The following is a 230,686-nucleotide window of genomic DNA, read 5'->3' on the forward strand; positions in this document are numbered from 1 at the left end:
GCACCGAAATATCAACGCCGGGCTGCCGGGATTCCAGCCGTTTAAGTCTTAACTGGTAATGGTTGTGGACCGGTAATTTACTGCCAGCAAGAATGTATTCCTGAATGCTCATCGTTTAAGTCCTTTTGGCACAACGCAGCTGCTTCACCGAAACCCTGTTCATGGGTTATTAAACTAATCCATTGTGTTAAATCATTATCGGAATGAATAAAAAACAAATGTTACTTAAGTCAAATTTAAAGCCTGCGCCATTCTACTCAAAAACATCCACGATAAAAGTGATATATGATTAACGCTTTAAAATAATGTCTTCCGGGGTATGTTATAAAGTTAATAATATATATTTTTTAGATGTTTCTAATAAGTTTATTCATATAAGCTGAGGTTATTTATTTTACTGTTAATTTGTAAATTTTTCCGGAAAAATGCCGCACGTAATGAGGTGGGATACACATAGAAGCAATCCGCAATAATTGTCTTCCTGAAGTGACAAAACTTTTATCAGAGACTTTTTACAGAAACCCGATATTCCTGCTGAGCTTATTCCATGCTCTCCTGAACTGAAAATTCAATATTGGATAGCTCAGTCGAAAAGTTATTAATGCCGCGCTCCTGGCTGCTGAGCGCGGTTTTTCCAACGTAAATTACTCATTGTCACCATCATTACAGACAACAGCGCCAGTGCCCCGGCCGGAGCGAGTACGCTCCACACCGCCCGCTCGATGTAAGGCATACCCTCGGCCAGCACGCGTCCCCATTCCGGCGCGGGCGGGGGGGCACCAAGCCCGAGAAAACCTAAGGATGCCAGCGCCAGCGCGATGCCCGGTAAACGCAGCAGGGCGTGACGTAACAGCGGACCGGCCAGCGCAGGAAACACATAAAATACATTACGGCGCAGTGCGCCTACGCCAATGACCTCAAGCATCTGCATATATGGCCTTGCGCGGATTTCGGCCACCAGCGCGGCAGTATGTGCCGCCAGCGGTGCCCAGCTGACGGCGGTGACGGCAATTGCCGCGCCGGTGGCGGTCGGACCATTGATGGCGGCGATCACCAGACCGGCAATGACCGGTGGCAGCGCGTTAGTGATTTCAATCGGGCCGGTCATCGCACGGGGGAAAGCGCCGGCAATCACGCCTGCGAACAGACAAATCAGTGAAACCATCAGCGCCTGCAAACAGGTATTGACTGTGCCATGTGCCACACGTGCGAGAAGGTCACGACCCATAGCATCAGCGCCAAAGGGTAAAACGAGAGAGGGCGATTGCAGGCGCAGATACGCTGATGTCAGCGGATCGCGCGGCAAACCGGCGAGAACCATAACCACTAAAACGCTCAGACAAAGCAATGGTAACCATCCCCGCTGTTTTTCAGGCAGGGTTACCGGTTGCGGAACGGGTACTGCGGCCAATGACAACGCGCGGCCCAGTAATATCCGCCGGATGCCGCCCGTCAGCATGCCGATCACGCAAGCCAGCAACAGCAGGGTCAGCACGCCGGTCTGTAACACCGGTAAATCGCCGGCTGCCGCCGCGCCCAGGGTAGCGCGCCCGATGCCCGGTATCGCAAAGACTTTTTCCACCGCGATTGCGCCGCCGGTCAGCGATACCAGCACCAGTCCGGTTAAAGGTATCACGCCGGGCAATGTGCGCCGGATAATGGCCAGTGCGGTATGGCGGCGTGAAATTCCCAGTACACTCCAGGTGGTCAGCCAGTTTTCATTAAAGGTACTGCTGAGGGCATCGGAATACAGTCGCCCGAGATAACCGCCCGCCGGAATGCCCAGCGCCAGCGAAGGCAGCACCGCGTTATGCCAGCCGGTCCACCCGTAAGGCGGGAACAGTTTCAGCCAGACAGCGCCGGTGATCAGCAGCACCGACGCCAGTAAAAATTCAGGTAGCGCCGTTAGCAGCGCCGCCAGAAAACCCGCGGGCCGGGGCACTCTGCCCTGTAAACCACCAATCAGTGTCCCTGCGCATAACAGCAGCGCAATCAGAAACGCCACGCCGGCGGAAGCTGCCATCAGCGTAAGTGAAACACCTGTTGCCTGCAGCAGGCCCGGTAACACTGGCAGACCAGACACCCAGGAAACGCCCGCATCACCGCTCAGTAATCCGCCAAGCCAGTGCGTGAGTGCGTACCCTGGCCCATGATCCAGCCCGAGCGACAGGCGGATCGCGTTGAGCGCTTCCGGCGTGGCTTCCTGTTCGCCGGAGCGTGCGCGCAGCAATGACAGCGCCGGATCACTGCCCGACAACCACGGCAGCAGGCCGGTCAACACCACGATGGTGGCAAGCGTCAGCCAGCGAGAAATCAGCGGCACCCCTGCGCCACGGGTCTGACTCATACGCAGACGACTGACGCCCGCGCAGGTGCGGCAATACAGAGATTCACTCATCAGTCGGCCTGCACCACGCGCTGTGTCGCGGCATTGATTAACGTGCGTTCACGCGGGTCGCGCACCGCGTCACGGATGTCTGCCGATTCGCCCTGAATCACCCGCTCATGCAACATCGGAATGGCGGCATCCGTGGCGAGGATCAGATTTTCAGCCTGCATGATCGCCTGACGGCGTTGAGCACCTGCCGGAATAACGGAAGCCTTTTGCAGGGCCTGATCGATATCAGGACGGCAAAGCTGCGCAATGTTAAACGAGCCTTTGCAGGCAAAATCACTGTACATGTACGCCACCGGGTCACCGGAATCCAGCACAGTGGCACGGGATAAAATAAACGCATCGAACTTGCCCGCCAGCGCATCAGATTCGATTTGTGAATATTCGCGCACCACCTGTTTCACGCTAAAACCGGCTGCCGTCAGTTGCTGTGCCAGATACACTGCCACCTCCGGCAGTTCGGCACGGTCACTGAAGGTTGCTAAGGTGATGGTTTCACCAGCCGGTTTACGGGCGGCCACCGGAGGGCTTACGGGCTGGCGCAGTGGTGCGGCCCACGGTAATGCCGGGCCGAGCAGCCCCTGTGCCACATCGGCGCGTTTTTCGTAGACGTTATCCACCAGTTGCTGGCGGTTAATGGCGTCGCGAACGGCAGCACGCAGCGCGGGATCCCGCATCACTCCAAGCCGCGTATTGAGATACAGCGTGTTAGTGCGCGGCATTGGCACTTCATGGATGAGCGTCTGATCCAGCAACGGGGCCTGAGACACCGGAATGGCCTCGACAATATCTGCCGCGCCGGTGCGTAACGCCGCGCCGCGTGCGGTGCCGTCCGGCACGAAACTGACATCAATGCCGCTGGCTTTGGCCTTTTCGCCCCAGTAACCGCCGAAGCGTTCCAGCCGGGCGTTGCTGGTGCCGTTCACCTGCATCAGTTCAAACGGGCCGGAACCGGCATGGCGCGGATCCACCACGCCGCCGGGGCGGTAGGCTTTTTGCGAAAGGATAGCCAGCTGCGGGCTGGAGAGCCGCTGTGGCAGCAACGGATCCGGCTGTGCGGTGGTCACCCTAACAGCCTGTTCGCCGTCCGCTACGGCGGTCAGTTGCACGCCATCCAGAATGCGTGGTTTCGGCGCGGCATGAGCGGCGACGGTCAGGGCATTTACCACGGTGGCGGCATCAAGCAGGCTGCCGTCGTGGAATCTGACGCCATGGCGCAGCTCGAAACGCCAGCTGTTATTACCGGTTTGCTGCCATTTTGTCGCCAGCGCCGGTTGCGCTTCGCCGAGTTTATCGAGCGTCACCAGCGTCTCTGTCGTACTCCAGCGCGAAAGTTTAAACGCATCGTCGCTGAGCGGCGTCAAGCCGGAACGCGGCGGTTGTAACATCACCAGCCGCAGGCGCTGATCCGCAGTTTTGCCGGGGTTTTTATCGGTTTCACTGAAGCATCCGGTCAGTAAAAGCGCAGCAGAAAGCAGCCCGGCCAGCGGGCTTACATGTTTCAGAGACATCACAAATTCCTTGTCAGATTGCAGGAGGAGGCAACTGGCGGCAGATTCGCCACATCGCCAGCGCGCTTAAAAAGGGAACGGCGGCCAGTGCCAGCCACGGGATCACTGCGCCCGGAGAGGGCGTCAGGGCGTTATCGAGCAGGCCGCCGAGCAGGAAATTCCCCGTCAGCACCGCAATGCCGCCCATTGACGACAGCGCACCGTAATGCGCGCCGAGATTATGTTGCCCGGCAAAGCGCGGAATGAGATCCATGCCGACCGGCACAATCAGCATCTGTCCGACAGTCAGCAGAGTAATCAGCAATACGGAAGGCAGCAGCCGCAACCAGCCTTCCGGCGGAACCGTCCAGGCGAACAGCGCCACGGCGATAAACGCGGATGACAGCAATCCGAAGCCGGCAGGTAAAATCCGAGCGGCACCCATCCGGCGGGAAAATCGCGCCAGCGGCATTTGCAGAACGATCACCAGAACCGAGGCCAGTACGAACAGCGGCCCGAGATCTTGTTCGCTGCCACCTGAACGGCGCAATTCCACCGGCAGCGCCAGATATAACTGGTTGTAGCTGAAGAGGTAAGCGCTGTAGGCAATGATAAAGGCCACAAAACGCGGCTGACGGAAGGTCTGCCACCAGGGCGCAATTTTCAGTTCAGCGGCGCGTTTTGGCGTGGCGGGCAGGGTGAAAAACAACACCAGCAATGCAATCAGAAACAGGCCAGAACCGGCCAGCGCCACCGGCTGAAAACCATAACCGGACAGCAGCGATCCGAGTAATGGCCCCAGCACCGCGCCCAGTTCAGCGCACACGGCGGACAGCGCAAACCATTCAGCCCGGCTGCGTTTTCCGGCTTTTTCGCTGTGCGTTCCGGCCTGCGCCAGCAGGGCTTCAATCGAAGGAGAAAACAGTGCGCCGCCGATGCCGGTCAGGCAGGCGCCGAGAATAACCGGTGCCAGCGTGTCGGAAAGCCCGAGCAGCAGAAAACCGGCGATACGGACCACACAGCCCAAGAGAATGATCACCCGTGCGCCGTAGCGGTCAGACAGTGCGCCGCCAAGCAAAAACATCCCTTGCTGCGAGAATGTCCGCAGGCCCAGCACCAGCCCGATCGCCCAGCCGGAAAGCAATAAATCATCGCGCAGAAAAATCGCCAGGAACGGCACCACGGCATAAAAGCCAATGTTAAATACCAGACTGCTGGCGAGCAGCAGCGGCGGTTTGGGCGCGGAAGTGCGCGCAATGGATCGGGTCAGCATCCGGTTATCCGTTAACAGTTAAAGGTAAATGAGGAATGGCCTGTAGCAGTTGCCGGGTATGCGTATGGGCCGGGGTGTGCAAAACATCCTGTGTGGCACGGTCTTCTACAATTTTGCCGCCGTGCATCACCAGCAAACGGTCACATAGCCCGGCGACCATCGAAATATCGTGCGTGACCATCAGCAGGCCCATGCCATTTTGCCGGGTCACCTGATGCAATAACTGTTTGACCTGCCTGCGCAGCGGCATATCCAGCCCGCTGACCGGTTCGTCGGCGACCAGAAATTGCGGGCCTATCGCCAGCGCGCGGGCGATCGCCAGCCGCTGCGCCTGTCCGCCTGAGAGTTCACCTGCCGTACGCGACATTAACCCTTCGCTCAGGTGAACCTGCGCCATCACCTCGCTCACGCGCAGGCGAATATCACCGCTAAACCCGAGGCGTTTCAGCGGCTCGGCAATAATCTGATAAAGGGTCTGAACCGGCGGCAGCGAACTGGCCGGGTCCTGTGGAATATACTGTACACGCTGCCGGTATTCGCGCAGAGAACGCGCAGAACCGGGACGGATCCTGACCCCGGCGCAATACACATCGCCGCTGTCGGGCGCTTCGAGTGCCAGCAGGATCCTCAGCAGGGAGGATTTTCCGCAGCCTGACGCGCCGACCAGCCCGAGGGTTTCATGGCGGCCGATACGCAGCGACAGATCCTCAAAAAGGGCAGTGCGCTGCGTGCGCCAGAAAGAACCCGGCAGGGTGAGATGGCGGCTGATATTTTGCAGATGCAGAAACGGTCCGGTGACCCGAGGCAGTGAAGGTTCCATCAGACGGCAACCCCGTACCGTGACCCGGTATTCTGATGCAACACGGCGGCCTGTCTTGCGGCGTGAACCAGTTTTTGGGAATAAGGATGTTGCGGATGGCTGAGCAACTGCGCCATACCGGCAGATTCCACCAGTACGCCGTTTTCCATCACCAGTGCGCGTTCGCATAACTGCGCGGCGACGGCAATATCATGGGTGATAAACAACAGCGCACGGGGCGATGGCTGGCTGGCGCAGGCGTTACGCATAGCCTGTAAGACCTGCTGCTGGGTCAGCACGTCGAGCGCGGTGGTCGGCTCGTCCGCTACCAGCAGCGAAGACGTGGATTGCATGGCCAGCGCCAGACACAAACGCTGGCGCTGGCCGCCGGAAAGTTCTGCCGGATAGCGGGTGTAAAATTGCGCAATATCGCCCAGCCCTACGGCATCCAGCATCGCGCGGAGTTGGTCCTCGCTGGCAGCGGGCAGGGCGAGACGCAACTGTTTCCCGAGTGTCATCAGCGGGTTCAGCGCGGTAGAGGAATCCTGAAAAACGGTAGCGACGCGGCTGGTCATACAGCGTGACACCGGATGTATTCCGCACGCCTCGACGCCATTCACCCGAATGCTGCCGCTGAGTATTGCACCCGCAGGCGGCGTGCCGGTGACCGCTCTGGCAGTCAGCGATTTACCGGAGCCGGAAGCGCCCAGCAGGCAAACGCGCTCGCCGGCACCGATGCTGAAACTCAGCCCGCTGATGCGTGTTTCACCGGCAAGCCGCATTGTCAATCCTTCCACGGCGAGCACCGGTTCAGTGTTTTGCGTCCTGTTGCGTGTCATTCCCTAAGCCTGTACACCGTTTTGCGTGTTTTGATATGTGATAACATAACAAAATGTGTCAATTTAATGCAAAAGTTTTTGCGATTTTCTCCGGGAAAAATTTTCCACCTTGCATTTTCTTGCCTGCCCTGAAAACAACAGAGCAAAAAAGTCCTTCACCTGCACAACCGTGCGCAATCCCCTTTCAGGCAGTGAATGCTAGGTTAACGGCATCTTTTTTACGCTGCATTTCGTATGCCGCTAATCTGAGTAAGGGTGCTGAAATAATGGCAAGTGAATTTTTCTCCAGCCCGCGGGTATATTTTGGCAACGGGTCAGTCAACGTGTTAAGCCGCCTGAATAACAAAAAAGTCGCGATCGTCACGGATGAATTTATGCTGACTTCGGGCAGAACGGCGTATGTGACTGACCAGATGCCGCAGGCAACGGTATCGATATACGGCAAGGTCAGACCGGATCCGGGTACGGATATTTTGCTGGAGGGGGCGGCGCAGTTTAAAGCCTTCAGGCCGGATGTGATTATTGCACTGGGCGGGGGGTCATCCCTTGATGCCGCCAAAGGTATCAGGGTCACGCTGGAAGACCATTATCAGCAGACTGGCGGTCAGTCAAAGAGCATTGAGCTGATTGCCATTCCTACCACCAGCGGTTCCGGGTCCGAGGTGACTTCTTACGCGATCATTTCCGACCCGCAGAATGGCCGCAAATATCCGCTGGTTTCGCAGGCGCTGGTGCCGGATACCGCTATTCTCGACTCGGAACTGGTGCTGAGTCTACCGCGGCATATCGCCGTTGATACCGGAATGGACGTGCTGACGCATGCCATCGAGGCGCTGGTTTCAACGGGTGCCAATGATTTCAGCGACGCCCTGGCCGAAAAAGCCATTGCCATCACATGGCAGTCTCTGCCGCAGATTTATGCTGATGAAAAAAACGTCGCAGCGCGTACACATATGCATAATGCCTCCTGTATGGCGGGCATGGCATTTAACTCGGCGGGACTGGGGCTGGTGCATGGTATGGCGCATGCTGTCGGCGGCATGTTGCATATTGCGCACGGTAAAATTAACGCCATGCTGTTGCCGTTAGTCATTGAATTTAACGCCGCGCACGCCTCACCCGAAACCACTGCCCGTTACTGCCAGTGTGCCAGGATGATTCCGGGTATTGCCCCCGCTGAACCGCAACAGATGATTTCCCAACTGGTGGAGAAAATCCGTCAGCTCAATCTGCAGTTTGGTATTCCCCGCACGTTAAGAGAGCTCGGCACGGATTTAGCCGTATTTGAAACAATGCGTCTGTCCCTGACAGAAACCGCGTTAGCGGATGGTTGCACTGCCTCCAACCCTTACACGCCTTGCGGGCGGGATATAGACCAGTTGCTTTCCTGTATCGCTGAAACCGGCGAATACCCTGCACCGCAGTTTACCGTGCCGGTCGGGATTTCTAACCGTCACGTGCATCTGTGCCGTGAAGATATGGATGTTCTTTTCGGTTACGGCTCGACGCTGACATGCCTGAAAAAAGTCAGGCAACCCGGTCAGTTTGCTGCTGAAGAAACCGTGACACTCCGCACCCCGAAAGGCGAAATCGCGAATGTCCGGGTGCTCGGACCGCTGCGCAGCACCACGCAGATCGAGATTTCGGTAGCCGATGGTTTTGTGCTCGGGGTGAAGGCCCCGGTCAGAATGTCCGGTGACCTGGAAAACTCACCGGGTATTGAACTTGTCGGGCCGAAAGGGCGCGTCAGTAAATCACAGGGAACAATTGTCGCCTGGCGTCATATTCATATTTCGCCACAGGAAGCGGCACGCTACGGCCTGCGCGAGGGTATGGAAATTGATTTAGAGGCACAGGGGCAACGTGCGGGCATTCTCAGCCACGTTCTGGTGCGGATCAGCGCCGGTGCGGTGCTGGAATTGCATATTGATGTGGAGGAAGCCAATGGCCTGGGGCTGCGCAACGGCGATCTGGTATTCCGGTCTGGCCGGGGGTCTCACCTGTGACTCCTGGAGAACGCCAGCGTTTATCTCGCCTGATCGACCGGTCAATTGCCGGTTTACTGGTGCGCAAGCGTGCTGCGTTGAAGGCCGGAGGCAAAACCGTGCGTGTGCTGATCAGCGGGGACGATCTGACGACATTGCCGATGACGCTGCAAAGCCTGCGGGCACTGGACAATGCGGGTTATGCGCTACGTGTGGCGTTTTCACATAGTGCGAGCCAGTCCGGCCTGAAAGCAGCATTACTGCCTGACATCGATCCGTTATACCTCGCTGATGATTTTGCTCCGCTGACCGCTGAGGTTGTCGACAGTCTGTATTTACCCGCACTTTCCACCAACAGCCTGAGCAAAATTGCGCTGGGTATCCGCGACAATCTCGCGACTGTGCAGGTTTTCCATGCACTGAGCACTAAGACGCCGGTGATAGTCACCCTGAACCCTGAACTTATGCATCTCGGTGACAGTGGCTTTGCGCTGCCATTGCAGGTGAGGCTGGAGCAATACATCGACACCCTCAGGCAATACGGCATCGCGGTAACGGGCAGCGGAGAAAACGTCTGTCAAAAACGGCTGATCACGCTGAACGATATCCGTCTTCACCGCGTGACAGACGTTTTACGCATTGGCCGCAACACACTGATTACGCCTGCTGCGCAGGATGAAATTCGCCGACAGAACATCACCGTGATCCGGTGAAAGGGGAGGAGTTATGTATCTGGCAAAAGTGACCGGTGCGCTGGTCTCTACCACCAAACACATCTCGTTAAACGGGGCCAAATTACTGATGGTTGCCCGGCTTGATGAGCATTATCAGCCCACCGGCAGTGCTCAGGTGGCGGTGGATTTCGTCGGTGCGGGAAATGGCGAAATCGTCATTATTTCCACCGGCAGTTCAGCGCGTATGAGCAACAGCAAAGCGCATTCTGTGATTGATGCAGCCGTGGTCGGCATTGTCGATCCACAGGATCTCTCCTGAGGAACCCCTATGTCTGAACAATTGGACAGCTGGATAAGCGCGGCCATTTCCCGACAGCAAGCCGGACAACGGCATGCGCTGACCCTTGACGACTGTGCGTTGCTGGCCCGGTTTGCGCAAGAAGAAGCGCAGGCCATTGGTGTGCCGGTGGTATTCAGCCTGGCCGACGCCAGCGGGCATCAGCGGTATTTTTTCAGCATGGAGAATGCATTGCTGGTAAGCCACCGCCTTGCGCCCGAAAAAGCGCTGACAGCCGTGGTGCTGAAAATGTCCACTCACCAACTCGCCGTGCAGATCCAACCGGGCGCAGCGCTTTACGGGTTGCAGCATCAGAGCGGTATTTGCTGCATTGGCGGCGGTTTACCGTGCTGGTCACAGGGCGTGTTACTTGGCGGGATTGGCATCAGTGGTGGCACGGTGGAACAGGATCTGACGGTTGCACGCAATACATTGCGCCGTTTCAGCACAGCCCGTTTCGCACTCATAACTGAAAATGATTAACAGGGGTCAATATGTCCTTCGGTTCACTGGTTTTGGTTATCAATTGCGGGTCATCCTCGCTGAAGTTTTCGTTGATCGCGTCTGAGACGGGCACGCCGGTTCTCTCCGGACTGGCAGAAAGGCTGGGGCTGGATAATGCCAGCATGACGTTGAAAGACTGCCACGGGCAGAAAACCCGCGTCGCGCTGAGTGAAGCCAGCCATGTTTGCGCACTGAAAGTGCTGTTCAGGGAACTGACTGAACGTCGGTGGCTGCCAGTGGTGCGGGCCATCGGACACCGTGTCGCCCACGGCGGCAGCGAATTCAAACATTCGGTACGCCTGACGTCTGAAGTGATTGAAAAAATCCGCACACTGTCGGCGCTGGCACCGCTGCATAACCCGGCTAATCTGACCGGCATCGAAGCGGCCATTGCACTGTTGCCCCTGGTGCCACAGGTCGCGGTGTTCGACACGGCGTTTCATCAGACGCTGCCTGCGGCGGCGTACACTTATGCGATCCCGCTGGAATATCAGCGGCGTTATCAGGTGCGGCGTTACGGTTTTCACGGCACCTCTCACCGTTATATTGCGGGCGAAGCGCTGAGCATGCTGGAGCTTGACCCTGAAGATCACGGCATTTTGATTGCCCATCTCGGCAACGGTTCTTCGGTATGTGCGGTGCAGAACGGACGCAGCGTGGATACCTCGATGGGCATGACGCCGCTTGAAGGGCTGGTGATGGGTACGCGCTGCGGCGATCTGGATTTTGGTGCAGCGGCGCATATCGCGGCCAGTACCGGCCAGAGTATCGACGCGCTGTACAAAATGGTGAATAACCAGTCCGGCCTGCTCGGGATATCCGGTCTTTCCAGCGATTGCCGCACGTTACAGGATGCGCGCAGCCAGGGCGACAAGCGGGCGACACTGGCGATTGATGTGATGGTTCACCGGCTGGCACGCCATCTGGGTGCGCATCTGACATCTCTGAAACGTCTTGATGCTCTGATCTTTACCGGCGGGATTGGTGAGAATTCGGCGCTGATCAGGGAACTGACGCTTGAACGCCTTGGCGTATTGGGGCTGAAGCTGGACTCACATAAAAACCGGCAAACCTGCGGCGGAAGGGCCGGTGTGATATCGCCACAAAACTCTCCTTATGTGGCGGTGATCCCGACTGATGAAGAAAAAATGATTGCGCTGGATGCGCTGGCAATTTGTCACGCACAGACAGTGAATGAATAAATAAGAAAACAGAGAGATTTTCTTGTCCGGCTCCCTGAAGAAATAACAAGAAAGTCCGGCTGGCGGGCAAAACATTTGGTCATGAAATCTTTATTATCATCCTGCGTGAAGAATTTGCCGGCAGGATAAACATACGCGGGCTGGCGGTCTGTATTAATAACGCCTGCGTTAATTAACGTCCCCACTCATTATTCGAGGTTTTTATGCAACAAGAAGCATTAGGTATGGTTGAAACAAAAGGTCTGGTTTCTGCAATTGAAGCGGCAGATACCATGGTGAAATCTGCCAATGTCACGTTGGTCGGTTATGAAAAAATAGGTTCAGGGCTGGTTACGGTAATGGTGCGCGGCGATGTTGGCGCGGTTAAAGCGGCGACTGATGCCGGTTCTGCGGCAGCACTCAAAGTGGGCGAACTGGTCTCTGTGCATGTTATTCCGCGTCCGCATATCGAAGTGGAAAAAATCCTGCCAAAAGCCGTTGGTTAATAACCTCAGAGGATACTGACCATGAGAGATAATCTTGTTGAGCAGATTATATCTGAAGCAGTGAATCAGCAGACCAGTGAAAATGCCGGAGATAAAAAAGCCGCCAGTATTGCGGGCTGTGGTTTAACGGAATTCGTCGGAACCGCTCTCGGACATACTATTGGTCTGGTTATTGCCAATGTCGATAATCAATTACATGACGTCATGAATATCGACAAGAAATATCGCTCTATTGGTATTCTTGGCGCCAGAACCGGTGCGGGCCCGCATATTTTTGCGGCCGACGAAGCGGTGAAAGCCACCAACAGTGAAATATTATCGGTTGAACTTGCGCGTGATACGCAAGGGGGCGGCGGACATGGGTGCTTAATTATTTTCGGTGCATCTGATGTGTCTGATGTCCGCCGTGCCATTGAAGTGGCGCTGTCTGAAATTGAACGCACCATGGGCGATGTGTACGGTTCACCGGCGGGACACCTTGAATTCCAGTACACCGCCCGCGCCAGCTTTGCGCTGAATAAAGCTTTTGGTGCACCTGTCGGTAAAGCCTTTGGCATGACCTGTGCCTCGCCTGCGGCCATCGGCGTAGTGATTGCCGATGTGGCGGCCAAATCGGCGGTGATCGAACCGGTGGGTTACGCCAGTCCGTCAAAAGGCACCAGCTTCAGTAACGAAGTCATTTTCACCTTTGCCGGTGATTCCGGTGCGGTGCGTCAGGCAGTGATTGCCGCGCGTGAAGTGGGGCTGCAACTGCTTGCCACGCTGGATCCGTCACCGATCAGTTCCACCACCAAACCCTATATTTGAGGGTTAACCTTGCGAAGTGACGTGCAGTAAGGAATTAACAGCATGAATGATATTGAAATTGCTCAGGCGGTCTCCAGCGTGCTGAGCAGGTTTACCAAAATGACGCCGGAGAGTGCGGTAATAAACAGTGCTGCAGAGACCGCGCCGCCGCCTGCGCCGGAACGCCCTCCGGCACCGGCCAGCGCCTCTCTCAACGCCATTGTTGCCAGAGCGCTGGCGCAGAAACGGGTCACGACGATCCCGTCACCGGCCTGCGAACCGGGTAATGGCGCATTTGCATCAATGGATGAAGCCATCGCCGCAGCGGTGCTCGCGCAGGTTCAGTATCGCCACTGTCTGATGCAGGAGAGGGCGACATTTGTTCAGGGTATCCGCGATGTCTTCCTGCAGGAACCGGTCTTACAGACTATTTCGCGTATGGCAGTGGAAGAAACCGGCATGGGGAATTACGCCGATAAGCTGACTAAAAATCGTGTTGCTGCGCAGAAAACACCGGGGCCGGAAGACCTCATTACCGGCGCGCTGAGCGGCGACAGCGGGCTGACCCTGACGGAGTTTTCTGCCTACGGGGTAATCGGTTCAATCACGCCGACCACCAATCCGACAGAAACCATTATCAACAACAGTATCGGCATGCTGGCGGCGGGAAATTCCGTGGTGTTCAGCCCGCATCCTCGCTCACGCAAGGTTTCCCTCTATTGCGTGGAACTGATTAACCACAAACTCGCCAGCCTGGGCGCACCGGCCAATCTGGTGGTGACTGTTACGCAGCCTTCCATCGACAACACCAGCACCCTGATTAGTGATCCGCGCATCAACATGCTGGTGGCCACCGGCGGCCCGGCGATTGTGAAAACGGTAATGTCATCCGGCAAAAAAGCCATTGGCGCGGGAGCCGGGAATCCGCCTGTGGTCGTCGATGAAACCGCCGATATCGAAAAGGCCGCCCGTGACATCATCTGCGGATGCAGTTTCGATAACAATCTGCCATGTGTGGCGGAGAAAGAAGTCATTGTTGTCAATCAGGTCGCGGATTATCTGATCCATTGCATGAAGAAAAGTGGCGGTTATCTGCTGTGTGACAAAGCGCTTCTTCGCCAGATGGAGTCACTGGTACTGAACGAGAAAGGTACCGGCCCGGACACCGCCTTTGTGGGTAAAGATGCACGCTATATCCTGCAGCAACTGGGCATCATCGCGCCGGAAGACACCAAAGTGATCCTGGTGGAAACGGCGAAAAATCATCCATTTGTGGTACATGAACTGATGATGCCGGTGTTGCCGGTGGTGCGGGTCGATAACGTCGATGAAGCCATCGAACTGGCGGTGCAGGTCGAGCATGGCAATCGCCATACCGCCATCATGCATTCCACCAATGTCGAAAAGCTCACCAAAATGGCACGTCAGATCCAGACTACGATTTTTGTGAAAAATGGGCCTTCCTATGCCGGGCTGGGTGTTGGCGGCGAAGGGCATGCCACGTTTACCATTGCCGGACCGACCGGAGAAGGGCTGACGTCGGCGCGTTCTTTCGCCAGAGCCCGTCGCTGCGTGATGGTCGAGGCCCTTAACGTCAGATAAGGCGCGGCGATGAAAAAACGCATCATAAACGCACCCACGCCGGACATCGTGGCAATGATAAAACGCAGGATGCCCGGGGAATTTCGTTCACGGCTTGATCTTATCAGTATCGATGCGATTGGCATGATTATGTTACCGGTGCCGGATCTTTATTTCTATGCAGATGCCGCCAGTAAAAGTGCCAATGTGGTGGTCTCGGAAATATTCGGCAGTTGCCCGCAACATATTACAACACTGGCCATATTCGGTGAAGTCGCCGCCGTGAATGAAGCCATGCGAATAATAGAAGACGACAACAATAATACGGCTTTCTGATTATACGCTGATAAAAACGATTACTGCCGCAAGGTTTAATAATTAATTTCGGGAGTTATTCTATGTTAGAGAAAGGCTTTTCTAATCCGACCGAACGTGTTGTAAGACTCAAAAATATGATCCTGCATGCTAAACCCTATGTAGAATCTGAGCGCGCCGTATTAGCGACGGAGGCTTATAAAGAAAATGAACAACTGCCTGCCATTATGCGCCGGGCACGCGTGGTCGAAAAAATATTTAATGAACTGCCGGTCACTATTCGCCCTGACGAACTGATTGTCGGTGCGGTGACCATTAATCCTCGCTCTACCGAAATATGCCCTGAATTCTCTTATGACTGGGTGGAAAAAGAATTTAATACTATGCAGCACCGGGTCGCCGATCCGTTTATTATTCCGGAAAAAACGGCTGACGAACTTCACGAAGCTTTTAAATACTGGCCGGGTAAAACCACCAGTTCGCTGGCCGCATCTTATATGTCGGAAGGCACCAAAGAAAGCATGGCCAGCGGCGTATTTACCGTAGGTAACTATTTCTACGGCGGCGTCGGACATGTGAGTGTAGATTACGGGAAAATACTGAAAATCGGTTTTCGCGGCATTATTAATCGGGTGACCTGCGAACTGGAAAATCTGGATCGTTCAGAACCGGGATATATTAAAAAAGAACAATTCTATAACGCGGTAATAATCAGTTATCAGGCAGCTATCACTTTTGCGCACCGTTACGCGCAGGAAGCCACGCGTCTGGCACAGCTGGAAAGCAATCCGGCACGTAAACGCGAACTGGAACAGATTGCGCAAAACTGTAGCCGTGTACCGGAAAACGGTGCCACTACGTTCTGGGAAGCGTGCCAGACCTTCTGGTTCCTGCAAAGCATGTTGCAGATTGAATCCAGCGGGCATTCTATATCGCCGGGGCGTTTTGACCAGTATATGTACCCATATCTGGCTGCCGATACCTCCATTTCGAAAGAGTTTGCCCAGGAACTGGTGGATTGTTGCTGGATAAAGCTCAACGATATCAACAAGACCCGCGACGAAATTTCTGCCCAGGCGTTTGCCGGATACGCCGTGTTCCAGAACCTGTGCGTCGGCGGTCAGACTGAAGACGGCCGTGATGCCACCAACCCGCTGACTTACATGTGCATGGAAGCGACGGCGCATGTGCGTCTGCCGCAACCGTCGTTCTCTATTCGCGTCTGGCAGGGTACGCCGGATGAATTCCTGTTCCGCGCCTGTGAACTGGTACGCATGGGGCTGGGCGTTCCGGCGATGTACAACGATGAAGTGATTATCCCGGCGCTGCAAAACCGTGGTGTCTCCCTGCACGATGCCCGTGATTATTGCATCATTGGCTGCGTGGAGCCGCAGTCGCCGCACCGCACCGAAGGCTGGCACGATGCGGCATTCTTCAATGTGGCAAAAGTGTTGGAAATCACGCTCAACAATGGTCGCGCTGGCAACAAACAGTTAGGGCCGGTGACCGGCGAAATGACCGGATACACCAGCATTGATGATTTCTTTACCGCCTTCAAAAAACAGATGGTGCATTTCGTGCATCAGCTGGTGGAAGCCTGTAACAGTGTAGATATCGCCCATGGCGAGCGTTGCCCGTTGCCGTTTCTTTCCGCGCTGGTCGATGACTGTATCGGTCGCGGTAAGTCGTTACAGGAAGGCGGCGCGATCTACAACTTTACCGGCCCGCAGGCCTTTGGTATCGCTGACACCGGGGATTCCGTTTATGCCCTCCGGAAACAAGTCTTTGAAGACCGCAAACTGACACTGACTGAACTGAAAAGCGCACTCGACGCTAACTTTGGTCATACAGTCGGCTGCGCACCTCACGCGGCAGACGGTAAGTCATCGCTGGGAGAACAGGAAATTCATGAGATGGTGAAACGTATCATCGAACAGCATGGTTCACTGGATCCAACGGCGATCAAAAATGAAGTTTACCGTCAGCTTGCCAGCGGCACTTCCGCAGCTCCGGCAGGGAGCAACTCACGTTTCGAAGAGATCCGACACATTCTTGAAAATAGCCCATGCTTCGGGAACGACATCGATGAAGTGGATCTCGTGGCACGTGAATGTGCGCTGATTTACTGCCAGGAAGTCGAGAAATATACCAACCCGCGCGGCGGTCAGTTTCAGGCCGGTATCTATCCGGTTTCTGCTAACGTCTTGTTCGGCAAAGACGTGGCAGCACTGCCGGACGGACGCATGGCGAAAGAACCATTGGCCGACGGCGTTTCACCGCGTCAGGGTAAAGATACCCAGGGGCCAACCGCAGCAGCTAATTCAGTGGCCAAACTCGATCACTTCATTGCCTCTAACGGCACGCTTTACAACCAGAAATTCCTGCCGTCGTCACTGGCCGGAGAACAGGGTTTGCGCCATTTCAGCGGGCTGGTACGTAACTACTTTGATAAGAAAGGGATGCACGTCCAGTTCAATGTCATCGACCGCAAAACCCTGATCGAAGCGCAGAACAATCCGCAGCAACATCAGGATCTGGTGGTACGCGTCGCCGGTTACAGTGCGCAGTTTGTGGTGCTGGCGAAAGAAGTGCAGGACGACATTATCAGCCGCACAGAACAGCAATTCTGATTAGCTACCTTCACGGGCTATGTACAACACATGGCCCGTTTTTTAAATAACCTGTGGCGCTGATGGCGGGTAAAGTTATGAATAAAGTCGATTACGAAACGGAAGGCGTATTATTTAATATTCAGCGCTATTCTCTGCATGACGGACCGGGTATCCGCACCATTCCTTTTTTTAAAGGCTGTCCGCTGGCCTGCAAATGGTGCAGTAATCCGGAATCACAACATCCGCAACCGGAATTATTATTTAAAAAGAGTGATTGTATTCGTTGCGGTAAATGTATTGAAGTCTGCCGGCAACAGGCATTATCCGTTAATAACGCTTCTTTTATAGATCGTGAACGGTGTATTGATTGTGGTAAATGCACCCAGGTCTGCCCGACTCAGGCACTGGAAATGAAAGGTAAACGCATGACGGTGGCGGAAGTGATGCGGGAATTGCAGAAAGAAGAAAATTTGTACCGGCGTTCAGGTGGCGGGATCACGCTCTCCGGCGGAGAACCCCTGGCGCAGCCTGCGTTTGCCCGGGAATTGCTGAAAGCCTGTAAGGAGAAGGGCTGGCACACGGCGATGGAAACGACCGGCTTCGCCACAACCGAGGTAATTGCTGACGTTTTCCCTTATGTCGATCTGGCGCTGACTGACATCAAGGCGATCAACCCGGCAGTGCATCAGGCCAATACCGGTATGGATAACCGCCAGATCCTGGAAAATCTGTTACGTATTTCTTTCATGACAAAAACCATAGTGCGTATACCGGTGATCCCGGGGGTGAATGATAATATGGAAGAAATACGTCATATCGTGAAATTTGCGCGACTGATGTCCCATGTCGATACCTTGCATTTATTGCCGTATCACGCTTTTGGCGAAAATAAATATAGTCTGCTTGGGCGTATTTATCCGATGGGGGACGTGGAAAGTATTGCTGGATCCAAAATGGAATTATTAAAAAAAGAAGTGGAGTCGTCTGGTTTTCATTGCCATATCGGCGGCTGAGTTTCCGGTCAGGATATTCGGCTTTTCAAAAATATAATCAAAATAAGGTCGTTGTATGCATGATTCAGTGAAGACGCCATGTATTGCGGAATTTCTCGGTACCGGCTTATTTTTGTTTTTCGGCATCAGTTGTCTGGCAGCAGTGAAAGTGGCGGGGGCCAGTTTCGGTTTGTGGGAAATCTGTATTGTGTGGGGGCTGGGGATTTCACTGGCCGTCTATCTCACGGCGGGCATTTCCGGCGCACACCTTAATCCGGCGATCACGATAGCCTTGTGGCTGTTTGCCCGTTTTCCCGCGCGTAAAGTAATACCCTATATTATAGCGCAGGTGGCTGGCGCTTTCGGTGGTGCGCTGCTGGCGTACATGTTCTATCACAACTTGTTTGTTAATTTTGAAACCGCCAATCATATGGTGCGCGGCAGCGTGGAAAGCCTTCAACTGGCCAGTATATTCAGTACCTATCCGTCGGCGGCGATAAGCGTGTGGCAGGCGGCGTTTATTGAAATGGTTATCACCTCAATTCTGATGGGGCTGATTATGGCGCTGACCGACGACGGTAACGGTGTGCCGCGTGGTCCGCTGGGGCCGTTGCTGATTGGCATTTTGGTCGCCGTTCTCGGCGCATCAACCGGCCCGCTGACCGGTTTTGCCATGAACCCGGCGCGTGATTTTGGCCCTAAATTGTTCAGCTTCTTCGCGGGCTGGGGCAACATCGCCATGACCGGTGGTCGCGACATTCCTTATTTCCTGATCCCGATTATTGCCCCGGTGATCGGTGCCTGCCTGGGCGCTGCGGTATATCGCCTGTGTATCGGTAAAAACCTGCCGGGAAACGCACCGGTGGCGGATGTCGCCAAATCTTAGGCTTTTCTAACCCAACCAATAAAAAACGGCGGTGCAGTGGCATCGCCGTTTTTTATGTGCAGGTAACGCTTATTTTCTACGGTTGCCGCGACGGGATTTTTGGCTTTTGTTCACGATGACCGGCGCTTCCTCTTCCTTCTTCACTTCTTCCTGAAAATCCATGCATGAGTACGGAGCTGGCGTTGCTTCCACATTAACCACGGGTATGCTTTGCGGATCTTTCTGCGTTGTGAACGTAGATTTAGCGGGCGTCATGCCGGTGGTTTCTGTGGAATAAATCATGCTTTCAAGATATTGCGCCGTGCGGGCAATCACCTTGTGCGCAAAGACGGTGCCGACTTTGCTGGCTGCCATCACTCCCGCCGCGACGGCCGCGTTGACTGCGCCGACTTCGCCTGCCAGTTTGACGGTAACCAGACCGCCGCCCTGAGTGAGTTCATAACCGACCAGCGTGACGTGCGCGGATTTCATCGCGGCATCCGCGGCTTCCACCGCAGCGGCCAGACCGACAGTTTCAATTAATCCCAAACTTTGTCCGGGCATAGATCGCTCCTGTTACCAGATTCATAGTGAAGTGCGTCGTGCACTCTTTCAGGTGTTCCCGCGTAGTGTCTGTGTTTTTCGGTTTTTTCCAGGGGAAAATGTTGCGATAAACATGGCCGTCGCAGACGGCCTGACGGTAACGCGGGTCGAGGATCCTGCAACAGATACGCTCTGAAGTTGTGTCACGTTGTTCAACGGCTCACCTATGGTAGAGGCGGCCGGTGAAAGCGACGTACACTATCTTGCGGACAGGGGGGATTTTTTTGCCCTCACGCTGAGTGCGCGTACAGAATTAACCGGTCTGCGCATTAAGCAGGTACAGGCGCGACGATTTTACGAAAATCAGACGGGGCCATACCGGTTTCCTTTTTGAATATCCGGCAGAAATAGTTGGCATCCTGCCAGGAAAGCTCCAGCGCAATGGTATTGATCCTCAGGTCACTGCACTGAAGCAGCGATTTGGCAACGTTTATCTTGCGGCCGGCGATGTAGTTTGAGAAACCGGCGCCGGTCATTTTCTTAAACGCCCGGCTCAGATAACAGGAACTGACAAAGGATCGTGCGGCAATGTCGTCGAGCGTCAGGTTATCAAGAATGTTTTTTTCGATGTGGAATTTTGCGCGATCGATAAAGCTCATCGAGCCAGTGAAGTGCTTAAGTGCATGGTCGAAAACCGTTTCCCCGATGCTCAGCAGCCGGGACATGATGCGGTAGTAGGTGCTGGCGGAAATACCGGACTGGCTGATTTCCTGGATTAGCGCCGTCACTGTCTTTGCCGCTGGCTGGCCTTTCTCCCCCCATGATATGAGGTGCTGATGCATTAATTCGAGCACATCTGTCAGTATTTTGCGCTGGCTTATAGCGGATGGCGTGGCAGCGCAGGTGTTATCCAGTGCGTCAAACAGGAAGTTATGCCACTGAGGATAATCGCAGCGTTCGATCATCGTACCGACGGTTTGTTTCAGCGCCCGCGACGCCACAATGTCCACATCACTGACGTCGAGGGTTTTACGGATGGCATCGGTCAGGGTGCTTTTCTTCACCGGTTTCAGCAAATAATCATCCACTTTCAGGTTGAGCATGCTGCGCACAAGATCAAAATCATCGTTGGCCGTGGTGACAATCACTTTGGTACTGGCGCTTTTGGTCCGCAGATATTCAATCACCTGATTACCATTGGGTAGCGGAATATTAATATCGACCAACATCATGTCGATTTGATCAAGCTTGTCGATCAGCTGGATGGCTTTCTTGCCGGTACTGGCTTCATGTACTATGGAATTACCGACGGACTCAGACACAATCCGCCGCAAAGATTCAGATTCAATGAGTTCATCTTCTACAATCACAATATTGTACATGCTCACGTCTCCGTTTATCAGGCTTGCAGCATGGGGAATTTCAGGGTGATGGTGGTTCCCCTTTGTGGCTGATGGAGGCTGGAAATGCCCAGTCCATAGCTTTCACCAAATAACAGCTGAAGCCGGTTTTTTATATTATTAATACCGATGCCGCCTTTCTGGCGATTTTCATCACCGGATAAAATGTTGGCAATGTCGGCTGGTGAAATACCGTCGCCGTTGTCGGTCACCTGCAGAATGACATCATGCCCGTCGTCATTGGCGCTGATGCGTAGCCAGCTGGGGGTGTCACGCGGTTCGACGACGTAATTGAAAAAATTCTCGACCAGGGGCTGCAATATCAGAAACGGGCAGACGACTTCCGCATACTTTTCAGGAATATCGCACTGATAATCAAAACGGTCATTCATGCGCACTTTCTGAATCGACATATAACTGGTGACATAATTAATTTCATGCCGCAGCGTAATCAGGCCATGATTACTTTTACGCAGCAAATAACGCATCATGTCCGAGAAGTCATGTACCATGTTTTCTGTCCGCTGAGCATTTTCCAGATATGCCAGGCGGCCAATGGTATTTAATACATTAAAGAGAAAGTGCGGGTTAATCTGATATGACAGGGCTTTAAATTCTGCCTCATGCAGTGAACGTTCTGTTTCCACTCTTTTACGTAATTCGTCAGTAAGTTCCAGATCTTTCCTGTGCAGTTCGCGCTGAATATTATTGGTATGCGCCTGTTCCACCAGATAAGAAGAGACGTGCAGTAACGTGGAGGCCGTAGATTCAAAACGATCATATGGCATACGTTTAGCGTCCTGATGTAAATCGATCAGCCATGCATTCTCTTTCCATATTTGGTTGTTATCGAGGATATAAGGAATGGTGCGCTCTTTCTCCTCCTCGACTTTCACCTGACCGGAAATAAATGCCCCGAGATAATGATCGTTTATCATGATCGGCACGGCGAACTCAACAAACCCGCAGTAGCAGCGGTAAACCACCGGTTTTCCGGCCCGCATAGCGGCCCGTCCACCGGCATTATCACTTTTGTAACAATGCGTTGCCAGAGATGGGTTACACCTTGAACGGGCGCAAAAATCTGAAAAACCACTCGCCTGCGTGACCGGCACACCATCCTGATCGACGACGACTAAAGCAATCATCATTGATTTACTGAAATTATCCTGGAGGGTTTGAAGTCTTTTTATATCAAGAAACTCATGCAATTTATATTTGTTATTCATTACGATTACCTGTAGTGGTAATTGAAATCATTCACTATATCAATATACAGGAAATCATCTGCGGGTATTTTGAAACCCGTCACAGCGGAACAAATTTAATTAGCCGAGGATGTTAACTTACATGAGGTTATGTTAATTAATACGGAAGTTAGGGCAGTAAGCGGAGAGAGCAGTACAGGAGTGGCAGGACCTGATTTTTATTGGTGCAGTCTCTGAAGGAGGATGATAAAATTACGGGAGGACAATGATATGTAGAGCATAAGGAGATCAAAATGCCATTTTTTCCGCCATTCAAAAAGCAGTTTGAGGAAGGGGATTTGGTTTACGGGATGCATGAGCAAAGGGGGATGTATTCTAATAAATTCGAATTTTTCAAAAATTCGGCTACCCCTAAGAATATTTCAACGATAGACCAATATGCCGCGACAAAGGTTGAACAGACGCTCCAGCATAAATACGAGAGAGTAAAGCCTTTAAAGCAGGCTGACTATTTGCGTACGTTATCCTCTCATTCAAAATATAAAACAATATGTGAGGCCCAAGGTTTTAATATGAATGGCAGAGCAGTACATCATCACCAGGTTATTGGGAGAAAGTGTAAGGCAGGATTATTTTGGGTTTCTACGTTACAGGATAATACCACGGTTCATTTTATTCTTGATGAAATAGATTTGAATATGGTGGCAGAAAAGTCTCATCCGAGGGATCAGCACGGGAGATCTTTCACGGGCGTGGAGTTAAGATGGATATATCGAAACAGGCATAATCCTCAGGTAATGAAAAAGATCCAGTTCTGGTTAAAAGGTTCTCCGACTGTACCACCCTGGGCGAGTGATAACAGCGGGTTCTGGCAGCAATATATTCCTCGCTCAGAACCAGACTGGTCAGCATCGTTATCGAGATTATTTCATTTAGCGTAGCGGTAGCGTTCCATAATTAATCTGTGTAAAAGGCGGGGAGCGCCAGTGCAATTTAGGGGTTAAAAAGCATTGCGGCTGTTCTACGGGTTGTTCATTCATCAGCCCACTTATCATACTAAAGCAGTGCATGGCCAGTTCACGGCAGTCCTGTGCGACCGTGTCAATTTTCACAGACAGGGAGTCATAAAGGTAATGGTCGTCAAAACTGCACAGGTGGATATCACTCTCCAGCAACTGATGCTGGCTCATATATCGCAAAACACCTTCCATCAAGCCACATGACGCAACGAAGAGGGCTTTGGGCGGGCGTCCAAGGCGGGCACAAAGTTGCGCAAACATTTCATAACCGGAGCTGGGATGGTAATTACCATACAGAACCCAATCGGGATTCAGGCTGACACCTGCACGTTGCAGCCCAAGCTGATAACCCGCGAGACGGTCACGGGTCGGTGAAATTCGCGGCTGTCCACCGAGAAAATAAAACTCATCACGCTGGATTTGGGCTATCCGGGAGACCAGCTCTGCTGAAGATTCTATGGCTTCACAGACAACCATAGGGAGCTGTGTGTCCTGCATATGGCGGTCAAATAAGACTACGGGTAATTGCTGACTGATTTTTACGTATTCCGCATCACTGAGCATGCTTGATGCCACAATAAGCCCGTCGACCTGCCGCTGAATAAGGTTATTAACAACCATCGTTTCCTGGCTGGTATTTTCATCCGTACAGGCAATCAGCAACTGCATGCCGTTCTCACGACAAAGCATTTCAAGTTCGTTAGAGCAGGCGGCAAATCCATAGTTGGTCATTTCCGGCACCACCAGCCCAAGCGTGAAGCTGCGGGTGACATTGAGCGAACGGGCGTGAATGCTCGGCTGATAATGATGTTCTGCTGCCACGGCGAGTACCCGATCCCGGGTGAGATCGGAGATACGAAACTTCTTGCTGTGTCCGTTAAGCACCTGGCTGGCAGTCGATTTCGACACGCCAGCCAGTTCGGCTATGCCACTGATAGTGATGCGTTTGGTCTTTTTCACTGCGCCATATTCTGTTATCCGAAAGGGCATTTATTCTATCACGCATTCAGCCAACGACCAGTGGCGCAGCGCAATCTGATGAGAACCCCGTACGGTCAGTTGGGCAGGTAAAGCAGGGAAATAGCGTGAGGACATCACAGCTTCCCCGTCATTAATGAAAATCTCAAGGCTCGACGCATCGCTTAATACCGTCAGCTTGTGCAGCGCGCCGCGCCAGACACGGTGTTCCGGCAAACCACTACGCCGGTTTTTTCGTGTTAAACGCAGCCATTCTCCGTCGAAGCTGAGCGTCATGTCGCCACCTAAATCCGCACTGAAAGCGTGTTCAGTGATAATTTCCGTCTCGGCTTTTGTGATGTCCAGATGAGGGCAATCGTCGGCAGTTCCCTGCCATGCCTGCTCATCACGACGGAGTTGTTGCAGTTCCCGTGCCGGTTTTTGCATGATTTTACCCGCCACCATCGTCAGTTCGCGCGGGCAGGTCATTGTATGCAGCCAGCCATTTTGTATTGTCGGCTGGAAAAATTCATCACTGTCCGGTATTCCCATCCACCCGATGAGCAGGCGTCGCCCGTCATCCGTTTGCGTAGTTTGCGGCGCATAAAATTCGAACCCCAGATCTAACTCAGTGAATTCGCCGTGCTCAAGGGTCGCATTGTCGTAATCAAGTTGCCCGACAAAATAACCCGACTGGAACGTATTCAGATAACGGTCAGATTCCGCCGCTAAACCTTGCGGACAGCAAATCAGAATGTCGTTATCGCCCAGCCGGAATAAATCCGGGCATTCCCACATGTAGCCGAATTCACCCAGCCCGTGTAAACCTGAACCGGCCATTTCGCCGAGAAGATCCCAGGCTAATAAGTTGTCGGATCGTAACAATAATACTTTGCCCTGAAGGTTAAGATCCTGAGCCCCTAACACCATGTACCAGTGGTTTTCATGTCGCCAGACTTTGGGATCCCGGACATGTCCGGTATAACCTGCCGGCAGGGAGAGTACCGGGCCGGTTTTATCAAACTGGCCCTCTGTGTTTTCGCGTGCCAGACATTGAAATGCCGTGCGGCTGCCATCGGGATATTTCACATTACCGGTGTAAATGAGTGTCAGCTGGCCGTTATCGGTCACGGCTGAACCGGAATAGCATCCATGGGTTTCGAATTCTTCTGACGGCACCAGCGCGAGCGGTTCATGCTGCCAGTGAAGCAAATCTGCTGAGCTCCAGTGCCCCCAGAACTTGGCACCGTGCTCGCAGGCCAGCGGATTCCATTGGTAGAATAAATGGAAACGTCCGTTATGCTGGATAAAACCATTCGGGTCATTGAGCAACCCGACCGGCGGCGCGAGATGCCAGCCGGGACGATAAGGATCTGCCGCCGCGTTAACCTGACCCGCCACCACGCTGTGCAGCGCTTTTTTCAGCAATCCGGCTTCCGTCATTTTTCACTCTCCGTGTTGTATTTGAGCAGCAATGACAGCAGGAATGCGCTGCCAAAGGCAATCACCATCCCGATCAGATAGCTGAGAATCGAACTGGATTGCACGATGGCCAGCCCCGGAATACCGGTCAGACCAACCGCTGTCATATTGACATGCATTGCCACCACCCAGGCACCGCCGAGCGCACCGCCTGCCAGCGCCGCGAGGAAAGGTTTCATAAAGCGCAGGTTGATACCAAAAATTGCCGCTTCGGTGATGCCCAGCATCGCGGAGAAGGCCGAAGGCACCGCAATGGCTTTAATTTTCGCATCACGCGTTTTGAAATAGACGGCAAGACAGGCCCCGCCTTGTGCAACGTTGGCCATCGACCAGATAGGCAGCAGGAAATTCACGCCGATATGCGGATTCCCCAGCAAACCCGCTTCAATTGCATGGAAGCTGTGGTGAATACCGGTGATCACGATAACTGAATACAATCCGCCGAACACCAGCCCTGCCACCCAACCGGCATGGGAGATTAATGTGCTGAGAATAAACGAAATACCGTCACCGAGCGCACGACCCGCAGGGCCGATGATCAGGAAAGCGATAAAACCGGAAATGATGACCGTCAGGAACGGTGTCAGGATCAAATCCAGTGCATCGGGGATCACTTTGCGCAGGCGTTTTTCAATGAAGCTCATGAACCAGACGGCCAGTAAAACCGGGAAGACCGTGCCCTGATACCCGATCATCGCAATCTCAATACCAAAGAAATTCATGGTATGGAAACCACTGGCAACACCCCAGGCATTGGTCAGCGCCGGATGTGTCAGAATACCGCCGAGGGTGGCACCGAGGAACGGATTGCCACCAAATTCCCGTGCGGCAGTAAAACCAATCAGGATCGGCAGAATGATAAATGCCGCCGAGCTGAACATATCAAGCATGATAAAAATCGCGCTCTCAGGGTTGGCCCAGCCGTAGGTCTTCACCATACCGAGCAGCCCCATCAGCAGGCCGGACGCGACGATTGCCGGAATAATCGGCACAAAGATATTCGACAGTACGCGCGCAAGTCTCTGGAAGGGATTGAGTTTCCGTGCCGCAATATCGGCGGCTTCGGATTTACTTGATTCGCTGATACCGGCCACTTTAATAAACTCGGCGTACACCTTGTTCACTAACCCTGTACCGAAAATGATCTGAATCTGTCCGGCATTGCTGAAACAGCCTTTTACGCCTTCCACTTTTTCGATAGCACTTTTGTTGATCAGACTGTCATCTGCCAGCACCAGGCGCAGACGTGTGGCACAGTGTGCCGCGCTGGCAATATTGTCCTTCCCACCCAACAGCGGAAGCAGCTCAGTCGCGATTGCATTGATGTTCATAGAATCCCTTAATTTATCATTATCGTTAACGCCCGGTTAGGCCAGGCGCTTTTTTTGAATCAAACCCTGCTGTTTAGAACCAGGTTTCCATCTGGATGCCGAAATTCCACTGTCCGCCCGCTGTAAAGCCATCAGTACCAAAGGAATCGCTGGAGGAGTAACTGTCAAGTTCTTTGCTCCAGTCCATATAGGTGGCGAAGAAGCGTATTTCAGGACGGCTCAGCATGTTGCTGATATCGCCCACCTTGAAAGTCGGTGCAAAGGTTAGTTTGTAGAAACCCCCTTTCACTTTGTTGTAATCGCTGTAACCTTGCGGATCGAGATCCATATACTGATAGCTGCCTTCATACGCCAGCTCGAAATTCTCAGTAATTTGCTGGATCAGCCGGGTATTAAACGTCAGCCATTTATAGTTATCTCCGGAGACATAGCGGTCTTTACTCTGCTGAGCCAGAACAGCCGGTGCGATGCTCCAGTTTTTGCTGATCGGCGTGATACCGTATGTGGCCAGACGAAGCGTACTGGCATCGTCAGTCAGATGTCCGTCAGAGCCCAGTGCTTTCACCTCTGCTCCCAGCCCGTGACCATAAAGTAGTGCTGTTTTGGATGTCCCTTCACGCAGGCCGTAAAAACTGTCGCCGTGGTACGCCAGCAGGGTATGGAAGCCGGTATCCGCCGCATTGGTGACCCCCCTGGTGCCGGTATTTTCGCGATCCTGATTGTTTTTGGCCCGCAGCCCGCTTAGCATCCACTGGAAAGGCCCGGCATAGTTATTGGCCGTAACAATGTAATTCTCGATGCGGGTATCATCGCTATTCTTGTCTTCAAGATCGTCAAAGTTTCTTCCGTAGAGCGAGAAGTTACTTTTCAGGTTCTCCCCCCATTTAACGTCGTAAATCCCGCCGCCTGTGCCTGCCAGGAAGATGATGTCGGAATCAAGCCAGTGAATGTCGAAATTATCGCGGTCAAAGCGCTTACCCGCCCAGAGGGTGGAATCTTTCCAGGGGCCGCTGAACGTGGGTAAAGAACCGAGTTCAACAAAGGCCTGACGGATATTTAATTCACTGGTGGCTGCGGTCCAGTCGTTGTAGCTGCGCTGACCATCAGCCAGCATGACTTTGTAACGGGAGGTCGCGCCGCTGGCCATCGTCTGGTTATGCTCCAGATTCAGCTCGACGTAGGTATTATTTTCATTGCCCAAACGTCCTACCGCACCGCCAGTTTGCCCGGCAGGCGTAACATAAGGACCACTTTCTGTTGAGGTCCCCGAATCATTCATGATCACGCCTGAACGTGCATATCCCGTAAATTTGAACCCGCTGTTATCACTGCTGTTTTTATTGTTGTCAGCGACTAACGTTTCAGTACGTTTAGCCACCTCTGCTGTTTTTTGCCCGGTCGTCTCAACATCCTTCGCCACGAGCCGTGTCTGTTGTTCATTACTGGTTGTGCGCGCTTCCAGTGTTTTGACCTGCTGTTCAGCTTCAGTGGCACGTTTCTCTGCTTTGGCGGCGCGGTTTTCGGCGACTTGTAGTCTTTTTTCTAACGCGGCAAAGCGGGCTTCAATGGCACTGGCTGAAATATCGGCGCCCTGGGCGGTGCATGACAAAATTAATCCAATTGCAACAGCAAGATAGCGGGGTTTCATCATCATTTTTATCACTCAGAAGAGGTTTAATTATTATGGGGAAAACTGTTTAGCTAAATTGCTAAACTGGTTTTCCTGAGCACAATAAGCATTCGCATGGCATGCAGGCAATGAATTTTTAAGGTCTTGTCGTGGGATTGTGATCTTGCTGGCAAAATATTCTCTAAGCCTGAAATTTCATTTGCACTTGAATAGCTAAACCGGTTCTTCTATTTTATCACCAGACGATTTATCAGGATTTAAAAAAGGAATGAAGATGACTAACCGGGTTTGGGTATTGGGCGATGCCGTGGTGGATCTGATCGCTGAAGAAGATGGCCGCTTATTAAAATGTCCGGGCGGGGCACCGGCGAATGTTGCCGTCGGGATCCGCCGCCTCGGAGGTGACAGCGCATTTATCGGACGTGTGGGTGACGATCCGTTCGGAAAGTTTCTGCGAAAAACACTCAGTGATGAGGGGGTGAATATTGATTGTATGTACCTTGATGCTCATCACCGAACCTCCACCGTCGTCGTGGAAAACGATGCTGACGGAGAGCGAACCTTCACATTTATGGTACGTCCGGGCGCTGATCTTTTTCTGCAGCCCAACGACATCCCGGCTTTCAAGCCCGGGGATTTTTTACATTTATGCTCGATAGCGTTATCTGCGGAACCTTCACGTTCTACCGCCTTTCTGGCTATGGCAAAAATGAAAGCAGCAGGGGGGTATATTTGTTTTGACCCCAATATCCGGCATGACTTGTGGTCTGATGAAGGCCTGTTGCGTGACAATCTTGCCCGCGCCTTGTCGCTGGCTGATGTGATTAAAATCTCAGAGGATGAGCTGGAATTTCTGACGGGTGAAGCGTTGTTATCAGAAGGGGTACTGCGCCTGTGCGACGTGTATAAACCCGAACTGCTGTTGGTCACGCAGGGGAAACAAGGGGTTTCGGTCTACCGGAAATATAATGCGGGTCTGAAACACTACCCCGCGCCCGAAGTGAAGGCTGTGGATACCACCGGCGCCGGAGATGCATTTGTTGCCGGATTGCTGGCCGGACTGGCGCAACACTGGCCGCTGAGGTCGGACAATGTCTGGCAATCTATTATCCGGCAGGCACTGGCATGCGGGTCACTGGCCACCACTGCCAGAGGCGCAATGACCGCATTACCCGATAGCGATACCTTAAAGGCATTTTCGTCTTAAACCGGGTCCGCGCCCGATGAATTTACGCGGACTGCAACTGTTCTTCCGGCGAAAAGAATGTAAGTAATGCGTAATCCAATGTCATGTTTTACGAAAATCAAAAGTTAGCCGCTGAACCTCGCCTATATCTCACAGTCTGTTAGCGAGGTTATTTCTTCTGATAGCAAAATCTTTTGTTAACAGGAATTTTTGTGAGTTGAAAAACGGCGAGCACGGATCACATGACAATGAAAAAATTACTCTTAGCGTCGCTGCTGTTCAGCAGTGTCCCGGTTTTTGCTGCCGGCGGGTTTGTTGTAAAAGACATTCACGTCGAAGGATTGCAGCGGGTCACTGTGGGTGCGGCGTTGCTGAGCATTCCTGTGCGCGTGGGAGATACGGTATCCGATGACGATATCAGCCAGACGATCCGTGCATTGTTTGCGACCGGCAATTTTGACGATGTGAAGGTGCTTGAAGATGGCAACACGCTGATTGTCCAGGTGAAAGAACGGCCAACGATTGCCAGCATTACGTTCTCAGGCAACAAAGCCATAAAGGATGAAATGTTGCAGCAGAACCTGGAAGCCTCAGGGATCCGCGTCGGGGAAGCGCTGGACCGCACCACCATTTCGTCGATTGAAAAGGGGCTGGAGGATTTTTATTACAGCGTCGGCAAATACAGCGCGAGTGTTAAAGCGGTGGTGACGCCGTTGCCGCGTAACCGCGTGGACGTGAAACTGGTCTTTACCGAAGGTGTGTCGGCAAAAATTCAACAAATCAATATTGTGGGCAATAAAGCTTTTACCAGTGACGATTTAATCGCCCATTTCCAGCTGCGCGATGAGGTGCCGTGGTGGAATGTGATTGGCGATAAAAAATATGAAAAACAAAAATTGTCAGGTGATTTAGAAACACTTCGCAGTTTTTATCTCGATCGCGGTTATGCCCGTTTTAATATTGATTCCACCCAGGTCAGTTTAACGCCGGATAAAAAAGGAATTTATATTACCGTCAATATTACCGAGGGTGCGAAATATACCGTGTCCGGCGTGGTGGTGACCGGTGATATGGCCGGACATTCTTCCGAAATTGAAACACTTGCCACTATTCCTGCCGGTGAGTGGTATAACGGCGCGAAAGTCACCACAGTGGAAAGCGATATCAAAAATCTGCTGGGCCGCTACGGCTATGCCTATCCGCATGTCACGACGCAAAGCGACATTAATGAAACGGATAAAACCGTGAAACTGCGTATCAGCGTGGATACCGGCAACCGTTATTCGGTGCGACGCATTCGTTTTGAAGGTAATGACACCTCGAAAGATGAAGTGTTGCGGCGTGAAATGCGCCAGATGGAGGGCGCATGGCTGGGCAATGATCTGGTGCAAAAGGGCAAAGACAGGCTGAACCGTACCGGCTATTTCGAGTCGGTCGATGTGGATACGCAGCCGGTACCGGGTTCACAAGATCAGGTTGATGTGGTTTACAAAGTCAAAGAACGCAATACCGGTACATTCAACGTGGGTGTGGGTTACGGCACTGACAGTGGCATCAGTTATCAGCTCGGTGTGACGCAGGATAACTGGCTGGGCAGCGGTAATACGGTCAGCTTTAGCGGTACACGTAACGCTTATCAGACTTATGTCGAAGTCTCGACGACTAACCCGTATTACACCGTTGATGGTATCAGCCTCGGCGGTAAAGTGTTCTACAACCATTACGACGCAGAAGATAACGATCTGGCGGCGTATAACCTGCAAAGTTACGGCACGGGCGTGAATCTCGGTCTGCCGGTCAGCGAAAATAATACGCTGAATCTGGGGCTGGATTACGTTCACAGTACGCTGAGTGATATGGAGCCGCAGGTAGCGGTCTGGCGCTATCTCAATGCCAGCGGCGTACAGCCGGGGCTGGTGACGACGTCTACCAGCAGTGATGCACAACTGAGCACCAATGACTTCTTCGCCAGCGCCGGCTGGGCGTATAACGATCTTAACCGCGGCTTCTTCCCGTCATCCGGCACGCGCGCCAGTCTGGTAGCAAAAGTCACCACGCCGGGCTCGGACGACAGCTATTACAAAATCACCTTCGATGCCAACCATTACATCCCGCTGAGTGACAAATCGGACTGGGTATTAATGGGCCGCGCCAAAGCCGGTTATGCGGCAGGCATTGGCAGCAACGAAGTGCCGTTCTACGACAACTTCTACGCGGGCGGCTCCAGCTCGGTTCGCGGTTTCTCCTCCAACACCATCGGGCCGAAAGCGGCGTATTACAAATGCAGCAGCGCTGACAACTCGTATTCCACCTGTCCGGTGACCAAATCGACTGATGCGGTGGGCGGTAATGCGATGGCGATTGCCAGCGCGGAACTGTATGTGCCGACGCCGTTCATCAGCGAGAAATACGCCAGTTCGGTCCGTACATCATTATTTGTCGACTCCGGCACGGTGTGGGATACAAAATGGAAAAATACCTCAGCGACCGAAGCCGCGGGTATTCCGGATTACAGTGACCCGACACATATTCGTGTTTCCAGTGGTATAGCGCTGCAATGGCAATCCCCGCTTGGCCCGCTGGTATTCTCTTATGCGCAGCCGCTGGTGAAATATGAAGGGGACAGCGCTGAGCAATTCCAGTTTAATATCGGTAAGACGTGGTGATAATAAATCCGTCTTACAAAGTTATTACTTTTTACAGACGCAATGAGAATAGAAAATAAATCATATTCAATTATAATGCCGGCATGATGTTTATTGAGCAACCCTTAGGGTAAAACATCATGCCATTATAATATTGTTGGAGTTCTTTCTTTTAAGGGCTGCCCCTGTGCGGCCCTTCTTTTTATGGGTTTATCACATCAGAAATAAGCGATTATTCTGCTTTGTGGTAATTTCCCTGCGCGTCGGCACTTTCAAAAATCATTGAAACGGAGTTTACACAATGGCGCAGATTCTTCTCGGTCAAATATTCTCCCTCAAAGACATGCCCCAGATGTGCCTTACAGTTCGCACAAACAATTTCTGTTCTGCGGCCATCGGCATCCGGTACACGTTCTACCGCACCCGGAATTTCATCGTCGAAAGCTGGCCAGCCGCAATGGGATTCGAATTTGTGTTCTGAGGAATACAGCGGCGCAGAACATCTTTTACAGACGTAGCGGCCCGGTGAAAAGTGGTCGTTATACTCACCGGTATTCGGGCGCTCTGTCCCTTTGTTTTCGATGACAAAACGTTCAAAATCATTCAGTTCTCTGTTCATTATCATTGCTCCTGGCAGGTGACATTGCAACTTTATAGTGTAGCTCTATATTGGGGCGATATATCAAGCTGCAAGTGCCCTTACGCCAAACCGTGCTGTTTCACACCATCGCCCGGCGACGGCGGCAGCGTGATACGGGTTTCAAAATCAGTCTGTTGCACAGGGTGATCAGATCAGCCTGCGCCGACTACAGAGAACGCGGCTCAGCCAGTACCGGCAGATAATACAGATGGCGTCAGCGCTGCTTCAGAGAACCTGATAATCAGAATGGGATCCTGGCAGGGGATCCCCTCCTGCCGCAGAATAAGGCATTTTTACTTCATCTCTTCTTCCATGACTTTACTGACTTTTTGCAGGGTGGATGCGACATCCTTAACACCAGCGGCTTCCTGGTTCTTCACCCAGTTGGCCTGGATGTCCTGATAGCCAGTCACTTCCTGCCAGTACGTGACTTCACTGTGTTGCAGAACGCGGACATTTGCACCGTCTTTACGCAGGGCATCCAGTTGCGGTTCAACGCTGTGATCCATCATCGAACCGGCAACTTTATAAGCGGTATTAGCGGCGCGTGTGATGGCGTCCTTATCTTCCTGCGCCAGTCCGTTCCAGACTTTATGGTTCATCACCAGAAGGTAAAGATGACCCAACCACAGTTCTTTCGAGACTATAACCTCCGGTGCCATCTTCTGGATTTTCAGATCATAACCGCTGTCAATGTTGACCAAAATGCCGTCGAGTTTACCGGTCTTAAATGCATTTACCGTTTGTTCGCCCCACGGTGTGGTCACTGGGGTCGCGCCCGCATTACGCAGGAAGTTCTGATGCCAAAAACTGGCTGAACACCAAGCGGTGCCTTTGATATTCTGCAGTTTCTCCAGCGGATGTGTGCTGAAAAAGGCCACCGGATAACCTGTTGAGAGAAAAATATCTACCACACCATTCTTTGCCAGTTCAGCGGGGAAGGCTGGGATTTCGGCGTATACGCGGCGGAAGAACGCTATCTGTTTATCGCCGGATGGCCCTGTCGGAAAACTTTTGAAAAGCTGATGCAGTGGTAACTCTTTGGCGGTATATTCCGGCACCACAATGCCAATATCTGCATTGTTTCCTTCGCGCACAGTGCGCAATGCATCGTAGCCGGTAGAGAGTTCGCCACCCCAGTGCTCTTCAATTTTCAGGCGCCCATGGGATTCTTTTTCAATCGCCGGAAATAATACATCTTTGATAAAGCGGGTGCGCATTGCGCCCAGCGGTTCGTGATCGGTGTATCGCAAGGTCGTGGCAGAAACAACCGCCGGTAACAAGAGTAAAGCGAGGGCAAGTGCCAGAGGTTTTCTGATTAAGTCCATGTAATCTCACATTTCGGTTGGGTAAAACCAGAGTTTATCTGCTGAACCCCAATGTGGACGTGCGTGAAAACAGGTTATTTGCGTAAAATTAAAAAAGCGTCATGTTTGCACATGACGCTCCTGATTTTGCCCGGTTGAGTATTATCGGTTAGAAATCGACGTTCACACCCAGCTGGAAGCTGCGCCCCGGCATCACGGCCAGCGCTTTATTGTATTCATCCTGATTAGTGGTTTCGGTCAGCGTACGGCTGCTCAGGTAATCCCAGTATTTGCGGTCGGTGATGTTGTAAACACCGCCGCTGAGCTTGACGTTCTTCGCGACTTTCCAGTAGGCCGTTGCATCCACCATACCGTAACCCGGCACATTCATGTATTCGGTGGTGGAGCCGGTGATTGGCGTACCGGCATTGGTATAGCTCTGTCGGCTGGTCGCTTCGGCTTTTTTGCCTTTCACGAAGGTTGCCGTCAGGGCGGTTCCGTAGACGCCGGATGGCGCATCCCATGCCACGCCTGCCACAAATTTCATTGGCGGTACGCTGTCGAGATCCACGTATTTGTCACCGTCGTAGCTGGATTTCGATTCACCCTTGGCATAACCCAGTGCGAAGGTGGTGCTCAGGCCATCAACGCGGCTAAACCAGGTGCCGTAGTTAATTTTGGTACTCAGATCGCCACCGTAGATAAACGCTTCATCGCGGTTTTCTGCCTGATAAATTGTATAGATATTGGATGGCACGTTGGTGAACATACCCGGGCTGCCCGCGCGGGTGTAACGGGTATTAGCAATGAAGTTTTTGTAGGTGTTATAGAAGAGGGAAGTCCTGAAGGTCACGCCTTCCGTGGCTTCGCCTTTCATACCCCATTCAAAGTTATTGCTGGTTTCGGTTTTCAGGTCAGTGTTACCGATCAGCGCATACTGACCACGTCCTGCATAGTTAGAACCGAGGTTCCAGGAACCGTAAAGCTGGCTGGCATCCGGGAACTGCGCGCCGCGCTGGTACTGCAGATAAGTCATCAGTTTAGGGGTGATGTCATAGGTGAAGGCCAGCGATGGCAGAGCCTGCGTATCGGAGTTGGCTTTACCGTACAGGGTGGAAACCTGATCTTCAGAAACGATGCTGTTAGACAAGTCTGACAGATTTTGTGCCTTGGTATTCTGATATGCGACACGCACCGCAGGCACTACAGAGAAGTTATGGCCGCCGAGGTCAAACTTAACGGTGTCTTGCAGGAAGCCGCCGAGGATATACGTCCGGCTGTTGGCTTCCGGTTGCATGATGGTCGTGAAAGCACTTTGGTCCGGGCTTTCGCGGAACGGACGTTCGGTGTTGGACACGCGACCGTTGATACCGGCACTTAACTCATGGCGACCCAGCGTTTTCAGCCAGCTGGTTTCTGCGCCGTAGGTGTTTACGTCGTAGTTCGAGTAGACATTCATCATCTGCTTGCTTTCGTTTGGCAGATAAGTGTTGTCGTGCGCCTGAGTATATTGGTAATAGACTTTCGAGACGATGGCATCCACGTAATCGTTGAACGGCGTCCATTCGTCTTTCAGGCTTGCACCCCAGCGGCGGGTGTTACTTTGCTGCTGTGCGGTGCCGAGAATCGCGCTGCCCGCGTTGTTCCAGGTATCGTAATGGGTGTGGTTTACTTTTTCGTAGTAATCAAGGGTGCCGGTGACTTTATGGGCGTCATTAGGCTGCCAGATTACCGACGTCATGATGGCGTCAGAGTGCCAGTTGGCCGGATACGCATCCAGCGTTCCGCTGTTGTTGCTGGTTTCCTGACCGTCGCGGCGGCTGATGGCGATCAGGCCACGCAGGGTTTCGTCACCGGCGGCAGCGGTGATGCCGTTGTGCCAGGAACGGTCTGAGGAATCATAATCAGACTGGTAACCGAAATAAGTTTCCTTGCCCGGACGCAGGTAATCGTCGGCAGATTTTGGCAGGAAGGAAACGGCACCACCGATTGAGGTGTTGGCACGGTCGGCTGATGTGGCACCGGATTCAATATCCACCTGACCATAAATATACGGGTCAATGTAATCACGGCCAATACCAAAGGTATTCAGCCCCGCACGACTGACGTAGCTGCGCCCGGTGGCGCTTGGCTGCGGAATACCGTCGACATCAATGCCTACGCGGTTGCTTTCCAGGCCGCGAATGTTATAGCCGGTATAACCGCTACGGTCAAAACCGCTTTTGCCGTTGCCGGAGCCGCCACTCGCGCCGGTCGCGGTGATCAGCGGCTCATAACGCATAATAGTCCCGAAATCATTACCGCCTTTGCGCTGCATTTCGGCTGCTGTGAGGGTGGTTTTCGAACCCGGTTTTTTATCCGGCATCGTTTCGGTGACCGTCATGACTTCTTCATTGTTCTGCGCCAGATCCTGAGCTGTACGCACCGCCGGTTTTTTTTTGATGGCTTCAGAAGATTGCGTATTGTTTGCGGTGAGATCGGTATTGTCTTTCACGGCTTCCGCTGCATTTACATGAAATGTGGTGGTGAGAATCGTCCCCATGAAAATGACGTTTTTCACTAAACCCTGCTGTGTAAAGGATGTGAACATTTGTTTTTGTCCTGCACTAATTTTTAGAGTTCTGCTCGCATTTACTGCCTTTCGACAAAACAGACGCACTGGTCATCTGCATTCAATTCTTCCCTGAAAAAGCCATTATCCTTATAAAGTATGGGCTTACCTGGCGTCAGCGCCCATCCCGGCTTTTTGAGAATGATAATGATACTGATAATTGTTATCAACAAAATGATATAAAAAAATGCATTCCTTAACAAAATTTATCCCGTCTGTTCTCAGGGAGAGATAAAGGTGAGGTGAAAAACACAGGGAAAAGAAGACAGCGCATTACACTTTATGGGGTTGAATAAAATATAGCTAAGATATATCTTTCAACAAAACTTACGCATAAGAGAGAAACTGATGGCACAACATCGCACTGAAACCCCTGCCGCAAACTTGCCGGTCCGTGTCAAAAATGATCTGGTTTTCCGTCATATCACGGTCAAACAGAGTGAAAGCCTATCAGGCTGTTTTAAAAGGATTATTTTAAGCGGTGACGCGCTGAAAGGTTTTACGTCAGGCGGCTTTGATGACCATATCAAATTGTTTTTTCCGGCAAATCCGGGGGATGTGATTACGCCACCGACAGTGACCGAAGAAGGCATTGTGTGGGGTGAAGGATCCCGCCCGCTGAACCGCGAATATACGCCGCTGCACTTTGATGCTCAGAGCAACGAACTGACACTGGATTTCTATATTCACGACGGTGGTGTCGCCAGCGAATGGGCGGCCGGCGCAAAGCCGGGCGATAAACTGATCATTGGCGGACCGCGTGGTTCACTGATTATTCCTGCCGGTTACAAATGGCAGCTCTATATCTGCGACGAAACCGGTCTTCCGGCGGTGAAACGCCGTCTGCGCGAACTGAAACAGGCCGGTTCAGATGCCAATATCACCGTGCTGGCGAAAGTGAGAGATGTGAGTTGTGTCAGCTACTTAGATGAAGAAAATGATGTCAGCATCGACTGGATTATCAGCGATACGCACGGCGGTTATCAGGAAGAGGATGCGGTCGTGAAGAAGGTGAAAAGCCTGCTTCTGCCGGAAAGTGATTACTACATCTGGGCGACCGGTGAAGGCAAATTCGCGAAAGGGCTGAATGACTATTTCGTTGAAACCTGCGGACTCGATCCAAACTTCGTGCGTTGTGTGGCTTATTGGCATAATAAGTAACGATGATGAATCATAAACACCGCCGTGAAAGAATGTTCGAAACGGGTGACATCCGTCTGCTGATGCTGCATTTTTTGCAGCGGCGTTGCGCCCATGGTTATGAGCTGATCAAAGCCATTGAAGAATTATCTAAAGGTGAATACACGCCGAGTGCCAGTATCATTTATCCGAATCTGACATTTTTAGAAGAACAGGGGCTGATTTCAGCCAGTCAGGAAGAGGGCGGGAAGAAGCAATATTCGATCACACCGGAAGGTGCGCAGTCACTGGCCGGGCAGGAAGAACTGCTCGGCTCAGTGACAGAGAAACTGCATTCACTGGCGATTTTGTCAAACAATCGCAGTATTCCGGAAATGCAGCGTGCGATAAATAATATCCGCATGGCGCTTAATCTGCGGCTGGCGAAAGGCCCGATCGAACAGGAAACCTTGTATAAAATCACGGATGCATTAGATCGTGCGACCAAAGAAATTGAGCGCAGTTAAGCCGCACCTCAGAAAGTATAAAGCCTTCCGGTCGGAGGCATTATACTTTCAGGATAGTCACATCTCTTCAGGCCACGGCGTTAAGATCTCGTAACCGGTTTTCGTTACCGCAACCATATGTTCCCACTGTGCGGATAACGAGTGGTCTTTGGTGACCACGGTCCAGCCATCGGGCATGACTTTATTTTGTTTTTTACCGGCATTCAGCATCGGTTCGATGGTAAATAACATCCCTTCCTGTAAAACCAGTCCGCGGCCTTGCTCGCCGTAATGCAGCACTTGCGGATCTTCGTGATAACCCATACCGATGCCGTGTCCGCAATACTCTTCCACGATGGAAAAGCCTTCGCGTCTGGCGACAGCGGCAATCGCATAACCCACATCGCCAAGCGTTGCACCCGGACGCACCACTTCAATGCCCGCCATCATCGCTTCAAACGTGGTATCTACCAGACGGCGGGCCAGAATACCCGGTTCGCCCGCGTAATACATACGGCTGGTGTCGCCGTACCAGCCGTCTTTGATAAGCGCCACGTCGATGTTGACGATGTCGCCTTTTTTCAGCGCTTTGTCAGAAGGAATGCCATGACAAATGACGTGATTGACGGAGGTACAGGTGGTTTTCTGATAGCCGTGATAACCGATATTGGCCGGGATCGCCTGCAATTCATTGACGATAAAATCGTGGCAGATGCGATCCAGTTCATTGGTGGTGACACCCGGTACAACGTAGGGTGTGATCATATGCAATACACGCGCTGCCAGTTTGCCGGCAATACGGGCTTTATCGAGGCCTTCCGGCGTTTTGACCATGCGGTTATTATTGACGAAATACCGGCTATCTAAAGCATTATTCATTGCTTGCCTTCCTGTGTGTGGCACCCACGTTTAACAACGTGCGGATACTGCCTGCGTTTTCATCCGATTCCACGCTACACCGCACCAGCAATTGCGAAATTTCGCTGTGCGTCATGTCGGGGTGCGTTTCCATCAGCATGCCAATTTTCATCCAGTGCTCGGCCTGTGCGTTCATCGAACGCGTATAAGCCATGCTGGCAATACGCAAATTCTCGTGCATCAGTTCTGAAATCTTAATGATACCCATGGGTTGCCTCAGCAGTATACGAATCATATATATTTTATATACTACGCATAAAATAGATGAAACTCAACCGGCACGTTTCATGACACCTTTGGGACATTGGCGTATATTGTGGTGACTTTTCAATCTCTTATCTGAAATTTTTACTCTAAAAGGTTCACATGAAATCTACAAGTAAGTTACTTATCGGCCTTGTTTGTGTCATGGCGCTTTCTGGCTGCGCGCGTACCGAGCCGGTATCCACGCCGCATACCACGCTGGTAACACATAATTCAGAAAGTCAGATCAGGACCGCTATTATCGACGCAGGACAAAAACGTGGCTGGATAATGACGGATGGCGCACCGGGCGTAATTAACGGTCATCTGAATAACCGTGAGCACAAAGCCGATATCCGTATTACCTATAACACCAGCGGCTACACCATTAATTATGTCGGCAGCACTAACCTGCTGGCAGAGAAAGGCGAGATCCACCGCAGTTATAACCATTGGGTGAATAATCTCAACAATGATATTCAGATTCGCCTGGCATCCAGTGCCACAAAGTAATGAATATTTGAATTAAGTCTTCATCATCGGGTTATTCAGGTTTAACAAAAAGCAAAACGCCCCCGCTGAACAGACGGAGGCGTTTTGGCTACAGAGTCGAAGGGGAAAGCGCTTTACTGGCTCATTGCCCCTTTTTTCATGTTGTCTTTTGACATGGAATCTTTCGACATACAGTCTTTGCCCATACTGTCTTTCGCCATGTTGTCTTTGCTCATGCTGTCTTTTTTCATGCAATCTTTCGACATGTGGCCCATGGTGTCTTTCTTCGCCATTGCGTCAGCGGCATAAGTGGTGCTCACTGCGCCCATCATCAGACAAGCCGACATCATCATTACAGTTAACTTTTTCATGGTAAATCCTTCTCTTAGGTTTTGATATACAAAGGGTTTTATGGATAATGTTCAGCTTCCGCCGAACCAGTTGTAGCCCTGATCCTCCCAGTAGCCACCGGTAAATTTGTTTGTAATTTCAATCACTTCTATATGTTTTGGATTCTTGTAGCCGAGTTTGGTTGGCATTCTGAGTTTCATCGGAAAACCGTATTTACGCGGTAAAATCTGGCCGTCATAAGTCAGCGCCAACAGGGTTTGCGGATGCAGCGCCGTCGCCATATCAATGCTGGTGTAATACTCGTCGGCGCATTTGAAACTGACATATTCCGCCGTGAGATCTGCCCCAATCAGGCGCAGAAAATCACCGAACGGCACGCCGCCCCATTTGCCAATCGCGCTCCAGCCTTCGACACAAATGTGTCGCGTCACCTGACTGACCTGCGCCATTTTGTACAGCGCTGGCAGTGACCATTCGCGTTTATCCAGTGCCAGACCGGCGATTTTCAGGCGATAGTCGTTGCCGTCGACTTGTGGCGCGTCGTCTTCGGCATAGAACGCATTAAACGGAAACGGACGGGTGATCATCGATTCGGCATACACCGGCGCGAGACGCGTTGAGCCGAACAGCCAGCCCTGTACGCGATCATTGAAACCGGAGATTTTGCCGAGTGCGTTTTCCACGCTGGCGTTATCGCTGATATCGCAGCCGGTCAGCATCGCGACGCCGCCGAGCGTCAGCCCGCGCTGTAAAAACAGGCGACGGGAAGGCGCATCCAGTTCGCGGATAATCTGTTTTTTGGCTTCCTGTACAATCGCTTCGCTGTCGGCGGTGCTGAAAATCTGGCTGATGCTTTTTTTAATGAGTTTTTTCATGGGTTTTCCTTAGCGACCGCGCAGCATGGCAATCAGCGTTTTCGGCACCAGTGCCACCATCACGATATGCAGCACCACAAATGCCACCAGCGAAGCCATCGCCAGAAAATGTACGTAACGCGCTGTATCGAAGCCGCCCATCAGTTCGCGCAGCAACGGGAATTGCACGGATTTCCACACCACCAGCCCGGAAAGTACCAGCACGATGCCGTCGAACATCACGAACACATATGCCGCGCGCTGCACCATGTTGTAGTGACGTAAGTCGTCGTGTTTCAGCTTGCCGCGCAGGGCAGCACACAAATCATTGAAGATGCCGCGCGGCGTCAGCGGCCAGAATTTTCGTTTCATCCGTCCGGTAAAAATATTCATCAGCAGGTAAAACAGGCCGTTGAAGCCGAACAGCCACATACCGGCAAAATGCCACTGAATTCCGCCGCCGAGCCAGCCACCCAATGTGACCCCCGGCGGGAAAGCAAAATCAAACAGCGGTGAGGCGTTATAAATCTGCCAGCCACTGGTCACCATAATCAGCACCGCCAGCGCGTTCAGCCAGTGCGACAGCCGCAGCCATAATGGATGCACGATGGCGGGTTTTTGTTTGGCCTGATCGGGTAAGTCCGTGTGTATTGTCATGATGAAATCCGGCTGTCCGTCCTGTGATGTAGCGAGTATTGAGCGGATTTGTTCCCCGAGACCTCACGCAAAGTTAAATAAAATGTGATAACTCGGCGGGCTTTGCTTGTGTAGACTCAAACCATTGGGGAATGCCACGTTTTGGGATAACACATGGATAAGACGAAGAAGATCCTGATCGTTGAAGATGACGGGGATATCGCGGAACTGCTCAGCCTGCATCTGCGCGATGAAGGCTATGAAATTACCCATGCTGCTGACGGCAATCTGGGCGTGGCACATTTGGAAAAAGGCGGCTGGGACGCGCTGATCCTCGACCTGATGCTACCGGGTATCGATGGTCTGGAAATCTGTCGCCGCGCCCGTAATATGACGCGTTACACGCCAATCATTATTATCAGCGCACGTTCCAGCGAAGTGCATCGTGTCCTCGGGCTGGAGCTGGGCGCGGACGATTACCTGGCCAAACCTTTCTCCATGCTGGAACTGGTCGCACGGGTCAAGGCGCTGTTCCGGCGGCAGGAAGCCATGAGCCGTAATATGAAAATGGATGCCGGTACGCTGAGTTTTTCCGGTCTGGTCATCGACCCGATTGCACGGGACGTGATGCTGAACCATCAGCCGGTTGAACTGACGCCGCGCGAGTTTGATCTGTTGTACTTCTTTGCCAAAAATCCCGGCAAAGTGTTCTCCCGGCTCAGCCTGTTAAATCAGGTCTGGGGCTATGAACATGAAGGGTATGAACATACGGTAAACACCCATATCAACCGTCTGCGCATTAAGATAGAAGCCAATCCGGCCGAGCCGGAACGTATTCTGACCGTGTGGGGAAAAGGTTATAAATTCGTGTCTTCTGCTGAAGAAGCACAAGGGTAAATCATGAAAAATCTCACGCTGGCGCAAAGACTGACCCTGGTGTTTATGGTGCTGCTGATCGCGTGTTGCGCGTTTTCCGGCTACATGCAGGTGCGCTCGAGTAATCAGTACAGCCAGTCGGTGATCCAACGTCTGTCGGCCAATCTGGCGACGCAGATTGCAGCAAATAATCCGCTGCTCAGCCAGGGAAACTGGGATCCCAAAGCGGTACATATGCTGTTTGATCAACTGATGGCGGTGAACCCGAGTGTTGAAGTGTATCTGCTCGATAAAGACGGCAATATCGTCGGTAATGCGGCACCGCCCGGGCGACTGCAACAGCAGAAGATCGACTTAACACCGGTTAACGCGTTGCTCAACGGTGCGAAAATGCCGGTATATGGCGAGAATCCGCGGGATCCGCAAACGCGTCAGGTATTCAGCGCCGCCCCGTTACGGGTAGACGGTATCATCAAAGGGTATGTGTATATCGTGCTTCTCGGTGACCAATACACCGCGCTGACCAGCGACGCGCAGTACCAGTCGGCGATTTCTCTGGCGCTGCGGTCTATGGGGTTGGTGGCGCTGTTTGGCCTGCTGGCCGGTGCGCTGGCATTCCGCTGGGTGACGCGCCCGGTGCGTAAACTGACCTCGCAGATTGCCCAACTTGATACCGGTGGCATGGAAGCGATCCAGGCGCTGGCAAAAGGCGATGCACCGGCAGGCGCCGCCCGCGATGAAGTCACGCAGTTGCAACAGGCGTTTGTCGCACTGGCAAAACGCATCGATCAGCAATGGCAAAGCCTGATGGTGCAGGATCAGCAGCGACGGGAGTTTATCGCCAATATTTCCCATGACCTGCGCACACCGCTGACTTCCCTGCACGGATATCTGGAAACGTTGTCGGTCAAATCAGACCATCTGAGTCATGAAGACCGGCAGCGTTACCTGAATATTGCCCTGATGCAAAGTAAAAAAGTCGGGCGACTGGCGCAGGAATTATTTGAGCTGGCACGGCTGGAATATGGCGTCGTGAAACCGCAGAAAGAACCTTTCTCACTGAGTGAATTAGTGCAGGATGTTTTTCAGAAGTTTGAACTGGCGACCGAAACCCGCGGGCAAAAATTACTGGCCGATATTACGCCGGGTATTCCGCTGGTGAATGCCGATTTGGGCATGATTGAACGGGTGCTGACTAATCTGCTGGATAACGCCATTCGTTTTACGCCGCAAGGCGGGGTGATCGAAATAAAACTGTGGAAACAGGAAGGGCAGGTGATGGTGCAACTGAAAGACAGCGGGCCGGGGATTGCGCCGGAACTGAAAGACAGCCTGTTCGTGCGTCCGTCAATTCTCAGTACCAATAAACACCGCGCGGGCGGGCTGGGGCTGATGATTGTCCGCCGCATTCTGCAACTCCACGGCAGCGATATCCGACTGATCGAACAACCGAAACACGGTGCCTGTTTTCAGTTTTCTGTCCCGGTTTAAATTGTTTTCCATTAATTCGGAACGGAACCGAAGGGAAACTTTTCCGCCCGGGGCGTAGATTTTGTAAAGTCAGGAAAGAGTGAACTATAATCCCCACTCTTCATGCTGACTGGACGACCAGAGACTCAGCCATACTGATGCAGGGACGACCTTGCGTGTTTTAAGGAAATTTTATGGCCTGGGTTTATCTGCTTTTCGCCGGTATTTTTGAAGTGGTCTGGTCGACCGCGATGAAAGAATCTCATGGTTTCACCCGTCTCATTCCCAGTATTCTTACCGTTTTCTTCATGATACTCAGCGTCGTTTTGCTGGCGATTTCCATGAAAACGCTGCCCCTCGGCACGTCTTACACCATCTGGGTCGGCATCGGCGCCATCGGTGCATTTATTCTCGGTGTAGTGATGTTCGGCGAAAGCCTTAATCCGCTGCGCGTCATCGCCGTCCTGCTGATTTTCGCCGGGGTCATTTTGTTGAAAGTGGCGACGAAAGGATAGCAGCGGGAACGCGAAACATGACAAAGCCGCTTCGTAAAAGGAGCGGCTTTTGTTTTGTATCTCAGGACTTCAGCAAATCATTTGTACAATACGGCAGTGCCGTGAAGACGATTCTGACCACCGGCTTCGATGATTTTATAAGAGGTTGCACCAGCGGCAGCGGCTTTGGCTGCGAAGGTGGATTCCAGACCCTCTAACGTATTGCCAGAAGCAGATACAGTGCCGATTTCAGCTGCGAAGCTGGCGAAAGAAACCGTGGCGAGTGCAGCAGCAACAACGAAAGTTTTGATAGATTTCATGATGTAATTCCTTCTCAATGTTTGTTTGGGGAAGGCCATGTGCCTTCGATGAGAAGAAGAATAACCCCGTGAAGCTGGCATGAATAGCGAAGTGATTTGCTGATATTGGTTAAAATTTCTGAACAACATCTCAGGGGCGAATGCCCCGTTTCCGGGGCATTTAATTCAGAACCGTTCTCCCTCCGGCGTCGTATCACACAGCGCAAACACTTTGCCCCGGCCTTCGCCGGAGGCCAGCAGTTGCTGAATATGCAGGGCGACACCGCTGCCTGCGCCAAAAATCAGCAAAGTATTCAAGGTTGTTTCTCTCTCTCAGCCAGCATGGCGGGGAGGGCACGAAAAGCATTCAGCCGATCGGCAAAAAGCTGGCGATGGCTGTCGCGCCCGACGAAAACCTTAAGCATGGCATAACCGCAAGCGTTTAAAATCCAGACACTTGCTGTGTTAATTCCCATAAACTGCCTCTTCGACGGTGCCGTCGGGTTGTGTGGCTAAAAAGTCGAACAGGGACTGAAGGTTATCCGTGCGCATGTGTATCATTCCGTAAGGTCAGTTGAGGGATCAGTGTTTGTAAGGCCTGCAACATATTGCTGGCCCAGAACCGCCCGGCAGGCGTGAGATTAAAACGCGGGCCTTCGCTGTGCATCAGGCCGCACTGTTGCCATTGTTGCAACAGGGGTTCAAGCGGGAAGGGGTCTTCAACGATACGGCTGAGATCATAACAGCCCGCTTCGATGCCGCCCTGCAAATCCAGCCGCCAGCGGTGCTCGCGGGTCGTTGCCGCTGTCATCATCATGATAGGTTTCAACCCGGCATCCAGTTGCTGGTAATACGCTTGCAGATTGCGCGCCGTCATATACGACTGGCTACCCAGAGTGCCGCCCGCCCCGCTGCCAAAGGCCAGACAATCCGCGCCTTTTTTGATCAGCAAATTGTAGAGATTGCGTTCACGGGTGTTGCGCGCCCAGTGACTGTTGCTGATCTGATGCCAGCCGTCGCGCGCCAGAAACGCCTCGCCTTCGAGATAAAAATCGCGGCGCATGCTGACATCCGGCAGCGTAGTGCGTTTATTCTCGACCGCTTTGCCCAGTGGTGTGGAAGGCAGCAGGTTCAGCGCATAAAGATCAACGCCATCCAAAGGCAGGTCGCGGATTATGTGCAAATCTTCCCGCCAGCTTTCCGGCGTCTGTTCCGGTAATCCGAACATCAGGTCGCAGACCACCGCCGCGCGGTCACGCTCACCGAGTTTACGCAGAAACTGTATCGCTTCTTCACGGTTCGCGCGGCGCCCCATGCGCTGACGAATACGGGTATCGAACGTCTGAATACCAATCGAAAAACGGTTCGCACCGGCATCGAGACAGGCATCTATACGCTCATCGTCAAAGTTAAGGATGCGTCCTTCAACGGTGATTTCGCAATCCGGTGCCAGTGGTAAACTGCGGCGCAGCGTGATGATGATCCGGTGCAGCTGTTTCGCGCTGAGGGCGGTGGGGGTGCCGCCGCCAAAATAAACCGCGTGGACAGGCGCGGACTGATGCAGCGACGAAGCGGCTTCCTGTTCGATTTCCCGAATCAGATAATCACAATATTGTTCCGTGGCCTCTGCTTCCAGTTTGTTCTGGTAGAACCCGCAAAACTTGCAGTGTGTCGCGCAAAAGGGGATATGCAGATAGACCAGACGCTTATTGGCCGGAAGCGGACGCTGGCACAGCGCCTGCCACTGAGCGGGAATATCCTGCGGCGGAACGGGTTGCTGAGGCCGCCAGGGCATGACTGCCCGGCGATCGGGAAACGGCAGCCCCGGTTCAGCGGCATAAAAACGCGGGAGGTCCAGGTTCATAGGGGCTTCATCTCCTGAAGAATCAATTATTCCCCGCATTAAACGATAATGATTATCATTCGATCAAACATAACCCGCGTTTTCGATGATCTGTATCAAGTCAGGCAGGATTACTGATCAAGCTCAGACTTGCAGTGATGCAGTGCGTCATCCATATCCCGATACGTCTGGTCCTGAAAATTATGTGTATTTACTGAGCGGCCAATAGATCTTACAGTGGCTTTATCAATCCCGTAGATGCCTGCGGTTTCTCCTTTTTTACTTACAGTCATTTCTTCATTATATTGGCTGCATCATTTCCGGTGTTCCGGTTTGATAACCTTTTTGATTCAGGGTCTGGTGTAAACAATAAGCAATTTCCCATGGATGATTATTAATATCATTCAGCATAATATAAGCATGAGAAATTCTTTATCAGGATGTTAAAATATTAACGCATTTCTTTTTTTCTGCATCCTGTTGTCAATTTGTTGTATTTACTGGCCCTATTAACTGCATAATACGAACCTTCAAATGCTATTATCCGAAAGCGGCTGGCTTGAAAATAATCATATGTTTATTAGCCTGATAGCGTATTTTTCGGATATTTAGCGTTAAAATTCAACAGGAGTTCTTATGAAAAAGGGTTTAAGTGTCGTGGCTGTTATTGGCATCATGTTTGCTGTCAGCGCCTGTTCCAGTGATTATATTATTTCCACCAATGACGGGCATATGATCACCACACATGGCAAGCCGGTGAAAGATAAAGATACGGGATTGATTTCTTATAAAGATACTGATGGCAGTGTTCACCAGGTTCATCAGGGTGATGTCAAAGAGATTGTTGAAAAATAAGCTCACTGGCACAGGGTTCGCCATTAATATTATTAATGGCGTTATCCGCACGGTGAAAGTAGAATGCGTGAAATGAATGCTGTTACATTCATCCTGACAGGACTTATACGCTTTTCAGCGGGTGTCGCCTGCATATTATAGAAATTCACATCAGTCATTCTTCATCAGGTATTCCGGTATTCCGGTATTCCGGTATTCCGGTATTCCGGTATTCCGGTTTGCCGGGTATTTTAAAATACTGGCTATAAGCAGAAGCAGAAGCAGAAGCAGAAGCAGAAGCAGAAGCAGAAGCAGAAGCAGATCGCGCCGGCGCGAATGATTGTTGCGTAGCCGCTACCAGCCAATGCAGTGAAAAGCATGGGTTCCAGATTGTAATGATAACTATTATCAATTATAATTCAATGGTGAATTTCTGGTCTGGTTATGTAACTTTCTATGTCCACCAACACTGCCGTATCGCCCGCCCGCGCCTTTGAAGCGCTGTACAGCTCGCACCACCGCTGGCTGAAAAACTGGCTCCGGTTCAAACTGGGGTCGGCAAATGACGCCGATGATCTGGCGCAGGATACCTTTATGCGCGTCCTGACCGGCGACAGCGCGCAGGAAATTCGCGAACCCAAATCCTTTCTTTGCACCATTGCCCGCCGTGTAATGGTAGATTTTTTCCGTCGCAACGCGCTGGAACGTGCTTATCTCGACATGCTGGCATTGATGCCGGAAGAGCATATGCCGTCGCCGGAACAGCGGCAGTGTCTGCTTGAAACATTGCAGCAGATTGACACGATGCTTGACGGGTTGGGCGAAAAAGTGCGTCAGGCTTTTCTGCTTTCCCAGCTTGAAGGACTGACATATCCGGTGATCGCTGAACGTCTCAACGTTTCGGTCAGCTCGGTTAAAAAGTACATGGCAAAGGCCACTGAACATTGTCTGTTGTTCAGCCTGGAACATGGCTGAACGTGATGAATTCCTCCCTTTCTGATCATCAGCGACTCGCGTTGAAAATGGCCGCCCGGTGGTTCGCCACCTTATGTTCCGGCGACGTTACGCCGCAGCAAAATCAGAAATGGCAGGTCTGGCTGGCGCAGCATGAAGATCATCGCTGGGCGTGGGAGCGGGTGGAATCCTTACAGGGCCAGATGCACAGCATGCCCGGTAAATTCAGTTATCAGACGCTCAGTCATGCGCACCGGCAATCGGACATCACCCGACGCCGTGTGCTGAAAGGGCTGCTGGTCTTGCTCGGGCTGGGGGGGACCTGGAAAGCATGGCAGACGCCCGCCGGACAGGGGCTGCTGGCAGATACGCGCACGTCCACCGGGGAAATCAAAACGCTGCGTCTGGATGACGGTTCGCAGCTTTCACTCAATACCGCCAGTGCCGCCGATATCCGTTTTACGCCGCAGCAGCGGTTGATCCGCCTGCATCAGGGCGAAATCCGTATTACCACGGCGCGCGATCCGCAGCCTGTTGCACGACCTTTTCTGGTGCAAACGCAGCAGGGCATGTTGCGTGCGCTCGGCACGGACTTCATCGTCCGCCAGTATGATGATGCGACCCGTCTGACCGTGCTGAAACACGCAGTAGAAGTTACGCTGCCGGGGCATCCTGTACCATGTTTGCAGGTCAGCGAAGGCCACTCCGTGCGCTTTACCGGCACGGCATTTGGCGAGGTCACGGCGATCGAAAGTGGTGCGGGAAGCTGGAACAAAGGCGTGCTGAGCGTCAGCGACCGGCGACTGGCTGAGGTGGTGGACGAACTCGCCCGTTACCGTCACGGACACCTGAGCTGTGATCCGGCCGTCGCGGATCTGCGCATCAGCGGCACCTTCCCGCTGAACGACACCGACAGCGTGCTGAATATTCTCTCGCGTACATTACCCGTAAAAATTCAGACAATGACCCGCTATTGGGTGAACGTGGTGCCTGCGTAATGCCGGTTAAAAATTTCTCTGCAAATAAAAATGATAAATAATCGCATTCGCGATTATCCCTTTTGCATTCTCATCCGACTCCTGAGTAACACGCTCAAAAACACACAGTAAAAAACATAAAATCTGGAGACGGTATGTCCATTTCACGCTCACGCGTTGTTCGTTCTTTTGGCAAAACAACACCACTGGCGATCGCTGTTCACTGCGCGATCATTCCTGCTGCGCTGATGTCTGCGCTTCCCGCTGCGGCTGCGGTGCAGTCTGCGTCTTATCAGATTGCTGCGGGCAACCTCGATACCGCTCTGAATCAGTTTGCGGCCACGGCGGGTATCACACTGTCGGTGGATTCATCGCTGACACGCGGCAAGCACAGCAACGGGTTGCAGGGAAGTTACACCCTGGGTGATGGCCTGACGGCGCTGCTGGCAGACAGCGGGCTGGAAGCCAGGTCACTGGGTAATAACGCTTTTACACTGACGGCTACCGCAGTACCGGTGCGGGCGGCGGAATCCCTGACCGTGCTCGGTGACTGGCTGGCGGATGCGCGTGAAAATGACGTTTTTGAGCATGGCGGGGCGCGTGATGTCATCCGACGCGAGGAGTTTGTGAAAACCGGCGCGACGACGGTGCGTGAAGTCATGAACCGTATCCCGGGCGTCAATGCACCGGAAAATAACGGCACCGGGAGTCACGATATGGCGATGAATTTCGGTATCCGTGGCCTCAACCCGCGTCTTGCCAGCCGTTCAACCGTGCTGATGGACGGTATTCCGGTGCCGTTCGCACCCTACGGCCAGCCGCAACTTTCCCTTGCGCCGGTTTCACCCGGTAACATGGAGGCGGTGGATGTGGTACGCGGCGGCGGTGCGGTGCGTTACGGGCCGCAAAGCGTCGGCGGCGTGGTGAACTTTGTCACCCGCGCCATACCGAAAGATTTTGGTATCGAAGCCGGAACGCAAGGCACTTACAGCCCGACTTCAAGCCAGAATCACCCGAAAGGCACCGGCAATCTGATGATTGGCGGCACGGCCGATAATGGCCTCGGCGGGGCATTGTTATATTCCGGCACCCGCGGCAGCGACTGGCGTGAACACAGCGCGACGAAAATCGACGATGTGATGCTGAAAACCCGTTACGCGCCAAATGAAATCCACACGTTTAACAGCCTGCTGCAATATTACGAAGGCCGCGCGGAAATGCCGGGCGGTTTGTCCCGCGCTGATTACAATGCCAACCGTTTTCAGTCCACGCGTCCGTACGATGAATTCTGGGGGCGTCGTCAGCTGGCGAGTTTTGGTTATCAGTATCAGCCGGATCAACAGCATAAATTCAACATTCAGAGCTTCTACACCTACACACTGCGTAGCGGCTATCTCGATCAGGGCAAGAATCTGACGCTTTCGCCGCGCCAGTATTGGGTGCGTGGTATCGAACCGCGTTACAGCCAGAGCTTCAACCTGGGCCAGACCGCACATGAAGTGGGTGTCGGTTACCGCTACGTCAGCGAATCCACCCATGAACTGCGCTACTACAGCCCGGCCAAATCCGGCGTACTGCCGACCGGAAACAGCCCGTATGACCGTGATACCCAGTCCGGTACGCAGGCCAACGCGTTTTATATCGATGACCGTATCGACGTCGGCGACTGGACCATCACGCCGGGTATGCGCTACGAGCATATCCAGTCGTACCAGAATAACTATATCAAAGGCACGAAGCAGGAAATCAGCTACAACGCGCCGCTGCCTGCGCTGAATGTGGTGTATCACCTGAATGACGCCTGGAATATTTACGGCAACACCGAAGGTTCTTTCGGCACCGTGCAGTACAGCCAGATTGGCAAAGCGGTGGACAGCGGCAGCATTGAGCCGGAAAAAGCCCGCACCTGGGAACTGGGTACGCGCTTTGATAACAACATTGTAAAAGCGGAAGTCGGACTGTTCCTGATCAACTTTAACAATCAGTACGATTCCAGCCAGACCACCGACAGCGTAACCGCACGCGGTAAAACCCGTCATACCGGGCTGGAAAGCCAGATCCGTTACGACCTGTCCGATCTGTCGCCGAAACTGGAAAACGTCTCTGCCTACGCCAGTTACGCCTATGTCAACGCGGTGATCCGCGAAGAGGGCGATACGCACGGCAATCAGGTGCCGTTCTCGCCAAAAAACAAAGGCACGCTGGGGCTGGATTACACACCGGGCAACTGGTTCTTCAACGTCAACAGTGAATACCAGTCCGGCCAGTTTGCCGATAATGCTAATACCGTTAAAGAAAGTGCTGACGGCAGCACCGGCCGCATTCCCGGCTTTATGCTGTGGGGCGCACGTGCCGGTTATCAGTTCGGTGCAGACATGGCAAACCTGAATCTGGCCTTCGGTGTGAAAAACATCTTCGACCACGAATATTTCACCCGCGCCTATGACGATAACAACAAAGGCATCTACGCAGGGCAGCCGCGGACGTTGTATATGCAGGGCTCGCTGAAGTTCTGAGACCCCTCGTCTTTCATGTTGCCGCGTGGTTGGCTTCACGCGGTTGCAGCATGCAATCCACAGGGTTTCGGCAAGGTTTAATAACTGATAACGCACAGAGGTTTTATGACTTTTTTCTCGCGCTTTGCGCTTTTTACCGGCTTATGTTTTTCACTGGCTTGCGCGCAGGCCGTGACGGTAACGGATCAGCAGGGCAGTTTTACGATTGATACCACGCCAAAACATGTGGTGGTGCTGGAACTGTCCTTTGTGGATGCGCTGGCGCTGGTGGATGTCAGCCCGGTGGGCGTGGCAGACGATAACGATGCGGATCGTATTTTGCCGCAGGTGCGTCAGCGCATCAGTGCCTGGCAGTCGGTCGGCACGCGTTCGCAGCCGAGCCTTGAGGCGATTGCCGCGCTGAAACCGGATTTAATCATCGCTGACAGCAGCCGTCACAGCGGAATTTACACCGCACTGAAAGGCATAGCGCCGACGCTGTTGCTGAAATCCCGCAACGAAACCTACAGTGAGAATCTGGAATCGGCGGCGATCATCGGCAAGGTGCTGGGTAAAGATGTGCTGATGCAACAACGGCTGAATGAACATCACCAGCGGATGCAGGCGTTTGCCGCGCAGTTGCCAAAAGGCACGCAGGTGGTTTTCGGCACTTCGCGCGAGCAGCAGTTCAACCTGCATACGCGCGACTCCTACACCGGCAGTGTGCTGACCTCACTCGGCCTGATTGTGCCGGAGCCGGTTAATCAGCAGGCGCTGGCCAATATCAGCTTCGAGCAGTTGCTGGCGATCAATCCTGACTGGCTGATCGTCGCGCACTATCGTCAGGAAAGCATCGTGCGCCGGTGGCAGCAGGATCCGCTGTGGCAAATGATGAAAGCCGCACAGCAAAAACAGGTGGCGTCGGTGGACAGTAACGTCTGGGCACGGATGCGCGGGGTATTTGCCGCCGAACAGATCGCCGGCGACACGGTGCAGATCCTGCATCATCAGGTGCTGAAAACCGCACCATGAAGGCAGTAAAACATGTATTTGCCGGGTGGCGCTGGACGCTGCCTTTGCTCATATTAGGCGTCAGCTTCTGGCTAACGCTTTTTTGCCGTTCAGCGGTGCCGGTGGGGGCTTTTGACGCTTTGCGCGCCTTACTGCCCGGACCGCCGGATTCTCTGGCGCAGGCGCTTGTACTGAATCTGCGCCTGCCGCGCAGCCTGGTGGCGATGCTGCTGGGTGCCAGCCTGGCGCTGGCGGGCAGTTTGCTGCAAACCCTCACCCGCAATCCGCTGGCATCGCCTTCACTGTTTGGTATCAACGCCGGAGCGTCGCTGGCGATGGTATGGGTCAGCGCCTTCAGCCCGCAACTTTTCTCCGGCTTCAGCATCGCGCTGGTGGCCGCGCTGGGCGGCGGTATCAGTTGGGGCGCGGTAATGCTGACGGGCGGCGGCTGGCAGCAGGCTGGTGATCGCAGCCGGTTGATCCTCGCTGGCGTGGCGGTTTCTGCGCTGTGCGCCGCACTGGCGAAAGCCACGCTGATCCTCTCCGAAGACCACGCCTACGGCATTCTGAGCTGGCTGGCCGGTGGCGTGGCGCATGCCCGCTGGCCGGAATTCTGGCACCTGTTTCCGTTCACCGCGATCATCGCGCCATGGGTGATGCTGCTTGCCGGTCGCCTGAACCTGTTACAGGTCAGCGATGACAGTGCGCAGACACTGGGCGTCAACCTGCCGCGCCTGCGTCTGACCATTAATCTGCTGGTGTTGCTGCTGGTCGGCGCCTGCGTCAGTGTCGCCGGACCGCTGGCGTTTATCGGTCTGCTGGTACCGCATATTTCCCGTTACTGGATTGGCTATGATTTGCGCCGTATGTTGCCGCTCAGCATGGTTTTCGGTGCCACACTGATGCTGCTGGCCGATTTACTGGCGCGTTTTCTGGCGTGGCCGGGCGAATTACCGGCGGGCGTGGTGCTGGCGCTGATCGGCGCACCGTTCTTTGTCTGGCTGGTGAGGACGCGCACATGACCCGGCAGGTCACTCTTTTCCTCACGCTCAGCGTGTTGTTGCTGCTGACTTTTGTGATTTCCCTGCGTTACGGAACCCACACGCTGACATTTGAGCAAATGCGTCTGGCAATGTCGCCCGCTGACAGCAATCATTTTGCGCTGTTTGAATACCGGCTGCCGCGCACCTTGCTGGCGATGCTGGTCGGTGCGGCGCTGGCGCTTTCCGGCGTGCTGGTGCAGGGGATTATCCGCAATCCGCTGGCCTCGCCGGACATTCTGGGGGTTAATCATGCTGCCGGATTAGTCTCAGCAGGGGCGCTGATGCTATTACCTGCGCTGCCGGTGTTATGGCTGCCGCCACTGGCGTTTACCGGCGGTATCGGCGCTTTCGTGTTGCTGCGCCTGATGGCCGGGCGTTCCGCACCGCTGCGTCTGGCGCTGACGGGGGTTGCGCTGACTGCCTTTTATGCCAGCCTGACTGACTACCTGATGCTGTCACACCCGATGGAAATCAACAACGCCCTGATGTGGCTGACCGGCAGCCTGTGGGGACGCGGCTGGAATTTTGTTGAGATAGTCGCGCCTTGGTTGCTGATCCTGCTGCCGCTGAGTTTGTGGTTTTGCCGTGACCTGGATGTGCTGGCGCTTGGTGATGACAGCGCCTCGACGCTGGGTATTCGCGTATCCCGTGTGCAGCGGCTGGTGTTGTTGCTGGCCGTGGCGCTGGCGGCGGTAAGCGTTGCGGCCTGCGGACCGGTTGGTTTTATCGGTTTAGTGGCACCACACCTGACCCGCAAACTGGCCGGTGGCCGCCACCGTGCGCTGATCCCGGCGTCATTACTGGTCGGGGCGCTGATTCTGCTACTGGCAGATGTGCTGGCGCGAACGCTGAACCCGCCGCTGGAACTGCCTGCGGGCGTATTAACGGCGGTGATTGGTGCGCCGTATTTCTTCTGGTTATTAATGAGAACCCGCTGATTATGCAACTCAGTGCAGAAAATCTGACTGCCGGATACGGCAATAAAAATGTCCTTAATGGCCTGTCGCTGACGCTACCCGCCGGGAAAATTACCGCGCTGATCGGCCCGAACGGCTGCGGAAAATCCACGCTGCTGAAATGCTTTGCACGTTTGCTGACACCTGCCTGCGGCACGTTGCGTCTCGGCGATGAGGATTTATCTGCGCTTCATGGCCGCCGGCTCGCCCGCAAACTGGCGTTACTGCCGCAGCAGCATATTGCGCCGGAAGGTATCAGCGTGCGTGAACTGGTGGGCTATGGCCGCAGCCCGTGGCTGAACCTGTGGGGCAGGCTGGGGCAGCAGGATAAGGCCATCGTCGAACGGGCGATGCAGGAAACCAATATCACAGCACTGGCAGAGAAACGCGTCAGTGAGCTCTCCGGCGGACAGCGTCAGCGGGTGTTTCTGGCGATGGTACTGGCACAGGATACACCGCTGGTGCTGCTCGACGAGCCGACCACTTACCTCGATATCAGTCATCAGGTGGAGCTGATGAGCCTGTTGCGCAGTCAGAATCAGCAGGGGAAAACGCTGGTGGCGGTGCTGCATGACCTGAATCAGGCCAGCCGTTATTGTGATTATCTGGTGATGATGGCCGAGGGGAATATCATCGCGCAGGGCACGCCGGAGGAGGTGATGACCCCTGCATTGCTGGCACAGGTGTTTGACATTGATGCGCAAATCTATCCGGAACCGGTAACCGGTAAGCCGATGTGTATCGTGAAATAGTTCCGGTTTTCATTGTCATTGTTTTCCTCTCAGACGGGGTTTATAAACTACACTTCTGACACCCCTACAGCGCCATTAAAAAGAGCGCAAAATAACGAGAGAAACAATGATTATTTCTGCATCAACGGACTACCGCGCTGCGGCAAAAAGTAAACTGCCGCCATTTCTGTTTCATTACATCGACGGTGGTGCTTACAACGAGCATACGCTCAGACGTAATACCGCCGATCTGGCCGATATCGCCCTGCGCCAGCGCATCCTCAAAAACATGTCTGATCTCAGCCTGGAGACCCAACTGTTTGGCGAAACGCTGGCGATGCCCGTCGTGCTGGCACCGGTGGGTCTGACCGGCATGTACGCGCGACGCGGCGAAGTTCAGGCGGCCCGTGCGGCAGCGAAAAAAGGTATTCCTTTCACGTTGTCGACCGTCTCTGTCTGTCCGATTGAAGAGGTGGCACCGGCCATCGACCGTCCGATGTGGTTCCAGCTTTACGTACTCAAAGATCGTGGTTTCATGCGCAATGCGCTGGAACGTGCGCAGGCCGCGGGCGTCAAAACATTAGTGTTTACCGTGGATATGCCGACGCCCGGCGCACGTTATCGCGATGCGCATTCCGGTATGAGTGGCCCGAATGCCGTCGCACGCCGGATGTTTCAGGCAGTGATGCATCCGCAATGGGCATGGGATGTCGGCCTGAATGGCAAACCGCATGATCTTGGTAATGTTTCGGCCTATCGCGGTAAACCGACCACACTGGAGGATTACATCGGCTGGCTGGCGGCTAACTTCGACCCGTCGATTTCCTGGAAAGACCTGGAATGGATCCGTGAGTTCTGGAAAGGTCCGATGATTATTAAAGGCATTCTGGATCCGGAAGATGCCAAAGACGCCGTAAAATTTGGTGCCGATGGCATTGTGGTCTCCAACCACGGCGGCCGGCAGCTCGACGGGGTGCTGTCCACCGCTCACGCGCTGCCTGCTATTGCGGATGCGGTGAAAGGCGATATCACTATTCTCGCGGATTCCGGCATCCGTACCGGGCTGGATGTGGTGCGTATGATCGCCCTCGGTGCCGACAGTGTGCTGTTGGGCAGGGCATTTGTGTATGCACTGGCCGCAGCGGGCGAGGCGGGGGTGATTAATCTGCTGAATCTTATCGAAAAAGAAATGCGGGTCGCAATGATACTGACCGGTGCGAAATCCATTGCTGACATCAGCGGGGACTCCCTGGTCTACGGACGGAATCAGGTTCACCGCGCGAGCTTATAAAATGCAAAGGGCGTAACTTCCGTTCGAAGCCACGCCCTGCTTCACTGTCCCACGCAATAGCCGTTTCGTCCTGCATGCTTGGCGTCATACAGTGCGCCGTCGGCACGTTGGAGTAATTCCAGCGAAGTCATGCCCGGCGACCATTGCATAATGCCCTGACTGACTGTCACCGTGTCTGCCACCTGCGATAAGGCGTGGGGGATGGCAGCCTGCGCCACACTTTGCCTGATGCGTTGTGCGACCACTTCTGCATCTGTTGCAGCGGCGCTGTGCAGCAGGATCACAAACTCCTCACCGCCATAACGGGCCACCAGATCGGCCGGTTGCCTGACCACCTGCCTGAAACACTCCGCAATGCCCACGAGGCAGTTGTCTCCGGCCTGGTGACCATAATGGTCGTTGTATTTTTTGAAATAATCCACGTCAATCATGATCAGGGAAAAAATACCGCCCTGACGTTCCGTTTGTGCAATCAGTTGTTGAAGTTGTTTATCGAGCTGGCGGCGGTTCGCTACACCTGTCAGCGGATCGTAATGTGCCAGGTTATCCAGCTTACTGACCAGCAACTGGTTGTCGCATTCCCGCCGCACGGAAAGCACAAACCAGCGGCTCAGCATAATACGCGCTGTCTCAAACAGGGCGCTGGCGACAATCATCGCGACGATTTCCAGAACCGGAATATCCGCTTTCAGCAGTATCAGATGAAAAAATAATGAAAACCACAGCGGCAATGTGAAGCTGTAAAGGATCGGCATGGTCGGGTACAACGCAATCAGCGCCGTAAAAATCAGCATGCAGAAAAGCGGGAAGACCAGTTGTTGCTGCGTATCACTGGTCAGCATGAAATGGAACACGACGGCCCAGTACAAACCGACCAGAAACGCCAGTACCATCGCGGGCGTACGTGAGCGTATGAAGCGCAATACGGGTAAAAGAAGGATGATAAAAACCAGAAAAATCAGTGCCAGCTTATCCAGCACCGGACCGGAAACCGCCACATCGGCGTGCGGATCCAGCAATACCCGGAACTGGTGCCGGCCAAACAGAAAAAGCACAAAGCTCAGATTAGCGAGCAGTAACCAGATGCCGCTGGTACGCAATGACGCTTTTTTATAGTGATCCAGCAGGGTGTCGAATGCGTGGTCCGGCTGGAGAGCGGGAGGAGTTTGCATGTTTATCCTTAACATCTTATCTGCGTACAGTGTAGCTGAAGAAAACTTTTTACTCCTCACCCTGCGAAGGGGGAGGCGGGGAGGGGGTTTTAAGGACGAAGCGATGGCCAAAGCAGACATCAACTTCTTGATTTTTCTGCAATACCCCACTCCAACCCTCCCCTGCGCAGGGAAGGGAGTTGTCCGGTGCTCGTACACAGGCGAGCAGTTGTTCTGTTGTAATCGCCGCAACAGACGCTTCATTGATTTCCGGCGCACAGGCAAACTCCCTCAGCCACTGTTGCCTCGCCGCTTCCAGCCTGTCAGCTGGCCTCACGCTCAGCGATTCCCGCAGCGTGCAGCGCTTTTCTTCCAGTGTCTGTGGGGTGATGCCATCAATGACGGACGGGATCTCCGCGATAAAAGTATCGATAAACCCCAGCAGCGTTTCTGTGTCATACGACGGCGATTGTAATGCAAACAAAATTCCTGACTGACGCGCCGTCTGATGGAAACGGCAGCTCACCACATAGCCGATATTTTTCCCGACGCGCAATTGCCGGAAGAACTTTGGCTCAAGCAAATACGCCAAAATCTGCGTGGCGGCCAGACATTCAGCGGTGTTTTCCGCCAGCGGGCAGAATACCAGCACGGCGGCATCATCACCCGCAACCCGCAATTCATGTACTTCCCCGGATGATTCACCGACCACTTCCGGCAATGTTGCCAGCAGGGTGCGTATCGCGATGTCCGATCTCAGCTGACGCTGTTCCTGCTCAAACAGTCGCCTGCCTTGTGCCAGCGCGGCGGGAGAAGGCGCGCGCAGCAGTCTCAGTGCGGCCGCGAGCGTGCGCGCCGTCCATGCCTGACATCCGCTAAGCTGTAATAATCCGTTTCCCTGTTCGTAGCTGAATATCAGCGAATTCCCCTGATGGGCGGACAATGCACACAGTGCCCGCAGGCTCGCACGGGCGATGCAGGCCTGCAGTAAGGTCAGCGGAGCGCCGGTTGTCTGTATGCTTTCATCCGCTGTATGCGCTTCTTCTGCGTGAGGGAGGTAAAACATAAAGTGTGATTCAGTGACGCTGTCACTTTGCGACTGCCAGGCAGAGAAACTGACCGGCAAAGTAAAACCCTGAACTGACGCGTTATGTCCGTGCACATCCCGGGCAATCCACAGCCGTGTCATATTTTCTGGCTTTAGTTCGCTGAGCAATTTCTGCCAGCCGTTTTGAGCCGCAGGCGGGAAATCCAGGGTACGGGCGCGCAGTTGCTCCAGCGGTGTTAAACGGCTGAAGTCGCGACGGGCGAGGGCTACATAATGCTGCAAATGTCCGGTGCTTAAGTCGCGAACCTGTTGCAGCCAGTGGCAGAACAACGTTTCGACACCGGCACGCAAGGCCAGGGGGGTATCGCAGACCAAAAATTCAATGCTGAGGATGGCGTGCGTGGTATCCGTATAAGGCAGCGAAACCCGCACGCTGTCGGCCAGCGCCTGCGTTCGCAATTGTTCCAGTAAACTGCCCGGCGCTTCATCGGTAAGCAACTGGCGCAGTAATGTCAGCGCCGGAGAAAGCGTCACCGGGAATGAAAAACGCAGGCGTGGCGAACTTTCCAGACGCAACTGAAGATAGCGTTCCCGGCTCAGCGCCGGTGGCTGAGTATGGGCCGGTGGGGAACCTTTACCGGCAGCAAATGCATTGCCGTAACGCCCGGCCAGTGCAGCGAGTTCAGCGACCGATTGCGGGCCTTGCAGCCACAGCGTGAGCCGTCGTGCGGTGAAGAATTGCTGATGATAATGTATCAGCGCCTGTTGCAGAGCGGAAATATCCTCACCGAAAGAGGTAAGGTTACCGATGTGAAAATCGCGCAGTTGTGCCGGTGCGGCAAAAGCCAGGCTCAGCGCCGCATCACAAAGGGAATCCGCATGAGTGGTCAGCATGCGATATTCGGCGTCGATTACGGCCACTTCCTGCTGTACGGCATCTGTGGTCAGCAAAGGCTGCACCAGCATGTCCGTCAGACGCGCCAGTCCGTCTTCAAACTTTGCCGGTGTCATATCAAAAAACCATGCCGTCGAGGTGGCATGCGTGGTGGCGTTGAGTCGTGCGCCCTGCGCCTGCGCCCACATCATCAGCCGGTCATCGCCCTGAAACTGATGGCTTCCGGCAAACACTACATGCTCAAACAGATGCGCCAGCCCGGGAAATTCCTCCGGTTCGTGATGGCTTCCGGCATTGAGATGAATAAGCGCGGCGGCACGTGAAGCCTGCGGGTCATGGAGAATATTGACCCGCAATCCGTTGCTCAGTGTCAGGGTCTCTGCGGCTGGCAGCATCAGACCCTCAGCCTTTAAAAATCAACTGAGAGTTCGCGCGGTTGCGGAACTGCAACTGATTGATCTGAATGTTGGTGCAATTGGCCTGTTCTCGTGCGGCGAGGATTTGGCCGTGATGTTCAGATTTTGAACACACCGGATCGGCGTTGTCGGCATTGCCGGTGAGCATAAAGGCCTGACAGCGGCAGCCGCCGAAGTCTTTCTCTTTTTCTGAACACGAACGGCAGGGTTCCGGCATCCAGTCAAAGCCACGGTATTTGTTAAAACCGAACGAGTCGTACCAGATTTCCTGCAAGGTATTGTCCAGCACCGACGGGAATTCCACCGGCAACTGGCGCGCGCTGTGGCACGGCAGCGCCATGCCTTCCGGCGTCACACTGAGGAATATCGCTCCCCAGCCGCCCATGCAGCCTTTCGGACGTTCTTCATAATAATCGGGTGTCACAAACAGCAGGTTGGCCAGATTACCGGTGCCGGCCATTTTTTCGCGGTACTGGTGCACCACATTTTCGGCGCGGGCGATCTGGTCGCGGGTAGGCAGTAAACCTTCGCGGTTGAGCTGCGCCCAGCCATAAAACTGACAGGTCGCCAGCTCGACATCATCGGCTTCCAGTTCAATGCTCAGATCAATGATCTTGTCGATCTGATCGATGTTATGACGGTGCAACACGAAGTTCAGCACCATCGGATAACCGTGGGCTTTTACCGCTTTGGCCATGTCGAGTTTTTGCCGGAATGCTTTGGCGTTACCCGCCAGCGCGGCGTTCAGCGTCTCATCGCTGGCCTGAAAACTGATCTGGATATGATCCAGTCCGGCGTCGGCAAACGCATCGATTTTCTTTTCGCTCAGCCCGATGCCGGAGGTGATCAGGTTGGTATAAAAACCGAGATCCCGCGCGGCACGGATAAGTTCCGGCAAATCTTTACGCACCAGCGGTTCACCGCCGGAGAAACCGATTTGCACCGCGCCCATTTCCCGCGCTTCTTCGAACACTTTGATCCACTGCGCGGTGGTCAGCTCTTTTTCCTGTTTAGCAAAGTCGAGCGGATTCGAGCAATACGGGCATTGCAGCGGGCAGCGGTAGGTCAGTTCGGCCAGCAGCCACAGCGGCGGTTTGACCGCAGGGTTAAGCCGGTTCACGGAACGTAATCCACTTTTGTGCATGGGCCTGAGCGAAGAAGTCTTTGACGTCGTCATTCACGCCGCCGGCATCCGGGAAACGCGTATTCAGCTCATCAATGATATTGGCGATCGTCCGCTCGCCATCCACGAGTTGTAAAATGAAGGTCGCGCTGTCGTTGAGTTTCGCCATCCCTTCCGGATACAAAATCACATGGCAGTCCTGCGTTTTCTCAAACTGCATGCGGTAGCCGCGACGAAACATCGGCGTGTAGTGTTCGGTAATGGTGATCACAGGAGTCTTCCTTTATGCCAGACCGCCTGTTGCGTCACGCTGTGGTACGGCGGGCGGTTCAGTTCGTAGGCCATGCTCATGGAATCGAGCATGCTCCACAAAATATCGAGTTTGAATTGCAGAATTTCCAGCATGCGCTGTTGTTTTTCGACAGTATCGCAATACTCCAGCGCCAGTTGCAGGCCGTGTTCGACGTCGCGGTTAGCCTGGCTCAGGCGGCTGCGGAAATAACCGTAACCTTCTTCCTCAATCCATGTGTAATGCTGCGGCCAGGTGTCGAGGCGTGCCTGATGGATTTGCGGAGCGAACAGTTCCGTCAGCGAGCTGCACGCGGCTTCCTGCCAGACGGCGCGGCGGGCAAAATTGACGTAGGCATCGACCGCAAAACGCACCCCCGGTAACACCCTTTCTTCTGAAAGCAGCACATCGCGGTCTAACCCCACCGCTTCGCCCAGACGCAGCCAGGCTTCGATACCGCCTTCACTGCCGCCATGTCCGTCGTGATCGAGAATACGCTGTACCCATTTACGGCGGGTTTGCGCATCCGGACAGTTGGCCATGATCGCCGCGTCTTTCAGCGGAATGCTGGTCTGATAATAGAAACGGTTCGCCACCCAGCCCTGAATTTGCTCGCGGGTCGCCTGACCGTTATGCATCGCAATGTGGTACGGATGATGGATGTGATAAAACGCGCCTTTGGCACGCAGCGCCTGTTCAAATTCCTGCGGCGTCATCGGTGACGTCTGTGTTGTCGATATGCTCATGGTCGTTTTGCCCTACAGTTCGATGCGCATCCCGTCCCGGCTGACTTCGATGTTTTGTTGCGTCAGCGCCTGCCGCTCGGCAGAGGATTCATTGAGGATCGGGTTGGTATTATTAATATGGATGAGAATTTTGCGTTTTGCCGGAAGTGACGACAGCAGGGCGATCAGCCCCTGTTCTTCGGCAAGCGCCAGATGGCCCATGTCTTTGCCGGTATTTCGGCCTACGCCGGTGGTTGCCAGCTCGTTGTCCTGCCACAGTGTGCCGTCAATCAGCAGGCAATCCGCTTTGTTCAGCCATTTCAGCAGTTCATCGTCCGGCTCGCCCAGACCCGGTGCATACAGCAGCGAGGTGCCGGTATGGGAGTCTTCGATAAACAGCGCGATATTGTGACCGGGCAGCGGCTTACCGCGATATTTCGAATACGGTGGCGCATTGCTCAGCAGCGGAATGGCGGTGAATGTAAGGTTCGGGCACACGGCAACGGAGAAGCGGTTCTCCGGCTCGATAGCGTGGTGTTGCACGCCACCATTCCAGTGAGAAAGCATGGTAAAGATCGGGAAACCGGTGGTCAGATCTTCGTGGACTTCCGGCGTACACCACACCTGATGCGGGCAGCCTTCACGCAAATTCAGCAGGCCGGTGCAGTGATCAATCTGGCTATCGGTCAGGATGATTGACCCGATAGCGGTGCCGCGTAAAACGTCGTGTTTTATCAGTTCCGGCGTAGCGGCAATCTGGTGACAGATGTCCGGCGAGGCATTACACAGCACCCAGTCGGTGCCATTATCGCTGACGGCAATAGAAGACTGCGTGCGCGGGGACGTTTTCATGGTGCCATTGCGCACGCCCTGACAATTGCTGCAATTGCAGTTCCACTGAGGGAAACCGCCACCAGCTGCGGAACCAAGTACGATAATCTGCATATGAAAACCAGGGGAAAGGGAAGGAAGATGCCCACAGTTAACCGTGGGCATAAAGGCTTAGCGGTTAGAAATGTACAGTGTCACTTCTAAGCCTAAACGCAGGTCTTCGAATGAAGGTTTAGTCCACATAATAATGTCCTCTTGGTGATTACAGTGTTAAGTTCACTGCTGCTTTAATTGCGGCAGGTGATCGGCTTATTGTCAAATATTGATGGTTTGGCTATAAAAATGTTGCGATGAACGCAAACCGATATTGCCCTGTAAGCCACAGGGATTAACGCAAAACCCCGGATGAAAAACTATTCACCCCAGGTCTGTTTTAATAATTTCAGCCAGTTGCGGTACGCGATTTTTTCGATCAATTCATTGCCGTATCCCGCATCAGACATCGCCTGAAGCAGCAAAGGCATTCCGGCAACATCACCGAGAGCATCCGGCACATTGATACCGTCGAAATCCGAACCAAAACCGACATTTTCTTCCCCCAGTTTATCAAGAAGGTTATCAAGATGTTTAACAATTTCGGTTACCGGGGTATCGCCGTTACGTTTTCCATCGGCCCGCAGAAAAGCAGTGCCGAAATTAACACCAACGAAGCCATCGCTTTCTGCAATTGCGGCCAGTTGTTTATCGGTCAGATTGCGCGGTTGCGGACACAGCGCGTGCACATTTGAGTGGGTCGCGACCAGCGGAGCATCGCTGAATGTCGCCGTCTGCCAGAAGGCTTTTTCATTCATATGCGAGACATCAAACAGAATTTTTTTCCGGTTACACTCACGCAATAATCCAAGCCCGGCGGGCGTCAGGCCATCTCCGGTGTCAGGCGAACCGGGGAAGTCACCCTTTACACCGGTACCAAACTGGTTGGGTAAATTCCACAACGGACCGATGCTGCGTAGCCCTTTTTCATACCAGCGCTCCAGCCGCGAGAAATCATCCCCGAGTGCTTCCGCCCCTTCGATATGCATCACCATCGCCAGCACATTCTGCGCAATACACGCTTCAATTTCACCGACCGTCCGGCAGATTTTTGCCCGCCCGGCGGACTGTGTTTCAAGGCGTTCCAGCAGCGAAATCTGCGCTTGCGTAATGGTGTAAGCATCATGGATTTCTGCAGGGGAATTGGGCTTCAGTTGTGGCATATACGAAGCAGGTGGTACAAAAACAGCGAATAATCCGCCTGCAAAGCCACCCAGACGACAGCGCCTGAGATCGAGATGACCCTCAAGGGAGCCATCAAGAAACAAAGCAGCAGGATCTGCTGCGTCATGCAGCCACAGGCGAAGTAACAGGTCGTTATGACCGTCAAAGACAGGAGTATTGGGGATGGTGTTCATGATGTTAATGGTACTTTATAAAAGCATGTTGAAACATGGAGAATTATGTAAGTTTTGGTTTTTTTGCACGGATCGGTGCAAAGGGGGCGATTTTAAAGTCAATTTCCAGGTCAAGGTCAAGACCGTGGGCGTCGGCCCACACCGACTTGGGGGGCGGCCTATCGCCGCCACCCCCCAAGACCCCCCGGGCTCTTTTACTGCGCGCTGTCGCAGGCACGACGGACATGTTCTGGTGCAATAGTGAGTGGCGCAAATCCAGGTGCTTCGCACTGCCTTCTCTCGGTGTTACTCGGCCTGCGGCCTCGCCCTTCGGGCCGTCACTTCGTGACGTTGTCTCGCAGAGCTCGACCCGAGCCACAGGTCTCGAAGCCGCTCCGTTCAGCTGAATTTTGAGCACGCCAATCAACCTTTTTAAAAGATAAAAAACAGTATGCCGTTGAATTTAAGATCGTGGGGGCGATTCAGAAAGCTTGCTGAACGGAGCGGCCTGAAGACCTCAGGCTTCAGGACCGAGAGAAGGTACCGCGCAGCGGCAAGATTTCCAGCCTGTCGCGGAGATACCTGAAACATAGCCAGCGAGCGGAGCGCGTATTGAAAAAGCGAGGGGAGTTCAGAGGGGAAAAGCCTTTCCCCTCTGGTCGGTTTCGGCGCAGCGCGTCATGTGACCGCAGCACTTGAGAAACCGAAATATTCTCGATCCAGCCATCACGGCGAGTGAGAAACCGAAATATACCCGTTCTGCCCTCACTGCAAGTGAAAAGCCGCAATTGCTGCGGCCTCAGCAAATCAGAAACTATAGCTCGCCGTCACCGACACATTTCTCGGTTCCCCGTACACCACATACTGATTCACGCTGGTGTCATATTCTTTGTCAAACAGGTTATTCACGTTAGCCTGCACTGCCAGCTGTTTGGTGACCTGATAACGGCTGAACAGATTAACCAGCGCGTAGCTGCCTTGTTCCGCATAGCGCGTACCGTTGCCGCTTGGCCCCGGAACCGTATCCCAGACATGTGTCTGCCAGTTCACACCACCGCCGACGGTCAGATCCTGCAACATCGGCAGACGATAGCTGGAGAATAATTTCAGCTGGGTGCGCGGCAACTGAGGATTAACTGCATCGCTGTTTTCATCTTCTGCAATATAACGGGTGCCGCCGAACGTCATCTGCCAGTTATCAGTCAGGGCGCCGTTCACTTCAAATTCTACGCCGCGACTGACAGTGCCATTTTTACCTTCGTAAGCCGTATCGGTTGAGCCCGGGATTGTACGGCCGGTACTTTGCGCGACGTTGTCCAGCTTTGCACGGAACACGGAAACAGAGGCCGTCAGGCGGCTGTTGAACCAGTCGGCTTTCACCCCCGCTTCGTAATTCTTACCAATGACCGGTGACAGGTAGCCGCCGTTAATATCACGGTAAGTCTGTGGCTGGAATACTGACGTATAGCTGGCATATGTGGACCACGTATCGTTGATGTCAAACACCAGACCCGCGTACGGTGTGATGTTGTTCTTCTCGATCTGGTCGGTCAGGGTATGAGAATTCCAGTTAGTGTAACGCGCCCCAACGATCAGGTGCAGCGGGTCGGCCAGCGAGAGGCGCGTAGCCACGTAAGCTGATTTCTGACGAATAACATTTTCTTCTGCCAGAGCACGCGGGGCCCAGTCGGTTTCGGGGAACTGTCCGTTGAAATCGTTAAAATTGCCCAGTTCTTCGGTGGTGATATTGGCAAATGAACTGTAATAAGTGTTCTGCTGTTTACTGTAGCTCACACCGGTCATCAGTTCATGCTGACGGCCAAACAGTTCATACGGGCCGCTGGCGAAGGCATCCACACCATCGACTTTCCGTTTACCGGTGTTATAGCCGGTTCCTGCGACCACCGGATAACCGGCATAGGCGGATTCACCTACCCCGGTTGTTTTATCGAATGTCCCGTCGATATACATCATTTTGCTGTCGATATGGGATTCAGTACGGGTGCCGTTCAGCGTGGCCTGCCAGCCATTATCGAATGACTGTTTCAGGGTGGTGAACAGCTTGGTGGTTTCTTTATCGCTGTAAGCCCAGTCCGGCGCTGAGTTAAACCCGCGACGATAATCGGTTTTGCTGCCGTCCAGATACCAGCGCGGCATGCCGCCCCAGGTCGGGCTGTCGGTGTTGGTTTGCTGGAATTCGTAGCCTGCGGAAAGCAGGGTGGAATCAGTCAGGTCAGCATCAACGGTGGCATAGACGAATTTTTTTGTTGCGCCGTAACGTTCAACGTAGCTGTTTTTGTCCTGATAACCGGTGATCAGACGGCCACGTATACTGCCGGATTCGTTCAGCGGAGTGGCTAAATCCGCCACGTAACGCTGTTTATTCCAGCTGCCGTAAGTAGCCGAAACATTACCGGTGAATTCTTTGCTGTCGGCGTGTTTACGCACCTGGTTGACGGAGGCCGACGGGTTGCCCGGGCCAGTCATCAGGCCGGTTGCACCACGCACCACTTCGATACGGTCGTAAATTGCCGTGTCTGACTGTGAATCGCCCAGGTCCCAGCGCGGATCGAAAGTGGTCGGAATGTTATCGACCATGTAGTTGTCGATCAGAAAGCCACGGGCGTAATAAGTACGACGGTCAAGATCCGAAACGCTTTCCTGAATGCCGGTGGTATTTCTCAGCACGTCACCCAAAGACTGTAACTGCTGATCTTCCATGCGCTGCTTGCTGATGATGCTGACGGACTGGGGAATATCGCGCGCTGTCAGAGCCATTTTTGTGCCTGCGGTGGTGACCGGGACACTGTAATCGGTGGCGGCGGTATCAGCGGTGCTGTCGGCGTTACTCTGCCCGGTGACCACCACAGTATCGTCACCCGTTTTCTTAACGGTGGTGTCTGCGGCATACGCAGAATGCAATGACGACGAAATTAACAATGCGATCACTGAAAGTGAACGTTTCTTTCCGGAATTATTATCAATGTTTTGCTTATTGTTCCTGACAGCGCAATCCCCTGAAAAAACAGGCATAACTATTCTCCACACGGTTATTTTATTATTTTTAAGCCACGGCATTTTTGTATGAATACGGCTTTATCTGCATGAGCAAACCCCGCCAGAATCCCCCGGACAAGGGCTGGACAAGATAAAATGGTCATGGTTAATAAAGCGAATGAGAATAATACGCATTGGGTTTATCGCTGTAAATAAATATTACAGACGGGGGGCGTCCACACAGGCCTTTTAAGGTCAAGACCGTGGGCGTCGGCCCACACCGACTTGGGGGGCGGCCTATCGCCGCCACCCCCCAAGACCCCCCGGGCTCTTTCACTGCGCGCTGTCGCGGGCACGACGGACGTGTTTCGTGGCTATAGTAAGTGGCGCAAATCCAGGTGCTTCGCACTGCCTTCACTCGGTCTTCGGGCCACAGGTCTCGAAGCCGCTCCGTTCAGCTGGATTTTGAGCACGCCATTGCACTCTTTAAAACAGATGAGTCCTGTTTTGATTTTAAGATCATGCGGGCGATTCAGAAAGCTTGCTGAATGAGAGGTTGCAGACCAAAGGCTGCAATCCCGAAATGAAGGGACCGCACAGCGGCAAGATTTCCAGCCTGTCACTGAGATATCTGAAACATGGCCAGCGAGCGGAGCGCGTGTTGAAAAAGCGAAGGGAGATCCAGGAGGGAAAAAGCATTTTTCCCTCTTGGTCGGTTTCGGCGCGAAGGGTCGTGTGATCACCGTTAGTGAGAAACCGAAATATTCCCGGTTTGCCCTCACAGCAAGTGAGAAACCGAAATATTCCCGATCCAGCCCTCACGGCGAGTGAGACCAGTTTACAATAAAAAACCCACCTTTTAGCCATTAAGAAATCTAGACATCTAAACGTTCGTTTTGTAGAGTGTCACCACCTGCCGGATTAACGATTGATTCGGCTAAGAAAAATACAACGGCGGTGGCACAATGATCAGTAACATTAAAATCCTCGATGGTGGCATGGGGCGCGAACTGGCCCGCATGGGGGCTCCTTTTCGCCAGCCTGAATGGTCTGCACTGGCGCTGATGCAGGCTCCTGAATTTGTTCGGGCTGCTCACGATGCTTTTATTGCTGCCGGTTCTCAGGTCATTACCACCAACAGTTACGCCGTTGTGCCGTTCCACGTGGGTGAAGAAGTTTTTGCGGAGCAGGGCGCTGCGCTGATTGCGCTCTCCGGCAAGCTGGCTCGCGAGGCGGCTGATGCGGCACGGGCTGCCGTGCAGGTTGCGGGTTCGCTCCCTCCGGTTCTCGGATCTTATCGCCCGGATCTGTTCGAGCCAGTGGCGGCCAAAAAATTACTGCAAGTGCTGGTGGATAACCTGACGGACAGCGTTGATGTCTGGCTGGCGGAAACGCAAAGCTCTGTTGCAGAAGTCGAAGCCGTGCGCGATGTGCTGGGCGATGACCCGCGTCCGCTGTGGCTGTCTTTTACCTTGCAGGACAATCTCGACGATCAGGGTAATGCGCTGCTGCGCTCCGGTGAAGCGGTTGTCGATGCGGTCAGTGTGGCGCTGCGGGTTTCTGCGGCGGCGGTGCTGTTCAATTGCAGCCGTCCTGAAGTGATGGCGACTGCGGTGAAAGCTGCACGAGCGGCGCTGACTGCACAGGGATCTCAGCTTGATATCGGCGTGTATGCCAATGCGTTCGAGCCTTCCGATAATAAACGCGGTGCCAATGAAGGGCTGAGCAAAATGCGTCAGGACACTGATCCTGCCGGTTATCTCGATTTCGCGAAAGACTGGGTGGCGCAGGGTGCGACCATGGTCGGCGGTTGTTGCGGGATCGGGCCGGAACATATTGCCGCGCTGAAACAGGCCTTCGCCAGATAATATCCATCACCAGATAACATCCATAAAAAGAATAAAACGCATATTAATGCTGAAGATGCATTCTTCGCAGACAGGGGAAAACCATGATTGATCGTCGTTCATTTATTAAAAGTGCGGGTGCACTTTCCGTTGCTGCGGCTACCCATTCACTGTGGCTGGGCAATGCCTTTGCTGCGGAGGCAGAAAAACCGAAAAAAGGCGGCCATCTGGTCGTCGGCGTGGACAATGCCTCCAGCACCGACCGTCTGGATCCGGCATTCTGGTTCGAAACTTACATGTATTTCGTCGGTTCTCAGATGTTTAACAATCTGGTGGAGATCGACGAAAACGCCAGACTGGCACCGTCACTGGCTGAAGCCTGGGCCTCAACCGATGGCAGCAAAACCTGGGTGCTGAAAATCCGTCAGGGCGTGCAGTTCCATGATGGCCGTTCGCTGGGCGCGAAAGATGTGGTGTATTCCCTCAATCATCACCGGGGTGAGAAATCCACGTCGCCGGTCAAGGGTTATCTGGACACTGTCAGTTCGATTGAAGCCACCGGCGACCATGAGGTCACTGTTAAGCTCACCGCACCGGACGTCGAATTCGTCTGGCTGCTGAGCGCCGTGCATTTCGCCATTACTGCTGAAAATGAAAACTTTGATAAAGGCATCGGCACCGGCGCATTTATCCTTGAAAAATTCCAGCCGGGTGTGTCCACGCTGACCAAACGTAATCCGAACTACTGGAACAGCGAACGCGGGCATGTCGATTCTGTCGAAACGCTGGCGATGAACGATTCAACAGCCCGTGTGGCCGCACTGGTCAGTGGTTCGGCACAGCTGATTAACCGCGTGAATCCGCGCATTGTCAGCCGCATCGAACGTATGCCGAACCTGAAACTGGTACGGGCGAAAGACAGCATGATTTACACTTTCCCCGGGCTGTCAAATCTGGCGCCGTTCGATAATGTTGATGGCCGTCTGGCGCTCAAATACGCCATCGATCGTCAGAAAATTATCGACACCGTGCTCGGCGGTTACGCCAGCGTGGCGAACGACAACCCGATTTTCCCGTCGAACCGATACTTTGCGAAAGATATTCCGCAGCGTCCGTACGACCCAGAAAAAGCGCAGTTCCACTGGAAGAAATCCGGTTTCAGCGGCCCTCTGACGCTGAATGTCGCCGATGCCGGTTTCCCCGGCGCGGTCGATGCCGGTCAGCTTTATCAGCAATCCGCCGCCAAAGCGGGCATTAACCTGAATGTGGTGCGCGTGCCGGACGATGCGTTCTGGAATGATATCTGGCAGAAAAAAGCCTTTGTGTCGTCGAACTGGGCGAACCGTCCGACCGCCGACGCGCTGCTCTCTCTGGTGTTCACCAGTCAGTCTTCATGGAATGAATCGGCGTGGCACGTACCGGCTTTCGATGCGATGGTCAAAGCCGCACGCGGTGAACCGGACGAAGCGCGCCGCAGGCAGATTTACCATGACATTCAGGTGATGCTGGTTGATCAGGGAAGCGAGATCATCCCGCTGTACGCCGATGCGCTCGACGGTTGTTCCGCCAAAATCAAAGGGTTTACATCCGTTCCGGGAATGCCGCTCAGTGGTAACCGTGCGGCAGAGAAAGTCTGGATTGAAGGCTGAACCGGGTAAAAATATGTCTGACTTATCTGCACAACAGAAAGTGACACAGCGGCCTGCGGGCCGTTTTTCGCAACACCGTTCCGGCTTGCTGAGCATGGTACTGGTGCGGCTGTTCTATGGCGTGCTGGTGGTGCTGGCCGTTTCCGTGCTGATTTTTGCCGGTGTACAACTGCTGCCGGGCAATGCGGCGACGGCGATCCTCGGTCAGAGCGCCACGCCCGATGCTATCCGCGAACTGAATTTTCAACTGGGGCTGGATAAACCGGCGGTCAGCCGTTATCTGAGCTGGCTGGCGGGTGTGCTGCATGGCGATTTCGGCACCAGTTTTTCGAGTCGCGAAGCCATCAGCGGTCCGTTGTTTACCCGCCTGGGGAATACACTGTTTCTGGCCGGATGTACCGCCGCGATTGCGGTTCCGCTGGCGCTGCTGATCGGGTTTATTTCTGTGCGTTATCAGGGCAGTGTCATTGATACACTGCTCAACGTCATCACCCGCGCCACGGTGGCCCTGCCGGAATTTTTCTCCGGTTATTTGCTGATTCTGATATTTGCCATCACGCTGGCGTGGGCACCGAGCAACAGCAGTATCACTGCAGATATGCCGCTGGCGGCCAAACTCTCCGCCATTTCCCTGCCGTGCGCCACACTGGTACTGGCGATCCTCGGCCATATGAGCAACATGACCCGCGCTGCGCTGATAGCCGCGCAAAGTTCGGCGTATGTGGATACCGCGTTGCTCAAAGGGCTGTCACCGTCGCGCATTTTATGGCGTCACGTATTGCCCAATGCGGTGGGGCCGATCATCAATGTCGTGGCGATCAATCTGGCCTATCTGATGGTCGGTGTGGTGATTGTCGAGAACGTATTTGTTTATCCGGGACTCGGGCAGTACATGGTCGACAGCATCAGCAAACGCGATATTCCGGTGATGCAGGATTGCGCGTTGCTGCTGGCAGGTATTTATATCCTGCTTAATTTGCTGGCGGATGTGATGGCGCTGGTCGCTAATCCGCGTTTACGCCATAACCGCTGAATCTTAGGAATTGCTGTAATGCCTGCTTTAAAACCTGCTTCGATACTGGGCCTGCTGGTGCTAAGCCTGTTTATCCTTATCGCCATTTTTGCCCCGTGGCTGGCCCCGCACACGCCGGATCAGACGATCGGCATGTCGTGGGATTTACCGGGGCCCGGTTCCATTCTGGGCACCGATAATCTCGGCCGTGATCTGCTTTCCCGCCTGATCTGGGGCACACGGGTTTCCCTTGGTGTGACCGCACTGGCGGCACTGGTGGCGTTTATCGTCGGTTGTACGTTCGGGTTTATTGCCGGACTGCGCGGCGGCTGGCTGGATCAGGTGATTTCCCGCTGCAACGATATTGTGATGGCTATTCCGACGCTGATCCTGGCGCTGATCGTGCTGGCTGTTTTGCCGAAAACCATTCTGGTGCTGACGCTGGTGCTTGGCCTGCTGGAATCAACCCGTGTGCTGCGCGTGGCCCGATCCCTTGCAGTGGATATCGGCGTAATGGAATTTGTTGATGTGGCGCGGTTGCGCGGTGAAAGTCTCGGCTGGATCCTCCTGCATGTGATTTTACCCAATGCGCTCCAGACGCTGATCGCCGAATTCGGCCTGCGTTTTATTTTTATTCTGCTGTTTCTCTCTGCGCTGTCATTCCTCGGGCTGGGTATTCAGCCTCCGACCGCTGACTGGGGCGGACTGGCGCGCGATAACAAAGACGGCATTTTGTTTGGCGTCTGGGCGGCACTGGTGCCGGGGGGCGCAATCGCGGTACTGGCGCTGGCAGTCAACGCCGTGGCGGACTGGCTGATAAGCGGTGAGCGTCGTGTGTGGGGGAAAAAAGCATGAATGAGCACGTACTGAGTATCGAAAACCTGTGCGTGGTGTCGCAGGGTAAAAATTCGCGCACGCTGGTGGATGATGTCTCTTTCACTGTGAAGCGCGGCGAAGTGCTGGGTCTGATCGGCGAATCGGGCGCAGGCAAATCCACCATCGGACTGGCTATTCTCGGGCATTGCCGGCAGGGGATGCGCATCCGGTCCGGCAAAATTGCGTTCAGCGGACAGGAACTGACTTCGCTTTCTGAGCGCCAGTTGCGTCAGGTGCGCGGCAGAAAGATTGCTTATGTCGCGCAGTCTGCCGGAGCGGCGTTTAATCCGGCGATCACCCTCGGCGAGCAGGTCATTGAGGCGGCGCTGAAACACAATGTGTATCCCCGCCGTCAGGCGCAGGCCAAAGCCATTGCTCTGTTTGAACAGCTTGGTCTGCCGGATCCACAGGCGTTTTATCAGCGTTATCCGCATCAGGTTTCCGGCGGTCAGTTACAGCGCGCGATGATTGCCATGGCGCTGTGCGCCGGGCCTGAGTTGTTGATTTTCGATGAGCCGACCACCGCGCTGGATGTCACCACCCAGCTCGGCGTGCTGAAAGCTATCAGTGATGTGATCCGCTTTTCCGGCGTCGCGGCGATTTACATCAGTCATGATCTGGCGGTGGTGGCGCAGATAAGCGATCACATTATGGTGTTGCAGCACGGTAAAACAGTTGAACAGGCGGGAACGGCACAATTGCTGAGCCAGCCACAACAGGTTTACACCCGCCGTTTGCTGCATGCACAGGGTGGGAACAAAACGCCGCAAACGGGTCATGCACCAGCAGCGCTGGATATCAGTAACATCAGTGCTCGCTATCATGCACAGCCGGTACTGCAAAATGTTTCGCTGAGTTTGCCGCGCGGGCGCACGCTGGCGGTGATCGGTGAATCCGGTTCGGGGAAATCGACGCTCGGTAAAGTGATTTGCGGGCTGCTTACCCAGGAAAGCGGAGAAGTCAGTCTGAATCAGCAAGTATTGCCCGCCAGTTTGCACCAGCGCAGCCGCGTTCAGTTGCGCGATGTACAACTGATCCATCAGATCCCCGACACGGCGCTGAATCCGAAAGAGCGTATTGGCAGTCAGATTTCCCGTGCACTGGCCTGCTTTACGAGCCTGAACCGCAGCCAGCGCGAGGCCAGGGTGAGTGAACTGCTGGCGCAGGTCGGATTACATGCCGAACTGGCGGCGCGTTTTCCTGCCGCACTTTCCGGCGGGCAAAAACAGCGCGTGTGTATTGCGCGGGCGCTGGCAGCGGAGCCAAAAGTTATCGTTTGCGATGAACCAACCTCGGCGCTCGACCCGTTAGTTGCCCGCGATGTGCTGGCATTACTGCGCCAGATCCAGCAGGACACCGCCATTTCTTACCTGTTTATTACCCACGATTTGCAGGTAGTGCGCGAAATCGCCGATGAAGTCGCGGTGCTCAGACAGGGTGTGATTGTGCGTCAGGGACCGGTCACCTCCGCACTGGCCGAACCGCTGGATGATTACACCCGCGAGTTGCTGCGATCCGTGCCTGAAATGCGGGTTGGCTGGCTTGAGGAAATGTTTGCCTGATAATGCTCCTCTCCTGCACAGGGGAGGAGCAGAACCATTTATCCCTCTTTACACTTCCCAATATTCACATCACTAAAGATTCCCTTATTTATACCGATAACCTTTAAGAATTAATTAGATTATTAGAAAGTAGTTCCGCTATGTAATCAATATTTTGAATTATTTTTCATTGTATTAATTTTTAATGGCCAGGAAATAAGGGAAATAAAATGTGTAAACTGATCAACAGTATGCGTGTCGGCGCCCGTTTAGGGACAGCATTCGGCCTTATCATTTTGCTTTTAGTGATTGTCAGCGCTATCGCCATTACCAAAATAAGCAACATCAATAGCAGTATTGACCAAATAGTCAGTGACCGTTACGTCAAAGTCCGGCTGGCATTTGACGTCCGCGACGGCGTAAATGACCAGATTAAATATCTGCGCGGCATCGTCATTGATACTAAAAATCCTGAGCAGAATAAGAAGCGTTATGTACAGCTGGATGACACGGTTAAACAAACCAATGTCGCAATGGACAAAATCGCCGCTATTCAGACGACCATGACCGGCAAGCAAAAAATCAAAGCGTTGCAGGAGGCGGGGCAAACATTCGAAACCGCCAAAGAGCAACTGATTGCCTTAGCCAGTGCCGGTGATATGGAAGGGGCGACCGAGTTTGTTCTGCGTAAACTGACCATTTCGCAAAATGCGTATCTGGACCTGGCGACCGCGTTTGCTAACTCTCAGGATCAGCAATTACAGGCCGAAGGTAAAACAGCGCTGGCCGATGGTGCCACCGCCATTCAGCTGACGCTGATTTTCTCTGCGCTGGCCATTTTAATGGCAGCCGCGCTGGGTTATTTCCTGACCCGCTCAATCACCCGTCCGCTGCATACTGCGGTGAAAGTGGCAGAAAACGTAGCGGCTGGCGATCTGACCACGCAAATCCAGGTAACTTCCCAGGATGAAACTGGGCAGCTCATGCAGGGGCTGAAAAACATGAATGAAAATCTGCTGAGGATCGTGACCGAAGTGCGTGCAGGCACGAATGCCATCACCAGCGCATCCGGTGAAATTGCTGCCGGAAACCTGGATTTGTCTTCCCGTACCGAGCAGCAAGCCAGTTCACTGGAAGAAACTGCATCCGCTATGGAACAGATGACAGCCACGGTGAAACAGAATGCCGATAATGCGCGTCAGGCCAATCAGCTGGCGGCGCAGGCTTCCCGCGTGGCGGTGCAGGGCGGTGTAGTGGTCGGTGAAGTCGTGAACACGATGGAAGGTATCAATATTTCCTCGCGCAAAATCGTCGATATCATTGCAGTGATTGATGGTATTGCTTTCCAGACTAACATTCTGGCGTTGAACGCTGCTGTTGAAGCGGCGCGTGCCGGTGAGCAGGGGCGTGGTTTTGCCGTGGTGGCTTCCGAAGTGCGCAATCTGGCGCAACGCTCTGCCAGTGCCGCCAAAGAGATCAAAGTGCTGATCGATGATTCTGTGGCGAAGGTGGATAACGGCACGCAGCTGGTCGCCAAAGCCGGTGCCACCATGGCGGAAGTGGTGTCCAGCGTAAAAAATGTGACAGACATCGTCGGCGAAATTGCCATTGCCAGTAACGAACAAAGCACCGGGATTGAAGAGATTAACAAAGCCATCAACCAGATGGATGAAGTGACTCAGCAGAACGCCGCGTTAGTTCAGGAAGCCTCTTCGGCGGCGCATTCGCTCAACGAGCAGGCTGAGCGTTTGTCGCAGGCCATCAGCATTTTCAAAGTCAGCGCGGGTTCGGCGACAGCAGCGGTGCGCAAAGCCTCTCAGACGAAAACACCGGCGTTTCTGTCAAACCGTCAGACGATCCCCGCCGTTGAGGAAGGAAACTGGGAAACGTTTTAAGCGCGATATCACGGCTTTTTTCTGCTCAAAACCCGACATTCGTGTCGGGTTTTTTACTTTCTGCCCCTGCTTTTGCCATAATCCCTTCGCCAATATAAAGGAGAAGGCTTTGATGATGAAAAATACCCTGCGTAAAACCGTACTGATGGCGGCGGCTGTGGTGCCAATGCTCGCATTCAGCGCGGCATCATGGGCGCAAACGGCTACAAAAATGACGTCAGTGCAGCAGCAGCTTGCCGCGCTGGAAAAAGACAGCGGTGGCCGTCTTGGCGTGATGCTGATTAATACCGAAGACAACTCCCAGATTGCTTACCGCGCCGATGAACGTTTTGCGATGTGCAGCACCAGTAAGTTCATGGCCGCGTCAGCCATTCTTAAACAAAGTGAAACGCAAACGGAACTGCTGAACCGGCACGTCAGCATCAAAAAATCTGATCTGGTAAATTACAACCCGATCACCGAAAAGCACCTCGGTAAGGGGATGACGATCGGCGAACTGGCTGCCGCCGCCTTGCAGTACAGCGATAATACCGCCATGAATAAACTGATCGGGCAGCTTGGCGGGCCGCAGAAAGTCACGGAATATGCCCGCACGCTCGGCGATAAAACGTTCCGTCTGGACCGCACCGAACCGACACTGAACACCGCCATTCCGGGCGATGACCGCGACACCACATCACCGCGAGCGATGGCGCTGAGTCTGCAACACGTCGCGCTGGGCAGCGCACTGGCTGAACCGCAACGTGCGCAACTGGTGGAATGGATGAAAGGCAACACCACCGGCGCGATGAGTATCCGCGCGGGGCTGCCTGCGACCTGGGTGGTTGGCGATAAAACTGGCAGCGGCGATTACGGGACAACGAATGATATTGCGGTGATCTGGCCGGAAAATAAGGCTCCGCTGATCCTGATTACCTATTTTACGCAGCCGGAGAAAAATGCGAAATCCCGTCGCGATGTGCTGGCTTCCGCAGCAAAAATTGTTACGCAGGGGTATTGATGACGTAAGCATCAGACGGCGGAAGGGGACTTTCGCCGTTTTCAGACTTTTAAGACACTTCCTCTTTCTGCCTGCCGCCCTGCTTTATACTCTTTCCCTGTAATCGGATGTTTTTATAAGAATTTTAAACACTTTTGGAAAGGGAGTTTATCCATGGCAGGTCCTTTATCCCGTTTGATCCGTATCACCTGTACTTCTGCATTACTTTTCAGCTTTGCCGCCGTTGCCGACCAACAAGGCAGACAACAACTGCAAGATCAATTCGCTGAGAAAAACCGGCAGCAGCATGAACAGATGTTACAGTCTGAGCGTCAATGGCGCGAGGACAGCCAGAAGTCTGCCAATGAATATCATGAGCAGATACAGCGACAGATCAAAGAGCAGGAAGACACCACAACCCGTATTCAGAACGAAGCCATCGCTACCCATGAGAAACGCGACGCTGAAGCCCGCGAGGCGGCAAGACAAAAACGTGAGCAGGCAGGCGATCCTGAGCGCAACTGAGCCTGACGGCTCAGGGACGGTTTAACGCCCGTTTTTCCCGTTAGTCACCTTGACCAGACATTTTCTTCTGACACGTCGTTTTTAAGAATCCCATAATCCTGAAATCATGAGATTTTGGGATTATCCATTGTCGCCAACGTTCCATGAGGGTGTCGCGCTGGATAAGCTTTACCATAATGTTTGACTTAATAATCTGAATAATGAGGTAAAGATCAGGGCGTATTGTTTATATACGCGTGAAACCTAATTCAGTATTATTTTTGTAATAACCGGACTCTATGCCGCTGTAATATATTTCAAAATTTATATCTGGCGGCTATTCAGCCATTTACTCCCTGATGCTTTAATGTCATCACTCATATCACCCCCTGCGCGCTATAATTAAACAACTTTCCTGAAAGACTGTTCACGCGTCGCTATCTGTGCAGCGACATCATGTTAAGCGGGTCTGCCGGTGCAACACCACTGCCCGATTTTAAGGCTGTCCTGTCGCGTGTTTACGGGGGGTTTAGCAAGCCGGAGGGGCTTTTTAGTGCTTTATTAATGACCGTGTAACTCAGTTAAGTCAGCATGATCGTTCATTAAATCAGCAACATATTGATTCATATAGGAAAGAATAAACAAATCTATACAAAATAAATTATTGAGGTGGGGGCAAAAAAGCCATATATTGGCCGCGTTTTTCACACGCTGGTAATTTTTTTAATCAAATTTATTCAATTGTGGCGTTCTAATAACCCACGGTTGTAGGAGAGATATGATGACGGATAAAGTCCGTATTGACAGTTTAGGTGCGAATTCATTAAACGGAAACAATGAAACCTATTTGGCGAGACAAGCTGAATTTGAATCGAATGTTCGGAGCTATCCACGTAAATTGCCTCTGGCAATTGCGAAGGCCAATGGCGTTTGGATCACTGATGTTGAGAATAATCAATATCTTGATTGCCTGGCTGGCGCGGGTACGCTTGCTCTTGGACATAATCATCCGGACGTGCTGCAAAGCATCCAAAATGTCATTACCAGCGGCTTGCCGTTACATACACTGGATCTGACAACCCCGTTGAAAGATCAGTTCTCTGAATATCTGCTTTCTTTATTGCCACAACAGGGCAAAGCGTATTGCCTGCAGTTCACCGGTCCTTCAGGCGCGGACGCGGTTGAAGCTGCCATGAAACTGGCTAAAAAAGTCACCGGCCGTAGCGGCATTATCAGTTTCTCGGGTGGCTACCACGGTATGACTCATGCCACGCTGGCAGTGACCGGTAACCTGTCTCCGAAAGAAGCGGTTAACGGCATGATGCCGGAAGTGCAATTTATGCCTTATCCGCATCAGTACCGCTGCCCGCTGGGCATTGGCGGTGACGCTGGCGTTAAAGCCTTAACCTATTACTTCGAAAACCTGATCAACGACGTTGAGAGCGGCGTTCGCAAACCTGCGGCTGTCATTCTGGAAGCGGTTCAGGGTGAAGGCGGCGTGAACCCGGCTCCGGCTGAGTGGTTGCAGCGCATCCGTAAAGTGACTCAGGAACACGGCATTCTGCTGATCCTCGACGAAGTTCAGGCCGGTTTCTGCCGTACCGGTAAACAGTTTGCGTTCGAACACGCGGGCATTGAGCCGGACATCATTGTGATGTCTAAAGCGGTCGGCGGCGGTCTGCCACTGGCCGTGCTGGGTATCAGGAAAGAGTTCGATGCCTGGGCACCGGGTCACCACACCGGCACCTTCCGCGGTAACCAGTTGGCGATGGCCACCGGCCTGACCACGCTGAAAATTCTTAAAGAACAGGACATTGCCGGGAAAGTGGCTGCACAGGGCGAGTGGCTGAAAGGCAAACTGGCTGACATGCAGAAACGTTATCCGGTGATAGGTCACGTACGCGGTCTGGGCCTGATGATTGGTATCGAAATCGTCAAACCAAACGAAGCGCAGGATCACATGGGTTGCTACCCGGCTGACGGCGAATTGTCTGCATTGTTGCAGAAAAAATGTTTCGAAGCTGGTCTGATCCTCGAACGCGGCGGCCGTAATGGTTGCGTGCTGCGCCTGTTGCCTTCCCTGCTGATCACTAACGATGAGCTGGGTATTTTCCTCGACAAGTTTGAGCAGGCGCTGTTAGCGGCTGGCGTCAAACCTGCCTGAGCGGAGTAAGAGATCCTGATGTCCGAGTTAAACCCGATTCTGGCAGGCTCAGCGCAAAGCACTGAAGCCTACCAGCAAGCCATTGCACAGAGCAGTGAAGCGGTTGTGCAGTGGCTGCAACAACCTGAAATGTATCAGGGCAAAACCGTTGCTGAGCTGCGTGAACGTATCAAGCTGGACTTCAATCCAAACGGTCTGGGTAACCAGGCCGCGATTGAACGTGCGATTGAGTATTTTTTGAAAGACAGTTTGTCTGTGCATCATCCGCAATGTGTTGCGCATCTGCATTGCCCGAGCCTGGTGGTCAGCCAGGCTGCGGAAGTGCTGATCAACGCCACCAACCAGAGCATGGACTCCTGGGATCAAAGCCCGTCAGCGACCATCATTGAGATGAAGCTGATCGAATGGCTGCGTACGCAGGTGGGCTACCAGGCTGGCGACGCAGGCGTGTTCACCAGCGGTGGTACTCAGAGCAATCTGATGGGCCTGATGCTGGCACGTGACGCCTTCTTTGCACGTCAGGGGCATTCCATTCAGCAGGATGGCCTGGTGGGCAATCTGCGTAAAATTAAAGTGTTATGTTCTGAAAACGCGCATTTCTCCGTGCAGAAGAACATGGCATTGCTCGGTCTGGGCTATCAGTGCGTTACGCTGGTGAAAACCGATGAGTTTGCCCGTATGGATCTCAACGATTTGCGCGAAAAAGTGGCACAGGCACAAGCTAATGGCGATCAGATCCTGGCCATTGTAGCAACCGCCGGGACCACTGACGCGGGTGCTATCGACCCGCTGCGTGCTATTGCCGAACTGGCGGCAGCGCATCAGATTTGGGTGCATGTGGATGCGGCATGGGGCGGTGCGTTATTGCTGTCCGAAAAATACCGCGACTATCTGGACGGCATCGAGTTGGTGGATTCCATCACGCTGGACTTCCACAAGCAGTTCTTCCAGACCATCAGTTGTGGTGCATTCCTGCTTAAAGAAGAGCGTCATTATGAGCTGATGCGATATCAGGCGGCTTACCTGAATTCTGAATTTGACGAAGCAGCTGGTGTACCGAATCTGGTATCCAAATCTCTGCAAACCACCCGTCGCTTCGATGCGCTGAAACTGTGGATGGGGCTCGAAGCATTAGGGCAGAAGCAGTACGCTGCGATCATCGATCACGGTGTGTCACTGGCGCAGGAAGTCGCGCAATACGTGACGTCTGAAGCTGCGCTGGAACTGGTGATGAAGCCACAGCTTGCGAGCGTTCTGTTCCGTTATCGTCCGCAGACACTTGCGGGCAGCAGCGATGCGGCAATCGCATTGCTGAACCAGAAAATCGGGGATGCGTTGCTGGAATCCGGCCGTGCGAACGTGGGGGTAACCGAGCATAACGGCGTCACCTGCCTGAAACTGACTTTGCTGAACCCGACGGTCACGCTGGAAGATGTGAAAGTGCTGCTGGCGCTGGTTGAGAAAACCGCACAGGACATACTGAACGCATAAGGTTCATTTTGCGTTAACCCGCAGCAAAAACCGGTGATATGAAAGTGTCACCGGTTTTTTTACGTCTGACAGATGTCTGAACTAAGATAATTCTTAATGCGGAATGACATGCAAAAAAGAACCCACCGCATGGGTGGGCTATTTAAGGGTATGGTGCTTATGGTCTGCTGTTCTTTCGTCAGCTGATCTAAGAGTAATCCCAGACCCGCCTGTAATTCAAGTCATCGTCAAAAAAGAGCCACAAAGAGCACATATTTCTGGAAGTCAGAACGCTTTTTAGCCTCATCCTATGCATCCTACAGCACCTGCGTTATCCGTTTCGGGCACCGATTATCAGCGCGGTAACCAATGCAATTGAAACGAACGACATATAACCAATCACTAAAGCTCTTTTCATAATAAGCACCTCAGTTGAACGTTTTTTCAGGACATCGGACTCACGCCAGAAATCATAGTAAACCGGACCGAATATAATATAAATACCGATAACGTAAGACATCAGCAACGTTTTTCCTTTACCGTCACCCCCGGTTTTTGCCGAACTTTCCTATTCCTGGTTCTATACTGACCCGTTTTCTATACTGAAGGTTTGTGATTAATTCCGGGAGGGAAGATGAAGTTTTTATCACATTTCGATTTTATCGCGCTGGTGATGACACCGGTGTTCTGGACCGGCGTCGCGACGATGTGCGTGGTCACGCTTGTTACGTACTGGCTGCTGAGCTGGCTGGTGTCATTCTTGCGCAAAGGCATAAAACGCTGGGGTGAGGTCAATGCGGCCAGCCACCGTATCCGTTTTATTCTGGGCGAGATCCTCAACCGGACGAGTAATTTACTGCTTTTCGTTGCTGCTTTTTTGTTCAGCCTGCGGTTTGTTAATCTGCCCGATAATCTCTACAACACCATCAGTCATGCATGGTTCCTGGTGCTGGCGTTCCAGATGGCATTGTGGTTGGATCAGGCCGTTGTCTCGTGGTTACGTCATATTATGCGTCAGCCCGGGATGAACAAAAACCCGGTAACGCTGGTGATCACCGGGCTGATTTTCCGCGCGGTAGTGTGGTCAGTGATGTTGCTGTCGATATTAGCGAATGTGGGCGTGAATATTACCGCGCTTGTCGCCAGCCTGGGCGTGGGCGGTATCGCTATCGCGTTGGCGATCCAGACCATTCTCAGTGATGTATTCGCTTCCTTATCTATCGGTTTTGATAAGCCTTTCGAAATTGGTGATTTTGTCGTTTTTAATGATGTTGCCGGTACTGTCGAACATATCGGTCTTAAAACGACGCGGATACGCAGCCTGAGCGGGGAACAGATCGTTTGCGGCAATGCTATTCTGCTCCAGCAAACGCTGCATAATTACAAACGCATGCAAACCCGGCGTATTGTTTTCAATTTTGGCATCGCGATTAATACGCCGCCGGAAAAGCTGCGCATTATCGGTGATCTGGTAAAGGAAATTATTATCGATATCGGCGAAACCAAGTTTGACCGCGCGCATTTGCTTGGTTTTGGTACCGATCGCCTGAATATCGAAGTAGTCCATATCGTCAATACTGCCGATTATAATAAATACATGGATATCCAGCAGGAAATTAATATCCGCATTATTGAAAAGCTGATCGAACAGGGGATCGAAATGGCATTGCCGAATATGATTGTCAGAACGCAAGCTGAACCTGAAAACGGCAGACTGGACGTCACCCGTGAAGAAAAACGGGCATGATCAGCGGGAACACCGGGTTACTGCAAACGCACCTCATTTCCCGGTGCCTTATTCTTTATAAGGGATAATCGATATTTTCCCGTTGTTTTCTAAGATGGCGAATTTAATCTCGTTGAGGTTAACTATCCCTTCCTGCTGGCGAGCCACTACCAGGATTTCATCTTCTGAAAGGGAGCATTTACGCAGCCGCTGATCGAGGACTTTGCCATTCTCGATGAGGATAATAGGAGAGCCATTAAGCCATAAATCAAGTTTAGGAATTTTGTTTTCCAGAATTCCTAAACCTTTATCGATGAAAATCAGTGTTCCGATAGTGATCATCGCGCCCGTAATGGAGAAGTCTTCCCCAAGCAAGGCCTGTTGTGTAGCCTCACTGATAATCAGCACCAGTATAAAATCAAAAATAGTCATTTCGAGCAGTGTCTTGCGTCCTGAAATTTTAAAAATAATAAACAGGAAAACATACATAATGGCTGCTCTGAGGACATTTTCCATTTTGACCCCCTAAGGAAAAACAATCTGTTTGAAGATAAAAGGCGAGTTATTATTTGCCGTTACAGAGAGCGTATAGATCCCAAATTCCCTTGGTTTAAGTGTGAGTTGCACGCTACCTGTATTCGCAACGCCGGGGTTATTCGGGTAGATGATCATCGTGCCGGGGCTACGGTGTATCACGGCACTTTCGGGGCTGACGTTAATAATGTCATATTCATTCACGAATTTTCCACTGAGGATAATATGATCGCTTTTCTCTTGCTTAACGGGATAGGCAATAATCAGCGGTGACTCGGTGTCGCTGCGCAGGTATTTTTCATAAGTGATTTGTGTCGAGGTCGGATCGTTTTGGTAGAGTGAATCGCTCAGCCAGCCCTGAGAAAACCCTCCCAGCAAGGCATAAAGAATAAACAAACCCAGCAGAAAAAAACCAATACGCTCAAGCCGCCACGCGGTTTTGATCCATTTAATGTTTTCTTCTACTGGCGTGGTCCTTTGTTCAAACTGATGTTGATCATCTTTGTCCATGTCGCTTTTCTCTGGTGAAGAGGTTGCGTTAAATTAGTGTGTCTGTTGCCGTGGTTTTGTCATACGTGACGACATGTCGAAGATCATCGTGTCAGGTAGAAAGCCGGCAATCCTCTGCCATATTGCCCTGTTTGCATCCCGAAACTTTCGCAGGGGGAACACTTCTTTGATTAGCTTAGTCTTGATGATGTAAATAAGTCAAAATTAGGATTATTCTCAATACCTGAGTATTAACCTTTAATTTCAATATTAAAATTCCTGTGCTTAAACCTGCATATTTCCAGGTGAGAAATATAGTGTATTTTTGACACTCTATAAGGGTGGGCTAGACTGAATACTCTCAGTGATCATTATTTACTATTCTCTTAACCGGTCTGAATAAGACCTGAAAGGAAAATTAATCATGAGAGCATTGACTTATCACGGCCCGTACAAGGTCAGCGTTGATAACATGCCTGACCCGGTACTTCAGGCCAGCGATGATATCATCCTGAGAGTGACGGCAACGGCAATATGTGGTTCTGACCTGCATCTCTACCACGGGAAAATACCGGGCACCCACCATGGCGATATATTTGGTCATGAATTTATGGGTGAAGTGGTGGAAGCCGGAGCGGATGTTACTGCCGTCGCTAAAGGTGACCGCGTCGTTATTCCTTTTGTTATTGCCTGCGGAGAATGTTTTTTCTGCAAACTTAACCAGTATGCCGCCTGTGAAACCACTAACCCCAACAAAGGTGCGGCGCTTAACCCCAAAAACATCACCCCCCCGGCGGCGCTGTTTGGCTATAGCGACCTGTACGGCGGAATTCCGGGCGGGCAGGCTGAATATGTGCGGGTGCCAAAAGCGAATGCCGGGCCTTTTAAAGTCCCGGACGGATTAGCCGATGAAAAGGTGCTGTTTTTATCAGATATATTACCCACTGCCTGGCAGGCGGTTAAAAATGCCGGACTGATGCCCGGTTCGAGTGTGGCGATTTTCGGTGCGGGGCCGGTGGGGTTGTTAAGCGCAGCCTGCGCCCGGCTGGCGGGCGCTGAACAAATATTCATGATTGACCATCACCCCTACAGGCTGGCGTTTGCTCAGGAGCGGTATGGAGTGATCCCGATTAATTTCGATGAAAATGACGATGCGGCAGCCTGGATTATTGAGCACACTGCCGGACACCGCGGCGTTGATGCGGTAATCGATGCCGTTGGTTTTGAAGCCAAAGGCAGCCTTACCGAAACCATTTTGAGCAATCTGAAGATTGAAGGCAGCAGCGGGAAAGCGTTACGCCAGTGCATTGCTGCGGTACGCCGCGGCGGGATAGTCAGCGTACCGGGTGTCTACGCGGGCTTTATTCACGGTTTTTTATTTGGCGATGCTTTTGATAAAGGGCTGACCTTTAAAATGGGGCAGACGCATGTTCATGCCTATCTTCCTGATCTGCTGATGTTAATTGAATCCGGACAACTGAAACCGGAAGAAATCGTGACGCATCATATGCCGCTGGAAGATGCCGCGAAAGGTTATAACATCTTCGAAAAACGGCAGGAAGATTGCCGGAAAATCATTCTGTTACCCGGCACGCCTTCCCGCGCATCCGTCGCATAGACCTGTCGGTAACGTGAAGTTCCGTGAAGTTCCACCTCCGTTAAGAGGAGGCGGACGCTATCAGGATGACAGGAGCAAAACCCGGCCAGACCGCCATGTCTATCTGGTTGTTCAGCGTAATCTCTTTATCGCTGAACAGCTCCCGGTAGGGCCGGTAAGCAAGATGGGGCGGCAGTACGATTTCCGTCTGCGGGAATCCCCGCGCGGGTAAACCCAGTACCAGACGCGGTGCCGCAATAATGACGGCCTCGTCATTACTCACCCGCGCAAACGCGATAACGTTTTCGGCGTGCTTCCCGGTTGCACTGAGCGGAACATAGTCGCCCTGCTGAAACAACGCAGGCTTTTGCTGGCGAAGCCCGGCGAGTGTTGCCACGACGTATTGTTTCAGATGGCCGTTCAGCCAGTATGCCTGCTGGTCCCAGGCCGGTTTTTCATCCTGCCTTAACCGCTGTTCCAGCCGGGTGAAATCCGGCAAACGGCGGTTATCGGGATCAACAAGACTGAAATTCAGCGCCTCGCTGCCCTGATAGATATCCGGTACGCCGGGTGCCATGAGTTTTATCACCGTCTGGGTCAGGCTGTTCACCAGTCCGGCCTGAATAAATGGCTGGATCGATGTATGGAAATCTTGCAGAAAGAGCCGGTTTGCCGGTGAAAGCAAATGATGCGCGTAATCCAGCACCGCCTTTTCATAGTCTTCGTTATTGTCATCCCAGCTCGTGCGCAGCTTGGCTTCACGCAGTGCTTTTTCGACAAAACTCTGAAATCGGTCGTCGAGTTCCTGCAAACCCTGTTCATCCTGAGGTGCCAGGGTAGCCGGCCATGCGCCCGCCAGCGCCTGATAGAGCATCCATGTCAGCGCAGGGCGTGGTGCCGGGCCATCGGGAAGTATTCTTACCTTTGACTCGTTCATCCGGTGCCAGCGTTTCACGCAGGCGGCCCACTCCTGCGGGGCTTCAGTCAGCGTAAACAGTCTGGCGCGGGCATCTTCACCCCGTTTGGTGTCATGCGTGGACGTTGCGGAAAGCGCTTCCGGTTGCTCTTCGCAGCGTTTTATCATCTCCGTATGGAAGCGGCTGAGGGAGAAGGTGCGAATTAACGGTTCCGCGCCCACTTCGTTTAGCGCCAGCTCCATGTTCTGCCGGAAAAAAAGCGTGTCTTCCACCGATTTAGCCATCAGCGGCCCGGTCAGTTGCTGGAAACGTGTGCGGAATAAACCGGCCTGCGATGCTGCCGCCGCGGAGGTTTCTCCACAAAGAATACGCACCAGAAACGCGAGAATTTCAGCCTGAACGGGAAGGATCGTGGCGCTGACCTTACGCAGTATCTTGTGTAAAAGTGCCGCGTCTTCCGCAGGCATGCCCCGTGGTGTGCCGTAAGTGCGGTACACCGGGAAAGCGATCAGTAATTCGCGCAATGCGGTGCGGATATCATTTTCTTCATACGGCGCGTCTTCTGTCCCGGCAATATCGGTAGCCAGTTTCCAGAGTGCAGTGAATTCACCTTCGAAATTTTTCTCCACCATCATCAGCTTGGCCGCGCGAAGTTCGTTGCGCAGGTCCACCGGCTTGCCCACCACGTTATCGTAAAGCTCGCTAAGCACTGCAATATTCTCATCATTAACCAGCACATCCGAAAGCGAGGCAATAAACTCATAACCTGTAGTACCGGAAACCGGCCAGTCCGGTGGCAGGCGCTCGCCTTTGCCCAGAATTTTCTCGACCGTGATATAGCAGTCAGGCCCGGCTTTTTCCCGCAGGCGTTCAAGATAAGCTTTGGGATCGGCAAGACCATCCACATGATCGACCCGCAGGCCATCGACCACTCCCGCGTGGACCAGTTCGAGGATCAGCCGGTGCGTATCATCGAAAACGACGTCATCTTCTACACGTACCCCCGCGAGACCTGTGATCTCAAAAAAGCGCCGGTACGAAAGCTCGCGGGGCGCATCCCGCCAGCACATCAGCCGGTAGGGCTGGCGTTCGTGTAATGCGGCCAGTTCTGTTTTGTTCAGACCGTCTGTGTTATCTGCCGTGAGGGTGCCGGGCGCAACAGGATAATACGTCCCAAAATAGTCGAAAGCGGGCTTTCCAGTGAGGGGATCAACCTTGAGCGTAATCTCGCCTTTTTGCAGCGCATCCTCAAAAGAATCCCCGAGGAAAGGCAACGTCAGCCGACGCGACCAGTCGATATCAAAATGGCGTGCATAGCGGCTCTTTTCGCCATGTTCAATGACATCACGCCACCAGGCATTTTCGGGTGAGGCAGCCATATGATTGGGCACAATATCGAGGATCAGTCCGATCCCTGCCGCTTTCAGTGCCTGCGCCATACGGTCGAAGCCTTCGCGTCCGCCAATCGACGGATCAATTTCGTTGGCGTCGGTAATATCGTAGCCATGGGTGGAGTCAGACGTTGCCGTAAACACCGGAGAAGCATACAAATGGCTGATCCCCAGCTGTTTTAAATAGGGGATTAGCCCGGTTGCGGTGTCAAAGTTCAGTCCGTTACGGAACTGAATGCGGTAAGTTGCAGTGGGGATTTTCACGGTAAAACTCCTGGCGCAAGACGGACAATAAGGGAGCCGGGTACGGAGGTCACCGTTTCCGGCGGCCAGGCAAAAAGTGTTTCTCCCGGCAGTTCAGGAAGCGGGTGCGTGTCTTCACCGACATTCAGTACCAGCGAAAGTGTGCCACGGGGGAATACCCATTTAACCGCGAGAAAACCGGCTGAAGTTCCGACAATCTGGCCGACTTCGCCTTTCGCCGGTGTCAGTAAGGGCACGATATGTTTCTGGCGCAACGCCAGCAGCTTGCGGGTCAGTGCCAGTGCGTTTTTGCCTTCGGGATGGGTCAGTTTTTGCCAGTCAAGTTTCGAATTTTCGAAGGTGCTGAGGGCGTTAGGGTCGGGTACGGTTTCGCTGCCGTAATCGCTGTGCCCTTCAAATTCCCGGGCGCGGCCCTCGCGAACTGCCTGCGCCAGTTCACCTTCAAAATCGGTAAAGAACAGGAACGGGCGGGTTTCGCCATATTCTTCGCCCATAAACAGCAGCGGGATATGCGGGGATAACAGTAAAGCGGCCAGCAGAACGTGCGTACGTTCAGCACCAGCCAGCGTGATCAGCCGGTCACCGTGTGCGCGATTACCAATCTGGTCGTGATTTTGAATGAAATCGACAAAGGCTACCGGCGGCTGCCTGCGGCTGACCGCACCGCGTGGCTCACCGGTTTGTGGTGATTTTTCACCCTGATAGGCGAAACCTTCTGCTAATGCGCGTGCTGCCAGTTTTTCAGGATTTTGCGCAAAGTCCTGATAGTAGGCATGCGTTTCACCGGTGCTGAGAACATGGATGGCGTTATGGAAATCGTCATTCCATTCGGCGGTAAACAGCGGCACGTTGCCATCAGCATTGCGCGGGTGCAAAAAGATCACATTGCGGCTGTCCTCAGTAGTCAGATGCACCGGGCGGTCGGTTATCTCTTCGCGAATTCGCTCGGCGATTTCGATCAGAATATGCGGGGAAGAGGTGTCTTTCATCTGGTCGATGGCATCAAAGCGCAGGCCATCCAGCCGGTATTCCTTGAGCCAGTACAGGGGCGCTTGCGCAATATAGCATCGGGCCGCTTCATTTCGATAATTGATGCCTGCACCCCATGCTGTTGTGCGTTGCGGATCGAAAAAATCCGGTGCGAGCAGCGGCAGATAATTCCCTTCAGGACCAAAATGGTTAAGCACAATATCCAGTACCACGGAGATGCCGACACCGTGCGCGGCATCGACAAAGGCTTTGAAATCATCCGGCGAGCCGTAAGCGGAGTGAGGCGCGTACAGCAAGACACCGTCATAGCCCCATCCGCGATTACCACCAAATTGTGAGAGCGGCAGCACTTCTATCATGGTAATGCCGGTTTCTGCCAGCCAGGCAAGTTTTTCCTGCGCGGCGCTGAAAGTGCCTTCGGGCGTGAATGTCCCGATATGCATCTCGTAAATGACCGTTTCTTCCCACGGACGGCCTTTCCAGTCAAGATTCTGCCATGTATAACCTGATGACGAGGTCACCAGCGAAGGGCCGTTGACGTCCGCAAGCTGCGCGCGAGAGGCGGGATCAGGAATAGGCAGTCCGTCGGCAAGAATGAACTGATATTCCTCACCGGGAGAAACACCGGTTGCCACAAACTCAAACCAGCCGTTTTCCTTCGGCAGCATGTCTTTGTTTTCGCCGGAAAGTCGCAGGGTCATTTTGTCCTGGCCTGGCGCCCACACCCGAAAGAGAACTGTCCCGGCGGAAATGAAACTCGCCCCCCAGCTTGTCATAAATGCATCGCGTTGCATCGATTCACCTCACAAAAGATTGAGCGATTAAGCAGGCAGTTAGCAAACGAATAATAATGATAGACGAGGATGGGCAGAAGAGGAGCCTGTCGGCTATTATGCCCCGATAAAAACCGGGGCATTAATGGCAAAAATTAAGCTGTCATCAGGAAGAAGAGGTGAAAAATACAATGGAAATAACAAAAGAGACAAGGGTCCCGATGAGTAACATGCATTTGTGAGGAGTAAAGAACTTCTTGCCTGCGTTGCCTTTATGCGCCTTCACCAATAGCCACAGCATCACAACGCCAACGATAATAAATATAATCCCACCTGCTATACTCGCGACTGGAGCCATATAATTCTCCTTCTTATCGGTAAATTTTAATTATAGCTCAGCATCTGAGAAGCGTTTTCCGATTGATATTAGCGGTCATCACGCAAACTCACATCAGCCGATCTTGTTTGCCCCGACCGCGGCAGTGCGCAGTTGTGACTGTACTGATGTAGCCAACTGAACGTATAATATACCGCCGCGATAATCGTGTGGCGTCACGCCTTTTTTTACAGTGACTTAAGGTAAATAAACCGTGTAGTAAATCGGTTTCCATAATAATGAATTTCACTTGCAGATGATAATCACACAATACCTAAGGGAATTAAATGAAGTTACTTCATGGTTTACTTTTTATGCTGTCAGTCGTGATGACCGGACAGTCCAGTGCCGCAACCACCACACTGACTGATGTCCTGGGAAATAAAATAACCTTAGAAACCCCGGTGAAAAGAGCGGTATTAGGATTCTATTTTGAAGACTATATGGCGGTCGGCGGTGAGCAAGCGTTTGATCATATTGTCGGTATCTCCCGTGAAGCCTGGCATGGCAAGGTCCCTGCGAACTGGGATATGTATATTAAACACCGCCCGTCCATCGCCAATATTCCGGATATTGGCGAAATCGATCTGCACAACGTGTCGCTGGAAAAAGTGATTAGCCTGAAACCGGATGTGGTCATTTTAGCCAGCTGGCAGTACGCCGCCCTGAAGTATGAAGTTACCCAGCTTCAGAGCCTGAATATCCCGGTTGTTGTGCTCGACTATAATGATCAAACGGTGGAAAATCATGTGAAATCCACGGAGATTATCGGGACATTAACCGGCCAGACCGACCGCGCGAATGAGCTTGCCCGGCTTTATAAAAATAACATCGCGCTGATTGAAGACAGGATCAGACAAGCGAATTTGCCTAAGCCAAAAGTCTATATTGAGTTTGGCAATAAAGGTCCGGCCGAGTATTCATTTACCTACGGCGAAAATATGTGGGGCGTGATGCTGCGTCTCGCAGGTGGTGAAAATATTGCAGCGCCTTTCGTTAAACAGTGGGGCGAAATTAACCCTGAGCAGTTGCTGGTCGCCAAACCGGATGTCATTTTTATTTCCGGCAGGGAGAACAATAAAGTCGATACGGCGTTAGAAATGGGCATCGGCGTTAATGAAGCCGCCGCAAGAGCAAAACTCAACGGATTCGCTCACCGTGACGGCTGGAGTTCATTACCGGCCATTAAAAACGACAAACTCTTCGGGGTTTATCAGGGTGCATCGCGTACGCTGGTCGATTTCACCATGGTACAGTTTATTGCAAAGTCCCTTTATCCTGATTTATTCAAGGATATTGACCCGGTGAAAAACTATCACGATTATTATAAAAAATATCTGCCCGTCATGCCGGTGGGCACCTTTGCATTATCGGCCAGCGGAGAGCCATACTGATCGTCGATGTCGCCTGCTAAACGGTCCCTTTCAATCCGGCCGTAGTCATTAAAGACGGCGCGGAACTGATAAGTTATCCGGTAATATAACGGCTTCCATGACAGGGAGCCGTTTGCTTATGTGCGCCGGGGCGCGGTGCCTGCTCAATAAATATTGTCGTTTCCTGACCGGTACCTTTAAATAATCTTCTTATATTTCCTTTAAAAGAATATGAAAGTTTATTCGTCAATAAAAATATTCCTATTCTTCGGGTAGCTTCAAGGTAAATTTTTTTTAAGCACGATATATTGCCAGCTTGTCAGTTTTTAGGTGCCCGGGAATGTACGAATTTAATTTAATATTACTGCTGCTACAACAAATGTGCGTGTTTTTAGTGATTGCCTGGCTGATGAGTAAAACGCGGTTATTTATTCCGCTGGTGCAGGTGACGGTGCGCTTACCGCATAAGTTGTTGTGTTATATCACCTTTTCCATTTTTTGCATTATGGGAACCTACTTTGGTCTGCATATCGAAGACTCTATTGCCAACACCCGCGCAATTGGTGCAGTGATGGGCGGACTTCTTGGTGGCCCGGTGGTCGGGGGATTAGTGGGGCTGACCGGCGGGATCCACCGTTATTCGATGGGCGGTATGACCGCGCTGAGTTGCATGATTTCAACCATCGCCGAAGGATTATTAGGCGGTCTGGTACACAGCGTGTTGATCAAACGTGGACGCATCGATAAATTATTTAATCCGCTGGTCGCGGCCGGTGTCACCTTTGTCGCAGAAATACTGCAAATGCTGATTATCCTGCTGATCGCCCGCCCGTTTCATGATGCGCTTAATCTGGTCAGCAGCATTGCCGCGCCGATGATGGTGACAAATACTCTCGGGGCCGCGATGTTTATGCGCATCCTGCTGGATAAGCGGGCGATGTTCGAAAAATATACCTCGGCATTTTCGGCCACTGCGCTGAAAGTGGCGGCCTCAACGGAAGGGATTTTGCGGCGCGGTTTTAACGAAGAAAACAGCATGAAAGTGGCACAGGTGCTGCTGAAAGAATTGGATATCGGCGCCGTGGCGATTACCGATCGCGAGAAATTACTCGCCTTTACCGGTATCGGTGACGATCATCATCTGGTGGGCAAACCCATCGCCTCCCAATATACCTGGCGCGCCATTGAGAATGATGAAGTGGTGTATGCCGACGGCAACGAGATGCCTTACCGCTGTTCGCTGCATCCTAACTGCAAGCTGGGTTCAACACTGGTGATCCCGCTGCGGGGTGAAAATCAGCGGGTGATTGGCACGATCAAATTGTATGAAGTCCGCAACCGGCTGTTCAGCTCCATCAACCGCACGCTGGGAGAAGGCATTGCCCAACTGTTATCGGCGCAGATCCTCGCCGGTAAATTTGAGCAACAGAAAGCTTTACTGGCGCAGTCTGAAATCAAACTGTTGCATGCACAGGTGAACCCGCATTTCTTATTTAACGCCCTCAATACGCTGATGGCGGTAATCCGCCACGACAGTGACAAGGCCGGGCAACTGGTGCAGTACCTGTCGACATTCTTTCGTAAGAATCTCAAACGCTCCTCTGAAATTGTCACCCTGGCCGATGAGCTTGAGCATGTGAATGCTTATCTGCAAATTGAGCTGGCAAGATTCCCGTCACAACTGAAGGTGGATTTACAGGTGCCGGCGGCCTTTTCTGATCAGAGCCTGCCTGCTTTCACGCTGCAACCATTAGTGGAAAATGCCATTAAACATGGGACTTCTCAGCTGCTGAGCAATGGCAATATTATTATTCGTGCTTACAGCGAGGGGGAAAGAGTGATTGTTGAAGTGGAAGATAATGCCGGGTTATATCAGCCGGAAGCAAGCGGTGACGGGTTAGGCATGAGTCTGGTGGATAAGCGGCTGCGCGCGCGCTTTGGCGATGATTACGGTATTACGGTCAGCTGTAAACCGGATGATTTTACCCGCGTCACGTTACGCCTGCCAGCCGGGGGAGTGGTATGTTGAGAGTTCTTGTTGTGGATGATGAGCCACTGGCGCTGGAAAATTTACGTTTACAGCTTCAGGATGAAAGCGACATTGAAATCGTCGGCGAGTGTACTAATGCCATTGAAGCGATCGGTGTGATCCATAAAATCCGCCCTGACATTGTATTTCTTGATATTCAGATGCCGCGTATCAGCGGGCTGGAAATGGTTGGCATGCTCGATCAGCAACATCGGCCGCACATTGTTTTCCTCACCGCGTTTGAGGAGTATGCGGTGCAGGCGTTTGAACAGTGCGCGTTTGATTATCTGCTCAAACCCATACAGGCGGCGCGGCTTCAGAAAACCCTGGCCAGATTACGTCAGGGTTATCAGACGCAGGACGTTTCGCAGTTACCGCAATATCAGCAGCCGCTGAAATTTATCCCCTGTATCAGCAGCAACCGTATCTGGCTGTTACAGCTGGAAGATGTAGCCTATGTGAGCAGCCGGGTCGGCGGGGTGTATGTCACCGGGCAGAATGGTAAAGAGACATTTACGGAGCTGACATTGCGTACGCTGGAAACCCGCACGCCGTTGTTACGTTGTCACCGGCAGTATCTGGTGAACATGGATTATCTGAAGGAAATCCGTCTGGAAGATAAAAACCAGGCTGAACTGTTATTGCGCGATGGTCAGATTGTGCCGGTCAGCCGCCGCTATCTGAAATCGCTGAAAGAGACGGTGGGGCTGTAAACCCCGCCGCTTTTCTTTAGGTCAAATTGGTCAGATTAAGCAGACTGGTCGCAGCCGCGCAAAGGCCTCGCGGATTTCGGTTTCGGGCAACTGCATGCCAATGAAAACTAACACACTGTGCGGTGTTTCGTCCGGTTGCCACTCGCGATCCCAGTCGGCGCTGTACAGCCGCTGCACGCCCTGAAACAACAGGCGGCATGGCTGATCGGCTATCCATAACATCCCTTTATAACGCATCAGGTTATCTGCAAAACCGGCGAGCAGTTCTTCCATCACCTTCGATATCGCCGTCAGCGCGACCGGGTAATCCAGCTCCACGACAATTGAAGAGACGGCATTTTGCTCCGGCGCGACGCGGTAGAACAGCGGTCTGGCGGCGACCACGTTCTCCTCCAGCATAAACCCACGGATATCAAACAGCAGCGCCGGATCGATGTCACCCTGAATCATTCTATAAACCGGTGCACGTGCATTGATTCGTTGCAGCCGCTCTGCCAGTTCAGGGCATTCACCGGCCACATCAGTCTTGGTCAGCACGATGCGGTCAGCATAACCAATCTGCGACTGCGCCAGAGGAAATTGATCCAGCTGCGACATGGCATGAACGGCATCCACCAGCGTGATAACTCCATCTAACACGTAACGCTCACAGATAATCTCATGGGCGAAAAACGCCTGAAGGATCGGGCCGGGGTCGGCCATGCCGGTACATTCAATCATCAGCCGGTCAAACTGCACCTCATCTTTATCGACACTGTCCAGTAAATCCAGCAGCGCCGCTTCCAGTTCTCCCGAGCGGGTACAGCAGATGCAGCCATTGGACAGGGTGGTAATACGTGTGGCACGGTCACCTATCAGCTGGTTGTCGATCGGTATTTCACTAAATTCATTCTCGATCACCGCAATTTTCATCTGGTGCTGCGTATGCAAAATCTGGCGTAAGAGTGTGGTTTTCCCTGCACCCAGAAAGCCTGTTAATACTGTGACTGCAATCGGTGTCATGTTTGCCTTCCTGCTAATAACGGCGCCCTCTTAACAACAGCGCATTCCGCCTTTACCGTCTCCGCCATAACGCGCCTGCTGGCGCTCACGGAAAAATTCCTCGTAGGTCATCGCAGGCGTATCCGGGTGGTTGGTCTGCATATGCAGAACGTAGGTGTCGTAATCCGGTATGCCCACCAGCATACGTGCAGCCTGTCCGAGGTATTTCTTCGCTGCACCTAAGTTGTCAAACATACATACTCCTTTGAATTTAAACTGAAAAGCCCCGGAGTGCGGGGCTTTCAGAAAAACAATCAATGCCCGGAGGAGAGTTTTATTCCTTCCGCCGGTACCGGCACATAAGGCGTTTCCTTATCGGTACGCTTGTCTGTTTTACGTGCCTGCAGGCAGGCGCGGATACCGTAGAAAATGATGCTGTACACCACAATCAGGAACAGAATACTCAGCCCGGCGTTGGTGTAGTTGTTGATCACAATGTGATGCATATTGCTGATTTGCTCCGGAGTCAGGTTCGCGCCGCCTGCGCTGATGCGTTCTTTATACTGACCGGCCATGTAGAAGAAGCCTTCCATCTGCGCATTGGTGCTGAACAGTTTCATCCCCAGCGCCCAGGTGGTGCAGATAAGCAGCCAGATAGCAGGCAGCAGGGTGACCCAGATATATTTCGTGCGTTTCATCTTCACCAGCACGACGGTGGCGAGGATCAGGGCGACGGCAGCCAGCATCTGGTTAGAAATCCCGAACAGCGGCCACAGACTTTTTACGCCGCCCAGCGGATCGACCACGCCCTGATACAGCAGATAACCCCACAGGCCGACACAGCCTGCGGTACCGATAATCCCGGCGACCAGCGAATCGGTCTTTTTCAGGAACGGGATAAAGTTACCCAGCAAATCCTGCAACATAAAGCGGCCGGAACGCGTCCCCGCATCCAGCGCGGTCAGGATGAACAGCGCTTCAAACAGAATGCCGAAGTGATACCAGAAGCCCATATCGGCCAGCGGCATAATTTTGTGGAACACATGCGCAATACCTACGGCAAGCGTTGGCGCGCCACCTGCGCGGTTCAGCACCGACGGTTCACCGATATCCTTCGCCGTCTGCATAATCTGCTCAGGCGAGATAACAAATCCCCACGAGCTGACGGTGGCGGCGGCATGTGCCGTGACGTCTTTCAGCTGTGCCAGGATCATCGGCGCATTATCGCCGCCCAGTTCGTGCAGGTTTGGCATGGTAATGCCCAGACCTGCCGGTGGGGTATTCATGGCAAAGTACAGACCCGGCTCGATGATCGATGCCGCTACCAGCGCCATCACCGCGACAAAGGATTCCATCAGCATGGCACCGTAACCGATAAACCGTGCATCTGTTTCGCAGGCCAGCAGTTTAGGCGTGGTGCCGGAGGCGATCAGCGCGTGGAAACCCGATACCGCGCCGCAGGCAATGGTAATAAACAGGAACGGGAACAGCGCACCTTTCCACAACGGACCTGTACCGTCAATGTACTGGGTCAGGGCCGGCATTTTCAGTTCCGGATTGAGGATGACGATACCGATCGCCAGTCCGACGATGACGCCGATTTTCAGGAACGTTGCCAGATAGTCGCGCGGCGCCAGGATCAGCCACACCGGCAGCAGGGCAGAAATAAACGCATAACCAATCAGAGTAAAGGTAATGGTAGTGTCTTTGAAGGTCAGCGCCGGACCCCAGTACGGATCACTGGCGATAACGCCGCCGAACCAGATTGCCGCGACCAGCAGAACAACGCCAATCACTGAGATCTCACCCACGCGACCTGGCCGGATAAAGCGCATATAGATGCCCATAAACAGGGCAATCGGCACAGTGGAACAGACGGTGAACACTCCCCACGGACTTTCCGCCAGTGCTTTCACCACGATTAAGGCCAGCACCGCCAGAATAATAATCATGATCAGGAAACACCCGAACAGGGCGATAGTGCCCGGCACCGGTCCCATTTCTTCTTTGATCATTTCGCCCAGAGACGCACCGTTACGGCGTGAAGAGATGAACAGCACCATAAAGTCCTGCACCGCACCGGCCAGAACCACGCCGGCCAGCAGCCACAACACGCCCGGCAGATACCCCATTTGTGCAGCGAGCACCGGACCGACCAAAGGGCCGGCTCCGGCGATGGCAGCAAAGTGGTGGCCAAACAGCACGTTGCGGTTGGTCGGCACATAGTTCAGACCGTCATTGTTGATCACTGCGGGCGTCGCGCGCGAAGGATCGAGTTTCATGACCTTTTGTGCGATATACAGACTGTAATAGCGATAGGCCACCAGATAGACCGAGACAGAGGCCACGACTATCCACAAAGCGCTGATATGTTCACCCCGCCGCAGGGCAACCACGCCCAGACAGCAGGCACCGAGGAGGGCAACAATCATCCACGGTATGTGCTTGAATAATGTTTTTTTATTCATAAATAACCCGGTTATTTTAAAAGGACTCACGAAATACCCTTCTCTGTTTTCTTTATTAAGGATCTCTTTCAGAGAGGCAGGGGCCTGTTTTATGTGCCTGCATAGGGTGCCAAATTCGCGGGCGCGGAGGGGGGAAACTTGGTCAGCGGTCACAGAGGCAGATAAGCGGTTATTACGCGGGATAAGCGGTTCCGGGAGTGATTAATGCAGCAAAATCTGTGATTTAGATCACTGGGTCGGTTACGCGTGAAAGTCCGGACATCGGCGTAACTTTTCTGGCAGAGCCGTCTTTTGGCAGGTAAATTACTCCCTTGCTAAATGATCCGAGGGATCACCAGACACGTTCAGGGAGTTTTTTATGAAAGGTAAGTTTCCGCAAGACTTTATGTGGGGTGGGGCAACGGCGGCAAACCAGGTTGAAGGCGCTTACGATCAGGATGGCAAAGGGCTGTCGATTGTCGATGCGATCCCGGGTGGTAAAGACCGTTTAAACATCGTTTCCTCCCCGGAGTTTGACTTTACCCTTGATCCTGCAAAATATACGTATCCCAATCATAAAGGTATCGATCACTATCATCGCTTCCGGGAAGATATCGCGCTGTTCGCAGAGATGGGATTCAGGTGTTACCGTTTTTCTATCGCCTGGACCCGCATCTATCCGAACGGTATTGAGCAGGAACCCAACGACGCGGGGCTGCAGCATTATGAGCAGGTGATTGATGCCTGTATCGCACACGGCATCGAACCGGTGATCACGATTTCCCATTATGAGATGCCGCTCCATCTGGCTACAGCATTTGGTGGCTGGAAAAACCGTGAACTGATTGGTCACTTTGAGCGTTTTGCCCGCACGGTGCTTACCCGCTTTGGTCATAAAGTGAAATACTGGATGACTTTCAATGAGATTAACAGCGCGGCGCATTTCCCGATCATGAGCCAGGGGCTGACGGTGAAAACCGGTGCGCTTGAGGCTCAGGCGAAATTCCAGGCGTGGCATAACCAGTTTGTGGCCAGCAGCCTGGCGGTAAAAATAGCCCACGAAACCCACCCGCAAATCCAGATGGGTTGCATGATCCTGTTTGCCACCCATTACGCTTATGACTGTAATCCGGTCAATCAGCTGGAAACCCTGAAAGAGACTCAGGCGTTTAATTTCTACTGCGCCGACGTGCAGGCCGGTGGTAAATATCCTTACTATGCCAAACGGTTGTGGCAGTCGCAGGGCGTCGAACTGGATATTCAGCCGGGTGACTTAGCGCTGATTAAAGAGCATACGGTGGATTACATTGGTTTTAGCTACTACATGTCTTCGACCATCAACAAAACCAGTCCGGACGCGGTTTCGGCACAGGGTAATCTGCTCGGCGGCGCGCGCAATCCGTTCCTCGAAGCCAGTGACTGGGGTTGGGAAATCGACCCGGTTGGTCTGCGCATTGCCCTTAATCAGCTGTACGATCGTTATGAAAAACCGCTGTTTATTGTGGAGAACGGGCTGGGCGCCGTCGATAAACCGGATGAAAACCACTTTATTGCCGATGATTACCGTATCAATTATCTGCGCCGGCACATTGAAGCGATGGCTGAAGCGATTGAAGACGGCGTGGAACTGATGGGATATACCCCGTGGGGGTGCATCGATCTGGTGAGTATGTCTACCGGCGAGATGAGCAAACGCTACGGTCTGATTTATGTCGACCTCGACGATAAAATTTCCGGGACGGGGAACCGTTACAGGAAGAAATCGTTCCACTGGTATCAGAAAGTGATTGAGACCAACGGCGCAGATATCAGCTGATATTCCCCGGCCAGTCCTGAGTACAGTCCGGGTTATGCCCGGACTGTACTCACCGACCTCCGTTCCCTCAAATCCTAAAAATTTACAGTCTGGCAAACCCTTAATTTAAAGGCTTTTACTCAGCGCGGTACGCAGCAGAAGCACCGCCGCCTTTAAAGCCTCTTGCTTTCCATCAGGGATAAATAATACTGTATATACATACAGTTTTCCTTGATGGTGATTACAATGCAGTTCCTCACGCTTAACGAGCCACGGCAGATCCTGGCATTCCCCTTGTTCAGCGACCTTGTCCCCTGCGGGTTCCCGAGCCCGGCGCAGGATTATGTTGAGCGGCGTATTGATCTCAATGAACTGATGATTCAGCATCCGAGTGCCACTTATTTCGTGAAAGTGACCGGTGACTCAATGATTGACGCCGGGATTGGCGAGGGCGATTTACTGGTCGTGGACAGTTCCCGTAAAGCTGAACATGGCAATATTGTCATTGCTGCGGTTGACGGTGAATTCACGGTTAAGCGCCTGCAACTGCATCCGGTTGTCATGCTCCGGCCTGAAAATAGTGTTTATGCGCCAATCATCATTGGCAGCGAAGAAAGCCTGGAAGTTTTCGGCGTAGTGACCTATATCGTGAAATCTGCGAGCTGACTATGTTTGCACTGTGTGATGTGAACTCTTTTTATGCTTCCTGTGAAACGGTATTTCGCCCCGACCTGAAGGGGCGGCCGGTGGTCGTTTTATCCAATAATGACGGCTGTGTTATTGCCCGTTCTGCTGAAGCATATCCATTTGTAAAAATGGGAGAACCGTATTTTAAACAAAAAGAAGTGTTCAGGCGTCATGGCGTAGTTTGTTTTAGTAGTAATTATGAACTCTACGCGGATATGTCCAACCGGGTAATGACCACAATTGAGGAGATGGTGCCACGCTGCGAAGTATACTCAATTGATGAGGTTTTTTGTGACCTGACGGGCGTGCGCAATTGTCGCGATCTGACGGAGTTTGGGCGTGAAATCAGAGCCACTGTTCTGCAACGTGCGCATCTGACGGTTGGGGTCGGTATCGCACAAACCAAGACGTTAGCCAAACTGGCTAATCATGCAGCAAAAAAATGGCAACGGCAGACGGGTGGCGTTGTTGACTTGTCAAATGTCGAACGGCAAAGAAAGCTTATGGCGGCGTTACCCGTGGATGAAGTCTGGGGAGTCGGCCGGCGGATCACGAAGAAACTGAAGTCTATGGGGATCGGGACGGTGCTGCAGCTGGCAGACACTGATATCCGGTTCGTCAGAAAACATTTCAACGTTGTGCTGGAAAGAACGGTGCGTGAGTTACGGGGTGAACCGTGTCTTGAGATGGAAGAGTTTGCGCCGGTAAAGCAGGAAATTGTTTGCTCCCGCTCGTTCGGTGATCGGATCACGGAATATGAGCAGATGCGTCAGGCTATCTGTAGTTATGCTATCCGGGCAGCGGAAAAGCTCCGCAATGAACATCAGTATTGCCGGTTTATCTCCGCGTTTATTAAAACGTCTCCCTTCGGATTAAATGAGCCTTATTATGGATCCAGCTCATTCGTTAATTTGCTGACGCCGACACAGGATAGCCGGGATATTATGGTTGCGGCGACGCGCTGTCTGGATGCTATCTGGAAAGAGGGGCATCGCTATCAGAAAGCCGGGATTATGTTGGGCGATTTTTACAGTCAGGGTGTGGCTCAGCTGAATCTTTTCGATGAAAACGCACCGCGACATAATAGCCAGAAACTGATGGGCGTATTGGATTATCTGAATGCCAGGAAGGGGCGTGGAACGCTTTATTTTGCCGGGCAGGGCATACGGCAGCAATGGCAGATGAAGCGTGAAATGCTCTCGCCGAGATATACCACGCGATATCAGGATCTGCTCGTTATTAAATAATTACCGCCATGCCTCGTTTAAAATAAATATTATTGCTTCGCATTTTAAATAGCCACGTTTTACCTGCGGGCGGTTGCTGGTGCAGATACAGTGACTGCCGCAGGCCCGCCGCCTGCGTTTAACCATATCATCTGACACACCTGACATTGGTAGGTCAGGCGCAGTTAATAAAAAAAGATGCCTGATCGCTAGTAAAAATTTCCCTGAGTAACTAGCATTTATCCAAGATTGATTTTAATTAAAAGACTTATTTCACGATGACTTATCTTGAAATTTTTAAGTCAGCGTCTTGATCCTACCGTGTTTGTGTTGGGAGTCTGTAGATGGGTGACAGCAGGTTGAGGGTGATGGAGTTACTGGCCTGGCTGAGAAAGGGCAGACTGTGCGTTTTGCTGGCGTGGCTGGCATTTTTTGGCTCCTTTCATCTGCAGGCAGCTGAACCCCGGCAGATGCCGTCTGATCAGGAAAAAGCCCGCACTGTGTTTATTTTTCATCAGCCGGTTGTGATGTTGCAGGCAACGTTCGGCTTGTCCACGCCGGAAGAGCGTGTGTTGCGTATCCGTAATACGCTGCGTTCGCTGAACGGCGAGGACATCCGCCATCCGGTGCAGATCCTGTCTGTGCAACGTTATGGTCAGCAGGGGCGGTTGTTTGTAATCAATGGTAAGCCACTGATGTTGCTGTCGGAAAGTGATCTGGATGAAGGCGATGACCTGACGCTCGATCAGGCCGCGCAGCGTGTGCTGGCGCGCTTCAACACACAACGCACCTCGCTGGCAGAGCAGTATTCTTCCTCGTATCTGGCGATCGCGACACTCAAAGTGGTTGCGGGTACCGCTGTGCTTATTCTGCTGTACTACGCGGCGTTTACATCCTGGGCTAAAGTGAAAGCGTATTTCACGGCAAGGATTTTGCTGAAGAAAGGGTGGATCCCGTACCGGTGGCGCAGTTTGCTGGGTGCGGTTGAAGTGCATTTATACGCCATTTTGATAATTTTTCTGAGCATCGTGGCGTTTTATCTCTGGCTGAGCTGGTTGTTCCGTTTATATCCGTGGACGCGTATCTGGGGGGAATCGCTGGGTGACTGGTCAGTCGATGTGGTGCAAAAAATCGCTCTGGCGATTGTGTCGGCGTTCCCGGGCTTGATGATCGTGGCAATCATTTTCCTCATTACGGCGTTTATTCTCAAGCTGCTAAAAATACTGTTAAAACGGGTTGAGACCCGAAAAACGCAGGTGCCCGGCCTGCACCCTGAAACGGTGGGCGCGACTCGAAAACTGATTTCTGTCATGGTCTGGCTGTTTGCGCTGTCTGCGGCCTATCCGTTTTTGCCGGGCGCAAACTCACTGGCCTTCAAAGGTGTCAGCGTATTCTTTGGCCTGATGCTGACGTTGGGATCTGCCGGCGTGATGAACCATGCGATGAGCGGACTGGTGCTGATTTATTCCCGGGCGCTGCGTAAAGGCGATGTGATCCGCATCGGCGATAACGAAGGACTGGTGAGTGAAATCGGCATGCTGGCGACCAAAATTATCACCCGTGAAAGTTACGTTGTCACCGTGCCGAATGCTGTGGTGGTCAGTGGCAAAATCACCAATCTCAGCGCACAAAATCCGGGGGGCGGTGTCAACCTGACAACCAGTGTCACCATCGGTTATGACACGCCCTGGCGGCAGGTGCACGCCATGCTGGAGCTGGCCGCCAGCCGTACGCAGGGTATTGATCTTCAGCATAAACCGCTGGTACGTCAGCTCAGTCTGATGGACTGGTATATCGCCTATGAACTGCAGGTGCATCTCCGTCCGGGCGAATCCCTTGCCACAGTAAGAAGCGAATTACACAGCCATATTCAGGACGTCTTCAACGAATTTAATGTGCAGATTATGTCGCCGAATTTTGTCAATCAGCCGGAAACAGCCGTCATGGTGACTCAGGACAACTGGTTCGCCGCACCGGCCTCGCCGCCGGATAATCCGAAATGAAAGAGAGGGAACCGGTCAGCCCGTGCGGCGAATTGTCCGTTTTTAACCCTGCGGCGGGAACTGGCCGAGTTGCATGAACGCGCCAAACCAGTCTTCCAGATGCCAGGTGGTGGTGATGCGTTCGCCATTCAGCTCATGGAATTCATGCAACCGGATGCTGACAAATTTGCCTGTAGGCTCGATGCCCATAAAGTTGCCGTTATGTGTGCCGGTAATTTCTGCACGCACGGCAATCTTCCCCGGCGTCTGAAGGAGATCGTGAAGGGTGATCTTCACGTCCGGAAAAGCTTCAATAAATCCCCTGATGATGGGTTTCAGCCCTTCGGGGCCGGAAGCCTGTCCGGGGGCGAGGGGAATATCTTTCCAGTCCGGGGTAACTGCCTCATCCATTAAGTCCGGATTATGCAGGCTGAAAGCCTGATAGATTTTTTCAACTGCCTTACGTTCCGCTATAAGTCGATTTGCCATCTCGTTATTGTCTGACATCGCTAAATTCCTCTGGCTGAATGCATTTTTATAGGGTTAATGTGGTGCACGCAGCGAGTATCCCATTTGTATCAGTCATAATTGAAATAAGAAAAGCATATAGAGGAATATACGTTTTATGGATTTTAAGGGCCTCGACCTGAATCTGTTGGTCGCGTTTGATGCGCTGATGGAAGAGCGGAATGTGACCCGTGCCGCCAGCAAAGCGGCGGTCAGTCAGCCGGCGATGAGCGCGGCATTGTCGCGCCTGCGAACGCATTTTGCAGATCCGCTGTTTATTCGCAGTGCTTCCGGTTTGTTGCCTACCGCCAGGGCAAAAGAGATCAGTTTACACGTGTCAAAAGCGCTTAACGAACTGAGTAATCTGCTGGCTCCGGACGACAATTTTGCGCCGGAGAACAGAAAAATGTCCTTTACGCTGGGTACGTCTGAATACCCGCTGATGGTGCTGCTGCCCGGCATTATGCGGGCGATCAGCGAACAGGCGCCCGGTGTGGCGCTGCATGTGCGGACATTTACCGACCGCGATGCGTCCGTGTCGATGCTGGATGCCGGTGAGGTGGATCTGGTGATCGGTATTCCCCCGACCCGGCCGGAAAACCGCATCTTGTCACTGCCTCTGTTCAGTGATGAATTTGTCACACTGATCCGCCGCGACAATGATGCGGCTCGCGACGGCATGACGTTAGAAGCTTATCTGGCAATGAGCCATATTCTGGTCTCGCCGGAAGGAAATCATTATGGTCTGGTCGATGAACAGCTCAGAAAAATGGGGCTGACACGGGAACTCCGCCTGACGCTGCCGACCATGGCGGGTGTTGCCGGTGTTGTGCAGCAGACGGGATATGTTGCAACCGTATTGAAACGCAGTGTGATAGTCAGCGGGAAACATCAAAATATCGTGATGACGCCGCCGCCGGTAGCGCTGCCGGAAATCCCGTTTTATCTGTTATGGCACCGGCGTTCGGATGACAGTAATGCGCAGAAATGGCTGAGGAAACTTATCTGTGCACAGGCCCGCGAATTGTAGTGAACAGCCGGATACCGTTGACGTGATCTGACCGTTAATATGACAGCGCAGATTCAGCCATCCCGAAAAACGTCCCCTGCATGATGCGCAGGGGACGCGTGACGTCTAACCCGCCATTCCGTTCAGGGTTTCCATTACCTCATCTGACAAAGTTACCTTCGCACTGGCCAGATTTTCCTGCAAATGTTGCGGTGATGAGGTGCCGGGGATCAGCAAAATGTTCGGCGAGCGTTTCAGCAGCCAGGCCAGCGCCACCTGCATCGGTGTTGCCTGCAATTGTGCCGCGACTTCATCAAGCCGCGCTGACTGCAAAGGCGAAAAACCGCCCAGCGGGAAGAACGGTACATAAGCAATCTCCTGTTCCGCCAGACTGTCGATCAGCGCATCGTCGTGACGGTTCGCCAGATTATACATATTCTGAACACAGGCGATGGTCGTCATTTTCTGTGCATCGGCGACCTGTTTTGCCGTCACATTGCTCAGGCCGATATGGCGGATCAGACCGCGTTCCCGGAGCCTGATCAGCGTTTCCAGCTGCGGTTCCAGCGATCCTTCTTTCGGCTGATGGACATCGAGCATGCTGCGCAGATTCACCACATCCATCACCTCCAGCCCGAGATTGCGCAGGTTATCTTCCACCGCCAGCGTCAGTTCCTGCGGGCTGAAAGCCGGTAACCAGCCGCCTTTTTCATCGCGTCGCGCACCCACTTTGGTCACGATGCGCAGATTATCGGGATAAGGATGGAGGGCTTTTTTGATCAGCTTATTGGTTTCATGCGGGCCATAAAAATCGCTGGTATCGATGTGATTAACACCCGAAGCCACGGCATCACGCAGCACCTGTATGCCCCGTGCTTCATTGCTGACCGGGCCAAAAACGCCGGGGCCAGCCAGTTGCATTGCACCGTAACCTAAGCGCGCCACTTCTCTGTCGCCGAGGCGGTAAGTCATTGAGGGTTGTGTCATGGAATTCTCCTGTGTGGGTGTTCATCGATTGTAGCCGCACTCAGCTTGTGCAACTATCCGGTGAAATCAGGACAAACTGTACGGAGTGACGCACAATGCCGATGGATATCGCGCTGTTGCATGCAGTAGTAGAAGTGGCGAAAGCGGGGGGATTTCGTGAGGCGGCACGCGTCACGGGCAGCAATCCATCCCGGTTGAGCGATGCGGTGCGCCGTGCTGAACAGCAGCTCGGCATCCGTCTGTTTCACCGTACCACGCGTGCAGTGGTGCTGACTGAAGCGGGCAGAGCATTGCTCGAGCGGCTAATTCCGGCCATGAAAGAGGTGGATGCGGCACTTGACGCTCTCAACCGTTATCGCAATACGCCCGGTGGCACGCTGCGTCTGAATGTGCCGGTTAGTGCAACCCGGCTGGTTTTGCCTGCGCTGGTGCCGGAGTTTCTGCGGCGTTATCCGGATATTCAGTTGGAAATCATTGCCGAAAGTAATGTACAGGATGTATTTCGTGACGGTTGTGATGCGGGGATCCGTTATGACGAACGCCTTGAACTGGACATGGTGGCTATCCCTATCGGGCCGCGCCGTCAGCGTTATGCTGCGGCGGCCTCCCCGGATTATCTCAATACGCATGGCAGGCCATCGCATCCGCAGGAGCTAATACAGCACCGGTGTCTGCGTGGTCGCTATGCCAGCGGGATCATGCCGGACTGGGAATTCGAACATGAGGGGGAAAGCCTCAGCGTGCAGGTGAACGGCCCGCTGGTGGTCAGTGTCGGCGGCGCGATGGATCTGGCGCTGGAAACGGCGGTGGCGGGTACTGGCATTATCTACCTGTTTGAAGAATGGCTGCGGCCTGCCATTGCCAGCGGCAAACTGGAGGCTATCTTGCAACCGTGGTGGCTGTCGTTTTCCGGGCCGTATCTTTACTACAATGACAGGCGCCTTATCCCTGCGCCGTTACAGGCGTTTATCGATTTTGTGCGTGAAGATAATCTGAACCGGGATTTTTCTGTTTAACAGGGGCAGGGAAAAGAAAGAAAACATCCAATGATCAAGAGGATACAAAATCCTCTTTTTTATGTCTGAAAATCTCAGCCCAGCAGGCCAAGATGCTCCACAAGAATGGATGTACCGATACCGATCAGCACCACGCCACCCAGAATTTCGGCCCATTTACCCATTGCGGCACCGAGGAACCGGCCAAGCAGCATACCGGATGTTGCCATAATAGTGGTGGCGGCACCGATAGTCAGTGCCATCACCAGAATATTCACCTGAAGGAAAGCCAGACCGACTCCGACGGCCATGGCATCCAGACTGGTTGCGACGGCTGTCGTGACCAGCAGCCAGAAACCATGACGGCGCGGTGCCAGTGTATCTTCTACCGCTTTATCTTTCCTGAAGGCTTCCACAATCATACGGATACCGAGGATCAGCAACAGGGTGAATGCGACCCAGTGATCCCAACTCATAATAAACTGACTGGCCGCCAGACCGATTCCCCATCCGATCACCGGGGTGATGGCTTCAATCACGCCAAAAATAAGCCCGGTGCGTAATGCCTCTTTCAGCGGTGGCCGGTGCAGAGAGGCACCTTTGCCAATTGCCGCAGCGAAGGCATCCATGGACATACCGAACGCCAGAATGAGAATGGTATAAAGTTGCATAAAACGGACCAGTCAGGCCTTCGGGAACAAAAAAGGCGGGTTATTCGTTGAGATGCGCAGTTTGCCACAAAACTAAAAATAGAAAAACCTTTATTTTCAATGTGTTATAGTCTTGGTTAAGAAAGTTAGCATAGGCTATATTTGATTGAAATAACCGCAAACTGATGAAAATGGCAACGCGAAGTAGCAAAAACATCAATCATCATAACAATACAGAATGAGTGGGGTTTATACAAAGAATCTGACTGACTCATGATATGAAAGAAATAAAAGTCACCACGCTGAACTTCACCGGCGGCTACTCAGCACTGGAAAATGACTGAAAGAGTTCAGGTTCACTGTCATCAGCCGTAACACCGGGTGTTCATAAAATCATTCAGCTCTCCCCAAGTGCGGGGGGTATAAACGGCACTGGCGCTGAGCATATGCTGCTTATACCTGCCAGCTACAAAACACTATCTGGCTGATCAATACAGAAATTTATCCATATCTGCCTCTGTGCAGAGGGATAAGCCCAGGTCTGTAAAGGCACTGGCTGTGAGGTTTCGGATCCCTCGTATGGATTGAAATCAATTATCTCTACAGTTCATCCTACATACGCTTTGTTTAAGAATGTATTTTTAACAGGCAATGTAAAAAAATGAAATGTAACAATGATTATCATTTAATATTTGACGATTTTTTTTGTTTTTATAAAAAAAAACGTGTATTCATTTTTATATTTACCAAAATAAAATACCGTGAAACTCTTTTATTACCCTTATGAAAATAATGAATGCTATGCTGTATTTGTTTGTTTTTTAAAGTGAAAATAAAAAGCTTTAGCAAAAGTGAATGTATTAGTAAGCAATCGGCCATGTGAAATCCAATAATTACTGTTTATTATCACGCCCATATTAACTCTCTCTTTCAACATTATGGTGATTTATCCGTGAGCAATACACAATATAAACTGAGCAAGGCGCGTCCCCCTCGCGTTCAAATTACGTACGACGTGGAAGTTGGCGGTGCTGAAGCGAAAAAAGAATTACCTCTGGTCATGGGGGTTATCGGGAATTTTGCTAATGATGACATGCCTCTGCGCGACCGCCGTTTCACGCACATTGATAAAGACAACTTTAATAATGTTATGGAAGGAATGAAACCGGCGGTGGAAATGCTGGTTGAAAGTACTTTACCCGAAAAAGAAGGCCAGATGGCTATTGCGCTGGAATTCAACTCTATGGATGACTTCTCTCCTGAAAACGTGGTGATGCAGGTTGAACCGTTGCGCAAACTTCTTGAATTGCGTGAGCAACTGAGTGATTTGCGCAACAGAACTGCCAGCAATGATCGCCTGAAAGAACAGTTGGTGGAGTTATTAGAGGGGATGGCGAAAGACGCAGAACCTGTTAAAGGAGATGCAGAATGAGTGATATCCAGGTCATGAATGCCACAGCTCAGGCTGAGCAGTCCGGTGATTATCTTGATCAGATTATCGATAATACTCAGGCTATCCGCCGGGAATCCGATCGGAATAAAGTAAAAAGTCAGCTGGATAATCTTCTTACAGAGGTGGCATCAGGGGCGGTCATTGTTTCCAATGATTTGGTCGGTAGCATCGAAGCCCGTATTGCCGCCATCGATGAATTGCTGTCTTCCCAGGTCAGTAAAATTATTCAGGCTCCTGAATTCCAACGTATGGAATCTTCCTGGCGTGGGCTGCATAAACTTGTGCAAAGCAGTGTCACGGAAAATACCAAAGTGCGGGTCTTTAACTGCACGAAGAAAGAGTTACTGCGTGATTTTAAATCTGCTTCCGACTTCGATCAGTCCTCATTATTCAAAAGTATTTATGAAAGCGAATACGGTACCTTTGGCGGTGATCCTTATTCAGCGTTTGTGGGCGATTTTGAATTCGACTGCATGCCGGAAGATGTCCAGCTGTTGGAGCAGATTTCGCATGTGGCTGCTGCTGCTCACGCACCATTCCTCAGTGCCGCGAATCCTGGCATGTTTGCTATGGGTTCCTTCTCGGAAATGCCGCGTCCGCGTGACCTGAGTAAATTGTTCGAAACCTCTGACTATGCCCGCTGGAAATCCTTCCGCCAGAGTGACGATTCACGTTATGTTGGCTTAACGCTGCCACGCGTCATTGGTCGTCTGCCTTATGGGGCAAAAACTGTATCCATAGATGCGTTTAATTTTGAAGAAAAAATTGACGAAAATAATGATGGCGCCAGCTATTTGTGGGTAAACGCGGCTTATGATTTGGCCGGCCGTATGGTCGAGGCATTTGAAGAATACGGCTGGTGTGCTGCAATCCGCGGTGTTGAAGGCGGCGGTTTGGTGAAATCACTGCCAGCTTATAACTATATTTCGCAGACCGGCGAAAAAATCATGCAATGCCCGACAGAAGTGGCGATTTCTGACCGCCGCGAAAAAGAATTAGCTGAGCTGGGTTTTATTCCCCTCATTTATTGCAAAGGTACAGATTATGCGGCGTTCTTCGCTGTGCAATCCGCTAATAAACCGCGTAAATATGATTCTGAACTGGCGAATGCCAACGCCAAATTGTCAAGTCAGTTGCAATATATTATGACAACGTCGCGCTTTGCTCATTATTTAAAATCCATCGTGCGCGATAAAGTGGGCAGCTTTATGTCCAAATCTGAATGCCAGAATTTCCTGCAAAACTGGATCAACCAATATGTTGTGGGTTCAGATAATGTGGGACCAACGATTAAAGCAAGCCATCCGTTACGTGAGGCTGTGGTCGAAGTTGTTGATGTACCAGGTTCTCCGGGCAGTTATCGCGCCGTGGCGTATTTAAAACCGCATTTCCAGCTTGAAGGGCTCAGCATGTCGCTGCGTCTGGTAGCGGAACTTCCTGCATCAACGGGTGCATAAATACTTAATCGTAAAAATAAGGATATATAATGGCTACTGAATCGCTTTTTATGAAAATTGAAGGTATCAAAGGCACAGTAAGTAATAAAGGTTATGAAGGTTGGATCTCCATTGAAAATATGACTTTCGGTGTTTCCAGCACGCCTAACATTGATAATGCCAGCGAGCAGGTAAACGGCGCTGGTGCGCGTTTTGATTCAATCTTATTTTCAAAAGTAATGGATTCGACGTCTACTCAGTTAACCGTTATGGTGGCGGAAGGCAGCAATATTAGTGAAATTACCCTGGTTAAGGTATCCATGCAGGGTTCTAAGCCGGTTGAAGCTGCCAAACTGATCTATAAAAACTGTGTACTGAGTAGCTACAATTTCAATGCTTATTCAGCCGGGGATATACCGTGTGAAAATCTGAGCTTTGTGTATGGTGCGATGTCATTTGAAACCAATATGGTTGAGCCAGATGGCAAAACCAGCAAACAAGGTCCTATGGGTTGGAGCGTGATTGAAAATACCAAACTGTAATTTTTAAAACAACAGTGCACACCGCAGGCGTGCACTGGATTAAGGCTTATTGATGAAAAGCTTATTACAGCTATTATCTGACAATAACCCAAAAGATCATAATGACCTGACTGAGGTAGAAGACAAAAACAGCGTACTCATTGATGAGATATTGTTGCTTTTATCTTCGCGCCCCCGATGTTATCACATTGATAATACTCCACTGATTAATGAATCGATCCTTAATTATGGAGTCAATGACGCTTTTTCCAGTGATACGCCCCGTCTTGAGCGTAATGCCATTATGCAATCACGTATCGAAATGGCATTACGGCGCTTTGAACCAAGATTGAAAAATGTCTGCGTGACACCCGGGGAAGAAAAGGGAAGTCTTTGTTCATTCATTATTGATGCTGAAACATTCAATGGTGAGGTTCGCTATCGTCTGGTGTGGGACGATGTCATCAGTCAATTCTCTCTGCGTGATTAACGAGTATTCATAATGTTGGCGAAAAAATTAATTTCTTATTATCAGAATGAACTCGCTTACCTCAAAACGCAGGGAAAGGCGTTCGCCCGTCATTTTCCAAAAGTCGCCAGGCGCTTAGGAATGTCAGAAGGCACATCAGAAGATCCGCATATTGAACGAATTATTGAGTCCTTTGCGCTGGTCACCGCACAGATTCAGCAACGTCTCGATGAGGATATGCCGGAAGTAACTGATGCGTTACTGACGGTATTGGCTCCGCAATTTCTGCGTCCTTTTCCCTCGGTTTGCGTTGTACAGATGCAGCCGGACAGTAAAATCAGCGCGCTGACAGCCAGTAACCGCATCGATGCCGGAACGACATTATATTCCCGTCCGGTGAACGGGCAAGTTTGCCATTTCCGCACCACGTATCCGGTTACCCTTCAGCCTGTCAGCCTGCATAAAGTCAGTCTGCATCTGGATGCCGATGACATGAGCTGGGGTCTGAAAATTCAGTTGTCAGTCTGGCCGGGTGCCACAGTGTCGGCAGATTCTCTGAGGTTACATCTCAGTGGTGCCAGCCGAATCGTAAATATCCTTTATACCTTGTTGTGCAGTGAAGTTGAGTCACTGACACTTTTCCAGCAGGGGGAGAGTTATACGCTGTCACCGCACGCTATTCGTGCCGTGGGTTTCGGTGAAAATGAAGGTCTGCTTGCAGGCGATTCACGGGTTTCACCCACTCACAGCCTGTTACAGGACTATTTTTTCTTCCCGCAAAAATTTCATTTTATTGATATGCCGTTGCCCGCTGGCATGGTGGCGGGCAGTCAGAGCGAGCTTTCACTGGTGGTGAAATTTAACCGCTGCATGATAGCGCGCCAGCTGGAAAAAATAGCCGGTGCGGTGAATGAAAGCCTGTTTCTGCTCAACTGTACGCCTGTTGTCAATCTTTTCGCCCACCGGGCCGAGCCGATTTCGCCCGATCACGAAACGGCAGAATATCCGGTTATCCCTGATATTCGTCATCAGGATGCGATGGAAGTCTGGTCTGTAGACAGCGTGTCGGCAATGCGCAAGCAGGGTAATGAAACACAGTCCCGGCCCATCTATCCATTGTTTGGTTTAGACCATTCAGCCAGTGACGGTGAAACCGGCTTGTTCTGGCAATGTATGCGACGTGAAACCATGCACAATGATGGCGTCACGACCTCGCTATTTATCGCTTTTTCTGACCGGGGAGAACGTCCGTTAGCGCCCGGCTGCGACATTGTCAGCATGAACCTGACCTGCACCAATCGCGATATTCCCGGTGCCATGCGCAACGGCGATCCTGAGGGGGATTTCGAATCAGAACTGCCGATTGCAGGCATGAAAATTATTGCGCTGACACGCCCGACGCTGCCGGTCAGGCCGCCGGCGAAACAAGCTACGCGCTGGCGTTTGATTTCTCAGCTTTCACTCAACCATATGCTGATCAGTGGACCCGAAGGTGCCCGTGTACTCAGGGAATCACTGGCGCTGTACAACTTTGTCGATAATCCGGGCATTACCCGCCTGATCAACCTGATCCTGCATGTTGAGACTACCCCGGTCATTACCCGGCTGGCGCCTTCGGATCCCCGTTCCATGGCACGGGGAATAGAGATCCGTATTACCTTTGCCAGCGAAGCGGCCGAAGAAGTTGAGTATTTTCTCCTGTGTCGCTTTATCGATTGTTTTCTGGCGTTGTATGCACCGGTCAACAGTTTCACCCGGGTAGTCACCTGCATTGACTCACCGGGGGACATTGCACGGACATGGCCTGTGCGTGCAGGAAGGCTGTCATGGATCTAAGCAATATCCTCAGTCCACATAACTTTTTCCAACAGGTGCGTCTGTTGTTACGCAAGCTGACCAGAGCACAGGGAGAAGACAGCAAACGGGTTCTGGAAGAGCAGATTTATTTCATTTCCCCGCTCTCGCTGGATGCGCCGAAAGGCGATATTACGTCAGTCACCCCGCTTGAGCAGCAGCGCTGGCAAGTGGAAGTGGCGGCTCACGGGCTGACGGGGGCACTGGGCGCGTTACCGACGGTTTACACCGAGTGGATGATTGACCGCTATTACCGCCATGGGGACAAAACGGCCAAAGCTTTTCTGGACATTTTTAACCACCGGCTGCACAGCCTGCGCTACCTCGCCTGGCAGAAATATCATTATTACGCCATGGCGGAATTCAGTGCAACACGGCCACTGAGTCAGGCCATCCGTGCATTATCGGGCGTGGCAAACAGCACACCTTCCCTGCAACAGGAGCAGTTTGCTGATTTATTTGCACATTCAGTGCGCTCAATGCTCAACGTTGAAACCTGGTTAAAACACCGTTTTTCCGTGGCGGCGAAAGTCACGCCTTTCACCGGCGGATGGCAGGTTATGGATCCCAGCCTGTGTTGCCGGCTGGGAGAACCGTCACAAACGCTGGCCGTTGCCCCTATGATCGGCAGCGTGTATTGGGACCGGCAATCACATTTTACGGTGACGCTCGGACCGGTGCCGATGAAGAACGCCGGCCTTTTTTTGCCTAAGGGAAAGCACTATCAAAATCTGTGGTCACATTTGCGTGAATACGTGGGCCAAGGTCTGGATTTTGATATTGAGCTGCTGATCGAAAATACAACGAACGTCGCTACCCTGCTGGGAAACGGGCAACTCGGGCTGGATATTTGTCTCGGGCCTTCCGGGGACACAGACCAGCATAAAATTCGTTTACCCGTCTTCCGGGAAGGAAAATAAAAATGTCGAAAACACTAGGGCAAGACAACCGGTTTATCCGTTTCATTGGCGATACCGCCAGTTCACTGGCTCTGATGCATATCGAAGGTGATGAACAGTTCTCCGAGACCTTCAGTTATCAGATTCAGTTTCGCACGTCGTTAATCACCCCGCAGATGGGACGTTTTTTGGGGCATGAAATGGCCTGTGAGATTGGCCGTGGTAACCAAAAGCGCTACGTGCACGGTGTGCTGACACAGATTAAAGAAGACAATAATGTTGATGGCATCAGCACCTTCATCGGTACGCTGGAACCGCGTATGGCGTTACTGCGTCTCGGGCGTAATCTGGCAGTTTTCCAGAATATTACCGTACCGGATTTAGTCTGCAAACTGCTGCGCCAGCACAACATCAGCCACATTGATTTACGCCTGCGGGAGACTTACCAGCCGCGCGAATACTGCATCCAATATCGAGAATCCGATTTCGACTTCATCAGCCGTCTTCTCGAACAGGAAGGCATCTATTACTTCTTCCAGCATGATGCAGGGCAGCACACCCTGGTACTGGCGGATCATCCGTCCAGCCATCAGTCGGGCAAAACGGCAGAATTGCCCTTTATGCCACTGCAAGGGCGAGGCAATGGCGTGGGTATCCTGAACTGGGTGGCATGTTCTTCACTGGCGGCCTCTTCCGTGATGCTCAATGGTTTTAACATGGTGCAGGCGACCCGTGTTGAAGGTGAATCGAAAGCCACGGCGGCGGAATATTCCGTGCCGGGTGTCAGCTATGTTGATGCACATGGTCATGAAAAACGCGAATTACTGCAATCAGAAGCCCGGCTGAAGATGGAGCAACTCGAGGCAGATAACCAACAATTCCACGCCGAGGCCAGCGTGTGGTGGTTAAGTTGCGGCGATAAATTCCTTCTGAGCGGACATCCTTCTTGTCAGGGACACTACCTTATCAAATCGGTTCATATGCATGCATCGAGCAACATTGATGACGGGCAACCTGATTTTGGCTACACGCTCACGGTACTGAAGGACAACCTTTCCTGGCGTCCGCCGTGCCTCACCAGAAAACCTGAAATCGCCGGCATTCTGACTGCCATCGTGGTCGGGCCTGAATCAGAAGAGGTTCACACGGATGAATATGGCCGCATTAAAATTCAGTTCCCGTGGGATCGTGAAAACAAACATGACGATGGCAGTTCCTGCTGGGTGCGGGTTTCACAGCCGTGGGCAGGCGGGCGATTTGGTGCCATGTTCCTGCCTCGCGTCAACAGTGAGGTTACCGTCAGCTTTGTGCATGGCAACCCTGATTATCCCCTGGTGACCGGCTCAGTATACAACGGACAGAATAAACCCCCGCTGAGCCTGCCTGAGGAGAAAAATCATGCCGGATTCGTTTCACGCAGTTCCCTCAACGGTAATGTTGAAGAAGGGCATCAATTGCGTTTCGACGATAAAAAAGGCGAAGAGCGTCTGATCATGACCTCACAAAAAGATTTGCTGCTGACGGTGAAAAACGACGTCACCACGCGTATTACCAAAAACGTCACCAAAACCATTGGTGAGAACCGTACGACCGAGTTAACCAAAGGTAATGAAAGCCTGACGCTTAAACAGGGTGATTATGCCCTGGACATTAAAGGCAATCTGCAGGAAAGCCTGACCAGTGGTAACCATCAGCTAAAAATCAGTGGCGGTGGCAGTACGGTCAAAGCGGACAAAGCTTGCGTCATTGAATCCACCCAGTCTATCGAATTAAAAGTCGGTAGCAGCAAAATCACCCTTTCTCCTTCCGGCATTACGCTGAGCGGCACCACGATCAACATTGAAGGGAAGGGGACGGCAGAACTTAAAGGCGCGATGGTCACTGTTCAGGGGAGTGGTATGACCCAGATCAAGGGCGGCGTGACGAAAATTGGCTGAGGAAATGAATAACATGAAAGAAAAATTGCTCACGCCGGAAGCGCTTGCTGCTTACAACCCGCTGCAAAACGGTGCAGAAAATGCCGCGCAGCTGATGATGGCAGGCCGTTGGGAAGATGCGCTGGCAAGCGTGGTTGCTGATGTTGCACAGAAGAAACTGCTGGCGTGGACGCTGCAACAAGCGCTGAGTCGCCCTGAATCTCAGGAACCTGCGGTGCGGCAATGCGCCAGTGAAATCCATCAGTGGCTGGCAGAGCCTGAGGATGACCGGCGTTTCCGTATTTTCCAGCAGGCAGAGCTGCTCGGTTTTGATACCCCGGTTGGTGCGCTCGGCTTATCCGTGTTCTGGATGCAAGGCAGCATGACCCCGGCAGAGTTCGAGGCGGTGTACCCCGAATCTCATTTATCTCACCTGATGCTCCATTGTGCGCTGAAATTGCTCAGTGTGGGGATAGCGGGAGAAGACGCCCCCCTGAAGGGCGCTCAGAATCTACTTTCTGAGTGGCACGCTACCCGGGGAGGTGACTGATGGGAAAGCCCGCTGCCCGCGTTGGTGATATGCATTTTTGCCCGATGGTGACCCCCGGCCTCCCCCCGATCCAACACGTTGGCGGGCCGGTGTCCACACCCGGTACGCCAACGGTGTTTATCGGAGGCATGCCCGCCGCGATCCTGGGATCGATGGCGGTCTGCGTCGGTCCACCGGATTCGGTAGTGATGGGCAGCACGAAAGTGCTGATTGGCAATAAACCTGCAGCGCGTATGGGTGACAGTACCGCGCATGGCGGAACCATTACTGCGGGTTGTCCGACCGTCCTGATTTCTTAGAGCGTATTGACATGATAATGAATTTTGAGCCATTGCTCGCCCCGGTCAGTGACGAACAGCCCGTTGGCCGCAATATGGAATATGAGCCGATCTATAACGAAATCCGTGAGGCGCGGGAAAGCGATCCTGATTATTTGCCGCAGGGAGAATGGGCTACTCAATTGCGTAAAGCCGACTGGAGCAAAGTCATCCGCTTAAGCTCGCAAGTGTTACAGAAAGAAAGCAAGGATTTGCAGGTCGCCTGCTGGCTGACCGAAGGCCTTGGACAGCAACATGGGATCAGCGGCTTGCTGGACGGTATCGGTTTCCTGATAGCGTTTATGCAAACTTACTGGCAAAAGGGCTGGCCGGAGCTGGATGAAGACGGCGTGATGATCCGTCATGGCATGCTCAATCGTGTGGACCGTCAGCTGGCGCAGATGCTGCATTGTCATCCTCTGTTTGGGCAGCCGGAAAGCACGCTCGATCACTGGCGTAAGGTGCTCGCCTATGAACACCGGGTGACGATGAAACCAGACAGCGCTGCCGAACGGGGCGGTGACGATGATTTCTCTATGGATACCTTCAACCGCTGGGCCGCGACACTGGATCCGCAGAAAGTCGCCGCGCAAAACGAGGTATTAGCCCGACTGGTGACCACGCTGGATACGTTTGAGGTCCTCTATGGTCAGCTGAATCCGCAGGCAGATTCTCTGGCGATGGGGCAGTTGCGCAGCGCAACCGCTGAAATTCAGGAGTATCTGAAACGTCTGTTTGACCGTGCAGCACCGGCTTATGACGATGTGATGACTCTTAACGTATTAACGCCGGAAGAAGATGAACAGAATACTGGCGTCAGTTCACTCATGAATAACACTCAGAAACAAACGATGTCACGGGATCTGGCCATCAGTCAGATGCTGACCATTGCCCATTTTTTTCGTCAGACCGAACCGTCAAGCCCCGTCCCTTTCCTGATGGAGCGAGCGGCGCGTTGGGCTGCCATGACGTTGACCGAATGGCTGGAAGAGATGTTGCAGGATGACAGCAGCATGCGTGATATCAACAACGTACTGAAAGGGCACGGCAGAGAATGAGGGGGAAAATGAGACTGACCGGGCTGGTGCTCGGCGTCATGCTGCTGGCAGGTTGTACATCAGATGATGGGCAAAGCCAACAGAAGGCGATCAGCGAAGTGGCTGCGCCTTTCGCCAGCGGCGCTATTACCCTGCAACTGCGGGCTGAACCCGGGCTGAACAGCCTGAATGATATGGCCAACAGCTGTACGGTATTACTGCTACAAGCTAAGGATAAACCGACGCTGGATAAGATGCTGGATAACCCTGCAATACTGAAAAGTTTGTTTGCCGGTGCAGGCAGTGAAGGCGATGTTTTGCAGGTGGATCGTTACGTCATGATGCCGGGACAAACCAACACGTTGCATATCGATCGCGCCCGGGATACCCGCAATGTGGCGCTGGTTGCGGGCTATTATCCGTTTCCGGTGAAGAAACACATGGTCAGCACAGAGGTGCCGGTGGATGTGGAAAGCACAGGCTGGTGGGAACCCGTCTGGCATGCGCATTTAGCGCCGGTCACGCTCTCCGTCACCTTAGGCAGTGAAAGCATTGTCAGTTCAGATATCCCCGTTGCCGGAGAGAAAAAATAATGTATCCAGAACAACAGCAGATCTACTGGCATTCCGGGCTTTATCTGCAACCGCAGCATTTTCAGTCAATTGACCTGCATTATGAATGGAACCTCGCGGAGCATTTGCGTCTGGCGCAGCCTTATAATTACGGGCTGATTGAGGTCAGCATCAATGAAGCAGCACTGAGCGATTATGTCATCAGTGTCGAGCAGTTCCGTTGTATTTTGCCCGGTGGTACCTTGCTGTCACAGCCCGGTAATAGCCGCGTTGAACAACGTAACTTCCGTGATTTCTGGAAACAGCGCGATCAGCCTCTGACCCTATGGCTGGCTTTGCGCCGTTTCGATCCGCTGCACAGCAATGTCACCACATTGGAAAGAGAGCATGATCGTGCTGTCACGCGTTGGATCAATACCAGCGAAGAGCGGGTGATGAAAGACGTCTATGATCATGCGCCGGACGCTGCAGTGGCCCGCCTGTGCTACAACGTCAGATTGCTGACGGACGTTGAAAAAGATGATGCTGTTGATTGCGAATGCATTCCTCTCACCCGGCTGCGTTATGAAAACGAAAAGGTGTCCCTCGATCCGACATTCTCGCCACCCTCCGTGACGCTTTTTGGATCATTCAGCCTCGGCAAGCTGATAGACACTATTTATTTTGAACTGAGTGCGCGGGCCAGAAAGCTTGAAGAATACAAACGCTCAGAGCGGCTGGTCAGCGATGCCGACCGTGGCGATCAGGTAACACAATTGTTAGCTATGCGCTCCCTTAACCGGGTGCTACCGCAACTGAAAAATTTCTGTCAGGCGCGTCAGGTTCATCCGTGGCATATCTACAATATGTTATGCCAGCTTGTCGGCGAACTTTCCTCATTCAATGACAGCTGCTCCTTTCTGGGAGAGTGGCATGACGGCGAAAATTCGCTGCAAACCTACAATCATCATCAATTGCTGGATTGTTTCGAGAGTGCCCGTAAGACGCTGATCACCCTGCTGAACAGTCTGGTACTTGAAGATAACACGTACATCACGCTGGAAAACGATCTTCAGGGCGTGTTCACCGGCAGCTTTGACAGTGCGCAGAGTAAAAATGCCGAATCAGTACTGCTGCTGTTACGTTCTGCCAATATGCCGATGGAAAATCGTCAGATCAAAAATCCGGGCGGTATCAAACTGGCCTCGCCAAAAATGATTGAACTGCTGATCCAGCATGCTCTTCCGGGCATTCCGGTAATACATTGTCCACAGCCTCCGCGTGGTGTGCCAAACCGCAGCGATTCACATTATTTCCTGGTCGAGCAGGACAGTGAATTGTGGAACAAAGCCCGCCAGCACAGCAAAATTTCCTTCTACTGGCCTGATATGCCGGAAGATCTTCAGGTACAGATTATATTTGTGGTGCCCTCATGATGAGTTTGCTGAATTGTTATTTACCGTTGTTTCGTTATGTGACGGCATTTTTTATTCATCCGCAGGAATATCCGGATTACAGTGCATTTCGCGAAAAAAGCATTTCCTTATTACAACAGGCGCTGCTTGAGTCAGAACGTCATCATGAATCCGGAGAATGTCAGGATGCTTATTTCGCGGTGGTGCTTTGGGTGGATGAGCGGGTACTAAGATCCCGCGCGGACTGGGTGAAAGAATGGCGAAGTAATCTGCTGCAGAAATATTATTTTGATATTTCTGTGGGGGGCGAAGCATTTTTCGAAAGGCTGGATGGAACGGATAAAAACAATATTCCACTGAGAATGGTGTATCTGTTTTGTCTGCTGATGGGCTTCCACGGAAAATATACCGCGCAGGATGCACAGCTTTTGCAGCAACGCATCGAAGATGAGCGGCAGTGCTTGCCGCAAGCCTGGCGACAGTGGCCAAACGATGCCTTGCTGGTTGAACAGGAGGCTGGCGGCGATGATAAAAATAAAACGATAGTGAAAAAGCTCCGCCAGCGTAAAGGATTGTTGCTCACACTGCCTGTGATCACCTATTTAGTGATTTTGTCCACCGGCTTAGGAATATTTTCCAGGTAAACCACTATGTTTAAAAAATTACTTTCCTTTGTCGCATGGACACTATTTCTGTGCCTGTTATTTATTGTTTGCGTCGTAATGTCTGTTGCTTTGGGACAGACTCTTTTGCATGCATTACTACTCTGGCTGATATTGATCCTCGTCGTTTTATTTTCCCGGTTTATCTGGGGTTCGGTTTCCGGTATTGCCCAGATAAAATATATTTCCTCCCTGAAGTCAAAATTTAAACTCACCCGGCTGGAATATGTTTTATTCGAACACTGGAAAACCGGTGCCGCAGTCATTAAGCGCATCAGAAGACGCAAACAACCGCTCCCCTGGTTTGTACTGACTGGTGGACGAAGCGGTAAAACGACGCTGATGGCCGGTGCAGGATTGCCGCTGTTTTCCAATGAGCCTGAAAGCTCCCTGGTGGTACCGACACGGACCTTACGCTGGTGGTTTTTTCGCTCTGTGGGTTTTCTCGATCTCTCCAGCCATTTTCTGAGTAAAACGCCAGCCTTCGAGCGAGGCTGGTTACGTCTGGTGAACTGGTGTGCCCGCCTGCCGGCGCCAGCTGGCATCGTGGTGTGTGTGTCGGTCAGTGAGTTGCTCGAAAAAGATGACGCCGAACTGCATCTGCATGCGCGGCATATCCGTACGCAGATTGAACCTCTGGTCAGTAAAGTCAGACGCCGCCTGCCGGTATACCTGTTTATCACCTGCTGTGATCGGGTACCGGGTTTCAGCAACTGGGCCCATAAACTTTCCGCCGCACAGCGGGAGCAACCGCTCGGTTACTACTGGCGCTATTCCCCTATCGTCGATGGGAAAGATCCGGCCTTGCTGGACCCGCTGTTTACCTGTGTGAAAGACGGGCTGGATAAAGTCCGTGTCAGCATGCTTTCCGGCGGTGAACCGGATGGCGACACGTTGGCGCTGATGGACTTTCCGGAGCAACTGCCCCAATTGCAACCCGCACTGCAACGTTACCTGGCCGCCTTGTGTGAGCCGGACGTTTATTTTCAACCCGCGGCGCTGGGTGGCATCTGGTTTACTGCCACCGAACCCGTCAGCAAAAACAGTGCTTCACGTCAGGCTTTCTTTATCCATGACCTGATGACGCGGTTATTGCCAGCACTCAGCCGTCAGCGTGAAATTGAACCTGTCGGTTTTGGCCGTCGTTATCTGCACAAATGGGGCGCGATGACATTCAGTGCGCTGGCGATCACTTATCTGCTGATTGGTGGTTATTTCACCCGTTGCCTTACTGAGGGTACGCCGGCACAAATGGATGTCGCGGCGCAGGTTCAGCAGCTTGAGAACATCGAAAACTGGCATACGCATCCGCTGAAATATTTTCCTTTTGTCCCCGTTCTCAACCATCGTCATGCGCAGCTTGAGGCCAGCATTCTTGCTGCATCTGTACGCGATAAAGTGAATCTGAATGAGATAGCCGATAATTACCAGCGGCAGTTTACAGATGCCGTTCCACAGCAAAAACGCGTAATGATTCTGGACCTGGCAAGGACGCTTATCACCAAACAGGCCATGTGGGAAAAACAGCCCGTCAGTGAGCTGATAAAACAGGCACCGGTTCCGGCGGCGCTCAGCATGACGGGGGCGACGGTGCCTTTATCACATCAGCAGGACGTGGTGCTGCAACGGGCGCTGCTACAGCTGCCGGAAGGGGGCCAGCAACTGACGGTATTGCGTGAATTGCTGGGCCGTCTGGTCAACAGTGATCCACAGATGGCATGGCTGATAGCCCCTTCAGACGATCTGATGCCGGTGAGTGTGACGGATTTCCTGCCCTCCTCTGAGGACATAACGCAGGTCAGCGGTCTGTGGACCCTGCAGGGCACTGCGCAAATTCAGGGCTGGCTGGAGGATATCCGCCGTGCAGGGGGTGAGCAGGTTCCGATGCCTGAACTGGCAGCCTTTGAACAGCGCTGGCCTGACCTGCGTCAGACGCAATGGATGACGTTGATGCTGGCGATGAACCGGCAAGCCGCCCCTGTGCTGACCAGTGAACAGTGGCAAACCGCGTTGATTGCAATCGACCAGGGTAACAGCCCGTCGATGAAATTTGCCCGTTATGTGAATGAACAACTCGGGGATATCAGCACTCAGGATGCCGCGCAGTGGTTGCGCGAGCTACGCCGGTTGAATCAGTTACAAACCATGTCGGCACAGGGCGCGCGGGTTCCACATATCAGCAAAATCCAGCAATTCATTCAGAAGAAAATTTCAGTGTTGCTGAAAACCGACAGCAAAACGCTGACACCGGTGCTTTCCGATCTCAATGTGAAAAACTGGAGTGCCTGGAAAACCAGCCTGAATGCGGCGGTTTCGGATGTATTTGCCACTCCGAAAAGCAGCGATCGCCTGACCCGCGGGTTGTTCCAGACCGGTGCGGCGGGAGACAGCAATCCTTTACAACTGCTGGACAGCCGTTTCAACGTGCTGCGTAAAAGCTTATCTGCGGAACGGGACGATTTTGCCACCAACGCGGTCTGGACGCTCTATCAGAACGATGCACACTGGCTGGTTGCACATGCTATGCAGCGTTCTGCCTGCTGGCTTGAGCAACAGTGGAAAAGCCGGGTGCTATGGCCGATGGAAAATAACGCCAGCCGTCTGGAATATGAGGAGCAACAGGATTTGGCATGGCAATACCTGTCTGATTTTATTCGCGGGCCGGCAAAAAGTGTGCTGGTGGTTGAAGACAACGGGCCAAAAGCAGGCGAGTTCAACGGACAGACGCCGGGACTGACGCCGGAATTTCTGCGAATGGTCAATCATGTTCTGCGTCCGGATGATGTGCTGGCGATGCCTGAACGTGAAAATACCCGCAATGACGATGCACTGGCCTCGCTGAAAGATGAACAAACCGATCTGGAGTCACAAATGGCGGAACTGGAAGCTAAACCGCTGGAACTGACCCTCAAAAGCCTGCCAGCCACCATTCCGGGCGGAGCACGACTGATGCCGGTGGGCACCCGCCTGACGCTGTTTTGTGATGAGCAGCAGTGGAAGCTAAACAGCATGAACTTCAGCGAGCAGGCGACATTCCGCTGGCGTCCTGGTCACTGTAGCCGCGCCACACTGATGATCAATTTCCCCGGTTTTGACCTGACTTATGAATATTTCGGAGACGCCGCCTGGCCGGATTTTCTGCACGATATTTCAGACGGGCAACGCCGCTTTAAAGCAGAGGATTTTCCTGATGAATCCGCGCAACTGGCAGTTCTGGGCATCAGGGAAGTCATGGTGCGTTATCAGTCCGGTCCACAGAACGCCCTCCAGGAACGCTGGCAACAGTGGCAGGCACTCAGTCAGGCGCTGAATGTTAATGCCCAGGCTCAGCAGGAGGCCAGCAGCAGAAAAGCGGAAAAAAAACGACCAACGGCATTGAAGAGCGCGTTCTCACAACTGCCTGTCCGTATCACCGAATGTCACTGAATGCCTGATTCAGGGCACGATTGTAAAAAATAAACGGGATTATTTATGGGTAATTACCTGAAGAAGATTGTTGAGAAAATGAATGTCGAAGCCCGTGAGTGCCTTGACGCTGCGATCAGCCTTGCCGTCAGCCGTACGCATCACGAGGTAGACATTGAGCATTTACTGCTTGCACTGGTGACCCGTAATCCTGCGCTGATTGAGCAACTCTGCCTGGATGCGGGCTTGCGTGGCGATACGCTGATTGATGCGCTGAAAATCAGCCTCAATCATCTGCGTAGCGGCAATACCCGTAGCCCGGTATTGTCAGAATTGCTGGTCGAACATCTGGAGAAGTCCTGGCTGCATGCCAGTGCCTGTTGGCAGCAAACAGAACTGCCGGTACAGGCCTTACTGGGTAGCCTGATTACCAGTGAAAAAGACAATCAGAACCCCCTGTCACCCGCCTTACAACAGGCACTACTGTGTCAGGCTGAACGTGCTGACCGGTTGTTGCATGATGCCTGCAGACCGGAACAGGCCACGAATCATCCTGCTGCACCCCGTCACACCGCTGATTCAGCGGTGATGAAATTCACCCGAAACCTGACTGAAGAGGCGCGTCATTCGGCGCTGGACCCTGCGCTGGGGCGAGAGCAGGAAATTCGTCAATTGATCGACGTGCTGTTACGCCGCCGTCAGAACAATCCTGTGCTGACGGGTGAACCGGGCGTGGGAAAAACAGCTCTGGTTGAAGGACTGGCGCAACGGATTGTGGACGGCACCGTACCGCAAGCGTTGAGGGAAATGGAAATTTTGTCGCTGGATATGGGATTGCTGCAGGCCGGTGCCAGCGTAAAAGGCGAATTTGAAAACCGTCTGCAAACCTTGCTGCGTGAAGTAAAAGAGTACCCGTCTGCGGTTATTCTGTTTATTGATGAGGCGCATACGCTGATTGGCGCTGGCGGTCAGGCAGGGCAAAATGATGCCGCAAACCTGCTTAAACCGGCGCTGGCGCGCGGGGAAATGCGCGTGGTGGCAGCTACCACCTGGGCTGAATACAAAAAATACTTTGAGAAGGATGCCGCGCTGGCGCGTCGTTTTCAGGTGATCAAAGTGGCGGAACCTGATGAAGAGACCGCCACCGCTATGCTGCGGTCGCTGAAACCGGCACTCAGCAAACATCATGGCGTACAGATCCTCGAAAGCGCGCTGGTGGCTGCTGTTCGTCTCTCCAGCCGTTATATTTCTGGCCGCCAGTTGCCGGACAAATCCATAAGCCTGCTGGATACTGCCTGCGCCCGTGTGGCGATTTCTCAGTGCCATGAGCCCAAAGAGATCGAAGATCTCAATGCGATGATCAGCAACATTCACACTGAACGGGAAAGTCTGCTGAAAGAGGGCGATAACCACCCGCGGATAAAATGGCTGGATCAGCGGGAAAGCGAACTGACGCAAAATCTGGAGGCATTGCTGCCGGTCTGGCATCAGCAACAACACATCGTGGCGCAGATTAATCGTATTGAGGATGTGACGCAGATTGCCGCATTGCGCGCACAACTCGCTGAGATGCATAAAGATCAGGCGCTGGTGTATGACTGTGTGGATGCGACCTGTGTCGCAGATGTGATTGCCGGATGGACCGGCATCCCGCTGGGCCGGATGATGGAAAAAGAACAGCAACAACTCGGCGATCTGGTCGCACGTCTGGAGAGCCGGGTGATCGGGCAATCCCATGCATTAGCGGACATTGCGCAGCAAATCCGCATCGGTCGCGCCAATCTTGCGGATCCGGTTAAGCCCACCGGCGTCTTTATGCTGGCCGGGCCTTCCGGCGTCGGCAAAACAGAAACGGCGCTGGCCTTGTCGGAACTGCTTTTCGGCGGTGAACAAAGTTTAATTACCATCAATATGTCTGAATATCAGGAAGCTCATTCAGTGTCTGGCCTGAAAGGTTCCCCGCCCGGGTATGTGGGTTATGGACAGGGCGGAGTGCTGACCGAGGCGGTACGTCGTCGGCCGTACAGTGTAGTCCTGCTCGATGAGGTGGAGAAAGCCCATCCGGATGTGATGGAAATTTTCTATCAGGTATTTGATAAAGGTGTGATGGAAGACGCCGAAGGCCAACTGATCAATTTCCGTAATACCTTGATTATTCTGACCAGTAACCTGGCAAGCGATCGGGTGATGGCTGCCTGCGCTGCCGGAAACAACGATCAGAAAGCACTGACGGCACTCCTGCGGCCTGAATTCGATCAATATTTCCGTCCTGCACTGATGGGACGCCTGCAACTGATCCCTTATCTGCCTGTCGTGGGTGAAACACTGGCAAAAATCATCCGTCTCAAAATCGATAAAGTGTGTAAACGTTTCAGCCGTGCGGGTGAAGGTAACTCCTCCCTGAGCTACAGCGAAAAAGTGGTGGATTTCATCGCCAGCCGTTGCCAGGTCGAGCAAAGCGGGGCCCGCGAAATTGATGCCGTGCTGAACCGGGAGTTGCTGCCACTCCTCACCGACCGTTTACTGGCGGTTGAGAGTAAAGCCGATATCCGCCTGCAACTCGGCGTCAGTAAAGGTCAGCTCACATTGTCCAGACAGCCTGCCGCGAAAAATTCAGTGGCTAAACAACCTGTCTGAACGGCAGGAAGAGGATAATCATGAAAAACAGGGTGAATTTACGCGCGTTAAAAATTAACGGCCATGATCCGCGCCTCAGCAAATCGTTTCTGTTGCTGAGCAGTGAGCTGAGCCATCTGAGCGGAAATCTGCCGGCAAAACTGGACTGGCATCTGCTGGAAGAGCGTTGTTTTCAGCTTTTTCATGAATATGGTTATGATCTGCAAAGCGGCATGTGGTTTTGTCTCATCAGTCTGCGGCTTAAAAGCTGGAAAGGACTGGCGCTGGCGCTCGAACTGCTGTCAACGGCGTTTACTCACAACAGCCAGCGTTGCTGGCCGCCGGTGACTGCCGTTCAACAGCGTCAGCAACTGATCGACTGGTTCAATGCCAATGTGGCGACACATATCTATACGCTGGAGTACGGGCCGGAAAACAGTGGTGAGATGCGTCAGGTAGAGAGAAGCATTGGTGTTTTGTGCAGTCAGTCAAAAAACCTGCAGTCACGCAGCCATGATTCACTCAATAATCTGCATTATTTCCTGCAAGTCCGCTGCCGTTCCGTGCCGTATCCTGTTCCACACAAAGTGGCGAAAATCTTGCCGGTTGCGGAGGAAAATACACCGCAACCCGTCAATGAGAAGAAAGCAACGCAGGCGGTGGCCGACATGATATCCGCTGCCGAACCACCAGAAATACAACTGGCTCCTGAACCGCGTCCGCGTCCGTTATTGTGGGCATCGGGGGGAATGGCGGCGGGTATAGCGGTTTGTGTCGTGGCAGTAGCGCTCTGGTCTTCATCACAAACACTAAGCTTGAGTGAAAAGCTGAGTTTGCCCTTAATGGCGTTACAACATAGTGAACGTCAGTTGAATGATGCCTGGGAGAATGCTCCTGCATCTGACCTGAATGCACAAAAAGAGGCGGTGTTAGCCCATGCCGCACCGGTTCTGTCGTGGATCAGTGAGCAACCCGCAGATATGCTGCTGCGTCAGGGCGAGATATTATCCGACCATCTGGAAAAGGTGTATCCGGATAATGAATACAGCGCGCAATGGCGTCGTACTTTACAGGAAAAAGCAGGTGATATTCCGGCGCTCGATGGTTATGTGCTGGCTAACAAACATCTTGATGAACTTGAAGCCCGGCTGCTGAATGCTGAAAAGAAGCACAGTCAATATATGACTGTGTCGGAGTTGAAAACGGCGGTATATCAAATTCGTCAGGATTTGCAACGCAATGGTACCAGCGCGGAAACACTATTGTGGACGATCGGGCAGGATAAGGAAAATCATCGGGAAGTGAATCCGGCCTTGTTAAAACAATTTACACAAAGAGTTGATGCATTGAATGCGTACCGTTTCGGAGTTAAATAATGGCCTGAGTATTGACATTTTTTTATTTACTTCCCTGCGCATTATTTTTCACGGAAAACAGGTAACAGGTTATTTTTTCCAAGGGTAACTTTATAAGCAATGCCATGCCACTACGCCAGTTAAACCAGAAGTTTGTCTTACAATGCTATCAATAAGGATATGATGATGCATCCAGCTGAAGAAAGATTGAAAACACTTTTACCCTTTATTATTAACAATGCTAAACAGCAGATTTATATTGCTCTCAAGGCACTGGGAAGAAGTAAATTATCAGATGACACCAAAAAAATCTTAAAAGAATTATTGAATGAAGATAGTTCTGCCACAGTGAAAAAACTGATCCGTTCGGTGGATAAGATTAAAAGAAAGATGGCGAATTTATCACCAGAACACTTTGATCTTGCAGAAGAGTTGTATGAGTCCGGAGAAGATACGATCGGGTACGTTAAAGCTACAGCCCTGAACCCCCAGGAAAATCTCATGCTTTACGTATTATTGGTGGGCATATAGTGATTTGATCTGTAGTTTGGTTAAAAATAAAAATTTGGAATATTTCGGATGTTTTCCCTGCTGATCTGGACGGGGTATTAATACCCCGGACGATAGATTTGCTGAATGCTGCTTATCTGTTAGGGAATGATTATATCATCTACGTTACGAATATTATTAATGAGATAAGGTTAAGTTTATTGAAAATATTTAATCAGGTAACGATTATGCGGGACCTTGAAAGTCCTGGTCTTAAAACCAAGGAGAATATGTTTTCATGGGAGGAAAATGCTGAAGTGCATCCGCATCTGAAAGCATGTTATCCTTATGGGATGGGTAAGGATAACAACTTTAATAAATTAGCCGGGTGCTGCTGGCAGGTATATAAAAAATCAAAATTCATCTACGGTCCAATACGTATTGGCAGAGCCAGTGATTTATGGAAACCTGAGATTTTGGCAAAGTATTGTATAGCTAAAGGTGATACTTTATGGGCTAAACATACCCGGGGAAATGTTTTGGTCATGGATAAGTGGGCCGCCACTGTTAATGATGCCTGGGTGTTGGGGGGAATACACAGATATGCTGATTTTCATCTTATGTCTTATCTATCGCCCGGGAATTTGTGGAATTATGAATGCGCTTACCATATCGTAACAGCCAGAGAAATATTAGGGTTGCTCAGTTTCAGCTATGAAATGACCCGGCAATCCAACACCATTATTCTCAAATGCATGAGACGGGATCTTGCTTCGAACGCTGATCTGCGCGCTTATGCATCCCTTATGAAAAAAGAAGCCGCTCTGGGGACCTCATCAATTAATAAGTTATTAACTGAACCTGTGAAAGGTTTATACCGAGATATTATCCAAAACCCCGCACGCAGATAGAGTCCTGGTAGTCTGTAGACATGTAGGCCATGTTTGTAAGTGAATACCTGATATATAAGACAATAATGAATGTAACCGTTTCATATTGGGCCTGAGATCCTCCCGCGAAGCAGCTATACTCTTTTGGTGGGACGACCAACGTCGTCCCCGGAATTGTGAAGCCACTCATGAAGCAAACAAAAAATAAATCATCGCTGCTGACTGTAACAGTGGCTTGTATCGGTGTCGTGTATGGCGATATTGGTACCAGCCCGTTGTATACCCTACGTGAATGCCTGACCGGACAGGCGGGCATTACCATGACACAAAGCTCTCTCTTCGGTTTTTTGTCCTTAATTTTCTGGCTGCTGATGCTGGTGGTTTCCGTCAAATACATCAGTTTTGTGATGCGCGCCGACAATGGCGGTGAGGGCGGGATCCTGACCCTGATGGCACTGGCGATCCGCAATCTCAATCCGCGTTGGATCCCCTTCATTATGTTTATCGGGCTGGTTGGCGGCAGCTTTTTCTATGGTGATGGTGTTATCACGCCCGCCATCTCGGTGCTTTCGGCTATTGAAGGGCTGGAAATCATTGAGCCGTCATTAGACCGCTTTATCATTCCATTTTCCATTGCCGTCCTGACGCTGCTGTTTTTTATTCAGAAAAATGGTACCGGCAGCGTAGGGAAAATTTTCGCTCCGGTGATGGTTATATGGTTTCTCACCCTCGGGGCGCTGGGTATCAGCGGGATCGTGCATAATCCGCAAGTATTGCAGGCGCTCAATCCTTACTGGGCGATGCATTTCTTTGTGGAATTTAAAACAGTCTCTTTTTTCGCGCTCGGTATGGTGGTGCTTTCAGTTACCGGCGGCGAAGCGCTTTATGCAGATATGGGGCATTTTGGTAAGAAACCCATCCGCATCGCCTGGTTTATACTGGTCGGGCCCTCGCTGGTGATGAATTATTTCGGGCAGGGTGCGTTATTACTCAGCGAACCTGAGACCATTAAGAATCCGTTTTTCCTGCTGGCACCTGACTGGGCGCTCGTTCCGCTGTTAGTGCTGGCCACGCTGGCGACCGTTATTGCCTCACAGGCGGTGATTTCGGGGGTGTTCTCCCTGACGCGTCAGGCTGTGCGCATGGGCTATTTGCCTCCTATGCGCATTATTTACACCTCGGATGTGGAGTCCGGTCAGATCTACATTCCGGTTGTCAACTGGCTGCTGTATTTCGCCGTACTGATTGCGATCGTCAGCTTCCGGCATTCCAGCAACCTCGCCTCGGCGTATGGCATTGTAGTCACCGGTACGATGGTGATCACGTCTGTGTTGATCGGCATTGTGATGATCAAAAATTGGGGATGGAAACGTTGGGCAGGTGGCCTGGTGATTATGGCGATGCTGCTGATTGATGTGCCGTTGTTTGCTGCCAACCTGAGCAAACTTTTCTCGGGGGGCTGGCTGCCGGTAACAATTGGTGTGGCTATTCTGGTGATTATGCTGACCTGGAAAACGGAACGTTCGCGGTTGTTGCGCCGCCTGCGCCAGGATCCGGAAGCGCTGGAGGCGCTGATTACCGCACTTGAAAAATCGCCGCCACAACGGGTGCCGGGAACGGCTGTAGTCATGTCGCGCGGGCAATATGAAGTGCCGCTGGTGTTGCTGCACAACCTCAAACACAACAAGATTCTGCATGAGCGCGTGGTGCTGCTGACCATCGTAACGGAAGATGTACCCTATGTGCATAACGTCCAGCGGGTCATTATCGAGCAACTTTCACCGGCATTCTGGCGGGTTATTGCCCGTTATGGCTGGAGGGAGAAGCCGAATGTGACAGATATCCTTTATCGCTGCGGACTGGAAGGGCTTAAAAGCAACATGAATGAAACCTCATTTTTCATGTCGCGTGACACGTTTATTCTTGGTGAACCGCGTCCGTGGTACCTGAAGGCGCGCGGAAAACTGTTCCAGGTATTGCAGCGAAACTCACTACGCGCGCCGGAACATTATCATATTCCGCCAAACCGGGTGATTGAACTGGGTGCGGTAGTGAAATTCTGAGGAAAGTCACCACCGGTGCATCAGGCACCGGCAGTAGAAACCGGGTTAAGCTTGAGGAGTAGAAGTAAGATCAGTGATGACAGGCGTTGCAGAACCCTGCGTCGCTTGTGATGTCTGCGACTGAGTGGTCGGTGTCAGTTCGGTAACTTGCGGCGTTTGGGTTTGCTGAGTTGTCACCGGCGCAGCAGGCGTTGCGGCTTGCGTTTGCTGAGTTGTCACCGGCGCGGCAGGCGTTGCGGCTTGCGTTTGCTGAGTTGTCACCGGCGCGGCAGGCGTTGCGGCTTGCGTTTGCTGAGTTGTCACCGGCGCGGCAGGCGTTGCCGCTTGCGTTTGCTGAGTTGTTACCGGTGCAGCAGGTGTTGCGGCTTGCGTTTGCTGAGGGGTTACCGGCGCAGCAGGCGTTGCGGCTTGCGTCTGTTCTGCTGTGACAGGATCTTCAATTTGTTTCGGCATGCTCGGAACGGGTTCTGCCGGAATCGATTCTGATTTAGGCTTAGGAACCGGTGTTGAGGCACGGACGAGGAAGGTGGGTTTAAGGTTTGCAACAGAATAGGTCACGTGGCTTATCGCATCCCGGGATGTTGCAACGTCGACAGGTGAAATGGTCACGCGGCCAATCAGTGAACGCGCATAACCGCCAACTTTATGTTTACCCTCAGGAAGTTGTACTTCCATGCTCTCACCAATTCCAAGAGCACCGGCATCTTTACCATCAATGGTCACATACAGTTTGGTACCATCATCGGTTTTCGTCGGGATGTGCGTTACGGTCACCCGTGTGGAGCCAAAATCGAAAGCCGGTGCCTGATCGGCGGTTTTCGATTTTGCACATCCTGTCAGGGTTAAAACAGCTGCCACGGCAACCAGGGTGAAACGATAACTCATAATGCGACGTCTTCCTTTAAGGGATTTTTGTGATCTGCGTATCAATATACCCGATCTGCGGTCAGAGATGAATGTGCATGCCGGGAACTCAGAGGAGTCCGTTATCCGTTTTACTGACGAAATCACTGATCATCTCCGCCCAACGCGGTTAACTTCGCCCGCCCTCATCATAACCGGTATGCTGAATTTTGCCCCGCCAGACAGTAAAAGCCATTGGAAAAGACCTTACAGAGGTCACCTGAAGGAGAACTTTCGGTTGAAGCGCTTCGTTGAATTGGGTATTTTCATGTAAATCAAGAGCATAAAATAACAGTTACGCCGAAGGCATTAATTTTCACCGGGTGCCTGCCTGCTTTCTTTCTTGTGATGAGGTTAGTCATGCATAAATTCCATTCTTATTGTATTTCAGCCTCGGGGGAAGAAAGGGGGGAAGGAAATTTTGACGCCCGCTTCCCTTACTGGAGTTTCACCAAAACCGCGATAGCGATTTGCGCACTGAAGCTTTGTGAACGCGGTATCTTGCAACCTGACAGCCCTGTCGACGGTGCAGCGTATACGCTGCGGCAACTGCTTAACCACACAGCCGGATTGCCGGATTACGGCACGCTGAAAGCCTATCACGACGCCGTCGCCGCCGGTGAGCAACCCTGGGATCGTCAAACATTGCTCAGTGCCGCCCTGGCTCAGGGTATGCTGTTTGCACCCGGCGAAGGCTGGTCCTATTCCAATGTAGGTTACATGCTGGTACGTGAGCAGATTGAAGCCGCGTCTGGCCTGGATCTTGCGCAACTTGTCGCAGAGATTATCTCAACACCACTCGGGCTTAACAGCATTTCTCTTGTCACCACACGCGAACAATTTGCCCAACTACACTGTGAGGCTGCCGGAAAGTACCATCCGGGCTGGGTGTATCATGGCTGTCTGGCAGGGAATGTGCGGGACGCCGCCCGATTATTGCACGGCTTATTCACCGGAAAACTCCTCAGCGCCGCATGGCTTGCCGAAATGCGGGTGACATATCCGCTCGGGGGCGCTCTTGAGGGCCGGCCGTGGACGGCATGCGGCTACGCGCTCGGATTGATGAAGGGCGCTATGGGAAAGGCCGGGCGCTCAGCCGGTCACTCCGGCGGCGGCCCGTCGTGTGTCAATGCGGTCTATCATTTCCCCGATCTCAGCGAACCGGTGAGCGGCGCCTGCTTTACTGACGGACATGACGAAGGGGAAGCCGAGACAGAACTCGTCAGACTTGTGCAAAACGTCAGATAAAGTGGGGAGGGTATTCAGACCTGGGGTTCATGACTGTAAATACACAGTTTATTGCCATCGGCATCGCGGAAATACGCGCCATAATAATCCGCATGGTAATGCGGGCGTAAACCCGGTGCCCCTTCGTCCGTTGCGCCATGGGCAATCGCGTATGCATAGATCCGGTCTACAGCCTGACGTGACGTTGCCAGTAAGGCCGCCTCCACTTTGTGCTAAATTACCCTTCATTCTTACCCGTATCCCCGAGGCAATATGTTTACTCCGCTCAACCGTACTACCCGTGAAATGAAGATCAATAATGTGGTGATGGTCACTAATGCATTGAAATCACTGGGCTCGGCGACAAAAGCGGATTTGGCGGTTGCCACCGGACTGAGTATTGCGACATGTGGCGCGGTGCTTAATGAACTGAGTCTGCGTCATGAAGTCATGGCGCTGGAAATGGAGGTTTCACGTGGCGGGCGTCCGGCGCAGCGCTATGCATATAACCCGGATTTCTTTTCCGTACTGAGCCTGTACGCGCAGGGCAGTGATGCGGCAGCGCAGATTATCTGGTCGGTAAATTCAGCCACAGGTGAAAGCCTGGCTCAGGGCGAGGTACGCTTTTTGCCGCTGACGCTGGCAAGGTTTTATCAGCAGATCGAATCCCTGCTGGCAGATTACCCGAATATCAAAGCGCTGGGCGTAGGATTGCCGGGTGTAGTGGTGAAAGGCACCGTTGCAACCTGTGATATCACTGCGTTTGCTGGCGTTGCCATTGAGCAACAGTTGCGTGAGCGGCTTGGTCTGTACGTGCAGGTCGATAATGACATGAACTACACCGCCTGGGGATTTTACCGCAGCAGTTGTGCGGGCGTTACCGCGCCGGTGGCCTACGTTTTTAAACCGGATGTCCCGTGTCTCGGATGTGGAATGGTGATTAATGGCCAGGTATTGCAGGGCGCGAGCCAGTTTGCCGGTGAGGTCTCCAATCTGCCGTTTGAACACATGAACACGCTGCCGGTCGCGGAGGAAATGGCCAAAGTGATTGTGTCACTGACGGCAATTATCAACCCGGCTACCATTGCGCTATCCGGCCCTAAAATCAGCACCGCGCTGATGCCGCAGCTGGCTGAACTTTGCCGGCAGTATATTCCTGTTCAACATATGCCTGAGCTGATTTACCGGCCTTCCATGCGTCAGGATTATCTGCGAGGCATCACTGAACTGACCTTGCATAATTATAATTTGCACGTCGCTTTCGGCGAGTGATCCGCATTGACTTTGTTTTGCAGGCATCTCTATACTGAGTAGTTATTAAAAGACTTTTAATAACTAATTTCTTGCCGGGAGAATCTGATGTCACTGTCATCTGAAATAGAAAGTCTGAACTCGCATGCCGGAAGCCCTGCCCGACGCATCGCTACGCGGGCGATTTTTTTTGTTACCGGTATGGCGATGGGGTTGTGGGCAGCGCTGGTGCCTTATGCGCAACTGCGTACGCATTCCGAAGCGGGTGATCTCGGCTTACTGCTGCTGTGCCTGGGCGCCGGATCACTGTTGTCGATGCTCGGTTCCGGGCGGATTATTGGCCGGTTCGGCTGCCGTGCGGTCATTGTAGCCGCTGTGGTGTTGTATTGCCTGATGTTACCGGTGCTGGCGGTTTTTAGTGATATCTGGCTGCTGGCGCTGAGCCTGTTTATTTTCGGTATGGGTATTGGCCTGGCGGATGTCGCGGTCAATGTGCAGGGAACGCTGGTCGAACAGGCCGCGGATAAACCGCTGATGTCCGGCTTTCACTGCCTGTGGAGCGTCGGCGGGATCGCCGGAGCCGGTGGCGGCGCGTTATTGCTCAGTGCGGGCATCACGCCGCTCGGCAGCACGTTTTTTGCCGTGGCGCTGGTTGTCATCGTGACCGCCTGGTCTTTTCGCGGCATGTTACCGTTTGGTGCGCATGAGGAAGAAGGGGCTGAGGGCAAACCCAAAGCGAGGCCGAATTTTCGTCTCGTGCTGATGGCCGTGATGGCGATGATTTGCTTTATGGCCGAAGGCGCGGTGCTCGACTGGGGCGGCGTGTTTCTGACCCGTGAACGCGGGCTGGCGCTGGAACATGCGGGCTGGGGTTTTGCGGTGTTTGCTGTCGCGATGTCGCTGATGCGCCTGACCGGCGATGTGATTGTCAGCGCATTGGGGCGTAAACGTATACTGGTGGCAGGCGGTATTCTGGGGATCGCAGGTTACCTGATGGTGGTACTGTTACCGGGCTGGATCCTGCCATTATGCGGTTTTGCGCTGGTCGGTATCGGGGCGGCAAATATCGTTCCGGTGCTGATTACGCTCGCCGGTCAGGAGAAAGTGATGCCGGTAAATATGTCTGTGGCGATGGTCGCGACGCTCGGGTATCTCGGCGTGCTGGGCGGGCCGGCGCTGATTGGTTTTATCGCGCATTTATCCAGTCTGTATGTGGCATTTTCAGCCGTGGCGGCTGCGTTCCTTATCATTACGTTCGGCGCATACAAACTGAAATATTGATTATTTTTTAAGACTGAAGATTTAGAACTGAGTGGCAAATTTGCCAGCTGGCGCCTGAACCCCGCCAGCCATCTTTTACTTTGACTGATAAACATCCGACCCTGTAAGGAACTGCAATGCCCGTAAAACTTATTGCCGTAGATATGGATGGCACCTTTCTGAACCCGCAACACGAATATAATAAAACCCGTTTTCGCGAGCAATATCAGCAACTGCTGGCACGCGAAATCAAGTTTGTGGTAGCCAGCGGCAATCAGTATTACCAGCTGAAATCTTTCTTTGATGATATCGATGAACAGATTGCCTACGTGGCGGAAGGCGGGGGGTATGTCGTCGACAAAAAAGAAGAAATTTACTGCGGCAAACTCGAACCTGAACAGGTCGCTGACGTTTTACACTGGATCAGCCGGACACCCGGCATTAACACTATCGTCTGTGGCAGAAATGGCGCGTATGTGCTGAACGGCACCGACGAAGCCTTTATCCGCCGGATGCGTCGTTACTATCACCGTCTGAGCAATGTGAGCGATTATGCCGAAATCAGCGACACAATTTTCAAATTCGCGCTGAGCTATAGGGAGGATGACGTTTATCCGCTGATGGGCGAAATTACCCGCCATTTGGGCAATATTGTTGCACCGGTTACCAGCGGACACGGCTCGGTGGATCTTATCATCAGCGGCAATCACAAAGCCTGCGGCCTGCAAAAAATCCAGAGAATCTATGGCATCCGCGATGAGGAAGTGCTGGCTTTCGGCGACAGCGGTAATGATCTCGAAATGCTCAGCTATTGCGGATTTGGTTTTGCAATGGAAAACGCCTCTGCACCGGCCAAAGCGGCCGCAAAATACACGGCACCATCAAACAGCGAAGAAGGTGTGCTGAAAGTTATCGATGATGTACTTAATGGCCGTGCGCCGTTTGCCTGAACGGCTGGAAAGGGAACAAAAGGCTGCCATGCAGCGGGCAGCCTTTCTGATTAACTTAAGGTACATAATCCGGCGGAACGTCGTTGCTGCCTGTCTGTGCCGGATAGTAGTCCGGTGGCACCTCTGGCTGCGTGTGAGATTGCAAACCATAATCATAGCGGGCATCGACCGGCACTTTATTGCCTTTGGCGTACATACATTGGGTGTACACCGTATCGTACTGGTCCTGCAAATTGCCACTGCTGACGCCTGCGCCGTTACTGCCCATGGCACTGCCGAGCAGTAAACCGCTGCCTGCGCCAACCAGCGCGCCCGCTCCGGCCTGATGAGACGCTGCGCCTAACAGAGCCCCTGCCGCAGCACCCACAACGGTGCCCGCTGCGGCAGTATTGACCGCGTTATTATTAGCCGTTTGCGCGCCGCCGTTAACACTGCTGTAGGCGTCACTCCGGCAGGCCATTTCATCCATACGGAACTGTTGATAATCTTTGCCGGTACCGGGTAACACCATCACACCGGGCCGGGAGGGAGAAGATACGCAGCCTGAAAGCGCTGCAGCCAGGGTAATAACCGCCAGCGGAGTGAACCTGTTCATGAAATTATCACCTGTTAACGCGGTGCGGAATCACCTACAACGACTTTCATCCAGCCGCGCGGGCAGCGCTGCACGTGCGGATAGTAGCCCGCAGGATTCTGGCAGTAATAGGCATAGTCAGGGGTTTTCTCAACATACGTCTGCGGTTGTGCAGGCGTGACGTAGACCACCGGCGGCGGCCCGTAATACACCGGCGGGGGCGGTCCCCAGGGGATACCGACAATAATACGCGGGCCTCCATACCCACCGTGATAATACCCATGCCCGTAGTAGCCGTAGGCAAACGATGCGAAACTGGCAGACATCAGGGTGCCGGCAGTCAACATCAGCAATAAGAGCCTTTTCATAAAAACCTCGAAGCGCAAGGATCGGATGCAGGGAGGGGCATAAATGCCATCACTCCTGAGGATAAAGGTACGCTGAGCTGAGGGAAAAGGTTGGCGGGAGATCAGGGGGATTCTGACAAGGTAACGCCAGCAATTGTGTACAAAAAATTCCTATGGAAAGATTGCTTTACGATTAAACCAGGAGGCGCGGGAATACGGGGAAAAACCACCAGATCCGGTCAAAAAACGAACCTGGCGGCAGATAGGATGTACGGTGAGATCAGATTTTTTTCCCGGCAGTAAAACGTCTGAACGCTTCAAGCGTTTCATCGCTGACGTGATGCTCAACGCCTTCTGCATCGAGGCGGGCGGTTTCGTGGCTGATTCCAAGTGCGATAAAAAATGCCTCTACGACGTTATGACGCTCACGATTTTCTGCTGCCAGCCGCTCACCTTCAGGCGTCAGGAAGGTACCGCGATAGGGCAACTGATGGACCAGTCCGGCATTGGCCAGTCGTTTGAGCGTTTTTGCAACGGTGGGCTGTGAAACCCCCAGACGCGCGGCCAAATCGACCTGACGTGCTTCGCCAAATTCACGAATTAAGTCTGAAATCAGCTCAACGTAATCGTCCATTAATTCCCGGCGATGCGCCTCGCGCACCTGTAAAAAACCCTGAGCGTGTTCTTCCACATCCAGTAATGGATTTATTTTTTTTTCTTTCACTACGCCTGCCTCTTTCTTGCTCAACGGTTTTTACCGCCGCCGCGGACATCACGACAACTCCGGCATTGTAAACCAAGTGCACACATCTACCAATTTCTGAAAACTTTGCCTTGGCTATGGAGTATAGCCTGTGCTATATCTGAATAATAAACCGGCGATTAATGCGCAGAGCGACAGGGGGAATTTCATGGAAAAAGGACAACGCATCTTAAAATTATTCAGCTATTCACCGTTTCGTTTGCGGCTCATGCTGGTTGGTATGATTGTGGCGCTGATTACCGGGAATGTGCAGGCGGCCGGAAAAGATAAAAAGAAGTTTACCGTCGTTACCACCTTCACGGTGATTCAGGATATTGCACAGAATGTTGCCGGTGATGCCGCCACGGTAGAGTCAATCACCAAACCTGGTGCGGAAATCCATGACTATCAGCCAACGCCACGCGACATTGTGAAAACACAGTCTGCGGATCTGATTCTGTGGAACGGCTTTAATCTCGAACGCTGGTTCGGTCGTTTCTTCGCGAATATCAAAAATGTACCTTCGGTGACTGTCACGGACGGTATCGCACCGCTGCCTATTCAGGAAGGGCCGTATGTCGGAAATCCAAACCCTCATGCCTGGATGTCCGCGAAAAATGCACTGATTTATATCGAAAATATCCGCGCAGCGCTGGTGAAATATGACCCGGATAACGCCGCCGTTTATAACCGCAATGCCAAAAATTACGCCGAAAAAATCAGCCTGCTCGATTCACCGCTGCGCGAACGTCTGGCGAAAATCCCGGCCGGTCAGCGCTGGCTGGTGACCAGTGAAGGCGCGTTCAGTTATCTGGCAAAAGATTATGAATTGAACGAGGCTTATCTGTGGCCGATTAACGCCGATGAGCAGGGTACGCCGCAGCAGGTGAAAAAAATCATCGATCTGGTGCGTCAGCAAAATATTCCGGTGGTCTTCAGTGAAAGTACCATCTCGGACAAACCGGCCCGGCAGGTCAGCAAAGAAACGGGAGCCAAATATGGCGGCGTGTTGTATGTCGATTCCCTGTCTGCCGCTGGGGGCCCGGTGCCGACCTACATTGATTTGCTGAAAGTCACGGCAGGCACCATCGCAAAAGGGTTCGGACAATGACTGACGACGCGCTGCATCTTCATGTTGATGATATTTCGGTGACCTACAATAACGGGCATACCGCGATTGAAAATGCCTCGTTCACGCTGCGCGGCGGATCTGTTTGTGCGCTGCTGGGCGTGAATGGTAGCGGTAAATCCACGCTGTTTAAAACCATCATGGGGATTATCCGCCCCACGCACGGACGGGTAACGCTTGATGGTCTCAGTGTGGCTACAGCGCTGAAACAAAACCTGATCGCGTATGTGCCGCAGTCCGAAGACGTGGACTGGAATTTTCCGGTGCTGGTGCGGGATGTGGTGATGATGGGACGCTATGGCAAAATGTCATTTTTGCGTATTCCCTCACAGGAAGATAAAAAACAGGCCGCTTCCGCACTGGCGCGTGTCGGGCTGACGGAACTTGCGCATCGCCAGATTGGCGAACTTTCCGGCGGCCAGAAAAAACGCGTTTTTCTGGCGCGTGCACTGGCGCAACAGGGGCGGGTGATGTTGCTTGATGAGCCCTTTACCGGCGTGGATATCAAAACTGAAAACGCCATCATCGAATTACTGCGACAACTGCGTGAGGAAGGGCATCTGATCCTGGTGTCGACGCATAATATCGCCAGCGTGCCGGATTTCTGCGACCGTGTGGTACTCATTAACCGCACGGTAATGGCTTCCGGTCCTCTGGAAACCACCTTTACTCATCAGAATCTCGAAAATACCTTTGGCGGCGCATTGCGCAATATTGGCTATTTAGTGTCACAGGAACCGGTGAGGCGGGTGGTATGACCGAACTGCTGCTTGAGCCGTTTCAGTATAACTACATGGTAAAAGCTATCTGGGTGAGTGCAGGTGTCGGCGCGGTATGTGCATTTTTATCGGCATATCTGATGCTCAAAGGTTGGTCGCTGATGGGCGATGCACTATCACATTCGGTGGTACCCGGTGTCGCGGGTGCTTATGCGCTGGGCTTTCCCTATGCCATCGGCGCGTTCGGCACCGGCATTCTGGCCGCGCTTTCCATGACTCTGCTGCGCCATTTCACCAAACTGCGGGAAGACGCCATCATCGGTTTCGTGTTCTCCACGTTTTTTGCCCTCGGCCTGTTACTGGTCTCGCTTAACCCGACAGCCGTCAACGTGCAGTCGATTCTGTTCGGCAATATCTTAGGGATTGATGACACCGATATTTTGCAGGTACAGATTATTGTTGGCGTTTCGCTGCTGGTGCTGTGTGTTATCTGGCGCGACTTGCTGGCGGTGTTTTTCGATGAGGCGCATGCTGTTTCTATCGGCCTTTCACCGCTGTGGCTGAAAGTGATTTTCTTCACCCTATTCAGTGCGTGCAGCGTGGCAGCGTTGCAAACCGTCGGTGCGATTTTAGTGATCGCCATGGTGATCACGCCAGGCGCAACGGCCTATCTGCTGTCGGATCGTTTCTCACATCTGCTGATTATTTCTGTATTTATCGGTGCGGTGACCAGTGCCGCCGGGGCATGGCTGAGTTATTTCCTCGATGGCGCCACCGGCGGGGTAATTGTCTGCCTGCAAACGACTGTTTTTTTGCTGGCGTTCTTGTTTGCGCCGAAACACGGCTGGCTGATTAACCATTTTCGTATTAAAAACCGGAGCCGCGCATGATGTCCTGGTTTGATGTGTTGACGGAACCGCTGAGCTTTGATTTTATGCAACGCGCGCTGCTGACGGCTGCGGCCACCAGTATCGTCTGCGCGATATTTTCCTGTTTTCTGGTGCTCAAAGGTTGGTCTCTGATGGGGGATGCCATTTCTCATGCAGTGCTTCCCGGTGTGGTGCTGGCGTATCTTGCAGGAATTCCGCTGGTGTTCGGCGCATTCGGTTCCGGTCTGTTTTGCGCCGTAGCGACGGGTTTTATTAAAGAACATTGTCGGGTAAAAGAAGATTCAGTCATGGGGATTGTCTTTTCCGGCATGTTTGCTGCCGGTCTGGTGCTGTTCTCACGGGTGAATACTGAACAGCATCTCAGCCATATTTTGTTCGGCAATGTGCTGGGTGTAACCGACAGTGAAATGCTGCAAACCCTGATCATCGCCGCTGTCGTCACGCTGGCGATTATTCTCAAATTTAAAGATCTGATGCTGTTTTGCTTTGATCCCGTTCAGGCGAAAGTCATCGGGTTACCGGTGCGTGTTTATCATTACGCGCTGTTGTGTATGCTGGCACTGACCATCGTTGCGGCGTTGCAGGCCGTCGGCGTCGTGCTGGTGGTGGCAATGCTGATCACCCCAGGTATTACGGCGTTTATGCTGTGTAAGACGTTATCAAAAATGCTGATGGTTTCTGTGACAGTGTCACTTATGGCGGCGATCTCAGGCACCTTTATCAGTTTCTATATTGATGCAGCGACCGGCCCGACGATCGTGCTGGCGCAGGCGATGATTTTCCTGCTGGCGCTGTCGGTGAATTTATTGCATAAATCGATAAAACCGCGTCAGGCCGCACCGAATGCATAGTCGCGTTCCGGCAGGTTTGCCATGCTGCACGCCACATTCCTTTTTTGAGAGATTCTGATGACACCTCAATTTGCCCCTGTCGAACTGGAAAAAGCTTACCGCCTGATCAACCACGGTGCGACCGCGCTGGTTTCTGCCCATCATGAGGGTGTGGATAACGTCATGTCTGCCTCCTGGGTATGCGGGCTGGATTTCAAACCGGCGAAACTGATGGTGGTGATCGACAAAATTGCGCGCACACGCGAGCTTATCGAAGAAAGCGGCTATTTTGTGATTCAGGTACCAACCGTCGCGCAGTTGCAGATGACTTACGATCTGGGTAATCGCACATTGAGAACTGATCCGGATAAACTGCAACATTGCGGTACCCGGTTATTCCGCATGGAAGATCACGGCGATTTACCGTTTGTCGCGGGGTGCACCGCGTGGCTGGCCTGCCGGGTAATCCCTGAACCGCACAACCAGCAGGCACATGATTTATTCATCGGCGAGATTGTCGGTGCATGGGCCGATACCCGGGTCTTCAAAGACGGCCACTGGCATTTCGAAGATGCCGGGTCTTCCCTGCGCAGCCTGCATTACATTGCCGGTGGTCAGTTCTACGCCACCGGTGAACCGCTGAACGCGAAGACTGATTTGAAGTAAAAGTTAAAAACTTAAGGATGGGCACGGCGAAGCCGGAGATTTCGAACTGAACGGGCCGGCAGATATTTTTGGTTCTGAGCCGAAAAATGTGGCGATGTTTTATGCCAGCCGTGCCCGTTCTGAGCGCTATTTATTACGCTGCAAATGGTAATCCACATGGTATTCGTTGGCGTTTCTGATCATCACAGAGTAGTTGATGTAATCACCGGTGTCGCTGTAGGACAGCGATGTCAGGCGCAGCAACGGCGTGCCTTCGGCGACGTGTAATAAGGTGGCGACAGTGCTGTCCGCAAGAACCGGGCTGAAGCTTTCGTAATTCCCCGCGATACAGATATGGCATTCATCTTCAATATACGAAAATTTTGAGCCTTCCAGATGTGCCACTGAAAGATTGCTAAATAACCGGCCTGGCATGTAGCTGTCTTCGAGTACCAGCGGTTTTCCCCCGACCGAGCGCAGGCGGCGTGAATAATAAATACGTTCGTCAGTTTTCATCCGCAGCTGGCTGGCGATGGCCGGTGGCGCGCCCATGATCTTAAACTCCAATACCTCACTCACCGTCGGACGACCCAGTTGTTTCATCAGCTCTGAGAAACCCATCAGCCCACGGGTTTCATGCTGGACATCTTTCTGTGCGACGAAGGTTCCGCTGCCATGACAACGACGTACCAGTTTCCATTCGATCAGCAAATCCACCGCTTTTCGCAGTGTCATTCGCGAGACACCCAATTCGGCGGCCAGCTTTTTTTCACTGGGTAATGCGTCGCCGATATTAAAATCGACAGAATTGATGCGAATTCTCAGACGTTCAGCGAGCATTTTGTAGATCACTGGCAGACCTCTTTATCGATGAGTGAATCCTTATAACTGCGTCCGTAAAACCGGTTACTGCCCTGTAAATTCTCGGTTTCTTATGCCCCGGGCTCAGATTGTCCTTGCCCCGTCATTTGGCGTGTCTGGAAATTGCCTCAAAAGTAGACCACTTGATCGGCAGAAAAAGCATGAATGCGATCACGAAATGATTAATCACTCTGCGAAGTTATTTTTCATTATTCCTACTCTCTGATCAGAAAATAAAAACATGTCTGAAAGTGTTCCAATAATAAACTCTGATCCGGAAGTAATATAAGGAATATATATGCTCAGTCAAATTCAACGTTTTGGCGGTGCGATGTTTACACCTGTCTTATTGTTTCCATTCGCAGGAATGGTCGTGGGTATCGCGATTATGCTTCAGAATCCGATGTTCGTCGGCGAAACGCTCACCGCACCGGATAATCTCTTTGCACAAATTATTCATATTATTGAAGAAGGAGGATGGACAGTATTCCGCAACATGCCGCTGATCTTCGCAGCCGGTCTGCCTATCGGGCTGGCGAAACATGCACAAGGCCGCGCCTGCCTGGCGGCACTGGTCAGTTTTATGACCTGGAATTATTTAATTAATGCTATGGGATTAACCTGGGGAAATTATTTCGGTGTTAATTTTAATCTTGAGCCCGGGGGGCAAAGTGGTCTGGCGATGATTGCCGGAATTAAAACCCTTGATACCAGTATTATTGGGGCGATAGTTATTTCCGGGATTGTCACTTCGCTGCACAATCATTTTTTTGATAAACAACTTCCTGTCTTTCTCGGTATTTTTCAGGGCAGTTCATTCGTGGTCATTGTCGGCTTTCTGCTAATGATACCCTGCGCATGGCTGACCCTGCTGGTATGGCCAAAAGTGCAGACAGGTATTCTCTCGATGCAACATTTTATGCTGGTGTCCGGTTCGCTCGGCGTATGGGTTTATACCTTCCTTGAACGTATTCTGATCCCGACCGGCTTGCATCACTTCGTCTACGGTCCGTTTGTTTTCGGTCCGGCAGCGGTCGAGGGTGGGATCCAGGTTTACTGGGCAGAGCATCTGCAGGCATTCAGCCAGAGCACTGAGCCGCTGAAAACGTTATTCCCGCAAGGCGGTTTTGCGCTGCATGGTAACTCTAAAGTTTTTGGCTCGGTGGGTATTGCGATGGCGATCTATGCCACAGCCGCGCCGGAAAATCGCGTCAAGGTCGCGGGGCTGCTGATCCCGGCGGCGCTGACCGCAGTGCTGGTCGGTATTACCGAGCCACTGGAATTCACCTTTCTGTTTATCTCACCGCTGCTGTTTGCCGTTCACGCGCTCCTTGCCGCCACCGTTGCCACGCTGATGTTCATGGCGGGCGTTGTCGGCAATATGGGCGGTGGTCTGCTGGATCAGTTCCTGCCGCAAAACTGGATCCCGATGTATCACAATCATGCCTCGATGATGTTCACCCAGATCGGTATCGGTCTGGTGTTCACCGGTGTCTGGTTCCTGGTGTTCCGCACGCTGATCCTGCGTTTAAACCTGAAAACGCCGGGACGTGAAGACAGCGAAATCAAGCTCTACAGCAAAGCCGATTATCAGGCAAAGAAAAATCCGGCAGGCGAGCCGCCGGTGCCGTCTTCCCTACAAGGCCAGGCTGCAGGTTATCTGCAGGCCCTCGGCGGCAACAGCAACATTCTTGACCTCAACAATTGCGCGACACGGTTGCGTATCACTCTCGAAGATATGGCGCTGACGCAAAGTGATGACATCTTCAAAGCCCTCGGTGCACACGGTGTAGTGCGGCGCGGCAACGCCATTCAGATCATCGTGGGTCTGCACGTTCCGCAGGTGCGGGACCAGATAGAAACGCTGATGAGCCAGGAGGCTCTCGCAAAATCATCCTTATCCGGGGCGCGTTCCCCGACAGAAACATCCATTACGGAGGCAGTATGATGAAGAAATTTTCAGTGGTTGTGGCAGGCGGTGGCAGCACATTTACGCCGGGTATTGTGTTGATGTTATTGCAGCATCAGGAACGCTTCCCGCTGCGGGCCATCAAGTTTTATGACAACGACGGCGCACGTCAGGAGACTATCGCCGAAGCGTGCAAAGTGATCCTCAGGGAGCAGGCTCCGGAGATAGAATTCAGCTATACCACTGACCCGAAAACGGCATTTACCGATGTGGATTTCGTCATGGCACATATCCGGGTCGGTAAATATCCGATGCGTGAAAAGGACGAAAAAATCCCCCTTCGCCATGGTGTTGTGGGGCAGGAAACCTGCGGGCCGGGCGGGATTGCCTATGGTATGCGCTCTATCGGCGGTGTGCTGGAAATCGTCGATTATATGGAGAAATACTCGCCGGACGCGTGGATGCTCAATTATTCGAATCCGGCGGCCATCGTGGCGGAAGCGACGCGCAGATTACGTCCGCACGCTAAGATCCTTAACATTTGCGATATGCCAATCGGCATTGAAGGGCGCATGGCGCAGATTGCAGGGCTTAAATCCCGCAAAGAGATGCGTGTACGTTATTACGGTCTGAATCACTTCGGCTGGTGGACATTGGTTGAAGACGCACATGGCAACGATCTGATGCCTAAAATCCGCGAACATGTGGCAAAATACGGCTATGTGCCCTCTGCCGATGAACCGGGCGTAGAAGCCAGCTGGAATGATACTTTTGCCAAAGCCAAAGATGTCTGGGCGCTGGATCCTTCCACTTTCCCGAATACGTACCTGAAATATTACCTGTTCCCTGATTACGTGGTAGCACATTCCAATCCTGAACACACCCGTGCTAATGAGGTGATGGAGCATCGTGAAAAACACGTGTTCAGCTCTTGTGCCGCCATTACCAAAGCGGGTGAGTCCTCCGCTGGTGAACTTGAAATTGACGAACATGCTTCTTACATCGTTGATCTGGCGACGGCCATCGCCTTCAATACGCAGGAAAGAATGTTGCTGATTGTGCCGAATCAGGGAGCTATCAACAATATTGACCCGGAAGCGATGGTGGAAATTCCGTGCCTGGTCGGCAGCAACGGTCCGGAACCGCTGACGGTCGGTAAAATCCCGTTGTTCCAGCAGGGTCTGATGAGCCAGCAGGTGGCTGTCGAAAAACTGGTGGTTGAAGCGTGGGTTGAAAAATCCTACCTGAAACTGTGGCAGGCGATCACGCTGTCGAAAACCGTGCCAAGTGCGTCCGTAGCCAAAGCCATTCTCGATGATCTGATCGCAGCCAATAAAGACTACTGGCCTGACCTGAAATAGCAGAAGGATTGCTTTAGTGAATGGCGCCACCTTCGGGGAGCGCCATTTTTATTTGCAATTCGCAGTCAAAATGCCGTCAGCACACCCGTATTCAGCCTGACAGACGTTATTTGTCACCACCATTTCACTGCGGAATCCTGATTACTTTAGCGGTTAGCGTGCTGTTCAGGGGCCGGTAAGTCCGCAAATTCAGACCGCCTTAACGATACACCGGCAGCATATTTACACTCGATAATATATGCACCACCGCATTTATCATGCCGAACAGCAGCACGAGCACAATCATTTTATTGCCGCCCCACACGCGGTAGAGCGGGCTGCCGAAACGCTGCCGTGATGCCCGCGCCATCAGGGCCGGAACAATCACTGCCCAGACTGTGGCGGCGAGACCGGCAAAACCAATCGCGTAAATGAAACCATCCGGGTAGATCACGCCGCCAATGACCGGCGGCACAAAGGTGACCAGCGCGGTTTTAAAACGGCCGGTACGGCTGTCGTCGAATTTGAAAAGGTCAGCCAGATAGTCAAATAATCCCAGTGTAACGCCCAGGAATGAACAGGCTACGGCGAAGTTGGAAAAAATCGTCAGCAGCAAATCCAGCCCTGCGCTGTTGAGGATCTGACTCAGCGATTGCACCAGTACATCAATATTGCCACCACGTTCGGTTATATCAGTAAATGCCGGGCGCGGAATGTTACCCATCGTGCCCAGCATCCAGATGACATATAACCCAAGCGCCATCAGCGTGCCCAGCAACAGGCATTTTTTGATGATATGCGGGTTTTTACCGTAATACTTCATCAGACTCGGTACGTTGCCGTGATAGCCAAACGAGGCCAGGCAAAACGGCAGCGTCGCCAGCACATATGGCGCGTAACTTGGGTTCAGCTCAACGCTGTTTAGCAAATTTACCGGTTTGATGTGCCACAGCAGGCTGCCAAATGTCAGGAAGAAAGCAATGATTTTGGCGCCCAGCACAATGGCGGTCATGCGGCTCACCGCACGGGTGCTGATCCAGACAATGAAGGCAACCGCCAGCGCGGTCAGCAGTCCGCCAAGACGGGGCGAAAAGCTCACTGACATCTCCCGCAACGTATGCTGAATCACTGAGCCGCTGGCAGAAATATACGCGTAAGTCAGAATATACAGCACGAAAGCGATAGTGATGCCATTCAGCCGGTTCCAGTTTTTCCCCAGCAAATCGCCGGTGACAGTATGAAAACTCGAACCTGTCGGATAGTTAAGATTCGCTTCGAGGATCATCAGGCCGGAGTGCAGCATACAGAACCAGGTAACAATCAGTGCAGCCACTGACCAGAAAAACCAGGCCCCGGACATCACCACCGGCAAAGAAAACATCCCTGCACCGATGATAGTTCCACCGATAATCATTGCGCCGCCCCATACAGAATGTTGCGGGGTGGTCACGGAAAGCGTCGCCATAGTGCGTATCCTCGCGTGGCTTTTATCACGATTCGTCAAATGAATTGCTGTAAAAGATGTGGTATGAAAAGTGACCGAATATCGCGCATTTGTGCTGCGATTAAGGCCCTGAGCGCAGCAATATAGTGGATTTACAGGGAGAAGTACACTGTTGAACTAGTTTACTGATACAAGGTGGATGATATGGCGGTCAGCATGCCGGGGAGGGCGGTAGATGTTTACACGAGATTATTTAAATTCGACTTTTTGGTTGCATGCCTCATCAAAATCTTTGGTATAGGTCACAGATTGCATTATGTTTTCTTATATGGCACGTCTTAAAAAACCTGTTCGTAAATACAGGGTTGACAGACGATTTTTAGCGAGTAAATTAGAACTCAGCACCAGAGAGAAATGGAATGAAAATTTTATTTCGCGGTGCATTTAGCAAGTTGATAAACTTGCCAGTAACGAGATGCGATAAAGGCCACGAAGTATTTTAGTTTGGGTGATTCAATACCGGATTTAATTAAAATCCGTGAGATGATGCTTTAAGGCCACGCAGTACAGCTGTACGATCGCATGATGTGGAAGAAAACGCGATGATGTAACGCCTTGTTAGTCAGAGTAATGTTCGCGATTTGGGTACGTTAAGTCTGAAATCGAGAATGTCGCGACGAAAGTAAGGTCACGCATCAAAGAGTATATATCGCGAGGGTGATGTACTCATTTATCCCGACTGAAAACCGGTATGGATGAAATGAACAGGATATCGATGTTATTCCACAAAATTATAGGAGGATAGCGTTACCTGGCTTCAAAATATATCCTGTGAAAATATGTGCATCTTTAGAAGTTGTAATATGCAATTAAGTTGATGAATGTTAAATATTAATTTGGTAGTACCTTAAAAGCCCCGGTTTAACGACTGGGGCTTTTACATTTTAAGTATCAGATTTCTTTACTTCCCGCTGATTGCCCCTTCCAGAATGGCTTCCGCACCCAGACAAACGAGGAAACAGACCAGGGTAGTCTCTCGTTTTGCCGAGGCGGCAGGCAACGCACTTTCCTCATCGCTGATCGCATCACCTTTTGACAGACTGACGTCCGCAATGCTGATTTCGCCATCCATGACATACAACCATTGTGCAAATCCCGCATGTGCCGGAATCTCCGTGGTACTGTTTTCATCCATACGGATATCATAAATATAGACCGCCTGTCGGATTTCAAGTGGAGATTCAATCCCTTCCGGCGCGGCCAGCAGCGTCCATTCGTTTTGCTTAACGCCGTCCGGGCGCTCCATAAACTGCACGCGGCCTTCGAGGTCTGCCTTGCGCGGACGAATAAAAATCTGCAACATTTCAGCCGGTACCAGCGGCGTGGATTCCTCATGCCAGAAGCTTTCTCCGGCATTCATCATCATCAGTTTTTTCGGCGAAAGCGAGACACGATGACCGGCAGAATCTTCATGTACCATCGACCCGCGCCACATATAGCTGAAAATTTCATCGTTGGTATGCTCATGCATTTTCACCAGCGTACCCAGTTCCAGATTGGCATGATCGATAACACTTAGCGGCCCGAACGCCTCATCGCTATTTTCTGGCACTATTTTCCCGGGACGCATACGGCGGATGCGGAACGGACCGTATTCGAAAGTGGTTTTAGGTTCAGCACGTAAAACGTTAAACATAATATCTCCGGCAGGAACAGGTATGCGTTGTGTCAGTAAAAATAAATATTCTGTTGCTTAACATAGGTCTTTAAAGCAGATCCAGCAACGCATTCAGTTCAGCAATCTGTTGTTGCCACTGGCGTTGCAGTTCCGGTTTCTGGTGCTTTGGCTTTCGCGCCAGGTCATTTTCCAGTTTATTTTCCAGATCCGTCAGTCGCGTCAGCAGTTGTTCCTCTTCTGCATCCTGAATCGCCACGTCTGCCCGCATAACTTCAGACACCGGCGTGTGGGCAGGCGGAGCGCTGCCCGCCAGGATGGCATACACCGGTGCGGGTGAATGCCATTCTTCCAGACGCTGCTGATCTATCAGCCAGAAGCGGTTACAACTTTGCTCGATCAACGTCCTGTCATGGGAAACCATCAGCACTGCACCGCTGAAGGTTTTCAGCGTTTCTGCCAGTTCCTCTTTGCCTTCCAGATCGAGATGATTGGTCGGCTCATCAAGTAACAAAAGGGAATAGTTTGCCAGCGTCAGGCCGATAAATAGCAGACGTGACCGTTCGCCACCGCTAAGTGTGCTCACTTTTTGCTGATGACGGATATACGGAAATCCCGCCCCGATCAGCGCCATTTTTCGCTGTTCTTCGGTCAGCGGCGCGAAACGTGCCAGTGCAGCAGAAAGCGAATCGTTATCCTGCAACTGATGCTGGTTTTGATCGTAATACCCTATCCGTACACGCGGGTGGAAAACCACACCACTGGCTGCGGTTTCCGGGTGAATAAAAGCCTGCCATACGCTGTGCAGAAGGGATGATTTACCGCAGCCGTTACGCCCGACCAGCGCGATGCGGTCGCCACTTTTTACCCGCATTTCGTCAAGAGTAAACAGCACGGGTGCATCAGCTGCCGGCCGCACCAGCAAGTCAGAAAGTGCCAGCACGCGATCCGCCGCCAGCACCTCTCCGGTCAGTCGCAGTTTCCACTGACTGCCTGCGGTGACATCGGTCTGATCTTCCTTCATGCGCACCACATGTTTTTCCATTTGCTTGGCTTTACGCGCCAGCCCTTCGTTGTCGTAAACGCTGCCCCATATAGCCAGACGTTTGGCGCTGAGCGTCACACGGTCAATTTCCTTTTGTTCGGCCTTGCGGCGCAGCGCGTCTGCCATGTCTTTTTCTTCCAGCGCCTGTCGTGCCTTAGTACAGGGCAGGCGGATAAATTGCAGCGTTTTATCGCGCAGGATCCAGGTGGCGTTGGTTACGCTGTCCAACAGGCTGCGGTCATGGGAGACCAGCACGAAGCTGCCCGTCCAGTTTTTCAGAAACTGTTCCAGCCACAGTAATGTCGGCAAATCCAGATGATTACTCGGTTCATCGAGCAGCAGTAAATCTGGCTGGCGGATCAGTGCCCTCGCCAGCAACAGTCGGGTATGCTGGCCGCCGCTGAGCGTGCCCGCCGTCAGTTCCCAGGCATTCTCGTCAAAACCAAGATTCGAAAGCAGCACCTGCGCCTGCCAGACTTCAGGCTGATGCAAGCCGCCGGGGAGATGATCAAGCACCGATTCCAGCAGGGTGCAATCATTGAGTCCGGCAGGAAGTTGTTGTTCGACGCGCGCCATCAGGCAATGATTCGCCAGCGTCGAAGTGCCGGAGGAGGCCGCCAGTTCGCCGCTGAGAATTTTCAGTAGGGTGCTTTTACCGCAGCCGTTATGGCCGATGAGACCTATGCGGTCGCCTTTTTTCAGGCCAAAGGAAATGTCAGCCAGCAACGGGCCAAAGGCATTATCGAAAGATAAAGATTGTGCAGATAATAAAGTTGTCATGATGCTTACTCAGGTTTTCAGGCGCAAAAGTGCCTATCGTCAAAAAAGCGGACGATAACCGGTAAGCCGGAGGGAAGTACTCAGGGTGTCAGTTAGCTTCGCTCAAGCCGGTTATCGCAGCAAGGTGCCGGAAATGCCTGAGCAATGACGATCGCTAAGAACGAGTGAAATTAAAAAAACTTCACGGGTCAGCATGGCAATCCTCCTTATATAACGTTGATGAATGAATAAGCTGATTATATTGAGAATTATTGAATTATTCCAGTTTTGACAATCCCGCACCGCGTTTACGGTGTGAGCACCTCATTTTCCAGTTTCTGCCGTTGACGCAGGCCCGGGAACCACGTCATCCACAATCCGACCACGATCAGCGTGCCGATACCGCCAATGGCTGCAGCGGGAACCGCGCCTGCCCAGGCAGCCAGCAGACCGGATTCAAATTCACCGAGTTGATTTGAGGTATTGATGAAGATGGAATTCACCGCACTGACGCGCCCGCGCATGTCGTCCGGTGTGTCGAGCTGCACCAGGGCACCGCGGATCACCATGCTGATCATGTCGAAACCGCCGAGAGCGAACAGTGCAAGCATTGATAACCAGAGCGAGGTGGAAAACGCAAAGACCAGCGTGGCGGCACCAAACCCTGCAACCGCAGCGAACATAATCTTCCCGACATTACGGTTGAGTGCGCGGTGGCTTAGCCAGAACCCGACGATCAAACCGCCGACCGCCGGTGCGCCGCGCAATAGGCCTAATCCCCACGGACCGGTATGCAGAATGTCGTGAGCGAAAATTGGCAGCAGGGCTGTTGCGCCACCGAGTAAAACGGCGAACAGATCGAGCGAAATCACACCCAGCACATCCGGTCGGGCGCGGATAAAGCCAATGCCCGCAAACAACGTTTTGAAGGTTGCCGGAACACGGCGCGGCGGAGCCTGTTCATAGCGTAAACGGCTGACCATCATGATAGATAGCAGATACAGGCAGGCGCATACGCTATAGGCCACGCCCGCTCCCGCAACATACAAAAAGCCGCCGAGCGCCGGGCCGACCATCGACGCAGCTTGTCCGGAAACGCTGGTGGCGGCCATGGCGCGGGCCAGCAAATTCGGTGGCACCAGTGCGGGTAACATCGACTGCAAGGACGGAGCTTCCATGGCTTTAGCGGTGGAAATCACAAAAATCAGGCTGAGCACGATCACTTCATTGACATGATGCGTCAGTGTCAGATAAGCCAGTGCACCAATCGCTACCCATTCGGCGATTTGCCCGAGCAGCACCACGCGGCGGCGGTCAAACTGATCAGCCACGTGACCGGCGACCAGCGCCAGCGCAACGGAGGGTAAAAATTGCACCAGTCCGATCAGCCCGAGATCAAATGCGCGGCCGGTGATCGAGTAAATCTGCCAGCTCACCACAATGGAGAGCATCTGAAAACCAAAGCTGGATGCGGCACGGGCAATCCAGAAAGCCACAAATGAACGGTGCTGTAACAGCGAATCCGAATTAACGGAAGAAGCAGACATGACAAATCCCTGAATATGAAAGATGCCGTGTCTGCGGTCGGTAACGACTCGTTAGCCCGGCAATTATTTTATGAACAAATAATTAACAAACAATCTGAGTTGTATATTTATCACAAAAAATTCAGCAAATCTTCATCTCACATTGTGAAGAAACTATGCAATACGCGCGCTAAAACTCCCGGCTGTTCTTCTGCAATGAAATGGCCGCTGTGAGGGATGATGATGCCGGTTACATTTTCGGCGAAAGCGCGCAGGGGAATCGCCATGTCCGGGATTGACCCCTGGTCGGCGCTGACCACCAGTACCGGCATTTTTAATTTTCCGTGACGGTTCAGTTCGCGGTTCTGTTCAGCCGATTCTGTGACTGACCGGTAATACGCCAGTCCGGCACGCAGGCCGCCACTTTTCAGGAACGTGCGCAGATATTCGCTGATATCGTCGTCAGTAAAAGCATCCGGCGCGGCAGTTTTACGGCGTAAAAACCAGTCGAGATACACCCGTTCATTACCGGCGATCAGCGCTTCAGGCAGATCAGGCAATGTGTGGAAAGCAAAATGCCAGGTTTTCCACGATTTGTCAGGTGTAACGGGCAGCGCGTCCGGCAAGGTGATCCCGGGGATCCCTGCGTCCAGCAGTGCAAGCCGCTGCACTTCCCCGCCATACATCGCGGCATAGGGATACGCCACCCACGCACCGACATCATGTGCTGCCAGCGAATAATGCTTGTGACCGAGAAGCTGCATTAATCCGTGGGTTTTCTGCGCCAGGCTGCGTGTGTCGTAACCGGTCTGCGGCCGGTCCGAATCGCCCTGTCCGGGCAGGTCCGGTGCCACCAGCCAGTAATCTTTTGCAAGCAATTTCATCACATTGCGCCACGCGTACCAGGTTTGTGGAAAACCCGCCAGGAGCAACAATACTTTGCCTTCCGGATTTCCGCCGCTGACATAATGCAGCCGTACACCGTCGACGGTGGCGTAACGATGCGTAAAACCGGAAAGGCTAGGGTCAGCGGCAGCAAAAGGCGCGGCAGTTATCACCGCGGACGGGACGATATCAGTCATAATAAGTTTCCTTAACGTCAGTGGATTAAAAATATAATTAGGAAATGATTGATTCCTAAATGGGGAAAAATTTTTAATCGAGGATTTTTAGTGCCAGTTTCAGCGTAGCTTCGCTGGCTTCATTGTTTTCAACTTTACCGGCGACACGCATGCCTAAAACGATCCATAACATCAGGGACGAGGCGGCCTGCGCATCAATGCCCGGCGGGACAGAACCGTCCTGCTGGCCCCGTTCAATGAGGGAGGCCAGGAACAATTTGTTGCGCATAATGGCCTGACGCACCAGTGTGGCGAGTTCTTCATCCAGCGTGAGTAATCCGACGGTACTGCCGACAACCAGACATCCGCGACGGCCTTCAATTTCATGGGAAGAACGCAGGTAAAAGCGCAGCACCTCGGCAATGCATTCACGGCCGGTGGCGACACGCTCAATTTGCTGGCGTAACTGTGTATTGCGCAGCGAGGTGTAGCGTTCAAATACAGTGAGAAACAGGGTGCGCTTATCGCTGAAGGCTTTGTAAATGCTGCCTGCAGTGAGATTCATGGCCTGACTCAGATCACTGATGGATGCCGCATGAAAGCCTTTTTCACGAAACACCGTCATGGCGTTATCCAGTGCAAGTTCAGTGTCGAATTCACGTGGACGACCGCGATCCTTCGGGCAGGAAGATGTCATAAAAAAACCACCATTAGGAAGCGTTTATTTCCTAATGGTGGCATTAACACAAAAACCGATCAAGCCGTTTGTCAGCTCAAACCCTTTTTACCAGCGCAATTCACGGCCTGAATACTCAACAAAATGATGGCCGCCTTTGCCGCGCCAGGCATCGAACTGATCGACAATGCCGGTGGCACTTTCAGTGATGGTCAGTGTGGCATTTTCACCGCCCATATCAGTCTGTACCCAGCCCGGATGCACGGAAAGCAGAGTCAGTTCTTGTTTTTCGATCTGTTGATACAACCCGCGTGTCAGCATATTCAGTGCGGCTTTACTGGCGGAATAAAGCGGATAAGTCGCCGCTTCATTTTCATTGAGGCTCGACAGTTCAGAGGTCATCAGCGCCAGAACACCGGTGCGGTGGTTCAGGAAAGGCAGTAATTCACCGGCGCAACGGACCGGGGAAATAGCATTAGTCAAAAACAGCTGAATAATTTCTTCATCGCTGGCCTGATGAATATGCTGATGATCCGGGCCAAAGATGCCTGCATTCACAAAAATTAAATCAAAATGGCTGTCTGAAAGTGCGTCTTTCACCGCCTGTCGTGCTTCGGATTTATTAATATCCAGTTTTACCCATTCAACAGACGCCGGGGTTTTGGCCGGAACGGCATCACGCGTGGTGGCGGTTACCTGCCAGCCGCGTTTTGCGAGGACCTCGACCACACCCAGACCGATACCGCGTGATGCGCCGATGATTAATGCCTTCTTAGAGTCAGTCATATTCATCCTTTAATAATCAATGCGTTAATGTGAATTTATTGTTTCCATTTAATGCGCGAAATCTCTTCAGTATTGCAGGCAGTATGAGCCAGCATAGCGGGTGCAACAATGGGCTGGAGTCTGATTTTGCCCGGATTACATAACGTGGCTTAATGGATAAATTCGTCACGCCTTGCCGGAGTCTGGCTTAAACCGATGCCTTTACAACGAATGACAGCACGACAGGGGGGAATTAATGAGGTACAAATAATTCTTTCAGCTACGGCGTGTCTTCGGACATATAAGTTGTCCTGTAAATCAGTTGTGCAGTTGTGAACTTCCGAACTCATGTCAAAGGTGAATAAAAGTATGATCGCCATAAAATGGGTAAGTTTCGGGTTTGTTTTGGTTTTATTGCTATCTTTCGGATACAGCTACGCCAAAGCGACACAAACCCGGGCAGAACCCGCCGGCCAGAGCTGGTCAACGGCACGACGCACTTCGGCCGGTATTGCCCCGGATCCCTCCAGACTCAAAAACATCGCCATTATCCAGATTTATGCCGCACCGACCTATGGCTGGCGCGGGCTGGTGGCGGTTCATCCGTGGATAATTTATAAACGTGAAGGGGAGACGGAATTTACCCGCTATGACGTAATCAGCTGGGGCAGCACTGACGTAGTGCGCCGAAATTACGCGATTGCAGACGGATATTGGTTTGGCTCGCAGCCACGCATACTGGTTGATCACCGTGGTGCGCAGGCGCAAATGATGATCCCAAAAATAGAAGCGGCAATCAAAAGCTATCCGTATCCGCATACCTATCATGCGTGGCCGGGCCCAAACAGCAATACCTTTATGGCGCACATCGGGCGCGTAGTGCCGGAGCTGGCGCTTGATCTTCCTTCCAATGCGATCGGCAAAGATTACCGCGGGATCACGAATCCGATCGGTTTACCGCCATCGGGGCGCGGCGTGCAGGTCTCTTTACTGGGGGTATTGGGCGTGACGCTCGGTGTGGAAGAGGGACTTGAAATCAATGTGTTAGGATTGAATTTAGGTATTGATGTGAAGGATCCGGCACTGCGTTTGCCGTTTGTCGGGCGTGTAGGTTTCGATAATCCGGGAAAAGCGGAACTTTAACGGTGTCATTACGAAACAGGCCGGCATGGAGATACCGGCCACACATACATCAGAATGACGAATGCTTATAAGACCGGTATTCCGGTTTCCAGAACTCGGCATTAAGACGGCTTTGTAATTCCTCCTCTGTAACGTTCGCCGCCACGCCTTCCTGTTGTGCGACGCGGGCAACTTCTGCGGCAATGACTTTAGACACATGCTGAATATCGGCAATAGCCGGTAATAATGAGCCTTTGCCTGTCGTCGCCAGCGGAGAAAGGCTGGCCAGAGCCTGACTGGCGGCCAGCAACATGCCATCGGTCACACGGCGTGCTCCACAAGCCAGAATGCCTAATCCCAGCCCCGGGAAAATGTAAGCGTTGTTGCATTGCGGGATCGGGTAAGTGTGAGCCTGATAATGTACCGGTGCGAACGGGCTGCCTGTCGCCATCAGCGCGGCACCTTCAGTCCAGGCGATGACATCCTGTGGCCGTGCTTCTGCGCGGGAAGTCGGGTTCGAGAGCGGCATGATGATAGGGTGAGGACAGTTGTGGTGCATCTCACGGATAATCTCTTCGGTAAATAATCCCGGTTGCCCGGACACGCCAATCAGAATGGTCGGTTTGGAATGGTGCACCACGTCCTGCAACGAGATATTCTGGCTATCCACATTCCAGTGAGTGATTTTATCTTTATCTGTCACCAGCTTGCGCTGAAAATCGAGCAAATTCGGCATGTCATCTGTCAGCAGGCCAAAGCGATCCACCATGAAAACCTGGCTACGCGCTTCGTCTTCTGTCGCCCCCTCTGCCACCATCTGTGCGATGATTTTCTCAGCGATACCGCAACCGGCAGAGCCTGCGCCAAGGAAGGTCACACGGTGATCACGCAGTTGGGTGCCTGCGGCATGACTGGCAGCAATCAGACAGCCCAGCGTGACCGCGGCGGTGCCTTGAATATCATCATTGAAACAGCACAACTCCTCACGGTAGCGCTCCAGAAGTGGCATGGCATTGGTCTGTGCGAAGTCTTCGAACTGGAGGAGCACATCCGGCCAACGGGTCTTTATCGCCTGAATGAACATATCTATAAATTCATTATATTCGCCGTCGGTAATACGCGGATGGCGCCAGCCCATGTACAGCGGGTCATCGAGTCGCCGGGCGTTATTGGTCCCGACATCAAGCATGATTGGCAGTGTATTTGCCGGGTTGATGCCCCCACAGGAAGTGTAAAGCGAAAGCTTGCCGATAGGGATCCCCATACCGCCAATCCCCTGATCGCCCAGTCCAAGGATACGCTCACCGTCAGTGACGACGATCACCCGGATGTCGTTTTTGGAGAAATTTTGCAGCATTTCGTCGATATGAGCGCGGTCAGGGTAAGAGATGAACAGACCCCGCGCGCGGCGGTAGATATCTGAAAAGTGCTCACAGGCTTCGCCGACCGTCGGGGTGTAGATAATCGGCAGCATTTCTTCCAGATGTGAATTCACCAGGTTATAGAACAATGTTTCATTAGTATCCTGGATATTACGCAGATAAACGTGCCTGGAAATATCGCGTTTAAAATCACAAAACTGGGAATATGCCCGGTCGGTCTGTTCGCTGATGGTTTCGACCTGATTGGGCAACAGCCCGTTGAGATTAAGTGCCAGACGTTCATCACGGCTGAAGGCGGAACCTTTGTTGAGCAGCGGATTTTCGAGTAACAATGAACCTGTGTAGTGGGTGTAGAGCGGGCGTTTTTTTAACATTTTTAAGCCTTAGAACATTTGAACTCAGTTAATTCCCGGCATGTTATTTTCTGTTGCCGGATCCCCTCACAGTAAAATCTTATAACCAGCAAAACCAGCATAAATATTAAAAAGGTAATGGCCATAGCTGCCTGATGCGGATAAATAATTATTGTTTTATTTTTTATAACATGACAAGGATTTTGATTCCGGTTACTTAATTTACAAAAGTGTTTTAATACTTTCTTATTTATTAATTCCTGCATAATGTTTTTAAATATTTCCGGATGGTTCTAAATGCCTGAATATCTTTTTATTATTTAAGTTAAATTATTTATTTTTAGTTAACCATTTGTATTTTAATGCTTTTATGGTTAATTAATTATTGTTATTGCCGATCGCGAGACGGGTGTGATGCGGGTCACAATAGTGACTGGCTGTAAATAATATAACTAAGCGCTATTTTCATCATGAAGTTATCACATCAACAATAATAAAGAAAAAAGGTCATATTATGCCGACGTTACTCTTATCCTCATTATTTCCTTTAGTGTTTGTTATGGTATTAGGCTGGCTCAGCGGCAAGCTGGGTTATATGAAACGTGACGATGCTACAGTATTAGCCACGGTCGTGATCCGTTTTGCACTGCCATTACATCTTTTTATCGGTGCATTACATACGGATCCTGCCAAAATACAGAATTTGTCGTTTATGGCAGTATTAGTCATCGGCCTGATGGGATCCTATCTTCTGACGCTGTGCATCTCGCACTGGTTTTTCCGTCATGACATCAAAACCAGCGCCATTCAGTCGCTGGTATGCGCATTCCCGGATATGGCTTACTTTGGCGCGCCTGTGCTGGCTGTACTTATCGGGCCGGAAGGTTTTCTGGGGGTACTGGTCGGGAATCTGATCACCAGCGTACTGATGATCCCGCTGACGATTGTGCTGATCCGCATGGGGGACAAAAACAGTGATCTGGCCGAACAGGGCAGCCTCGGCAAAATGATTCTCAATAATTTATTCAAGGCATTGCGCAATCCGATTGTCTGGATCCCCGTGTTGGGTGTCGTGATGAGTCTGGCGGGCATTAAACTCCCGGAGTTACTGTCTTCCTCCGTTGAAATGATGGGGAAAACCGCTGGCGGAATTTCGCTGTTTGCGCTGGGATTACTCTTCTTCGGCGAGCGTCCGAAGCTGAATATTCATACGTTCACCAATGTCGGCCTGAAAAACCTGATCCAGCCGGCAATTATGGCGGTTGCCGGCCTGGCATTTGGGTTGAGCCATACGCTGATGCAGCAGGTGGTGATCATCGGGGCAACGCCGTCTGCTATTGCCGCCGGTATGTTTGCTGTGCGCAGTGATACGTATGTGGAATCTGCGTCCTCCTCAATACTTGCCGGCACCGCGCTGGGGATTGTGACGGAAGGGATAATAATTTACATGATGTCGTAATACGCTGATGGCCCGAAGCGTTATCCATAAAAAAGGCCCGCCATTGCTGGCGGGCCTTGTGTCTTTCAGGAGGCAGTTACTTCACACATTTCGCACACGTACTTGCATGGATTTGCTGGAAGAAATCGTTGCCTTTGTCATCCACCAGAATGAACGCCGGGAAGTTTTCGACTTCGATTTTCCAGATAGCTTCCATACCCAGTTCAGGATATTCAACGCACTCCAGGCTTTTGATGCTTTGCTGCGCCAGAACCGCTGCCGGGCCGCCGATGCTGCCCAGATAGAAGCCGCCATGTTTATGGCACGCATCGGTCACCTGCTGGCTGCGGTTGCCTTTTGCCAGCATGATCATGCTGCCGCCATGGGATTGCAGAAGATCCACGTAAGAATCCATGCGGCCAGCGGTGGTCGGGCCGAGGGAACCGGAGGCATAACCTTCCGGGGTTTTCGCCGGGCCGGCGTAGTAGATCGGATGATCTTTGATGTATTGCGGCAAACCTTCGCCATTATCCAGACGTTCTTTCAGTTTGGCATGTGCAATATCACGACCGACGATAATCGTACCGCTCAGGGACAAACGGGTAGACACCGGATATTCAGAAAGCTGCGCCAGGATTTCAGGCATCGGACGATTCAGATCGACTTTCACCACACCGGCTTCGCCTTGCTCACGCAATGCTTCAGGAATGTACTGACCCGGATTGTCTTCCAGTTTTTCGATCCAGATACCGTCGCGGTTGATTTTGGCTTTGATATTACGGTCTGCGGAACAAGACACGCCCATTCCGACCGGGCAGGATGCGCCATGACGTGGCAGACGCACAACGCGGATGTCGTGGGCAAAGTATTTGCCACCGAACTGTGCTCCGAGGCCCAGGTTGTTGGCTTCGGCCAGCAGTTCCTGTTCGAGGTTCACGTCGCGGAATGCCTGACCGTGTTCATTACCTTCCGTCGGCAGACCATCGTAATAATGCGTTGAGGCCAGCTTGACGGTTTTCAGCGTCGCTTCTGCAGAAGTACCACCAATGACAAACGCGATGTGGTACGGCGGGCAGGCTGCGGTACCGAGGGTGCGCATTTTATCCACCAGATAATTTTTCAGCTTAGCCGGGGTGATCAGCGCTTTGGTTTCCTGGTACAGATAAGTTTTATTCGCAGAACCGCCGCCTTTGGCGATGCAGAGGAATTTGTATTCGTCACCGTCAACACTGTAAAGGTCGATTTGCGCGGGCAGGTTAGTACCGGTGTTCACTTCTTTGTACATATCCAGCGCCGCATTTTGTGAATAGCGCAGGTTATCTTCGATAAAAGTGTTATACACCCCCTGAGACAGGCTGGCTTCATCACCGCCGCCGGTCCAGACGCGCTGACCCTTTTTACCCATGATGATCGCCGTGCCGGTGTCCTGGCAGGTCGGCAAAATGCCTTTGGCAGCGATTTCAGAGTTTCTCAGGAATTGCAGCGCCACGTATTTGTCGTTTTCGCTGGATTCCGGGTCATGAAGAATGGAAGCCACTTGTTGCTGATGCGCAGGTCTGAGCATAAATGAGGCGTCATGGAACGCCTCCTGAGCCAGCAGCGTGAGCGCCTGTGGTTCGACTTTAAGCACTTCTTCACCATCGAAGTTGCTGACAGAGACATGGTCTTTGGTCAGCAGATAGTATTCGGTGTCATCTTTGGAAACGGGGAAGGGATTTTGATAATAGAACGGTTTGTTCGACATTGTTTTCTCACTTTTTCCGTTTTTGCCGCCAGGGGTGGGACTGTTGACGCGGTATAGCAGAGGTGTTCCGGGCGACGTTTATATTCGTTCTGTATGTTGCCAGCCAAATACACAGGCTGGCAACGAGGTTTATATGTTTTCTTTCAGTAAATGCTCTGTTAATGCTTTGTGGGTGATTTTATCGCCACAATCAGAACATCATCACCATCCACGGATAGCCGATTACCAGTAAAGCGATCAGGAAGATGGCACCAAAGATAGTCCCGAGGCGCCAGTAATCTTTGGTTGGCAGATAACCGCTGCCGTAATAAATAGGGCTTGGACCCGTACCGTACGGCGTGATGATCCCCATAACGCCCAAAGATGTCACCATCAGCAAACAGAACACCTGCATGTTAATGCCAGGGATTGCCGCGCCGATGGTCAGCATGGCGGGTAACAGTGCGGTGGTGTGCGCGGTGGTGCTGGCGAAAAGGTAATGCAGCAGATAGAACGCCAGCAACAAGGCGATGGTTGCTGCGCCCGGGGAAATCCCCCCCATCAGCGCCGCGCCTTCTTTGCCCAGCCAGGCGATAAAACCGGTGCGGGATAAACCGTCAGCCAGTGCAACCAACGTGGCGAACCAGGCGAAGGTATTCCAGGCGGGTTTGTTGCTGGTAATGTCGTTCCAGTTCAGCACGCCGGTCCACAGCATCAGTACCACGACCAGCAGCGCAGCCATGGCGGGTTCGATAAAGCTCGCCGCGAAAATCCACATCGCCAGCGCGCAGCAGACGAACACCAGCAACAGAATTTCATGGCGGGACATTCTGCCCAGTTTTGCCAGCTCAGCGGTTGCCCAGCGCGGCACTTCATCATTGATTTTCACTTCCGGTGGGTAGAACCAGTATGCCAGCAGCGGCATGGTCAGCAGCAGCAGCAAACCGACCGGCAGGAAAGCAATGAACCAGGTGCCCCAGGAAATGTTGATACCGGTCACGCTATTCACAATACCCAGCGCCAGCAAGTTAGGTGCCAGTGCGGAGAGGAACATCGAACTGGTGATACACGCGGCGGTGATCGCCACCCACATCAGATAAGAACCGATTTTTCGCGCACTCGGGTCATTCGGTTTCGAGCCATACAACGGCGGCAGGTTAGCAATGATCGGGTAGATCGTGCCGCCGCTGCGCGCGGTATTGGAGGGTGTAAACGGTGCCAGTAACAGGTCAGCAAACGTGATGGCATAACCCAGCGTCAGGCTCCGGCGGCCAAGATATTTTACCAGAATCAGCGCCAGACGGCGGCCGAACTGGGTCTTATCGTAACCGGCGGCAAACATGAACGCGCCAAAGATTAACCATACGGTGGAGTTACCAAAACCACTGACTGCCCATTTGAAGGACTGTGCTGCGGTTTTGAATTTAGGATCCGCCAGCTCAGCCGGGCTGAAAAGTAACCACTGGCTGAAGAGGGCAATGACCACCACACCGGTCAGACCGATGACGGCGCCCGGTAATGGCTCGAAAATCAGACCAACAATGACACCCACGAAGATGGCGAAGAAATGCCACGCATACGGTTCAAGCCCGGCAGGCACCGGAACCAGCAGCAAGAGCACGGACACCAGCACGGGAAGTGCCAAGAAGATCCAGCGATTTTTTTTGCCTGACCCGGCTTTTTTCGCTGGCTCTTTCACCGCAGTTTTTGATATTTCGCTCATAATATTTATCTTAGGTAGTTAGGAATATTGTGATGATGCATAGGTAAGATTCTGTCTGGTTTTTTTACTTACTTAATATTTTTTCTAGTTATTAAAAGTTGGCGTGTTAATTGCCCTGTTATTGTTATTGTTGTCGGGTGTTTCATATTCCCCCTAAGAGGGAGGGAGTGTTTATATAATGCGTTTTCCCTATTTTTAACTGTTGATCTTGATCAACAAAATACGGTGCTGAATTCTTTTTTAAATGACATAAAACAAATGTGCAGACGTTGCCTGATGAATTACAGGACAATGTGTGACGGGAGTATCTTTTGCGGGGGCGATAAGCAAAAAAGGGGTAGAGCAAAATGAGAGTCATTCACAGCGGGATACTCCTCAATGTGCGACCATCAGCCGCCTGGCTGCGGGCGAATGCTTTACTGTGGCAGAGAAAAAGCCCGGCAGATGTAATATTAATCCCTGCAGTTAAATACAAATAAGATCATAGTTTGCATTAATGTAATTATTTAATTTAGCAGTTAACATATTTTTAATATAACGGGTATTAACTTAATGCATAAATAGTTAATTAACTAATGTAATAAGTTTTGAAAGTAAAAATAAACTTATATTAAAGCGATGACTCCGGCATTGAAGAAAAACAATCAATAATAAATCGATACTTCATTGTGCTTAACCCAAATAGCGCGCCGACAACCCATTCAGAATTTAAAACCTTAAAGTTTGGAGTAATTATTATGAGCACCAACGATCTGTTATTGAGCCCGTTCACCCTGCCCAATGGTACTGAGTTGAAAAACCGTATTCTGATGGCTCCCATGACCACCTGCACAGGTTTTTATGACGGCACCGTTACCAGCGAACTGGTTGAATACTACCGGGCCCGCGCCGGCAGTATTGGCACTGTGATTGTCGAATGCTGTTTTATCGATGATAAGGGCCTGGCATTCCCCGGTGCTATTGGTATAGACAATGACAGCAAGATTGACGGCCTGGCAAAAATTGCCGCAGCGGTGAAATCTCAGGGCTCGAAAGCGCTTTTGCAGATCTATCATGGTGGACGCATGAGCGAGCCCAAACTGATTGGTGGTCAGCAACCGGTCGCGCCAAGTGCGCTGGCGGCACCGCGTGACGGCGCTGCCACGCCGGTGGCACTGACGGCAGATGAAGTAGACGACATGATCACCAAATTCGGTGAAGGTGTGCGTCGTGCGATAGAAGCCGGTTTTGATGGTGTGGAAATTCACGGGGCGAACACTTACCTGATCCAGCAATTCTTCTCGCCGAACTCCAACCAGCGTGACGACAAATGGGGTGGCAGCCGCGAAAACCGCGCCCGCTTCCCGCTGGCGGTGCTGGATATCACTCATGCGATGGCGAAGAAATACGCCAGTTCTTCATTTATCATCGGCTACCGTTTCTCACCAGAAGAGCTGGAAGAACCAGGGATCCGTTTTGCTGATACCCTGTATCTGCTGGAACAGCTGGCCGCGCGTGGGCTGGATTACCTGCATTTCTCACTCGGTTACTCGCTACGTCCTTCTATTGTGGATACCACTGATGCGACGCCATTGATCGACAAATATATCGCGATGCGCTCAGACCGGCTTGCACAAATTCCGGTGATGGGTGTCGGCGGGATCGTCAACAAATCCGACGCTGATCTGGCGCTGGCACATGGCTATGACATGATCGCTATCGGTAAAGCGTGCATTGCGTATCCGGACTGGACCGACCGTATTACCGCCGATCAGAAAATGGACTTGTTCATCGACAGCACACAACGCGAAGCACTCACCATTCCGGAACCGTTATGGCGTTTCTCTCTGGTAGACGCGATGATCCGCGACATGAGCATGTCCTCTAAGAAATTCAAAGCCGGTGTGTTCCGTGAAAAGGTACAGGATCCGGCTCATGAACTGGCGGTCAGTGTCAGTCTGGAAACTGATCGTATTGCTGATATCTTGCTGGAAGCAGGCACCGACCCGGATGTGGAATTTACCACCAGCTTTGAAATCATCCGTACCCGTATTCTCGATGCCAACAGCCCGCATGTGGATGCCGTCACGGGGGCGACCGAGCAGAGCGAAGCGGTGAAAAAAGCGGTTTCCAAAGCGATCGCTAAATCCTGCAAAGCACAGCTGCTGGAAGAGGGCGGCGATGTGTCGGGGCCGCAAACTTATGATGTCGTGGTAGTCGGCAGCGGCGGTGCCGGTCTGGCCGCAGCGATCCAGGCGTGTGACGAAGGCGCGAAAGTGCTGATCGTTGAGAAAATGTCGACCATTGGCGGCAACACCATCAAAGCCTCGGTGGGCATGAACGCCGCCGAAACCCGCTATCAGCGTCTGAAAGGCATCGAAGACAGCAAAGAGCTGTTCTATCAGGAAACCCTGAAAGGCGGCCAGTTCAAAAACAATACCGTGCTGCTGAAAGAGTTCATCGAACATGCACCGCTGGCGGTGGAATGGCTGGCCGATCACCACATTGAGCTGAGCGATATCACCATCACCGGCGGGATGAGCATCGACCGTACGCACCGTCCGGCGGACCGCAGTGCCGTGGGTGGCTTCCTGATCAGCGGGCTGGTGAAAAATCTGAATAAACGCAATATCGACGTGATGCTTGATACCTCTGTTACCGAAATACAGTACAGCAACGGCACGGTGCAAGGTGTTGAATTGCTCAATGATGACAACGAAGCGCTGACGATTCATGCCAAAAGCGTGATCGTCGCGACCGGTGGTTTTAGTGCTAACCGCGAAATGGTGGTGAAATATCGTCCTGAGCTGGACGGTTTCGTGACCACCAATCATAAAGGGGCGACCGGCAGCGGTATTGCCATCCTGCAAAATATTGGCGCAGGAACGGTTGATATGGGCGAAATTCAGATCCACCCGACAGTGGAACAAACCACTTCTTATCTGATTTCAGAAGCCATTCGTGGTGGCGGTGCGATTCTGGTCAGCCAGGCGGGCAAACGCTTCTTTAATGAGATGGAAACCCGCGACAAAGTCTCAGCCAATATTATCGCCTTGCCGGAAAAATACGCGTACGTGGTGTTTGATGAGCAAATTCGTATGAATAACAAAGCGGCAGATGAATACATCGCGAAGGGTTTTGTTATCAGCGCCGGGTCACCACGCCAGCTGGCGGCGAAACTGGAAATGAATTCAGATGCCTTCCTGGCAACGCTGGAAAGCTACAACGTCGCCGTAGATAAACAGGACGACGCAGAGTTTGGCCGTAAAACCGCGCTGCGCCACCCGATCAATCAGGGGCCGTTCTACGCTATCCGTATCGCACCGGGGGTACATCACACCATGGGCGGCGTCACTATCAACACTGACACTTGCGTGCTTGATGCGCAACAACAGCCGATCGGTGGTGCATTTGCGGCGGGCGAAGTGGTCGGCGGTATACACGGTGGCAACCGTATCGGCGGGAATGCCGTTGCAGATATCATTATCTTCGGTATTCTTGCAGGGCAAAATGCCGCGAAATTCGCAATGCGGTAACCGATTATCACCCAGGGATTTTCAATGACGCCAGACGATCGTATCTATGCTTATTCCGCTGTTTTGATGGGTTCGCCCATTCTTCTCAAGCTGTTTGAACATGCCGAAACTCTGGCGTCTGGCGTTTTCCGGCTGATTAAACAGCAGGAAAACATCTTCACGGTGAACCGTCCGCACTCCGATATTATGGCGATTAACCATGCCGCAGGACGTGACCCTGTCACGGTCAGCGCGCCTGTTTTTGAATTAATCCGTCGCGCTAAAACCATCAGTTGCCTGCCGGACAGCAGTTTCAATTTCACCATCGGCCCGCTGGTTAAACGCTGGAAAATCGGTTTCAGCGGTCACAGTATCCCGGCCGCGCATGATTTACAGACCCTGCTGTCGCTGACCGATCCTGAAGACGTGATCCTTGATGAACAGACCCGTTCGGTCTTCCTGCAAAAAACCGGCATGGAGATCGACCTCGGCGCAATTGCTAAAGGTTATATCGCGGATGTCGTGCGGGATTACCTGCGGGAACAACAGGTTGATAATGCCTTAATCAATCTGGGGGGGAATGTGCAAACCTTGGGTGACGGTACGGAAGGCGCCTGGGCGATTGGGCTCAAAAAACCTTTTTCCGATCCGGATGCCCTGATTGGCGTGATCAATGTCATCGGTAAATCGGTGGTGACATCCGGTGTTTATGAGCGTTATTTCGAACTGGACGGCCACTGTTATCACCATATTCTTGATCCCAAAACCGGTTATCCGCTGGATAACGAGCTGCTCAGCGTCACCATTATTTCTGAGGACTCAATCGACGGGGATATCTGGACGACATTGCTGTACGGAATGGGGGTGGAGAAAAGCCTGGCTTCTCTGACAAAAATCCCACACATCGAGGCGATTTTTGTGACCCGTGACGGTCAGATTATTTTGCCATCGCAGCGGCAGTTTACCTTCACGCCGCTGGATGACAGTTACCGTATCATCGCTTACTGACCGCTGGTTATTACTGACAGTACTGTTTCAGCAACGAATAATGATCGGCCTGCAGACGGTAGCGATATACCGGCCTGCCGGTGACGCCGTAATGAATGCTGGTGAACAAAATGTTCATCTGGGCAAGCCAGATCAGGTATTTACGGCAAGACACGCGCGAAATATTCACTGACGTTGCCAGTTCATCCGTAGAGAATTCCATCGTCGGATGGGCGTCAATCCACTGGCATAACGTCCGTAATGTTTGCAGCGTTAAGCCTTTCGGCAGCTTTTTGGTGTCCGCCGCTGCAGGATTGCTGCCATGGATGAGCCGGTCAACGTCTGACTGTTCGTAATACTGCTGATTATCCATCAGCGTTTTCTTTTGCTGCCAGCCGGTCAGTGCTTCCTCAAAACGGGAAAACTGGAACGGCTTAATCAGATAATCGACCACGCCATAATTAAGCGATTTTTTGATGGTTTCTGCATCCGCAGCGGAAGAAATGACAATCACATCGACAGGCCGGCGGGCGTTACGCAGTTCAGGCAGTAAATCCAGCCCGTTATCCTGCTGCATATAGACGTCGAGCAAAATCAGGTCGATAGGCAGTGCTGAATTAAGCACCAGATCTTTCGCCTGTTGCAGGGTCGACGCAGTGCCGCAGCATGTGAAACCGTCAATCTGGCCGACATAACACCGGTTCAGCTCTGCCACCATGGCATCATCATCAACTATCAGTACATTGATCAAGTACTTGTCCTCTTGCCATCCCAGGGAAGTTGTACAAAAAATTGGGTATAAACATCGGGTTCCGATTCTACAGTCACCGTTCCGCCAAGGCTTTCCACTTGCTGTTTAGCGAGAAAAAGCCCCATGCCCCGCTGTTCGCCTTTCGACGACACACCCTTTTCGAATATTGCGTCAATATTTTCCGGCTGAATGCCCGGCCCGTCATCGCTGACGATGCAGGCCAGCGAGCCATTCTGATAGTGCAGCAAGACGCTGACTTCACCATCAGACTGATCGCCAAGCGCATCCAGCGCATTTTCAATCAGATTGCCCAGCACGGTAATCAGTGCCGCCACCTGATCTTCGTTATTATTGTCCGGCAGTAAACTGTCATCGCTGAGCGTTAACAAATGCCGTGTGTCCGATGCGCGGTTAATCTTGCTGAGCAGGAAACCGGCAATCACCGGAGACTTGATTTTCAGCAGCAGCGAACCGATTTCCGCCTGATAGTTATTGGCGGTTTTGAGAATGTAATCTTCAAGCTGAGCATAGCTTTTCATATGCAGTAATCCGAGGATCACATGCAACTTGTTCATGAATTCATGCGAACGCTCACGCAACGAATCTGCATAGTTTACCATGCCGCTCAGACGCTGCATCAACTGGCTGACTTCTGTTTTATCCCTGAACGTACAGATCGCGCCAATAATCACGCCGTTGTTGCGTACCGGTACGGTATTGCTCAGCAGCAGACGTCCCTTGAAATTGATTTCTTCGTCACGGCGCGGCATGCCGGTATTGAGAACACCGCGCAGGTTGGCGATAAGGGGCAGGGAATCCGCATCCGGTTCCACGTCGATGGCGGTTTCGCGGAAAGTTTGCCGGGCCGTCTGGTTAATCAGCGTGACATGCGCCTGATCGTCGACGGCGATCACGCCTTCTTTGATCGACTGCAACATCGCCTGACGCTGTTCAAACAATGTCGAAATTTCATAAGGTTCAAGCCCGAACAAAATGCGTTTAAGCAATTTCACCAGACAGTAAGTGCCCAGTGCACCCACTATCAGGCCAAAAAGTACTGTCCACAGAATACTCCAGCGGCTTTTATTGATTTGCTCCGTGACTTTGACCAGTGAAATTCCAATGGCGACTACGCCGATTTGCTTATGGTGATCATCATAAACCGGCGTGAATACGCGCAATGCTTTGTCCAGCGTACCTTTGTTAATTGAGACATTTTCGTTGCCGAGCAGCGCCGGATTGATGTCATCGCCGATAAAATGATGACTGATCACATCCGCATTCGGATGCGAGTAACGGATGCCGTCCATGTCAGTGACCACGATAAACAGCAGGTCATTGCGTTTTTGCACCGCACTGGCGATAGGCTGAATAATATTACTGTCAGGGGGCAGCAAGAGTGCGCGTTTTGTTTCGGGTAAATCAGCCATGGTTCTGGCGACGGCCAGAGCTTTATCTTTCACGCCATCACGGGTGGTGTCGCTTACCTGCACAAAATAAAGCATATGGACAACCAGCAACACGGACGCAATCACGGCGCTTATCATCAGGCTGACTGACGTGCTGAGTTTCATGGGGTGCTTGCGCACGGAATGGCGTTGCTGCGAGTCGCTCATGGGAGCCCCGGAGAGAGTAGAGCCAAATGCTCATTGTTGATTTTGATAGTTCGCGTTGTTCATCCGGCAATATGGCATTGAACACTGCATGAACCCACCCTGTTCACGCATAATGATATGTTTATTTGACTGATATTTCCGCTATTTATTACTTTCGAAAGTGAGATTAGCGCAGCGGGCACCTGAATAAAAAAGGCCTGAATCTCTTCAGGCCTCATGTTCATTATCCGGCTTTCTTATTACTGGAAATAAATATCGCCGTTTTCGGCTTTGAGGATCTTCCCGTCGGTGTCGGTGATCAACGCATAACTTCCGCCGATGTAAGTCCAGTGGCTGCCCGCATCCGGAGCAGGCAGGTGACGTTCCTGCCAGCCGACGATTTCATACGGTTTGGTGCGGTAGAGTGCAGGGACCTGATCGCCGATAGAATACAATTTGGAATCATCGTAGAACGATTTGATCTCATGGGAGTTTGACGCTGCAAATGCCGGATTAGCCAGGGGTAACAACGATGAAACAACCAGGGCTGATAACATAACAATTTTAGAATGACGCATAGATTATCCCGTTAAAACCATCAACTTAATGCCAGCCTCGATGATCTGCCGCCAGTCCGTTTTATGAGCGGTAAAGCCGAAGCCTGTGCTTTTTCTGTAGGACAGGATAATAACGAGAAAGTGAGCGCAGGCTGGGGAGTTTTTTTGTGTCGAAATGCAAATCAGGTTGAGTATTTACTAAACCCGCTGATTTTGTACTGAATTATTTTCATCTCTGTAAACTTTTGAGACACATTATCTCTGTCGCTTTCCTCTTGAAAATAAAAGTATTAGCGGCCTCTTGCTGATTTATCCTTCCCCGGTTCCGCCACTTCAGTTTAATGCCAGATATCCTTTAATAACCTTTTCCTGCAAAAGAAATCACTATGCGCAATGAACGGATTATTACCTGGTCGTTCATGACCGGGCTTGTGGTGGGTGTCATCGGGCTGGCGTATCTGCTGCTGGGCGTCTGGCTGGCGGCTATCGGCGGCTCACCCTGGTATGTGGTTTTTGGCACCGGCTATCTGATCAGCGGCATTTTTATCGCGCGCCGTCATGGCAGCGGGATCTGGCTGTATTTGCTGACATTTCTGGTTTGTTGCATCTGGTCGGTATGGGAAGTCGGCCTGGATGGCTGGCAACTGATGCCGCGTTTGTTTGTGATGGCATTGTTAGGCATCTGGTGCAGCCTGCCCTTGATCACCCGTCAGGTGATGGCAACACGGGGCAATCACCACGCCGGTACACTGGCCGGGCTGGTCTACGTGGTGGCGATTGCGGGCATTTTTTATACTGGCTGGCAGGTGACCGGGTCACGTTTTGTGCATTATCAGCCCGTTCCCGCACAGACAGGCGCAGCACAGACCACCTCACCGGAAAGTAACGACTGGCGCTTTTATGGCCGGACAGAAGCCGGGCAGCGTTATTCACCGCTGACGCAGATTACCCCCGCTAATGTCAGCCAGCTTAAACCTGCCTGGGAGTTTCACACCGGTGATGTGATGAGGAAGGGTGAGGATAAAGCCGGACGCGAATTTAATTTCGAAGTGACCCCCATTAAAGTCGGGAATACGCTGTTTATCTGTACGCCGCACCGCGAAGTGATTGCACTCAACGCCACGACGGGCACTCAGCGATGGAAATTCGATCCTAAAACTGACACCTCAACCAATGAGTACCTGGCGTGTCGTGGCGTGGCATACAGCCAGTCAGCCGATGATAAAATATGTCCGGAAAAAATCATCGCGACCACCAGTGCGGCACGGATGGTAGCACTGAATGCGCAAACCGGTCAGCCGTGTTCCTCCTTTGGCGATAACGGTTTTGTCAGCCTGACTGACCATATGGGCGATGTGCCACCGGGCTTCCATTTCATTACTTCGCAGCCGATGGTGATGGACGGACACATTGTGCTGGGCGGCTGGATTTATGACAACCAGTCTACCGGTGAACCTTCCGGCGTCGTCCGGGCTTACGATGCAAATACCGGCCAGCTTGCATGGGCATGGGATATGGGCCGGGATCCGCAGAATGCACCGCTCAAACCGGGTGAAGTTTATACCCGTGGTACGCCCAACGGCTGGGGAACCTATACCGGCGATCCGAAACTGGGTCTGGTTTATATTCCGCTCGGCAATGCGACGCCGGATTATTACGGTGCCGGACGCCGTCCGTTTGACGAAAAATATTCGAGTTCTGTTGTCGCGCTGGATATTCAGACCGGTGAGGAACGCTGGCATTTCCAGACGGTGCATCACGATGTCTGGGACTTTGATGTACCGATCGGACCGACGCTGGTGGACTTGCCCTCGCCGGACGGGACGACGGTGCCGGCGCTGGTGCAGACCACCAAAATGGGACAGCTGTTCCTGCTCGACCGGCGTACCGGAAAACCGCTGGCGCAGGTAAACGAAAAACCGGTGCACACCTCTCCCTCTTTGCCGGGCGAACATCTTTCGCCAACGCAGCCGGATTCTGCCGGCATGCCCAATCTTTCTCCGCCAGATTTGAAAGAAACTGACGCGTGGGGCGCAACACCCATTGATCAGTTGTATTGCCGGATCCAGTTCAAAAGTGCGCGCTATCAGGGACAGTTCACCCCGCCAGCGGAGGGTAAATCCATTGCTTATCCGGCCTTCGACGGTGTGATGGACTGGTACGGTGCTTCGGTAGATCCGATCCGCCATGTGCTGATTGCCAACACCAGTTACATCCCGTTCACAATGGAAGTGAAAAAATCAGCCGATGCGATCAAGGAAGGGCTGATGCACAAATGGGCCGGATGGAACAGTAATCAGCCTTATCCCAAACCCAAAGAGTTCTCCGTTGGCCCGCAATATGGCACGCCGTGGGCGGCCATCGTCAAACCGTGGCTGGGCTTTCTGCAGGCACCGTGTAATGCGCCACCGTGGGGAAAACTGGTTGCGGTTGATCTGACCACCCGAAAAATTGCCTGGGAAAGGCCGGCGGGAACCACCAGAGACATGAACATTTTCGGCACACATACTAATGTGCCATTGCCAACAGGCATTTTCATGATGGGCGGTAATGTTATTACTCAAAGCGGGCTGATTTTCACCGGAGCCACGGCAGACAACTATTTCCGCGCATTCGACGAAACGACGGGTAACGAACTCTGGCGTGCGCGACTTCCGGCGGGGGGGCAGGCGACGCCGATGACATATACCGGCGATGATGGACGACAGTTTGTGGTGATTGCCGCCGGCGGACACGGCGGGCTGGGGACGACGTCCGGTGATGCGCTGGTGGCGTATGCATTACCTGCAAGATAGTTTTGACTCCGGAATGCGGGATATTCAGAACAGTCTGATGATGCCCACAGGCTGCCCAGGATGGTCTATTTTTAAGGTTCCTTCATTTCTAAAATAAGGAGTGTTTATGAACAATAAAACAATCCCGACATCCCTCAATGAACCTCATGTTGATGCGTATCCGACCCCCCCGTTTGAGCATCAGAAACAACCCTTCCCCGGGCTGGCCAGCAAAATGAATCCTGTCCCCGATCACGGCGAAAAAACTTACAAAGGCAGTGCCCGGCTGGAGGGGCGTAAGGCGCTAATCACCGGCGGTGATTCCGGAATTGGCCGTGCGGTGGCGATCGCGTTCGCCCGCGAAGGTGCGCAGGTCGCCATCAATTACCTGCCCGACGAAGAGGCCGATGCCAAAGAGGTGGTCGATCTGCTGTGGGCAGAAGGGCGGAAAGTGGTCGCCATTCCGGGGGATATCCGCGATGAAAAATTCTGTCAGCAACTGGTGAAGGAAGCGCAAGAAAAGCTCGGCGGGCTGGATCTGCTCGTCAATAATGCCGGTCGTCAGCAGTTCTGTGATTCGATTAAGGATCTGACCACCGAGGCATTTGACGCCACGTTCAAAACTAATGTGTACGCCATGTTCTGGATAACTAAAGCGGCGCTGGAATTCATACCGCGCGGCGGTGCGATCATTAACACGACTTCGGTTCAGGCGTTTTCACCGAGTGATAATTTGCTCGATTACTCCTCCACCAAAGCCTCGATCATGGCTTTCACCAAAGCGCTGGCCAAACAGCTGGCGAATGACGGAATTCGGGTGAACGGTGTTGCGCCGGGGCCGTACTGGACGCCGTTACAAATTTCCGGCGGACAGCCTCAGGAAAAAATCGAATCCTTTGGTCAACAGGCACCGCTGAAACGTCCGGGGCAGCCTGCGGAAATCGCCCCGTTGTACGTGACGCTGGCCTCAAATGAAAACAGTTATGCCTCAGGGCAGGTCTGGTGTTCTGATGGCGGTACCGGCACGGTCTGATTACCGGTCAGAAACGCCAAAGCCCGTCATATGACGGGCTTTTTTCATTCAGGCAAACATCTGCCAGTGCTGCAGGTATTGCCCCGTCATACATCATTACGCTGCTAATGAATTCGTCATAACTCTTCATCTTTACTAATCTTTTACAGGTACGCCTGAGGGGGGCCGCTCTTTTAACGCGGTCAGCTATGGATAAGTTAAGGAGAAGAACATGCAAACGCAGCCGATTTCAGCGCGCCGGGGTGTCGCAACGGCGCTGTACGAATTGTTAAATCCCATTCCTCTTGGTTTCTTTGTCGCGGCCTGGATCTTCGACATCCTCTATATGAAGACTTTCATCACGATGTGGACTGACGCTGCCAGCTGGCTGATTGTGCTCGGGCTGATCATTGCCATTATTCCCCGGCTGATCAACGTGGTGCAGGTATGGGCAGGGCGCCAAACGCCTGCCGGTTCGCCGTTAAAAACTCATTTCTGGCTGAATCTGGTGGCCGTGGTGCTGGCTATTTTCAATGCCTTTATTCACAGCCGTGATGCTTATGCGGTTGTACCAATGGGGGTCACGCTTTCTTCGCTGGTGGTGGTGTTGCTGCTGGTGGGAAATGTCCAGCTCGCGTTACGTGCACGCACAGTATAAGGAGATAAGACCATGAAAAATCACCAACGCGCGTTACTCGCACTGACGCTCGTCGCATTACTAAGCAGTTGTGATGACAGTTCACAAATCGACCCGAAGAAACAAACCGGTGCGGATCCTGAACTGCCGAAAGCGCAAAACTTCCTGCTGCCACCCATGAAAGTGCCACAAGGCATACCGTGGAAAACCGGTGAAATGCCGAAAGTGGCGGACGGGCTAAAGATCGAAAAAATCGCGGAAGGGCTTAAGCACCCGCGTCAGGTGTATGTGTTGCCGAATAACGATGTGCTGGTTGCGGAATCTAATGGTCCGGCGAAAAAACTCATCTTCAGGCCGAAAGAGTTAATTATGGGGATGGTGCAGAAATCCTCCGGTAAAGGCGGCGAAGGCGGTAACCGTATTACGTTGCTGCGCTATACCGGCGGTAAATGGGAGAAACATCCGTTTATTGCCCGTGTAAATTCACCGTTCGGTATTCAGCTGACCGGTAATACGTTATGGGTCGCCAGCGCGGACAGCCTGATTAAATACCCTTATCAGCAAGGTGAAACGCAGATTACCGCACCGGGTGAGGTGGTGACAGCATTGCCAGGCGGGCCTATCAACCATCACTGGACTAAATCCCTGCTGGCGAGTCCGGACGGCAGCAAATTGTACGTCGGGGTCGGTTCCAACAGCAATATCACTGAAAACGGTATCGGTGCAGAAGACCGGCGCGCGGCCATTCTGGAAGTGGATGCCGCAACCGGTGCCAGCCGTATTTACGCCAGCGGATTGCGCAATCCGACCGGTCTGCAATGGGAGCCACAAAGCGGCAAGCTGTGGGCAGTGGTTAATGAACGCGACGAAATCGGCTCCGATCTGGTGCCCGATTACATGACCTCTGTGCAAGAGCACGGTTTCTATGGCTGGCCTTACAGCTACTACGGACAACATGTGGATGAGCGCGTTAAACCACCGCGTCCGGATCTGGTCGAAAAAGCCATCAAACCGGATTATGCCATCAGTTCACATGTTGCCCCGCTCGGGTTGCTGTTCTATACCGGCGACAATATGGCGCAATATCGCGGTGGCGCGTTTGTGAGTGAACACGGCAGCTGGAACCGCAAACCGCTGAACGGTTATCAGGTGATGTGGGTAAAATTTGAAAATGGTAAACCCGTCGGGCTGCCACAGCCGGTGGTGACCGGATTCCTCACCGATGATCAGAAACATGTTCGCGGTTTACCGGTCGGACTGGCAATGGATAAACAGGGCGGAGTGCTGATCGCCGACGATGCAGGTAACAGCATCTGGCGCGTCAGCAAGGCGGAGTAAATGCGGAGTATTCCTATTTTTAAAAGGCAAGGGCTGCAGGCTCGCGAAGAAGATAAAGCTGGCTATGATTAATGCATCTGTACCTCGCTACAGATAACCACTGCTTTTTATTATTCCTGTCTGTGTGATTGCCCGCTGTTTGCCTGCGGGCTTTTTTTTGCCTGCAATGTTTTGATAGGGAATGAGTTCAGAATTCGCAATAAGATTATTCCAATTATGCTATATTTGAAGGATTCACTTTCCTTTTGTGCAGAGCGCATCACATGCCGGATATTAATATTGTTTGCGAGCAATGCGGATCAGATCGTTTCGTCGCCGCAGTGAATACGCCCCTGGCAGAAACCGTACATTCTCTGGTTTGCGCCGCATGTCAGCATCCCGTGCCTGTAGATGAGGTCGTTATTTTCAGGGAAGGCATGTATATCAGCGGTTCCTATGACACCTTTCCTACTGAACCCGGTAAATTGTATGATTACGATATCTGCCGGTTCAAACCGCTTAACCGGCAGATACTTCTCTAGAAACGCCGCACGGACAGCGACAGTAAGCGGGGGGCCGTGTTATTCATCTCCCGCTTCTTCATGCTGATTGTTTATGTCCCCCCGTCCTGCAATTTTCTTATTTTATTGGCTGACTTCAGAGACTGATTGAGATCCTGGATGCGTTTCATGGTTTTCATGGTTCGCGATGCGGTGGCCGAGGCAACGGATAAAATCAGCATTTCCAGACACACCAGTACCGTACCATGGAGTGGCATTCTGCCATTCTCACCCCCGCGCGGAATAGTGATGACAATGTCAGCCTGTTTCGCAAAAAAAGAATCACTGGCGTTGGTCAGTAAAATGAGGGGGATACTCAGACGCTTTGCTTCCTGTATTGCCGTTCTGCCTTCGCGATGAGCACTCTTCTGCGCCATCATAATCAGGACATCACCCCGCTGCAGATTGATCAGTTGTTCCGCCAGCGCAATGCCTGAGCGGTTAAGTGACACTGCGGGAATGCCGATTCGGGTAAAGAGCCTGGCGCTGTAGTCCGCTAAAATACCGGAAGCGTTAAGACCAAACACCGCCACCTGGCGTGCATTAATCAGCAAGGCGATAGCCTCAGAAATAGCCTGACGGTTAGCTGGCTGCGCCAGCGTGTCACAGGCACGCTTATGCCCGTCAAGAACGAAGTCGATGCCCGAATTGATATCACTGGCCAGCTCACTGACGGTGGTAATCATTTTCTCTTCTGAATTAACCGCTGTGCCAAACCAGGCTTCCAGCGTTTTCTTCATATCGCGTAAACCCGCAAAACCGAGCGCCTGAACGGCGCGGACTACGGTGGCATCTGAAACCTCTGTCGCGGTTGCAATATCCATTGCTGTTGCTTCCAGCACCGATTCACGATGGTTGTATATATAAGACGCAACGGTTTGTAAGCCGGGGGAAAGTGAGGAGATACGTGCACGGTAACGTTCACCGAAGACATCAATACGTTTTTTTACCGGAGTCGCCGCCATTTGTTTTTACCGATCCTTGTCGTTTTTACCCTTTACCCGGTTTTATCATATTCACAATGTAGTGTTTTTATGAATAAAAATATTCACATTCTTATGCCCCTGAGCAATGTTTTGTGGGCGATATTAAATGATTTATATATAAATCATTTATTAAACAATGAGTTATAAAGTGTAATTCTGTTGCTGATGACAGGGTGTGGCGTTTTTTGATGTAGCAAAATTCTGAAACATATCATTTACTACTACATCTCCGCATGTTGGAATGATTATCAATTGCATTACGGCGGTTTTCCTTTGCCGGATCAGAATAACAACATTAACCGGACAGGTCAGGAGCGTTAACCGGACACACTATGTGTCTGTCGTTACTGGTATGTCCGGAATTTCTTTACGGAAAAAGACGTCATTTTTAACACCGGGTTCATTGAAATGAAGAATAACACGCTGTTTGATTTTAAAAGAAAAGACCACCCAGCCATTTTAGCTGCGATTTATGGTGTCGTGATGCTGACACCTGTTACAGGATATTCAGCGGGAGAAAGCGATACGTTAACGATCACCGGGCCGGGAGTTGACGATCAATCATATAGCGCCGGAACCAGTTCTGTTGCCAGTAAAACGCCCACCTCGCGTCTTAACGAGGCACAGTCAGTCAGTGTGGTAACCCGGCAACAACTGGACGACTATCAGGCCACAAACCTGGCTGATGCGATGCATTTTGTCAGTGGTGTCAGTGAGGGGAATACTCTCGCAGGTACGGAAGATGGATTTGTCCGCCGTGGATTTGGTTCCAACTCTGATGGCTCCGTTTATCGCGACGGCGTGCGCAGCAGCCAGGGTCTCAATTTTGATGCCACTACCGAACGTGTTGAAGTGTTAAAAGGTTCAGCATCATTGCTCTACGGGATCCAAAATCCCGGCGGTGTCATTAACCTTGTCAGTAAAAAGCCGCAGTATGACTGGCACACAAAAGTCAGCGGACGTTACGCCAGTGAAGGCGGCGGGGCAGGGACAGTCGATGTCACCGGTCCGCTTGGCAATGGTTTTGCCGTGCGCATGATTGCGGAAAAACAAGATCAGGATTACTGGCGTAATTTTGGCAGCGATAAGCACACGCTGATTTCGCCTTCGCTGCAATGGTATGGCGAAAAGGCCAGTTTTCTGATCAGCTATTCAGATTACCGCTACGATATACCTTACGATCGCGGAACCGCTTTTATTAACGGTAAGCCTATCGATATCGGCTATAAAAACCGGCTGGATGATAAATCAAACCGTGCCTGGGGCCATAATAAAACGCTCAACGCTCACTATGACTGGCAGTTCAGCGATGACTGGAGTACTCGTCTGACGCTTGGCTGGAACCAGCGCCGCTACAATAATGACGAGGTCAGGGTGACGGCGGTGAACACCACCACCGGCGCCGTGACGCGCAGGGCGGATGCCAACCGCGGTTTTAACCATAAGACCAAATACGTTTCCTGGGATCTGCTGGGTACGCAGGAGATTCTGGGCATGAATCATGATCTTGTGCTGGGTACAGACTATGAGATGAACCAGACGTATCGTGCACATCAATACCAGGGAAAAGCCAACAGCAGCTTTAACTATTTTGATCCGCAATATGACATTCTCTCCCCGGTCGCCAACAGCACCACTGAGAATACGGCTAATGGCAATAACCTGAACCGGATCCACAGCCGGTCGGTTTATGCAAAAGACAGCATTTCACTGACATCAGACTGGATTGCGGTCGTGGGTGGCCGCTATCAGCACTATGAGCAACGTGCTTCAAAAGGCTTTGATCCGGTTGTTCAGACACTGGATTCCGAAGGGAATAAGTTTTTGCCACAGGCCGGTCTGATTTATAAAGTCACGCCCGATGTGTCTTTATACAGCAGCGTCAGTAAATCCTTTACCCCCTCAACGGATGTCGATGATGATGGCAATGTCGGAAAGCCTGAACAGGGCACCACCTGGGAAGTGGGCAGTAAATGGCAGATTACGCCACGCATGTTTGCCAGCGTGGCGCTTTACCGCATCGATGAACGTGACATGTCACTGAGCATTAACGGCGAAACAAGCGCCATTGATAAAGCGCGTTCCAGCGGAGCAGAGTTTGAACTGAATGGTGAAATCTTTCCTGACTGGGAAGTCAGTGCCAGTTACAGCTATGACCAGGCCAAAATTGTGGATGATGGTGAAAATTCAGCGAATAACGGCAACCGCTTACAAAATGCGCCGCGTCATTCGGGTGCGCTCTATCTGAGCCATAATCTGGTGATTAACGGCCTGCCGGGAGATTTCCGTATCGGTGGCGGTGCGCGTTATGTGGGGAGCCGGGCGGGAGACCCGGAAAACAGTTTCACGCTGCCTGATTATATTGTGGCTGACAGCTTTGTTGCATGGAATAACCGTCTGTTCGGGGAGAAGACACAGCTTAAACTCAACCTGAATAATCTGTTTAACAAACATTATTACACGTCCAGCGGCGGTAACCTGCGCGTACGTGAAGGTGAAACCCGTAATCTTATGGTGCAGGCAAGTGTTGAATTCTGATCGGCGGTTTTTGCCGCGCGCGCATCTGATCCGCAAATACAGTGTCATGACGATGGTTTTTATGCTGCTGGCACTGACGGGCGTCGGTGTGCAGGCACGCACCGTCATCGATATCGACGGTAACCCGGTGAACATTCCCGATAATCCGCAACGTATCGTGCTTGGCGAAAGCCGGATGCTTTATACGCTGGCCCTGCTGGAAACCGGTGACCCTGTGAAACGGGTTGTCGGCTGGCCACTCGATTTGAAGAAATATGACCGCCAGACCTGGAATATTTTTGCCCGGCGTTTTCCGCAGATGTTGGCGATTCCGTCGCTGGGGTTGGGCGGAACAAATGATATGAACCCTGAAAAGGTGCTGGCGCTCAAACCGGATCTGGTGATCCTGCCCAGTCTTGCGCGCTATGACGATGCAGATTTGCGTCTTAAAGAGATGCTCAACGCGGCGCATATTCCGGTAGTGAAAATCGATCTTCGTGTCCAGCTGCTGAAAAATACTCAGCGCAGTGTGAATATTCTGGGCGAAGTGCTTAACCAGACTGCACGGGCTCAGGCGTTTAATCATTTTTATGATGCGCATATGCAGGTCATTCATGATCGGCTGGCCACTTATTCCGGCCATAAACCGACGGTGTTGCTTCAGTTACATCTTGGACGCCGCAATGAATGCTGTGTGACTGCTGTGAAAGGTAGCCTGGGTGAACTGCTCAATTTTGCCAGAGGGGATAATATCGCCGGAAAAACAGTGCAAGGGGTCTTTGGCCGGCTGAATGAGGAAACGGTCATCATGGCGCAACCTGAGGTTTATTTCGCCACAGGGGCCGGTTCCGCTGAAGATCAGAATGATTTGAAACTGGGGCCTGAAATCGCACCGGAAATAGCCCAGCAAAGTTTGCGGGAACTCACCGCCAGACAGAACGGATTGCGGGAACTTAAAGCGCTGCATAACGGCCACACCGGGATGATATGGCAAAATTTCTACCTCAGCCCGTGGCATGTTGCCGCCACCGAGTTTATGGCAAAAGCCCTTTATCCTGAACTGTTTGCGGATATCGAACCTGAACAGACGTTAAAACAACTCTTTCACGATTATCTGCCCATACCTTATAGCGGCACCTATTTTGCTCACGGTAGCCTGTGAAAGAGAATGCATTTCTCTCATGCGGATTTTTTCGTAAATTGACCTGCCATGTCCGTTTTTTTGCCGCTATAAAATCTGTAAAAGTGGACATTAGTCGACTTTTCCTCTAAAACTTCTGCGGTTAATGCCAGACAATACCGGTATTCAGCAATCAAATAATAACCGCTGAATGTTTAAGAGCGGCTGCAAGACAGCCGCCGGGCAAGGGTATTCACAACGATTACGACAGACTTTCTCTGGAGAATTTATGCATTCCTCTGTTAATAAAAACGAAAGCCGGACTTTCTTCGGCCATCCTTATCCGCTCGGCTCATTGTTCTTCACTGAAATGTGGGAGCGGTTCTCGTTTTATGGCATCCGTCCCTTACTTATCCTGTTTATGGCGGCGACGGTTTACGACGGCGGCATGGGGCTTGCACGCGAAAACGCCTCGGCTATCGTCGGTATATTTGCTGGCTGTATGTATCTGGCGGCACTGCCGGGGGGCTGGCTGGCAGATAACTGGCTCGGGCAGCAGAGGGCGGTCTGGTACGGATCGATTCTGATTGCGCTCGGCCATCTGTCGATCGCGCTTTCCGCTTTCATGGGCGACAGCCTGTTTTTCATCGGCCTGATGTTCATTGTTCTCGGCTCAGGCCTGTTCAAAACATGCATCTCGGTTATGGTGGGCACACTGTATAAAAAAGGTGATGCGCGTCGTGACGGCGGTTTCTCATTGTTTTACATGGGTATTAATATGGGGTCGTTTATCGCGCCGCTGATCTCCGGCTGGCTGATAAAAACGCATGGCTGGCACTGGGGCTTTGGTATCGGGGGAATCGGTATGCTGGTGGCGCTGATTATCTTCCGCCTGTATGCCGTGCCTTCCATGAAACGTTACGACAGCGAAGTAGGTCTGGATTCGACCTGGAACAGTCCGGTTGCTAAGAAAAACGGCGTGGGTGCCTGGCTGCTGGTACTGGCTGCGGCTGTGGCAGCCATCGTTGCGCTGATCTCGCAGGGGGTGATCGTCATTAACCCGGTTGCCGTCGCCAGCGTGCTGGTGTACGTAATAGCGGCGTCAGTTGCCCTCTATTTTATCTATCTGTTCCTGTTTGCCGGACTTAACCGCAAAGAGCGCGCCAGACTGCTGGTGTGTTTCATTTTGTTAGTTTCGGCAGCCTTCTTCTGGTCTGCGTTTGAACAGAAACCGACTTCATTTAACCTGTTCGCTAACGACTATACCAACCGGATGATCGGCGATTTCGAAATTCCTGCCGTCTGGTTCCAGTCTATTAATGCACTGTTCATTATCCTGCTGGCGCCGGTATTCAGCTGGGCATGGCCGTTGCTGGCGCGTAAAAATGTGCGCCCGAGTAGCATCACCAAGTTTATCATTGGTATTTTGTGTGCGGCAGCGGGCTTCGGGATCATGATGATGGCTGCCCAGAACGTCCTGAACAGCGGCGGAGCAGGCGTATCACCCTTATGGCTGGTGGGAAGCATTTTGATGCTGACGCTCGGCGAGCTGTGCCTGAGCCCGATTGGACTGGCGACGATGACGCTGCTGGCACCGGAAAGAATGCGCGGTCAGATGATGGGCCTGTGGTTTTGCGCCAGCGCGCTGGGGAATCTGGCGGCCGGTTTGATTGGCGGGCATGTAAAAGCCGATCAACTGGATATGCTGCCTGATCTCTTCGCACGTTGTTCCATTGCGTTGCTGATCTGCGCTGCGGTGCTGTTCATCCTCATTATTCCGGTGCGAAGAATGCTGGAAAATACCGGATCGAAGACAGAGCAAAAAACCGTAACGCATGCCTGATCGCGGATGATGTGATTTTCGAATACTGATAAGAACCAATAAGGCCGGGATGATGACCGGCCTTATTTTTAGATTTTCAGGATGCATTGATTTACAATGAGCTTACGATTCCAGTGCGCATAATCATGATTATGTTAAATTGCGGCGCATTCAGCGGAATGATTCATTTGACCGCCCCCTTTTTCAATAAGTCTTCATGATCTTTAATGGCAAAAATGTTTTCAATTGTCTGATTTGTGATGAAGTACATTCCTCATTGGCTTTGATGATTTACACTTACGCTATGCTTAAGGTATAACTTTTCTTTTAAATGCTGCGACGCAAGCCATTTTATACAACAGGGTTTTTAAATAATGGAAGATGCTTTTGTCGGGAATATAAAAAAACCAGTGCTGAAATTTTAGCCATCATCATCCTTTATCTTATCTTTACCCTGTCCCCTTATATACTGACAAGTTTCTTCGTCATCGGATTTGATGCTTCAATCATCGTTATGCTGAATCATGGGCATAGCTACCCTGGCGTCATTATTACCTCAGGGTAGCTTAAAATAATTTTAACTAGTTATTACCAGTGGCATTGCCCGTTGACGCTGTTAGCATTTGAGTCGCCACCAAAAGCGCCGCCACGGCCGCCATTATCAGAAAGGCATTTTCCGGCATTTTTAGCCACACCGACCGCCATTTTCCCCGGGTTTGGAAAGCCTTTGGCGAGTGCACCAAAAACACCATTAGCGCAGTCAACAGTTCCCGGGCCTCCGTATATATGCGTAGGCGCATTCTGAGCCATATGACTCCAGGATGATTGGTTGTGCTGGGTATTTCTGCTGCTGCCGCCCTCATAATTAGAGTTAGCGTTTCCGCCTGCAACTAAAGCTAATTCAGATTGAGAAAGTTCCTTTATCATTTTTTACCCTCGTAACGGTTATTTTTTTCTGCTATTGATTTGGTCTCCACCAGAAAAACAATTAGCAGGGATACTGACACTTGCAGAAGCAGTGAAACTTTAGAATTCCCACTATCCCTATATATGACTACTCCACCCGGGAAATGAAATAGAAGCCAACCAACAATATGAGGACAAATATTTTCTTCAGCCGCACATCGACTTCGCAGTGAAAGGTACAAAACAGTTATACGCTCAAAGGTAAGCTTTTTGTCAATTTTATTACTTTTAGTTACATTTGATTTCACTTTGTTAACTATTTATTGCTTTATCTTCATTTTTTCTCCTTCTTTTTATGCTTTAAAAAATACATTTAATTTCATGTAATCCTTTGTTTTTAAAGGTTTTTTCTTCTTCACTAAGCGAAATGTAGATAATACAAACCAGCGGTATGCTAAAACAAACGCTTGCCGGAGCAGGACCAGGGCGTGGCATAATAAAGGTGACTACTCACCTCCCCGCACGCTAACGAAGGACAGACCGTGTTTCGCCAGGAAGCGATTGATAATCAGAAAATGAAATGGCGTGGCCGGGCGCTGCTCCTCCCTGGAATTCCGTTCTGGGTCACAGCGTTATTATGTCTTTTGTTTATTACAATCTTCCTCACCTTTGTCATCGCCGCAAATTACACCCGCAGAGTCAACGTGACCGGCGAGATCAGCACCTACCCGCGCGTGGCTAATGTCTATTCCGCCGTTCAGGGCGTGGTAGTCAAAGAATTTGTCACGGAAGGACAGATAATCAAGGCTGGCACTCCTATCTATCAGATAGATGTGAGTAAAAGTACCCGCAGCGGCGTGGTCAGTGATAACCAACGCCGGGACATCAATAATCAGCTTGAACGCATTTCACAAATCATCAGCCGGCTGGACAGCAGTAAACAAGACACTGTCGGGATGCTGGAGAAACAAAAGGCCCAATATATCGCCGCTTTCCAGCGCTCCAACGACATACTCCGGCGTGCTGAGGAAGGACTCCGTATTATGAAAGAGAATATGGAGAACTACCGGCAATATCAGACAAAGGGGCTTATCAATAAGGATCAACTCACCAATCAGGTGGCGCTCTATTACCAGCAACAAAACAATCTGTTGGGCCTCACCGGGCAGAACGAGCAAAACGCCCTGCAGATCACTGCTCTTGAAAGCCAAATCCACACTCAGGCCGCTGAGTTTGATAACCAAATTTATCAGATGGAACTCCAGCGCTACGAACTGCAAAAAGAACTGCTCAATATCGATGCAGGCGGGGCAATCATCGTCCGCGCACTGGTTGACGGTCGCGTAGACTCTCTTAGCGTCACGGTAGGACAGATGGTCAACGTCGGCGACAGTTTGCTGCAAGTCATCCCACCCAATATTGATCATTACTCCCTGATACTTTGGGTACCTAATGATGCTATTCCCTATATTTCCACAGGCGACCGGGTCAACATTCGTTATGAAGCTTTTCCGGCGCAAAAGTTTGGGCAGTTTGCCGGCACGGTGTCAGTGATTTCGAAAGCACCGGCTTCATCTCAGGAAATGCTGACCTATCAGGGAGCCCCGAAAGCTGCTTTGACCTCGGCAGTCCCTTACTACAAAGTGATCGTCAGACCCGAAAAACAGACCATCATGTACAGTGGTAAACGTCTGAACCTGGAAAATGGTATGAAGGCGGAGAGCACACTATTTTTGGAAAAAAGGAAGATATATCAGTGGATGTTGTCACCGTTCTACGACATGAAACACAGCGCGTCGGGGCCGGTCAATGAATAGACTCTCTGTCAAGAAACTGCTCGGCCAGCTTGATATACGATTGCGGCAACGCGTGCCGCTAGTCCATCAAACGGAATCTTCTGAGTGCGGCCTCGCTTGCCTGGCGATGCTTTGCGGCCACTATGGTATGAATATTGATCTGATCGCACTGCGCCAGCAGTTCAACCTCTCGGCGCGTGGTACTACATTGTCCGGTTTAACCGGTATGGCCGAACAACTGGGCTTGTCGTCACGCCCTTTGTCACTGGATATGGAAGATCTCGGTGCGCTAAAATTGCCATGCATACTGCACTGGGAGTTTAACCATTTTGTCGTTCTGGTGAGCGTCAGGCGTAATCACGTGGTCATACATGACCCCGCCCGGGGCCGCAGAATCATCAACATGGCAGAGGTGTCGCACAGTTTTACCGGCGTAGCACTCGAAGCCTGGCCAGGCGCTGCATTCAAAGCACATACCGTGCGGAAACGGCTCAGTCTGAATACGCTTATGGGCAGCGTATATGGCCTTAAAGGTACGCTAGGCAAAATTTTTTGCCTGTCACTGGTGATTGAAACCATCAACCTTGTGATGCCGGTTGGTACACAACTGGTGATGGATCATGCGATCCCTGCAGGCGATCGCGGACTGCTGACGTTAATCTGCGCGGGGCTGTTATTCTTTATTCTGTTGCGGGCCGCAGTCAGCATGGTACGCGCCTGGTCTGCACTGGTCATGACGACGCTCATCAATGTCCAGTGGCAATCCGGGTTGTTTAACCACTTATTGCGGTTACCTCTGGGCTATTTTGAACGTCGCAAACTGGGGGATATCCAGTCACGCTTCGGATCGCTGGATGCATTGCGCAGCACCTTCACCGCCAGTATTGTCGGCGCCATCATGGACATGATTATGGTGGCCGGCGTGCTCGTGATGATGATTTTGTACGGAGGTTGGTTAACGTGGGTCGTCATGGCCTTCACCGCCGTGTATGTACTTCTCCGTCTGCTGACCTACGGTTATTACCGGCAGCTTTCAGAGGAGTCTTTGGTCAGAAATGCCCGTGCCGGTTCCTATTTCATGGAGACGCTGTACGGCATCGCCACAGTAAAAATGCAGGGGATAGCAGAAAGACGCAGTGCCCACTGGCTCAACCTCGAAATCGATACCATCAATACCGGGATCCGCGTTACGAAGATGGACATGCTGTTTGGCGGCATCAACACCTTTGTCTCAGCCTGTGATCAGGTGGTGATCCTGTGGCTGGGTACCAGTCTGGTAATAGACAACCAGATGACTATCGGTATGTTCGTTGCATTCGGCGCTTTTCGCGGGCAGTTTTCCGACAGAATTGGCTCACTGACCAATTTCCTGCTGCAATTGCGTATGATGAGCTTGCACAATGAACGCATTGCCGATATTGCCCTGCATCCGCAGGAAAATCGTAAGCCGGACATCCCTTATGAGGCTCGTTTACAACCCGTTTCGCTGGCAACACATGCATTGAGTTACCGTTATGACAGTCAGTCTCCACCCATTTTTAACGGGTTAGACATCACTATCGCGCCCGGAGAAAGTGTGGCTATTGTTGGGCCGTCCGGCTCAGGAAAAACCACCTTGATGAAGGTATTGTGCGGGCTGTTTTATCCTGATAACGGCAGGGTCGAGGTGAACGGTATCGATATTCAGCAGTTGGGTATCAATAACTATCATAAAATGATCGCCTGCGTAATGCAGGATGACAAGCTGTTTTCCGGCTCCATCCGGGAAAATATCTGCGGCTTTGCGGACGAAGTGGATGAAGCCTGGATGCAGGAATGTGTCCGCGCCAGCTACCTGGATACCGTCATTAAGCAAATGCCCATGGGCTATGAAACCCTGATCGGTGAATTAGGAGAGGGGCTGTCGGGGGGGCAAAAACAACGACTGTTCCTTGCCCGCGCGATTTACAAGAAGCCTGCCGTCTTGTTCTTAGATGAAGCGACCAGCGCGCTGGACAAGGAAAGCGAGGCGATGGTGAATCTCGCGATCAAAGCACTGGACATCACAAGGGTTATCATTGCGCACCGCGAGACAACGATAGCATCGGCAGACAGGGTGATTTATCTGGAATAAAGGTCTGTGTTTGCCGTGTGCCGTGTGCCGTGTGCCGTGAGTTGCCTGCCTGGGCTATCCGGACGGATCGGGGTCTGGATTCACCTCTCAGGATGTACTGCGAAGCGTGCGGTGATGGTCTTCCCGTATGTGTTCATCCGGCGTTTCGGCAGTATCCGCAAAGCCATTATGACTGTTAAAACCACCCCGATGAACCGGGGCTGATTTTATAAGGGTCATATCTTTTGCCATTGCACCGAAGGTGATGAAGATAAAAAGTACAGCAAAACTTAACCTTGGTTTCATGCATTTCTCCTCTTACTTCACAGTATGTCCTTATCCTAAAGTCCTCTGAGTAAAACTCCGTCAATACGCGTGAATTTTAATAACTTATCTGTAACACCATCCCAATGGCTGGGATATCAGTTGTCAAAGAATAATGAGTCGCTGGTCAGGTCCGGATGCCGAACCTGAACCGCCCTAAAACTAAAAACCGTGCCCCGTGAGTTCCCGTTTGTTAATTTTCACGGGCCGGGTCACGCTGTTATCCAGAATGATATGCCAGCAGCTACTGTTGGCCGAAGGTTGTAGCGTCATATGCCACCTTGCATCGCCACCCTCACCCGGACCTGCCTTCCGGTGAGGCCCGGCAATGACTTTCAGGGTTCCTCTGCAGTAGGCATTGTTCAACTGACTGTCCAGCCTGCAGGCTTTCTCTATCAGAACTGATGTATAGTTTTTGCTGAAACGTCCGTCTTTCTGCCAGTTGGTCGTCCAGTTGGCTAATGAAAAAGACATAGCTATCTCCAGTAGTGGCATTGCGATACGGAAGTATATCGAAATGCAGGTTATACAGGCCTGATGCAGTGACTCAGGTGTTGCAAAAATCGCAATGAATGATGTTAAACGTATTTTCTGCCTTCCATTAATGAAATCAGCAGTAGCAACAGTGAAAATTCTCTCGGATATTACCCTTCAAAATTCCAGTTTGATATTTTCTTACACGAGACATATATTTCAGAAATGATTAACATGTATATGTTTATCTCCTGAATTAATTATTTTATTAACCGACTGTAGTCTCATTATAAAACCTATGTTAATTTTAACTCTCTATTTTCCGCAGCACAAAGCAAACGAAAAATATTTATGCTAACAGGTGGTAATTAAATTCAAGCGGATCTTCCATTTCTGCCATGATAAATTTCGGCACTCTCATTTAATACACCCTGTAAGGTTTAACCCCAGGAAAATAGTGAGTTAATATTGCAACAGTTAGCCCTGTCACTCAATCGTGCTGAGGCGCTCCCTGTATACTAACTCGTCTGTAACGATAAGGTGGTTTGCGGCGTTCCTTGTTATCACGCAGGCATCAGCGCTAAGTGATTGACTTTAACTTCAATAATAAGAAAATGTTTCCTTTCGCGCGGCTACCAGATACCACCGGAGTTTATTATCGCCTCTTCCCGTCATTTTCCGTTTATTACTGCCTTGAAACACCCGGCTGCCGTTGTGACGCTTGCATTGTTACTGGCCAGTTGTTCTTCAACACCACCAAAATCCCTGGTGACGCCACTTCCGCCAGTTGCCCGGCACCCTCTTCCCGACAAACCGGTATCGGGCCATGAACCCGTGCGTGGCGTCTGGCTGGCGACGGTTTCCCGCCTCGACTGGCCACCGGTTAATTCGGTGAATGCCGGCAGTGCATCATTGCGCATCAGCCAGCAGCAACAGGCGCTGATTACCAAGCTCGATAAGCTCAAAAGTCTGGGCATCAATACGGTGTTCTTTCAGGTGAAGCCTGACGGCACGGCGTTCTGGCCATCAAAAATTTTGCCATGGTCAGATATGCTGACGGGCAAAATTGGTCAGGATCCTGGATATGATCCGCTGCAATTTATGCTCGATGAAGCGCACAAACGCGGGATGAAAGTCCATGCCTGGTTTAATCCTTATCGCGTGTCTGTAAATACTAAACCTTCGACTGTGGTGGAACTGAATCAGACATTGTCACTGCACCCTGCCAGCGTATTCGTGTTGCACCGCGACTGGATCCGAACTGCCGGCGATCGTTTTGTGGTTGACCCGGGTATTCCTGATGCACGCGACTGGATAACCAACATCGTGGCGGAAGTGGTCGCGCGTTATCCCGTTGATGGCGTTCAGTTTGATGACTATTTTTACTCAGAATCACCGGGTTCTGCCCTGGATGATAGCCTGACGTTCCGGAAATACGGTCAGGGTTATGCTTCAAAAGCAGACTGGCGGCGTCACAATACACTGATGCTGATTGAGCAGGTTTCGCGCACCATAAAACAGCTGAAACCGGCTGTGGAATTTGGCGTCAGTCCGGCAGGTGTCTGGCGCAACGTGTCGCATGATCCGGCGGGTTCACAAACTTCCGGCGCAGCGGCTTACGATGAGGCTTATGCGGATACCCGCTTGTGGGTGCAGCAGGGTTTGCTCGATTACATTGCGCCGCAACTGTACTGGCCGTTTTCCCGCAAGGCGGCGCGTTATGACGTGCTGGCAAACTGGTGGGCTAATGTGGTAAAGCCCACTCATACGCGTCTCTATATTGGTGTGGCGCTGTATAAAGTGGGCGAACCGTCAAAAAATGAACCGGACTGGATGGTAAGTGGTGGCGTACCGGAACTGAAAAAACAACTCGATATGAATGAATCCGTACCACAAATTAGCGGCACGATTTTATTCCGTGAAAGCTACCTCAACCAGCCGCAGACGCAGGATGCGGTGCGTTACCTGAAAAGCCGCTGGGGAAGCTGAAATAACGCTGCCTGTTGTGTGGTTGCCTTATAAAGATATGCCGTGGAGCTAATAAATTGACCATGGCATCCATTTATCGTGCTTACGTAACCTCGGTTACCCGACAATGGTCCAGTTAGTCATGATTCTATGCCGTAAATTTAAGTGAATATTGCGAATATTTCCTGACCAGTTGGGGCCGCGAAAATCCGGGTTCAGGAAGGAGGCATTGTAGAAATGGTCGCGCCATTTTGCATTTAATTTCCCATGACCCGAACTGAGCGGCACCCCGGTGACCACCATCCTGTTCACTGTATCCGTGATATATAGTCGGATGAAAACCCATTTTTAAATAAAATCCCTGGCTGTCATCTACCGGTAATAATGAGGCGTTTTCGATATTCTGCTCCATCCCGTATCTTATGGCTGAAAATAAGAGAAGCTGACCCAGCCCGACAAATCTGTTGGGGTGGGATTTCGTAGGTTTGTTGGTATTTCCTTCAACATATATTGCCGAGATATATAAATAATCACGACTTCCCGGTTCACTTAGTACTACGCAGCGACCTGCTGCAACATCTTCATTTTTGTCTGTGAGTAGGGAAAAATTCATGGCGTTATTGTCATATTCCGGTGTCGTTTCCCGGGTTTCAACCAGTCTAAGGGTTAGGTGTGCCCTGCCAGCCGCATTTTTTTCTATGAAGCGCATAGTACTTTTAATTCCTCTCTATATATGATGAGTCAATTAAATTCGTGCTGCGTCAAACGGATATCAGTATAAACAAAGCGTACTGGAGGAATACTTAATAATATATGTACCTTTTAGCCACCCATGGCCAGATACAGATTATAAAAGCAAAGCCCCGCCTGAAAATACAGACGGGGCTTTGCTGTGTTGTGCATTAAATCTTCACTTCAGAACGTGTAATTTGCGCTGACCGAAAGATTGCGCGGTTCACCGTAAACGGCGTAATCGCTGAGCCATGAATAATATGTGCGGTCAAACAGGTTGTTGATGTTGGCCTGTACGGACAGCTGTTTTGTTACCTGATAACGCGTGAACAAATCCACCCGTGCCATACTGCCCTGTGATACGCGACGGGTTTCGCCGTCCGGTCCGGTTGCATTCTGGAAAGTGCGGTTTTGCCAGTTTACACCACCGCCGACAGTCAGATCCGGCATCGCCGGCACCTGGTAGCGGCTGAATAATTTCAGCTGGGTCTGCGGCATATTGCTGTTGAGACGGCTGCCGGTTTCGTCTTTCGCCACATAACGCGTCGCACCGAAGGTCATTTGCAGGTTGTCGGTCACCGCGCCGTTTAGCTCAAATTCAGCACCTTTGCTGACGGTGCCATTGACCGCAACATAAGCCTGTTCGCTCGAACCGTTAACGTATCTGCTGCCGTCTTCCTGCGCCACGTTATCCTGTTCGATACGGAATACTGCCATCGTGGCGGTCAGACGACCGTCTATCCACGCAGATTTAAGCCCGGTTTCGTAGTTTTTCCCGGTCGTTGGTGACAGGTAATGACCGTTAATATCGCGGTCAGTCTGTGGCTGGAAGATGGACGTGTAACTGGCATACGCCGACCAGGTATCGTTAATGTCATACACCAGCCCGCCATACGGAGTGATGTTGTTTTTGTTCATACTGCCGCTGCTGCCGTTGGTGCTCCACCGGGTATAGCGCGCGCCGACGATCAACGAAAGCGGATCCGCCAGTGAGAAGCGCGTTGCGAAGTAACCCGCTTTCTGGCGGATCACATCGTCCGCATTCAGATACCAGTCTCCCCACTCCGGTTCACTGACACGCCCGTCCCAGCTGTTGCCGAAACTGCCAATGGTGTCGCTATCGAGGGAACCGTCTGCGCTGTAAGTCTGGTTATGCTGCCGGCTGTAGTTGATACCCGCCACCATCTGATGCTGCCGGCCAAACAATTCAAACGGCCCGGTGGCATAAGTGTCGATGGAGTCCACTTTGCGGGTGCCACGGTCTTTGCTGCCAAAACCACTGAGGCCGGTGCCTGTAGTGTGATCCGGGAAATTCATGAGATAGAGCAATTTATCGTTAAACGTTTGCTCGCCGTGTGTGCCATTAACGCGCAATGTCCAGCCGTTATCAAAGTCATGCTTCACGTTAGCAAATACTTTGCGCGACTGGATGGCGTAATTCGTCCAGTCTGCGGAAGTATTCGTGCTGCGGTCATAATGGGTGCGCGAACCGTCGGTATACCAGGTTGGCAGGCCGCCCCACGTCGGGTTAGCGGTATTATTTTCCTGATAATCGTAACCGAGCGACACGGTGGTGTTATCGGTCACATCTGCATCCACCACGCCGTAGAAGAATTTTTTGCGCTTGTGATAGCGATCCAGCCAGCTGTCCTGATCCTGATAACCGGCGACCACGCGTCCGCGCACCGAGCCTTCCTGATTCAGCGGGCCGGAAGCGTCCAGGACGTAACGCTGTTTGTTCCAGCTGCCGTAACCGGCGCTAATCTCACCGGTGAATTCTTTGCTGTCGGCGTGTTTACGCACCATGTTGACAGAAGCGGATGGATTACCCGTTCCGGTCATCAGGCCGGTTGCACCCCGCACCACTTCGATGCGGTCATAAATCGCGGTGTCTTCGGCTGCATCACCAAAATTCCAGGTATCGCTGACGGAGGTCGGAATGTCGTCGTAGGTGTAACTGTTGATGTAAAAACCGCGGGAAAAATAAGACACGCGTTCGCTGTCAATAACCTCCGTTGAGATGCCGGTGGTATTATTCAGCACGTCGCCGACCGACTGGAGGTTCTGATCCTGCATACGCTGTTGAGTGATAACGCTCACTGATTGCGGAATATCTCGCGGCGTCAGGTTCATTTTGGTGCCTGCGGTGGTGGTGCGGACGGCGTAATCCTGTGCGTCGCTGCCGGTTGGCGTCGCCGTGCCTTCGATCACCATATCTTGCTGCTGACCAAATGTATCCGTACTGGCAGTGCTTTTTATCCCGCTGAGGTTTTCAGCCGCCAGTACCGGATTTACCAGAACAAATATCGCCAGTGCCAGTGATGAAACCGCAAAAGTTCTCCCTGCGTCTGCGGCACACTGGTGTGCATAAATCACCCTGCCATTCAAAGACATAACACATTCCCGTGGAAAATTTTATAAGTGTAAGACTGTTTCTATTATTGTTTTACATGAACAGTCTAAATGAGAATGTAAATAGTAATTATTAACGTTAACCATGTCGCGATGTGGATGAGTTTTAATAAGTAACAAAATGTTAATCAGGTTTTATCCGTGAACGGATCAGTGGTTGGAAATGCATGTCTCTGAGGTTTCTTATGCATTTCAGACTATTCTGTCCTGCATGCAGCCCTTCCGGGTTGTGGAGTCTTCTACCCTTAAGGTGTTCAACATAAGGAGACGCTATGAGACGAATCGCATTGTTACTCACCCTGTTGATCGCGGGTTCTGCTGTCGCCGAAGACACGACTTCGCAACATACTCCCGCGACCTATATCAATATCCTCTGTAGCTCCGCGCTTAATAAACCTGATGGTACTGCGGATTATTTCCGTGAGCAGATCAAAGATATTTCGACGCAATCTCAGTCTCCGTCGTCGATCAATAAGCCAGAGTTTAATGAGGATGAAGCGGATAAGGTGATTGAAACATGGACATCGCTCAGCAAAACCGATCGCGAAAAAATCAGGACACAACAGCAATGTCAGGACACCTTGCTTCAGCGATATCAGGCAGGATAAAGATGGGGACAGGATAAAAGAATGCGGGATGTGTTCCCGCATTATGTGGACGTCCTCTATCAGGCTGCTTTGACCGCACGTACTTTTTTGGTCGCGGCAGGTTCAGCGACAGCCCGGTCTTCAGCGGTGGTATCGGCTGGTGCGACGGGCTGCTGCGCTGTCCCCTCTTCGGGCAGTTTGCTGGTGCGCAAAATATGCTGGACGGTATCTTTGTGTTCAGCAAGGTGAAGCGCAATATTTTCCGCGAGTGTTTCATCGAGGTCGAGATTGCTTTGTGACAGCCATTCAGTAAAAGCATCTGCCATGTCCAGCATTTTGTCGTATGCATCTGCTTCTTTCTTATTGGCAAAAGTCATTTTCTCTTCACCTTTTCTGACAACAACAAATTTTGTTTCAACAGCCATAATTCGCTCCTTATACTGTAATTATATCCAGTATACCAATAATCAGTGAAGGATACATCATCCGGCCTGTTTTTTATAGTGCGGAGCCTGGATCGCTCTGCCCGGGTGTCTGATCAGCGCAGCCTGACTGAAAGCTCGACATCATCACTGAATGGTACAGAAAGATAACCGTTCTCCGCCGAACGCACATGGGTAAGATAGTTCTGGTTGTAGCTCGCATTGTCGGCGATGATCATCGTGCCCGGATGAAAACGGCTTTCCAGCAAATGCAGAATATCGTCATAAAGTACTTTTGCGCCATCGAGAATCAGTAAATCGATGGTCTCTGGCAGATCAACGGCCAGTGTGTTCAGCGCGTCACCGACACGAATTTCGACTAAATCGCTCACGCCAGCCTGCACAAAATGTTCCCGTGCCTTTGCCACTTTTGTCGGCTCAAACTCGCTGGTGATGACCTTACCGCCGCCGTTATCGCGCAACGCCGCCGCCAGATACAACGTGGAAAGCCCGAACGACATGCCAAATTCCACCACCGATGTTGCCTTAGTACTTCGCGCCAGCATATACAGCAGTTTGCCTGTCTCGCGTGATACCGGCAGCCACATGTGTTTCAGCAGACTATATAAATTCAGATATTCTGTTTTGCTGTGCATCATGCGCGTAGTTTCTTCTTCCGGTATCTGCGTGAAATCGAAACGGGCTGCAGCGCTGGCTTCATTGAACAGACGGTCGAGTAATGGCGCCATCGGTGCGCAGGTCAGAGTGTTTTCTGTGGTCATGGGATTATCCTGTTTAACATTGAGCAACGTGTCATAACTGACTAGAATGCGAGTGATTCATCGCGTTTAAAATTATGCGATGTTTTCGTTGCCTCCACTATTCGCATTCTTTTCTGAGGACTCAGCCCGTCATGACCCACCGCCGCATCCCGCAGGTTTCCTCACGTAAAGAGCCAAAACAATCCCGCTCAGCCGGGCTGGTGGCGACCATTCTTGAAGCCGCTGCTCAGGTTTTATCGAAGGAAGGCGCCGCCCGTTTTACTACCGGTCGCGTCGCTGAAAGAGCCGGAATCAGCATCGGTTCGCTGTATCAGTACTTTCCCAATAAAGCGGCGATTTTGTTTCGTCTGCAAAGCGACGAGTGGCGGCGAACCCGTGATATGCTGCGCAGCATTCTTCAGGACGCAGAAAAGCCCCCTGCCGTGCGCTTACGTATTCTGGTGCATGAATTTATCCGTTCCGAATGTGAGGAAGCGCAGATGCGTGGCGCGCTCAGTGACGCCGCACCGTTTTATCGTGACGCCCCGGAGGCGCAGGAAGCGCGGGCTGCGGGAGAGGAAGTGTTTCATCGTTTTATGCATGAGGTAATGCCGGATGTCGCCGGAGAAAAGCGCCAGCTGGCGGGCGATCTGCTTTCAACCACACTCAGTGCTTTTGGCCGGGACTTTTCTGCCACCCCGCGTACCGCCGCTGAAATCAAAATTTATGCTGATGCGCTGGCGGACATGTTTACAGCCTATGTGCAGGGGGCGGTTTAGCCAGGCGTGAATTTCTGAGGGATAAGCGGGGCTATGAACGAGATGCCATGACGGCGCGTTTCTCGGAGGAATTACCGGGGATCCCAAAACGCTAATTTCGTTTCAGGCCGACGGATGGCATAGTAAATGTCTGATTTTTACAACAGGACCGTTCCATGATCGTCGTTACTCCGTCAGTCGATCCGTCACTTGCGCGAATCGCCCCTGGTTTTCGGGTGTTAAGCGTGTCGGCGCAGGCCGCGCCGATAACTAACCCTGCCATTGCGGAAGCCGCTTTACAAAGCGCCTGCCGTTTTATCGTTGAGAATGATTTTCCCTGGGCGGATGAACATCTGAACGCCTGGACCGAGGTTTTCAAAGCCTTTGGGGCGAAACCTAAACGTACTGCCTGCTCAGCCGATGCCCTCAGAAAACGCGTGCTGAAAGACGGCACGATGCCGGCCATCGATCCGGTGGTCGATCTTTACAATGCGGTGAGCATTCAGTATGCCATTCCGGTCGGTGGCGAAAATATTTCTGCTTATTCCGGCCATCCGAGGCTGACATTTGCCGATGGCAGCGAGCCTTTTGACACCATGAAAGCGGGCGAACCGGTGATTGAATTCCCCGATGCCGGAGAAGTTATCTGGCGTGATGATACGGGGGTGACCTGCCGGCGCTGGAACTGGCGTCAGGGTATCAGAACCCGGCTCGACAGCGAGGCGCACAACATGTGGTTCATCCTCGAAAGCCTGCCCGCCATGCCTTTGCAGGCACTCCAGGACGCAGGTGATATGCTGATTAACGGACTGGAACAGCTGATGCCGGGTGTCAAAACTGACGTGAAGCTGATAACACTGGGTTGATGATGCGAATAAGGCTCCTTGCGGAGCCTTATTTATGATCCAGCAGCGAGGTGCCGTAAGAATTATCGATGGTACATACCCAGCGCCCGTCCGGTTCATGGCGGAAAACATAAGTGGCACGACGGGTAGTGGTCACTGTGCCGCCCTGTCCGTCGGGGAAGTGCAGCACCGTTTCCATGATCACCAGCGCATCCTGCGCCCCCTCAATCACCTGCATCTCACCCTGTTCCACCACCAGTTGATCCTGGAAATAATCCGAGATGGCGATAAACGCTTTGCGGATATCGTTTTTGCCGCGGGCAATCATGCCCGGTTTAATCACCAGTGCCGCATCCACGGCGTAATGCGCCATCAGCGAGTCGAAATCTCTGTCTGATATGGCTTTGTCACAAGCTTCGATAACCTGGCGGATCGGGTGTGTACTCATCCGTTAATGTCCTTTCGCTGAGTTCCAGAATAATGAGATCCCCGTCTGAAATAACAGGATGTCGACCAGGCAGCTGAAGTCTATCTCTGACATATTAATAACAAATTTTTTGCCAATAAACATCCCTGCCTTCAGCATGCCCTGATACCGGCAGGCGTGCTGAAGGCCCCGCTACACCAGGCGTTTGAACGTTGGCTGATGGAACAGGGTCAGAGTGGTGATAAGAAAACCGGATCAGTCGTAATTCTCACCATACAGACCAATGAGTCGCCGCACGACACCATTGGTCCAGCCGAAGCCATCCTGCAGCGGATATTCCCCGCCGCCACCTTCACGAGGGATGCCCCCTGAGATGTGGTATTTCTCGATCAGTTTATGATGTTGCTGGTAATACTGATTCACCGTTTTCAGCCAGTTACGGGCAATTTCATCACCCAGCGCATCATTGCCGTATTGCTTGAAACCCTGAATTGCCATCCATTGCAGAGGGGCCCAGCCGTTGGGTTTATCCCATTGTTCACCGGTTTCGTATTCCGTCGCCATGATGCCGCCGGGCGTGAATAAACGCTTACGTACAGCCTCTGAAAGCCGTTCAGCCTGGTAATGACTGGCAAGCCCCACATACAACGGCACGACGCTGGCAGCGGAGAACAACGCCATTTGCTGACGGTGCCAGTCGTAATCGCGAAAACAACCTTCGTTGTCATCCCACAGATAACGGTTTATGGCGTCACGCCGGTTTTCTGCTTTACGGCGGAATAAAATTTCGGTGACTTTATCTCCCTTCAAACCGGAAATATTGGCGATAGCGCTTTCGAGTTTATGCATAAACGCATTCAGATCTACCGGGATAAATTGCGTGGTACGGATACTGGCGAGACGGTGGCCGTCACGCAACCAGCGCGATGAATAATCCCAGCCAGATTCCGCCCCCGCACGCAAATCGCGGTAAACTTCGTTGGCTGGCCGGCCTGAATGTTTAGCGGTTTCGACGTCTTCACGCCACGATTCATCGCGCGGGGTGTCCCTGTCATCCCAGTAACGGTTAAGCAGTGTACCGTCCGGCAGGCAAACTGCATGGCGGTACGCCTGATTCGGCGCGAGAGAGTCCGCACCATCCATCCAGAATTCATATTCCATTTTCAGATGATCGAGATACCGCCGTGCGCCACGTACACCGTCTTCCTCGAACAGTTCAACCATCAGCGCGAACACCGGTGGCTGTGAACGGCTCAGATAATACGTGCGGTTACCGTTAGGAATATGGCCGTATATCTCAATAATCCAGGCGAAATTGTCCGCCATGGTGCGCAGGAGATCATTACGGCCACTTTCCGCCAGACCTAACATCGAAAAGTAAGAATCCCAGTAATAGGTCTCACTGAAACGTCCGCCGGGAACCACATAGGCCTGAGGCAAAGGCATCAGTGAAGACCATGGCACATGATCTTCCGGCTGGCGCGTCAGCACCGGCCAAAGTTTATCGATGTGTTCTTTCAGCGAATCGCCGGGATCGGAGACGTATTCATCATCGCGGTGTTCCGGCAGCCAGAAATGTGCGTCAACAAAGCGTTTCAGGTTAAAGCCGGGATGATTCTTTACCCGGCGATAACGCAGCAAAATGTCCAGCGGATCCATCTTCGGCGGGCAGTCCGGGAAGGTTTTGCTGTCCTCGAAAAGCCCTGAAGATTGCACGCTGGTAAACAATTCCAGATAACGGTCAGCAGGCGTTAAGGCATCGGAAGGCGGCAAGCCTTCGATCATCTCTGGTTCCGGTTCTGCATCCATCATCCGGTCAAGGATCAGTTCAATCGGCTCGAGCTCGGTCAGACGAGTCTCTTCGCTCTCAGCATTTTCGCTGTCAAACATTGCGTTTTGGTTCGTCTGGTAATTTGCATTTTGCATATGCTGCAAGCCTCTTGCTTATAAAATTCACACGACGGCGCTGTGTTTTTCACTATGCGGTGTGATGGCGTATAAATCGCGTAAATAGCTTTCGCCCCAGTTCGCAATGTCATTCTTACGCAGCACCGCCATCATGTCGTTATAGCGTTCAAGCCGTTCTTCCAGCGGCATGGTCAGTGCTTTATCCAGCGCCGCTGCCACATCATCCCGGTCATAAGGGTTGACGATCAGTGCCGATGTAAGTTCATTTGCTGCACCGGCAAATTGTGACAAAACAAGAACGCCGGGGTCTTTTGGATCCTGCGCGGCGACATACTCTTTTGCCACCAGATTCATGCCATCTCGCAGCGGCGTCACCAGCCCGACATCCGTCAGGCGGAACAATTTCATGAGCAGGCTGCGCTGGAAATGCTGGTTGAGGTAAAACAGCGGCGTCTGGTTAATACCACCATATTTACCGTTGATGCGCCCCACTTCGGTTTCCAGCTGATGACGCAGTTCCTGATAGGCTTGCACATCACCGCGCGAGGTCGGGGCAATTTGCGAATAGCGCACTTTACCGCGATGCTGCGGGAATTTTTCCAGCAATGCCTCAAAGGCGAGAAAGCGCTCCGGCAACCCTTTGGTGTAATCGAGACGCTCACAGGAAATAATATTTTTCGATTCGCGTAGTTCGCGTTCCATCGCCGCCATTTTGGGTGGCAGCGGACCCTCGGCCATTTCCTTTATGCTTTCCGGTGCAATGCTGATCGGATATACGCCGGTAGCAAAGGTTTTGCCAAACGCCCGGTGCTGATGTGTATCGCAATCTTCAATATCAGCCAGCGATTTGAGATTATCCAGAAACGCCATACGGTCACCTTCGGTCTGGAAGCCCAGCAAATCATACTCGCACATCATTTCGAGCAATTCATCGTGTGTTGGCACGGCATTAAAGATTTCCGGGGTCGGGAACGGAATGTGCAGGAAGAAACCAATACGGTTTTTTACGCCGAGTTTACGCAGCGCGGCAGCGAACGGCAGTAAATGATAATCATGGATCCACAAGATATCATCCGCTTTGATGAGCGGCTGCAATCTTTTCGCCAGCATATTATTGACCCGGCAGTAACCGTCCCACGCCTCGCGCTGGAAATCCACCAGATCGATACGATAGTGAAGCGCCGGCCAAAGTACGGCATTTGAAAACTGACAGTAATACAGATCGTAATCGTTTTGATTAAGCGGAACCGAAGCGTAAGTAATGCCGTTATCTTCCATCAGATGCAGGTCATCCTCTTCTTCACCCGATATTTCACTTATCTCACCATTCCAGCCAAACCAGAGACCTGAAGTATTTTTCAGCGCATCCAGAATGCCCACGGCCAGCCCGCCAGCGGATTTTGAACCGTCAGGAATGGCAATTCGGTTAGAGACAACAACCAGGCGACTCATAATTCGGACTCCTTCTTAAATGTTAATGTGTGACGTTGTAACGCCTCAATCCACCGGTAAACGTCGTGAACGGTTTTGACACGATACTGCGCGAGACTTGAACCTTCGCCAACTTTCACCGTGATCCCCCGCATGGCGTTAGCCACTTCGAACCCTTTTTCATCGGTCAGATCATCGCCTACGAATACCGGAATACGTCCGGAAAAGGGTGTCTGTTGCATGAACGTATAAATCGCAGCGCCCTTATCTTTTCCGCGAGGTTTAATCTCAAGAACGCATTTACCGGGCTGAAGTACCAGCTCAGGGAATTTTGCTACGACGGATTCCGCCAGGGCTAATACCTGCTGCTGATGCAGCATTGCCTGACGATAATGCAATGCAAAAGCCATGCCTTTGATTTCGAGTAACGTACCCGGCAGCGCGTTCATTCCCGCTTCAAGAGTTTGTTGCACCTCTTCTGCCACGTGGCGGGGTAAGGTGACGCGGTGCATCCTGCCGCTGCCGTCGCGCATTTCTGCGCCGTGAACACCCGCTGCGGGAAGTTCCAGAGGACTGACCAGCTGATCAAGCTGCTCCACCGGACGTCCCGACACCAGTGCCAGCGCACCTGAAGATGCCGCAAACAGCGTTTGCAGGTGGGCACGAACATCAGCGGGGATCGTGACGGCATCAGGCTCGTCACATATCTCGGCGAGGGTGCCATCGACGTCGAAAAAGTAGGCGTATTGACGACTGTCCAATATCGGAAGAAGCGGTGTTTCGGTGTGATTTTCCTGAATTTCTGTGGTCAAAATAGCTCTCCTGTTTGCAAGTTACGACACAGCGCGTCAATGCACTGAACACCTCTGAAGTAATTTTCCAATAGATAAATATAACTCTTCGTCAGGTAAGCGCAGGAAAAATCAGATTAATCTACACCCTGCTGGCAGGTTTTAACGATAAAAGAGAACAGGTTGAATATTGATTGCTTTCTAAACGGTTGCGGTTAGTTTTTATCCTGTCTGCCCGCGGCCAGTTTGCCGGCGTTATATCCTCAGCAGTGCCGTCATTGCCGTAATTAAGGTGAGTTAATGGCTGCCCAAAGCTGTGCAAATATAGGTGTGAAGAGCGTGGATTTTAAATAGTTTAAACCTGCGGAACCGCCTGTACCTTGCGACTGACCTATAGTGCGTTCAACGAGTTTCGCATGACGATAGCGCCATTCTTGTAGCAGCGAATCCAGGTCTAACAGCTGGTTTAGTAACAGGGCTTCGCAAGAATACTGCTCTAAAATATCCCGGAAGATATCCTTCTCTTCTTTGTTTAACTCGCCTGAGCCGAGGAGTTGTGTACGTACAACTTCCCATAATGAGGCTGGCAGAAGAATTGCCGCTAATCTTTCTTGTATCACATCGTCATGTTCATATTGTTGAAGTTTTTTGCTGTTTGCCTTTCCTAAAAGCGCTTCAATTGCATCAAACTGATATGATTGGAAACCGCTTGCGCCGCCCAGATAACCGCGAAATTGCTGAAACTCATGGAACTTCAGCGTGTCGATGACAGCTATTTGATTTACCATCGTTCGGGTGATGGTATTTATGCGAATCATGCTGCTGATTGACTCAGGTATTTCTCCTTTTTTGATTAAATTAATGACATAATGAATTTCATTAATTAATTGCTTAAACCATAATTCATAGGTTTGATGCGTAATAATGAAAAGGTTCTCATTGCGCTGTTCGCTGTGAGGTGATTTTGGTTGTTGCAGAGATAATAACTCATGTAATTTAAGATAACTTGAATAGTCCATAATAAATTATATGAATACTTCCCGCTTGCGATAACTTCAAACGGTCTGATTCTTGCAGATAAGTCGCAGGTTTATGTCCGGATTTTCTGCCGTCTGATGACTGCGGATTGAATGCCATTCACCGTCCACACCTTATTACCCGCGAGTTTTAAGCCCAAACCATGATTTAGGATTTATGAGCCACGCGCTTACCTGTTTTGGTCATCCCGCCAGTCGTCAAAGCAATCTTTCAGCATTCACCCATTGATTAAGGGTTAATATTTATCAGTATCATGGGTTAATATAGTCTGATACAGACATGGTTTTATTGCTAATCAGGAAAAGGGAAAGAGCAGAGGTTTGCTGGGCAGCGCATCCCCGGTTAAATCCGGTAACTGTAGAGAAATAAAATAATGCCCCGGAAATATACCTTCAGGTAATTGAATTAACTCTGTCACAGAAGCCTGCCTGCGTTCAGTAATAGGGTTGCAGGGGTCTGCCATTCCCCAGAAACAGCGGTGGTTATCCATCAGTCCTCCGTCGTGCAGTTTATCAATAGAAGGTATATCCACAAATAAATGTTGTACGCCAAGCTGAAGTACCCTCTCCATTGCCTGATGGCTAAAATAGGGAGCACCATTGCCGTCAGGCAGCCAGGATTTATCATCCGTTGTAATAACCAGCGCCTGAAGATAATCTGAACCTAGCGGGGTCAGCGCATGGTTAATTGCCTCTTCAGTAATAATCCAGTCATTATCTTCAGCGTGGGTGTTGTAGCGGTCTTTCATTTTTGATACCCGTTCTAACGAAACGTGAATCAAAGTGGCAGCCATAAAAAGAGGCATGCTGAGATCAGCTACGTTATGTATTTCAGGCAAAATATGACCGATGCATTCAGTATGGGTGCCGTGACAATGAGGAACAAAACTAATAAGCGAAGCGTTACAGGCACCGCCGGAAGTTACTCTGGCCTGACTATTCTCATATTTTAAGGGGGCTTCATAAGCCGGTGCAATGCCATAAAGATTGACAGCGTTATCTGCAAAACAGAGCTGCGCAGAGAGTTTAATCGACTCCTGATGGTGAATTATATGGGTACGTCCACGATAAACTATTTCAATTCGGGTCATCGGAAATATTCCTCCAAATCTTTCTCAATACATTATGTCAGGGATCTTTACACCGCAAAGTGCAGAGCCGGATCGTGGATAGTGATTTCAGAACGCAGTCCGGGAAAGTTTTCTATAGGTATGCACAAGTGTATCCAGCAAACGGGCAAACGTCGGGGCATCTGTTGAAGGTGCCATGATAGTCGCGCGCCACCAACGGCGGTTATCAACAAATGAAGATGCCAGATGAAAGATTCCTTGCTGCATCAGCTCGTTGCGCACAGCGATGTGTAACCGGTCACTGTCCGGACCTGGTGTATCGGCATATCGGAAGCAGACAAGATTGCTTTCCGGCTCACAAAGTCCCTCAAACTCTTTTCGTGCCAGGATCATTTGCCAGAACCTGCGTGCTGCCCGATGGCGGCTATGGACATACTCTGCCAGGCCCGCTTCTCCTCTGTGCGCCAGATTAAGAAAGACCTTAAGACCAAGTTCTGCCTTAGACCCTTCGATGGTGTAGTGCATCAGATCCGGACCGGGACGGTGTTCGTCGAAAAACAGGTAATCGGCATTGTGCTGGAATGCCTGGCTTAAGTCTGCACGGGCGCGAACAAGCACGGCAGCGGCAAGTGTTGAGGTCCGCAGCATTTTATGCGCATCCCAGGTGATTGAATCTGCCTGAGCGATACCCTGCAGGTGGTGGCGTAACTCGGGAACGAGTAAGGCAGATCCTCCATGAGCCGCGTCGACATGCAGCCAGATACCTTCGTGATGGCAGGCGCTGGCGATTTCTTCCAGGGGGTCGAATAAGCCGGTTGGTGCTGCGCAGGCATTGGCGACAACGGCCATCACTGTGCGGCCAGCACGATGATGCGCCTTGATGCTCTCGCTAACCTGCGCACCGGCAACGCGTCCAAAGCGATCACAAGGCAGTGCGTGTACTGCGCGACTGCCAAGGCCAAGAATGGCAGCCGCCCGTGAGACGGAGACATGGGCGTTTGCCGGCGCGAGAATAATCACATTTTGCGGCATTCCATGCTGCCATACATCGGGAAAAATATGATGACGGGCCACCAGAAGGGCTGTGAGGTTCGCCAGCGAACCGCCATGAACAAGGATCGCGCCGGAGTCTTCGGGGGACCAGCCCACTTTTCCGAGCATCCACTCGGTGACCACCAGTTCGGCCGCTACCCCGGCGGCGCCCATCTCGAATAAAGACATGGCATTGTTGCTTACGCCATGCACCAGGTCGGCAATGGCGGAACCGATATCGGGAACCGCGCATTGGTGAGACATATAACCGGGATGGTGGAGCCGCGTTCCCTGATCCAGATACGCCTTAATGAATGCGGCTAATGTGCTGTCCGTCATTCCGCCAGCTTTAATGGACGTGCGCATGTTCAAGTCATTAATCAGCTTCTGCGGTGGAGTTTGTTTTAATACGGTTACTTCACCCTGCTGGGAGTCCTGGACATAGTCGTCCAGCACTTTGGCCACTGCGAGTACGGCATCAGCGAACTCACCTGCCCGCCAGCCGTGGTATCCCTCCTTGTGCATCATGCTACGCCCTCTTTCAACGTCGTACGCGGGTTGCGCATCGTAATGCATCCCGGATGCACACCGAGTCCCATTGAGGCGTCAATAACGGCGCCATGCATGATGACAGCGGCGTCTGTCGTCAGCCACCACAGAATATCGGCGATTTCATCGGGGCGTATGAGCCGCCCCTTCGGGAGTTGAGCAATAAGTTCATCCGCTGATGCAGACGATAGAGGATCCAGCGTGCTTTGACGGAACATCGGCGTGTCAACAGCCCCGGGACAAACACAAAATACCTCGACGGGATCATGAACAAGTTCCGCCGCCCATTGCCTTGTCAGGAAGGCGATTGCCGCTTTGGTCATGCCGTCTGTATCCCTAAACCCCGGAAAGGCTGCTATTCCACCATCAACGCTTGAGAGCATGAGGATTTTCCCGTAGCCGCGTTTCAACATCCCTGGGAGAAACTGCCTGGTGAGCCAAAGTGGCCCCAGACAGTTGACTTGCGTGAATAATGCGTCCTGCTGATGCCGTTCTTCTATGCCAGCAAGCTCTACGGTTTTGGTTCCTAAAGCCGCGTTGTTTACAAGGATGTCGATTTCTGCGGGAATAGCGTCAACAAGCTGCAAAAGGCTTTCCCAGCTGCCCTGATCGTAAGGTAAAGCTTGGGGGGGAATAGAAACAAGGGAAGACAAGGCGTTAATAAGTTCAAGCGCCCGATCCTCACCCCGATGATAAGTAAACCACACCTGATCACCTCTGCTGGCGAAGGCCCGGACTGTTGCAGCACCAATACCGCTGGAACCACCCGTAATTAAAATATTCCGGCTTTTTCCCGGCGTTGACGTTTCCGCATTCATCAGTTCAACTCCTCACAGCATAAAGTATCCGTTCTAATCAATGAAACCTGATATTATTGTTTTGTATCTCTATCACCTGAGAAACTATTATGATTTATCGGGTTCAGCGTTTTTAACGCGGCATCAGACTCTAAAACAACCTGACTATCCCTTTAATATCAATTGAGTAGTTATGTTACAGTTTAATAAACGGGGTGGTTAATTATATTTTCTGTAAAAGAGTTACCGGTGTTAGACGACCTGAAAAAGAATTATTAAAGTGCGGGTTAATTAAATCTATATATAAGCGTAGAGTAATCACGAAAATACGCAAGAATTATGCTTATTTATGCAGATGTTCTGTGCATCGCTATGATTTAATATATAAATATCAGATATTGACCCGGGGATTTAACAGTACAGGTTGTTCTAAGACGGCAGGTACTGCGCAGAAAAAGTCTCTTTGTATAGAATAATTTCCGTCTTCCAGGTAGCCCGGCAACATCCCTGTTATCGGCTGCCGTTATTGTCTGTCACCCGCTGCGCGGGCTGTCACACCGGTCAGCATCTGCGGACCGGTGATAGTCAATCATATGCACAACGGCGGTGATCAGAAATTATATTGCACACCAATGCGGAAACGGGTCTGACGTTCATCCGTCGTTTTACGCACGGAAACATCACCAACCTGTACGTAAGGTGTCCATTGTTTATTTATATTATAAGCCACTTTCAAATCCTGCTCATAATCCCACTTATCATTATCATACAGGATCTGATCACTGTGTTTATAAATATAGTTATATTCAAACCGCCAGTCGGCAATTTTATAACCCAGCCAGATTTCACCGCGGTTTGTTTTGCGATCCTCGGTGTTTTCTTTGGTATAACGGGTATACTCGTAGCGGTAACGCGCATTGAAATAAACGCCGCTGTCAAATGTATATCCGGCGGTTAAGAAGGGTTTATAAATACTGCTGTCAGAACTGGATTCCAGCGTAAATCCGGGCTGAATAAACACGGCCGGCGTGACTTTGTACTGATAGCTGATGGTGCTTTCCGTACCGTTATCAACCAGATTATTAAAGGGTTTATTTTCATTATCCCCGCCTGACTTCCATTTGGCTTCCAGCGAGAACCCGAATCCGTTGGCGAAGCGGTGCGAAACCATCGCCCTGTCTTTATGTTGTTTACTGTCATCGAGCCATTCATGACGAAGGTCAATAGTGACGGCCTGGCTGCTGGCACTGGCCAGCAGTAAGCCGCAGATCATCAGTCTGCTATTTTTCATTTTTATAAATCCCAGAGATATTGAGTAGTGTTATTTTAAGTTAAAGGTTCACTCTTAATGACGCTGCTTTATTTGTTTTTCAAAAAGTCAGCGTAATTAAATCCACCGTCAGAAAGACGGGTTATCGGATCCGGTAGCCGCAGAGAAATATAATCTCCCGGTATAATTTCCTGATGCTTTATATTCACCGTTTTATGATCAGTGTAAAAATAATTACTGTCATCCACATTGCCGGTGACGGCATCGTCATACTTCCCTGCCGTGGTTCGCAGCGAAATGTTGTCCCTGAAGGTGCCCTGCTTGTCAGCCGTGGTGTACGGTGATGGCCGGAACAGGAAATTGAAGCGTTTGTTATCGACAGCGCGGTTATGTCCGATAACCAGCGCGCCCGGATTGAAGTTGTCGGTAAAACCGTCCATACCGTTGCCAACCGCAACGTTGTGGCGCACCACATGGCCGACCGGTAACCCTTCGCCACCCAGTTTGAAACCATTGCTGCCATTGTTCACCGACAAGCTGTTCTCAATCGTCACACTGCCGTTCGGGCCGTCTTCGATTTTGTTGAACAGGTCGAAACCGTCGTCGATGTTGTCGTGGGAATAACAATTGATCAGACGGTTGCCCTCGCCCACGCGCATTTTGACGGCAAATCCGTCGGCGTTTTTGCGCCCCGGATCCTGATTTCCCCAGGATTCAGAATTGCTGATGAGATTGTGGCTGGCCCACAGAGCCCGCCCGATGCCGTCCGGCGATGCCACCCAGATGCCGGTATCATCGGCATGATGCGCCTTAATGCGGTCGAGATGGTTATAGCTTCCGGCAACATGAAAACTTTTTTGCGTGACGGTAATCCCCTGAATATTCCAGTAGCTGGCATTCAGTTTCAGGCCATTAAACACCACGTTGTCGCCTTGCGTACGCAGCGTTTTCCGGTGGGTGTCGGTGCCGCTGGCGGTGGCCGGGATCACGCTTGCCGGGTAGTCACCCTCACTCAGCCAGAGCGTGCCGCCCGGTGCTAAAAGATTTACCGCACTGTCAAAATCCAGCGGATGTTCAGCCGAACCGTCATTATCTGCCGTACCAGCCGGAGAAACATACAACTCGTCAGGATTGCTGACCAGCGCCATACGCACCGGGAATTCCTGTGTCACTTGTTTACCGTCCGCCGGTATGTAGGTGATCTTGAGCATCGTTACCGGTTGTTCAACATGTAGCGGAACCGTCACCACTTCACCACCGCGCACCGCTTTTTGCGGCAACAACGGTTTGTCATTCTGTTCAATCTTAACCCGTCCGTCGCCGTTAGTGCGTAACTGGAACACACTGTCGCGGCGGGCAATGAGCGGCGATGACATCACCTCAATACGCGCATTCAGTGACGGTGTCACATATGGCGCAGAGGGCTGTATATGCGCCTCGCTGAGCGTGAGTCGGGCATGATCTACCGTAATTTTCGCATTCCGCGAGGCGAAGAAACCGACGTAATATCCGGCTTTGTCCAGTTGTGTCACGCTGTCTGCATGCTGCACGGATTTGCTGACCCACTGATCGCTGCCCTGTGGCGCATAAGCGACAATGAAACCGTTGTCCGTGCGGGTCAGTCGCAGCGAGAAACGGGCAGGTGTACTCAGCGGATGATAACTTTCTCGCACAATGCCGATGCCGGTATTTCCCCAGGGTTGCTGTACACCCTGCCGGGCAATCAGTGCCAGTACCGGCGGTTTATCGCCAGTGGCCATTATGCTGTTCATCACCATATTTGACGCGGCCGGCAGCTCTTCAATGCCCGGTTTAGTCACCGGTTCACGCGGATTGCCCAGAATATCGCGTACCAGTAATCCTGCCCCTTCCTGTCCGGCCGGTTTCGCGCCATTTTCCGGTCCGAACTGATTGAGCGTGATCTCTGCTTCAAGCTGGAAATTCACGTCCGCCGGCAATCGGGTATAGAAATAGGTTAAACCGTCGTGGCTGTTACCGACTTTGCCGCCACGGCTTTCAAGGGTGAAAGGCGTACTGAGCAGAGTGCCTGTCGCCGGCACAGGTTTACCGTCTGCCAGTAAAGTTTCATTCATGCCGATTTTCTCCGGCAGAACGTTGGTAGCGAAATTGACGTCAGTTGACTGGCCAAAAGTCGTGCTGTGCCAGACCAGTTTACCGCTGTCTGGCAGTGCGGCAGCCAGACTTTGTGCGCTTATCCCGAGGGCGAGCGCGGTAACAACAAATTTTGATGCCCACATAATCGTTCTTATCCTCAAAACGAAAGGGGTCGCTGGCCGGTGACCCGGCCAGTCGGGAAAGAAAAAAGTAGATTTAAATCAGGATCTAAGGTTGTTGCGTGGTGCTCACCATCGGTTTGGGTTCAGTGAGTTCAACGGCGGGTGTATCGAAAATTTTGCGGCAAACCACACTGTTGCCCCAGCACTGTTCATACGGATAACCGATCAGCTCTTCCATCACTGCCCGCACTTCCGGTTGTACCTCGCTGATCTGCCCGCCCGCTTTAATACGTGCGACTTCGCCCAGCACCACAAGATGGGTTTTGCGGTTCAGTTTCATCTGATTACTGAACACGATAGCCATCAGCGCCAGCGCAATAACACCGATACAGAACACCAGCGCAATTGCCATCACCGCACTTTCAGGCTGGGTGTGAGATTTAGACTGGAACCCGTAGAAGCTCAGAATGGCGCCCATCACGAAAACAATCACTGAGCGCATCAGCTTGCCGGAGAAAGTCATTGCACCGGCGTAAATCCCCTCGCGGCGACGGCCGGTAAAGGCTTCATCTATATCCGCCAGGAAGGTGTAAACCGTCCACGGAATGTAATATACGCCGCCGGTACCGATACCGAAGATCACGGTGATTGTCAGCATGGCGGCTGTCGCGTACTGCTGCGGCAAATGCAGGAAGTGAAGCAGGCTGTAGCAAGTTACTGAGAAAATCACGATGCCCAGCGCCAGGATATAAGGCTTGCTGAACCCGTGTTTCACACAGATACCAATAAATATTGCCGTAGAGAACAGTTGCAGCAGTGAGTTCAGACTGCTCAGACCGGCAACCATCGCCGGGTCATACTGCAGCACGAAGATGATGAAGTAGGTGAAGACGGAAGCGAACAGCCATTCTGCCCCGAAACCACACAGATACATGCCCAGATGCTTGCGGAACACGCGCAGGTGGAATGTTGACTTCATGTCGCGCACCAGCGTCAGCATGGTTTTGCCAAGGGTCATTTTCTTCTCATCGACGGGGGTGGTCTCTTCTGTCGGGCGTTCCCAGGAGGAGAGATACAACATGCCGATGGCGATAAACAGGATCACCCCATACGTCAGGGCGGTGAAAAAGAAGGGCTGCGCGGAGTCCTTACCGTAAATCAGGATGAACTGACCAGGGATGAAGGCCGCAAGGAAGTTAGCGACTTTACCGAAAATAGCTTTATAGCCAGTCAGTTTTGAGCGGGCAGAGAAATCGGTGGTCATTTCTGTCGCGAGCGTTTCATACGGCACCATCACCGAGGTGTAGATCAGCTCGAACATGACGTAAGTGGACAGGTAATACCAGAATCCGAAGCCTTCTACCCACAGCAGCGGATAGAACATCATCAGCGGCACGCCCAGTAAAATGAAGAAGCGGCGGCGGCCAAAGCGTTTACCAAGCCGCGTTTTGCCAAAGTTATCCGAGAGATAGCCCATCAGCGGGTTACTGATGGCGTCAATGATGCTGGCGACGGAGAAGATCGCCGAAGCCTGTAACAGCGTCAGGCCGCAAAACGTGGTGTAGAAATACAGCAGCCAGATCCCGGCGATGGCCAGTGCGCCGCTGCCCAACAGATTTCCACCGCCGTACGCCAGCTGATGTTTAAATAAAATAGGTTTTTCTGTGTTCATACGTTATCCGCCCAGAGAGGTTTTTATAAAATGAACCGTTGTTTCGTTTTTATAGAGATGACGTTTTATATAGGCGGGATGAATGAATAGATGTGAATAACATCACATTTAAATCAGCAGGGGGCAGTTGGCGATAAGATTTTGCGATACGTGTAACATTCCTCGCCATCAAAAATACACAATTGGCGAGATACTTCGAAGTGCATTAGTTTTAAACAAAATAATTAACTGACTATTACTTTATGAAACTGACACTTAACCTCTGCGGTAATGTGACATCAGGGGTGAAATTTTCAGTGAAGGTGATGCATAAACGCTGGAAATACGGAGGAAAAGGCCGGTCCCTGGCCCCGGAGCTTGCTACAGCGGATAATTTACCGTGAAGTCTGAGGTCAGGCTTTCAGTAACGACGCTGTGCTCTCATGTAATTCATCGAGCAAGGTATAACGCTTGCGGTACTCAGAACGTTTCTTACTGGCAATCTCTTCCATGGGCTTGCGCGGCAGTTCCAGCGGTACCTGATATAAAGCTGAAGATGCGGGCGTGGCGCTGATGGAATCCCAGAATTCGTTATAACTGGCGACGAACACATTTTTCTTGCGGTGACGGTAGCGCAGACTGCGGAACACATGGCCGGTGTCGCTGACCGCAAGGATACGCTGTACACCGGTTTCGGCGGCGACACGTTGCAGGCTTTCCAGAAGCAGTCGCTTCGGGAACAATCCGTAACAGGATTTGGTCGCCTGTTTAATCACTTCATGCGCCGTAGAACGATGCGCCCCCTGAAATCCGCCGATAATCAATGTCGCCCCTTCCGGGCGTTGCACAATGCTGAACGTCAGGGCCGCAAGCAGGATGTCCTCCATATAAAGGAACATATTGGCTTCGCCTTCGCGCTCAGATTTGCCGATGGAACCGAGTACCACACGGAAAGCTTCGCCGTCTTTGCCCGTGAACCGGGTGATGGTATTGCCACCCGCACTCAGAAAGATCTTGCGCAGGCGGGTGTTTTCCAGGCTTTTGACGAATTCGTAGTGGTCAACCAGTGCGTCAGCACGCCCGGCAGAATGTAAACCGAGATGCAGGTACGGTTTGTGAATTTTACTCGGGAGTTTGGTCTGCACAGAAAAGGCTTCCTGCCAGACTGCTTCCGCCGCCATTTTGTTCAGCACTTTCAGGGTATCGAGCGGATGCAGCAAGGTGCGCACGGCGTACTTGACCCGGAACATCCGGTCGCGCCACAGGTTGTCCGGTACGCACGCCCCGCTCAGAAGATCGATAAACAAACTGAGTCCGCTGGTTTTTTTTAAGGATGGTTCAACGGGAAACGTTTCGCTGTGGGATTCGGTTTCATTGAGAGGAATGTGTTCCATGATCTATTTCCGATGCCTGAAATAATCACGGTATCACCGGGTTTTTAAACACCTTTACAACGCGGTTTTAAAGAGAAGCGAGGTAGTAGCAATAAGTGCAGGTTGTTTAACTGTCGTTTACATTATCCTGACATTATCCCTTCTGCCTCTTCATTCGAAGATCATCCTCCCTGTTTGCAGCACATTTTCCGCTCAGAAAGACTTTGCGGCTGAGTTAAGCGTTGAATAATCATTCATATGAATGATGAGTTTTCGGTTTTGAGACCTCGCGCAGGCATTGTGAACCCGTTTTTGTTTTACTCAGAGATGTGGGTAAATGTTACGAAAATGAATTCGTAATAAACATTCAGCGGTTCGTGTAAGGAAACTTTGATGAAAATTATTACTACTTTTTGCCTCGCCAGCTTTTTTTCTGTCAGCTCGTTTGCCCTGACCGGCAATGATGCAACCACCAAACCAGACCTTTACTACTTAAAAAATGATCAGGCGATTAACAGCCTGGCGCTGCTGCCGCCACCACCTGCGGTGGGCAGTATCGCTTTCCTAAACGATCAGGCCATGTATGAACAGGGACGTCTGCTGCGCTCAACTGAACGTGGCAAACTGGCTGCCGAAGATGCCAACCTGAGTGCCGGTGGCGTCGCGAACGCTTTCTCGGGCGCATTCGGTTCGCCGATCACCGCTAAAGACACACCGGAATTGCACAAACTGCTGACCAATATGATTGAAGATGCAGGTGACCTTGCGACACGTTCTGCTAAAGAAAAGTACATGCGCATCCGCCCGTTTGCCTTCTATGGTGTGCCGACCTGTAATACCACTGAGCAGGATAAGCTGTCTAAAAACGGTTCGTATCCTTCCGGGCACACTTCTATTGGCTGGGCTACGGCGCTGGTACTCACAGAAATTAACCCGCAGCGCCAGGATCAAATCCTGCAACGTGGTTTCGATTTAGGACAAAGCCGTGTGATTTGTGGCTACCACTGGCAAAGTGATGTCGATGCGGCCCGTATCGTGGGCTCCGCTGTGGTCGCTACCTTGCATACGAATTCGGCTTTCCAGCAACAGTTGCAAAAAGCCAAAGAAGAGTTTGCGAAACAGCATCCGTAAATATTGCTGGCCTCCCCGGCCTGGTCTTCGTAAAAGTCGGGGAGTCTGTAATGCCACATTTCTCATTGATACTAAATTTCTGAAAATTGCTTTTTTGCAACGGTCACTAATTGTTAACTCCCCTTCGCAGGCATAACGTCACTCCTCATTTTAAAAAGGAGTTTCATTATGGCTAACCCCGCATATCTCTGGCTATACGATGCAAATGGCGCACTACTTTATGGCGGTTCTGAGGTTTTAAGCCGTGAAGGCGCGATCGAGATCCAAAGCTTCACGCATGGTCTTTCCGTACCCTTCGATGGCAATACCGGTCGGCTGACATCTACCCGTATTCATCAAACCATGGGACTTGTAAAAGAGTTCGATAAATCTACTCCCTACCTATACCGTGCCGTCGCCACCAGCGAAAAGCTGCAAAAGGCGGTGATTAAATGGTATCGCATTAATGCGGCTGGTATGGAGGAAGAGTTTTTGAATATGACAATGGAAGGCGTGCGTATACTTAACATCAATCCTCATATGCACAATTTCAAACACGCTGACGGACAGGCCAGTATGCCCACGGAGTCCATTGGCCTTGGGTATCAGAAAATTACATGGTTGTACCTAGACGGACATATCAGTTTTACCGATCAGTGGAACTCCAGCATTTACGCATAAACGGGGACAGGGATGATTTCATGCAAAGTGGATTTTAATCGTCTTTATGAGGGCGGAAAAATTGCAAAACTTTATTGTGCTGGTGTGGGGATCTTCCCTGTATTTTCAGGCTTATTCCCGCATACAAACAGAATAGGTTGTGGAGGTAATGAAAATGGGCCAATTCCGACGGGTAAATACTGGATTGTTGACCGCCCCAGAGGGGGAGTGAGGTCGAGATTAAAGGAGTACGAAAAGCATATTCGCACAGGTAATGATTACTCATCTTGGTTTGCTCTGTATCGCCAAGATGGTTTGATTGATGATTCAACTTATATCGGCGAGACCTTGCGCAAAAGTTTCCGTTTGCATCCATTGCGTCCGGATGGTACCGGCGTATCAGATGGGTGTTTAACATTCATGTATCATGCGGATTTTGACACGCTCAGAAGCGCGTTGTTGAATTCGCACACTAGAGACATCCCAATCATACATCTTCAGGCATATGGAGAAATCGAAGTTACGGGGGATATGAATGCGCCATGCCTTATTCTGTAAGATAGCGGTGCGGCTGGCGCTTTTTATTTTTATAGATTACTACCTGCTGTCGCCCTTCCCCGGCTGGCTGATTGATTATGAATACATCAAATCGATAGCCATCGCGGATTATTTTGATCAACTGATGAAACCAGATTACGGAGCCCCCCCATGGCCTGGACTGCAGGATGATATTTTTGTCGTGTTGCTCTCCGTCACAGGATTAATCCCAACCTTGTTGATAATGGTTATGATTGAGACAATTGTGAAGGCAGGCATTAAGGTCGTTAAACGTAAAAATATAAAGTAAACCCGGCTGATGCCGGGTTTTTCTGTTCAGGGAATTAAAGACCCCGATGCCTTATTTATTCTCAACAAACTCAAACGCCAGACGCAGTTGTTCGGCGTTGGGGTTTCCCGGCAGCAGATGAATGGATTCTCCGGGCTGGAGGGTGCGTTCAATCAGACGGGAAAGCTGTTTCTCATCATGAATATCCACCTGCAATTGCGCCAGACTGACCGGCAGATCTAATACCTTGTACAGCGCGGTTAACTGCTGCACCACTTCCGGCTGGTTGAGTAGCGCACTTTGTACCAGGATGCCGTAAGCGACTTTAGTGCCGTGCAGAAACGCGTCAGTTTGTGGCAACGCAGTCAGGCCGTTATGTACCGAATGCGCTGCTGCGATGCGCGTATAGCGGTCACCCAGTCCGCCCACCAATCCGCCACCCGCAATGATGGCATCGAGCACATTGAGGAACGGTGGCGTCAGTTGGCTATCGTCTTGTGCCTGTAAAGCCGCTTCGCTTTCATTAAGCAACACGTCGCGGATAGTCAGCGCGGTATTCAGACCAAGCTGTACGGTTAACGGCAGTTTTTCCGGCTGCGGACTGAGCACCACCGCTTCATACCATTTCGCCAGCGTATCGCCTATCCCAGCCAGCAGATATTCTTTCGGCGCCCGCAAAATGATACGCGGCTCGACCAGCACCAGATGGTTGGCATCATTGAAAATTTCGTAACGCAGCGCCTGACCTTCATCGTTATACCACACTGACAACGGCGTCCATGCCGCACAGGTCGCTGCAATCGTCGGGATCGCCACCACCGGCAAGCCGAGCCGGCGCGCCACAACTTTGGCGGTATCCAGTACTGCGCCGCCGCCGATGCCGATCACCACCTGACGGTCATTACCGCCGGTATCCGCAATACGCTGTACTTCGGTTTCGCTGCAATGCGCCTTGAACAACACGTGTTTCGCCTGTGAGGCGGTAAAGGCTTCCGGCAGGAAATCCTGAGCGGCGGTTAAGGCGCGCTCACCGTAAATCCACAGTGCCTTGTCCAGTTGTTCCGGCGAATAAAACTGCGCCAGCCGGTCTATGGCGCTGGGGAAAGAAAAGTAGTTGGCGGGGCCGGGCACCACGCGAATATCAGTATCACTCATGGGAAATCCTTAATTTAGAGGCTGTTAACATCCTACGCCCAGCCATCCGGATGGCTAATACTCTTTGGCATTAACTTATGCCTTTTCGTTCGTTGCCATTCATTCCCGGGTCATTAAAACTCGGGCAATCAATTCATTAACTCACTATAAAAGCCTGAATAAGGGCTGTCATGAATTGTCCTCCCGTTTAAATGATGATTAACCACACAGGGTAATAACCATGAAACTGTTCTCCGCGTCGTTACTGGCGTTAAGTCTGTTCTCCGTTTTTCCTTCTTTTGCGGCAGAAACCGCGCCGGTACCGAAAGCTATCGCCGATCACCAGGGGCCGGTGCGCATTGCCGTGATCCGCAATTTAGGGTCTGACGATAACACTACGCAGTTTTTGTCCGGTGTTATTCAGGAAGGCCGCAAGCTGGGCTTCCAGGTCAGTACTTTCCTCAGTAATGGTGACGATGCGAAATTTCAGGACTTCGTGAATCAGGCCATCAGTCAGAAATACGACGGCATTATTTTGTCACAGGGGCGCGACCCGTATTCCACCGATTTGCTGAAACGCATTACGGCCAGCGGCATCGCGGTATCCGTGTTTGATACCGCCGTGAACGGTAATATTCCCGGTGTGACCGTGACCCAACAGGATGACGCCTCGCTCACCGATCTTTCTGTCGGGCAACTGGTGAAAGATTTCAACGGCAAAGCCAATATCGTCAAACTGTGGGTGGCCGGTTTCCCGCCGATGGAACGTCGTCAGGATGCCTATAAAAAAGTATTAGCCGCCCATCCTGGCATTCATGAGCTGGAATCTGTCGGTGCTGTGTCGTCGGATGTTCAGGGTGATACCGCCAATAAAATCGGCGCGCTGCTGGCGAAATATCCGAAAGGGAAAATCGACGCGATCTGGGGAACCTGGGATGCCTTTAGTCAGGGCGCATATAAAGCCTTACAGGAGAATGGCCGCACTGAAATCAAACTCTACAGTATCGATATTTCCAATCAGGATATCGGCCTGATGCGCGCGGCCAACAGCCCGTGGAAACTGAGCGTGGCGGTGGATCCGAAACTGATCGGCGCGATAAACCTGCGTCTGGTTGCCAACAAGATTGCCGGTGAGAAAACCCCTGAGACGTATGAATTCAAAGCGGCTGCTATCCCGCAGGCATTGCTGACAAGCAACCCTGATGCTGTGAACGTGGCATCGCTGGCGAAAGTGATCCCCGGCTGGGGCAAATCTGATGATTTCATCGCGCCGTGGTTCGCCACTCTTGAAGCGCAGCACAAAAAATAAGGCCGGATGATGACAATGCAATCTCTCCCGACGCCGGAATACAGTCATAATATGCGGCTGATTGGCCACAGCGATCAGGGTGGAAAACCCGATGGCGTCCAGGTAATGGTTCATCGCGGTTACGCCTATATCGGCCATATGGTCTCGCAGGGTTTCTCCATTGTGGATGTGCGGGACCCGAAAAAACCGCGCTCCGCCGGTTTTGTCCCTGCGCCGCCGGGCACCTGGAATGTGCATTTACAGGCACATGACGATTTGCTGCTGGTGATCAATGCCCGCGATTTGTTCGCGGATGTCCGCTTTGCCGATGAAAAGGTTTATTACACACGTTCCGTCAGCGAAACGGTTCAGGGTACGCAACAGCGTGGCTGGAGTGCCGGTGTGCGTATCTTTGATATTTCGGTGCCCGATCAGCCAAAAGAAATCAGCTTTCTCGGTCTGGATGGCATCGGTGTACACCGCATCTGGTATGTCGGCGGGCGCTGGGCGTACGTTTCAGCCCTGATTGATGGCTACAGTGATTACATCTTCCTGACTATCGATCTGGCTGACCCGCGTAATCCGCAGGTCGCCGGACGCTGGTGGTTGCCGGGCATGCATACCGCAGGCGGTGAAACGCCGGACTGGCCGGAAGGTAAACGTTATGCGCTGCACCATGCCATTATCAGCGGAGATACGGCCTACGCCAGCTGGCGTGACGGTGGCCTGACGTTGCTGAATATCAAAGACCGCAGCGCGCCGCAGCTGATTTCGCATCGCAACTGGAGCCCGCCCTTTGGCGGCGGCACGCATACCGCGCTGCCGTTGCCGGACCGGGATTTGCTGGTCGTACTCGACGAAGCGGTGCTGGATAATCAGGAAGATGGCGAAAAGCTGATCTGGCTGTTTGACGTGCGCGAGCCGTCGAATCCGGTGAGTATTTCGACCTTCCCGCAGCCCGGAGAACGGGATTATGTCAGCAAAGGCGCGCATTTCGGACCGCATAATCTGCATGAAAACCGGCCGGGCAGCTTTATCAGTTCAACGCTGATTTTCGCGACCTACCAGAATGCGGGTGTACGTGCGTACGACATCAGCAATCCGTACCAGCCGAAAGAAACCGGTGCGCTGGTGCCTGCTGCGCCCGCCACCATGATGGATAAACGGCCTGGCAGGCCGCAGGTGATTCAGTCCTGCGACGTGTTTGTCGATGCGCAGGGGATTATCTACAGCACCGACTATAACGGCGGATTATCCATTATCGAATACCTCGGTTGATCCCCTGCCCGCGCCGGAACTTACCGGGTTTCAGGCGCGGGCGTTTTTGTTTTTCCCGTCACTGACTTTCCGGGGCTGAGGACCAGCCACACCGCCACGCAAATCAGAATGCCGCCCGCGAAAAAACCTTCCGATAGCTTTTCATTAAGCAGCAGATAACCCCACAGAATACCGAACGGTGGGATCAGAAAAGTCACCGTCATGCTGCGCAGCGGGCCGATATCGGCTATCAGACGGAAATACAAGATGTACGCCCATGCCGTGCAGATAAAACCGACCGCCAGCACACAGAGCCAGACCAGTGGCTGCGCCCAGCTGACCGGCGCTTCGGTTGCTGAGGTATAGAGGAAAAAAGGTAACAGGAACAGCGTCGCGCCGAGCTGACTACCGGTCGCCACCAGTTTGGGATCCAGCCCGCCACGTTCGGTGATCCAGCGGCGTGTCAGGAAACCGGCCACCGCATAACAGCCGGTCGCCACCAGGCAGGCGATGACGCCCGCCAGTAATTGCGGCACCGATTCCGCGCTGCCGGTGGTGGTCAGCAAGGTTATGCCGAACAGGCCAGTCAGCACGCCGAACGCTTTTTTGAGCGTCACGGTTTCATGAAAGAATAAACCGCCAAGCACGACACCCATCAGCGGCGTGGTGGCGTTGAGAATGGCGGAATACCCTGCGGGTAACCAACGTGCTGCCAGACAATACATCAGAAAAGGCAGACCGGAGTTGATCACTCCGAGCAGCAGCGAGCGGCCAAATTTATGCTGATAATTACGCGGCGTTCTCATTACCGCCAGGATCACTACCAGCCCGACAAACCCGAACAGTACCCGCAGAAACGCCGTATTGATGGCGCTGAACGCCGGGGCCGCCACCCGCATAAACAGAAAACTGCCACCCCAGATCGCCGCCAGCAGTAGCAGTCGGCAATAATCCCCACTTTTCATTCACATCCCCTATTGAATATTGTCTGATGTCTTGTTTTATTGATGCAGGTGAACAACTAAAACGTGTTAATCAGTGTAGTGAATGTTCAGCCCGAAAAACCCTCTTTTTCTTGCTTTGTTATTCAGGAAACTTGCCAGTGAATGCCGTTAAAAAACTAACGTCACCACAGGGAATGAAATGATAGTGATATCTGGAGGGGAAAAAGCACACCTGAGGATAATTCCTGATGACGGATTTCTTACAAGCTGATTTTGACGTGCGTCTGGAATGGGGGGCGCAGGCGGTGGAGCATCTGGCGGCTAAGGCCGATTGTATTGTGATTATTGATGTGATGTCGTTTTCTACCTGCGTGAGTGTAGCGAATGAACGCGGTGGTGTGATATTCCCCTATCCATGGAAGGACGCCAGCGCGCAGCAATATGCTGCTGAGCGAAATGCACAGTGTGCGCAGTTTGACCGGCGTTTTCAGGGGCCGGGTTTTACCCTTTCGCCCTGCTCCCTTCAGGAGATGGCTACCGGAACGCGGCTGGTATTACCCTCGCCGAACGGATCGGCGCTGACGTTTAAAGCCAAAATACACAATGCGGCGATTTTCACCGCCTGCCTGCGCAATCTCAACGCGACTGCGCGTGCCTGCGAAAAATATCAGCGCATTCTGGTGATCCCCGCCGGTGAAAAATGGCCGGACAACAGTCTTCGTCCGGCGCTTGAAGATCTGGTCGCTGCAGGGGGATTGATTTCACGTTTACAAAATCGTCGGTGGTCAGCAGAAGCCCGCGCGGCAAAGGCGGTTTATCAAAACCTCACGCTGCAAGAACTTGCTGATTGCGGCTCCGCACGTGAACTCATACGACGAGGTTTTTCTGCCGATGTCACGCTGTGTCTGCAGGAAGATGTCAGTGATTTCGCCTGTCAGTTACAGGGGGAGTTTTTTACTGCGGTCAGCTAAGCGTAAAAATCGCTCTTTTTGATCCTCCGTTGATCTATAACCCGGCTAAAGGTGTGTGATAGGTTTAATACTTATCATCTATCTTTTGCTGTGCCTTGCAGCGAGTGGTTTTTTTCCGGGACAGAACATAATGAGCCACAGTAAACCGGATGTGTCAGAGCATCCGCAGGAAGCGTCCGGCGTTAATTCCGGGATCTCCGTTATTGCTTTATTGGTTGCCGCCGCCTTTTTCATGGAGTTTATCGACGGTACGGTGATTGCCACGGCACTGCCGCAAATGGCGATTTCCTTCGGGGTGTCTGCTGTTGATCTCAACGCCGGGATGAGTGCCTATATGCTCACGCTGGCAGTGCTGATCCCCGCCAGCGGCTGGGCGGCGGAACGTTTTGGCGCCCGCAATGTTTTCACGTTTGCCCTGGCTGTCTTTACGCTGGCCTCGCTGTTTTGTGCCATGGCAAGCAGCGTCAGTGAATTCATCATTCTGCGTATTATTCAGGGGATCGGCGGTGCGCTGATGGTGCCTGTCGGGCGTCTTACGGTGCTGAAAACGACGCCGAAACCGCAGCTTATTAAAGCTATCGCTACCCTGACCTGGCCTGCGCTGGTGGCACCGATCCTCGGGCCGCCGCTTGGCGGATTTATCACCCATTACGCCTCATGGCACTGGATTTTCTATATCAATGTGCCGCTTGGGATTATCGCGATGATGCTGGCGTGGCGTCTGTTCCCGCAGGCGCCTTCCGCTGAGCCGAAGCATTTCGACAAGTCGGGGTTTGTGCTGACCGGGCTGGCGATGCTTTCGCTGGTGACTGGTCTGGAGCTGATCAGTCAGGACCACATTTTATGGACTGTTGCCATACTGTTGCTGGCGGCAGGTGTGGTGCTTTCGGTGCTGGCTATCCGGCATCTTTACCGCGCCCCCGCGCCGATGGTTCACCTCGGGGCGATAGTCATTCCGACGTTTCGTATCTGTATGGGAGGCGGTTCGCTGTTTCGTGTGACCATCAGCGCCGTGCCTTTCCTGCTGCCGCTGATGTTGCAGGTCGGGTTTGGCATGGACCCCTTCCATGCTGGTTTGCTGGTGCTGGCGGTATTTGCCGGTAATCTGGCGATGAAACCGGCCACTACGCCGCTGATCCGTCGTTTTGGCTTCCGGCCGGTGCTGGTGATTAATGGCCTGCTGAGCGTTTTCTCCCTGTTGTTCTGTGCGTTCCTGACGCCGGGTACACCGGACTGGCTGGTGATGTTATTGTTATTTCTCGGCGGCCTGAGCCGTTCGATGCAGTTTACCGGCATCAGCACGCTGGCGTTTTCCGATGTGCCAGCGAAACAAATGGCTGATGCCAACACCCTGTTCAGCACGGTGCTGCAACTGTCTGTCGGGCTTGGGATCACCGCCGGGGCGCTGGGCACACGTCTGGGTGAGCAACTGACCGGTCTGATGCACTGGGACGATATTCCGGGCATGAGTTTTAAAATTTCCTTTGTGGTTATTGCCGTGCTGACGCTGATTGGCTGGCTGGATATGCTGCGGCTTAAACCTGACGCGGGTTCATCCGTTTCAGGCAAAAAATGAACCGTTGCTCTATGATAACGTGTGTTAATTACCCCCTTTGGGAGAAACCGATGTTCACAGGATTAAGTGCTTTTCCTCTTACACCGCTGACTGAAAAAGGTATTGATGAGAAATCCTTTGTCAGGCTGATGGAGCGCCTGGTTGCCGCCGGTGTGGATTCGATCGGTGCGCTCGGCTCGACGGGCAGTTATGCCTATCTGAAGCACAGTGAGCGCGACCGTGTTGCGCGGCTGGCGGTGGAACACGCCGGGGGTATTCCTGTGATGGTCAGTATCGGTTCAGTGCGCACTTCTGATGTGCTGCATCTGGCAGAAGATGCCCAGCGGGCCGGCGTCAGCGCGGTGCTACTGGCGCCGGTGTCGTATCAGAAACTCACCAGCGACGAAGTATTTACCTTGTATGAGACTGTCACCCGCCATCTTTCGGTGCCATTGTGTGTTTATGATAATCCGGGAACGACGAATTTCGATTTCACCGACGAGCTGTATGCGCGCATCGCGCAATTACCGCATGTTGCCAGCATCAAAATTCCCGGACTTTCAGCCGATCCGCTCACCACGCGCCAACGCCTCGAACAACTGCGTCCGCTTGTTCCTTCTCATGTGACGCTTGGTGCCGCAGGCGATCTGGCGGCGGCTACTGTACTGACGCAAGGCGGTGATGTCTGGTATTCCGTGATTGCCGGCTTGTTCCCGGAAATTCCGCTGGCGATCACCCGTGCGGCGCAAAAAGGCGATGCCCGGACGGCACAGGCATTGTCGGCACAGCTGGAACCACTCTGGGCATTATTCCGCCAGCACGGCAGCCTGCGCGTTGTCGCTGCCGCAGCGGAAATTCTGGGTATTGTTGCCGCACCCTGCCTGCCGTTACCGCTGCAGTCTCTGGCCGGTGATGACCGGCAACATCTGGCCACTGTTCTTGAACAGCTGGATTTGCGCGCCTGATCCGGATGGCGGGGGCCCCTCCCGCCGTCATTTCCTTTTCCCGTCCCCACGCCATAAACAGCCACGCTTTTTGTCGCTTATTCCCCCGTTTGATTTCGCTTAAATCGCTTATGGTGTCAGCATCATGAACCTTTTCTGCCCGTGCGCTGATGCAGGGCAAAACCCATAAAGGCTATTCAGGCGTGGCAAAATCATTTTTACGCAGTGGCAGTCTCAATGACATCCTTGCGCTGGGCGAAAACGGACAACCGGTTTACGCATCAGCTCTGCAATTACGCGAAACCTTACGTCTGCGTAAACAACCTGTCATTGCTGACTGTCTGGCGATCCCGCAGCTTAACGAGGCCGGTGACCGCCTCGACTGGTACTCCCCCCGTGAAGGCAAAGTTGTTTCCTGGGCCGCAGCCACCGATGCCGCGCGTGCGTCGGCGTTGCGCCAGCTGGAGAACTGTCTCGACAGCGTGTCACAAATCAGCAAAGCAGCAAAATCTTCCGAAAAATCAGCTACACAGTTTTTTGGCGCGTTACTGGAAAAAGCCTTTCGTTTTCCGGATCAAAACCATGTGTACCTGGTCGGCGGCCAGCCGGTGCTGACATTCTGGGGCTTCGTTAGCCTCGAGAGCACCAGTACCCCTGATGCTTTCGCCGCATTGCGTAATACGCTGAAAGCTGATGAACCTCTGCCGACGCTATCGCTGGCAGCAGAAATAATCAAAGCGCCGGAACCGGTGGTTGAAAAGCCTGAACCCGTTCGTGTGATCAAAACTATTGAAGCCCGTGCGGCTGAGCAGGAAAGTACAACGCCGGAGCCGGTCGCCGCGCCGCGCCGTAAAAAATCGCCACTTATCTGGGCACTGCCGGTCGCTGCGCTGGTTGTTGCCGCTTCTGCCGCAGGCTGGTTATATTCCCGCGCGCCTGCACCAAAAGTTGAAACCGTGAAGGACGAAGTGCCGGAACCGGCGGCTGCGGAACCTGCGGTGATCGCCCCGCCGCCGGTGACTGAGTCAGTGAAAGCGCCTGAAGTGAAAGCGCCGGCACCGTCGTCGCTTCCGGTTGCTCCGGCTGCGGTGGTGGTGCCTTCCCCTGCGCCGGTTGCGGAAGTGGAAAAAACGCCGGTTGCCGCTGAACCCGCAGCGCCTGTGCCGGTCAGCAAAAATGCTCTGGTGATGCCGCCCGACGCGGTAAAAATCGGCTCGACCAAATTCCTCAACGGTAACTGGAATGTGGTGGTCGATATCAAAGATCCGGTTACCGGTAAGCCGCCGGTGCTGCGTTATCAGTTCAAACAGGGTCAGGGTACAGTGAAAATTACTTACGGTGCAGGCGTGACCTGCCGCGCGGCGGTGAATGCCGGGCTGATGCAATCAGGGAATCTGGTGATTAACAGCCGTTACAGAGCGAAATGCAGCGACGGCTCCCGTTATCAGATGCCGGAAATCAGTTGTACTCAGGGCGCGACTGGCGCTGCCGTGTGTCAGGGCCGTTATACCGGCGACACGGTTTACCCAATGACCATCAAGCGCGAAGGTAAATAACAGCATGCTGGCAACCATTACAGATTTTAAGCAAAAGATTACCCTGATCCGGGACAGCGGCATTCAGTTTCTCGACTTCGCGCTGAAGCCGGTATGGGATGACGGCCTGCCTGCTAAATTTGTGCGCAAGAGCGCCAACGGCCCGTTATTGCGCCTGGATTATAATCCGCAAAACGGTCGTCACTTTTTACCGGGGCTGGAGGGCGGTGCGCCGGAAGTGGTGCGTCCTGAGTTCAGTTTTCCACTGGAACAGTCGCTCAAATTGCTCGACCAGATCTGGCTGCCATTGCCGTTTCTGCGCTTCAATCCGCCGCGCACTTTTATGGCTGGCCCGGATAACTGGGCGCGGGTGCAAATCCGTGAGCTTGATACACCGGAAGCTGATGGCAGCACACACCGCGTGGTGATTGCCTTTGATACCCGCGTGGCGGAAGGCGATAGCGAACAAACTCAGCTGGCACCGACGCCGGATGATGTGAAAAACGGCATCAGTTTTGCGCTGGCGTGGCATAACGAAGAACTGCCTGATTTCCTCGATCAGACCTGGGTGGACGGCTGGTTACGGGAAGTATTCACCGAGCAGTCGGCTGTGCGTGAAGAGCGGGAAGCGCGCAATATTAAAGTCGCCCTGCGTGAATTCGAATATCAGGCGCATTACCTGAATCTGCTGGAAATGCTCGGCACTCAGCTCAGCATTCCTGAGCTCAAGATCAACGGCGCGACCTTGCAGGAACCGGCGATCAACGTCGATCTGATTCTGGATGTCGGTAATTCGCATACCTGCGGCATTCTGGTGGAAGACCATGTGGGTGAAACCGATGGCCTGAAGCAGACCAGCGAACTGCAACTGCGCGACCTCTCAGAACCGCATTTTCTCTATAACGAGCTGTTCGAAAGCCGGGTCGAATTTGCCCATGCGCGCTTTGGTAAACCGAACTTCTCCGTCGAAAGCGGCCGCGATGATGCTTTTATCTGGCCGTCAATTTTACGCGCCGGACGGGAAGCCAGTCGTCTGGCACTGCTGCGCGAAGGCACGGAAGGATCGACCGGGATTTCCAGTCCGCGCCGCTATTTATGGGATGAAGACAGCTATACGCCGGGCTGGCGTTTCAGTCAGGGTGGCCACGGTGCGGTGACCGAGCCGGTCGCGGCGGCCATGCCACTGACATTCCTGATCAATGACGACGGTCAGCCGCTGTCTGATTTGCCAGCAGAAGATCGCCTGCCGGTATTTTCCGCGCATTACAGCCGAAGCTCGGTGATGACGCTGATGTTGTCTGAACTGCTGGCGCAGGCGCTGATGCAAATCAATAGCCCGGCTCAGCGCACCCGTATGTTGCGTTCTTCCGCGCCGCGTCAGTTGCGCAATATTATTCTGACATTGCCCTCGGCGATGCCGAAACCGGAGCGTGAAATTTTCCGCCGCCGTATGCAGGAAGCCATCGGGTTGGTGTGGAAATCTATGGGCTGGCACCCGTCTGACGACGCGTTTAAAAGCCAGACTGACAAAGCCAAAAGCAGCATGCCGGTGCCGGACGTCCAGATGGAATGGGACGAAGCGACCTGCGGGCAAATGGTGTATCTCTACAACGAAACACAGGTGAATTTCGGTGGTCATACCGGCGAGTTTTTTGCCAGCATGGCGCGCCCTGACCGCGAACTGGCCGACGATGAGCCCGAGGGCAAAACGCTGCGTATTGCTTCGATTGATATCGGCGGCGGGACGACCGATCTGGCCATCACGCAATACTGGCTCGACGACGGGATGGGCAATAACGTCAAAATTACCCCGCGTCTGCTGTTTCGCGAAGGTTTTAAAGTGGCAGGTGACGATATTCTGCTGGATATCATTCAGCTCTATATATTACCTGCCTTACATGCGGCGCTGAAAAAAGCCGGTCTGGCCAATCCTGATGGTCTGATGACGCGCCTGTTTGGCAGCGAGGGTCGCATGGATGGCCATGCCACCTTGCGTCAGCAAAGTACGCTGCAAATCTTTATTCCGCTGGCGCGGTCAGTGCTGGAAGTTTATGAACGCTTTGATCCGCTGGATACACATGCAGAAATTGATGCGCCCTTCGGTGAACTGCTGGAGCAGGCACCGACGCTGAAAATGCTGGATTATCTGCATACCGAAATCCAGCGTGTTCTGCCTGCCGGTTCGGCGGTGTTCGACATTTTACAGGTGCCGCTGGTACTGAAACTGAGCAGACTGCACAGCGAGTTTTTATCCAACCGCATGAGCATTACGCAGAATCTGCGGTCGCTGTGCGAAGTGGTGTCGTTGCATGATTGCGACGTGTTGTTGCTGACCGGCCGCCCTTCACGCTTCCCTGGCATTCAGGCGCTGTTCCGCCATCTGCAACCGTTGCCGATCAACCGCATGCTGTCGCTTGATGGTTATCACACCAGTGGCTGGTATCCGTTTAACAAGCTCGGGCGTATCGACAACCCGAAATCCACCGCAGCCGTTGGCGCCATGCTGTGCCTGCTGGCGCTGGATTTGCGTCTGCCTGGCTTCTATTTCAAAGCCGGTGATTTCCAGCCGTATTCGACTGTACGCTATCTCGGTATGCTCGACGGCAACCAGGTGCTGTCCGAAGATAACGTTTGTTACAGCGATATTGATCTGGATGCCCACGATTACAAGCTCGACAGCGCGGCCAGTTTCCGTATTCGCGGTGCCATTTGTCTGGGGTTCCGTCAGTTGGAAAATGACCGCTGGCCCGCCTCGCCGCTGTATACCCTGTCAGTCGCCGAGCCTGAACTGGCGCGGAAAGTAGCCGGAGACAGTGTGCTGCGGGTAAAACTGGCGGTAAAAAAAGGGGAAGACCACCCGACGCCGGAATTTTTTGATATTGCCAGCGCGGTGCTGGATAACGGCACCAAAGTGCCTGCCCATCACCTGCGCCTGCGGCTAAATACACTGGGCGAGAGCCATTATTGGATCGACAGTGGGAGCGTATTCGTCTCATGACAACAAGCACGACAGAAACATATGCCGGTCTGACCACCAACGTGTTGCAACGTCAGTTTGCGGCGGTCTCTGACACCATCGGCGAGGCACTGGATTGGGTCGATGCCACCCGCGCCCAGGCCCCGCGTCTGGATCTGGAAGCCGACCGGCTGAATTTGCAGCTGATACGCTGCCGCGAGAAAGCCCAACGTCTGGCGCTGGCCTGTGAGTTACCGCCGGCGCTGGGTTTTTACGGGCACTCTCAGGCCGGGAAATCGTATCTGATTTGTTCGCTGGCCGCCGGTAACTACGGGCGGCTGGAAACCCGTCTCGGAGGCGTCACGCTCGATTATCTGACGCAGATTAATCCCGGGAACCGCGTGGCACGTTTCGCCACCCGGTTTACCCGCCAGGCCGACGTCCGGGATCGCGCATTTCCGGTACGTGTGCTGCTGATTAATGAAGCCGATCTTGCCCGCATCGTGATCCGTGCTTTCCGCCCTGACAGCCATTATCACGTGGCGGACACGCAACAAATCACTGAACATCTCAGTAAACTGATGATGCATCGCCAGCCGGAGCCGGTAGACGGTTTTACCTGCGAACAGATGATGGGATTATGGGATTCTATGATTCGCCTTGATCCGCGCCGCTTCCGCCATCTGAATGCGCATTACTGGCCGGTGGCAGTCAAGCTCGCGCCTTATCTGAACATTGACGATCGTGCCCGTCTGTTCTCCCTGTTGTGGGGTAATCAACCGGCGCTGACGGCG

Annotated in this window: 197 protein-coding genes and 1 other RNA gene (1 of these 198 cut by a window edge); 111 read left to right on the forward strand and 87 right to left on the reverse strand. The window is 52.1% G+C overall.

The window, feature by feature from the left end; translation table 11 throughout:
* Nucleotides 1-598: 598 nt before the first annotated feature.
* The 5 genes from EVX52_RS06705 to EVX52_RS06725 are packed head-to-tail and all read right to left on the reverse strand — an operon-like array spanning nucleotide 599 to nucleotide 6,796.
* Complete coding sequence (locus tag EVX52_RS06705; protein ID WP_129990918.1) at nucleotides 599-2,398, reverse strand: ABC transporter permease subunit; 1,800 nt, start codon at nucleotides 2,396-2,398, stop codon at nucleotides 599-601.
* On the reverse strand, nucleotides 2,398-3,906 hold the full coding sequence (locus tag EVX52_RS06710) for an ABC transporter substrate-binding protein (RefSeq protein ID WP_129990919.1): 1,509 nt from the start codon (nucleotides 3,904-3,906) through the stop codon (nucleotides 2,398-2,400). The genes EVX52_RS06705 and EVX52_RS06710 overlap by 1 nt, the downstream gene beginning before the upstream one ends.
* 13 nt (nucleotides 3,907-3,919) lie before the next feature.
* Entirely contained in the window at nucleotides 3,920-5,158 is a 1,239-nt protein-coding gene (locus EVX52_RS06715; protein WP_129990920.1) for an MFS transporter, read from the reverse strand.
* A 4-nt stretch (nucleotides 5,159-5,162) separates the two neighbouring features.
* Nucleotides 5,163-5,978, reverse strand: coding sequence for an ABC transporter ATP-binding protein (locus EVX52_RS06720; RefSeq protein ID WP_129990921.1), 816 nt, complete (start codon nucleotides 5,976-5,978; stop codon nucleotides 5,163-5,165).
* Nucleotides 5,978-6,796, reverse strand: a complete 819-nt coding sequence (locus tag EVX52_RS06725) for an ATP-binding cassette domain-containing protein (RefSeq protein WP_129990922.1) — start codon at nucleotides 6,794-6,796, stop codon at nucleotides 5,978-5,980. Before EVX52_RS06725 ends, EVX52_RS06720 begins: the two co-directional genes overlap by 1 nt.
* A 266-nt stretch (nucleotides 6,797-7,062) precedes the next feature.
* Here EVX52_RS06725 and EVX52_RS25720 point away from each other — a divergent pair, with 266 nt between their 5' ends.
* From EVX52_RS25720 to pduF, 12 genes are all read left to right on the forward strand, one after another.
* Entirely contained in the window at nucleotides 7,063-8,802 is a 1,740-nt protein-coding gene (locus tag EVX52_RS25720; protein WP_205952640.1) for an iron-containing alcohol dehydrogenase, read from the forward strand.
* Nucleotides 8,799-9,494 (forward strand): flavoprotein, encoded by a 696-nt coding sequence (locus tag EVX52_RS06735; RefSeq protein WP_129990923.1) that lies wholly within the window; start codon nucleotides 8,799-8,801, stop codon nucleotides 9,492-9,494. The genes EVX52_RS25720 and EVX52_RS06735 overlap by 4 nt, the downstream gene beginning before the upstream one ends.
* Before the next feature lie 13 nt (nucleotides 9,495-9,507).
* Nucleotides 9,508-9,774, forward strand: a complete 267-nt coding sequence (locus tag EVX52_RS06740) for a EutN/CcmL family microcompartment protein (protein ID WP_129953719.1) — start codon at nucleotides 9,508-9,510, stop codon at nucleotides 9,772-9,774.
* Nucleotides 9,775-9,783: 9 nt separating this feature from the next.
* Nucleotides 9,784-10,275, forward strand: coding sequence for a heme-binding protein (locus tag EVX52_RS06745; protein WP_129990924.1), 492 nt, complete (start codon nucleotides 9,784-9,786; stop codon nucleotides 10,273-10,275).
* A gap of 11 nt (nucleotides 10,276-10,286) precedes the next feature.
* Entirely contained in the window at nucleotides 10,287-11,498 is a 1,212-nt protein-coding gene (tdcD, locus tag EVX52_RS06750) for a propionate kinase (protein WP_129990925.1), read from the forward strand.
* Nucleotides 11,499-11,701: 203 nt separating this feature from the next.
* Nucleotides 11,702-11,983, forward strand: coding sequence for a propanediol utilization system shell hexameric protein GrpH (grpH, locus tag EVX52_RS06755; protein ID WP_095925478.1), 282 nt, complete (start codon nucleotides 11,702-11,704; stop codon nucleotides 11,981-11,983).
* A gap of 21 nt (nucleotides 11,984-12,004) precedes the next feature.
* Nucleotides 12,005-12,790, forward strand: coding sequence for a propanediol utilization microcompartment protein PduB (gene pduB, locus EVX52_RS06760; protein WP_129953716.1), 786 nt, complete (start codon nucleotides 12,005-12,007; stop codon nucleotides 12,788-12,790).
* 42 nt (nucleotides 12,791-12,832) lie between these two features.
* The gene (locus EVX52_RS06765; RefSeq protein ID WP_129953715.1) at nucleotides 12,833-14,371 is read left to right on the forward strand and encodes an aldehyde dehydrogenase family protein; all 1,539 of its coding nucleotides are present in this window, start codon (nucleotides 12,833-12,835) and stop codon (nucleotides 14,369-14,371) included.
* A gap of 9 nt (nucleotides 14,372-14,380) precedes the next feature.
* On the forward strand, nucleotides 14,381-14,686 hold the full coding sequence (locus EVX52_RS06770) for a BMC domain-containing protein (RefSeq protein WP_129990926.1): 306 nt from the start codon (nucleotides 14,381-14,383) through the stop codon (nucleotides 14,684-14,686).
* Nucleotides 14,687-14,748: 62 nt separating this feature from the next.
* Nucleotides 14,749-17,295 carry a glycyl radical diol dehydratase GrpM gene (gene grpM / locus EVX52_RS06775; protein ID WP_129953713.1) on the forward strand — a complete coding sequence of 849 codons (2,547 nt, stop codon included), beginning with the start codon at nucleotides 14,749-14,751 and terminating at the stop codon, nucleotides 17,293-17,295.
* 77 nt (nucleotides 17,296-17,372) lie between these two features.
* On the forward strand, nucleotides 17,373-18,290 hold the full coding sequence (locus tag EVX52_RS06780; protein ID WP_129990927.1) for a glycyl-radical enzyme activating protein: 918 nt from the start codon (nucleotides 17,373-17,375) through the stop codon (nucleotides 18,288-18,290).
* A 55-nt stretch (nucleotides 18,291-18,345) separates the two neighbouring features.
* Complete coding sequence (gene pduF / locus EVX52_RS06785; protein WP_129990928.1) at nucleotides 18,346-19,155, forward strand: propanediol diffusion facilitator PduF; 810 nt, start codon at nucleotides 18,346-18,348, stop codon at nucleotides 19,153-19,155.
* Between the two features lie 69 nt (nucleotides 19,156-19,224).
* Here the strand turns inward: pduF and EVX52_RS25725 are convergent, their stop codons facing one another.
* The 3 genes from EVX52_RS25725 to EVX52_RS06800 form a co-directional block, all read right to left on the reverse strand.
* Entirely contained in the window at nucleotides 19,225-19,698 is a 474-nt protein-coding gene (locus EVX52_RS25725; RefSeq protein ID WP_129990929.1) for a BMC domain-containing protein, read from the reverse strand.
* Nucleotides 19,699-20,006: 308 nt separating this feature from the next.
* Entirely contained in the window at nucleotides 20,007-21,059 is a 1,053-nt protein-coding gene (locus EVX52_RS06795) for a response regulator (protein ID WP_129953709.1), read from the reverse strand.
* Nucleotides 21,060-21,076: 17 nt separating this feature from the next.
* Complete coding sequence (locus EVX52_RS06800) at nucleotides 21,077-22,306, reverse strand: PocR ligand-binding domain-containing protein (RefSeq protein ID WP_129990930.1); 1,230 nt, start codon at nucleotides 22,304-22,306, stop codon at nucleotides 21,077-21,079.
* A 272-nt stretch (nucleotides 22,307-22,578) separates the two neighbouring features.
* On the opposite strand from EVX52_RS06800, the gene EVX52_RS06805 reads away from it, so the two are divergent.
* The gene (locus tag EVX52_RS06805) at nucleotides 22,579-23,226 is read left to right on the forward strand and encodes a hypothetical protein (RefSeq protein ID WP_129990931.1); all 648 of its coding nucleotides are present in this window, start codon (nucleotides 22,579-22,581) and stop codon (nucleotides 23,224-23,226) included.
* Here EVX52_RS06805 and EVX52_RS06810 read toward each other — a convergent pair.
* The 4 genes from EVX52_RS06810 to EVX52_RS06825 form a co-directional block, all read right to left on the reverse strand.
* Nucleotides 23,218-24,264 carry a LacI family DNA-binding transcriptional regulator gene (locus EVX52_RS06810; RefSeq protein ID WP_129953706.1) on the reverse strand — a complete coding sequence of 349 codons (1,047 nt, stop codon included), beginning with the start codon at nucleotides 24,262-24,264 and terminating at the stop codon, nucleotides 23,218-23,220. The two genes, EVX52_RS06805 and EVX52_RS06810, sit on opposite strands and share 9 nt — an antisense overlap.
* A 30-nt stretch (nucleotides 24,265-24,294) precedes the next feature.
* Entirely contained in the window at nucleotides 24,295-25,704 is a 1,410-nt protein-coding gene (locus tag EVX52_RS06815) for a sucrose-6-phosphate hydrolase (protein ID WP_129990932.1), read from the reverse strand.
* Nucleotides 25,701-27,074, reverse strand: a complete 1,374-nt coding sequence (locus EVX52_RS06820) for a sucrose-specific PTS transporter subunit IIBC (RefSeq protein ID WP_129953704.1) — start codon at nucleotides 27,072-27,074, stop codon at nucleotides 25,701-25,703. The genes EVX52_RS06815 and EVX52_RS06820 overlap by 4 nt, the downstream gene beginning before the upstream one ends.
* A gap of 73 nt (nucleotides 27,075-27,147) precedes the next feature.
* Nucleotides 27,148-28,728: a carbohydrate porin gene (locus EVX52_RS06825; protein ID WP_129953703.1), complete on the reverse strand. Its 1,581-nt coding sequence runs from the start codon at nucleotides 28,726-28,728 to the stop codon at nucleotides 27,148-27,150.
* 250 nt (nucleotides 28,729-28,978) lie between these two features.
* On the opposite strand from EVX52_RS06825, the gene EVX52_RS06830 reads away from it, so the two are divergent.
* Both EVX52_RS06830 and bamA read left to right on the forward strand, forming a co-directional pair.
* On the forward strand, nucleotides 28,979-29,911 hold the full coding sequence (locus EVX52_RS06830) for an aminoimidazole riboside kinase (protein WP_129953702.1): 933 nt from the start codon (nucleotides 28,979-28,981) through the stop codon (nucleotides 29,909-29,911).
* A gap of 221 nt (nucleotides 29,912-30,132) precedes the next feature.
* Nucleotides 30,133-32,556, forward strand: a complete 2,424-nt coding sequence (bamA, locus tag EVX52_RS06835) for an outer membrane protein assembly factor BamA (protein WP_129990933.1) — start codon at nucleotides 30,133-30,135, stop codon at nucleotides 32,554-32,556.
* Nucleotides 32,557-32,767: 211 nt separating this feature from the next.
* Here bamA and EVX52_RS06840 read toward each other — a convergent pair whose 3' ends face one another.
* From EVX52_RS06840 to EVX52_RS06850, 3 genes are all read right to left on the reverse strand, one after another.
* On the reverse strand, nucleotides 32,768-33,154 hold the full coding sequence (locus EVX52_RS06840) for a methionine-R-sulfoxide reductase (RefSeq protein WP_013578081.1): 387 nt from the start codon (nucleotides 33,152-33,154) through the stop codon (nucleotides 32,768-32,770).
* Nucleotides 33,155-33,468: 314 nt separating this feature from the next.
* Nucleotides 33,469-34,503 carry a TRAP transporter substrate-binding protein DctP gene (gene dctP / locus EVX52_RS06845; RefSeq protein ID WP_129990934.1) on the reverse strand — a complete coding sequence of 345 codons (1,035 nt, stop codon included), beginning with the start codon at nucleotides 34,501-34,503 and terminating at the stop codon, nucleotides 33,469-33,471.
* A 148-nt stretch (nucleotides 34,504-34,651) separates the two neighbouring features.
* Nucleotides 34,652-37,024: a TonB-dependent receptor domain-containing protein gene (locus tag EVX52_RS06850; RefSeq protein WP_370278324.1), complete on the reverse strand. Its 2,373-nt coding sequence runs from the start codon at nucleotides 37,022-37,024 to the stop codon at nucleotides 34,652-34,654.
* A gap of 417 nt (nucleotides 37,025-37,441) precedes the next feature.
* Between EVX52_RS06850 and EVX52_RS06855 the strand changes: the two genes are divergently transcribed.
* Nucleotides 37,442-38,254 (forward strand): siderophore-interacting protein, encoded by an 813-nt coding sequence (locus EVX52_RS06855; protein ID WP_129990936.1) that lies wholly within the window; start codon nucleotides 37,442-37,444, stop codon nucleotides 38,252-38,254.
* 2 nt (nucleotides 38,255-38,256) lie between these two features.
* Complete coding sequence (locus EVX52_RS06860) at nucleotides 38,257-38,739, forward strand: PadR family transcriptional regulator (RefSeq protein ID WP_238483256.1); 483 nt, start codon at nucleotides 38,257-38,259, stop codon at nucleotides 38,737-38,739.
* Between the two features lie 57 nt (nucleotides 38,740-38,796).
* Here EVX52_RS06860 and map read toward each other — a convergent pair whose 3' ends face one another.
* On the reverse strand, nucleotides 38,797-39,552 hold the full coding sequence (gene map, locus EVX52_RS06865; protein ID WP_370278325.1) for a type I methionyl aminopeptidase: 756 nt from the start codon (nucleotides 39,550-39,552) through the stop codon (nucleotides 38,797-38,799).
* 37 nt (nucleotides 39,553-39,589) lie between these two features.
* Complete coding sequence (locus EVX52_RS06870; protein ID WP_129953697.1) at nucleotides 39,590-39,844, reverse strand: ParD-like family protein; 255 nt, start codon at nucleotides 39,842-39,844, stop codon at nucleotides 39,590-39,592.
* A 158-nt stretch (nucleotides 39,845-40,002) separates the two neighbouring features.
* On the opposite strand from EVX52_RS06870, the gene EVX52_RS06875 reads away from it, so the two are divergent.
* Nucleotides 40,003-40,392 carry a hypothetical protein gene (locus EVX52_RS06875; protein WP_129990938.1) on the forward strand — a complete coding sequence of 130 codons (390 nt, stop codon included), beginning with the start codon at nucleotides 40,003-40,005 and terminating at the stop codon, nucleotides 40,390-40,392.
* Nucleotides 40,393-40,505: 113 nt separating this feature from the next.
* Here EVX52_RS06875 and EVX52_RS06880 read toward each other — a convergent pair whose 3' ends face one another.
* The 3 genes from EVX52_RS06880 to EVX52_RS06890 are packed head-to-tail and all read right to left on the reverse strand — an operon-like array spanning nucleotide 40,506 to nucleotide 42,233.
* A complete protein-coding gene (locus EVX52_RS06880; protein ID WP_129990939.1) occupies nucleotides 40,506-40,742 on the reverse strand; it encodes a pentapeptide MXKDX repeat protein in 237 nt (78 codons plus the stop codon).
* Between the two features lie 51 nt (nucleotides 40,743-40,793).
* Nucleotides 40,794-41,597: a molybdopterin-dependent oxidoreductase gene (locus EVX52_RS06885; RefSeq protein WP_129953694.1), complete on the reverse strand. Its 804-nt coding sequence runs from the start codon at nucleotides 41,595-41,597 to the stop codon at nucleotides 40,794-40,796.
* A 9-nt stretch (nucleotides 41,598-41,606) separates the two neighbouring features.
* Complete coding sequence (locus EVX52_RS06890) at nucleotides 41,607-42,233, reverse strand: cytochrome b/b6 domain-containing protein (protein ID WP_129953693.1); 627 nt, start codon at nucleotides 42,231-42,233, stop codon at nucleotides 41,607-41,609.
* A gap of 153 nt (nucleotides 42,234-42,386) precedes the next feature.
* Here EVX52_RS06890 and EVX52_RS06895 point away from each other — a divergent pair, with 153 nt between their 5' ends.
* From EVX52_RS06895 to EVX52_RS06905, 3 genes are all read left to right on the forward strand, one after another.
* The gene (locus tag EVX52_RS06895) at nucleotides 42,387-43,109 is read left to right on the forward strand and encodes a response regulator transcription factor (RefSeq protein WP_129953692.1); all 723 of its coding nucleotides are present in this window, start codon (nucleotides 42,387-42,389) and stop codon (nucleotides 43,107-43,109) included.
* Between the two features lie 3 nt (nucleotides 43,110-43,112).
* On the forward strand, nucleotides 43,113-44,579 hold the full coding sequence (locus EVX52_RS06900) for an ATP-binding protein (protein WP_129990940.1): 1,467 nt from the start codon (nucleotides 43,113-43,115) through the stop codon (nucleotides 44,577-44,579).
* Nucleotides 44,580-44,752: 173 nt separating this feature from the next.
* Nucleotides 44,753-45,073, forward strand: coding sequence for a multidrug efflux SMR transporter (locus EVX52_RS06905; protein ID WP_129990941.1), 321 nt, complete (start codon nucleotides 44,753-44,755; stop codon nucleotides 45,071-45,073).
* Between the two features lie 77 nt (nucleotides 45,074-45,150).
* On the opposite strand, the gene EVX52_RS06910 is transcribed toward EVX52_RS06905, so the two are convergent.
* The 4 genes from EVX52_RS06910 to hutW all read right to left on the reverse strand — a co-directional run bounded on the left by EVX52_RS06910 (nucleotide 45,151) and on the right by hutW (nucleotide 47,215).
* Nucleotides 45,151-45,372, reverse strand: a complete 222-nt coding sequence (locus EVX52_RS06910; protein ID WP_129990942.1) for a YdgH/BhsA/McbA-like domain containing protein — start codon at nucleotides 45,370-45,372, stop codon at nucleotides 45,151-45,153.
* Between the two features lie 165 nt (nucleotides 45,373-45,537).
* Entirely contained in the window at nucleotides 45,538-45,669 is a 132-nt protein-coding gene (locus tag EVX52_RS25680; RefSeq protein ID WP_255466697.1) for a hypothetical protein, read from the reverse strand.
* Complete coding sequence (locus tag EVX52_RS06915) at nucleotides 45,666-45,827, reverse strand: ChuX/HutX family heme-like substrate-binding protein (RefSeq protein ID WP_165385165.1); 162 nt, start codon at nucleotides 45,825-45,827, stop codon at nucleotides 45,666-45,668. Before EVX52_RS06915 ends, EVX52_RS25680 begins: the two co-directional genes overlap by 4 nt.
* 62 nt (nucleotides 45,828-45,889) lie before the next feature.
* Nucleotides 45,890-47,215 carry a heme anaerobic degradation radical SAM methyltransferase ChuW/HutW gene (hutW, locus tag EVX52_RS06920; RefSeq protein WP_129990943.1) on the reverse strand — a complete coding sequence of 442 codons (1,326 nt, stop codon included), beginning with the start codon at nucleotides 47,213-47,215 and terminating at the stop codon, nucleotides 45,890-45,892.
* A 615-nt stretch (nucleotides 47,216-47,830) separates the two neighbouring features.
* On the opposite strand from hutW, the gene EVX52_RS06930 reads away from it, so the two are divergent.
* The 9 genes from EVX52_RS06930 (at nucleotide 47,831) to lldD (ending at nucleotide 57,486) form a co-directional block, all read left to right on the forward strand.
* Nucleotides 47,831-48,049: a YgdI/YgdR family lipoprotein gene (locus EVX52_RS06930; protein ID WP_129990944.1), complete on the forward strand. Its 219-nt coding sequence runs from the start codon at nucleotides 47,831-47,833 to the stop codon at nucleotides 48,047-48,049.
* A gap of 435 nt (nucleotides 48,050-48,484) precedes the next feature.
* Nucleotides 48,485-49,003 (forward strand): ferric citrate uptake sigma factor FecI, encoded by a 519-nt coding sequence (gene fecI, locus EVX52_RS06935; RefSeq protein ID WP_129990945.1) that lies wholly within the window; start codon nucleotides 48,485-48,487, stop codon nucleotides 49,001-49,003.
* A gap of 5 nt (nucleotides 49,004-49,008) precedes the next feature.
* A complete protein-coding gene (gene fecR / locus EVX52_RS06940) occupies nucleotides 49,009-49,980 on the forward strand; it encodes a ferric citrate uptake sigma factor regulator FecR (protein WP_129991115.1) in 972 nt (323 codons plus the stop codon).
* A 134-nt stretch (nucleotides 49,981-50,114) separates the two neighbouring features.
* Nucleotides 50,115-52,475 (forward strand): TonB-dependent Fe(3+) dicitrate receptor FecA, encoded by a 2,361-nt coding sequence (gene fecA / locus EVX52_RS06945; RefSeq protein ID WP_129990946.1) that lies wholly within the window; start codon nucleotides 50,115-50,117, stop codon nucleotides 52,473-52,475.
* A gap of 105 nt (nucleotides 52,476-52,580) precedes the next feature.
* On the forward strand, nucleotides 52,581-53,486 hold the full coding sequence (locus EVX52_RS06950) for a Fe(3+) dicitrate ABC transporter substrate-binding protein FecB (RefSeq protein ID WP_129990947.1): 906 nt from the start codon (nucleotides 52,581-52,583) through the stop codon (nucleotides 53,484-53,486).
* The gene (gene fecC, locus EVX52_RS06955) at nucleotides 53,483-54,487 is read left to right on the forward strand and encodes an iron-dicitrate ABC transporter permease FecC (RefSeq protein ID WP_129990948.1); all 1,005 of its coding nucleotides are present in this window, start codon (nucleotides 53,483-53,485) and stop codon (nucleotides 54,485-54,487) included. Before EVX52_RS06950 ends, fecC begins: the two co-directional genes overlap by 4 nt.
* On the forward strand, nucleotides 54,484-55,446 hold the full coding sequence (gene fecD / locus EVX52_RS06960; protein ID WP_129990949.1) for a Fe(3+) dicitrate ABC transporter permease subunit FecD: 963 nt from the start codon (nucleotides 54,484-54,486) through the stop codon (nucleotides 55,444-55,446). The genes fecC and fecD overlap by 4 nt, the downstream gene beginning before the upstream one ends.
* 2 nt (nucleotides 55,447-55,448) lie before the next feature.
* Complete coding sequence (gene fecE / locus EVX52_RS06965) at nucleotides 55,449-56,216, forward strand: Fe(3+) dicitrate ABC transporter ATP-binding protein FecE (RefSeq protein WP_129990950.1); 768 nt, start codon at nucleotides 55,449-55,451, stop codon at nucleotides 56,214-56,216.
* 106 nt (nucleotides 56,217-56,322) lie between these two features.
* Nucleotides 56,323-57,486, forward strand: a complete 1,164-nt coding sequence (lldD, locus tag EVX52_RS06970) for an FMN-dependent L-lactate dehydrogenase LldD (protein WP_129990951.1) — start codon at nucleotides 56,323-56,325, stop codon at nucleotides 57,484-57,486.
* Between the two features lie 41 nt (nucleotides 57,487-57,527).
* Here the strand turns inward: lldD and EVX52_RS06975 are convergent, their stop codons facing one another.
* From EVX52_RS06975 to fhuE (EVX52_RS07020), 10 genes are all read right to left on the reverse strand, one after another.
* Entirely contained in the window at nucleotides 57,528-58,658 is a 1,131-nt protein-coding gene (locus EVX52_RS06975; RefSeq protein WP_129953684.1) for a membrane-associated sensor domain-containing protein, read from the reverse strand.
* A 49-nt stretch (nucleotides 58,659-58,707) separates the two neighbouring features.
* The gene (pqqF, locus tag EVX52_RS06980) at nucleotides 58,708-60,975 is read right to left on the reverse strand and encodes a pyrroloquinoline quinone biosynthesis protein PqqF (protein WP_129990952.1); all 2,268 of its coding nucleotides are present in this window, start codon (nucleotides 60,973-60,975) and stop codon (nucleotides 58,708-58,710) included.
* Between the two features lie 7 nt (nucleotides 60,976-60,982).
* Entirely contained in the window at nucleotides 60,983-62,140 is a 1,158-nt protein-coding gene (gene pqqE, locus EVX52_RS06985) for a pyrroloquinoline quinone biosynthesis protein PqqE (RefSeq protein WP_129953753.1), read from the reverse strand.
* Nucleotides 62,103-62,360: a pyrroloquinoline quinone biosynthesis peptide chaperone PqqD gene (pqqD, locus tag EVX52_RS06990; protein ID WP_235174637.1), complete on the reverse strand. Its 258-nt coding sequence runs from the start codon at nucleotides 62,358-62,360 to the stop codon at nucleotides 62,103-62,105. Before pqqD ends, pqqE begins: the two co-directional genes overlap by 38 nt.
* A gap of 26 nt (nucleotides 62,361-62,386) precedes the next feature.
* Nucleotides 62,387-63,154, reverse strand: a complete 768-nt coding sequence (pqqC, locus tag EVX52_RS06995) for a pyrroloquinoline-quinone synthase PqqC (protein ID WP_129953681.1) — start codon at nucleotides 63,152-63,154, stop codon at nucleotides 62,387-62,389.
* Between the two features lie 12 nt (nucleotides 63,155-63,166).
* A complete protein-coding gene (pqqB, locus tag EVX52_RS07000) occupies nucleotides 63,167-64,078 on the reverse strand; it encodes a pyrroloquinoline quinone biosynthesis protein PqqB (protein WP_129990953.1) in 912 nt (303 codons plus the stop codon).
* A gap of 57 nt (nucleotides 64,079-64,135) precedes the next feature.
* Nucleotides 64,136-64,207, reverse strand: coding sequence for a pyrroloquinoline quinone precursor peptide PqqA (pqqA, locus tag EVX52_RS07005; RefSeq protein WP_013578120.1), 72 nt, complete (start codon nucleotides 64,205-64,207; stop codon nucleotides 64,136-64,138).
* Nucleotides 64,208-64,377: 170 nt separating this feature from the next.
* Nucleotides 64,378-65,415 carry a dipeptidase gene (locus EVX52_RS07010; RefSeq protein ID WP_129990954.1) on the reverse strand — a complete coding sequence of 346 codons (1,038 nt, stop codon included), beginning with the start codon at nucleotides 65,413-65,415 and terminating at the stop codon, nucleotides 64,378-64,380.
* Between the two features lie 286 nt (nucleotides 65,416-65,701).
* Nucleotides 65,702-65,784, reverse strand: a non-coding RNA gene (locus EVX52_RS07015) — RtT sRNA.
* 417 nt (nucleotides 65,785-66,201) lie between these two features.
* Nucleotides 66,202-68,427: a ferric-rhodotorulic acid/ferric-coprogen receptor FhuE gene (gene fhuE, locus EVX52_RS07020; protein WP_129990955.1), complete on the reverse strand. Its 2,226-nt coding sequence runs from the start codon at nucleotides 68,425-68,427 to the stop codon at nucleotides 66,202-66,204.
* Between the two features lie 929 nt (nucleotides 68,428-69,356).
* On the opposite strand from fhuE (EVX52_RS07020), the gene EVX52_RS07025 reads away from it, so the two are divergent.
* The 10 genes from EVX52_RS07025 to EVX52_RS07070 all read left to right on the forward strand — a co-directional run bounded on the left by EVX52_RS07025 (nucleotide 69,357) and on the right by EVX52_RS07070 (nucleotide 82,349).
* Entirely contained in the window at nucleotides 69,357-70,259 is a 903-nt protein-coding gene (locus tag EVX52_RS07025; RefSeq protein WP_129990956.1) for a homocysteine S-methyltransferase family protein, read from the forward strand.
* A gap of 86 nt (nucleotides 70,260-70,345) precedes the next feature.
* A complete protein-coding gene (locus EVX52_RS07030; protein ID WP_205952649.1) occupies nucleotides 70,346-71,887 on the forward strand; it encodes an ABC transporter substrate-binding protein in 1,542 nt (513 codons plus the stop codon).
* Nucleotides 71,888-71,981: 94 nt separating this feature from the next.
* Nucleotides 71,982-72,920: an ABC transporter permease gene (locus tag EVX52_RS07035; protein ID WP_129991116.1), complete on the forward strand. Its 939-nt coding sequence runs from the start codon at nucleotides 71,982-71,984 to the stop codon at nucleotides 72,918-72,920.
* Nucleotides 72,921-72,938: 18 nt separating this feature from the next.
* Nucleotides 72,939-73,754 carry an ABC transporter permease gene (locus tag EVX52_RS07040; protein ID WP_129953675.1) on the forward strand — a complete coding sequence of 272 codons (816 nt, stop codon included), beginning with the start codon at nucleotides 72,939-72,941 and terminating at the stop codon, nucleotides 73,752-73,754.
* Nucleotides 73,751-75,337 carry an ABC transporter ATP-binding protein gene (locus EVX52_RS07045; protein ID WP_129990958.1) on the forward strand — a complete coding sequence of 529 codons (1,587 nt, stop codon included), beginning with the start codon at nucleotides 73,751-73,753 and terminating at the stop codon, nucleotides 75,335-75,337. The genes EVX52_RS07040 and EVX52_RS07045 overlap by 4 nt, the downstream gene beginning before the upstream one ends.
* A 209-nt stretch (nucleotides 75,338-75,546) precedes the next feature.
* Nucleotides 75,547-77,211, forward strand: a complete 1,665-nt coding sequence (locus tag EVX52_RS07050) for a methyl-accepting chemotaxis protein (protein ID WP_129990959.1) — start codon at nucleotides 75,547-75,549, stop codon at nucleotides 77,209-77,211.
* Between the two features lie 112 nt (nucleotides 77,212-77,323).
* Nucleotides 77,324-78,211: an RAHN family extended-spectrum class A beta-lactamase gene (gene blaRAHN, locus EVX52_RS07055; protein WP_129990960.1), complete on the forward strand. Its 888-nt coding sequence runs from the start codon at nucleotides 77,324-77,326 to the stop codon at nucleotides 78,209-78,211.
* Between the two features lie 153 nt (nucleotides 78,212-78,364).
* Nucleotides 78,365-78,715, forward strand: coding sequence for a hypothetical protein (locus EVX52_RS07060; RefSeq protein ID WP_129990961.1), 351 nt, complete (start codon nucleotides 78,365-78,367; stop codon nucleotides 78,713-78,715).
* A 757-nt stretch (nucleotides 78,716-79,472) separates the two neighbouring features.
* Nucleotides 79,473-80,858, forward strand: a complete 1,386-nt coding sequence (locus tag EVX52_RS07065) for a diaminobutyrate--2-oxoglutarate transaminase (protein WP_129953670.1) — start codon at nucleotides 79,473-79,475, stop codon at nucleotides 80,856-80,858.
* A gap of 18 nt (nucleotides 80,859-80,876) precedes the next feature.
* On the forward strand, nucleotides 80,877-82,349 hold the full coding sequence (locus EVX52_RS07070) for an aspartate aminotransferase family protein (protein WP_129990962.1): 1,473 nt from the start codon (nucleotides 80,877-80,879) through the stop codon (nucleotides 82,347-82,349).
* Nucleotides 82,350-82,659: 310 nt separating this feature from the next.
* Here EVX52_RS07070 and EVX52_RS07075 read toward each other — a convergent pair whose 3' ends face one another.
* Nucleotides 82,660-82,848 (reverse strand): hypothetical protein, encoded by a 189-nt coding sequence (locus tag EVX52_RS07075; protein WP_129953668.1) that lies wholly within the window; start codon nucleotides 82,846-82,848, stop codon nucleotides 82,660-82,662.
* A 114-nt stretch (nucleotides 82,849-82,962) separates the two neighbouring features.
* Between EVX52_RS07075 and EVX52_RS07080 the strand changes: the two genes are divergently transcribed.
* A complete protein-coding gene (locus EVX52_RS07080) occupies nucleotides 82,963-84,075 on the forward strand; it encodes a mechanosensitive ion channel family protein (protein WP_129990963.1) in 1,113 nt (370 codons plus the stop codon).
* A 48-nt stretch (nucleotides 84,076-84,123) separates the two neighbouring features.
* Here EVX52_RS07080 and EVX52_RS07085 read toward each other — a convergent pair whose 3' ends face one another.
* Nucleotides 84,124-84,570, reverse strand: coding sequence for a DUF421 domain-containing protein (locus EVX52_RS07085; protein WP_129953666.1), 447 nt, complete (start codon nucleotides 84,568-84,570; stop codon nucleotides 84,124-84,126).
* Between the two features lie 9 nt (nucleotides 84,571-84,579).
* Nucleotides 84,580-85,098, reverse strand: a complete 519-nt coding sequence (locus EVX52_RS07090; protein ID WP_129990964.1) for a hypothetical protein — start codon at nucleotides 85,096-85,098, stop codon at nucleotides 84,580-84,582.
* Between the two features lie 403 nt (nucleotides 85,099-85,501).
* Here EVX52_RS07090 and EVX52_RS07095 point away from each other — a divergent pair, with 403 nt between their 5' ends.
* Entirely contained in the window at nucleotides 85,502-86,695 is a 1,194-nt protein-coding gene (locus tag EVX52_RS07095) for a zinc-dependent alcohol dehydrogenase (protein WP_129953664.1), read from the forward strand.
* Between the two features lie 40 nt (nucleotides 86,696-86,735).
* Here EVX52_RS07095 and treY read toward each other — a convergent pair whose 3' ends face one another.
* The 3 genes from treY to EVX52_RS07110 all read right to left on the reverse strand — a co-directional run bounded on the left by treY (nucleotide 86,736) and on the right by EVX52_RS07110 (nucleotide 91,367).
* Nucleotides 86,736-89,246, reverse strand: coding sequence for a malto-oligosyltrehalose synthase (treY, locus tag EVX52_RS07100; RefSeq protein WP_129990965.1), 2,511 nt, complete (start codon nucleotides 89,244-89,246; stop codon nucleotides 86,736-86,738).
* Entirely contained in the window at nucleotides 89,243-91,030 is a 1,788-nt protein-coding gene (gene treZ / locus EVX52_RS07105; protein ID WP_129990966.1) for a malto-oligosyltrehalose trehalohydrolase, read from the reverse strand. Before treZ ends, treY begins: the two co-directional genes overlap by 4 nt.
* A gap of 145 nt (nucleotides 91,031-91,175) precedes the next feature.
* On the reverse strand, nucleotides 91,176-91,367 hold the full coding sequence (locus tag EVX52_RS07110; protein ID WP_129953661.1) for a hypothetical protein: 192 nt from the start codon (nucleotides 91,365-91,367) through the stop codon (nucleotides 91,176-91,178).
* 305 nt (nucleotides 91,368-91,672) lie between these two features.
* Here EVX52_RS07110 and EVX52_RS07115 point away from each other — a divergent pair, with 305 nt between their 5' ends.
* From EVX52_RS07115 to btsR, 3 genes are all read left to right on the forward strand, one after another.
* Nucleotides 91,673-92,779 (forward strand): ABC transporter substrate-binding protein, encoded by a 1,107-nt coding sequence (locus EVX52_RS07115; RefSeq protein WP_129953660.1) that lies wholly within the window; start codon nucleotides 91,673-91,675, stop codon nucleotides 92,777-92,779.
* A 319-nt stretch (nucleotides 92,780-93,098) separates the two neighbouring features.
* The gene (locus EVX52_RS07120; RefSeq protein WP_129990967.1) at nucleotides 93,099-94,787 is read left to right on the forward strand and encodes a sensor histidine kinase; all 1,689 of its coding nucleotides are present in this window, start codon (nucleotides 93,099-93,101) and stop codon (nucleotides 94,785-94,787) included.
* A complete protein-coding gene (gene btsR, locus EVX52_RS07125; RefSeq protein WP_129953658.1) occupies nucleotides 94,781-95,500 on the forward strand; it encodes a two-component system response regulator BtsR in 720 nt (239 codons plus the stop codon). Before EVX52_RS07120 ends, btsR begins: the two co-directional genes overlap by 7 nt.
* Before the next feature lie 30 nt (nucleotides 95,501-95,530).
* Here the strand turns inward: btsR and yjiA are convergent, their stop codons facing one another.
* Genes yjiA through EVX52_RS07140 form a run of 3 tightly spaced genes read right to left on the reverse strand, consistent with a single transcriptional unit; the run spans nucleotide 95,531 to nucleotide 98,949 of the window.
* Entirely contained in the window at nucleotides 95,531-96,502 is a 972-nt protein-coding gene (yjiA, locus tag EVX52_RS07130; protein WP_129990968.1) for a GTPase, read from the reverse strand.
* A 30-nt stretch (nucleotides 96,503-96,532) separates the two neighbouring features.
* Nucleotides 96,533-96,736, reverse strand: coding sequence for a YbdD/YjiX family protein (locus EVX52_RS07135; RefSeq protein WP_129953656.1), 204 nt, complete (start codon nucleotides 96,734-96,736; stop codon nucleotides 96,533-96,535).
* Between the two features lie 59 nt (nucleotides 96,737-96,795).
* Nucleotides 96,796-98,949, reverse strand: a complete 2,154-nt coding sequence (locus EVX52_RS07140) for a carbon starvation CstA family protein (protein WP_129990969.1) — start codon at nucleotides 98,947-98,949, stop codon at nucleotides 96,796-96,798.
* A gap of 358 nt (nucleotides 98,950-99,307) precedes the next feature.
* Here EVX52_RS07140 and EVX52_RS07145 point away from each other — a divergent pair, with 358 nt between their 5' ends.
* The 4 genes from EVX52_RS07145 (at nucleotide 99,308) to EVX52_RS07160 (ending at nucleotide 104,639) form a co-directional block, all read left to right on the forward strand.
* Entirely contained in the window at nucleotides 99,308-100,744 is a 1,437-nt protein-coding gene (locus tag EVX52_RS07145) for a glycoside hydrolase family 1 protein (RefSeq protein WP_129990970.1), read from the forward strand.
* Nucleotides 100,745-100,969: 225 nt separating this feature from the next.
* Entirely contained in the window at nucleotides 100,970-101,389 is a 420-nt protein-coding gene (locus tag EVX52_RS07150) for a translesion error-prone DNA polymerase V autoproteolytic subunit (protein ID WP_129953653.1), read from the forward strand.
* Nucleotides 101,390-101,391: 2 nt separating this feature from the next.
* Nucleotides 101,392-102,657 carry a Y-family DNA polymerase gene (locus EVX52_RS07155; RefSeq protein WP_129953652.1) on the forward strand — a complete coding sequence of 422 codons (1,266 nt, stop codon included), beginning with the start codon at nucleotides 101,392-101,394 and terminating at the stop codon, nucleotides 102,655-102,657.
* Between the two features lie 347 nt (nucleotides 102,658-103,004).
* Nucleotides 103,005-104,639: a mechanosensitive ion channel family protein gene (locus tag EVX52_RS07160; protein WP_370278326.1), complete on the forward strand. Its 1,635-nt coding sequence runs from the start codon at nucleotides 103,005-103,007 to the stop codon at nucleotides 104,637-104,639.
* A 42-nt stretch (nucleotides 104,640-104,681) separates the two neighbouring features.
* Here EVX52_RS07160 and EVX52_RS07165 read toward each other — a convergent pair whose 3' ends face one another.
* On the reverse strand, nucleotides 104,682-105,125 hold the full coding sequence (locus EVX52_RS07165) for an ester cyclase (RefSeq protein WP_129953650.1): 444 nt from the start codon (nucleotides 105,123-105,125) through the stop codon (nucleotides 104,682-104,684).
* Nucleotides 105,126-105,243: 118 nt separating this feature from the next.
* On the opposite strand from EVX52_RS07165, the gene EVX52_RS07170 reads away from it, so the two are divergent.
* Entirely contained in the window at nucleotides 105,244-106,155 is a 912-nt protein-coding gene (locus tag EVX52_RS07170; RefSeq protein ID WP_129990971.1) for a LysR family transcriptional regulator, read from the forward strand.
* Between the two features lie 105 nt (nucleotides 106,156-106,260).
* Here EVX52_RS07170 and EVX52_RS07175 read toward each other — a convergent pair whose 3' ends face one another.
* Nucleotides 106,261-107,121: an aldo/keto reductase family oxidoreductase gene (locus EVX52_RS07175; RefSeq protein ID WP_129990972.1), complete on the reverse strand. Its 861-nt coding sequence runs from the start codon at nucleotides 107,119-107,121 to the stop codon at nucleotides 106,261-106,263.
* A 95-nt stretch (nucleotides 107,122-107,216) separates the two neighbouring features.
* On the opposite strand from EVX52_RS07175, the gene EVX52_RS07180 reads away from it, so the two are divergent.
* Nucleotides 107,217-108,137, forward strand: coding sequence for a LysR family transcriptional regulator (locus tag EVX52_RS07180; protein WP_129953647.1), 921 nt, complete (start codon nucleotides 107,217-107,219; stop codon nucleotides 108,135-108,137).
* A gap of 74 nt (nucleotides 108,138-108,211) precedes the next feature.
* Here the strand turns inward: EVX52_RS07180 and mntP are convergent, their stop codons facing one another.
* A complete protein-coding gene (gene mntP, locus EVX52_RS07185) occupies nucleotides 108,212-108,787 on the reverse strand; it encodes a manganese efflux pump MntP (protein ID WP_129953646.1) in 576 nt (191 codons plus the stop codon).
* A 931-nt stretch (nucleotides 108,788-109,718) separates the two neighbouring features.
* On the opposite strand from mntP, the gene tssB reads away from it, so the two are divergent.
* The 19 genes from tssB (at nucleotide 109,719) to kup (ending at nucleotide 132,664) form a co-directional block, all read left to right on the forward strand.
* Complete coding sequence (tssB, locus tag EVX52_RS07190; protein WP_129953645.1) at nucleotides 109,719-110,198, forward strand: type VI secretion system contractile sheath small subunit; 480 nt, start codon at nucleotides 109,719-109,721, stop codon at nucleotides 110,196-110,198.
* Nucleotides 110,195-111,676, forward strand: coding sequence for a type VI secretion system contractile sheath large subunit (gene tssC, locus EVX52_RS07195; RefSeq protein WP_129953644.1), 1,482 nt, complete (start codon nucleotides 110,195-110,197; stop codon nucleotides 111,674-111,676). Before tssB ends, tssC begins: the two co-directional genes overlap by 4 nt.
* Before the next feature lie 29 nt (nucleotides 111,677-111,705).
* Nucleotides 111,706-112,197, forward strand: coding sequence for a type VI secretion system tube protein Hcp (locus tag EVX52_RS07200; protein WP_129990973.1), 492 nt, complete (start codon nucleotides 111,706-111,708; stop codon nucleotides 112,195-112,197).
* A 52-nt stretch (nucleotides 112,198-112,249) separates the two neighbouring features.
* The gene (locus tag EVX52_RS07205) at nucleotides 112,250-112,666 is read left to right on the forward strand and encodes a GPW/gp25 family protein (protein ID WP_129990974.1); all 417 of its coding nucleotides are present in this window, start codon (nucleotides 112,250-112,252) and stop codon (nucleotides 112,664-112,666) included.
* 12 nt (nucleotides 112,667-112,678) lie between these two features.
* On the forward strand, nucleotides 112,679-114,481 hold the full coding sequence (gene tssF / locus EVX52_RS07210) for a type VI secretion system baseplate subunit TssF (protein WP_129990975.1): 1,803 nt from the start codon (nucleotides 112,679-112,681) through the stop codon (nucleotides 114,479-114,481).
* Nucleotides 114,472-115,419, forward strand: a complete 948-nt coding sequence (gene tssG / locus EVX52_RS07215; protein ID WP_129953640.1) for a type VI secretion system baseplate subunit TssG — start codon at nucleotides 114,472-114,474, stop codon at nucleotides 115,417-115,419. Before tssF ends, tssG begins: the two co-directional genes overlap by 10 nt.
* A gap of 2 nt (nucleotides 115,420-115,421) precedes the next feature.
* Entirely contained in the window at nucleotides 115,422-117,335 is a 1,914-nt protein-coding gene (locus EVX52_RS07220) for a type VI secretion system Vgr family protein (RefSeq protein ID WP_129990976.1), read from the forward strand.
* Between the two features lie 13 nt (nucleotides 117,336-117,348).
* The gene (locus tag EVX52_RS07225) at nucleotides 117,349-117,864 is read left to right on the forward strand and encodes a hypothetical protein (protein ID WP_129953638.1); all 516 of its coding nucleotides are present in this window, start codon (nucleotides 117,349-117,351) and stop codon (nucleotides 117,862-117,864) included.
* A complete protein-coding gene (locus EVX52_RS07230) occupies nucleotides 117,864-118,163 on the forward strand; it encodes a PAAR domain-containing protein (RefSeq protein ID WP_129953637.1) in 300 nt (99 codons plus the stop codon). The genes EVX52_RS07225 and EVX52_RS07230 overlap by 1 nt, the downstream gene beginning before the upstream one ends.
* Nucleotides 118,164-118,174: 11 nt before the next feature.
* Entirely contained in the window at nucleotides 118,175-119,239 is a 1,065-nt protein-coding gene (tssA, locus tag EVX52_RS07235) for a type VI secretion system protein TssA (protein ID WP_129953636.1), read from the forward strand.
* Nucleotides 119,240-119,247: 8 nt separating this feature from the next.
* Nucleotides 119,248-119,811, forward strand: a complete 564-nt coding sequence (locus EVX52_RS07240; RefSeq protein ID WP_240782851.1) for a type VI secretion lipoprotein TssJ — start codon at nucleotides 119,248-119,250, stop codon at nucleotides 119,809-119,811.
* Nucleotides 119,811-121,205 carry a type VI secretion system baseplate subunit TssK gene (gene tssK, locus EVX52_RS07245; RefSeq protein WP_129953634.1) on the forward strand — a complete coding sequence of 465 codons (1,395 nt, stop codon included), beginning with the start codon at nucleotides 119,811-119,813 and terminating at the stop codon, nucleotides 121,203-121,205. Before EVX52_RS07240 ends, tssK begins: the two co-directional genes overlap by 1 nt.
* Nucleotides 121,202-121,828: a DotU family type IV/VI secretion system protein gene (locus EVX52_RS07250; protein WP_129953633.1), complete on the forward strand. Its 627-nt coding sequence runs from the start codon at nucleotides 121,202-121,204 to the stop codon at nucleotides 121,826-121,828. Before tssK ends, EVX52_RS07250 begins: the two co-directional genes overlap by 4 nt.
* A 6-nt stretch (nucleotides 121,829-121,834) precedes the next feature.
* Nucleotides 121,835-125,272 carry a type VI secretion system protein gene (locus EVX52_RS07255; protein WP_129953632.1) on the forward strand — a complete coding sequence of 1,146 codons (3,438 nt, stop codon included), beginning with the start codon at nucleotides 121,835-121,837 and terminating at the stop codon, nucleotides 125,270-125,272.
* A gap of 45 nt (nucleotides 125,273-125,317) precedes the next feature.
* Complete coding sequence (gene tssH, locus EVX52_RS07260) at nucleotides 125,318-127,888, forward strand: type VI secretion system ATPase TssH (protein WP_129953631.1); 2,571 nt, start codon at nucleotides 125,318-125,320, stop codon at nucleotides 127,886-127,888.
* A 20-nt stretch (nucleotides 127,889-127,908) separates the two neighbouring features.
* A complete protein-coding gene (locus tag EVX52_RS07265; RefSeq protein WP_129990977.1) occupies nucleotides 127,909-129,243 on the forward strand; it encodes a VasL domain-containing protein in 1,335 nt (444 codons plus the stop codon).
* A gap of 159 nt (nucleotides 129,244-129,402) precedes the next feature.
* Complete coding sequence (locus tag EVX52_RS07270) at nucleotides 129,403-129,753, forward strand: hypothetical protein (RefSeq protein ID WP_205952644.1); 351 nt, start codon at nucleotides 129,403-129,405, stop codon at nucleotides 129,751-129,753.
* Between the two features lie 98 nt (nucleotides 129,754-129,851).
* On the forward strand, nucleotides 129,852-130,622 hold the full coding sequence (locus tag EVX52_RS07275; protein ID WP_129990978.1) for a hypothetical protein: 771 nt from the start codon (nucleotides 129,852-129,854) through the stop codon (nucleotides 130,620-130,622).
* A gap of 167 nt (nucleotides 130,623-130,789) precedes the next feature.
* Nucleotides 130,790-132,664 (forward strand): low affinity potassium transporter Kup, encoded by a 1,875-nt coding sequence (kup, locus tag EVX52_RS07280; protein WP_129990979.1) that lies wholly within the window; start codon nucleotides 130,790-130,792, stop codon nucleotides 132,662-132,664.
* Between the two features lie 45 nt (nucleotides 132,665-132,709).
* On the opposite strand, the gene EVX52_RS07285 is transcribed toward kup, so the two are convergent.
* A complete protein-coding gene (locus tag EVX52_RS07285) occupies nucleotides 132,710-133,549 on the reverse strand; it encodes a hypothetical protein (protein WP_129953627.1) in 840 nt (279 codons plus the stop codon).
* Nucleotides 133,550-133,927: 378 nt separating this feature from the next.
* Here EVX52_RS07285 and EVX52_RS07290 point away from each other — a divergent pair, with 378 nt between their 5' ends.
* Nucleotides 133,928-134,815, forward strand: a complete 888-nt coding sequence (locus EVX52_RS07290; RefSeq protein ID WP_129990980.1) for a serine hydrolase — start codon at nucleotides 133,928-133,930, stop codon at nucleotides 134,813-134,815.
* Nucleotides 134,816-134,829: 14 nt separating this feature from the next.
* Here the strand turns inward: EVX52_RS07290 and EVX52_RS07295 are convergent, their stop codons facing one another.
* Nucleotides 134,830-135,021: a hypothetical protein gene (locus EVX52_RS07295; RefSeq protein ID WP_129953625.1), complete on the reverse strand. Its 192-nt coding sequence runs from the start codon at nucleotides 135,019-135,021 to the stop codon at nucleotides 134,830-134,832.
* 46 nt (nucleotides 135,022-135,067) lie between these two features.
* Between EVX52_RS07295 and EVX52_RS07300 the strand changes: the two genes are divergently transcribed.
* The 3 genes from EVX52_RS07300 (at nucleotide 135,068) to EVX52_RS07310 (ending at nucleotide 138,255) form a co-directional block, all read left to right on the forward strand.
* A complete protein-coding gene (locus EVX52_RS07300) occupies nucleotides 135,068-136,066 on the forward strand; it encodes an ROK family protein (RefSeq protein WP_129953624.1) in 999 nt (332 codons plus the stop codon).
* Between the two features lie 87 nt (nucleotides 136,067-136,153).
* Nucleotides 136,154-137,326, forward strand: coding sequence for an MFS transporter (locus EVX52_RS07305; protein ID WP_129953623.1), 1,173 nt, complete (start codon nucleotides 136,154-136,156; stop codon nucleotides 137,324-137,326).
* 116 nt (nucleotides 137,327-137,442) lie between these two features.
* The gene (locus EVX52_RS07310; RefSeq protein ID WP_129953622.1) at nucleotides 137,443-138,255 is read left to right on the forward strand and encodes a Cof-type HAD-IIB family hydrolase; all 813 of its coding nucleotides are present in this window, start codon (nucleotides 137,443-137,445) and stop codon (nucleotides 138,253-138,255) included.
* 55 nt (nucleotides 138,256-138,310) lie between these two features.
* On the opposite strand, the gene EVX52_RS07315 is transcribed toward EVX52_RS07310, so the two are convergent.
* From EVX52_RS07315 to mntR, 3 genes are all read right to left on the reverse strand, one after another.
* Nucleotides 138,311-138,850: a glycine zipper family protein gene (locus EVX52_RS07315; protein WP_129990981.1), complete on the reverse strand. Its 540-nt coding sequence runs from the start codon at nucleotides 138,848-138,850 to the stop codon at nucleotides 138,311-138,313.
* Between the two features lie 14 nt (nucleotides 138,851-138,864).
* The gene (locus tag EVX52_RS07320; protein ID WP_129953620.1) at nucleotides 138,865-139,197 is read right to left on the reverse strand and encodes a hypothetical protein; all 333 of its coding nucleotides are present in this window, start codon (nucleotides 139,195-139,197) and stop codon (nucleotides 138,865-138,867) included.
* A 259-nt stretch (nucleotides 139,198-139,456) separates the two neighbouring features.
* Entirely contained in the window at nucleotides 139,457-139,900 is a 444-nt protein-coding gene (mntR, locus tag EVX52_RS07325) for a manganese-binding transcriptional regulator MntR (protein WP_129953751.1), read from the reverse strand.
* A 187-nt stretch (nucleotides 139,901-140,087) separates the two neighbouring features.
* Here mntR and EVX52_RS07330 point away from each other — a divergent pair, with 187 nt between their 5' ends.
* From EVX52_RS07330 to EVX52_RS07350, 5 genes are read left to right on the forward strand one after another with little or no spacing between them, the layout of a single operon-like run.
* On the forward strand, nucleotides 140,088-141,029 hold the full coding sequence (locus tag EVX52_RS07330; RefSeq protein ID WP_370278319.1) for a metal ABC transporter substrate-binding protein: 942 nt from the start codon (nucleotides 140,088-140,090) through the stop codon (nucleotides 141,027-141,029).
* On the forward strand, nucleotides 141,026-141,805 hold the full coding sequence (locus EVX52_RS07335; RefSeq protein ID WP_129990982.1) for an ATP-binding cassette domain-containing protein: 780 nt from the start codon (nucleotides 141,026-141,028) through the stop codon (nucleotides 141,803-141,805). The genes EVX52_RS07330 and EVX52_RS07335 overlap by 4 nt, the downstream gene beginning before the upstream one ends.
* Nucleotides 141,802-142,656, forward strand: coding sequence for a metal ABC transporter permease (locus EVX52_RS07340; protein ID WP_129953618.1), 855 nt, complete (start codon nucleotides 141,802-141,804; stop codon nucleotides 142,654-142,656). The genes EVX52_RS07335 and EVX52_RS07340 overlap by 4 nt, the downstream gene beginning before the upstream one ends.
* Complete coding sequence (locus tag EVX52_RS07345) at nucleotides 142,653-143,507, forward strand: metal ABC transporter permease (protein ID WP_129953617.1); 855 nt, start codon at nucleotides 142,653-142,655, stop codon at nucleotides 143,505-143,507. The genes EVX52_RS07340 and EVX52_RS07345 overlap by 4 nt, the downstream gene beginning before the upstream one ends.
* Before the next feature lie 57 nt (nucleotides 143,508-143,564).
* Nucleotides 143,565-144,152 (forward strand): flavin reductase family protein, encoded by a 588-nt coding sequence (locus tag EVX52_RS07350; protein WP_129953616.1) that lies wholly within the window; start codon nucleotides 143,565-143,567, stop codon nucleotides 144,150-144,152.
* A gap of 126 nt (nucleotides 144,153-144,278) precedes the next feature.
* Here the strand turns inward: EVX52_RS07350 and EVX52_RS07355 are convergent, their stop codons facing one another.
* Nucleotides 144,279-144,983 (reverse strand): GntR family transcriptional regulator, encoded by a 705-nt coding sequence (locus tag EVX52_RS07355; protein ID WP_129953615.1) that lies wholly within the window; start codon nucleotides 144,981-144,983, stop codon nucleotides 144,279-144,281.
* A 307-nt stretch (nucleotides 144,984-145,290) separates the two neighbouring features.
* On the opposite strand from EVX52_RS07355, the gene EVX52_RS07360 reads away from it, so the two are divergent.
* Together EVX52_RS07360 and EVX52_RS07365 are read left to right on the forward strand one after the other, a co-directional pair.
* Nucleotides 145,291-146,940: an alpha-glucoside-specific PTS transporter subunit IIBC gene (locus EVX52_RS07360; protein ID WP_129953614.1), complete on the forward strand. Its 1,650-nt coding sequence runs from the start codon at nucleotides 145,291-145,293 to the stop codon at nucleotides 146,938-146,940.
* The gene (locus EVX52_RS07365) at nucleotides 146,940-148,262 is read left to right on the forward strand and encodes a 6-phospho-alpha-glucosidase (RefSeq protein WP_129953749.1); all 1,323 of its coding nucleotides are present in this window, start codon (nucleotides 146,940-146,942) and stop codon (nucleotides 148,260-148,262) included. The genes EVX52_RS07360 and EVX52_RS07365 overlap by 1 nt, the downstream gene beginning before the upstream one ends.
* A gap of 199 nt (nucleotides 148,263-148,461) precedes the next feature.
* On the opposite strand, the gene mtr is transcribed toward EVX52_RS07365, so the two are convergent.
* From mtr to EVX52_RS07400, 7 genes are all read right to left on the reverse strand, one after another.
* On the reverse strand, nucleotides 148,462-149,706 hold the full coding sequence (mtr, locus tag EVX52_RS07370; RefSeq protein WP_129953613.1) for a tryptophan permease: 1,245 nt from the start codon (nucleotides 149,704-149,706) through the stop codon (nucleotides 148,462-148,464).
* Nucleotides 149,707-150,646: 940 nt separating this feature from the next.
* Nucleotides 150,647-151,381: a pirin family protein gene (locus EVX52_RS07375; protein ID WP_129953612.1), complete on the reverse strand. Its 735-nt coding sequence runs from the start codon at nucleotides 151,379-151,381 to the stop codon at nucleotides 150,647-150,649.
* 70 nt (nucleotides 151,382-151,451) lie between these two features.
* The gene (locus EVX52_RS07380; RefSeq protein WP_129990983.1) at nucleotides 151,452-153,185 is read right to left on the reverse strand and encodes an ABC-F family ATP-binding cassette domain-containing protein; all 1,734 of its coding nucleotides are present in this window, start codon (nucleotides 153,183-153,185) and stop codon (nucleotides 151,452-151,454) included.
* Nucleotides 153,186-153,472: 287 nt separating this feature from the next.
* Nucleotides 153,473-154,711, reverse strand: coding sequence for an MFS transporter (locus EVX52_RS07385; protein WP_129953610.1), 1,239 nt, complete (start codon nucleotides 154,709-154,711; stop codon nucleotides 153,473-153,475).
* Between the two features lie 137 nt (nucleotides 154,712-154,848).
* Nucleotides 154,849-155,772: an alpha/beta fold hydrolase gene (locus tag EVX52_RS07390; RefSeq protein ID WP_129990984.1), complete on the reverse strand. Its 924-nt coding sequence runs from the start codon at nucleotides 155,770-155,772 to the stop codon at nucleotides 154,849-154,851.
* 73 nt (nucleotides 155,773-155,845) lie between these two features.
* Nucleotides 155,846-156,448 (reverse strand): TetR/AcrR family transcriptional regulator, encoded by a 603-nt coding sequence (locus EVX52_RS07395; protein ID WP_129953608.1) that lies wholly within the window; start codon nucleotides 156,446-156,448, stop codon nucleotides 155,846-155,848.
* 87 nt (nucleotides 156,449-156,535) lie between these two features.
* Nucleotides 156,536-157,213 carry an SDR family oxidoreductase gene (locus EVX52_RS07400; RefSeq protein ID WP_129990985.1) on the reverse strand — a complete coding sequence of 226 codons (678 nt, stop codon included), beginning with the start codon at nucleotides 157,211-157,213 and terminating at the stop codon, nucleotides 156,536-156,538.
* 348 nt (nucleotides 157,214-157,561) lie between these two features.
* Between EVX52_RS07400 and EVX52_RS07405 the strand changes: the two genes are divergently transcribed.
* Complete coding sequence (locus tag EVX52_RS07405; protein ID WP_129990986.1) at nucleotides 157,562-158,335, forward strand: DUF3750 domain-containing protein; 774 nt, start codon at nucleotides 157,562-157,564, stop codon at nucleotides 158,333-158,335.
* Between the two features lie 49 nt (nucleotides 158,336-158,384).
* Here EVX52_RS07405 and EVX52_RS07410 read toward each other — a convergent pair whose 3' ends face one another.
* Nucleotides 158,385-160,070: an NAD-dependent malic enzyme gene (locus EVX52_RS07410; RefSeq protein WP_129990987.1), complete on the reverse strand. Its 1,686-nt coding sequence runs from the start codon at nucleotides 160,068-160,070 to the stop codon at nucleotides 158,385-158,387.
* Nucleotides 160,071-160,563: 493 nt separating this feature from the next.
* On the opposite strand from EVX52_RS07410, the gene EVX52_RS07415 reads away from it, so the two are divergent.
* Complete coding sequence (locus EVX52_RS07415; protein ID WP_129953604.1) at nucleotides 160,564-161,508, forward strand: AEC family transporter; 945 nt, start codon at nucleotides 160,564-160,566, stop codon at nucleotides 161,506-161,508.
* 76 nt (nucleotides 161,509-161,584) lie between these two features.
* Here EVX52_RS07415 and fumA read toward each other — a convergent pair whose 3' ends face one another.
* The gene (gene fumA, locus EVX52_RS07420) at nucleotides 161,585-163,231 is read right to left on the reverse strand and encodes a class I fumarate hydratase FumA (protein ID WP_129990988.1); all 1,647 of its coding nucleotides are present in this window, start codon (nucleotides 163,229-163,231) and stop codon (nucleotides 161,585-161,587) included.
* 190 nt (nucleotides 163,232-163,421) lie between these two features.
* Nucleotides 163,422-164,933, reverse strand: a complete 1,512-nt coding sequence (locus EVX52_RS07425; protein ID WP_129953602.1) for an anion permease — start codon at nucleotides 164,931-164,933, stop codon at nucleotides 163,422-163,424.
* 737 nt (nucleotides 164,934-165,670) lie between these two features.
* On the opposite strand from EVX52_RS07425, the gene EVX52_RS07430 reads away from it, so the two are divergent.
* Together EVX52_RS07430 and EVX52_RS07435 are read left to right on the forward strand one after the other, a co-directional pair.
* Nucleotides 165,671-168,448 carry a flavocytochrome c gene (locus EVX52_RS07430; protein ID WP_129990989.1) on the forward strand — a complete coding sequence of 926 codons (2,778 nt, stop codon included), beginning with the start codon at nucleotides 165,671-165,673 and terminating at the stop codon, nucleotides 168,446-168,448.
* A gap of 24 nt (nucleotides 168,449-168,472) precedes the next feature.
* A complete protein-coding gene (locus tag EVX52_RS07435; protein WP_129990990.1) occupies nucleotides 168,473-169,435 on the forward strand; it encodes an FAD:protein FMN transferase in 963 nt (320 codons plus the stop codon).
* Between the two features lie 10 nt (nucleotides 169,436-169,445).
* On the opposite strand, the gene dcuR is transcribed toward EVX52_RS07435, so the two are convergent.
* The 3 genes from dcuR to EVX52_RS07450 all read right to left on the reverse strand — a co-directional run bounded on the left by dcuR (nucleotide 169,446) and on the right by EVX52_RS07450 (nucleotide 172,338).
* Nucleotides 169,446-170,165: a two-component system response regulator DcuR gene (gene dcuR, locus EVX52_RS07440; RefSeq protein WP_129953599.1), complete on the reverse strand. Its 720-nt coding sequence runs from the start codon at nucleotides 170,163-170,165 to the stop codon at nucleotides 169,446-169,448.
* A complete protein-coding gene (locus tag EVX52_RS07445) occupies nucleotides 170,162-171,781 on the reverse strand; it encodes a sensor histidine kinase (protein WP_129990991.1) in 1,620 nt (539 codons plus the stop codon). Before EVX52_RS07445 ends, dcuR begins: the two co-directional genes overlap by 4 nt.
* A 239-nt stretch (nucleotides 171,782-172,020) precedes the next feature.
* Nucleotides 172,021-172,338, reverse strand: a complete 318-nt coding sequence (locus EVX52_RS07450) for an RcnB family protein (protein WP_129953597.1) — start codon at nucleotides 172,336-172,338, stop codon at nucleotides 172,021-172,023.
* Nucleotides 172,339-172,703: 365 nt separating this feature from the next.
* On the opposite strand from EVX52_RS07450, the gene EVX52_RS07455 reads away from it, so the two are divergent.
* From EVX52_RS07455 to EVX52_RS07475, 5 genes are all read left to right on the forward strand, one after another.
* Entirely contained in the window at nucleotides 172,704-175,112 is a 2,409-nt protein-coding gene (locus EVX52_RS07455) for a membrane-bound PQQ-dependent dehydrogenase, glucose/quinate/shikimate family (protein WP_129990992.1), read from the forward strand.
* Nucleotides 175,113-175,218: 106 nt separating this feature from the next.
* Entirely contained in the window at nucleotides 175,219-176,124 is a 906-nt protein-coding gene (locus EVX52_RS07460) for an SDR family oxidoreductase (RefSeq protein WP_129953595.1), read from the forward strand.
* Nucleotides 176,125-176,335: 211 nt separating this feature from the next.
* Complete coding sequence (locus tag EVX52_RS07465) at nucleotides 176,336-176,761, forward strand: DUF2231 domain-containing protein (protein ID WP_129990993.1); 426 nt, start codon at nucleotides 176,336-176,338, stop codon at nucleotides 176,759-176,761.
* A 12-nt stretch (nucleotides 176,762-176,773) separates the two neighbouring features.
* Complete coding sequence (locus tag EVX52_RS07470; RefSeq protein WP_129990994.1) at nucleotides 176,774-178,078, forward strand: sorbosone dehydrogenase family protein; 1,305 nt, start codon at nucleotides 176,774-176,776, stop codon at nucleotides 178,076-178,078.
* Nucleotides 178,079-178,341: 263 nt separating this feature from the next.
* A complete protein-coding gene (locus EVX52_RS07475; protein ID WP_129953592.1) occupies nucleotides 178,342-178,599 on the forward strand; it encodes a hypothetical protein in 258 nt (85 codons plus the stop codon).
* A gap of 71 nt (nucleotides 178,600-178,670) precedes the next feature.
* On the opposite strand, the gene EVX52_RS07480 is transcribed toward EVX52_RS07475, so the two are convergent.
* A complete protein-coding gene (locus tag EVX52_RS07480; RefSeq protein WP_129953591.1) occupies nucleotides 178,671-179,582 on the reverse strand; it encodes a MurR/RpiR family transcriptional regulator in 912 nt (303 codons plus the stop codon).
* A 429-nt stretch (nucleotides 179,583-180,011) separates the two neighbouring features.
* Between EVX52_RS07480 and EVX52_RS07485 the strand changes: the two genes are divergently transcribed.
* The 3 genes from EVX52_RS07485 to EVX52_RS07495 all read left to right on the forward strand — a co-directional run bounded on the left by EVX52_RS07485 (nucleotide 180,012) and on the right by EVX52_RS07495 (nucleotide 185,083).
* Complete coding sequence (locus tag EVX52_RS07485) at nucleotides 180,012-182,141, forward strand: TonB-dependent siderophore receptor (protein ID WP_129990995.1); 2,130 nt, start codon at nucleotides 180,012-180,014, stop codon at nucleotides 182,139-182,141.
* A 46-nt stretch (nucleotides 182,142-182,187) separates the two neighbouring features.
* The gene (locus EVX52_RS07490) at nucleotides 182,188-183,282 is read left to right on the forward strand and encodes an ABC transporter substrate-binding protein (protein ID WP_129991118.1); all 1,095 of its coding nucleotides are present in this window, start codon (nucleotides 182,188-182,190) and stop codon (nucleotides 183,280-183,282) included.
* 247 nt (nucleotides 183,283-183,529) lie between these two features.
* Entirely contained in the window at nucleotides 183,530-185,083 is a 1,554-nt protein-coding gene (locus tag EVX52_RS07495) for a peptide MFS transporter (RefSeq protein WP_129990996.1), read from the forward strand.
* 567 nt (nucleotides 185,084-185,650) lie between these two features.
* On the opposite strand, the gene EVX52_RS07505 is transcribed toward EVX52_RS07495, so the two are convergent.
* A complete protein-coding gene (locus EVX52_RS07505; protein WP_129953588.1) occupies nucleotides 185,651-185,989 on the reverse strand; it encodes a hypothetical protein in 339 nt (112 codons plus the stop codon).
* Between the two features lie 521 nt (nucleotides 185,990-186,510).
* Here EVX52_RS07505 and EVX52_RS07510 point away from each other — a divergent pair.
* Together EVX52_RS07510 and EVX52_RS07515 are read left to right on the forward strand one after the other, a co-directional pair.
* Nucleotides 186,511-187,785, forward strand: a complete 1,275-nt coding sequence (locus EVX52_RS07510; RefSeq protein ID WP_129990997.1) for an HlyD family secretion protein — start codon at nucleotides 186,511-186,513, stop codon at nucleotides 187,783-187,785.
* Complete coding sequence (locus tag EVX52_RS07515; RefSeq protein ID WP_129990998.1) at nucleotides 187,778-189,877, forward strand: peptidase domain-containing ABC transporter; 2,100 nt, start codon at nucleotides 187,778-187,780, stop codon at nucleotides 189,875-189,877. Before EVX52_RS07510 ends, EVX52_RS07515 begins: the two co-directional genes overlap by 8 nt.
* A gap of 87 nt (nucleotides 189,878-189,964) precedes the next feature.
* On the opposite strand, the gene EVX52_RS07520 is transcribed toward EVX52_RS07515, so the two are convergent.
* Together EVX52_RS07520 and EVX52_RS07525 are read right to left on the reverse strand one after the other, a co-directional pair.
* On the reverse strand, nucleotides 189,965-190,162 hold the full coding sequence (locus EVX52_RS07520; RefSeq protein ID WP_129953585.1) for a hypothetical protein: 198 nt from the start codon (nucleotides 190,160-190,162) through the stop codon (nucleotides 189,965-189,967).
* A gap of 180 nt (nucleotides 190,163-190,342) precedes the next feature.
* Entirely contained in the window at nucleotides 190,343-190,654 is a 312-nt protein-coding gene (locus EVX52_RS07525) for a hypothetical protein (RefSeq protein WP_129953584.1), read from the reverse strand.
* 654 nt (nucleotides 190,655-191,308) lie between these two features.
* On the opposite strand from EVX52_RS07525, the gene EVX52_RS07530 reads away from it, so the two are divergent.
* Nucleotides 191,309-192,643: a glycoside hydrolase family 10 protein gene (locus tag EVX52_RS07530; protein ID WP_240783451.1), complete on the forward strand. Its 1,335-nt coding sequence runs from the start codon at nucleotides 191,309-191,311 to the stop codon at nucleotides 192,641-192,643.
* A gap of 127 nt (nucleotides 192,644-192,770) precedes the next feature.
* Here EVX52_RS07530 and EVX52_RS07535 read toward each other — a convergent pair whose 3' ends face one another.
* Together EVX52_RS07535 and fhuE (EVX52_RS07540) are read right to left on the reverse strand one after the other, a co-directional pair.
* Complete coding sequence (locus EVX52_RS07535; protein ID WP_129990999.1) at nucleotides 192,771-193,331, reverse strand: GNAT family N-acetyltransferase; 561 nt, start codon at nucleotides 193,329-193,331, stop codon at nucleotides 192,771-192,773.
* A 206-nt stretch (nucleotides 193,332-193,537) separates the two neighbouring features.
* Nucleotides 193,538-195,748 (reverse strand): ferric-rhodotorulic acid/ferric-coprogen receptor FhuE, encoded by a 2,211-nt coding sequence (fhuE, locus tag EVX52_RS07540; protein WP_129991000.1) that lies wholly within the window; start codon nucleotides 195,746-195,748, stop codon nucleotides 193,538-193,540.
* A 290-nt stretch (nucleotides 195,749-196,038) separates the two neighbouring features.
* On the opposite strand from fhuE (EVX52_RS07540), the gene EVX52_RS07545 reads away from it, so the two are divergent.
* Complete coding sequence (locus EVX52_RS07545) at nucleotides 196,039-196,374, forward strand: hypothetical protein (protein WP_129953582.1); 336 nt, start codon at nucleotides 196,039-196,041, stop codon at nucleotides 196,372-196,374.
* A 59-nt stretch (nucleotides 196,375-196,433) separates the two neighbouring features.
* Here the strand turns inward: EVX52_RS07545 and EVX52_RS07550 are convergent, their stop codons facing one another.
* Together EVX52_RS07550 and EVX52_RS07555 are read right to left on the reverse strand one after the other, a co-directional pair.
* Nucleotides 196,434-196,778 carry a YebG family protein gene (locus EVX52_RS07550; protein ID WP_129953581.1) on the reverse strand — a complete coding sequence of 115 codons (345 nt, stop codon included), beginning with the start codon at nucleotides 196,776-196,778 and terminating at the stop codon, nucleotides 196,434-196,436.
* Nucleotides 196,779-196,891: 113 nt separating this feature from the next.
* Nucleotides 196,892-197,557, reverse strand: a complete 666-nt coding sequence (locus EVX52_RS07555) for an O-methyltransferase (protein ID WP_129953580.1) — start codon at nucleotides 197,555-197,557, stop codon at nucleotides 196,892-196,894.
* 131 nt (nucleotides 197,558-197,688) lie between these two features.
* On the opposite strand from EVX52_RS07555, the gene EVX52_RS07560 reads away from it, so the two are divergent.
* Together EVX52_RS07560 and EVX52_RS07565 are read left to right on the forward strand one after the other, a co-directional pair.
* On the forward strand, nucleotides 197,689-198,315 hold the full coding sequence (locus EVX52_RS07560) for a TetR family transcriptional regulator (protein ID WP_129991001.1): 627 nt from the start codon (nucleotides 197,689-197,691) through the stop codon (nucleotides 198,313-198,315).
* Between the two features lie 155 nt (nucleotides 198,316-198,470).
* Nucleotides 198,471-199,160: a B3/4 domain-containing protein gene (locus tag EVX52_RS07565; RefSeq protein WP_129991002.1), complete on the forward strand. Its 690-nt coding sequence runs from the start codon at nucleotides 198,471-198,473 to the stop codon at nucleotides 199,158-199,160.
* A gap of 28 nt (nucleotides 199,161-199,188) precedes the next feature.
* Here EVX52_RS07565 and EVX52_RS07570 read toward each other — a convergent pair whose 3' ends face one another.
* The 12 genes from EVX52_RS07570 to EVX52_RS07630 all read right to left on the reverse strand — a co-directional run bounded on the left by EVX52_RS07570 (nucleotide 199,189) and on the right by EVX52_RS07630 (nucleotide 214,733).
* A complete protein-coding gene (locus tag EVX52_RS07570) occupies nucleotides 199,189-199,587 on the reverse strand; it encodes an SgcJ/EcaC family oxidoreductase (protein ID WP_129991003.1) in 399 nt (132 codons plus the stop codon).
* A 234-nt stretch (nucleotides 199,588-199,821) separates the two neighbouring features.
* Complete coding sequence (treF, locus tag EVX52_RS07580) at nucleotides 199,822-201,456, reverse strand: alpha,alpha-trehalase TreF (RefSeq protein WP_129953746.1); 1,635 nt, start codon at nucleotides 201,454-201,456, stop codon at nucleotides 199,822-199,824.
* Nucleotides 201,457-201,519: 63 nt separating this feature from the next.
* Nucleotides 201,520-202,926, reverse strand: coding sequence for an alpha,alpha-trehalose-phosphate synthase (gene otsA, locus EVX52_RS07585; RefSeq protein ID WP_129953576.1), 1,407 nt, complete (start codon nucleotides 202,924-202,926; stop codon nucleotides 201,520-201,522).
* Nucleotides 202,923-203,717 carry a trehalose-phosphatase gene (gene otsB, locus EVX52_RS07590; protein ID WP_240783440.1) on the reverse strand — a complete coding sequence of 265 codons (795 nt, stop codon included), beginning with the start codon at nucleotides 203,715-203,717 and terminating at the stop codon, nucleotides 202,923-202,925. The genes otsA and otsB overlap by 4 nt, the downstream gene beginning before the upstream one ends.
* A gap of 266 nt (nucleotides 203,718-203,983) precedes the next feature.
* Nucleotides 203,984-204,715 carry a tryptophan 2,3-dioxygenase family protein gene (locus EVX52_RS07595; protein ID WP_129991004.1) on the reverse strand — a complete coding sequence of 244 codons (732 nt, stop codon included), beginning with the start codon at nucleotides 204,713-204,715 and terminating at the stop codon, nucleotides 203,984-203,986.
* A 314-nt stretch (nucleotides 204,716-205,029) separates the two neighbouring features.
* Nucleotides 205,030-205,824 carry a cyclase family protein gene (locus EVX52_RS07600; RefSeq protein WP_129953574.1) on the reverse strand — a complete coding sequence of 265 codons (795 nt, stop codon included), beginning with the start codon at nucleotides 205,822-205,824 and terminating at the stop codon, nucleotides 205,030-205,032.
* An 87-nt stretch (nucleotides 205,825-205,911) separates the two neighbouring features.
* Entirely contained in the window at nucleotides 205,912-207,201 is a 1,290-nt protein-coding gene (locus EVX52_RS07605; protein ID WP_205952647.1) for a pyridoxal-dependent decarboxylase, read from the reverse strand.
* A gap of 158 nt (nucleotides 207,202-207,359) precedes the next feature.
* A complete protein-coding gene (locus EVX52_RS07610) occupies nucleotides 207,360-208,202 on the reverse strand; it encodes an SDR family NAD(P)-dependent oxidoreductase (protein WP_129953573.1) in 843 nt (280 codons plus the stop codon).
* 589 nt (nucleotides 208,203-208,791) lie between these two features.
* Nucleotides 208,792-209,472 (reverse strand): oligogalacturonate-specific porin KdgM family protein, encoded by a 681-nt coding sequence (locus tag EVX52_RS07615; RefSeq protein ID WP_129953572.1) that lies wholly within the window; start codon nucleotides 209,470-209,472, stop codon nucleotides 208,792-208,794.
* 68 nt (nucleotides 209,473-209,540) lie between these two features.
* A complete protein-coding gene (locus EVX52_RS07620) occupies nucleotides 209,541-211,709 on the reverse strand; it encodes a right-handed parallel beta-helix repeat-containing protein (RefSeq protein ID WP_129991005.1) in 2,169 nt (722 codons plus the stop codon).
* Nucleotides 211,710-211,794: 85 nt separating this feature from the next.
* On the reverse strand, nucleotides 211,795-213,360 hold the full coding sequence (locus tag EVX52_RS07625; protein WP_129991006.1) for an MFS transporter: 1,566 nt from the start codon (nucleotides 213,358-213,360) through the stop codon (nucleotides 211,795-211,797).
* Nucleotides 213,361-213,752: 392 nt separating this feature from the next.
* Nucleotides 213,753-214,733: a VirK/YbjX family protein gene (locus tag EVX52_RS07630; protein WP_129953569.1), complete on the reverse strand. Its 981-nt coding sequence runs from the start codon at nucleotides 214,731-214,733 to the stop codon at nucleotides 213,753-213,755.
* Nucleotides 214,734-215,105: 372 nt separating this feature from the next.
* On the opposite strand from EVX52_RS07630, the gene phoC reads away from it, so the two are divergent.
* The 4 genes from phoC to EVX52_RS07650 all read left to right on the forward strand — a co-directional run bounded on the left by phoC (nucleotide 215,106) and on the right by EVX52_RS07650 (nucleotide 217,329).
* The gene (gene phoC, locus EVX52_RS07635; RefSeq protein WP_129953568.1) at nucleotides 215,106-215,843 is read left to right on the forward strand and encodes an acid phosphatase PhoC; all 738 of its coding nucleotides are present in this window, start codon (nucleotides 215,106-215,108) and stop codon (nucleotides 215,841-215,843) included.
* Between the two features lie 168 nt (nucleotides 215,844-216,011).
* The gene (locus tag EVX52_RS07640) at nucleotides 216,012-216,503 is read left to right on the forward strand and encodes a type VI secretion system tube protein TssD (RefSeq protein ID WP_129991007.1); all 492 of its coding nucleotides are present in this window, start codon (nucleotides 216,012-216,014) and stop codon (nucleotides 216,501-216,503) included.
* Nucleotides 216,504-216,515: 12 nt separating this feature from the next.
* Nucleotides 216,516-217,040: a DUF2778 domain-containing protein gene (locus tag EVX52_RS07645; RefSeq protein WP_129991008.1), complete on the forward strand. Its 525-nt coding sequence runs from the start codon at nucleotides 216,516-216,518 to the stop codon at nucleotides 217,038-217,040.
* Nucleotides 217,018-217,329 carry a hypothetical protein gene (locus EVX52_RS07650; RefSeq protein WP_129953566.1) on the forward strand — a complete coding sequence of 104 codons (312 nt, stop codon included), beginning with the start codon at nucleotides 217,018-217,020 and terminating at the stop codon, nucleotides 217,327-217,329. Before EVX52_RS07645 ends, EVX52_RS07650 begins: the two co-directional genes overlap by 23 nt.
* 51 nt (nucleotides 217,330-217,380) lie before the next feature.
* Here the strand turns inward: EVX52_RS07650 and EVX52_RS07655 are convergent, their stop codons facing one another.
* Nucleotides 217,381-218,463, reverse strand: coding sequence for an oxidoreductase (locus EVX52_RS07655; protein WP_129991009.1), 1,083 nt, complete (start codon nucleotides 218,461-218,463; stop codon nucleotides 217,381-217,383).
* Between the two features lie 220 nt (nucleotides 218,464-218,683).
* On the opposite strand from EVX52_RS07655, the gene EVX52_RS07660 reads away from it, so the two are divergent.
* Both EVX52_RS07660 and EVX52_RS07665 read left to right on the forward strand, forming a co-directional pair.
* Nucleotides 218,684-219,751 (forward strand): sugar ABC transporter substrate-binding protein, encoded by a 1,068-nt coding sequence (locus tag EVX52_RS07660; protein ID WP_129991010.1) that lies wholly within the window; start codon nucleotides 218,684-218,686, stop codon nucleotides 219,749-219,751.
* Between the two features lie 9 nt (nucleotides 219,752-219,760).
* Complete coding sequence (locus EVX52_RS07665) at nucleotides 219,761-221,008, forward strand: LVIVD repeat-containing protein (protein WP_129991122.1); 1,248 nt, start codon at nucleotides 219,761-219,763, stop codon at nucleotides 221,006-221,008.
* A gap of 20 nt (nucleotides 221,009-221,028) precedes the next feature.
* Here the strand turns inward: EVX52_RS07665 and EVX52_RS07670 are convergent, their stop codons facing one another.
* A complete protein-coding gene (locus EVX52_RS07670; RefSeq protein WP_129991011.1) occupies nucleotides 221,029-221,952 on the reverse strand; it encodes a DMT family transporter in 924 nt (307 codons plus the stop codon).
* Between the two features lie 227 nt (nucleotides 221,953-222,179).
* Here EVX52_RS07670 and EVX52_RS07675 point away from each other — a divergent pair, with 227 nt between their 5' ends.
* The 6 genes from EVX52_RS07675 to EVX52_RS07700 all read left to right on the forward strand — a co-directional run.
* Entirely contained in the window at nucleotides 222,180-222,902 is a 723-nt protein-coding gene (locus EVX52_RS07675; RefSeq protein WP_129991012.1) for a 2-phosphosulfolactate phosphatase, read from the forward strand.
* Nucleotides 222,903-223,032: 130 nt separating this feature from the next.
* Nucleotides 223,033-224,478 carry an MFS transporter gene (locus EVX52_RS07680; protein ID WP_205951591.1) on the forward strand — a complete coding sequence of 482 codons (1,446 nt, stop codon included), beginning with the start codon at nucleotides 223,033-223,035 and terminating at the stop codon, nucleotides 224,476-224,478.
* Nucleotides 224,479-224,528: 50 nt separating this feature from the next.
* A complete protein-coding gene (locus EVX52_RS07685; RefSeq protein ID WP_129953561.1) occupies nucleotides 224,529-225,422 on the forward strand; it encodes a dihydrodipicolinate synthase family protein in 894 nt (297 codons plus the stop codon).
* A gap of 182 nt (nucleotides 225,423-225,604) precedes the next feature.
* The gene (locus EVX52_RS07690; RefSeq protein WP_129991013.1) at nucleotides 225,605-226,957 is read left to right on the forward strand and encodes an SrfA family protein; all 1,353 of its coding nucleotides are present in this window, start codon (nucleotides 225,605-225,607) and stop codon (nucleotides 226,955-226,957) included.
* Between the two features lie 4 nt (nucleotides 226,958-226,961).
* Nucleotides 226,962-229,934: a virulence factor SrfB gene (locus EVX52_RS07695; RefSeq protein ID WP_129991014.1), complete on the forward strand. Its 2,973-nt coding sequence runs from the start codon at nucleotides 226,962-226,964 to the stop codon at nucleotides 229,932-229,934.
* On the forward strand, nucleotides 229,931-230,686 hold the 5' end (the start) of the coding sequence (locus EVX52_RS07700; RefSeq protein ID WP_129953558.1) for a virulence factor SrfC family protein. 1,620 nt of this gene lie beyond the right edge of the window; 756 of the gene's 2,376 nt are visible here — the first part of the coding sequence; its start codon is at nucleotides 229,931-229,933; its stop codon lies off the right edge, out of view. Before EVX52_RS07695 ends, EVX52_RS07700 begins: the two co-directional genes overlap by 4 nt.

This window comes from Rahnella sp. CFA14(1/10), assembly GCF_004195095.1.
Taxonomy (GTDB): domain Bacteria; phylum Pseudomonadota; class Gammaproteobacteria; order Enterobacterales; family Enterobacteriaceae; genus Rahnella; species Rahnella perminowiae.

Coding starts and splice junctions, on each gene's coding strand:
- EVX52_RS07385 (WP_129953610.1), bottom strand. CDS start 154,711: ATGTCTGCTTCTTCCGTTAATTCGGATTCGCTGTTACAGCACCGTTCA.
- EVX52_RS07080 (WP_129990963.1), top strand. CDS start 82,963: ATGAAGTTTTTATCACATTTCGATTTTATCGCGCTGGTGATGACACCG.
- EVX52_RS07250 (WP_129953633.1), top strand. CDS start 121,202: ATGATGAGTTTGCTGAATTGTTATTTACCGTTGTTTCGTTATGTGACG.
- EVX52_RS07655 (WP_129991009.1), bottom strand. CDS start 218,463: ATGAGTGATACTGATATTCGCGTGGTGCCCGGCCCCGCCAACTACTTT.
- EVX52_RS07490 (WP_129991118.1), top strand. CDS start 182,188: ATGACGATGGTTTTTATGCTGCTGGCACTGACGGGCGTCGGTGTGCAG.
- EVX52_RS07535 (WP_129990999.1), bottom strand. CDS start 193,331: ATGCGCTTCATAGAAAAAAATGCGGCTGGCAGGGCACACCTAACCCTT.
- mntP (WP_129953646.1), bottom strand. CDS start 108,787: ATGCAACTTTATACCATTCTCATTCTGGCGTTCGGTATGTCCATGGAT.
- EVX52_RS07640 (WP_129991007.1), top strand. CDS start 216,012: ATGGCTAACCCCGCATATCTCTGGCTATACGATGCAAATGGCGCACTA.
- EVX52_RS07315 (WP_129990981.1), bottom strand. CDS start 138,850: ATGAACAGGTTCACTCCGCTGGCGGTTATTACCCTGGCTGCAGCGCTT.
- EVX52_RS07435 (WP_129990990.1), top strand. CDS start 168,473: ATGACGCCAGACGATCGTATCTATGCTTATTCCGCTGTTTTGATGGGT.
- EVX52_RS07410 (WP_129990987.1), bottom strand. CDS start 160,070: ATGTTAAAAAAACGCCCGCTCTACACCCACTACACAGGTTCATTGTTA.
- EVX52_RS07150 (WP_129953653.1), top strand. CDS start 100,970: ATGCAGTTCCTCACGCTTAACGAGCCACGGCAGATCCTGGCATTCCCC.
- EVX52_RS06795 (WP_129953709.1), bottom strand. CDS start 21,059: ATGTACAATATTGTGATTGTAGAAGATGAACTCATTGAATCTGAATCT.
- EVX52_RS06805 (WP_129990931.1), top strand. CDS start 22,579: ATGCCATTTTTTCCGCCATTCAAAAAGCAGTTTGAGGAAGGGGATTTG.
- EVX52_RS06905 (WP_129990941.1), top strand. CDS start 44,753: ATGGCCTGGGTTTATCTGCTTTTCGCCGGTATTTTTGAAGTGGTCTGG.
- EVX52_RS07330 (WP_370278319.1), top strand. CDS start 140,088: ATGGAAAAAGGACAACGCATCTTAAAATTATTCAGCTATTCACCGTTT.
- EVX52_RS07570 (WP_129991003.1), bottom strand. CDS start 199,587: ATGAGTACACACCCGATCCGCCAGGTTATCGAAGCTTGTGACAAAGCC.
- EVX52_RS07445 (WP_129990991.1), bottom strand. CDS start 171,781: ATGAGCGACTCGCAGCAACGCCATTCCGTGCGCAAGCACCCCATGAAA.
- EVX52_RS07660 (WP_129991010.1), top strand. CDS start 218,684: ATGAAACTGTTCTCCGCGTCGTTACTGGCGTTAAGTCTGTTCTCCGTT.
- EVX52_RS07395 (WP_129953608.1), bottom strand. CDS start 156,448: ATGACATCTTCCTGCCCGAAGGATCGCGGTCGTCCACGTGAATTCGAC.
- EVX52_RS07455 (WP_129990992.1), top strand. CDS start 172,704: ATGCGCAATGAACGGATTATTACCTGGTCGTTCATGACCGGGCTTGTG.
- EVX52_RS07025 (WP_129990956.1), top strand. CDS start 69,357: ATGATCAGTAACATTAAAATCCTCGATGGTGGCATGGGGCGCGAACTG.
- EVX52_RS07675 (WP_129991012.1), top strand. CDS start 222,180: ATGACGGATTTCTTACAAGCTGATTTTGACGTGCGTCTGGAATGGGGG.
- EVX52_RS07380 (WP_129990983.1), bottom strand. CDS start 153,185: ATGACAACTTTATTATCTGCACAATCTTTATCTTTCGATAATGCCTTT.
- blaRAHN (WP_129990960.1), top strand. CDS start 77,324: ATGATGAAAAATACCCTGCGTAAAACCGTACTGATGGCGGCGGCTGTG.
- EVX52_RS06915 (WP_165385165.1), bottom strand. CDS start 45,827: ATGGGAATTAACACAGCAAGTGTCTGGATTTTAAACGCTTGCGGTTAT.
- EVX52_RS06950 (WP_129990947.1), top strand. CDS start 52,581: ATGACTTTTTTCTCGCGCTTTGCGCTTTTTACCGGCTTATGTTTTTCA.
- EVX52_RS07010 (WP_129990954.1), bottom strand. CDS start 65,415: ATGAACACCATCCCCAATACTCCTGTCTTTGACGGTCATAACGACCTG.
- EVX52_RS06860 (WP_238483256.1), top strand. CDS start 38,257: ATGATGAATCATAAACACCGCCGTGAAAGAATGTTCGAAACGGGTGAC.
- map (WP_370278325.1), bottom strand. CDS start 39,552: ATGGTCAAAACGCCGGAAGGCCTCGATAAAGCCCGTATTGCCGGCAAA.
- EVX52_RS07565 (WP_129991002.1), top strand. CDS start 198,471: ATGATCGTCGTTACTCCGTCAGTCGATCCGTCACTTGCGCGAATCGCC.
- EVX52_RS06815 (WP_129990932.1), bottom strand. CDS start 25,704: ATGACGGAAGCCGGATTGCTGAAAAAAGCGCTGCACAGCGTGGTGGCG.
- EVX52_RS07470 (WP_129990994.1), top strand. CDS start 176,774: ATGAAAAATCACCAACGCGCGTTACTCGCACTGACGCTCGTCGCATTA.
- EVX52_RS06890 (WP_129953693.1), bottom strand. CDS start 42,233: ATGACAATACACACGGACTTACCCGATCAGGCCAAACAAAAACCCGCC.
- EVX52_RS07680 (WP_205951591.1), top strand. CDS start 223,033: ATGAGCCACAGTAAACCGGATGTGTCAGAGCATCCGCAGGAAGCGTCC.
- EVX52_RS06830 (WP_129953702.1), top strand. CDS start 28,979: ATGACTAACCGGGTTTGGGTATTGGGCGATGCCGTGGTGGATCTGATC.
- EVX52_RS06975 (WP_129953684.1), bottom strand. CDS start 58,658: ATGCAAACTCCTCCCGCTCTCCAGCCGGACCACGCATTCGACACCCTG.
- phoC (WP_129953568.1), top strand. CDS start 215,106: ATGAAAATTATTACTACTTTTTGCCTCGCCAGCTTTTTTTCTGTCAGC.
- EVX52_RS07045 (WP_129990958.1), top strand. CDS start 73,751: ATGAATGAGCACGTACTGAGTATCGAAAACCTGTGCGTGGTGTCGCAG.
- EVX52_RS07400 (WP_129990985.1), bottom strand. CDS start 157,213: ATGACTGACTCTAAGAAGGCATTAATCATCGGCGCATCACGCGGTATC.
- hutW (WP_129990943.1), bottom strand. CDS start 47,215: ATGAACCTGGACCTCCCGCGTTTTTATGCCGCTGAACCGGGGCTGCCG.
- EVX52_RS07160 (WP_370278326.1), top strand. CDS start 103,005: ATGGAGTTACTGGCCTGGCTGAGAAAGGGCAGACTGTGCGTTTTGCTG.
- EVX52_RS06705 (WP_129990918.1), bottom strand. CDS start 2,398: ATGAGTGAATCTCTGTATTGCCGCACCTGCGCGGGCGTCAGTCGTCTG.
- EVX52_RS07425 (WP_129953602.1), bottom strand. CDS start 164,933: ATGAGCGAAATATCAAAAACTGCGGTGAAAGAGCCAGCGAAAAAAGCC.
- EVX52_RS06725 (WP_129990922.1), bottom strand. CDS start 6,796: ATGACACGCAACAGGACGCAAAACACTGAACCGGTGCTCGCCGTGGAA.
- EVX52_RS07600 (WP_129953574.1), bottom strand. CDS start 205,824: ATGACCCGAATTGAAATAGTTTATCGTGGACGTACCCATATAATTCAC.
- EVX52_RS07365 (WP_129953749.1), top strand. CDS start 146,940: ATGAAGAAATTTTCAGTGGTTGTGGCAGGCGGTGGCAGCACATTTACG.
- EVX52_RS07310 (WP_129953622.1), top strand. CDS start 137,443: ATGCCCGTAAAACTTATTGCCGTAGATATGGATGGCACCTTTCTGAAC.
- fumA (WP_129990988.1), bottom strand. CDS start 163,231: ATGTCGAACAAACCGTTCTATTATCAAAATCCCTTCCCCGTTTCCAAA.
- EVX52_RS06900 (WP_129990940.1), top strand. CDS start 43,113: ATGAAAAATCTCACGCTGGCGCAAAGACTGACCCTGGTGTTTATGGTG.
- EVX52_RS07615 (WP_129953572.1), bottom strand. CDS start 209,472: ATGAAAAATAGCAGACTGATGATCTGCGGCTTACTGCTGGCCAGTGCC.
- EVX52_RS07255 (WP_129953632.1), top strand. CDS start 121,835: ATGTTTAAAAAATTACTTTCCTTTGTCGCATGGACACTATTTCTGTGC.
- EVX52_RS07165 (WP_129953650.1), bottom strand. CDS start 105,125: ATGTCAGACAATAACGAGATGGCAAATCGACTTATAGCGGAACGTAAG.
- fecC (WP_129990948.1), top strand. CDS start 53,483: ATGAAGGCAGTAAAACATGTATTTGCCGGGTGGCGCTGGACGCTGCCT.
- EVX52_RS07155 (WP_129953652.1), top strand. CDS start 101,392: ATGTTTGCACTGTGTGATGTGAACTCTTTTTATGCTTCCTGTGAAACG.
- EVX52_RS06715 (WP_129990920.1), bottom strand. CDS start 5,158: ATGCTGACCCGATCCATTGCGCGCACTTCCGCGCCCAAACCGCCGCTG.
- EVX52_RS07695 (WP_129991014.1), top strand. CDS start 226,962: ATGCTGGCAACCATTACAGATTTTAAGCAAAAGATTACCCTGATCCGG.
- EVX52_RS06885 (WP_129953694.1), bottom strand. CDS start 41,597: ATGAAAAAACTCATTAAAAAAAGCATCAGCCAGATTTTCAGCACCGCC.
- pqqC (WP_129953681.1), bottom strand. CDS start 63,154: ATGAGCATATCGACAACACAGACGTCACCGATGACGCCGCAGGAATTT.
- EVX52_RS06870 (WP_129953697.1), bottom strand. CDS start 39,844: ATGGGTATCATTAAGATTTCAGAACTGATGCACGAGAATTTGCGTATT.
- EVX52_RS07650 (WP_129953566.1), top strand. CDS start 217,018: ATGCGCCATGCCTTATTCTGTAAGATAGCGGTGCGGCTGGCGCTTTTT.
- fecR (WP_129991115.1), top strand. CDS start 49,009: ATGAATTCCTCCCTTTCTGATCATCAGCGACTCGCGTTGAAAATGGCC.
- EVX52_RS07430 (WP_129990989.1), top strand. CDS start 165,671: ATGAGCACCAACGATCTGTTATTGAGCCCGTTCACCCTGCCCAATGGT.
- EVX52_RS07140 (WP_129990969.1), bottom strand. CDS start 98,949: ATGAATAAAAAAACATTATTCAAGCACATACCGTGGATGATTGTTGCC.
- EVX52_RS06745 (WP_129990924.1), top strand. CDS start 9,784: ATGTCTGAACAATTGGACAGCTGGATAAGCGCGGCCATTTCCCGACAG.
- fhuE (WP_129990955.1), bottom strand. CDS start 68,427: ATGCCTGTTTTTTCAGGGGATTGCGCTGTCAGGAACAATAAGCAAAAC.
- EVX52_RS06820 (WP_129953704.1), bottom strand. CDS start 27,074: ATGAACATCAATGCAATCGCGACTGAGCTGCTTCCGCTGTTGGGTGGG.
- EVX52_RS07375 (WP_129953612.1), bottom strand. CDS start 151,381: ATGTTTAACGTTTTACGTGCTGAACCTAAAACCACTTTCGAATACGGT.
- EVX52_RS06855 (WP_129990936.1), top strand. CDS start 37,442: ATGGCACAACATCGCACTGAAACCCCTGCCGCAAACTTGCCGGTCCGT.
- fecD (WP_129990949.1), top strand. CDS start 54,484: ATGACCCGGCAGGTCACTCTTTTCCTCACGCTCAGCGTGTTGTTGCTG.
- EVX52_RS06880 (WP_129990939.1), bottom strand. CDS start 40,742: ATGAAAAAGTTAACTGTAATGATGATGTCGGCTTGTCTGATGATGGGC.
- EVX52_RS07360 (WP_129953614.1), top strand. CDS start 145,291: ATGCTCAGTCAAATTCAACGTTTTGGCGGTGCGATGTTTACACCTGTC.
- EVX52_RS07145 (WP_129990970.1), top strand. CDS start 99,308: ATGAAAGGTAAGTTTCCGCAAGACTTTATGTGGGGTGGGGCAACGGCG.
- tdcD (WP_129990925.1), top strand. CDS start 10,287: ATGTCCTTCGGTTCACTGGTTTTGGTTATCAATTGCGGGTCATCCTCG.
- grpH (WP_095925478.1), top strand. CDS start 11,702: ATGCAACAAGAAGCATTAGGTATGGTTGAAACAAAAGGTCTGGTTTCT.
- EVX52_RS07525 (WP_129953584.1), bottom strand. CDS start 190,654: ATGTCTTTTTCATTAGCCAACTGGACGACCAACTGGCAGAAAGACGGA.
- bamA (WP_129990933.1), top strand. CDS start 30,133: ATGACAATGAAAAAATTACTCTTAGCGTCGCTGCTGTTCAGCAGTGTC.
- EVX52_RS07610 (WP_129953573.1), bottom strand. CDS start 208,202: ATGAATGCGGAAACGTCAACGCCGGGAAAAAGCCGGAATATTTTAATT.
- EVX52_RS07475 (WP_129953592.1), top strand. CDS start 178,342: ATGCCGGATATTAATATTGTTTGCGAGCAATGCGGATCAGATCGTTTC.
- pduF (WP_129990928.1), top strand. CDS start 18,346: ATGCATGATTCAGTGAAGACGCCATGTATTGCGGAATTTCTCGGTACC.
- EVX52_RS07110 (WP_129953661.1), bottom strand. CDS start 91,367: ATGGCTCCAGTCGCGAGTATAGCAGGTGGGATTATATTTATTATCGTT.
- EVX52_RS07415 (WP_129953604.1), top strand. CDS start 160,564: ATGCCGACGTTACTCTTATCCTCATTATTTCCTTTAGTGTTTGTTATG.
- otsA (WP_129953576.1), bottom strand. CDS start 202,926: ATGAGTCGCCTGGTTGTTGTCTCTAACCGAATTGCCATTCCTGACGGT.
- EVX52_RS07335 (WP_129990982.1), top strand. CDS start 141,026: ATGACTGACGACGCGCTGCATCTTCATGTTGATGATATTTCGGTGACC.
- tssG (WP_129953640.1), top strand. CDS start 114,472: ATGGATCTAAGCAATATCCTCAGTCCACATAACTTTTTCCAACAGGTG.
- mtr (WP_129953613.1), bottom strand. CDS start 149,706: ATGGCGACGCTTTCCGTGACCACCCCGCAACATTCTGTATGGGGCGGC.
- EVX52_RS07345 (WP_129953617.1), top strand. CDS start 142,653: ATGATGTCCTGGTTTGATGTGTTGACGGAACCGCTGAGCTTTGATTTT.
- pqqE (WP_129953753.1), bottom strand. CDS start 62,140: ATGCACAAAAGTGGATTACGTTCCGTGAACCGGCTTAACCCTGCGGTC.
- tssC (WP_129953644.1), top strand. CDS start 110,195: ATGAGTGATATCCAGGTCATGAATGCCACAGCTCAGGCTGAGCAGTCC.
- EVX52_RS07265 (WP_129990977.1), top strand. CDS start 127,909: ATGAAAAACAGGGTGAATTTACGCGCGTTAAAAATTAACGGCCATGAT.
- EVX52_RS07630 (WP_129953569.1), bottom strand. CDS start 214,733: ATGGAACACATTCCTCTCAATGAAACCGAATCCCACAGCGAAACGTTT.
- EVX52_RS06875 (WP_129990938.1), top strand. CDS start 40,003: ATGAAATCTACAAGTAAGTTACTTATCGGCCTTGTTTGTGTCATGGCG.
- EVX52_RS07320 (WP_129953620.1), bottom strand. CDS start 139,197: ATGAAAAGGCTCTTATTGCTGATGTTGACTGCCGGCACCCTGATGTCT.
- tssF (WP_129990975.1), top strand. CDS start 112,679: ATGTTGGCGAAAAAATTAATTTCTTATTATCAGAATGAACTCGCTTAC.
- EVX52_RS07075 (WP_129953668.1), bottom strand. CDS start 82,848: ATGTCTTACGTTATCGGTATTTATATTATATTCGGTCCGGTTTACTAT.
- EVX52_RS07270 (WP_205952644.1), top strand. CDS start 129,403: ATGATGATGCATCCAGCTGAAGAAAGATTGAAAACACTTTTACCCTTT.
- EVX52_RS07665 (WP_129991122.1), top strand. CDS start 219,761: ATGACAATGCAATCTCTCCCGACGCCGGAATACAGTCATAATATGCGG.
- EVX52_RS06770 (WP_129990926.1), top strand. CDS start 14,381: ATGAAAAAACGCATCATAAACGCACCCACGCCGGACATCGTGGCAATG.
- EVX52_RS07550 (WP_129953581.1), bottom strand. CDS start 196,778: ATGGCTGTTGAAACAAAATTTGTTGTTGTCAGAAAAGGTGAAGAGAAA.
- EVX52_RS07065 (WP_129953670.1), top strand. CDS start 79,473: ATGATGACGGATAAAGTCCGTATTGACAGTTTAGGTGCGAATTCATTA.
- EVX52_RS07070 (WP_129990962.1), top strand. CDS start 80,877: ATGTCCGAGTTAAACCCGATTCTGGCAGGCTCAGCGCAAAGCACTGAA.
- EVX52_RS07545 (WP_129953582.1), top strand. CDS start 196,039: ATGAGACGAATCGCATTGTTACTCACCCTGTTGATCGCGGGTTCTGCT.
- EVX52_RS07555 (WP_129953580.1), bottom strand. CDS start 197,557: ATGACCACAGAAAACACTCTGACCTGCGCACCGATGGCGCCATTACTC.
- EVX52_RS06780 (WP_129990927.1), top strand. CDS start 17,373: ATGAATAAAGTCGATTACGAAACGGAAGGCGTATTATTTAATATTCAG.
- EVX52_RS07350 (WP_129953616.1), top strand. CDS start 143,565: ATGACACCTCAATTTGCCCCTGTCGAACTGGAAAAAGCTTACCGCCTG.
- EVX52_RS06710 (WP_129990919.1), bottom strand. CDS start 3,906: ATGTCTCTGAAACATGTAAGCCCGCTGGCCGGGCTGCTTTCTGCTGCG.
- EVX52_RS06895 (WP_129953692.1), top strand. CDS start 42,387: ATGGATAAGACGAAGAAGATCCTGATCGTTGAAGATGACGGGGATATC.
- EVX52_RS07450 (WP_129953597.1), bottom strand. CDS start 172,338: ATGCGTCATTCTAAAATTGTTATGTTATCAGCCCTGGTTGTTTCATCG.
- EVX52_RS07460 (WP_129953595.1), top strand. CDS start 175,219: ATGAACAATAAAACAATCCCGACATCCCTCAATGAACCTCATGTTGAT.
- EVX52_RS07085 (WP_129953666.1), bottom strand. CDS start 84,570: ATGGAAAATGTCCTCAGAGCAGCCATTATGTATGTTTTCCTGTTTATT.
- lldD (WP_129990951.1), top strand. CDS start 56,323: ATGATTATTTCTGCATCAACGGACTACCGCGCTGCGGCAAAAAGTAAA.
- EVX52_RS07225 (WP_129953638.1), top strand. CDS start 117,349: ATGAAAGAAAAATTGCTCACGCCGGAAGCGCTTGCTGCTTACAACCCG.
- EVX52_RS06720 (WP_129990921.1), bottom strand. CDS start 5,978: ATGGAACCTTCACTGCCTCGGGTCACCGGACCGTTTCTGCATCTGCAA.
- EVX52_RS25720 (WP_205952640.1), top strand. CDS start 7,063: ATGGCAAGTGAATTTTTCTCCAGCCCGCGGGTATATTTTGGCAACGGG.
- fecI (WP_129990945.1), top strand. CDS start 48,485: ATGTCCACCAACACTGCCGTATCGCCCGCCCGCGCCTTTGAAGCGCTG.
- EVX52_RS07505 (WP_129953588.1), bottom strand. CDS start 185,989: ATGATAAAGGAACTTTCTCAATCTGAATTAGCTTTAGTTGCAGGCGGA.
- EVX52_RS07685 (WP_129953561.1), top strand. CDS start 224,529: ATGTTCACAGGATTAAGTGCTTTTCCTCTTACACCGCTGACTGAAAAA.
- yjiA (WP_129990968.1), bottom strand. CDS start 96,502: ATGACACCGATTGCAGTCACAGTATTAACAGGCTTTCTGGGTGCAGGG.
- EVX52_RS07625 (WP_129991006.1), bottom strand. CDS start 213,360: ATGAACACAGAAAAACCTATTTTATTTAAACATCAGCTGGCGTACGGC.
- EVX52_RS07200 (WP_129990973.1), top strand. CDS start 111,706: ATGGCTACTGAATCGCTTTTTATGAAAATTGAAGGTATCAAAGGCACA.
- EVX52_RS06765 (WP_129953715.1), top strand. CDS start 12,833: ATGAATGATATTGAAATTGCTCAGGCGGTCTCCAGCGTGCTGAGCAGG.
- EVX52_RS07095 (WP_129953664.1), top strand. CDS start 85,502: ATGAGAGCATTGACTTATCACGGCCCGTACAAGGTCAGCGTTGATAAC.
- tssA (WP_129953636.1), top strand. CDS start 118,175: ATGATAATGAATTTTGAGCCATTGCTCGCCCCGGTCAGTGACGAACAG.
- fecA (WP_129990946.1), top strand. CDS start 50,115: ATGTCCATTTCACGCTCACGCGTTGTTCGTTCTTTTGGCAAAACAACA.
- pqqF (WP_129990952.1), bottom strand. CDS start 60,975: ATGCTGCCAGCCGCAGAGACCCTGACACTGAGCAACGGATTGCGGGTC.
- EVX52_RS07240 (WP_240782851.1), top strand. CDS start 119,248: ATGAGACTGACCGGGCTGGTGCTCGGCGTCATGCTGCTGGCAGGTTGT.
- EVX52_RS07390 (WP_129990984.1), bottom strand. CDS start 155,772: ATGACTGATATCGTCCCGTCCGCGGTGATAACTGCCGCGCCTTTTGCT.
- EVX52_RS07480 (WP_129953591.1), bottom strand. CDS start 179,582: ATGGCGGCGACTCCGGTAAAAAAACGTATTGATGTCTTCGGTGAACGT.
- pduB (WP_129953716.1), top strand. CDS start 12,005: ATGAGAGATAATCTTGTTGAGCAGATTATATCTGAAGCAGTGAATCAG.
- EVX52_RS06800 (WP_129990930.1), bottom strand. CDS start 22,306: ATGAATAACAAATATAAATTGCATGAGTTTCTTGATATAAAAAGACTT.
- EVX52_RS07560 (WP_129991001.1), top strand. CDS start 197,689: ATGACCCACCGCCGCATCCCGCAGGTTTCCTCACGTAAAGAGCCAAAA.
- EVX52_RS07180 (WP_129953647.1), top strand. CDS start 107,217: ATGCCGATGGATATCGCGCTGTTGCATGCAGTAGTAGAAGTGGCGAAA.
- EVX52_RS06850 (WP_370278324.1), bottom strand. CDS start 37,024: ATGGGGACGATTCTCACCACCACATTTCATGTAAATGCAGCGGAAGCC.
- EVX52_RS07405 (WP_129990986.1), top strand. CDS start 157,562: ATGATCGCCATAAAATGGGTAAGTTTCGGGTTTGTTTTGGTTTTATTG.
- EVX52_RS07305 (WP_129953623.1), top strand. CDS start 136,154: ATGTCACTGTCATCTGAAATAGAAAGTCTGAACTCGCATGCCGGAAGC.
- EVX52_RS07220 (WP_129990976.1), top strand. CDS start 115,422: ATGTCGAAAACACTAGGGCAAGACAACCGGTTTATCCGTTTCATTGGC.
- EVX52_RS07485 (WP_129990995.1), top strand. CDS start 180,012: ATGAAGAATAACACGCTGTTTGATTTTAAAAGAAAAGACCACCCAGCC.
- EVX52_RS06930 (WP_129990944.1), top strand. CDS start 47,831: ATGAAAAAGGGTTTAAGTGTCGTGGCTGTTATTGGCATCATGTTTGCT.
- EVX52_RS06825 (WP_129953703.1), bottom strand. CDS start 28,728: ATGATGATGAAACCCCGCTATCTTGCTGTTGCAATTGGATTAATTTTG.
- EVX52_RS07205 (WP_129990974.1), top strand. CDS start 112,250: ATGAAAAGCTTATTACAGCTATTATCTGACAATAACCCAAAAGATCAT.
- EVX52_RS07290 (WP_129990980.1), top strand. CDS start 133,928: ATGCATAAATTCCATTCTTATTGTATTTCAGCCTCGGGGGAAGAAAGG.
- dctP (WP_129990934.1), bottom strand. CDS start 34,503: ATGGACTTAATCAGAAAACCTCTGGCACTTGCCCTCGCTTTACTCTTG.
- EVX52_RS07120 (WP_129990967.1), top strand. CDS start 93,099: ATGTACGAATTTAATTTAATATTACTGCTGCTACAACAAATGTGCGTG.
- EVX52_RS06740 (WP_129953719.1), top strand. CDS start 9,508: ATGTATCTGGCAAAAGTGACCGGTGCGCTGGTCTCTACCACCAAACAC.
- EVX52_RS07465 (WP_129990993.1), top strand. CDS start 176,336: ATGCAAACGCAGCCGATTTCAGCGCGCCGGGGTGTCGCAACGGCGCTG.
- EVX52_RS07605 (WP_205952647.1), bottom strand. CDS start 207,201: ATGCGCACGTCCATTAAAGCTGGCGGAATGACGGACAGCACATTAGCC.
- EVX52_RS07035 (WP_129991116.1), top strand. CDS start 71,982: ATGGTACTGGTGCGGCTGTTCTATGGCGTGCTGGTGGTGCTGGCCGTT.
- tssH (WP_129953631.1), top strand. CDS start 125,318: ATGGGTAATTACCTGAAGAAGATTGTTGAGAAAATGAATGTCGAAGCC.
- EVX52_RS07135 (WP_129953656.1), bottom strand. CDS start 96,736: ATGTTTGACAACTTAGGTGCAGCGAAGAAATACCTCGGACAGGCTGCA.
- tssK (WP_129953634.1), top strand. CDS start 119,811: ATGTATCCAGAACAACAGCAGATCTACTGGCATTCCGGGCTTTATCTG.
- pqqB (WP_129990953.1), bottom strand. CDS start 64,078: ATGCAGATTATCGTACTTGGTTCCGCAGCTGGTGGCGGTTTCCCTCAG.
- grpM (WP_129953713.1), top strand. CDS start 14,749: ATGTTAGAGAAAGGCTTTTCTAATCCGACCGAACGTGTTGTAAGACTC.
- EVX52_RS07670 (WP_129991011.1), bottom strand. CDS start 221,952: ATGAAAAGTGGGGATTATTGCCGACTGCTACTGCTGGCGGCGATCTGG.
- EVX52_RS07495 (WP_129990996.1), top strand. CDS start 183,530: ATGCATTCCTCTGTTAATAAAAACGAAAGCCGGACTTTCTTCGGCCAT.
- treF (WP_129953746.1), bottom strand. CDS start 201,456: ATGTTTGACAGCGAAAATGCTGAGAGCGAAGAGACTCGTCTGACCGAG.
- EVX52_RS07175 (WP_129990972.1), bottom strand. CDS start 107,121: ATGACACAACCCTCAATGACTTACCGCCTCGGCGACAGAGAAGTGGCG.
- EVX52_RS07340 (WP_129953618.1), top strand. CDS start 141,802: ATGACCGAACTGCTGCTTGAGCCGTTTCAGTATAACTACATGGTAAAA.
- EVX52_RS25725 (WP_129990929.1), bottom strand. CDS start 19,698: ATGCCCGGACAAAGTTTGGGATTAATTGAAACTGTCGGTCTGGCCGCT.
- EVX52_RS07520 (WP_129953585.1), bottom strand. CDS start 190,162: ATGAAACCAAGGTTAAGTTTTGCTGTACTTTTTATCTTCATCACCTTC.
- EVX52_RS07515 (WP_129990998.1), top strand. CDS start 187,778: ATGAATAGACTCTCTGTCAAGAAACTGCTCGGCCAGCTTGATATACGA.
- kup (WP_129990979.1), top strand. CDS start 130,790: ATGAAGCAAACAAAAAATAAATCATCGCTGCTGACTGTAACAGTGGCT.
- btsR (WP_129953658.1), top strand. CDS start 94,781: ATGTTGAGAGTTCTTGTTGTGGATGATGAGCCACTGGCGCTGGAAAAT.
- EVX52_RS07090 (WP_129990964.1), bottom strand. CDS start 85,098: ATGGACAAAGATGATCAACATCAGTTTGAACAAAGGACCACGCCAGTA.
- EVX52_RS06840 (WP_013578081.1), bottom strand. CDS start 33,154: ATGAACAGAGAACTGAATGATTTTGAACGTTTTGTCATCGAAAACAAA.
- EVX52_RS07170 (WP_129990971.1), top strand. CDS start 105,244: ATGGATTTTAAGGGCCTCGACCTGAATCTGTTGGTCGCGTTTGATGCG.
- EVX52_RS07620 (WP_129991005.1), bottom strand. CDS start 211,709: ATGTGGGCATCAAAATTTGTTGTTACCGCGCTCGCCCTCGGGATAAGC.
- fhuE (WP_129991000.1), bottom strand. CDS start 195,748: ATGTCTTTGAATGGCAGGGTGATTTATGCACACCAGTGTGCCGCAGAC.
- EVX52_RS07300 (WP_129953624.1), top strand. CDS start 135,068: ATGTTTACTCCGCTCAACCGTACTACCCGTGAAATGAAGATCAATAAT.
- EVX52_RS07040 (WP_129953675.1), top strand. CDS start 72,939: ATGCCTGCTTTAAAACCTGCTTCGATACTGGGCCTGCTGGTGCTAAGC.
- EVX52_RS07060 (WP_129990961.1), top strand. CDS start 78,365: ATGGCAGGTCCTTTATCCCGTTTGATCCGTATCACCTGTACTTCTGCA.
- EVX52_RS07285 (WP_129953627.1), bottom strand. CDS start 133,549: ATGAGTTATCGTTTCACCCTGGTTGCCGTGGCAGCTGTTTTAACCCTG.
- pqqD (WP_235174637.1), bottom strand. CDS start 62,360: ATGTTTCGTCGCGGCTACCGCATGCAGTTTGAGAAAACGCAGGACTGC.
- EVX52_RS07050 (WP_129990959.1), top strand. CDS start 75,547: ATGTGTAAACTGATCAACAGTATGCGTGTCGGCGCCCGTTTAGGGACA.
- EVX52_RS07115 (WP_129953660.1), top strand. CDS start 91,673: ATGAAGTTACTTCATGGTTTACTTTTTATGCTGTCAGTCGTGATGACC.
- EVX52_RS07230 (WP_129953637.1), top strand. CDS start 117,864: ATGGGAAAGCCCGCTGCCCGCGTTGGTGATATGCATTTTTGCCCGATG.
- EVX52_RS07645 (WP_129991008.1), top strand. CDS start 216,516: ATGATTTCATGCAAAGTGGATTTTAATCGTCTTTATGAGGGCGGAAAA.
- EVX52_RS06910 (WP_129990942.1), bottom strand. CDS start 45,372: ATGAAATCTATCAAAACTTTCGTTGTTGCTGCTGCACTCGCCACGGTT.
- treZ (WP_129990966.1), bottom strand. CDS start 91,030: ATGCAACGCGATGCATTTATGACAAGCTGGGGGGCGAGTTTCATTTCC.
- EVX52_RS07595 (WP_129991004.1), bottom strand. CDS start 204,715: ATGGACTATTCAAGTTATCTTAAATTACATGAGTTATTATCTCTGCAA.
- fecE (WP_129990950.1), top strand. CDS start 55,449: ATGCAACTCAGTGCAGAAAATCTGACTGCCGGATACGGCAATAAAAAT.